At 71.2% G+C, this 185,015-nt stretch carries 138 protein-coding genes, 8 pseudogenes and 1 CRISPR repeat array (1 of these 147 only partly in view); of the genes and pseudogenes, 54 read left to right on the top strand and 92 right to left on the bottom strand.

The window, feature by feature from the left end:
• On the bottom strand, positions 1-581 hold a 581-nt coding region (locus tag ACIPSE_RS13655), incomplete at its 3' end, for a LysR family transcriptional regulator (RefSeq protein WP_401661687.1).
• 98 nt (positions 582-679) lie between these two features.
• Here ACIPSE_RS13655 and ACIPSE_RS13650 point away from each other — a divergent pair.
• Positions 680-1,045 carry a YybH family protein gene (locus ACIPSE_RS13650; RefSeq protein ID WP_401661684.1) on the top strand — a complete coding sequence of 122 codons (366 nt, stop codon included), beginning with the start codon at positions 680-682 and terminating at the stop codon, positions 1,043-1,045.
• A gap of 403 nt (positions 1,046-1,448) precedes the next feature.
• Here ACIPSE_RS13650 and ACIPSE_RS13645 read toward each other — a convergent pair whose 3' ends face one another.
• Both ACIPSE_RS13645 and ACIPSE_RS13640 read right to left on the bottom strand, forming a co-directional pair.
• On the bottom strand, positions 1,449-1,994 hold the full coding sequence (locus ACIPSE_RS13645; RefSeq protein ID WP_401661681.1) for a discoidin domain-containing protein: 546 nt from the start codon (positions 1,992-1,994) through the stop codon (positions 1,449-1,451).
• Positions 1,995-2,020: 26 nt separating this feature from the next.
• A pseudogene (locus tag ACIPSE_RS13640) lies at positions 2,021-2,191 on the bottom strand (amidohydrolase family protein); the annotation flags it as partial.
• A 218-nt stretch (positions 2,192-2,409) separates the two neighbouring features.
• Here ACIPSE_RS13640 and ACIPSE_RS13635 point away from each other — a divergent pair.
• Together ACIPSE_RS13635 and ACIPSE_RS13630 are read left to right on the top strand one after the other, a co-directional pair.
• Positions 2,410-3,411 (top strand): MDR family NADP-dependent oxidoreductase, encoded by a 1,002-nt coding sequence (locus ACIPSE_RS13635; RefSeq protein WP_401661679.1) that lies wholly within the window; start codon positions 2,410-2,412, stop codon positions 3,409-3,411.
• 17 nt (positions 3,412-3,428) lie between these two features.
• Entirely contained in the window at positions 3,429-3,845 is a 417-nt protein-coding gene (locus ACIPSE_RS13630; protein WP_401661676.1) for a MerR family transcriptional regulator, read from the top strand.
• A 306-nt stretch (positions 3,846-4,151) separates the two neighbouring features.
• On the opposite strand, the gene ACIPSE_RS13625 is transcribed toward ACIPSE_RS13630, so the two are convergent.
• On the bottom strand, positions 4,152-4,304 hold the full coding sequence (locus ACIPSE_RS13625) for a hypothetical protein (RefSeq protein WP_401661673.1): 153 nt from the start codon (positions 4,302-4,304) through the stop codon (positions 4,152-4,154).
• A gap of 498 nt (positions 4,305-4,802) precedes the next feature.
• On the opposite strand from ACIPSE_RS13625, the gene ACIPSE_RS13620 reads away from it, so the two are divergent.
• Entirely contained in the window at positions 4,803-5,780 is a 978-nt protein-coding gene (locus ACIPSE_RS13620) for an FAD-dependent oxidoreductase (protein ID WP_401661751.1), read from the top strand.
• 225 nt (positions 5,781-6,005) lie between these two features.
• On the top strand, positions 6,006-7,286 hold the full coding sequence (locus ACIPSE_RS13615; protein WP_401661670.1) for an MFS transporter: 1,281 nt from the start codon (positions 6,006-6,008) through the stop codon (positions 7,284-7,286).
• A 132-nt stretch (positions 7,287-7,418) separates the two neighbouring features.
• Here ACIPSE_RS13615 and ACIPSE_RS13610 read toward each other — a convergent pair whose 3' ends face one another.
• Complete coding sequence (locus ACIPSE_RS13610) at positions 7,419-7,742, bottom strand: hypothetical protein (RefSeq protein WP_401661668.1); 324 nt, start codon at positions 7,740-7,742, stop codon at positions 7,419-7,421.
• Between the two features lie 373 nt (positions 7,743-8,115).
• Positions 8,116-9,692: pseudogene (locus tag ACIPSE_RS13605) on the bottom strand (carbamoyltransferase C-terminal domain-containing protein).
• Positions 9,693-10,448: 756 nt separating this feature from the next.
• Between ACIPSE_RS13605 and ACIPSE_RS13600 the strand changes: the two are divergent.
• The gene (locus ACIPSE_RS13600; protein ID WP_401661665.1) at positions 10,449-11,729 is read left to right on the top strand and encodes an MFS transporter; all 1,281 of its coding nucleotides are present in this window, start codon (positions 10,449-10,451) and stop codon (positions 11,727-11,729) included.
• 110 nt (positions 11,730-11,839) lie between these two features.
• Here ACIPSE_RS13600 and ACIPSE_RS13595 read toward each other — a convergent pair whose 3' ends face one another.
• The gene (locus tag ACIPSE_RS13595) at positions 11,840-13,075 is read right to left on the bottom strand and encodes a hypothetical protein (protein WP_401661663.1); all 1,236 of its coding nucleotides are present in this window, start codon (positions 13,073-13,075) and stop codon (positions 11,840-11,842) included.
• 392 nt (positions 13,076-13,467) lie between these two features.
• Here ACIPSE_RS13595 and ACIPSE_RS13590 point away from each other — a divergent pair, with 392 nt between their 5' ends.
• A complete protein-coding gene (locus tag ACIPSE_RS13590; protein ID WP_401661661.1) occupies positions 13,468-14,142 on the top strand; it encodes a hypothetical protein in 675 nt (224 codons plus the stop codon).
• Between the two features lie 284 nt (positions 14,143-14,426).
• Here the strand turns inward: ACIPSE_RS13590 and ACIPSE_RS13585 are convergent, their stop codons facing one another.
• Complete coding sequence (locus ACIPSE_RS13585) at positions 14,427-14,879, bottom strand: Lrp/AsnC family transcriptional regulator (protein ID WP_401661659.1); 453 nt, start codon at positions 14,877-14,879, stop codon at positions 14,427-14,429.
• A 112-nt stretch (positions 14,880-14,991) separates the two neighbouring features.
• Here ACIPSE_RS13585 and ACIPSE_RS13580 point away from each other — a divergent pair, with 112 nt between their 5' ends.
• A complete protein-coding gene (locus ACIPSE_RS13580) occupies positions 14,992-15,609 on the top strand; it encodes a LysE family translocator (RefSeq protein WP_401661656.1) in 618 nt (205 codons plus the stop codon).
• Between the two features lie 108 nt (positions 15,610-15,717).
• Here ACIPSE_RS13580 and ACIPSE_RS13575 read toward each other — a convergent pair whose 3' ends face one another.
• The 10 genes from ACIPSE_RS13575 to eccD all read right to left on the bottom strand — a co-directional run bounded on the left by ACIPSE_RS13575 (position 15,718) and on the right by eccD (position 51,351).
• Positions 15,718-16,986, bottom strand: coding sequence for a ricin-type beta-trefoil lectin domain protein (locus ACIPSE_RS13575; protein ID WP_401661654.1), 1,269 nt, complete (start codon positions 16,984-16,986; stop codon positions 15,718-15,720).
• A 142-nt stretch (positions 16,987-17,128) separates the two neighbouring features.
• On the bottom strand, positions 17,129-42,358 hold the full coding sequence (locus ACIPSE_RS13570; RefSeq protein ID WP_401661652.1) for an EndoU domain-containing protein: 25,230 nt from the start codon (positions 42,356-42,358) through the stop codon (positions 17,129-17,131).
• 6 nt (positions 42,359-42,364) lie between these two features.
• On the bottom strand, positions 42,365-42,739 hold the full coding sequence (locus ACIPSE_RS13565) for a hypothetical protein (RefSeq protein ID WP_401661649.1): 375 nt from the start codon (positions 42,737-42,739) through the stop codon (positions 42,365-42,367).
• Positions 42,732-43,172, bottom strand: coding sequence for a YbaB/EbfC family nucleoid-associated protein (locus ACIPSE_RS13560; protein ID WP_401661749.1), 441 nt, complete (start codon positions 43,170-43,172; stop codon positions 42,732-42,734). The genes ACIPSE_RS13565 and ACIPSE_RS13560 overlap by 8 nt, the downstream gene beginning before the upstream one ends.
• 101 nt (positions 43,173-43,273) lie before the next feature.
• Positions 43,274-46,375 (bottom strand): AAWKG family protein, encoded by a 3,102-nt coding sequence (locus tag ACIPSE_RS13555; protein ID WP_401661646.1) that lies wholly within the window; start codon positions 46,373-46,375, stop codon positions 43,274-43,276.
• Between the two features lie 99 nt (positions 46,376-46,474).
• Positions 46,475-46,921: a type VII secretion system-associated protein gene (locus ACIPSE_RS13550; RefSeq protein ID WP_401661643.1), complete on the bottom strand. Its 447-nt coding sequence runs from the start codon at positions 46,919-46,921 to the stop codon at positions 46,475-46,477.
• Between the two features lie 92 nt (positions 46,922-47,013).
• A complete protein-coding gene (locus tag ACIPSE_RS13545) occupies positions 47,014-47,337 on the bottom strand; it encodes a WXG100 family type VII secretion target (RefSeq protein ID WP_401661640.1) in 324 nt (107 codons plus the stop codon).
• Positions 47,338-47,448: 111 nt separating this feature from the next.
• On the bottom strand, positions 47,449-47,790 hold the full coding sequence (locus tag ACIPSE_RS13540; RefSeq protein ID WP_401661638.1) for a hypothetical protein: 342 nt from the start codon (positions 47,788-47,790) through the stop codon (positions 47,449-47,451).
• Between the two features lie 380 nt (positions 47,791-48,170).
• The gene (gene eccB, locus ACIPSE_RS13535; RefSeq protein ID WP_401661635.1) at positions 48,171-49,724 is read right to left on the bottom strand and encodes a type VII secretion protein EccB; all 1,554 of its coding nucleotides are present in this window, start codon (positions 49,722-49,724) and stop codon (positions 48,171-48,173) included.
• 226 nt (positions 49,725-49,950) lie between these two features.
• Positions 49,951-51,351: a type VII secretion integral membrane protein EccD gene (gene eccD / locus ACIPSE_RS13530; protein WP_401661632.1), complete on the bottom strand. Its 1,401-nt coding sequence runs from the start codon at positions 51,349-51,351 to the stop codon at positions 49,951-49,953.
• A 237-nt stretch (positions 51,352-51,588) separates the two neighbouring features.
• On the opposite strand from eccD, the gene eccCa reads away from it, so the two are divergent.
• A complete protein-coding gene (gene eccCa / locus ACIPSE_RS13525) occupies positions 51,589-55,548 on the top strand; it encodes a type VII secretion protein EccCa (protein WP_401661746.1) in 3,960 nt (1,319 codons plus the stop codon).
• Between the two features lie 97 nt (positions 55,549-55,645).
• On the opposite strand, the gene ACIPSE_RS13520 is transcribed toward eccCa, so the two are convergent.
• Together ACIPSE_RS13520 and ACIPSE_RS13515 are read right to left on the bottom strand one after the other, a co-directional pair.
• Positions 55,646-56,899, bottom strand: a complete 1,254-nt coding sequence (locus tag ACIPSE_RS13520) for a S8 family serine peptidase (RefSeq protein WP_401661629.1) — start codon at positions 56,897-56,899, stop codon at positions 55,646-55,648.
• 182 nt (positions 56,900-57,081) lie between these two features.
• Positions 57,082-57,222, bottom strand: a pseudogene (locus ACIPSE_RS13515) (phosphoribosyltransferase); the annotation flags it as partial.
• A gap of 203 nt (positions 57,223-57,425) precedes the next feature.
• On the opposite strand from ACIPSE_RS13515, the gene ACIPSE_RS13510 reads away from it, so the two are divergent.
• Positions 57,426-57,920 carry a hypothetical protein gene (locus ACIPSE_RS13510; protein ID WP_401661626.1) on the top strand — a complete coding sequence of 165 codons (495 nt, stop codon included), beginning with the start codon at positions 57,426-57,428 and terminating at the stop codon, positions 57,918-57,920.
• Positions 57,921-58,477: 557 nt separating this feature from the next.
• On the opposite strand, the gene ACIPSE_RS13505 is transcribed toward ACIPSE_RS13510, so the two are convergent.
• Both ACIPSE_RS13505 and ACIPSE_RS13500 read right to left on the bottom strand, forming a co-directional pair.
• Positions 58,478-59,209: a hypothetical protein gene (locus tag ACIPSE_RS13505; protein WP_250966525.1), complete on the bottom strand. Its 732-nt coding sequence runs from the start codon at positions 59,207-59,209 to the stop codon at positions 58,478-58,480.
• Positions 59,210-59,530: 321 nt separating this feature from the next.
• Positions 59,531-59,758 (bottom strand): annotated as a pseudogene (locus tag ACIPSE_RS13500) (zinc ribbon domain-containing protein); the annotation flags it as partial.
• Between the two features lie 59 nt (positions 59,759-59,817).
• Between ACIPSE_RS13500 and ACIPSE_RS13495 the strand changes: the two are divergent.
• Positions 59,818-60,264 (top strand): hypothetical protein, encoded by a 447-nt coding sequence (locus ACIPSE_RS13495; protein WP_401661623.1) that lies wholly within the window; start codon positions 59,818-59,820, stop codon positions 60,262-60,264.
• Between the two features lie 58 nt (positions 60,265-60,322).
• Here ACIPSE_RS13495 and ACIPSE_RS13490 read toward each other — a convergent pair whose 3' ends face one another.
• The 4 genes from ACIPSE_RS13490 to ACIPSE_RS13475 all read right to left on the bottom strand — a co-directional run bounded on the left by ACIPSE_RS13490 (position 60,323) and on the right by ACIPSE_RS13475 (position 65,512).
• The gene (locus tag ACIPSE_RS13490) at positions 60,323-61,756 is read right to left on the bottom strand and encodes a hypothetical protein (RefSeq protein ID WP_401661620.1); all 1,434 of its coding nucleotides are present in this window, start codon (positions 61,754-61,756) and stop codon (positions 60,323-60,325) included.
• A 1,088-nt stretch (positions 61,757-62,844) separates the two neighbouring features.
• Positions 62,845-63,222 (bottom strand): peptidase inhibitor family I36 protein, encoded by a 378-nt coding sequence (locus tag ACIPSE_RS13485; protein WP_401661617.1) that lies wholly within the window; start codon positions 63,220-63,222, stop codon positions 62,845-62,847.
• Positions 63,223-63,370: 148 nt separating this feature from the next.
• Positions 63,371-64,396, bottom strand: a complete 1,026-nt coding sequence (locus ACIPSE_RS13480) for a DUF5937 family protein (protein ID WP_401661615.1) — start codon at positions 64,394-64,396, stop codon at positions 63,371-63,373.
• 492 nt (positions 64,397-64,888) lie between these two features.
• Complete coding sequence (locus ACIPSE_RS13475; protein WP_401661612.1) at positions 64,889-65,512, bottom strand: TetR family transcriptional regulator; 624 nt, start codon at positions 65,510-65,512, stop codon at positions 64,889-64,891.
• 98 nt (positions 65,513-65,610) lie between these two features.
• On the opposite strand from ACIPSE_RS13475, the gene ACIPSE_RS13470 reads away from it, so the two are divergent.
• Positions 65,611-66,549 (top strand): aldo/keto reductase, encoded by a 939-nt coding sequence (locus ACIPSE_RS13470; protein WP_401661610.1) that lies wholly within the window; start codon positions 65,611-65,613, stop codon positions 66,547-66,549.
• Positions 66,550-66,562: 13 nt separating this feature from the next.
• Here ACIPSE_RS13470 and ACIPSE_RS13465 read toward each other — a convergent pair whose 3' ends face one another.
• From ACIPSE_RS13465 to ACIPSE_RS13445, 5 genes are all read right to left on the bottom strand, one after another.
• Complete coding sequence (locus ACIPSE_RS13465; protein WP_401661607.1) at positions 66,563-66,778, bottom strand: hypothetical protein; 216 nt, start codon at positions 66,776-66,778, stop codon at positions 66,563-66,565.
• Between the two features lie 64 nt (positions 66,779-66,842).
• Positions 66,843-67,190 carry a MerR family transcriptional regulator gene (locus ACIPSE_RS13460; protein WP_401661604.1) on the bottom strand — a complete coding sequence of 116 codons (348 nt, stop codon included), beginning with the start codon at positions 67,188-67,190 and terminating at the stop codon, positions 66,843-66,845.
• A 22-nt stretch (positions 67,191-67,212) separates the two neighbouring features.
• On the bottom strand, positions 67,213-68,151 hold the full coding sequence (locus ACIPSE_RS13455; RefSeq protein WP_401661601.1) for an aldo/keto reductase: 939 nt from the start codon (positions 68,149-68,151) through the stop codon (positions 67,213-67,215).
• Positions 68,152-68,281: 130 nt separating this feature from the next.
• Positions 68,282-70,030 (bottom strand): endo-1,4-beta-xylanase, encoded by a 1,749-nt coding sequence (locus ACIPSE_RS13450; protein ID WP_401661598.1) that lies wholly within the window; start codon positions 70,028-70,030, stop codon positions 68,282-68,284.
• A gap of 153 nt (positions 70,031-70,183) precedes the next feature.
• On the bottom strand, positions 70,184-70,645 hold the full coding sequence (locus ACIPSE_RS13445) for a LysR substrate-binding domain-containing protein (RefSeq protein WP_401661596.1): 462 nt from the start codon (positions 70,643-70,645) through the stop codon (positions 70,184-70,186).
• On the opposite strand from ACIPSE_RS13445, the gene ACIPSE_RS13440 reads away from it, so the two are divergent.
• A complete protein-coding gene (locus ACIPSE_RS13440) occupies positions 70,526-71,236 on the top strand; it encodes a DnaB-like helicase N-terminal domain-containing protein (RefSeq protein ID WP_401661593.1) in 711 nt (236 codons plus the stop codon). The two genes, ACIPSE_RS13445 and ACIPSE_RS13440, sit on opposite strands and share 120 nt — an antisense overlap.
• A 42-nt stretch (positions 71,237-71,278) precedes the next feature.
• Positions 71,279-71,533, top strand: a pseudogene (locus ACIPSE_RS13435) (hypothetical protein); the annotation flags it as partial.
• 347 nt (positions 71,534-71,880) lie between these two features.
• Positions 71,881-72,393: a CRISPR direct-repeat array (repeat unit 28 nt; unit sequence GGTTCACCCCCGCGTCGGCGGGGAGCAC).
• A 969-nt stretch (positions 72,394-73,362) separates the two neighbouring features.
• Here the strand turns inward: ACIPSE_RS13435 and ACIPSE_RS13430 are convergent.
• Positions 73,363-73,527: pseudogene (locus ACIPSE_RS13430) on the bottom strand (pirin family protein); the annotation flags it as partial.
• A 209-nt stretch (positions 73,528-73,736) separates the two neighbouring features.
• On the opposite strand from ACIPSE_RS13430, the gene ACIPSE_RS13425 reads away from it, so the two are divergent.
• The gene (locus ACIPSE_RS13425; RefSeq protein WP_401661591.1) at positions 73,737-74,006 is read left to right on the top strand and encodes a hypothetical protein; all 270 of its coding nucleotides are present in this window, start codon (positions 73,737-73,739) and stop codon (positions 74,004-74,006) included.
• 32 nt (positions 74,007-74,038) lie between these two features.
• Here the strand turns inward: ACIPSE_RS13425 and ACIPSE_RS13420 are convergent, their stop codons facing one another.
• Complete coding sequence (locus ACIPSE_RS13420) at positions 74,039-74,632, bottom strand: TetR/AcrR family transcriptional regulator (protein ID WP_401661588.1); 594 nt, start codon at positions 74,630-74,632, stop codon at positions 74,039-74,041.
• Positions 74,633-74,819: 187 nt separating this feature from the next.
• Here ACIPSE_RS13420 and ACIPSE_RS13415 point away from each other — a divergent pair, with 187 nt between their 5' ends.
• Complete coding sequence (locus ACIPSE_RS13415; protein WP_401661585.1) at positions 74,820-75,296, top strand: MarR family winged helix-turn-helix transcriptional regulator; 477 nt, start codon at positions 74,820-74,822, stop codon at positions 75,294-75,296.
• Positions 75,297-75,462: 166 nt separating this feature from the next.
• Entirely contained in the window at positions 75,463-77,085 is a 1,623-nt protein-coding gene (locus ACIPSE_RS13410) for an MDR family MFS transporter (protein ID WP_401661583.1), read from the top strand.
• Between the two features lie 323 nt (positions 77,086-77,408).
• Here ACIPSE_RS13410 and ACIPSE_RS13405 read toward each other — a convergent pair whose 3' ends face one another.
• Together ACIPSE_RS13405 and ACIPSE_RS13400 are read right to left on the bottom strand one after the other, a co-directional pair.
• A complete protein-coding gene (locus tag ACIPSE_RS13405; RefSeq protein WP_401661580.1) occupies positions 77,409-78,230 on the bottom strand; it encodes an alpha/beta fold hydrolase in 822 nt (273 codons plus the stop codon).
• A 10-nt stretch (positions 78,231-78,240) separates the two neighbouring features.
• Entirely contained in the window at positions 78,241-79,836 is a 1,596-nt protein-coding gene (locus ACIPSE_RS13400) for a 4Fe-4S binding protein (protein WP_401661577.1), read from the bottom strand.
• Positions 79,837-80,004: 168 nt separating this feature from the next.
• On the opposite strand from ACIPSE_RS13400, the gene ACIPSE_RS13395 reads away from it, so the two are divergent.
• Positions 80,005-81,213, top strand: coding sequence for a cytochrome P450 (locus tag ACIPSE_RS13395; protein WP_401661574.1), 1,209 nt, complete (start codon positions 80,005-80,007; stop codon positions 81,211-81,213).
• A 3-nt stretch (positions 81,214-81,216) separates the two neighbouring features.
• Positions 81,217-81,426 carry a ferredoxin gene (locus ACIPSE_RS13390; protein WP_401661571.1) on the top strand — a complete coding sequence of 70 codons (210 nt, stop codon included), beginning with the start codon at positions 81,217-81,219 and terminating at the stop codon, positions 81,424-81,426.
• A 130-nt stretch (positions 81,427-81,556) separates the two neighbouring features.
• Here ACIPSE_RS13390 and ACIPSE_RS13385 read toward each other — a convergent pair whose 3' ends face one another.
• From ACIPSE_RS13385 to ACIPSE_RS13370, 4 genes are read right to left on the bottom strand one after another with little or no spacing between them, the layout of a single operon-like run.
• Positions 81,557-81,952: a Zn-ribbon domain-containing OB-fold protein gene (locus ACIPSE_RS13385; protein WP_401661569.1), complete on the bottom strand. Its 396-nt coding sequence runs from the start codon at positions 81,950-81,952 to the stop codon at positions 81,557-81,559.
• A complete protein-coding gene (locus ACIPSE_RS13380) occupies positions 81,949-83,106 on the bottom strand; it encodes a thiolase family protein (protein ID WP_401661566.1) in 1,158 nt (385 codons plus the stop codon). Before ACIPSE_RS13380 ends, ACIPSE_RS13385 begins: the two co-directional genes overlap by 4 nt.
• Positions 83,106-85,667: a CoA transferase gene (locus ACIPSE_RS13375; RefSeq protein ID WP_401661563.1), complete on the bottom strand. Its 2,562-nt coding sequence runs from the start codon at positions 85,665-85,667 to the stop codon at positions 83,106-83,108. Before ACIPSE_RS13375 ends, ACIPSE_RS13380 begins: the two co-directional genes overlap by 1 nt.
• Before the next feature lie 20 nt (positions 85,668-85,687).
• Positions 85,688-87,151, bottom strand: coding sequence for a flavin-containing monooxygenase (locus ACIPSE_RS13370; RefSeq protein WP_401661560.1), 1,464 nt, complete (start codon positions 87,149-87,151; stop codon positions 85,688-85,690).
• A 203-nt stretch (positions 87,152-87,354) separates the two neighbouring features.
• On the opposite strand from ACIPSE_RS13370, the gene ACIPSE_RS13365 reads away from it, so the two are divergent.
• The 3 genes from ACIPSE_RS13365 (at position 87,355) to ACIPSE_RS13355 (ending at position 92,056) form a co-directional block, all read left to right on the top strand.
• The gene (locus ACIPSE_RS13365; protein ID WP_401661557.1) at positions 87,355-89,007 is read left to right on the top strand and encodes a flavin-containing monooxygenase; all 1,653 of its coding nucleotides are present in this window, start codon (positions 87,355-87,357) and stop codon (positions 89,005-89,007) included.
• Between the two features lie 220 nt (positions 89,008-89,227).
• Positions 89,228-90,409, top strand: coding sequence for an epoxide hydrolase family protein (locus ACIPSE_RS13360; protein WP_401661554.1), 1,182 nt, complete (start codon positions 89,228-89,230; stop codon positions 90,407-90,409).
• Between the two features lie 24 nt (positions 90,410-90,433).
• Positions 90,434-92,056 (top strand): GMC family oxidoreductase, encoded by a 1,623-nt coding sequence (locus ACIPSE_RS13355; RefSeq protein WP_401661552.1) that lies wholly within the window; start codon positions 90,434-90,436, stop codon positions 92,054-92,056.
• A gap of 84 nt (positions 92,057-92,140) precedes the next feature.
• Here ACIPSE_RS13355 and ACIPSE_RS13350 read toward each other — a convergent pair whose 3' ends face one another.
• Together ACIPSE_RS13350 and ACIPSE_RS13345 are read right to left on the bottom strand one after the other, a co-directional pair.
• Positions 92,141-92,365: a ferredoxin gene (locus ACIPSE_RS13350; protein ID WP_401661550.1), complete on the bottom strand. Its 225-nt coding sequence runs from the start codon at positions 92,363-92,365 to the stop codon at positions 92,141-92,143.
• An 11-nt stretch (positions 92,366-92,376) separates the two neighbouring features.
• Positions 92,377-93,582, bottom strand: coding sequence for a cytochrome P450 (locus ACIPSE_RS13345; RefSeq protein ID WP_401661547.1), 1,206 nt, complete (start codon positions 93,580-93,582; stop codon positions 92,377-92,379).
• 100 nt (positions 93,583-93,682) lie between these two features.
• Here ACIPSE_RS13345 and ACIPSE_RS13340 point away from each other — a divergent pair, with 100 nt between their 5' ends.
• The gene (locus ACIPSE_RS13340) at positions 93,683-94,222 is read left to right on the top strand and encodes a nuclear transport factor 2 family protein (protein WP_401661544.1); all 540 of its coding nucleotides are present in this window, start codon (positions 93,683-93,685) and stop codon (positions 94,220-94,222) included.
• A gap of 13 nt (positions 94,223-94,235) precedes the next feature.
• Here the strand turns inward: ACIPSE_RS13340 and ACIPSE_RS13335 are convergent, their stop codons facing one another.
• Complete coding sequence (locus tag ACIPSE_RS13335) at positions 94,236-95,651, bottom strand: aldehyde dehydrogenase family protein (RefSeq protein ID WP_401661542.1); 1,416 nt, start codon at positions 95,649-95,651, stop codon at positions 94,236-94,238.
• A 111-nt stretch (positions 95,652-95,762) separates the two neighbouring features.
• Here ACIPSE_RS13335 and ACIPSE_RS13330 point away from each other — a divergent pair, with 111 nt between their 5' ends.
• Positions 95,763-97,967 carry a CoA transferase gene (locus ACIPSE_RS13330; protein ID WP_401661539.1) on the top strand — a complete coding sequence of 735 codons (2,205 nt, stop codon included), beginning with the start codon at positions 95,763-95,765 and terminating at the stop codon, positions 97,965-97,967.
• Here the strand turns inward: ACIPSE_RS13330 and ACIPSE_RS13325 are convergent.
• From ACIPSE_RS13325 to ACIPSE_RS13285, 9 genes are all read right to left on the bottom strand, one after another.
• Complete coding sequence (locus ACIPSE_RS13325; RefSeq protein WP_401661536.1) at positions 97,958-98,365, bottom strand: MaoC/PaaZ C-terminal domain-containing protein; 408 nt, start codon at positions 98,363-98,365, stop codon at positions 97,958-97,960. The two genes, ACIPSE_RS13330 and ACIPSE_RS13325, sit on opposite strands and share 10 nt — an antisense overlap.
• Before the next feature lie 13 nt (positions 98,366-98,378).
• Positions 98,379-98,876 (bottom strand): MaoC family dehydratase N-terminal domain-containing protein, encoded by a 498-nt coding sequence (locus ACIPSE_RS13320; RefSeq protein WP_401661533.1) that lies wholly within the window; start codon positions 98,874-98,876, stop codon positions 98,379-98,381.
• Entirely contained in the window at positions 98,873-100,006 is a 1,134-nt protein-coding gene (locus tag ACIPSE_RS13315) for an NAD-dependent epimerase/dehydratase family protein (protein ID WP_401661530.1), read from the bottom strand. The genes ACIPSE_RS13320 and ACIPSE_RS13315 overlap by 4 nt, the downstream gene beginning before the upstream one ends.
• A 74-nt stretch (positions 100,007-100,080) precedes the next feature.
• Positions 100,081-101,901 (bottom strand): FAD-dependent oxidoreductase, encoded by a 1,821-nt coding sequence (locus tag ACIPSE_RS13310; protein WP_401661527.1) that lies wholly within the window; start codon positions 101,899-101,901, stop codon positions 100,081-100,083.
• Positions 101,898-102,434 (bottom strand): VOC family protein, encoded by a 537-nt coding sequence (locus ACIPSE_RS13305; protein WP_401661524.1) that lies wholly within the window; start codon positions 102,432-102,434, stop codon positions 101,898-101,900. Before ACIPSE_RS13305 ends, ACIPSE_RS13310 begins: the two co-directional genes overlap by 4 nt.
• Positions 102,431-103,288 (bottom strand): enoyl-CoA hydratase-related protein, encoded by an 858-nt coding sequence (locus tag ACIPSE_RS13300; RefSeq protein WP_401661521.1) that lies wholly within the window; start codon positions 103,286-103,288, stop codon positions 102,431-102,433. Before ACIPSE_RS13300 ends, ACIPSE_RS13305 begins: the two co-directional genes overlap by 4 nt.
• Before the next feature lie 45 nt (positions 103,289-103,333).
• The gene (locus ACIPSE_RS13295) at positions 103,334-104,452 is read right to left on the bottom strand and encodes a CaiB/BaiF CoA transferase family protein (RefSeq protein ID WP_401661518.1); all 1,119 of its coding nucleotides are present in this window, start codon (positions 104,450-104,452) and stop codon (positions 103,334-103,336) included.
• Entirely contained in the window at positions 104,449-104,949 is a 501-nt protein-coding gene (locus ACIPSE_RS13290) for a nuclear transport factor 2 family protein (RefSeq protein ID WP_401661516.1), read from the bottom strand. The genes ACIPSE_RS13295 and ACIPSE_RS13290 overlap by 4 nt, the downstream gene beginning before the upstream one ends.
• A 74-nt stretch (positions 104,950-105,023) precedes the next feature.
• On the bottom strand, positions 105,024-105,977 hold the full coding sequence (locus ACIPSE_RS13285) for a PDR/VanB family oxidoreductase (RefSeq protein WP_401661514.1): 954 nt from the start codon (positions 105,975-105,977) through the stop codon (positions 105,024-105,026).
• Between the two features lie 157 nt (positions 105,978-106,134).
• Here ACIPSE_RS13285 and ACIPSE_RS13280 point away from each other — a divergent pair, with 157 nt between their 5' ends.
• The 3 genes from ACIPSE_RS13280 (at position 106,135) to ACIPSE_RS13270 (ending at position 108,561) form a co-directional block, all read left to right on the top strand.
• Positions 106,135-107,484, top strand: a complete 1,350-nt coding sequence (locus ACIPSE_RS13280) for a 4Fe-4S dicluster domain-containing protein (protein WP_401661511.1) — start codon at positions 106,135-106,137, stop codon at positions 107,482-107,484.
• Positions 107,485-107,589: 105 nt separating this feature from the next.
• On the top strand, positions 107,590-107,805 hold the full coding sequence (locus ACIPSE_RS13275) for a ferredoxin (RefSeq protein ID WP_401661508.1): 216 nt from the start codon (positions 107,590-107,592) through the stop codon (positions 107,803-107,805).
• The gene (locus ACIPSE_RS13270) at positions 107,806-108,561 is read left to right on the top strand and encodes an SDR family NAD(P)-dependent oxidoreductase (RefSeq protein ID WP_401661506.1); all 756 of its coding nucleotides are present in this window, start codon (positions 107,806-107,808) and stop codon (positions 108,559-108,561) included.
• 67 nt (positions 108,562-108,628) lie between these two features.
• Here the strand turns inward: ACIPSE_RS13270 and ACIPSE_RS13265 are convergent, their stop codons facing one another.
• Complete coding sequence (locus ACIPSE_RS13265; RefSeq protein WP_401661503.1) at positions 108,629-109,165, bottom strand: nuclear transport factor 2 family protein; 537 nt, start codon at positions 109,163-109,165, stop codon at positions 108,629-108,631.
• Positions 109,166-109,391: 226 nt separating this feature from the next.
• Between ACIPSE_RS13265 and ACIPSE_RS13260 the strand changes: the two genes are divergently transcribed.
• Positions 109,392-110,663, top strand: coding sequence for an ABC transporter substrate-binding protein (locus ACIPSE_RS13260; protein WP_401661501.1), 1,272 nt, complete (start codon positions 109,392-109,394; stop codon positions 110,661-110,663).
• A 238-nt stretch (positions 110,664-110,901) separates the two neighbouring features.
• Here the strand turns inward: ACIPSE_RS13260 and ACIPSE_RS13255 are convergent, their stop codons facing one another.
• The 6 genes from ACIPSE_RS13255 to ACIPSE_RS13230 all read right to left on the bottom strand — a co-directional run bounded on the left by ACIPSE_RS13255 (position 110,902) and on the right by ACIPSE_RS13230 (position 118,066).
• Positions 110,902-111,663, bottom strand: coding sequence for an ABC transporter ATP-binding protein (locus tag ACIPSE_RS13255; protein WP_401661498.1), 762 nt, complete (start codon positions 111,661-111,663; stop codon positions 110,902-110,904).
• The gene (locus ACIPSE_RS13250) at positions 111,660-114,374 is read right to left on the bottom strand and encodes an ATP-binding cassette domain-containing protein (protein WP_401661495.1); all 2,715 of its coding nucleotides are present in this window, start codon (positions 114,372-114,374) and stop codon (positions 111,660-111,662) included. Before ACIPSE_RS13250 ends, ACIPSE_RS13255 begins: the two co-directional genes overlap by 4 nt.
• A 124-nt stretch (positions 114,375-114,498) precedes the next feature.
• The gene (locus ACIPSE_RS13245) at positions 114,499-114,981 is read right to left on the bottom strand and encodes a pyridoxamine 5'-phosphate oxidase family protein (RefSeq protein ID WP_401661493.1); all 483 of its coding nucleotides are present in this window, start codon (positions 114,979-114,981) and stop codon (positions 114,499-114,501) included.
• Entirely contained in the window at positions 114,978-115,760 is a 783-nt protein-coding gene (locus ACIPSE_RS13240; RefSeq protein WP_401661491.1) for an enoyl-CoA hydratase-related protein, read from the bottom strand. The genes ACIPSE_RS13245 and ACIPSE_RS13240 overlap by 4 nt, the downstream gene beginning before the upstream one ends.
• Positions 115,753-116,598, bottom strand: a complete 846-nt coding sequence (locus ACIPSE_RS13235; protein WP_401661489.1) for an amidohydrolase family protein — start codon at positions 116,596-116,598, stop codon at positions 115,753-115,755. Before ACIPSE_RS13235 ends, ACIPSE_RS13240 begins: the two co-directional genes overlap by 8 nt.
• A gap of 4 nt (positions 116,599-116,602) precedes the next feature.
• Positions 116,603-118,066 (bottom strand): carboxylesterase/lipase family protein, encoded by a 1,464-nt coding sequence (locus ACIPSE_RS13230; protein ID WP_401661486.1) that lies wholly within the window; start codon positions 118,064-118,066, stop codon positions 116,603-116,605.
• A 77-nt stretch (positions 118,067-118,143) separates the two neighbouring features.
• Between ACIPSE_RS13230 and ACIPSE_RS13225 the strand changes: the two genes are divergently transcribed.
• Positions 118,144-119,850 carry a class I adenylate-forming enzyme family protein gene (locus tag ACIPSE_RS13225; protein WP_401661483.1) on the top strand — a complete coding sequence of 569 codons (1,707 nt, stop codon included), beginning with the start codon at positions 118,144-118,146 and terminating at the stop codon, positions 119,848-119,850.
• Between the two features lie 100 nt (positions 119,851-119,950).
• Here ACIPSE_RS13225 and ACIPSE_RS13220 read toward each other — a convergent pair whose 3' ends face one another.
• The 4 genes from ACIPSE_RS13220 to ACIPSE_RS13205 are packed head-to-tail and all read right to left on the bottom strand — an operon-like array spanning position 119,951 to position 124,215.
• On the bottom strand, positions 119,951-120,790 hold the full coding sequence (locus tag ACIPSE_RS13220; RefSeq protein ID WP_401661481.1) for an SDR family NAD(P)-dependent oxidoreductase: 840 nt from the start codon (positions 120,788-120,790) through the stop codon (positions 119,951-119,953).
• Complete coding sequence (locus ACIPSE_RS13215) at positions 120,787-121,701, bottom strand: enoyl-CoA hydratase (RefSeq protein WP_401661478.1); 915 nt, start codon at positions 121,699-121,701, stop codon at positions 120,787-120,789. The genes ACIPSE_RS13220 and ACIPSE_RS13215 overlap by 4 nt, the downstream gene beginning before the upstream one ends.
• Before the next feature lie 20 nt (positions 121,702-121,721).
• Positions 121,722-122,801, bottom strand: coding sequence for a cyclase family protein (locus tag ACIPSE_RS13210; RefSeq protein ID WP_401661477.1), 1,080 nt, complete (start codon positions 122,799-122,801; stop codon positions 121,722-121,724).
• Between the two features lie 19 nt (positions 122,802-122,820).
• Positions 122,821-124,215, bottom strand: a complete 1,395-nt coding sequence (locus ACIPSE_RS13205) for an aldehyde dehydrogenase family protein (RefSeq protein WP_401661474.1) — start codon at positions 124,213-124,215, stop codon at positions 122,821-122,823.
• 157 nt (positions 124,216-124,372) lie between these two features.
• On the opposite strand from ACIPSE_RS13205, the gene ACIPSE_RS13200 reads away from it, so the two are divergent.
• From ACIPSE_RS13200 to ACIPSE_RS13175, 6 genes are all read left to right on the top strand, one after another.
• Positions 124,373-125,590 carry a cytochrome P450 gene (locus ACIPSE_RS13200; RefSeq protein WP_401661472.1) on the top strand — a complete coding sequence of 406 codons (1,218 nt, stop codon included), beginning with the start codon at positions 124,373-124,375 and terminating at the stop codon, positions 125,588-125,590.
• Between the two features lie 73 nt (positions 125,591-125,663).
• Positions 125,664-126,860 carry an acyl-CoA dehydrogenase family protein gene (locus tag ACIPSE_RS13195; RefSeq protein ID WP_401661469.1) on the top strand — a complete coding sequence of 399 codons (1,197 nt, stop codon included), beginning with the start codon at positions 125,664-125,666 and terminating at the stop codon, positions 126,858-126,860.
• Positions 126,857-127,996: an acyl-CoA dehydrogenase family protein gene (locus tag ACIPSE_RS13190; RefSeq protein WP_401661466.1), complete on the top strand. Its 1,140-nt coding sequence runs from the start codon at positions 126,857-126,859 to the stop codon at positions 127,994-127,996. Before ACIPSE_RS13195 ends, ACIPSE_RS13190 begins: the two co-directional genes overlap by 4 nt.
• 13 nt (positions 127,997-128,009) lie before the next feature.
• A complete protein-coding gene (locus ACIPSE_RS13185) occupies positions 128,010-129,617 on the top strand; it encodes a GMC family oxidoreductase (RefSeq protein WP_401661463.1) in 1,608 nt (535 codons plus the stop codon).
• Positions 129,614-130,609, top strand: coding sequence for a hypothetical protein (locus ACIPSE_RS13180; RefSeq protein WP_401661460.1), 996 nt, complete (start codon positions 129,614-129,616; stop codon positions 130,607-130,609). Before ACIPSE_RS13185 ends, ACIPSE_RS13180 begins: the two co-directional genes overlap by 4 nt.
• Entirely contained in the window at positions 130,606-131,397 is a 792-nt protein-coding gene (locus ACIPSE_RS13175; protein ID WP_401661458.1) for an HpcH/HpaI aldolase/citrate lyase family protein, read from the top strand. Before ACIPSE_RS13180 ends, ACIPSE_RS13175 begins: the two co-directional genes overlap by 4 nt.
• Here the strand turns inward: ACIPSE_RS13175 and ACIPSE_RS13170 are convergent.
• Both ACIPSE_RS13170 and ACIPSE_RS13165 read right to left on the bottom strand, forming a co-directional pair.
• A complete protein-coding gene (locus ACIPSE_RS13170) occupies positions 131,384-131,830 on the bottom strand; it encodes a nuclear transport factor 2 family protein (RefSeq protein WP_401661455.1) in 447 nt (148 codons plus the stop codon). The two genes, ACIPSE_RS13175 and ACIPSE_RS13170, sit on opposite strands and share 14 nt — an antisense overlap.
• Positions 131,831-131,838: 8 nt before the next feature.
• Positions 131,839-133,287: an NAD-dependent succinate-semialdehyde dehydrogenase gene (locus ACIPSE_RS13165; protein ID WP_401661452.1), complete on the bottom strand. Its 1,449-nt coding sequence runs from the start codon at positions 133,285-133,287 to the stop codon at positions 131,839-131,841.
• 217 nt (positions 133,288-133,504) lie between these two features.
• Here ACIPSE_RS13165 and ACIPSE_RS13160 point away from each other — a divergent pair, with 217 nt between their 5' ends.
• A complete protein-coding gene (locus tag ACIPSE_RS13160) occupies positions 133,505-135,148 on the top strand; it encodes a hypothetical protein (RefSeq protein ID WP_401661450.1) in 1,644 nt (547 codons plus the stop codon).
• 25 nt (positions 135,149-135,173) lie between these two features.
• Here the strand turns inward: ACIPSE_RS13160 and ACIPSE_RS13155 are convergent, their stop codons facing one another.
• The 3 genes from ACIPSE_RS13155 to ACIPSE_RS13145 all read right to left on the bottom strand — a co-directional run bounded on the left by ACIPSE_RS13155 (position 135,174) and on the right by ACIPSE_RS13145 (position 137,048).
• Complete coding sequence (locus ACIPSE_RS13155) at positions 135,174-136,220, bottom strand: NADP-dependent oxidoreductase (protein WP_401661448.1); 1,047 nt, start codon at positions 136,218-136,220, stop codon at positions 135,174-135,176.
• A gap of 47 nt (positions 136,221-136,267) precedes the next feature.
• Positions 136,268-136,825, bottom strand: coding sequence for a hypothetical protein (locus ACIPSE_RS13150; protein WP_401661446.1), 558 nt, complete (start codon positions 136,823-136,825; stop codon positions 136,268-136,270).
• A 64-nt stretch (positions 136,826-136,889) separates the two neighbouring features.
• A complete protein-coding gene (locus tag ACIPSE_RS13145) occupies positions 136,890-137,048 on the bottom strand; it encodes a hypothetical protein (RefSeq protein WP_401661444.1) in 159 nt (52 codons plus the stop codon).
• 104 nt (positions 137,049-137,152) lie between these two features.
• Here ACIPSE_RS13145 and ACIPSE_RS13140 point away from each other — a divergent pair, with 104 nt between their 5' ends.
• The gene (locus ACIPSE_RS13140) at positions 137,153-137,479 is read left to right on the top strand and encodes a hypothetical protein (RefSeq protein ID WP_401661442.1); all 327 of its coding nucleotides are present in this window, start codon (positions 137,153-137,155) and stop codon (positions 137,477-137,479) included.
• Positions 137,480-137,626: 147 nt separating this feature from the next.
• Here ACIPSE_RS13140 and ACIPSE_RS13135 read toward each other — a convergent pair whose 3' ends face one another.
• Together ACIPSE_RS13135 and ACIPSE_RS13130 are read right to left on the bottom strand one after the other, a co-directional pair.
• Entirely contained in the window at positions 137,627-140,149 is a 2,523-nt protein-coding gene (locus ACIPSE_RS13135) for a CaiB/BaiF CoA transferase family protein (RefSeq protein WP_401661439.1), read from the bottom strand.
• Positions 140,150-140,319: 170 nt separating this feature from the next.
• Entirely contained in the window at positions 140,320-142,656 is a 2,337-nt protein-coding gene (locus ACIPSE_RS13130) for an ATP-binding protein (RefSeq protein WP_401661436.1), read from the bottom strand.
• Between the two features lie 131 nt (positions 142,657-142,787).
• Here ACIPSE_RS13130 and ACIPSE_RS13125 point away from each other — a divergent pair, with 131 nt between their 5' ends.
• The 4 genes from ACIPSE_RS13125 (at position 142,788) to ACIPSE_RS13110 (ending at position 147,577) form a co-directional block, all read left to right on the top strand.
• Positions 142,788-143,150: a hypothetical protein gene (locus tag ACIPSE_RS13125; protein WP_401661433.1), complete on the top strand. Its 363-nt coding sequence runs from the start codon at positions 142,788-142,790 to the stop codon at positions 143,148-143,150.
• Positions 143,151-143,469: 319 nt separating this feature from the next.
• Positions 143,470-144,717, top strand: coding sequence for a cytochrome P450 (locus ACIPSE_RS13120; protein WP_401661430.1), 1,248 nt, complete (start codon positions 143,470-143,472; stop codon positions 144,715-144,717).
• Positions 144,718-144,841: 124 nt separating this feature from the next.
• A complete protein-coding gene (locus ACIPSE_RS13115) occupies positions 144,842-146,452 on the top strand; it encodes a flavin-containing monooxygenase (protein WP_401661428.1) in 1,611 nt (536 codons plus the stop codon).
• A 30-nt stretch (positions 146,453-146,482) separates the two neighbouring features.
• The gene (locus tag ACIPSE_RS13110; protein ID WP_401661425.1) at positions 146,483-147,577 is read left to right on the top strand and encodes a Zn-dependent alcohol dehydrogenase; all 1,095 of its coding nucleotides are present in this window, start codon (positions 146,483-146,485) and stop codon (positions 147,575-147,577) included.
• Positions 147,578-147,765: 188 nt separating this feature from the next.
• Here the strand turns inward: ACIPSE_RS13110 and ACIPSE_RS13105 are convergent, their stop codons facing one another.
• The 4 genes from ACIPSE_RS13105 to ACIPSE_RS13090 are packed head-to-tail and all read right to left on the bottom strand — an operon-like array spanning position 147,766 to position 151,841.
• Positions 147,766-148,953 carry an NAD(P)/FAD-dependent oxidoreductase gene (locus tag ACIPSE_RS13105; protein ID WP_401661423.1) on the bottom strand — a complete coding sequence of 396 codons (1,188 nt, stop codon included), beginning with the start codon at positions 148,951-148,953 and terminating at the stop codon, positions 147,766-147,768.
• Positions 148,954-148,957: 4 nt separating this feature from the next.
• Positions 148,958-150,121 (bottom strand): acyl-CoA dehydrogenase family protein, encoded by a 1,164-nt coding sequence (locus ACIPSE_RS13100; protein ID WP_401661421.1) that lies wholly within the window; start codon positions 150,119-150,121, stop codon positions 148,958-148,960.
• Positions 150,122-150,151: 30 nt separating this feature from the next.
• Positions 150,152-151,339, bottom strand: coding sequence for a CaiB/BaiF CoA transferase family protein (locus ACIPSE_RS13095; protein WP_401661418.1), 1,188 nt, complete (start codon positions 151,337-151,339; stop codon positions 150,152-150,154).
• 28 nt (positions 151,340-151,367) lie between these two features.
• Positions 151,368-151,841: a hypothetical protein gene (locus tag ACIPSE_RS13090; RefSeq protein WP_401661415.1), complete on the bottom strand. Its 474-nt coding sequence runs from the start codon at positions 151,839-151,841 to the stop codon at positions 151,368-151,370.
• Positions 151,842-152,038: 197 nt separating this feature from the next.
• On the opposite strand from ACIPSE_RS13090, the gene ACIPSE_RS13085 reads away from it, so the two are divergent.
• From ACIPSE_RS13085 to ACIPSE_RS13070, 4 genes are all read left to right on the top strand, one after another.
• Positions 152,039-152,542: an HtaA domain-containing protein gene (locus tag ACIPSE_RS13085; RefSeq protein WP_401661412.1), complete on the top strand. Its 504-nt coding sequence runs from the start codon at positions 152,039-152,041 to the stop codon at positions 152,540-152,542.
• Between the two features lie 213 nt (positions 152,543-152,755).
• Positions 152,756-154,147 carry an FAD-dependent oxidoreductase gene (locus ACIPSE_RS13080; RefSeq protein WP_401661409.1) on the top strand — a complete coding sequence of 464 codons (1,392 nt, stop codon included), beginning with the start codon at positions 152,756-152,758 and terminating at the stop codon, positions 154,145-154,147.
• Between the two features lie 312 nt (positions 154,148-154,459).
• Complete coding sequence (locus ACIPSE_RS13075; protein WP_401661406.1) at positions 154,460-155,257, top strand: electron transfer flavoprotein subunit beta/FixA family protein; 798 nt, start codon at positions 154,460-154,462, stop codon at positions 155,255-155,257.
• 52 nt (positions 155,258-155,309) lie between these two features.
• Complete coding sequence (locus ACIPSE_RS13070) at positions 155,310-156,272, top strand: electron transfer flavoprotein subunit alpha/FixB family protein (protein ID WP_401661403.1); 963 nt, start codon at positions 155,310-155,312, stop codon at positions 156,270-156,272.
• Positions 156,273-156,446: 174 nt separating this feature from the next.
• Here ACIPSE_RS13070 and ACIPSE_RS13065 read toward each other — a convergent pair whose 3' ends face one another.
• The 4 genes from ACIPSE_RS13065 to ACIPSE_RS13050 form a co-directional block, all read right to left on the bottom strand.
• Positions 156,447-157,676 carry an ABC transporter permease gene (locus ACIPSE_RS13065; RefSeq protein ID WP_401661401.1) on the bottom strand — a complete coding sequence of 410 codons (1,230 nt, stop codon included), beginning with the start codon at positions 157,674-157,676 and terminating at the stop codon, positions 156,447-156,449.
• A complete protein-coding gene (locus ACIPSE_RS13060; RefSeq protein WP_401661743.1) occupies positions 157,673-158,449 on the bottom strand; it encodes an ABC transporter ATP-binding protein in 777 nt (258 codons plus the stop codon). The genes ACIPSE_RS13065 and ACIPSE_RS13060 overlap by 4 nt, the downstream gene beginning before the upstream one ends.
• A gap of 62 nt (positions 158,450-158,511) precedes the next feature.
• Complete coding sequence (locus ACIPSE_RS13055; RefSeq protein WP_401661398.1) at positions 158,512-159,738, bottom strand: hypothetical protein; 1,227 nt, start codon at positions 159,736-159,738, stop codon at positions 158,512-158,514.
• Positions 159,722-160,423 carry a hypothetical protein gene (locus tag ACIPSE_RS13050; protein WP_401661395.1) on the bottom strand — a complete coding sequence of 234 codons (702 nt, stop codon included), beginning with the start codon at positions 160,421-160,423 and terminating at the stop codon, positions 159,722-159,724. The genes ACIPSE_RS13055 and ACIPSE_RS13050 overlap by 17 nt, the downstream gene beginning before the upstream one ends.
• A gap of 112 nt (positions 160,424-160,535) precedes the next feature.
• Between ACIPSE_RS13050 and ACIPSE_RS13045 the strand changes: the two genes are divergently transcribed.
• Together ACIPSE_RS13045 and ACIPSE_RS13040 are read left to right on the top strand one after the other, a co-directional pair.
• The gene (locus ACIPSE_RS13045; protein WP_401661393.1) at positions 160,536-161,357 is read left to right on the top strand and encodes a response regulator transcription factor; all 822 of its coding nucleotides are present in this window, start codon (positions 160,536-160,538) and stop codon (positions 161,355-161,357) included.
• A gap of 49 nt (positions 161,358-161,406) precedes the next feature.
• Positions 161,407-163,221, top strand: a complete 1,815-nt coding sequence (locus ACIPSE_RS13040; RefSeq protein ID WP_401661390.1) for a sensor histidine kinase — start codon at positions 161,407-161,409, stop codon at positions 163,219-163,221.
• Positions 163,222-163,506: 285 nt separating this feature from the next.
• Here the strand turns inward: ACIPSE_RS13040 and ACIPSE_RS13035 are convergent, their stop codons facing one another.
• Both ACIPSE_RS13035 and ACIPSE_RS13030 read right to left on the bottom strand, forming a co-directional pair.
• Complete coding sequence (locus ACIPSE_RS13035) at positions 163,507-164,193, bottom strand: response regulator (protein ID WP_401661387.1); 687 nt, start codon at positions 164,191-164,193, stop codon at positions 163,507-163,509.
• Positions 164,181-165,362 (bottom strand): sensor histidine kinase, encoded by a 1,182-nt coding sequence (locus ACIPSE_RS13030; RefSeq protein ID WP_401661384.1) that lies wholly within the window; start codon positions 165,360-165,362, stop codon positions 164,181-164,183. Before ACIPSE_RS13030 ends, ACIPSE_RS13035 begins: the two co-directional genes overlap by 13 nt.
• A gap of 169 nt (positions 165,363-165,531) precedes the next feature.
• On the opposite strand from ACIPSE_RS13030, the gene ACIPSE_RS13025 reads away from it, so the two are divergent.
• Both ACIPSE_RS13025 and ACIPSE_RS13020 read left to right on the top strand, forming a co-directional pair.
• A complete protein-coding gene (locus ACIPSE_RS13025; protein ID WP_401661381.1) occupies positions 165,532-165,798 on the top strand; it encodes a hypothetical protein in 267 nt (88 codons plus the stop codon).
• A 23-nt stretch (positions 165,799-165,821) separates the two neighbouring features.
• Positions 165,822-166,574 (top strand): polysaccharide deacetylase family protein, encoded by a 753-nt coding sequence (locus ACIPSE_RS13020; protein ID WP_401661378.1) that lies wholly within the window; start codon positions 165,822-165,824, stop codon positions 166,572-166,574.
• A gap of 179 nt (positions 166,575-166,753) precedes the next feature.
• Here ACIPSE_RS13020 and ACIPSE_RS13015 read toward each other — a convergent pair whose 3' ends face one another.
• Both ACIPSE_RS13015 and ACIPSE_RS13010 read right to left on the bottom strand, forming a co-directional pair.
• On the bottom strand, positions 166,754-167,188 hold the full coding sequence (locus ACIPSE_RS13015) for a hypothetical protein (protein ID WP_401661375.1): 435 nt from the start codon (positions 167,186-167,188) through the stop codon (positions 166,754-166,756).
• Between the two features lie 63 nt (positions 167,189-167,251).
• On the bottom strand, positions 167,252-167,407 hold the full coding sequence (locus ACIPSE_RS13010) for a hypothetical protein (RefSeq protein WP_401661372.1): 156 nt from the start codon (positions 167,405-167,407) through the stop codon (positions 167,252-167,254).
• 398 nt (positions 167,408-167,805) lie between these two features.
• Here ACIPSE_RS13010 and ACIPSE_RS13005 point away from each other — a divergent pair, with 398 nt between their 5' ends.
• On the top strand, positions 167,806-168,561 hold the full coding sequence (locus ACIPSE_RS13005; protein WP_401661370.1) for a lysophospholipid acyltransferase family protein: 756 nt from the start codon (positions 167,806-167,808) through the stop codon (positions 168,559-168,561).
• Here the strand turns inward: ACIPSE_RS13005 and ACIPSE_RS13000 are convergent.
• The 3 genes and pseudogenes from ACIPSE_RS13000 to ACIPSE_RS12990 all read right to left on the bottom strand — a co-directional run.
• Positions 168,525-169,214, bottom strand: coding sequence for an O-methyltransferase (locus ACIPSE_RS13000; RefSeq protein ID WP_401661367.1), 690 nt, complete (start codon positions 169,212-169,214; stop codon positions 168,525-168,527). The genes ACIPSE_RS13005 and ACIPSE_RS13000 overlap by 37 nt on opposite strands.
• Before the next feature lie 167 nt (positions 169,215-169,381).
• Positions 169,382-170,540: pseudogene (locus ACIPSE_RS12995) on the bottom strand (enolase C-terminal domain-like protein); the annotation flags it as partial.
• A gap of 71 nt (positions 170,541-170,611) precedes the next feature.
• Positions 170,612-170,746, bottom strand: a pseudogene (locus ACIPSE_RS12990) (gluconate permease); the annotation flags it as partial.
• Between the two features lie 11 nt (positions 170,747-170,757).
• Between ACIPSE_RS12990 and ACIPSE_RS12985 the strand changes: the two are divergent.
• Positions 170,758-170,997: a hypothetical protein gene (locus tag ACIPSE_RS12985; RefSeq protein ID WP_401661365.1), complete on the top strand. Its 240-nt coding sequence runs from the start codon at positions 170,758-170,760 to the stop codon at positions 170,995-170,997.
• Positions 170,998-171,069: 72 nt separating this feature from the next.
• Here the strand turns inward: ACIPSE_RS12985 and ACIPSE_RS12980 are convergent, their stop codons facing one another.
• The 6 genes from ACIPSE_RS12980 to ACIPSE_RS12955 form a co-directional block, all read right to left on the bottom strand.
• On the bottom strand, positions 171,070-174,738 hold the full coding sequence (locus tag ACIPSE_RS12980; protein WP_401661362.1) for a LamG-like jellyroll fold domain-containing protein: 3,669 nt from the start codon (positions 174,736-174,738) through the stop codon (positions 171,070-171,072).
• A 109-nt stretch (positions 174,739-174,847) separates the two neighbouring features.
• On the bottom strand, positions 174,848-176,578 hold the full coding sequence (locus tag ACIPSE_RS12975) for an amylo-alpha-1,6-glucosidase (protein WP_401661360.1): 1,731 nt from the start codon (positions 176,576-176,578) through the stop codon (positions 174,848-174,850).
• An 83-nt stretch (positions 176,579-176,661) separates the two neighbouring features.
• On the bottom strand, positions 176,662-177,492 hold the full coding sequence (locus tag ACIPSE_RS12970) for a carbohydrate ABC transporter permease (protein ID WP_401661357.1): 831 nt from the start codon (positions 177,490-177,492) through the stop codon (positions 176,662-176,664).
• Positions 177,489-178,472, bottom strand: coding sequence for a carbohydrate ABC transporter permease (locus ACIPSE_RS12965; protein WP_401661354.1), 984 nt, complete (start codon positions 178,470-178,472; stop codon positions 177,489-177,491). The genes ACIPSE_RS12970 and ACIPSE_RS12965 overlap by 4 nt, the downstream gene beginning before the upstream one ends.
• Before the next feature lie 73 nt (positions 178,473-178,545).
• The gene (locus ACIPSE_RS12960; protein ID WP_401661351.1) at positions 178,546-179,802 is read right to left on the bottom strand and encodes an extracellular solute-binding protein; all 1,257 of its coding nucleotides are present in this window, start codon (positions 179,800-179,802) and stop codon (positions 178,546-178,548) included.
• Positions 179,803-179,917: 115 nt separating this feature from the next.
• The gene (locus tag ACIPSE_RS12955) at positions 179,918-180,934 is read right to left on the bottom strand and encodes a LacI family DNA-binding transcriptional regulator (RefSeq protein WP_401661349.1); all 1,017 of its coding nucleotides are present in this window, start codon (positions 180,932-180,934) and stop codon (positions 179,918-179,920) included.
• A gap of 786 nt (positions 180,935-181,720) precedes the next feature.
• On the opposite strand from ACIPSE_RS12955, the gene ACIPSE_RS12950 reads away from it, so the two are divergent.
• The gene (locus ACIPSE_RS12950; RefSeq protein ID WP_401661346.1) at positions 181,721-181,969 is read left to right on the top strand and encodes a TetR/AcrR family transcriptional regulator C-terminal ligand-binding domain-containing protein; all 249 of its coding nucleotides are present in this window, start codon (positions 181,721-181,723) and stop codon (positions 181,967-181,969) included.
• A 174-nt stretch (positions 181,970-182,143) separates the two neighbouring features.
• On the opposite strand, the gene ACIPSE_RS12945 is transcribed toward ACIPSE_RS12950, so the two are convergent.
• Together ACIPSE_RS12945 and ACIPSE_RS12940 are read right to left on the bottom strand one after the other, a co-directional pair.
• Positions 182,144-182,455 (bottom strand): phosphatase PAP2 family protein, encoded by a 312-nt coding sequence (locus ACIPSE_RS12945; protein ID WP_401661741.1) that lies wholly within the window; start codon positions 182,453-182,455, stop codon positions 182,144-182,146.
• A 291-nt stretch (positions 182,456-182,746) separates the two neighbouring features.
• Positions 182,747-183,961 (bottom strand): RNA-guided endonuclease InsQ/TnpB family protein, encoded by a 1,215-nt coding sequence (locus ACIPSE_RS12940; protein ID WP_401661738.1) that lies wholly within the window; start codon positions 183,959-183,961, stop codon positions 182,747-182,749.
• A gap of 51 nt (positions 183,962-184,012) precedes the next feature.
• Between ACIPSE_RS12940 and tnpA the strand changes: the two genes are divergently transcribed.
• Positions 184,013-184,441, top strand: coding sequence for an IS200/IS605 family transposase (tnpA, locus tag ACIPSE_RS12935; RefSeq protein WP_401661344.1), 429 nt, complete (start codon positions 184,013-184,015; stop codon positions 184,439-184,441).
• A 104-nt stretch (positions 184,442-184,545) separates the two neighbouring features.
• Positions 184,546-185,015 carry the 5' portion of a phosphorothioated DNA-binding restriction endonuclease gene (locus ACIPSE_RS12930; protein WP_401661342.1) on the top strand. 424 nt of this gene lie beyond the right edge of the window, so the window shows 470 of its 894 coding nt (coding positions 1-470); the start codon lies at positions 184,546-184,548; the stop codon falls past the right edge of the window.

Here is a 185,015-nt window from a genome sequence, read left to right as displayed (position 1 = left end):
CACACGATCGGGTAGGCGACCAGGTCGCGCAGGGTGACCCGCCGCTGTTTCGCGAGGGGGTGCCCGGCCGGGACTGCCACGGCGAGCCGCTCGCTAATGATGGTCAGCGCGTCCAGCCCTTCGGGGGTGGCGGCTGCGGCCCCGATGAGTGCCAGGTCGACTGCACCGGTGCGTACCCCCTCGACGAGCCGGTCCGAGCTGTCCTCCAGCAGCGAGATCTCCACACCGGGATGTGCCTGGTGGAACGCGGCGAGGGCGTCGAACAGCGGGGTTAGGGTGCAGCCGATGACCATTCCGACGGTGAGCCGACCCCGGATCAGGCCGGTCACCTCGCCCACCGCCTGGCCGACTGCCCCAGCGGCGGCGAGTGCGGCGCGGGCGTGTTCGAGTGCGGCCTTGCCCGCGACGGTGAGGGTGACGGTGCGGGCCGACCGGTCGAACAACTCGGCACCGAGTTCCCGTTCCAGTTGGCGGATCTGGGCGCTGACGCCGGACTGGCTGATGTGCACCCGGTCTGCTGCCCGGGTGAAGTTCTGCTCCTCGGCGACCGCGACGAAGTATTCCAGTTGCCTCAGCTCCATGACTGCAGATTCTAGTTCTCAGAAGATTCATCTGTTGGACTTCTGATCAGTCGGCGGCCACGCTGGGAAGCGTGGAAGCCCGACGTCAGGAGGAATTCATGCCGGAGTACGAGAAGGCCATGCGCCCTGAGGACATCACCCGCTTGTTCGTCGAACGATCCAACGCCGGTGACGCGGCCGGGGTCGCCGTACTTTACGAAGAGGGTGCGGTGATGGCCTACCCGCCCGGCGACCAGACGGTGGGCCGGAAGGCGATTCGCGCACTGTGGGAGAAGGTGCTGGCCAATCGTCCGCGTTTCGAGCAGGAACAACCGCTGCCGACGCTGATCAGCGGTGACATCGCCCTCACCTCGACCCCGCCGAAGGACGGGGCCGGTGCCCGGGCGCAGGTCGTCCGGCGCCAGCCTGACGGAAGCTGGCTGCGCCTGCTCGACCAGCCCGAGTTCGTCCCACCCACCCACTGATCCCTCGCCTCCGTGAGTTCGCGGAACGGAAGGCTGTCGGGCGTGACCCCGAAGGGTCGGTACCCCCCGTGTCAAGGAGTTGATCCGTGGGTTCGTGTGAGGTTGCGGGGTCGGTTTCCAGGGGCCGTTCCAGGAGAGCGCGAGCGGAGTCCGCGTAGCGCATAGCGGTCTCCTCGTCGAGGCCGAAGACCTCTGCGAGATGGAGTGGGTCAGGGCCCTTGACCATGGCCTCTTCGAGTTGGCGGTCGACGCGGAGTTTCTCCAGGGTCGCGTCCTGGCCACGCTGCAGAGGTGCCCCGGCCTTGCTGCGTCGGCAGGAGAGCGGCGCGGCAAGGCGGCTTCTATGAAGGCTAGGGGGCTACTGCAGGAAGTTGAACTCGGCGATGGACCAGTAGTGGTTGGCCTAGGTTCGGGTCTGGTGGACGTTGATGTAGCGGGCGGTAGTGGATGGCAGGGGGATGGTCACGGCGTTGCCGTGGGGTGTGCCTGAGGCGGCGAGGGTCCAGCCGTCGCCTGTCGAGGTGTACACCTGGTAGCCGCGTGGATAGTCGCCCTCGTCGTTGTCGATCGAGCCGGCGGCGATCAGCTGGACTGCGGTGATGGTTCTGGTGGAGCCGGGGTCGACCTGGAACCACTCGTTGCCGCTCTGTGCGGTGCCGTCGCTCCAGCGGGTGTTGAGGAGTCCATCGATCGCGTTGGAGACGTCGGCGCCGGCGGCGGACGCGTCGGTGCTCCATCCCGAGTGGGACAGTGAGCTTCCGGCCGGTGCGGTGACGGGCTGGGTCTGCAGCCGCGCCTCGGTGATCGACCAGGAGGTGGCGGCGCTGTAGGCGCCTGTAAGGGTGACGCGGACGTAGCGGGCGTCCAGGCTGGGCCAGGACGCGTCGTCTCGCCGGCCAAGCCGTTCCCGGCATAGACGGTGGCGTGTTCGATGGAGCGCACGCCGCATTCCACGGCGCGTCTCATCGCAGAGGGTGAGTAGGCGTGGGCGCAGACGTACGTGCCCGAGTCGGCGGCCGCCAGCACTGCGGCACTGATCTCCTCCTTCGTGTACTGGAGGCTGTCGAAGGGTGAGTCCGGGGAGGCCACTCCCCCCTGGACAGCGATCTTGATGTGGTCGGCGCCTTTGCGGAGTTCGTCCCGCACGGCCTGCAGGACGGCCGGGCACCGTCCGCCACGCGGGCGGACATGTCGAGTCCGTTGCAGCACCCGCAGCGGGTCTGATGCAGGTTTGGGGACAGGTCAAGATGTCACCCGATCGTGCATCAGACCCGACCGACAGCTGGCCATCCAGTCGATGTACGGAAATCCTCGCGGTGATGAGCCTTGCCCTTGACCCATGGGTCAAGGTTTAGCGTCCGGCTATGAATGCAACGCATCGCCTTGTACGCCTGGCCCGCCGACCCGATGGATTGCCGACCCCGGACGACTTCACCCTGGTGCAGGAACCCATCCCTGTGTCTGACGCCAGCCATGTACTTGTGCGCAACACTCATTTCCTCGTCTTCCCGGGCTTGCGCACCCTCATCGGGGGCGAGACGCGCGATGTTCCGCTGCCACCGCTGCACCCCGGCGACACTCTGTTCGGCCCCGCGATCGGCGAGGTGGTCGATGGCGGGCTGCAGAAGGGTCAACTGGTGCTGCACCTGCAGGGCTGGCGGGAGTACGCGACGCCGGCGGCTGCTGAGTGCCGGCTGTTGGACGGCATCCTGCCCGAACCGGTGGCCCATCTCGCCCAGGGCTCTGCGGCGTACGGCGCGCTGACCCGACTGGCCGAGGTCAGGGAGGGCGATACCGTGTTCGTGACCGGCGCCGCCGGTGCTGTGGGCACCATGGCGGGCCAGGTCGCCCGACTGCTGGGCGCTGCCCGGGTGGTCGGGAGCACCGGCTCACCGGACAAGGCTCAGCGCCTGGAGCGGGACCTCGGCTACGACGCCGTCGTCCTGCGGGGAGCAACTCCGGTCGGCGAACAACTCGCGGAGGTGGCACCGGACGGCGTCGACGTCGTCTTGGACACCGTGGGTGGCGAGCAGTTGACGGCCGCCGTGCACGTAGCGAACCGGGGCGCCCGGTTCGCCCTGGTGGGTGCGTTGGACGGTCAGCTGTCTCCGGACCGGGCAGGCGGGAGCGCGCCGACTGTGCTGGACACCTATCGTTTGCTGACTCGGGGCATCACGGTCTCCGGCTACAACGGCGTGGACCACCCGGATGTCGAGGCGGAATGGGAAGCCCGCTTCGGGGACTGGCTGCGGGCGGGCGACATCCGTTTCCCGTACACCCCGGTCCGCGGAATGGAGCGTGCTCCGGGAGCGTTGCCTGCACTGATCGCGGGGCGCTCCTTCGGAGCGTCCATCGTGGAGTTGTAGGACAGGGCGGAGCGGGCATGCGGATCGGCGAGGCAGCAGCGGCGGCCGGGACCACACCACGTGCTCTGCGTCTTTACGAGGCCCGCGGCCTACTGCGACCCCTACCACGCACCTCGTCCGGCCAACGTGAGTACGACTCCGCCGCGGTGGCCCGCGTCCGCGTCATTCGCAGCCTTCTGGCTCTGGGCCTCACCCTGGAGGATCTCCGCCGCCGCGCCCACCGCCTGGACCTCCTGGACCAGCCGTCGGTTTCCTGTGCCAGCCGTCCCGGTGAGTTCAGCGACGTGGTGGCCGATCGCCTGGCGGCCCTGGACGCCGAGATCGCACGCCTCACGCACCTACGGCAAGGTCTCGCCGCAGCCGCAGGAGAGGCCGAACACGCCCCGAGCTCACCGACACCTGAAGGGCGTAGGCGTTCGAATCTCGGAAGTTGAGACTCAGCCTCAGCGGTTGACCTGGGCCATCAGTTCGCGGTTGGCCGCCCGTGCCACGGCGAGGTCCTCGCCGCGAACATCGTTGCGGGATACCGGGCCAGCAGGTCCAGGTAGGCGCGCGCAGACTGGTGCCGGTTTCGGCGCAATAACGCGGCGACCTGCTCCACAGCCAGGTACCCAAGTTCCTCACAGACAGAGTCGGTGCCCCAGTTGTCGCAGGGCCTTCGAAAGATCAGTAAAAGGCGGCGACGCACCGGAGCCGGCAGGAAGGCGGCGAAGTCGGGCTCCTGCCCTTCCGAGCTGAACTCAGGTGAGGTCGAAGGTGACGCTCACCGAGCCGTCACCGTCCGGTGCCTCCAAGAGCATGAGGGTTCCATCCTCGGCCTCGACGACTCGCACCGTGATCCCGCCACGGTCCTTACCGGGAAACGCGATGGAGAAGTGGGGGTCCATCTCCATGAGGAAGTCCCAGCCCTCGCGTTGGGCCGCGTCAAGGACACTCGCCTACTGGGGAGGTCTCATCCCGAATTGCCACAGCACACAGCAACATTGAAACGTTCCGTTCATATTCAGCGCAAGGGAGTGAGGCCAGAAACTCCGTTGACACCCGACGCATGGCCTACTAGCGTGATCCAGGAATAGATTTGATCACGTTTCGACAAGCAGCGCAGCAATCGCGTGGCGGGAGTTGAGGTCGGCGTGCATCTGCATCCGGAATCGGCATTGCGATGTCCGTGGCGTTCCTCAAGGATCGCACCATGAGCAACTTCCTTTGAATTCTCCCTTGTTCCTGCTTCTTATGCTGTCGTTGCTGGGGTGACAATGCCGACCGTTCAGCTGCAGGGGACCTATGTCCCGGTCATGTGATGTCGCCATCGTCGGGCTCGGAATCATGGGTAGTGCCGCAGCAATGGTGCTGGCTCGTACGGGACGGCATGTCATAGGCCTGGAGCGCGGCTGTCCCAGACCCGTAGACGGGGCCCCGGAGCACTGGTCCACACGTGCTGCGGCACGTCCATCCCGGCTTCCGCGAATACGGCCCCACTTGCCACCTCCGCGCATACAGCGTGGCGCACCCTGGAATCCGAGAACGATACCGACTTGTTCCTCAAGACCGGCGGGCTCCTCGTCGGAAGTGTCGGCTCCCGCACACTCGCGGCGGCGGCGAAAGCAGCCACCGGCACTGCCCACCACAGGCTCTCCGCGGCCGAGATGCGCACGGCGTTCCCCGCGCTGCACTTCGCTGACGACACCGAGGGTCTCCTCGACCAGGAGGCGGGCATTCTGCTCGCGGAGCCGAGCGTTCGCGCCTTCCGGCGCCAGGCCGAGCGAGCGGGGGCTGAGCTGTGCTTCGGAGCCGACGTCGATCTGCACAGCGTGCTCACCCGCTGGCGGAGCGATCACGCCGTCATCGGCGGCGGGAGAAGGATCGGCGCGGACATCCTGGTACTCGCCCTCGGCCCGTGGCTGCGATCGTTACCGGCAGGGTCCCGCTGGCCGCGCGTGAGCGTCGAACGCGCCCTCTCTCACTGGCTGGACCCCGCCGAACACCGCACAGCACTCGCCCCAGACCGAACACCCTTCGTGACCTGTTCCGATACGCACGGAGACTTCCACATGCAGCCCGCCCTGGCGGGTGGGGTGAGGGTCGAGTCGCACTCGAACGGCGAAAGCGCCGATCCCGACAAGGGACCTCGGGCCGTGGACGAGGCCGAGTGCCAGGCCGCCCAGACCCGGCTGGCGGAACTCGCGGGCCTGAAGCCGGCCCATCGCGCAGCGCGCGTGCAGATGCGCACCACCACCCGGGACGGCCAGTTCGCCGTCACGCGTCATCCGTGGGCAGAGGACGTCGTGATCATCTCCGCCTGCTCGGGCACCGACTTCGCCTTCGCCCCCGTCATCGCGGACCGCGTGGCTGTCACCGTCGGCACGTGAGAACCGGCAGGCGGGCCCACTCCGAGGACGAACACCACGGACACCGCGGACACCGCATGGACAGGAGTCTCCCCCGATGCCGTTCACGGTGGACCCCGGCGGTTCGTGCCACCCGCAGGAGCCGCCGAGCCGGACGAACTGGTGGCATCTGAACCGGGCAGGTCTCTTTCCCCGTACTGCCGAGTGCCCCGCACTCGGCCAAGAACCGCAAAGGAGCATGAGCTGATGACCGCGTTGGGCCGATACGCCGAGATCCGCAGAATCCCAGGACTCGCGTCATTGCTCGCGCTGGGACTCGTCGCACGGCTCGGCAGCGGTATGACGCCGCTCGCCCTCCTCCTGCTCATCGAGCACTCGACCGGGCGTTACGCGTACGCGAGCCTCGCGGTGGGTCTGTACGCCCTGGCCGGGGTGTCGATCAGCCCGGTGATAGGACGGCTCGCCGACCTGTCGGGGCCCTCCCCGGTGCTGCTGAGCGCGGCGGTCGCTCACGCGCTGGCCCTGGGTGGGCTTGTGCTCACGGCCGACAGCGGTGCCCCGCTGCCCTGGATGTGCGCGGTGGCAGCCGGGGCCGGCGCGACCTACCCACCGCTCACGCCGGCGATCCGCGGTGCGTGCAACCGGCTCACCGCTTCCGGAACCGGCTGGGAGGAGCTGCGGGGGACCGTCCTCGCCGCGGACACCGCCTTGTACGAACTCGTCTTCGTCGCCGGACCTCTGCTGGTGGGTGTGTTCGGGGTGATCGCCACTCCGGCCGCGGCGATCATCGCGGCGGCCGCAGCCACGCTCGCCGGAACCGTGTTGGTTGCCTGCGGCAGCGCGCTGCGCGCCCAGCGTCCCCATCCCTCGCATACAAGAACAAGCGGTCTCGGTCCGCTGCGCTTCTCCGGCTTCACGGTGCTGCTGGGGTGCGTCGGGGCGCTGGGAGCGGGGTTCGGGGCGGTCAGCGTGGCGGTGCCCGCGTATGCGGACGCGCACTCCCACGCCGACTCCGCCGGGCTGGCGGGCCTGCTCCTGGCGGTGTGGGGGCTGGGCTCCGGCCTGGGCGGTCTGTGGTACGGGGCACGACCTCCGCGCAGCCCTCTGCCGCGGCAGTTCGCGTGGCTGCTCGGGTGCGTGGCGGTCAGCCTCGCGGTTCTCGCCGTGCTGCCCGGTCCGACGGCGCTGGGTGTCGCGCTCGCCCTCGGCGGGGGCGTCATCGCGCCCGCCCTCACCGTCTACATCTCCATCGTGGGCCGGATCGTGCCCTCGAGCATGCTCACCGAGGCCCACACGTGGATCGCGACCGTACCGGTGGCCGCCAATTCGGTGGGCGGCGCGGTGGCGGGAACCGTCGTGGACCGGCCGGGCGGTGTGCCGTGGGCGTTCGTGATGGCGGGTGCGATCGTGGCCATCGCCTCGGTCGCCGCCGCGTGGCCCTCGGGGCCCATCACCCGGGCGGACGCCGCGGCCGAGCAGGTGACACTGGCCGGGACGGACGGCGACGCCGCCCGCCCGGCCGTGTGATCACCGCTCGCCCGCGGCGCCGGGGCGAAATTCAGGACGCCAGGGCGAACGTCACCACATAGACCGGCGCATCCGCATCATCCACGTCGGCCAGTCGCCATTCGGTACCGCTCAGCAGCTTCTCCAGTTCCTCTATGGAGCACTGCAAGTAGTCGATGTAGGGGGTGGCGAGGCGAGATAGCGCACCCGCTGGTGATAGTGGCCTCCGAGCCTGCCACGCTCCTTGTTGCGCTCCTGGTATTCCAGGTGGATGGGGTCTTTCGTGGCATAGGGATCGGTTCCCTGGGCCACGATGCGTGCTCCGGGGCGCGCGCGAGCGGCCAGTGTGCTGAGGAATCCCGGAGCCTGCTCGCGTGATCCCAGCAGCCCCAGATTCTGTCCGAAGAGCGCGAGGACGTCGTAGCGCTGCCCCGACTTGAGGTGTTCTTCCGTGGTCGCGCGCACCAGGTCGTTCACACCCAGCGCACGGGAGACCTCTATGGCCCCCGGGGTTCCCGGCGATGAATCCGTCGTCCCGCTCTACGATCTCGATGACCGGGCGCCGCATCCTCGGCCCGGTCGTCGGCGGCGCTTCGGAACTTGCCTGTTGGGATAATTCGGCCTTCAGGATTTCTCCGAAGGCATCTCCGATTTTCGGCGCTTCTCCCATGATTCGATCATACTCATCCCGCACCACCGAATACCAATGAGCTATTCTGTAATTTCTTTCCCGCGCGTGAATGAATCCATTTTCGGGCACGCCTGAAAACGAATCCGTGAAATCCATGAAATCCGCGAAGAGTTCCCGAAAGACCGGTTCGCCGGCCGCCACAGTGGCGGCCGGCTCCTCTCAGCGTGATCGGACCGGCGTGCCGTCAGCTGGTGGCCGGTCGGCCGCGCTGTCCCAGACGCCGTTCACGGAAGGCCTTGGAGGGGTGGTCGGGGCGGAGCGTCCGCCCACGCTTGGAGACGAGGTAGGAGCCGATATACAGGTGGTCGATCTCGGTGTTGAGGAAGGTACGGACGGCATCCCGGGGGGGGTCTCCACGATGGGTTCGCCGGCGTCGTTGTAGGAGGTGTTGAGGACGAGCGGTACGCCGGTCAGCTCGTGGAAGGCCGAAATCACCTCGTGGTAGAGGGGGTTGACCTGGGCATCGACCGTCTGGACGCAGGCTGTGCCGTCCACGTGTGTGATGGCGGGGACGAGCTCACGCCGTTCGTCGCGCAGTCGGGGAACGAGGAGCATGAACGGGCTCTCGCCGATGAGTTCGAACCAGCGCCCGGCGTGCTCGCGCAGTATCGAGGGGGCGTACGGGCGGAACGGCTCGCGGTGCTTGACCACCACGTTGAGATAGTCGCGCATGTCGGGATGACGGGGGCGGCCAGCAGACTGCGCTGGCCCAGGGCACGCGGGCCGATCTCGGAGCCACCTTGCACCCAGGCCACGACGTGGTGGGACGCCAGCAGTTCGGCCACTTGGGCAACCGGCGCGCGCTGGTAGGTCAGCTTTGCCGCGGCGTCGTCGAGGGCGGTTCGGATCTCTGTGTCGGTGTAGGTGCGTCCGGTGGCGGCGCTGGCTGCGTGGTGGCGTTCGGTGCCGCCGAGGATCTCGTAATAGCCGTAGGCGGCTGCTCCGATCGCGATGCCGGCGTCACCCGCGGGCGGCGCAATGTAGAGGCCGTCGAAGCCTGCTTCTGCCGCAATGCGCTGGTTGGCCACGGAGTTGAGGCCGACGCCGCCGTTCAGGCACAGGTTGCGGGCTCCGGTGATCTCACGGGCCTTGCGGGCCAGATACAGCATGGCGTCTTCGAGTTCGTCCTGCGCCTTGCGCGCGACGTCCTTTGCGAACTGGCTCCTCCAGGCGTCGCGGGCCCTCGGGTCGAAGCCGTCCCCCTCTGCTGCGTACCACTCCTCGTACGACCGTTCCAGCATGGACAGTTTGACGCCGACGTCGGCGCCGTCGTACTGGAGCAGTTGCCCCCAGTCGGGGCACGGCCGCCCGTAGGGGGCCAGGCCCATCGTCTTGCCCGCTTCCAGATAGCCTCCGCAGCTGAACAGGCCGAAGTTCTCGTGACCCCATTTGGTGATCGATCCGAGCTTGGCGGTGAAGAACTCGTAGAACAGGCCCAGGCCGATGTCTGAGAAGTCCTCCGCGTACGACGTGGCCTCGGCCAAGGTGATCTTGGTGCCTTCGGCGGCGAAGACGGTGTGCTTCTCAAGGCGGCCGGAGCCGGGGATGCGGCTGCCGATGCCGTCCACAACCAGTACTGCGGCGTCATCGAAGGGTGAGGTGTAATATCCTGCGCCGGCGTGCGCCAAGTGGTGCGAGGGCAAGGGCAGTTCGCGGATCTTGGACTTGTCCTTGATGGGCAGTTCACCCAACAGGCAGCGGACGGCGCCGTCGTGCAGAGGACGGTTTCCGACCACCAGATCCAGCTCGTCCAGACCCACGCCAACAGCGGCTAAGCAGTTTGAGCTTGACTCTGAAGCTTCCACAGATCGTCAAGCTGTAGGAGTTGACCTGACCGCGCCGCTGAAACCGCTGGTGAGATGGCGGTAGACCCTGCGCACCCCGCCGACCACGACCCGTCCATGGACGAGCCGACCCGTGTCAGCCGACACCAGAGCCAGGCGGGGACCGCGTCGGGGCTCGTGGGGTCGATGCCGATGGCGGCGAGCAGGACGGGGTCGGCGTCGGTCAAGCTGGGCACTCCCCTGCCAAGGCGGACGAACTCGTCTCCACACTGGAGGCCGGGGCGGTGACCGGGGGGTCACACAAGGGTCTGCGAGAACAGCCCTCCGCACGATGCCGAGCAGACCTTCCACAGCGGCTGGTCCAAGGGCCTACGGGCGGCCTCCAGCCAGCTCCTGCACATCACCGACACCACTGCCGCCCAGCACGGACGTGCCCAGACCAACACCCTGCTGGCGGCGCCCGGACCTGCCAGGACCCCGGGCGCGGACCGCAGTCGTAAAGATGGCCCCACGGGTGAGTAGCGGCCCCGCTTGGCCGCAGGACACGGCTTGATCACCAGTAAGTTTCGGCCCCACCGGAAAGTAGCCGTGAGCCTTCGGCACCTGTTTCTGACTCAGGTCTGAGATGCGGCTGATGATGTCTTGATCACGGGGTGGTGGCTGGTCTGGGTCACTACGCTGAGCGCCTTCACGCCTGGGGAGGTTCGGTTGGTACGGCGGAGCACGCTCGGGCAGGATTTCCGTCGGTTGTGGGGCGCCTACGCGGTCAGCGCAGCGGGCAGCGCCGTCGGCATGGGGGCCTTGCCGTTGGTTGCCCTCCTGGTGCTGGATTCCTCTGCCTTCCAGGTCTCTTTGCTCGCCGCGTTGTCCGCGGTGGCCAGTGGACTGATCGCTCTGCCGCTCGGTGTACGTATCGAGCACCAGTACAAGCGGCCGGTCATGATCACCGCCGACCTGGCCCGCTGCGTTGTGCTGGGGAGTGTTCCGCTCGCCATGGCTTTCGGCAGGCTCACCTACACCCAGCTGTGTGCCGTCGGCGTTCTCCAGACGGCGGCGTCCGTCGCGTTCGAGGCCGCGAGTGGCGCACATCTGAAGGCACTTGTCCTGCCCGAGCAGCGTCTTCGTGCCAACAGCCTGTTCGAGACGACCAACTGGATCAGCGTCAGCGCCGGCCCGCCCGTGGGCGGACTTCTCATCGGGGCACTGGGCACGGCCGCCACGATGGTGGTCGACGCGCTGTCCTTCCTCGGATCGGCCCTGGGCATCCGCCGCATCCGGCAGCCTGAACCCGCGCCACCGGACCGCGCCGTCACCTCTCACCCGGGCCGCGACATCGCCGCCGGCTGGCACTGCCTCCTGCGGCACCCGGGACTGCGGCGGCTGTTCTTCAACGCGCTGCTCTTCGGCGGCTCCATCATGATGACGTCACCGCTGATGGCCGTCCTCATGCTGAACTACCTCGGCCTGGCACCGTGGCAGTACGGACTCGCCCTGGGACTGCCGTGCCTGGGCGGCGTGCTGGGCTCACGCCTGGCCCCGCTGCTCACCCGGCGATACGGACAGCGCCGCATTCTGCTGCTCTCCGGTGCCGCACGCACGCTCTGGACGATCATGCTGCCACTGACGCCCTCCGGAGCCCTCGGAGTGTCCGTCATCGTGGCCGCCGACTTCGGCCTGCTCCTCTCCGCCGGGGTCTTCAACCCGACGTTCACCACGTATCGCATGGCAGCCACACCAGACGCGTTCATGTCCCGCGTCAGCACATCCTGGTCCGTCGGCTCGAAGGCCTGCCAGGCCGCCTTCATGACCGCCGGCGGCCTCATCGCCGCCCCCCTAGGGGTACGCGGTGCCCTGCTCATCGCCGGACTGCTGTGCATGGCGAGCACACTGCTCCTGCCATGGAGACAGGAACACCTCTCCACGGACGATGTTCCGGCGCCCACGACGGAAACGGCTCCGCCCGCGGTCACGGACACTCCCCCCGCATAGCGGATACGCCGGATTCCTGGAGCGGCCATCCCGGGGTGGGAGAGTGGAACTCAGGGGCTGCGGTCCGGGCCCGGCGATGGGCTGCCGGCTCGCTGCGCAGGGCGCGGCGATCAGGATGACTTGGTGGTGTCCTTTTGGTTGGGTCTCGGTTCGGGCATTCGTAGGTAGAGGTTGGTGAGTGTCTTTCCGGCTCTGAGCCAGTCGAGTTCTTGCGCCTCCAGCGCGGCGATCGCTTGCGTTTCGCCGGCGAACTCTTGGGCGAGCTGGGCGTGCTGGAGTCCCGTCGTCCAGTTGCCGCCCCACACTCCGATGGCGGACTCGCCGCTGTACTTGCGCATGACGGAGCCACGTCTGGGGTCCGACCAGATCGGAACCCGCCGGAACGACCGTGGCAGTGAAGCTGCGAAGTCCTCGACCAGCCCCGCCGCTTCCTCAGCTGTCGGCGGGGACAGCCAGACCGAGTGGTTCATCTCGGCCTGACCGCGAGACGAGTAGTAGGTGCCCTCAACCAGCAGCACGTGGCGCCCGTAGCGCTGCGCCGCTCGGTAGTTGTGCTTGCCGGAGAAGGCCACGATCCGCTGGTCACATCTGGTCGCGTCGGCGACGAAATCGAGGTCGCTCTCGGGATTCAGGGTGAACGGCACGGGCGCGGCGGCGATGGACCGGCCGTCGAACACGACCACACTTGCGCGAAATGGGTCGATGTACCAGACCCGGTCGGCATCACGCTGGGCGAACAGCCGAGAGTGCGGATGACGCTGTGCGGTGACCCAGGCGACCTGTTTGACCGCCTGCTCCGGCCACTCGCCGGCCGGACCACCCTCGTCAAGCAACTGGGCGGCGCTCCGGTCGAAAGCGCCGTCGGCAAGCCGGTCCATGTCGCGAACGCAGTCCGGGCAGTCGTCGACGCCGCCATCCATGAACGTGTAGAACCCGCGGTGCTTGCGAAGCGGCCGACCAGTCTTGCACCGACGCCACAGTGCGTACCACGCAGCCGCCCGGTCTCGGTCGTACTGACGCACCGCAGCCCCGACCCCGTATTCGAGGATGCTCGCGGCCAGCTTGGAATCGGTCCCTTCCACCCAGCGTTCAACCCAGAAATCGGTGGCCTCCACGACCTCCCGATCGTTGCGCAGCTCAGTGCGCCGTCCCGACCTGTACGTCCCGGGCGTTTTGTGGATACCGACAACGTACTTGTAGACGCTGCACGTCATCGGCCCGGACCCGGCCCGCAGCCGGGCCATCACCGACCGATGAGACCCGGGCGTCCATGCCTCCCCCATACCCGCCGGCATGGGGGCGCTGTCATCGAACAGCGCCTCGGCACAGCGGCCCAGATCACTCATCGGCTCCTCCGACCACGCCCAGGACCAGGTGTATCCCCCGACGGACATCCCGCAGAAGGGGACAGCCCGCCCCGCACGAAGCCCAGCGGGAACCCCAGATCCGTCAGCAACCCGTCCGCCCGGGCCGGCTCCCCGCCCCACCCGCCATCCTGAAGATCACCAGACATGACCGGCACTGTAACCGTGCCCACCGACACCTCCCCCTGCGGACCCCCGAAGCCAATCCCCTTAGGAAGACACGCAAGACACGTACTTCCACCTACTCGTACGTTCTGCGCCGCTCTTGCGAATGGTGCGAAATCGGCTATTGAATACCACTTCCGGCGCTCGTACCACGTCCGCGCCGTCGATCATGAGCGTTGCCTTTCTCCCTGCCTGAAGGAACTCCGAAGATGACTCAGACCGGAGCAGTTGTTCTGACCAAGGCGTCGCCTACGGTCTCGTTGGACAAGAGCGGCGTGACGTCAGGTCTGATCCGCGTGAATCTGAACTGGACGTCACCTCGGGCGGTCGCAGAACGGGAAGCCCAGCAGGTACAGGGTGGGTGGTTCCGCAGGATGAGGGCTTCCTTGCGGGCGAGCGCGGCCAAGGACGTGGATCTCGACCTTGGCTGCATGATCAGATGCAGCGATGGCAGCAAGACTGTCGTGCAGGCCCTCGGCAACGCCTTCGGCGCAGTGAATCGCTTCCCCTACGTCGCGCTTGACGCGGACGACCGGTCCGGTGCCCGAGCCGCGGGCGAGAACCTGGTGATCAATCTCGACCACCAAGCCGAGTTTTCGAAGCTCCTGCTCTTCGTCTACATCTACAACGGCTCCGGGGACTTCCGCGGTCTCGACGCAGTGGTGACGCTCACTTCTGATCGTGGCGACAGTTTTGCCGTGCACCTCGACGAGTGCCCACCGCAGGGCCATGCCTGCGCGATCGCTTTGATCAAGCGCCAGAAAGGGGAGCTCGTCGTGGGGCGCGAGGTGAGGTGGTTCACGCCGCAGGACGGTCCAGGCATCCAGGACGTGATCTCGCGGGCCTACCGGCTCGGCATGAAATGGACACCCGGCCAGAAGTAGCCCTCGACCATGCGCCCTATGCAGCTTTCCGCAGTCACAGTCGCCGATCGCCTGCGCTTCTCGTCTGCTCATCGCAGGCCGTGAAGGTGACCGTCAGCCGGCAGTCCAGCGCCACGCCGATCCGTTCCGGCAGAGCCAGGGACGGCAGATCCGTCCCGGACCCGATCCGCGAGATCGCGTCCGGCAGAGATCTCCGCCGACCTTCTGAACAGCGGTGATGCGCTGACCGCTTGAGCTCGCCATCGTTCGACGACAGGCAGGACGCCCAGGACTTGGCGGTGCGGCTATTCGGGCAGCGGTCTGTCCTGGACGACGTTCTTCATGACGAGGGTGGAGGTCAGGCGCTGGACACCGGGGAGCCGGGCGAGTTGCTGGTCGTACAGCTCCTGGAACGAGGCCAGGTCAGCGGTCGCCACCCGCAGCAGGTAGTCGGGCTCACCGAACAGGCGCTGCGCCTGGAGCACGTGCGGGACGGCGGCCACGGCCTCTTCGAAAGCGGTGACGGTGTCGGGCGTCTCCCAGCGCAGCGTGGCGAAGACGAGGGCCTCGAAGTTCAGGCCGACAGCCGCCGGGTCGATGACGGCGCGGTAGCCGCGGATCGCGCCTTCGCGTTCGAGGTCGCGCAGCCGGCGGTGGCAGGGCGAGACGCTGAGCTGCACGCGGGCGGCCAGCTCGGTGACCGTCAGGCGGCCGTCGAGCTGCAGCTCGGTAAGAATCTTGCGGTCCAGGGCATCCATGGAGAAGATTCTTCCCCACATTCCACGATCTTGGGGTAAATACGCAAACACCTTCGGATGTATCCGGCCTAGCCTTCCCTCCTGAGCACAACAGCGTGAGAGGGAACGAACGATGGACGCGACGACGCTGGCGGTCTTCCTGGCCGTGGACCTGCTGCTGGTGTTCACCCCGGGCGCGGACTGGGCCTACGCGATCTCCGCCGGGCTGCGGGGGCGCTCGGTCGTCCCGGCCGTCACCGGACTGATCGCCGGACACGCCCTCTACGCGCTGGTGGCCGTGGCGGGTCTGGCGGTGATCGTGGCGGGCTCCCCGGCCGCGCTCACCGCCCTGACGGTGGCAGGTGCCGGGTACCTGCTGTGGCTGGGCTGGGGCGTCCTGCGCCAGCCGGCCGTTCCGGCGGCGGCTGCAGACAGCGCAGACGCCTCCCGAGTGCAGGCCGTGCTGAAGGGGTTCGGGATCAGCGGCCTCAACCCGAAGGCGCTGCTGCTGTACTTCTCTCTGTTCCCGCAGTTCATCGACCCGGCCACGGGCTGGCCGGTGGCCGCGCAGACCGGACTGCTCAGCACGGTGCACCTGGCCGCATGCGCCGTCGTCTACCTCGCCGTCGGCGTCCTGGCCCGCACCACCCTGAGCACCCGGCCCTCAGCCGCCCGGCTCGTCACCCGGATCAGCGGCGCCATGATGATCGCCATCGGCTCCCTCCTGCTGGTGGAACGCCTGGCCGGCTGATTGAGCGTTTGGTCCTGTCCCGGTCGAGTCGGTGTCGTTGCCAGAGCCCAGAGGTCGCCAACTGTCCCGCGGATCGTGGGTTGTTGACCATGACTTGACTACAAGTCATCAGCTCAGGGCCCACTTCTGCTGTGTCTGACCATTGCAGTCCCACAGTTGCAGCCGGGCCCCGTTGGCCATGCCCTTGTCGACCACGTCCACGCATCTGTCGGCCTTCACGCTGACCAGGTCGTGGCCGTCGGAGGGCAGGAAGAGCTGGGCGCTCGAACCGTTGCAGACGGCCACCTGGATCGCCGTGCCGTTGGCCGTCCCGCCGCCCGCCGCCGTCATGCAGAGATCGCCCATCACCCGGACCGTGCCGTCCGACATGAAACGCCACTGCTGCTGGGGCGAACCGTCGCAGGTCCAGATCTGGAGCCGGGTGCCCGCGCCGCCGCCCGCCGGGTCGTCGACGCAGCGGCCCGAGGCGTAGCCCTTGATGGACGACGTACGCCGCACGGTGACCGTATAAGCGGCGGTGCCGCCGGACGACGAGGACGTGCCGCCCGAGGAGGAGGTCGAGGAAGAGTCGCTGCCGGAGGAGGCAGAGCCTGTGGAGGAACTGCCCGAGGAGCCCTTCGTCGTGGACGGTGAACCGCCGCCCTGATCGGAGCCGTTCACCGCGGTGCTTCCGTCGGCGCCGCCCTCCGTCTTCGCGCCCTTGGTGTCCACCCGCTCGGTGCTCCCGCCCGACGGACCGGCCGACGGTTTCCCGGAGGGGCTCCGCGCCACGCCGGTGCCCTGGGCGCCCGCCGTCGGGGAGGCCGACCCGATGGCGCCGAACCCGCCGCCGTCCTCGCCTCCGCCGAGCACCGAACCGGGGGTGGCGGCGGCCGAGGGGCCCGAGCCCGTCCCGTCCTCGCCGGTCACCAGGAACGGCACGGCTATCAGCAGCGCGCCCACGACTGCGGCACCGGCGAGCACGCTGCGGTGCGGTCTGCCGGGCGGTACGGAACCGTCGTCCGCGTCTCCCCGCCCCTTGTCCTCCCCGGAACCGTCCGCCGTGGCCGCGGTGGCGGCCTCCGGCTCGTCCGCGCCTTCGCTCTCGCCCTCCCCGCCGACCGTGGGCACCGGCGTCGCACCCGCCGGGGGCTCGGCCACCGGTTCCCTTACGGCGGTGACGGGAGCGGCCGTTCTGGCTTCCGGCGACGGGACGGCGGGGGTCCCGGAGACCTCCGGGGTCCCGGGAATCTCGGGGGCCTCGGGGGCCTCGGGGGCCTCCGGGGTCAGGGCCGGTCCGGTGGCGGCACTGGCCGAGGTGTCGCCCGGCGGTGTCGCCTCCCCGGAGGACCTGGGCGCGGGGGTGTTCTCGGGGCTCGACGGCTGTCGGGGGGTCATCGCCCGCTCTCTCTTCGATGGTGGCCAGGGGAAAACTCTGACGGGGTCGGCGCCGCCCCGGGGACAACAGGTCCGTCGGCCGTGCAGGCCGTCGGCACCGCGGGGACCGACGACTGGGCGTCGGCATCAACTCGGTTGTAGGTCAAGGGAGTTCACCAGCGGCCGGTAGATCGTAGTGGATCGGCCGAGGCGGTGCGTCCCGCAGCTCTTCGGGAAGGAGGTCGGGCCGTTCCGCCACCAGTTCCAGCAACTCCTCTTCGCTCATGCCGAGTTCTCCGAGCGCGATGCCGTGGTCCGGGACGAGCGCCCAGGTCGCGTCGGCGGCCGGGGAACGGTACGTCCGTCCCCGGACGTCCTCCTGCCGCACGATGACGGCCGACAACTCGGCCGCGGACAGCGGTCCGGCAGGTTCCCGCTCCGTCCGCCCGACGGCGACGGCCGGGGTGTGGTCCTCCCCGGGACCGGCGGCCGGGGTGGCGTTGGCGGTGGGGCGGGCCAAGAGGTACTCGCGGCCCCTGCGGTACAGGACGGGGCCGCCGTCCTCACCGGCTCCGGCGGCCGGGGTGTGGGTCGTGGCCGTGCCGTCCTCGCCGACGACCGTGACCGGAGTGCCGATGATCTCCGCCGCCCTGAGGGCGGTCTCCCGCTCATGGTCCCGGTCGCCGGGGCGGATCGACGCCGTGGTGTCGAGGACCCGGGCCCGGTGCTCCTCGCTCAGGCCGGGCACCCCCGCGACCAGGGCGGGGCCGAAGCCGTTCCCGTCGGCAGCCGGGGGCACCAGCGTGTACCGGGTCCCGTCCGGGGCGGCCAGCTCCGTACCGGCCCCGGTCACCACGGGACGCCAGCCGGAGGGGTTGTCCGCCCAGGGGGATGCCGGGTACGCGGGCCGGAGCGGCTCAGCGGACGTCACAGGTGGCGCAGGCTCCGCCGGGTCGGCCGGGACGGGCAGGTTGGGCTGGGGCAGCACCGTGCCGAGGGGAAGGGCCGCCTGGAAGCGCCGGTCCGCGAGCCGCACGACCACCCGGCCGGACCCGGGCGTCCCGTCGCCCGTCGCCGCCGGGGCGTACTCGTCGTAGGCGCCGTTCTCGTGGATCACCGTGACGCGGACACCGAAGGTCCGGGCGGCGAGGGCGGGAAGGAGGTCCGCCGCGCCGTGGTCGCGGCCCGTGTCACCGGACACGCCCCCGGGCCGGGTGAGCTGGGCGGCGGCGAGCGTGGCGCGCTGGGCGGCGGTGAGGCGGGCGTGCAGCGGCATCCGGCCGGAGTCGTCGAACTCCCGGCGCTCGGCGGTGCCCTCGGCGAAGTCGACGCCACCGGAGCGGAGTTCAGCGGCGTCGAAGGAGTCCCCGGTGTCGGGCGAGGTGAAGTCGAGCAGGTCGGCGTTGGCGGGGTCGGTCAGCGCGGAGGCAAGCAGGCCGCGCAGCCCTGTGATGGTGGCCGCGCGGTCCGTCGTGTCCACCCGGTCGGCCAGGGCGTCGGGGGCCACCCGGTGCAGCCCTTCGGTCAGCGCGTGCAGGAAGCCGTCCCCGTCGGCGGGCACGTCGTAGAGGGCGTACGGCCGGCCCTCGGGTGACTCCAGTACGTCGGTGGTGCCGGCGAGCCGGGTGAATCGCGGGGCGGGGGTGGCGGCTGGGGTGCCGGTGGCGGCGGGCCGGTGGGTCACGGGCGGGGGTTCGGGCAGGCCTCGGCGGGTCTCCGGTTCCCCGTTGGAGGCCGGTTCGGCGGGCAGGCGGTGCCAGTGGGTGAGCCGGTCGGCCGCCGCCCGCACCCGGTGCAGTTCGGCGGCGGCGTCCTCGGCCGCCGCGAGCAGCGCCGACAGTTCCGTGTCCTGGCGGCGGACGGCGGCGGCCGGTCCGGCGGGCGGGGCGGTGTCGCCCAGGGCGCGGCGGCGGGACCAGTACGCCGTGTCGGCGGCGGCCCAGGCCCTGTCGGCCGCGACGACCGCGTCCCAGGCGTCCGCGACCCGCCGCGGGAAGGTGGTGTCGTCGAGCAGACCCCAGGCGCGGGCGGTCCGTTCGTCGATCACGGCGAGGAGGCGGGCGGAGGTCTCGACGGCACGGGTGCCGGTGGTCCGGCCGAAGACGGTGCGCCGCTCGACGTCGGCGACCCCGAGCCAGTCGGTGGGCAGCGCGAAGACGAAGGCGCGCCCGGTGGTCTTCACGGTGGTCTGGAATCCGTCGCCGCCGGAACCGGCGGTCCGCTCGCCCCGGACCGCGCCGGGTCCCGCGGCGGCGGCGCTCACCGCGGCGGTGCCGACGGGGGCGGCGTCCAGGACCGGCTGGCCGCCGAGGGCGCCGTCGATCCCGGAGACTCGGCCCGTCGAGGCGGACCGGGAGCCGGTGACGCGTTCGGCGGTCTCCATCGCGGAGTCGGCGAAGACGGCGAGGAGTTCGGCGCGGCCGAGGTCGGGCCGGGCGTAGAGGCGGTAATCGCCGTGGGTGGTGCCGTCCTCGCCGGTCAGCGCGGGCACCTGGTAGCCGTCGGGGCCGCCGCTGTCGGCGAGGAAGGCGGACAGGGCGGCGTCGCCGAGCGCGTTGTCCAGGGCCAGGGCCGATCCGGTGCCCGGCACCGCGAGCCCGGTCCGGCGGGCGCCGGCCACCGCGGCGGCCAGCGCGTCCCCGGTCAGCGCGGACTCGGGCCTTGCTGACCTGGGTGCCGCTGCCGTACCGCCGGCGGTGGCCAGGGCGAGGGCGGCGGCGTCGCGCAGGGTGCCCAGGCCCTCGATCCGGCGCGGGTGGAAGCCGGCCGCCGGTGTCCGCAGCGGCCCGGTCGTCCCGTCGGGCAGCGGCACCGAGCGCCAGGCGTCGATGGCCGCCCGCGTGGCCGCCCCAGGCGCCCACAGGGTCACCGGCGCCACGGGCGTGACGGCTGCTGATGGAAGGGCCGGGGCGGTGTCCGGGACGGCCAGGCTGAGCGGGAGCAGCTCGCGCAGGGTGCCCACGTCGCCGCGCAGGGAGGCGAGTTCGGTGCCGTCGGCCTGTTCGAGACCGAGCGCCAGCGTGTAGCGGGTGCGGGTCACGGCGTACGACTCGCGGGGGATGAAGGTGCGGCGCACGGTGACCGAGCGGGTGCGGGTGGCGGACTCGGTGCGCGAGCGGGTCCCCGTCCCCGAGTACGGCGTGCGCACCGCGGTCAGGTTGCCCGCGCCCGTGGCGAGTGCGTGGGTCACCGCCGGGCCCGCGGAGCGCCCCGTGGTCCGGGAGGTGACGTCGGCCTCGGTGGTGGAGGCGATCCGGCTGTCCTCGATCGCCGCGTCGTGGTCGATGCCGCGGAACTCCCGCTCGGCGGGTTCGAGGCGCAGCCGGAGAACCCCGGCCCGGCTGCGCAGCCGGGCCTCGGCGAAGGAACCGCCGAGGCGGGCCCGCGCGGTCGTGCCCGCGGGGTCGGTCAGCTGGTCCAGCAGGGCGCGCAGGGCGCGTGGGGTGACCAGGGCGCGCAGGTGCCGCCGGTCGTCCGCGTCCACCCCGGCGGCCCGCAGCCGCAGGTCGAAGGCCGCCAGTACGGCACCGGCGTCCAGGGAGTTGACGGCGTACGACCCGAAGGGCAGCCGCTGTGACCAGTCGGCGCGCCGCCAGGTCCGCGCGTCGTAGCGCGGCACCTCGCCGAGTCCGTCGTCGAGGAGGCCGAGCCGGTGCGCCGCCTTGAGCGGGAGGTGGGCGAGGTGACCGGCCGGGACGGTGATCCGGAAGCCCTCCGGGGCGCCGGTGGCGAACAGCGCGGCGATCCCGCCGAGCGGCCCCGCGGGGGTCACCCGGCCCGCGATGTCGTGCACGGCGTCGGTGCTGACGAGGAGTTTGGGGCTGCCGTCGTCGAGGTTGGTGTCCGTGGTGACGGTGCGGGTGACCGCCGTGGCGCCGGTGCGTGAGCGGGATGCGCCGAGCTGGACCCCGGCCAGGGTGACCACGTCGGTCACGCCCCAGGAGGCGGAGTCCCGGGCGCCGACGTTGAGGCCGACGGCCTGGGTCGTGCCGTCGGCCGACGAGCCGCCGAAGCGCCGGGCCAGGCCGTAGCCGGACTCGCTGCCCATCGGGGCGGCCGGGGCGATCACCTGAGGGCGGGTGAGCCGCAGCCGGTGCCCGACCTCGGCGACCCGGTGGCGGAGCACTCCCCCGGCGAAGAGGTCGAGCCGCCCGCCGAACCCGGTCGTACGGTCGACGCCGGAGGTCAGGGAGTGCGCCTGGAAGAACCGGGTCAGGGCCTCGTGGGGCAGGGCTCCGGTGCGGGTGAAATGCCAGGACGCGCCGCTCAGCGCGGCGAGGACGTCCTCGGCGGCCCGGGCCAGCCGGTCGGGCGCGGCCACGGCGATCGTCTGCACGAACTCTTCGCCGAAGACACCGGATGCCCGCCCGGCGGCATCGACGGTCCCGGCCCCGGCATCGGCGTCACCGGGGCGGCTGTCGCCTTCGGCGGCGGGGGCCTGCGCGGGTTCGCCCGCCAGGACCGCCGCCGCCTGCTCGCGGGTCAGCGCGTACGCCTCCCCCGGGGTGGGGGACGGCTGTCCGGGCGCCTGGGCCGGGGTGTGCGCGTCGGGCACCGCCAACAGCACCCGGCCCACGAGCGGTGCGCCCGCCGCGCCCCCGACCAGGTCGATGGTGTGCTCGGGACCGCTGCCCAGCACGCCCAGGGAAGCCAGCCGCAGCCCGGTGCGCGCCCGGCTGAAGCGGTGCAGGACCGCGGTCAGGGCGATCCGGTAGCTGTGCAGGTGGGAGGGGCCGGGACTGGCGGCGAGCTGCTCGGCCGAGGCCGTGCCCCCGAAGTACGTCTCCCGGCCGCCGCCCCATCCGGCGGACGGCCCCAGGGTGGCGTGGGTGGGGTTGGGCCCGTCGCCGCGCAGGGACATGCCGAGCCCCACCGTGCCGGAACGGGTCGTGGCGAGGCTGGACTCGGCGCGTTCGGCGCCCGGGTTGCTGCTGCGGAGCATCAGGTCGTTGTCGGTGCCCTCGTAGCGCCGCCCGGTGAGCGTGCCGTGGATCCGCAGCGTCACCCGGGTGTGGTGGAACAGGCCGGACGGCGCCTCCAGCGGGACGCTGATCCCGGTCGTGGTGAGGACCGCGAGGTCGGCGGCGAGGGCGTGGTGCGAGAGGGCGTCCATGACCCGCAGGGTGTTGCGGAGCGCCATGGCGTGGTCGTGGATCCCGCTCCGGCGGGCCGCGGCGGCGTCGCCCAGTTCCGTGAAGGGTGCCAACAGCCCGGGGTGCCGTTCGGCGGCGGCCCGCAGCACACCGTCGGTGAACCCGACGAGCAGCCCGCCGTCTGCGACGCCGCCACCGTCGTGGCCGTCGTCGTGGGTGAACGCCTCCGTGCGGCTCATGCCCAGCAGGGCGGGCCGGTCGTCGGCGAGGTACGCGGGCGGGTGCGGGGGGTGCGCGGCGCGCAGGGCGGTGCCGTCGTCCCACCCGGCCAGGCGGCGGGCCTCGCCGACGGTCATCCGGTCCAGGCTCCAGGTGTCGAACCGGCGCGCCTCGGTCCAGCCGGTCCTGCGGACCAGGACGGTCTTGCGCACCAGGTAGAGCGCCGTGGGCACGCCCTTGGCCCGGCCGACGCTCCTGAGGCCGCCCGACCCACCGAGCCCGATGCCGTACGTCAGTCCCCGGTCGGCGCCCGCCGAGAGCCCGAGGGCGGCGCTGCCCACGGTGCCCAGGGACGCGGCGGGTCCGACGGTGACGCTCGCGCCCCGGGTGGCGGACCGGGACACCGTCCACTCGTTGCCCGCGGTGTGCTGGACGGCGGACCGCAGCTCGACGGCCTCGCTGTCGGAGATCCGTACGGCCTCACCGGGGACGGTCCCTTCCACGGTGAACGCCCCGAGCACCGCGCCGGTGGCGTCGGTGAGCACTCCGGTGCTGACGCCGCCACGGGCCAGGGCGTCCGCCGACCGCTCGAACGCGCCGGTGCCGAAGAACTCGGTGAGCCGCCGGTGGGCGGGGTCCCCGGGTACGACGCCCAGCTCCTCGGCGAGGGCGTCTCGGACATGGCGGAGCGGGCCGTAGCCCTCGGTGTGCACGAGGCGGTAGTCGACGCCCGCGTCCATCAGCATCCGCTCCGGGGCCCGGCCGGCCGGGTCCGTCGCACGCGCCGGGCGGGACGCGGGGTCGGCCGTGAGGCTGTCGGGGAGCCGGACCAGCAGGCCGTTCCGGACCGCGATGCCGAGCGCTGCGCGGCCCTCCGGAGGCGCGCCGGGTCCGGTCACCGTGAACTCGTAGTGGACGTCGGCCAGATGGGGGTGGGAGGGCTCCGAGAAGCGCGACTCGACCTGGCCGGTCGTCTGGTCGGCGAGGTCGGCCCGGTGCGCCCGGGTCACCCCGCCGCTGAGGGTGCCGCCCGCGACGCCGCTGAGGGTGCCGGGCGCGGTCAGGTTGACTCCGACCGTGAGCCGGACGCCGGTGCTCGCCGTGCCGCCCCAGGTGGTGCCGAGGTCGCCCCGGTGAGCGGTGTCGGTCTTCACCGGGGTGCCCGGCAGGTCCGTGAACCGCTCCCAGCCGCCGTACGGGCGGGTGGTCACCCGGAGGACCAGGGGGGCGCCCGCGGGGCCGAAGGAGGAGGTCTCGTAACCGTCGCCGTGGAAGTCGCGCGGGGTGTCGGCGAGCGCCGCCCGCAGGTCGTCCAGGGCCGCCGCGAGTCCGGGAACGGTCGCGGGGTCGCCGTCGCCGTACCGGTCGCCGAGCCAGGCGGCGGCCCGGTCCACGGCCAGGTCGGCGCCGGGCAGCCGGACGGTGTCGTGCCCGTGGCCGGTGCCGCCGGGCCCGCCGGACGGCAAGCCGCCCGGGGAGCCGTCGAGGAAGCCGGTCAGGTGCTCCGGCAGCACCGTGCCGTCGGCGAAGCGGATCCGGGCGGAGGCGGGCGCGGGCGGGGGCAGGGAGGCGTCCAGACGGGGCGGGCGGTGCAGGCGGAGCGCCTCCTCGACGCTCGTCAGGCCGGGGCCCCAGCCGCCGTCGGGGGCGGGGGCGGCTGCCGCGCCTGTGGTGACGGCGGACCGCTCGCCCGCAGGGGCGGACGGGGTGGATCCGACAGGGGCGGACCGGGGGACGGGGTGGAGGTCGGCCACCTTGCCGTCCTCCAGGACGACGTCCAGCGTGAAGCCCGCGAGAGTGTGGCGCAGGGTGCGGGAACCGGAGACGTCACCACCGGCGCCGCTCTCCCGGGTCACCGCCTGGTAGGCGGCGAACCGGAGGTCGTCCGCGGTCCACGCGGCGGGGAAGGCGCCCTCGGGGTAGGCGGTGCGCGGTGCGCCCTCGGCCCACACCGCGTCGGCGCGCGAGCGGAAGAACTCCGTCAGTCGCCGGCCCTCCCCCGCCGGGGCGTTCCGGTCCGCGGGGTCGGGCACGGTGAGCCGCATGTCCTCGTCGGCCGGCAGCGCGAGGGCGTCGGCGAGGGCCGCCAGGGCTTTCGGCGAACCGTCGGTCAGCCAGCGGTCGGCGGGGACTGCTGTGGTGGTGGCAGCGGCGGTCTCGACGCCGGGGTCGGTGCCGGGGTCGGCGGCCCAGGTGAGGGCGAGGGGCAGGAAGTGTTCGGTGTCCGGGGTCACGCCCAGGGCGAGGACCAGGCTTTCGAGGCTCCGCGTCCGCTCGTCGTCGTCCGCGAACATCCCCGGCCACAGGGGCACGAACAGGGGGGAGTCCAGCTCCTCCGGGTCGGGTTCCAGGGACAGGCGTACGGGGGGAGCGCCCGGGATCCGTCCGATCGGGCCGTGGGCCTCGGCCGCCAGCTCAGTCAACCGACCCCAGAGGGCGTCCCGTTCCTCCGGAATCAGGGCGTCGTCGGCGGAGACGGGGACACGGACGGTGAAGTGGAGACCGCGCCGCCCGTCGGCGAACAGCTCGACCCGGTAGGAGAACGGGCTGTGCTGCCACCAGCCGTCCGCGCCCGTCCCCGGGACCGCGGTGTCCTCGGTGACGGCGACCGGCGGCTCGGTGGGCCAGTCCGGCCAGGGCTGGTCGGCGGTGGGCCGGTAGACGAGGTGGGTGCCCGCGATCCCCGGCGCCGGAGGCAGCCCGTCCGGCCCGCGGGAGGCCGGACCGTCCTGGACCAGTCCTTCGGCCCAGACGCCGTACGGCCCCTGCCCCACCCAGTGGTAGACCCGGCCGTCCCCGAGCGGCCGTACCGACCCGGTGGCGACGGCGTACGCGTGGGCGTACTCGACGGCGTCGAGCACGTGGTGGGGCTGCCACTGACTGGGGAACAAGGTGTGCCGCCCGCCGTCGCGGTGCCGCACCAGCCGGGAGGGGAGCGCGGCCAGGGGGTCGGTGACCTTCACGCCGGGCTCCAGGAGGTACACCTCGGCGCGGAAGGTGCCGTTGGAGTGCGGCGCGGTCGGCGGGCCCGCCCACAGCCCGTGGTCGCGCAGGACCACCGCGTCGGCCCACTGGTGAACCCCGGTCCGGGTCCGTCGGTCGCCGAACCGGGCGAGGTCCTCGGCCCGGCGGCCGAAGAGGGGATCGGGGAAACCGGCGGCCTCCGAATCCTCCGGGTCCGCCACAGCTTCCGGGTCCGCCGGGCCCTCGGGGCTGTCGGGGTCCTCGGAGGAAGGGCTCACGGGCGCGGGGGCCGGGGGTACATGGCCTGGATCGGGCCCAGGTGCGGGGGCGGTGGGCACCGGCTGGCTGTCGGCGGGCCGGAAGGAGCGGAACACTCCCCCGCTCAGCCGCCCCTCGATCCGCACCCCGGCGTACTCGCCGACCCAGTCGTAGACGCCGCGCCCGCTGTCGACCGGGACGACCCCGCCGGTGCGGAGCGCGTGCAGCCAGGCCTGCTCGGCGGCGTACACGGCGTCGTCCTCGGTCCAGTGCGCGGGGAACATCGTCAGCCCCGGGTCGCCACCGGGCGCCCGGGCGGGCACGAAGACGTCACCGGCGTCCCGGAGGGTACGGACCGACGTGCCGCCCAGGAGCGGCGCCGACCCCTCGTAACGGGCCCGGTAGGTGCCGTTGGCGTTCCTGCCGCCCGGCACCTCGACCGGCCGCGCCCGCTGGACGCCGGTGGACGGGGCGAGCAGGGCGCCGACCCCGGTGCCCCGCTGTCCGTGGAGCGCCCGGCCCCGCACGTCCAGGGAGAAACGGGCCCGCTCCGGAAGCCCGTCGGCACGGGAGCCGACTGGAGTGGCCGTGTCCGGCGTGCCGGGGACGGCGGGGGTGGCGGTGTCGGCCGGCTCCGGGCGTGTCGCACGTGGTGAACCGAGCGCGGTCCCGGCGGCGGAGCCGATCTGCCGGAGGTGGCGCGGCGGGACCCAGTTGCGTCCCGCGGCGACGCCGAGCCCGGCGACGGAGTCCGCGAAGTCGACCAACTGGCGTCCGCGCCGGTCCAGTTGCACGGGACCGCTCATGAGCGCTTGGTCGTCGTAGACGATCCTGCCGTTGTCCGGGCCCTCCCGGTACTCGTCCTCCAGGCCGAGCAGATGCCCGACCTCGTGCGCCATCACGTCGGCCGGGGTGTCGGCGGTCCACCGGTCGCGGTCGAAGCGGTCGGCGTCGACCACCAGGGCGACCGTGTGATGGGCGTCCCCCTGATCGCGCACGAAGTCCAGGTCGACCCGCAGCAGACTCCCGTCGGGCAGCCGGGAGGACGTGTCGAAGTGGGCCTCCACACCGGCCCGGGCCCGCTCGGCCAGCTCCCGCACCTGCTCGGGCGCGACACCCGACCCGTCCTCGGCGCGCTGGACGTCGAAGAAGATCCGGACCACGGCACGGGTCCCGGTGTCCCCGCCGGGCAGCGTGTACCGCCGGGCCTCGAACCGCCTGAGCCGCAGCGCCCACAGGAAGGATCCCGGCCGCAGGGCCTGCCCCGCGAGCGGCAGCACCTCGGCCCGCGCCGTCTCCACCCCGCCGGGGAACCCCGTCGGATCGAGCGCGGACAGGCCGTCACCCCACCAGGAGCCGGCCGGGGCCACAGGGGCGGGCGAGGTCGTACCGCCGTCGCCGATTCCGTCTCCGGACAGGTCCTCGCCGTCGGACAACGTCATCGGGGCCCGACGCGGCTGGACATCACCGGGATACGGCGGAGGCGGCAACGGCACATCACCCGCCCCGGGACCACCCGGGTACGGCGGAGGCGGCGGCACGGGATCACCCGCACCACCGGGATACGCCGGAGGCGGAGGCAGCACATCGCCGACCGCGGAACCACCCGGGTACGGCGGGGGCGGTGGAGGCGGGGGCTCTGCCGAGGGGTGGGTGAGCCTGCCGTCCGGGAGGCGGGTCGCGAGGACGACGCCGGTGATCTGGTGGTCCCGCACCGTGACGCCCAGCGGGGTGCCGAACAAGTGGCCGAAGTGGGTGACCGTCAGTGGGTCGTCCGGGTCCGGCTCGCTGTACCGGGGTGAGCGGGCGATCCGGAAGGCCCCGGCGTCGAGGAGCACCCGGGTCCACTGCCGGGGGAAGCCACGCGGCACCCCACGGGCACGCCGGAACGCCGGGTGGAGGCTCAGCTCAGCGGGGCTCTCCAGCTCACGGTCGGCGCCGGGGAGGGAGAGCCGCAGCGGGACGTCCCGTGCCAGCGGATCGGCCAGCCGCAAGGCCTCACCGACGGCGTCCGGGTCCATGCCCGGCTCCGGCTGCCAGGCGTCGTCGTCGGGGATCAGGCGGCGGTGGTTCGCCAGGAGCCGGTTCAGTGCCTCGGGTTCGGCGCGGAACCCCGCGAACTCCGCCAGCTGCCGGTCGAGCCGCTCCGGGTCGAAAGCGCCCGACGCGGGAGCGGCGATCACCTGGTGGGCGGTCGCGGGGTCCTGGACGAGTTCCACGCGAAGCCGCACCAGCGGTTCGCCGTCCGCCCTGCGCGGGGAACCGTACGCCCGTTCCGTCTCGGCCAGGAGCGTCCCGGCGAAGCGGTCGGCGTCGGCGCCGGTCAGCCCGGTCACATGGATCCTCCGGACGACCTCGACCCCCAGCTGCCCCCGGTCGAGGAGGACCACCCGCCGGGTGAAGCGCACGACCGTCCTGCCGCCCCGGGTGATCCTCTCCTCGCGCGAGGGCCCGGCCGCGACCGGCGTCTCGGCGGGCCAGCTCCGGTAGGGCTGCACCGGGGTGGGGCGGTGGGCGATCTGGCGTCCGTCCCGGACCTCGCCGACGATCCTGACCCCGGCGGCCTCGCCGACCCAGCGGTAGCCGGCGGCCCCGGTCCGCTCGACCGTGTCCGCCGCCAGCGCGGCCTCGTGGGCGCGCATCACGGCCTCCGCCACCCAGGAGGACGGCCAGTGGGCGGGGTACATGGTGTGCTCGCCCTCGTCCGCGTGGGGCTTCCAGGCAACCGGTGAGGGGGCCGGGTCGTCACCGCCCGCGTCCGGGGCGGGGTCCGGCGCCGGGTCCGGGCCGAGGAACCAGACGGCGGCCGGGTAGGTGCCGTTGTCGAACCGCTCTCCCCGCGTGACCCGCAGGCCGTACCGGGCCGTCGCGTCGGGGTCCGCGGCGGGCAGGTGGTAGGCGCCCGTCGCGGTGACCGGGTCCCCGGCGCCGGTGGCCGTCTCCAGGCCCTCCGCGAAGGCGGGGCCGAGGGCCAGCGGCTCGTTCCACAGGGCCCGCGGCGCGGCCGACGCGGGGTCGGGCTCGCGCAGGGTGGTGGGCTGCTCCAGGGGGTGGGCAAGAGCGTGCGCCCGGTCGACTACCGCCCGGCGCTCTGCGCTCGTCGCGGTCCAGTCCTCCCGCTGTACGGGAGTGAGGCGCCGGGTGAGCGCCGCGAGCCCCGCCCGGTCGGCGGCGATCCCGGTGAACTCCGCGGAACGGGCGCGCAGTTCCTCCCGGGTCAGGGGCACCGGGCCGGGGTCGACCACCCGGTGGGCCCGCTCGGCGTCGTCGGTGAACTCCACCAGCAGCCGCACCAGGGGAGCGCCGTCGGCCCGGCCCGCCATGGCGGTCCCCGTGGACGCCACGCTGGGAAGCTGGTTCCTCAGTTCCCGGCCCGCCTCGGTGTCCGCGGTGTACAGCCGCACCCACAGGGTGACACCGACCTGGCCGTGGTCGAACAGTTCCCACCGGTGGTCGAAAGCGGCGTCCTCCGCCTCCGTGGCCGTCCGCATCTCGGTGACCGCGACCGGCGGCGTCTGCGGCCAGCGGCGCTGGGGCTGGCCCGGCGTGGGGCGGTGGGCGACATGCTGCCCGTCGCGGACGAGGCCCTCCATCCGGATCCTGTTCCGCTCCCCGACCCAGCGGCGGGTCCGGCCGTCCGCCGAGTCCGTGCAGGAACCGGCCTCGACCGCGTTCGCGTAGGCGCGCCGGACCGTGTCCGCGAGTTCCTGGCCGGTCCAGCCCAGGGGGAACATGACATGGTCCGTTCCGTCCACATGCGTCCGCCAGCCGAGCGGGAAGACGCCGTGGGGGTCCCGGCGCCGGTCGTCCGGGTCGAAGAACGAGACCGAGGCCGGGTAGGTGCCGTTGGGATGTGCCTTGCCGCGGACGACCCGCAGCCCGTGGAAACCCTCCTGGCCCGGACGCGGCTCCAGATACGCGCCGGTACGGGTGCGCCGGTCGCCGTACCGGGTGACGTCCTCGACCAGCCGGCCGAAGCCGGGACCGTCCTTCCGGGCGGGTTGCGACGGTGTCGGCAGGTAGGCGGGGGCGGGGGTGTCCGGCTGGGTGGCGGAGGGCCGGAAGGAGGTGACCCGGTCGCCCCGGGTCTCCCCCTCGACCCGTACCCCGCCGTACTCGCCGGTCCAGCGGTGGCCGCCGGGGAACGCGGTGACAGAGGCGCCGTCCTCGCCTCGCAGGGCCTGGAGGTAGGCCTGTTCGGCGGCGTAGACCGCGTCGTCCTCGGTCCAGTGCTCGGGGAACATCATCAGGCCCGGTGCCGGATCAGGGGTCGCGCCCGTCCGCAGTTCTCCCGCCACCGAGGACAGCAGGATCCCGGACGCCGGCCTGTCCTCCGCTCCCGGATACGTCGCCCGGAAGGTCCCGTTCTCCTTGCGCGTGCCGGAGATCTCGATCGGCCGGACCCGGGCCGACAGCCCCGCCGGCGGCAACGAGCCGCCCGTGCCCGCGGTGCCGTGGAGCATGTCCTGACGGGTCTCCAGGGTGATCCGGGCCCGCGGGGGCAGTCCGTCCGCGCGCCGGGGCTCCTCCACCGTCACCACCGAGTCGTCCGCCCGCAGCGCCGGCCGGCCGTACGCCTCCTCGACGGCCGCGCCGATCTGCCGCAGGTGACGCGGCGGGATCCAGTTGCGGCCGCCGCCCGTGCCGTGCGCGTGGTCCGTGTCGATCTGCGGTCTGCCCTCGGCGTCGACCGGAACCGGATTGGCCATCAGCGCCCCGTCCAGATGGATGGCACGGAGATCGGGGGAGGCGCCCTCGCGGTACTCGTCGGGCAGGCCCAGGAGGTGGCCGGTCTCATGGGCGAGCACTGTGGGAGCTGTGTCGAGCGCCCAGTTCTGATGGTTCTCCCGCAGGGGCCCGCCGTGCACTTCCACGACATGGTGGGCGGCGCCGGGCTCGGCGACGAACTCCAGGTCGACCCGGAGCAGATCCCCGTTCGGCAGCCGCGAACCACCGTTGTACAGCTGGTCGACCGCGGTCCGTGCCCGGTCGGCCAGATCCCTCAGCCGGTCGCCCGGCAGCGTCTCGCCGAGGTTCACGGGGGCCAGGTGGATACGTACGGTGGCCCTGGTGCCGAAGCCGCCGGACGGCAACGCGTAACGCCGTGCCCGGTACCGCTGCACTTCGGCCACGTCCAGGAAGCTGGGCAGATCCGCCCCGGGCATGCGCGGGGCCCGTACCTCGGCGTCGGCCCGCGCCGGGGTGTCGGTCCCGGGCCAGCCCGGGAGCGCCTCCAGGGTCCGGCCCCACCAGAACGGACCCGGCCCGGCGGTCTCGGCGGGCTCCGTGGTCGCTGTCGCCTCGGGGGTGCCTGTGGTCTCCGTTGCCTCGTTGGTATTGGTCGCCTCGGTGGTATCCGTTGCTTCTGCTGTCCCGGTGGTCTCCGTGTCGTTCGGGCGCGGGATGTCGGCGGGAGCGTCCACGGGACGTGACCGGGCCGGGCCTTCCGGCACCGTCATGGAACTCCATCGCGGAGCGGGCTGCGCGCCCTCCCCCGGGCCGGACTCCGGGAGGGGCGAGTCCCCGACGAGGAGACCGTCGAGTTCGGCACCGGTCAGCTCCATCGGCTCCGGGACTTCGGCGGCGGCCGGCTCGGCCTGTGCCCTCCGGGGCACGGGCCGTGCCTCCGTCGCCGGCTCCATCCCGGACAGGATCCTCAGAGCCGTGCGGAACGAGGGGTCATTGCGCTTCTTGACGTAGTTCATGACCGTGCTCACCGAAACACCCAGCCACTCCTGCACAGCCGGGCCGCCCCTGGCCTTGCGGAGGGCGCGGAGCGCGTCCGCGAACTGGTCCCGGGTCTGCGCGACCTGGGCGTACGTCCACCGCCGCAGCTCCACGGGAACCAATCCCTCGTCCACCCGCCGGGCGGCCCAGTGGACCCGGAAAGCGGCCTGGAAGTCGACGTGCGACAAGGAAGACGAGAAGGAGTTCAGCTCGGACTTGGTGACGCCGAGGACGCGTTCGACCCCGTCCGTCGTCAGAACCTCCTCGAGACGTGCCGCGTCCCGCACCAGCGAAGCCAGGTCCGGAAGGCCTCGCGCACCGAACAGCGCGGCCACTCCTGGAGGCGGGACGACGTCGGTGCCCGCGTCACCGCCGGGAGTCCCCTCGGCCGTGTCGAGGGGCGCTCCGGTCTCCCCGTGCTCGGCCGGGGCGGTGTCCGCGTCCATGTCCACGTCCGCGTTCATGTCCTCGCCCATGTCCACGTCCGGGTACGCGTCCAGGTCGAGATACATGCCCATGTCGAGGTCCGTGCCCATGGCCGCGTCCGTGCCGAGGGCAACGGCGGTGGCCTGGCCGGGGCGCCCCGCCTGGCCGGTGATGTCCGCAGACACGTCCCCGGCCCTCCGCACGCCGTCCCCGGGCCGACCGGCCTCCGCCTCCGCCTCGGCCTCGGCGGTACGGAGCAGGTGGGCCTGGTGCCGGATCCGCGCCTCGACGGCGATCGGCGGACGGGACGCGGACCCTCGTTTCTGGTACGTCCGCACCATGCCGGCCGGTGCACCGGTCTCCCGGATCACCCAGTCGCGCCCCCGTCTGCGCAGCAGGAACTTCAGGTCATGGACCATGCGCTCGCGCGTCAGCCCCATGTGCGCGGCGACAGCGGTCGAGAGGGCGCCCTCCCGCAGTCCGGCCGCCACTTCCCGGGCGGCCCAGTACACCTCGTGGGCACCCTGTGGCCGCCTGGTGACGGCGAGCCGCTCGCTGAATCTCTGGAGCAGCACCGTGGACGCCCGCAGCCAGGACCCCACCCTCGGGTCGGCCCAATGGGACAGCAGGAAGACCGCGTCCGCCCGCAGCGAGGCCGTCGTCGGGATGTCGTACGGCGTACGGAACGTCGGATCGTACAGTCCTTCGGGGAGGTCCGCGTCGGCGTCGTCCATGGGGTGGTCGCCGGCCTGGCCTTCGCCCGCCGGTCCGTCCGGCAGGAAGCCGCCGCCGGTGACCGCTGCCGTCCGCGCCCCGGTGCCCTGCGGGTCCCCGGGGCCGTACCGCAGTACGTCCACGGCGTCGACCATGCGTCCGACGTGCTCGGCCGTGGGCTCGCCCGGGTCTGCGCCGGTGGCCTCGGCGGTGCCGAGCGGCAGCCCGGCCAGGCCGCCCGCCTCCGTGTCCCCCAGGTGGGTCCGCAGGAGGTCCAGGTTCTCCGTCACCAGGTCACGGGTCTCGTCGAGCCTGACCGCTGCCCAGTCGGCGAGCGCGTCGGAGCGCATCTCCAGTTCGACCCCACGGGCGGCCCAGAACACGCCGTACCCGACACCGAGGGGCTGCGACAGACCACCACCGTCCAGGAGACCTCTCACCACATCCACGGGGGAACCGGTCGCGCGCTCGATCTCCGAGGCGTCCAGGGTGCTCAGCAGCAGAGCGGCGTCGGCGGCCATCCGCTCAGCGGACGGCACCCCGGCCGGACCCCAGAGCGGAATCCCCGTCCCCACGGTCCCGTCCTCGCTCACGCTCCCGGCCTCGCTGCCGGTCCTGGTCCCGGTCTCGGCGGAGCCGGCCCCCCGGGTCGGGGTGGCCGCCCTCGACGAGGCGACGGGGCTCGGCGGGACGGACCGGGGACCATCGGCCAACAGGTCGAGGAGGAGGTCGAGATCGTCACTGGTGAAGGCGTTGTCGCCGAAGTGGCGCGGACTTTGCGCGTCCTGCGGTCCGGGAACGGGAACAGCCGTACCGGAGGACACCCGATCCAGCCGGATCCGCTCTGCCGCCATCTCCGCCGCGACACCGGCGGCGGTGCTCAGCGAGGGGAACCTGCCGGGGTGGAAACTCCTCTCCAGGGCCTGCCAGGTGACGCCGATCCGGTGGACGATCTCCTCCTGCCGCTCGGGCGGCAGGATCATCAGCAGATCCAGGTCGACACGGAGCCGGGCCATGGAGATCGCGAGCTGTGTGTCCACCCAGCTCCGGAGCCAGCGCCCTGAGAACCCTCGTCCCATGCCCTCGGCGGCCCAGAAGATCCGCATGGCCCGCTCGAACCCGACCCGGCCCGGCGTCAGACCGGACAGCCCGGCCACCTGTCGTTCGCTCACACCGACGGTCGCCGGGATGGCGGGGTTCTCCCTCAGGACGAACTCGGCGGCGGCCAGCATCCGTTCCGTCGACGGAATCCCGTGCTCAGGCGGCGCGAAGCCGCCCCCGACCGCACCAGGTTCCGACTCTCCCGCGTCCTCGGCCTCCGTGAACAGGGCCAGGGCCTCCAGGTCCTCCGGCAGGAGGGCGACGGGGCTCGGCGCCGGTTGGGGGAGGCCGTCCGGGCCGATCGTGGAGTAGTCGACGGCGGGCGCGCTGTCTCGGCCCGTCCGGTCCTCTCTGCCACGCCCGGCATCCCCCGGGCCATGACCCCGTTCGTGGAAGTACGGCCGCAACACGTCCGCGATCTGCCGCAGATGGCCGTCCGTCAGCGTGAAGTGCTGCGCGTCCGGGGCGGTGAAGCGGCCCATCAGGCTCGACTGCCCCAGCCGCAGGACCTGTTCGTCCCGGCCGACCGGCGTCAGCAGCACCTCACCAGGCGTCTCGTCGTCCCGCACCCCCAGCCCGTGCACGACCTCGTGCACGTACGCCGCCGGATGCACTTTCGTGAACCACACGTCCTGACGCATCTCCCGCCCGTCAGGAGACTCGGACCGCACCGTCACCGCGGTGTCCGCACCCGACGCGTCGCCCTCGACGAACTCCACCGCCACCGCCAGGCGCGGCCCCTCGCCCCTGTCCGACAGCGACGGCAACCGGTGCCGACGGTCGTTGACCAGCGTCTCCAACTGACCCGCCAGCCCCGCGCGGAGAGCCTCGACCTCCTTCTCCCGCACGCCGGCCTCCGGCAGCAACGCCACCCGACGGGTCAGACGCACCACGCCTCGCCCCGGACCGTCCCCGTCCGGGAACAGCTCCCAGCCGTACCCCACCTCCGTCCGCTCACCCGAGTCCGCACCCTCGGGCCGCACGACCTTGCGACCGCCCTCTGAGTCCTCGACGAACGCGAACGCGTTGTCGAAGGGGAGCCAGCGGTCCGTCCCCACCCGACCCGACGCCGACACCTCACCCGCGGGATCGGAAGCCCGCCTGTGCACGTCCACTGCGTCGGCCATGACGTCGGCCGGGTTCGCGAACCCGGACCCGGGCTCTCCCGTCAGTGCCGGGGCCGTGTCCCCGGAACCGGCGGGCACCTCCCCACCGGCAAGTCGCTGCTCCTCGTACCAGGTGAGGAACATCTCCTGGTCCTCGGCGGACAGGACGCCGACCTCCGCCGCGGTCGCGTCGATCCCGTCGCGGACCGCCTCCACCAGTGTCCGCGTCGAGCGGTACGTGGGACGCCGACCGCCCGCCAGCCACCGGTTGACAGTGACCCGGGTCACCTGGAACAGGGCTGCCACACCGGGGGTCTTCAGCCGCGCATGGAGCACGCGCAGGGAGGCGAGGAGCGTCTCGTGCGTATCCTCGACCATGTCCTCGACGAACTGGCGCAGTTGGTCACCCGACAGATCCCACTCCATGCCCCGGACCGCCCAGAAGGTCCCGAAGGCGAGCTGGAAATGCGGGTCCTCGTCCTTCCGTTGGGCAAGGAGCGCCAGATGCCCGAGGGTCGTCCCGTTCCCGAACATCGTGACGTCGAAGTCCGGCAGTGCCAGCAGATCGGCGGCGTCCCGGGCCAACTGGTCCAGGGAAGGGAGCCCGTTCGGGTCCAGCGTCGTCGTGGCGGGCTCGGCGGCGTCGACGAGGTCCAGCAGGTCCGTCAGAGCGTGCGGGTCCAGATCGTCCCGTTCCAAGGCGTCCACGTCCATCGGATCCCCGGCACCCGCGAGGGTGTTCAGGTCACTCCGGCCGCCCCAGCCGCTCCGGCCGCCCTGGTCGTCCCGGTCTCCCTGGTCGTCCCGGCCGCCCGGGAACTCCCCCACCGGCTCCTGCACGAGCGGGACATAGTCGTTGAGCCACTGCTCGACGTCCGACGGGTCGATCCCGTCGGCCAGGCCGGCCGTGACGCCGTCCGCCCCGATCCCGCCCATGTCGACATCGCCGTCCGGCAGACTCCACGGCGCCGCCTCGGCAGTCGAGGGCCGCTGGAGCCGGGACGGGGGCAGCTCCTCCAGCAGACGGGCCTGCCTCCTGGCCCGGAGCCCGGTCTCCAGGGCGGGCGTCCTCGTACCGTCCAGGTAGCGGGGGACCGTACGCTCATGCACCTTGAGCAGGGCGGCGATCCTGCCGTGCCCCATACGCAGGGTCTCGCTCATGTACCGCAGGTCGGCGGCCAGTTGGGTCATCGCCTGCTCGACCGCGGTGGTGACCTCCTCCGCCAGCCGCTCGCCCCGCAGTCCCTGCCGCGCCAGCCGCGCACCCCAGAAGACCGCCAGCCCGGACCTCAGACGCGGATGCCGGAGATGCCTGCCCATCATGGCCGTCACCGACCGGGAGCCGATGTGGGGCCACCCGTCGATCTCCTCGGCACCCACCGCCTTCAGGAGGCTCTCGGCGTCCGCCGCCAGCTTCTCGATCAGTGAATCGGCGTAGGCATCGGCCGGTCCGACGGGAGCGGGTGTCGCGGGCCCTTCCATGTCCACATCCATCGCCCCGCCGTCCCCCGCGTCCCCGGCATCGGCCCCCTGGGCCTGCTGGGCCTGCTGGGCCTGCTGGGACTCGGGCACCGAGGGTGCGGCGGGAGCCGGGGCAGCCGGAGGGGCAGGAGGAGCGGTCGTCGTCACGGCTCGGGTGCGCAAGTCGTCCGCCGCCCGCTTCGCACGGACAGCGACGACGTACAAGGGCTCGACGAGGCCCCTGCGGTAGTGGTCGAACGCGGTCGGCGTCACCTCCAGCCGTCCGGCCGCCTCCATCAGGGGAAGTCCGTCCAGCAGGCGGAGGTCCGCTGCGAGGGCAGCCATGGAGTCCCGGACCTCCTCCCCCACCGCGGCCCTGAGCTCGGCACCGCGCAGCCCGTCCGCCACCCTCCGCGCGGTCCCCTGGATCGTGAACCCCTGGCGGGCGGACGGCCGCCACACCCGCTGGTCGGACGCCCGCTCGACCACCTCGGCGCCCAGCAGGCCCCACCTGTCCGCCTCCGTCCACGCCATGTCCTTGATCAGGGCACGTGCCGTCCTTCGGAGTTCGTACACCGCCGCCTGGGTCTCGGCTCTGGTGCGGGCGGTGTCCGGACCGTCGAGCGAACCGTCGGCAGCCTCGGAGTGCCACCCCTCGTTGAACCGCACGGACCCGCTCAGCTCCAGGACCTTCCTGACGTACTCCCGAGCCGGAACGCCACCGCCGAACCATCGCCGCAGGGTGCCCCCGGTGGTCCCCAGCCGGTGCGCCAGGATCTCCGTGCCCGGCGCAAGACCCTCCAGAGTGGCCAACTCGCTCTGGAACACAGCCAGGGACCGGCCCGTCGAGGTGTTCACCAACCGGGCGAGATCCCGGCCGTCCAACCCCGCCCGCAGACCCGACGCACCCCAGTACAGCCGGAGTCCGGTCTCCAGTTCCGACTTCTCTGCGCCCCCCGTCCTGGTCAGCTTCCGTATCCGGTCACGGGTGATGCCGGTCAGGAACTGCGTCTCCACATGGGTCAGTCGGCCCAGTACGAAGCTGGCGTCGGCCTTGATCCGGGCGACCGTCGGCACCAGCGGCACGTCCTGGCCCGCACCGGCCCCGGTGACCACCGCTCCGGTCTCCGAAGTCGCCAGGACCGCCGTGTCGTCCTGGGCCGCCTGGGCTGTCGTGGCGTTCCGGGCCGCCGGGACAGCCCGGTGGTCGACCGCGGGCGCGATGTCGGGGTCCGCGACGGTGATACGGGGGCGAGTCCGGCGGGCGGGCTGCCCGGCTGTGGGATCGGCGGCCGTGCCGGTGGCCGTCACGGTGGCGGCGGGCGTGGCTCCTGCCTCCGGTGTTTCCCCTGCCGGGGTCGTTCCTTCGGCTGGGGCCATTCCCTCGGCCGGGGCCGTCGCCGCCTCCGTCACCTCCGTCACCGCTGTCCCCTCCGTCGCGACTGGCTGCGGCGGTGTGTCGGTCAGGACGGTGACATCGGCGATCAGGCCGTTCTCCACGGTCACCTCCAGGTACGTCTTCTGGAAGGTGCCGCGCAGGACCTCCGTCCCGCTGTGCTTGGACGGCCGCCCGGCGCGGGCCAGTTCGGGGAAGGCGGACTGGGCGACCCGGAAGGCGCCGTGCCGCAGGTCGCCGACGGTCCAGCCGTCGGGCAGCGTGCCCTCGGGCGGGGCGGTGCGTGGGGCGCCGGGCGCGAAGGAGGCGGCGTTGCGCGTGGCCGACCTGTCGGCCCGGGTGACGACGGGAACGTCCGGCACCCCGGCGGCCGTGAGCCCGGGGTCGAGCAGGGTGGTGGGCCGGGAGAGAAGGTCGGCCCTGGCGAGCGCCGCCTCGACCACGCCGTCCCTCTGGCCGGTGCCCGTGCCAGGGCCCGTGAGGTGCCAGCCGGCGGGACCGGCCGGGGCTGCACGGCCCAGGGTGCGGGCGACATTCCTGGCGGCGGTGCTCTCCGGGTCGATGCCGAGCAGGAGCGTCAGATAGTCGTCGGGGTCCTCGGCGTCCATCAGTGTGTCGGCGTCGATGATCCGGTGGGCGTCCTGGGGCCGGTCGGTGAAGGAGAACGCGTAGCGGACCAGCGGGGCCCGGTCGGGGCGGTCGAGATCGCCGTAACGCTCGTCCAGTTGTTCCTGGAGGACCTGGTGGACGCCGTCGAAGGCGTCGGGCGCGTCGGCCGGGGCCCGGAGGTGGATGCGAGCGGTGAGCGTCAGTCCCCGCTGGCCGTCGGCGAACAGCGCGTGGGTCACCTCGAAGCGGTGGCGGGCCGCCCATCCGTCGACCGGGTCGGTGACGGCCACCGGGCTCTCGGCGGGCCACCGGAGGCGGGGCTGTTCGGCGACGGGGCGGAAGACGACATGGTGGCCGTCGCGCACCAGGCCCTCGATCCGGACGCCGCGCTGTTCACCGACCCAGTGGTAGGCGGAGCCTTCGGCCAGCGGGCGGATGTCACCGGCCAAGAGCGCGGCGTCGTGTGCCTGTCCGACGGCCTCGATGAGGGTGCGCGCGTGCCATCTCCTGGGGAACATGACATGCCGTTCCCCGTCCCGGTGCAGGCGCCAGCGGCTGGGCAGGCCGACCAGGGGGGACGAGGTGCGCAGCCCGGATTCGAGGAACCAGACACTCGCCCGGTAGGTGCCGTTCTCGTGCCCTTGCCCGCTCTCGACGTGAAGACCGTACGTCTGCTCCGGGTGGTCGGTGCCACCGGTCTTCAGGTGGTGCACGCCCGAGCGGGTGGCCCGGTCCCCGTAGCGGACGACGCTCTCGGCGCGACGGCTGATCTGAGGACCGTCCGAAGGCCGGGTGCCGGGCGGGGGTTCCGGCATGTAGTCGGGCGCGGGCTCGTCGGGCTGGCTGTCGGAGGGGCGGAAGCCGGTGAAGGCGCCGTGCCGCAGCTCGCCCTCGATCCGGACGCCGCCGTACTCCCCCGTCCAGGTGTGGACGCCGCTCTCGCCCGGCACGGGGGTCACCGTGCCGCTCCACAGGGCGTCGAGATAGGACTGCTCGGCGGCGTAGACGGCGTCGTCCTCGGTCCAGTAGGCCGGGAACATCATCCGGCCCGGCTCCACGGCCCGCTCCCCGGCCAGCAGGTCACCGGCCAGAGGGTGGCTGACCTCGACCCGGCGCGGAGCCGGGGTGTCACCGGGGTGGACCGCCCGGTAGGTGCCGTTGGCGTTCTCCGTGCCCTCCAGCACCTCGGGCCGGACCCGGCGGGACACCCCCGTGGGGGCGAGCAGTCCGCCGACTGCGGGGGTGCCGACGCCGTACAGGACCCGTTGTCTGACGTCGAGGGGGAACAGAGCCCGGGAGGGCAGGCCGTCGGCGCGGACCTGGCCCACCGAGTGGACGACCTCGCCGTCACTGGCGAGCCGAGCCGTCGCCAGGGCGCCTTCGGCGGCCGAACCGATCTCCCGCAGATGGCGGGGCGGGATCCACCAGCGGCCCTCGGCCTCGGTCACGATCGCGCGCAGGGCCGGGTAGTCGGCGTCGATGTCGGGGCGCCCGTTGTCGTCCACCATCGACGGACCGTCCATCAGGGCGCCGTCGGTGTAGACGGGGTACATGGCGTACTCGTCCTGGCTGCGGTACTCGTCGGCCAGACCCAGCAGGTGCCCGGCCTCATGGGCGATGGTCTCGTCCTTCGACGCCAGCGACCAGTTCTCGAAGTCCTCGTCCACCTCCCGGTGCACGGTGACCGTGTGGTGGGCGCGCGCCGGGTCGGTGACGAACTCCAGGTCGAACTGGAACAGGTCCCCGTTGGGCAGCCGGGAGCCGAGGTTGTAGTAGGCGTCCACTGCCTCCTGGGCCCGCTCCGCCAACACCGCGAGCTCACCGTCGGTGACAGGCGCCTCGTCCGGGGACGCCCCGGGGACCAGCCGCAGACGGACCACGGCCCGGGTGGCCGCCAGCTCCCCGGGCAGCAGATACCGCCGCACCTCGAAACGCCGTATGTCCCCGGCATCCAGGGACCGCTGCCGGGCGTCCGGGGTCACCTCCCCCGCTCCGGTCTCCACGCCGCCCGCGAGCACCGTCCGATCGAGCGGCGGCCGGTCGAGCCCCTCCCAGACAACGGTCTCCCCGGCCTCACTCGCCTCACTGCTGTCGGCTTCGCTGCTGTCACCGGCCTCGCTGCCGCTTGCCTCGCTGGTACTGGCTTCGCTGGTGTTACTGGCTTGCCTGCTGTCGCTTGCCTCGCTGCCGCCTGCCTCACCGGCCGTGCCGACGGTGGCCGGAGCCGACTGCGCGATGGCCGGGGCCGGGTCGGCGGCGTCCTCATCCGACGGCCGCACCCGGGCGGTACGCCGGGCAGCGGTGGCGGGAGTGGCCTGGTGAGCGGTGTCCCCGGGGGTGCTGCCGGTCGTGGGGGTGCCGGTCGCCGGGGTGACGGTCGCTCTCGCCGGGTTCTCCGCCGGGGTGGGGGCCTGGGTGGGGGCGACCGCAGCGGCGGTCACGGCGGTGGGGCCGCTCCCGGTCGGCAGGGAAGCGGCGGCGGCCGGGACCGCGATCGCCGGGATGGCGGTGCCCGGGGCCGTCGAATCCTGCGGCACCTCACCGTCGGGCACGGCGTCAGCCTGGACCGGGGCGACGGATTCCCCGTCGACGGTCTCGGCACCGGCCCCGGTACCGGTACCGAACGCCGTACCGGGCTCGGCCTCGGTCTCCTGGTCGGCGGGTGCCGTGGCCGTCCCGGTCTTGGCCGGGGTGGACGCGGGGGCCGCCGCGGGGACCGTGGCGGGGGTGGCGACACCGGGCATGGAAGGGACCGACGAGGCCGTCACCGGTACGGCGACGGGGGTGGCGGCGTCGGAGACGGGACCGGGGTCGGAGGCGGGGGCGGGGGCGGGGGCGGGGGCGGTGCCCGCGCTCGCCGTACCGACCGGGGTCGCCTGGGCCACCGTGGTCGTCCCCGAGTCGGTGTGCGGGTCGGTGTCCGAACCGCCGTCAGGTACGTCACCCCCGGACAGCGTGACGACCGGCGTCGGAACGGCCGGGTCGCCGACCGCCACCGGCGTCACCGGACCTGGGGTCACTGTCGCCGGGGTCGTCGGGGTCGCCGTGGGGTTCGTCGCCGGGTCGTCGGGAGCCGTGGCCGAGGGCGTGGTGTCATCGACGGGATCGTCACCGTCGCCGGGGTCGGTGGAGACCGTCGGGACCGTGGACCCGGTCGGCAGTGTCGGGAACAGCACCCCGTTGAGGGCGAGTCCGGTGCCCTGCGCCCCGCTCATCAGGCCCTCGTTGACCTTGCCGCTGACGCCCGCGCCGATGAACGTGTCCCAGGTGGTGGTCCAGTTGCCCGTGAACAGCCCGCCGCCGACGATCTCGGCCAGCGCCTCCGAGCCGCCCTCGACGACGAACCCGCCGCTCCCGTCGACGATCCGGCCGGCCGTGGAGGGCCGCCCCTCCGGAACCACCGGGACGGCGCCCGGGACCACCGTGTCCCCGGCGCGCCGCGTGGCCGCGCCGGTCTCCGGCACCGTCGTACCGGTCGTACCCGTCGTGTTCGTCGAACGCGAGCTGTCCGGAACGGTGTTGGGGGTGGCGCCCGGGACCGTGTCGGTGTCGCGGCCCACCTTGGTGGCGACGTCCTGGGCCAGGTCCTTGGTGACCGGGACGTCCTTCGCCGCGTTCCGCACCGCGTCGCCGACCCGTGCACCCGCCCCCGCCATACCGCCCATGAAGGCGGCGGCGAGCCCGCCGAACACGGCGTCGCGCGCGAGGTCGCCCCAGTCGAAGTCGTGGAAGCTCTGCTCGCCGGACGTGAACGCGATCATCCCGAGCCGCACGATGAACGACTGGAGCGCCTCCTCGAACGCCTCGCTGAGGATGGGCAGCAGATGCGTACGGCGGATCAGGGTGTCCAGGACGGTCAGCACCACCACCCGGCTGCGGGCCTTGGCGAGCGCGATCCGGCCCGCGCTCGCGCCCCCGCTGAACACCGACAGCGCCAGGACCACCAGCAGTTCGACCATCAGCCGGATGACCTCGGCGATGATCTGCCACTTGGATTCCATGATGTTGTACGAGGTCTTCACCCGGTTGTCCGCGACCTGGTCGACCTGGGTCGCGAACTGCCGGAGGTAGTTGGTCCCCCCGTCGTCCACGAACATCCGCATCGCGGTGCGGTAGTTGTCGCCGACCCGCTGGGGCAGGCCCCGGCTGGCATGGACGATCGAGTCCTCGATGGCGTCCGACAAACCCCGCAGGTCCTGCGCCAGTTGGCGGTAGGGACCGTGACTGGTGCGTGCGAGGTCCTCGTTCGCCTGGATCAGCCGTTCACCGATCAGCACGAACAGGAGGTTGTTGACGGACTTCGAGGCCTGGATCGCCATACCGGGTCAGTGCCTGCCGCTCGTGGCGTCGGAGTCGCCGGTGCCGGTCGTGCCGCCGGTGTAGACGTCGGAGGCGTTGATGGCTTCCGTGTTGAGGGCCTGGGTGTCGGTGATGCTGGTGGCGTTGGCGTGGGTGCCGTCGGCGATCCTGACCACCGCGGTCATCAGGGTCAGCACGGTCGACGCGGTCGTCCCCGTCTCCTCCGTGGTCCGGGGGCCCACCGATCTCGCGAAGCTGTCGCTCGTGCCCCACCAGCCGTCCGACCCCCGGACGCCGTCGTCGAACACGCCCTGGATCGAGTAGGCGGCCTTGCCCACCTCGTGGATGTTCTCGGCGCTCGTCTTCACCTGGTTGGTGTCGGTCGTGTAGCTGTCAACCACGGTGGTCCTCCTCAAGGTCGCCGTCGGGGTCGTCGTCGTTGATCTCGTCGTGCAGCCCGCCCCGCCCGCCGCGGGCCGGGCCGGCGGACCGTTCCTCCGTCACGGCGGGCCCGAAGATGTCCGCCCAGTCCACGTCCACCCCGGTCAGCTCGGACACACCCGTGCTGGGCCGGGTGAAGGGCTCGAACGTCTCCATCACCTGCCGTGACATCCGGGTGCGGGCCAGCTCCGCCGCCTCCAGCACGCTCGCCGCCAGGTCACCGGCGGTCATGCCCAGGTACTTGCCCTCGAGGAAGCGCAGCGCGGTCAGCTCGCCCTGGTGGCCGACGGTCACCTCGACGGCCCGGTCCCGGGAGCGCACGGTCTCGGAGGCCTGGCGCAGCTCCGCCTCCGCCCGTGCCACCGCCGCCTGCACCCGCTCCAGTTCGGCCATGGCGTCGGCGAGGCGTCGCTCCACGGACGCCTGCGCGGTCGTCGCGTCCTCCGGGACCGCGCCGCCCTGCCCCGCCCCGCCGGTCGCCCGGTCACCGCCGTTCATCCGATCACCGCCGGTGCTCCGCCCTCGTCCGTGCCCCACACGTCCTCGTCCTCCGTCAGCCAGCTGTTCCGGGCCCGGTCCCCGGACTCCGTCGCGACGCCGCCCCGCCCGCCCTGGGTGGTGGCCGGCGCGAACGGCGAGGTGCCGCTCGTCGGTACACCGGCCCGGGTGATGACCACGTCCCGCTCCTCCTCGTCCCGGTTCTCCTCACGGGACCTGGTCCGGGACCGGCGGCGCACGGACGCTCCGTCGCTCTCGCTGAGCACCGTGCGCACCCGCTCGGAACCGGATCCCCCCTGCCCGCTCTGGCCGCCCGCGCCGCCCATGCCCCCCATCCCGCCCATGGGCATCATCGGGGTCCCGGACGCGGACCCGGCGGCCAGCGCGGTGGCGTCATTGAGGGGTACGGAGCCGTCGGTCGCCCCCGTACCGGCCCCGTCGGTGGCGGTGTCGGTGGGTCCGCCCAGGCTGCCGGGCTGGTACGGCGTGCTGTCGTAGTCCTCGTACGAGGTGCCGTCGACGCCGCTCTCCCCGCCCCCGGTCCCGCCCGCACCGGACGTGTCCCCCGCGCCGGTCGTACCGTCGGCTGTCGTGCCGCCGCCGGAGTCCAGCAGCCCGGCGAGGTCGTTGAGTGCGGACGTGTCGGTCGTGCCTCCCGCGGCGGATGTCCCGCCGGACGAGTCGTCGGCCGCCCCGCCCGCGCTCCCGCCGGTACCGCCGGTACCGCCGGTACCGCCGTCCGTCGTACCTCCGGTCCCGCCCGTGTCCCCCGTCCCTGTCGGGTCCGTCGTCGTCGGGTCCGTTCCCGTCGAGGTGTCGGGGTTGAGGGTGGTGACGGTGACGGTGCCGTCGGGCTCGGTGACGGTGACCGTGCCGTCCGGGTCGCTCTCGCGGACGGTGCCGTCGGGCTGGGTGGTGGTGACCGTACCGTCCGGGTGGAACGTCTGTGTGGTGCCGTCCGGGTACGTCGTCGTCAGGGAGCCGTCGGGATCGAAGGTGGTGACGCCGCCGTCGTCGTCGGTGTACGACGGCGGATCGGTGGACGAGTCGTCGTCGTCCGTCGCGCCGTCCGCCGGAGAGTAGTCGGCCGGGGTGGTCGTCACCTCGCCGGTGCCCGGGTCGGTCACCGTGGTGGAACCGTCGGTGTGGGTGGTGGTGAGGGTGCCGTCCGGGTTGAGGACGGTCACATCGCCGTCGTCGTCGGTCACGGCGGTCTCCGGGTCCAGCTTCCGGGTGGTCGTCCTGCCGTCGGCGGTGGTCGTGGTCAACATGCCGGTCGCCGGGTTGTAGACGCTGACCGTCCCGTCCGGGTCGGTGGTGGTCACCGTCCCGTCGGGGTTCAGCGCGGCGGTGGCGGTCCCCGAACCGGTGTCGGTGTCCGTGGCGCCGGTGTCGCCGCCGAGCAGGTCGTTCAACGCCGAGGAGTCCGTGCCGGTGTCCGTGGTGTCGGTGCCGGTGTCCGTGCCGTCGAGGAGGCCGTCCAACGCGGAGGTGTCGGGCGTCGACCCGACAGTGTCGGTGGTGTTCGTGCTCGTGCCGGTGTCCGTGCCGTGGAGGAGTTCGTTCAGCGCGGAGGTGTCCGTCGTCGTACCGCCGTCGCCCAGCAGGCTGTTGAGCCCCTCGCCCACGTCGTCGCCGAAGTCACCCATGGCGTCGTTGAGGTCGCCGCCCATGCCGTCGATGCTCTCGCCGACGTTGTTCAACGCCTCCGTGAGACCGTCGTTGGCCTTCTGGGCGGCCTCCTCCGCGGCCTTCTGCGCCTCCTCGGCCTCCTGTTCGGCCTTCTCCTGGGCCGCGGCGGCCTCCTCCTCCGCGCGCTCGGCCTCCTCCTCGGCGAGTTCGTTCTTCTCCGCCTGCCACTTCTCGGCCAGCGTGGTGGTGTGCCGGGTCGTCATCGGGCTGCCGAAGTCCTTGACGGCGTCGGCCCATTCGTTGTTGAGGGTGGACAGGACGGTACGGGCGGCGGGCCCGAGGATCCGCTCGGCGTCCTCCTGCCACTTCTTCACCGCCGTCTCGCCGAGCCTCTTCCACGCCTCGTCCGTACCGAGGTCCCCGTACACCGGGTGCACCTGCCGGAAGGAGACGGAGGTCGAGTAGAAGATGGTCTTGACGGGGTACTCATCCATGTCGACGACGTCATTGCGCTGCTGCGTGGTCACGGCGACCTGGCTGATGTTGTGGGTGAGCAGCCACTGCCACAACTCGTCCTTCAGCCGGACGAGTTGCCGGCGGGGGTCGTGCAGTCCGCTCGCCTCCCAGAACCGCCACACGTACCGGAGGTTCTCGGCGTTGCGCACGAGGTCGAGCTGGGCTCCGGCGAGCGCGTCGGCGAGGGTGCTGCGGGGGGTGTAGGAGTCGATCGTGGTGTTCTTGGCGGCGTACTCCGCCCCGCCCAACTGGTCGGCGTAGTCGTCGTAGTTGGCGCGCAGGACCTTGACCAGCTGGTAGAAGACGCCGGCGGCCTGGCCTCGCCAGGCCGCCTGTTCCTCGCCGAAGAACGCCTCCCACAGGGACAGGACCGCCGCCTTGTCGACGAAGAACTTCCAGGTCCGGTCGATCGACTGCGCGGTGCGGGTGAAGGTGTCCAGGCTGACCGCGTCGGTGTTGGCGACGTACTTGCCCGCGAAGGACAGGCCCCGGGTGGTGTGGCCGTCGAGCAGGGCGTCGAGGCCCGCCTTGGCCCCGAAGACGTACTGGATCGCGCTCGCCCCGTTCTCGGCCGCGCCGACGTTGGGCTGGTGGTCCGGGCTCCACAGGCCGGGCGGGCCGTCGCCGCCGGGGGTCGAGCCGACCAGGGTCATCGACAGGCGCCTCTTCTGGACCTTGTCGTGCGCGCCGTCGCCGTCGGGCGTGGTGTAGAAGACCAGCTCGTAGTGGGCGCCGTCGTCCGTGCCGTAGCCCTTGACGGCGTCCAGCTCCGGCACGTCCACGGCATCCATGTCGATCCTGTCGAGCACCGGCTCGTACAGCGGGACGCCGCTCTCGCCCTTCAGCGCGTCGAGGGCGGTGCCGCGCTCGGGCAGGGGGTAGCCGGTGAGCAGCCGTACGGCCCGGCGCCAGTCGTCGGGGGATTCTTCCTGGGCGGCGGTGTCGGCCACTGGGGTGCGCTCCGCGGGGGACGGAAGGGAGACGGGAGGAGGGAGGGAGGAGGAGGGAAGAAGGGCAGGGTGCCGGGGGCGGTCGTGGGCCCCGGCGGGCTACGCGTCCGAGGAGCCCGTGTCTGAGGCGAGGTCCTCGTCGACGTCGCCGAAGATGTCCAGCAGCTTCTCCCCGTCGATGGCGGCGAGGCTGTCGCCCTGCTTGGCGAGGAGGGTGTCGATGGTGGTGCCGAGGTCGCCCTCGATGTCCTTGAAGAGGACCTGCTGCGCGGCGAGGATGTCGTCGATGGCCTGCACCGACTCGATCACCGCCTCCACCAGGCTCTGCCCGTGGGTGGTGTTGTCGGCGGCCATGGTCCCGATGGCGAGGACCTGGTTCTGGTCCAGCGTGTCGGGGGTGGTGTAGCCCTCCAGCAGGGTCCGCAGGGCCCGCGCGCCGTCGCTGTCGTCCTCGCGGACGTCCTTGAGCTCCTTGACGAACTCGGCGACCTCGTGGTCGAGGAGGTACTGGAGCTCGGTGGCGTTGAGATGGGTGAGGTCGGCCATCGGGGCGGTCTCCTGAGGAGAGTCCGCCGCCCGCCCGGGGGGAGGGCGGACGACGGACGGTTTAGGGGGAGGGGGAGTTTGCGGGCGTCGGCTCAGTGGCCGGCGGACACCTGGGACCACAGCTCGGACAGGCTCTGCTCGCTGTAGCGGTAGCTGCCGTGGATCTCGTTGAGCAGCTTGGCGTGCGAGGTGAGCAGGTTCTCCATGGCGCCGACCGCGCCGTCCCACTCGTTCTGCTTCTGCAGGTACGCGTCCGAGTCGTCGCCGTACCAGGTCTGCTTGAGCTCGGCCAGCTCCTCCTCCATCGAACCCAGGGTGTTGGCGATGGCCCTGGTCTGCTCGACCATGTCGTCGGCGGCGTTCTCGACGTGGGAGTAGTCGACGTGGATGAAACCGTCGCTGAGGTTCTCGGACATCGGGGCTCTCTCGTCTCGTCGTCGGGGCCTGAACGGGAATGGCCGCAGGGCCGGAAGGAGGGGGCGCGGGACGCGGGACCCGGCCTCTGAGCGGGGTGCGGCGGAGCCGGATCAGGCGGGCATGAGCTGGGCGAAGGCCGCCTCGGCCCTCGCCTTCGCCTGGGCCACTGCCTCCACGGCCGCCTCCTGGGTGACGCCGTGCGCCTCCAGGCTGTCGTAGAGCCGGTCGATCATCTCCTGGAGGCTCCGGAGGATGATCGCGCACTGGGCGTCCCACTTGTCGAGCAGGTTCCCGAACTCCCTTCCGTCGGAGCCCTGGTACGACGCGGAGAGCTTGCCCCGGGTGTCCTGGACGTCCTGACGGCAGCGCCTGACCCCGTCCCGGGCCATCTCCAGGGCCAGGATGCCCTTGGCCATGGCCGATTCGCTCGACTGCTGCACACCTGACGCCATCTGTCTGCCACCTCAAGTCGGTCGGTCGCTGCGGGAACGCCGGGAACACGGAGAACGGGACGGGAAGAAGAACGGGAAACGGGAAACGGGACGAGGGGAACGACATCGCGGTGTTCCCGCGGTGTCCGGGTTGGAGCCTAGGATCACTCGGCATGCCGACTCAGCGCTTCTGAGCAGAACTTGAGACTTCTTTCTCTCAAGTCCCTTACGCCGCAGGGCTATTGATCCGCGATTGAGTTTGACCCCGACGAACACCCTGGTCAAGTGGCCATCTGCCTATGTCCGGTAATGGGCGGGTGATTTACTTTCGCCGCACATCGGAATTCCTGAACATGCGTCAATCGAGGATTCATGGCGGCCTGATCGGCTACTCACAGGTTCTACCTGCCGGTAATTCCGCCGGGCCGTTCGGCCGTCATTCCGAGCCCTCCGTCCCGGTCCGGGTCCGCCGGCGCGCAGACCGGACGGGTGGTGCGGACCGGCCGCTCCCCGGTGGCGGACGCGGTCAGCAGGTCGGGGCCGCTGGCCAGCATCGCCAGCAGCGTCGAGGGCAGGGTGACCGCGTCGTCCTCGCCGTAGCCGAGAGCGGTCAGCGCGTCGGAGTCCGGCACCCGGTACTTCACCCCGTCGTCGGCGACCAGGTAGGTGGTGTCGGCCAGCTGGGTGCCGCCGGCGTCCAGCGCGCGCACCAGCACCCCGCTCCCGGGGCCGACCACCACCCTGTCGACCGCCAGGCAGGGTGCCGCCGACACCTCGGTGGCACCCTGCGCGACCGGTGCCAGCGCGTCCTCGGGCACCAGCACGGAGGTGACCCGCACCCCGCCCGACGTGCCCCTGCCGGTCGCGCCGGTCGCCCCGTCCCGGCCCGGCTCCACCTGCGCGCACACGGCCGTACCGGGTTCGGTGGCGGCCAGGCGGGGCGGGCTCGCGGGGAGTCCGGCGGCCAGCCCGGAGGCGGTGCCCGCGGGCGCCAGTCGGGCCGCCAGCAGATCGGCGCCCAGGGTCAGCGCGGCGGGCTGGGCACCGCCGTAGGCCTCGGCACGGGTGGCGGGATCGCCGAGGACCAGGGCGGCACCTGTCTCGGTGAGTTCGACGAACCCCTCCTCACGGAGCAGGTAGTACTGCGCCCCCGAACCCGGCACCCGCACCCTGAACACCTGTCCCACCCGGGTGGCCGTGCCCGACAGCACAGGCCCGGCGCTCCCCCGGCCCGGCACGTCCGGGGCGGCGAGCCCGGGGCCGGCCACCAGGGCGTCGAGGAAGGCGGCGGAGACCGGGCGCGGCGTCGCGGAGCCGTACCCGAGGGAGGCGGCGGTCCCGGCGTCGGCGCCGAGGCGGAGCCGTGACCCCTGCCAGACCAGGTACCGCGCCCTGTCCGGTCCGCTGACCAGCAGCGCCCGCCCCGCGGCCACCGGGGTCACGGCGGCGGGCGCCCCGGCGACCAGGGTGGTGGCGGACCCCCCGGTGTCCGTGACGCCGGAACAGACCTGCCAGGCACCGCTGTTGAGCGCCGAGGCGGCGGGCACCGAGTCCGGGGCGCCCGCGATGCCCACCGGCGCGCCGACCGGGGTGCCGCGCAGCGCGCTGGTGCGCACGTCCTGGACGGTGAGCTCGCCGCCGCCGACGAGCAGCGCCGAGGCGTAGTTGCGCACCGGCCGCAGCCGCCCGTCGAGGTAGAGGTAGCGGGCCCCGGTCTCCCGGTTCACGACGAGGGTGCCCTGGGTCTTCCAGGAGGTGTCGCCGCCCGGGGAGACCAGTCCGTAGACGAACGCCCCGGCACCGACGAGCACGGTGACCAGGCAGCCCATCAGCACGCCCCGGGTGGTGCGGGCGAGCGGGCTTTCGGGGGCGTCCGGATCGGCGAGCAGCATGCCGGAGGTGAGCCGGCCCATGACGAAGGAATGGGCCTGGACCTGGTCGCGCTTGGACTGCATGGGGTGGGGACCTTCCCGTTCTTCCGTACTGTGGCCGCCGGTTGTGTGCGACGGCCGTCGCCTCCGCGCGGCGACCGCATCACGCTCGTGGGTGCCGTGGGCGCCGTGGACCCGTCGGCGGTGGGGCGGTGCCGCAACCGGGGTGCTGACGGCGGTGGCGCGGGGCGCTGCCTGGGGTGCCGGGGTCAGCCGGCGAGGACGCGGGGCACTGTCAGGGGTGCCGGGCTCATCCGGCGAGGGCGCGCAGAGCTCCGAACACCCCGAACACCCATAGCGTCAGCGGCAGCAGGGCGACGGCGAGCAGCGAGTGGAGGAGTTCGGCGGCCCGCCCCCAGTAGGGCAGCATCCGGCGTCCCGGGACCGTCCAGGAGGCGACGGCCAGCGCTGCGGTGACGGCGAGGACGCCGACGACGGCCGCCGGGCGGTCGCCGGGCGGCAGCGCGGCGGCGCGGGTGACCGTCAGCAGCACGGCCCCGAACGCCCCCGGGATCACCAGGGCGAGCCGCTGCCAGACGTTGACCATGCTGCGGCCGTGCAGGAGCAGCAGCAGGACCAGGGTCGCGGCGGTGAGCAGTTCGGGCAGGCCGGGCCCGCGCAGCAGGGCGAACAGGGCGCCCGCGCAGACCACGCCGGTCGCCCCGTACAGGGCGGTCATCCAGCCGCTGGCCAGTTCGGTCCGGGTGGTGACGTCAGGGCCCCGGTAGGGGTCGATGCCCTCCTGGAGCTGCTGCGGAGTGGTGGGCAGGGCGGGCATGCGCATCCCGGAGAGCCGGAAGGCGAGGGCGGGGACGAACGCGCCGAGCGCGACGGCCGCACCGGCCACCGCGGCACCGGCACCGGCCGCGGACACGTCGGACAGGGCGATCAGGGCTCCGGCGGCCACCGCGGCGACCGCGACGACCGCGACGGCGGTGAACAGGGGGGCGCAGACCGCGGCGACGGCGAGTCCGAGCACGGCCGCGCCCGCGCCCGCGGCACCCGCGGCGAGGAGCCGGGCGCCGAAGACGTGGTGGCCCTGGGGTCCGAAGAGGTCACCGCCGGGCAGCAGCCACCCGGCGAGGGCCAGGCCGGGGGCGGCCAGCACGCCGAGGGTGGCACCGGCCGCGGCGTCGCCCACGGCCCGGCTCGCGGAGGCGGACCCGGCGAGCAGCAGCAGCCCGGTGACTCCGGCCAGGGCGGCGCGTGTGGTGACCGGGCCGCCGGGCCAGGCGAGGACGCCGAGGGCGGTGAGGACCCCGGCGACCACCAGGCCGCGCAGCAGGACCCGGCCCGCACCCGGGGTCCAGGTGTGCAGGCGTTCCCGGGTGGCCCCGGCGATCCCGTCGACCAGGTCGTCGAGACGTATCTCGGGCAGGGCGTCGTCGTGCGGGCGCAGGTAGAGGACCTCACCGTCGCGCAGGCCGAGGTCGGCGAGGGTGTGCTCGTCGTCCAGCGCCGTGCCGCCGAGCCGTTGCAGGGCCCAGCCGCCGTGGTCGAGCCCACTGTCGCCGAGTTCCTCGCCCGCGTACCGCAGGACGGCGGGCAGCAGGTCTGCGACCGGTACGTCGGCGGGCAGCGCCAGGTCGACGGTACGGGAGGGGGCACGGACGGTCAGATGGCACAGGGCGGCCACCGAGGATTCACTCATGGGGGTGGGACCACACTTCCAGGGAGGGTCAACTACGTTCATTGCTCCGCGTGTTGATCGCGTGCAGACTACTGATGACCATGGCCGCCGTCGACGGCCGGGTCTCTTCCCCCGGCCCCGGACCGGCCCTGTGCGTGCCCTGTGCGCCCTCGGTCCGGCGGACCGTCGCCCCTGTGAAGGAGCACGTACGTGAGCGTTGTCCTCTACCGCCGCCCGGCCCGCAGGCGGGGCCCGGACATGCCGGAGGGCGAACTGAGCCTCCAGGAACCGCCGGTGCTGCCGGAGGTGGTCCCGGACAACTCCGCCGTGTGGACGTATCTGCCCATGGCGATGATGTCGGTGTCGATGATGCTGATGTTCCTGCGGCCGGGCAGCAGCGGCGCCCTCACCTATGTGGCCCTGGGCATGATGGTGCTGGCCTCGGCGGCGATGATCGTCGGGCAGGTGATGCGCAAGGGCGGCGAGCGCAAACGCCGTCTCGGCGGTGAACGCCGTGACTACCTGCGCTATTTGGCGCAGACCCGGCGCAAGGTGCACCGCACCGTCGCCGAGCAGCAGGCGGCGCTCGCCTGGCGCCACCCGGCGCCCTCGGCGCTCCGCTCCATGGTCGACTCGGTGCGTCTGTGGGAACGCCGCCCGCGGGACCAGGACTTCGCGGAGGTGCGGGTCGCCGTCGGGGACCAGCAGCTCGCCACCCGGCTGACACCCCTGTCCACGAAGCCGGTCGAGGACCTCGACCCGATCGCCGCGCACGCGCTGCGCCGGTTCGTCCGGGCGTACAGCACGGTCCCGGACCAGCCGATCGCCCTGTACCTGCGATCCTGGAGCCGGGTGCTGCTGCGCGGCGACGAACGGGCCGCGCGGGACCTGGTGCGGGCCGCGCTGTGCCAACTGGCCCTGTTCCACGCCCCGGAGGAGCTGTACGTCGCGCTGTGCGTGAGCGACGGGCGCCGCGCCGAGTGGGAGTGGGTGAAGTGGCTGCCGCACAGCCTGCACCCGCACGAGCAGGACGGGGCGGGCGCCGCCCGGATGGTGTCCGCCGAGTTCACCGGCGTGGAGGACCTGCTGGGCGCCGAGTTCGCCGAACGCCCCGCGTTCGACCCCGAGGCCGCACCGGGCCGGGGCGAACCGTTCACCGTGCTGGTGGTGGACGGGGCGCGGATACCCGCCGGGCACCGGCTGGACGGCCAGGGCTACCGGAACACGGTCGTGATCGACCTGTCGGAGTCCCTGCGCTGGCGGCCTGGCCGCACCACCCTCCGCCTGGAGGTGGCCGCGGACTCGGTACGGCTGGTCCGCACCGACCGCAGCCGCAAGGAGCAGTCCACCCACCTGGGCAGGCCGGACGCGGTCGGCCCGCGCGGCGCCGAGGCACTGGCCCGGTTGCTCGCCCCGTACCGGATGGGACTGACCGCCGACGCGGCCGAACCACTGGCCGCCGACGTCGAGTTGACCAGCCTGCTGGGAATCCGCGACCTGCGGCGCCACGAACCCCCGGCCCTGTGGGCGCGCGCCGAGGGGACGGCCCGGCTGCGGGTGCCCGTCGCGGTCGGCGCGGACGGGCTGCCGGTCGAGATCGACATCAAGGAGTCCGCGCAGGGCGGCATGGGCCCGCACGGCATGCTGATCGGCGCGACCGGCTCCGGCAAGAGCGAACTGCTGCGCACCCTCGTCCTCGCGCTGGCCCTGACCAACTCCTCGGAGACCCTCAACTTCGTCCTCGTCGACTTCAAGGGCGGCGCCACCTTCCTCGGCCTCGACGAACTCCCGCACACCTCCGCCGTCATCACCAACCTCGCCGACGAGACCGCCCTGGTGGAGCGGATGCAGGACGCCCTGCACGGCGAACTGGTGCGCCGCCAGGAGCTGCTGAGAGCGGCCGGGAACTACACCTCCGCTCTGGAGTACGAGCGGGCCCGCGCCTCCGGCACCCCGCTGGACCCGCTGCCCAGCCTGTTCGTCGTCGTCGACGAGTTCAGCGAACTGCTCGCCGCGCACCGGGACTTCATGGAGCTCTTCGTGATGATCGGCCGGCTCGGCCGGTCCCTGGGCGTGCACCTGCTGCTCGCCTCCCAGCGGCTCGACGAGGGCCGTATGCACCAGTTGGAGGGCCACCTCTCCTATCGGATCGGGCTGCGTACGTTCTCCGCCATGGAGAGCCGGGGCGTGCTCGGTGTCACGGACGCCTACCAGCTCCCGCCGCAGCCCGGCGCGGGCTTCCTGCGCAGCGGCGTCGACGAACTGACCCGCTTCCGCGCCGCCTATGTCTCGGGCGCCTATCAGGAACGCCGGAGCGCCGTCGCGCGGGCCTGGGTCGCCAGCCAGGTCGTGCCGTGGACCACCGGGTACGTCCTGCCCCGCACCCCGGCCACCACGCCCGACCCGGAACCCGAGCCGGAGACGGCGGGCACCGGCGAGGAGGCCAGCCTGCTCTCGGTGGCCGTGGAACGGCTGCGCGGGGCGGGCCCGGCGGCACTGCGGGTGTGGCTGCCGCCCCTGGACGCCCCACCGACCCTCGACGCCCTGCTGCCCGGCCTCGCCGTCGACCCCGCACGCGGGCTGACCGCGGAGGGCCGGACGGACGCCGCACGGCTCAGGGTCCCCGTCGGTCTGGTCGACAAACCGTTCGACCAGCGCCGCGACCCGCTGGTCGTCGACCTCTCCGGCGCGGGCGGTCACCTGGCGGTGGCCGGCGGTTCGCAGAGCGGCAAGTCCACCGCGCTGCGCACCCTGATCGCCGCGCTCGCCCTCACCCACACCCCCCGCGAGGTCCAGTTCTACTGCCTCGACCTGGGCGGCGGCTCGCTGAGCGGCCTGACCGGACTGCCCCATGTCGGCGGGGTCGCCAACCGGCTGGACGGCGAGCGGATCAACCGCACCCTGTCCGAGATCACCGCCCTCCTGGACCACCGGGAACGGTTCTTCCTCGACCACTCGGTCGACTCGATGGCCACCTACCGGCGGCGCCGCGCCGACGGCGACTTCGCCGACGAGCCGTACGGCGACGTCTTCCTCGTCGTGGACGGCTGGAGCACGGTCCGCCAGGACTTCGACACCCTGGTGCCCGCCTTCCACCGGATCGCCGCCCGGGGCCTCAACTTCGGCGTCCACCTGATCGTCTCCACCTCCCGCTGGGTGGAGCTGTCCGCACAGGTCAGAGACCAGATGGGCACCCGGATCGAACTGCGCCTCGGCGACACCATGGACTCGGCGATCGACATCCGCAAGGCGGCCACCGTGCCCCGCGTCCCCGGCCGCGGACTGGCCAAGGAGGGCAAGCTCCATCTGCTGACCGCGCTGCCCCGCATCGACGGCCACGAACGCGCCGACGACCTCGCCGACGGCGTCGCCGACCTGGTGTCCCGGGTGGCCGCCGCGTGGACCGGCCCCGCCGCCCCGCCCGTCCGCACCCTCCCCCACCGCCTTCCCGCCGCCGACCTCCCGGAGCCCGCGACCGGCGAGGGCCGCAGCCTGCGCCTGCCCCTCGGCCTCGACGAGGAGACCCTCTCCCCGCTCTGGCACGACTTCGCCCGCACCCCGCACCTGATATGCGTCGGCGACACCGAGAGCGGCAAGACCAACCTGCTGCGCCACGTCGCCGCCGCGATCACCGCCCGCTACAGCCCCACCGAGGCCCGCGTCCTCCTGGTGGACCAGCGCCGCGAACTCGCGGAGTCGGTGCCCCAGGAGTACCGGCTCGGCAACGCGGTCACCACCGACGCCCTGCGCGAACTCCTGGCCGGCTCGGCCCGCGCCACCGCCACCCGGCTGCCCGACGAGGACATCACCCCGGCCCGCATGCGACAGGCCGACTGGTGGCGCGGCCCCCGCCTGTTCGTCCTCGTCGACGACTACGACATGGTCGGCGGCGGCATCACCAACCACCCCTTCGCCACGATCCTGGACCACCTGGCCCTCGGCCACGAGGTCGGCCTGCACGTGATCGTCGCCCGCTCCGCGACCGGCGCGGGCCGCGGCCTCAACGACCAGTTGCTGCGCCGCCTGGACGAGGTCAACACCCCGGCCCTGCTGCTCTCCGTACCGGCCACCGAGGGCCATATGTTCGGCCTGCGGCCACGCGTCCTGCCGCCGGGCCGCGGACTGTACGTGACCCGCCGCAAGGGGCTGCTCGTCCAGACGGCCCTGGCCCCTGACCCGGACCCGGGACCGCGGGCGGAGCCGGCGCCGGAGGGGTGAGCTCAGGATCGCCGCCCGGCGCTCCTGAGCTCAGCGTCCGGCCGTACGCCCCTGCCCGGCGGGGTGAGCGGAGGACCGGGTGCCTGACGCTCCGCGCTCAGTGTCCGGTCGTACGCCCCTCCCCGGCGCCGGGGCCACCGGGGTCCGCGGCGGCGGCCACCGGTCCGCCGGGCCGCCACCCGCGAGCCCGTCCCCGGGGCACCACCACGGCAGCCCAGACGACCAGCAGCAGCACCCCCGCACCCGCCCCCGCCAGCAGCAGCGCCCGGTGGGTGGCACGTACGGCACCCCCGTCGTGCGCCGGCCGCACCGGGGCGGGGGCCTCGGCCGCCGGGACCGGTGCGGGCGAGGCGGCCCGCACGGTGGTCAGCGCGGCGTACGGGTCCAGGCGCGGGACGTCCGCCGGGTAGGCGGTGGCGATGAGCCGGTCCGCCGTCTGCGCGGCGGTCAGTTCGGGCCGGGCGGCCCGGATCAGCGCCGCCGCCCCGGCGGCGTACCCGGCGGCCAGGGACGCCCCGGACCCGATGAGATGCCCGCGTCCCCGGGGTCCGATCCCGAGCACACCCTGCCCGGGAGCGGCCAGGTCGGCGCGCAACGGCGCAAAGGCGCCCGCGGGCCGTACGCCGTCCACGTCGACGTCCAGCACCGAGAGCACCCCGTCAAAGGCGGCGGGCCAGTAGTCCCGGGCGGGCGGCGCCGTACCGGTGGAGCCGCCGAACCCGTCGGGGACGGCGGCGGCGACGATCAGCGTGTCGTGCCGGGCGGCGTACCCGACGGCCCCACGCAGCGCCGCCGAGTCCTCCGTCAGGGCGGGCGACACGACGACGACCCCGGCACCGCCGTCCACCGCCGCCCGGATGCCCCGGGCGACCGTGGCGGCCGTGGCCGCGCCCCGCCCGTCGGTACCGCGTACGGCGAGTATCCGCGCCCCCGGCGCCACCCCGGCGAAACTCACCCCGGCGACGGGAGCGGCGGCCACCAGCCCGGCGACGAAGGTGCCGTGCCCCACGCAGTCCGCACCGGCGCCACCGGACACGGTGACCCGCCCGGCGAGCGCGGGCGCCGCCGCCGAGACCCCCGTGTCGACGACGGCGACGGTCACCCCGGCCCCGGTCCCGGCCGACCGGACCCGGGTGAGCTGCAGACTCCGCTGCTCCCAGGGGGCGGCGGTCACGACCTCGGAGGAACCCGCCGTACAGGCGGCCCCGTCCGCGAGACGTCCCGGAACCACCGGCAGCCTCACCGCCCCGGGGGACGCGTCCGCGACGGCGACCCCGGCGCCCGGCACCACGCCGAAGGACACCAGGGTGAACAGGACCGGCAGGGCCCGCCGTATCCGGAACGAAGCCATGCGCGCATCCTCACCGACCGAAGAGACCGTCATCTCCCCGGCTGGGCAGGCCAGTTGGGGATTACCTCCATCATGCCGCCCCCACCGGACCCGCCAGCGGCAGCCCCCCTCACGTGATCCGCTTGAGTGATCCGCGACCGGCCCAGCGCCCGCCTCGACGCGGAGGCGCATCCGAGGAGAGACTCCGCGCGCGACGGGGGCGGCTCGACCGACGAGGGGAAATCGAGCCGGTCGTCCGTGCGCTTCCAGGCGTACTCGCGCTTCACCGACGAGTGCGACTTCTCGTAGATCACGGCGCTGCGCACCTCGGCGACGGTAGGAATGGCGCACTTCGAGTCGGGCATTCCAGCTCGTCGACTGAGTCCATCACGAGCAGATGGCCGTAAAGGTCGCACGGCCGCATGCACTCAACCCGCCGACCCCCGGGCAGGCATGTCGTCGCTCATTCCAGCCACTCTGCCACCCGACCGTCTTGACGAGAGACATACGGGTATCCCCCTGTTAGCCTCATGATCACGTCAAGGCCTTGTCAGGTACGGCTCACAGAAGGAACTCCGTCATCAAAGGACGCTCCCACAAGCGGATAGGCGCCATCGCAGGCACCCTCTCCGCGGCCATCCTCCTTACCATCACCCAGGCATCCGCCGTCTCAGCCGAAACCGAACGTGCCACTGCCGTCGACGGCCCCACCAGCCCGGAATGCGCCGAAAGCGGAGAGTCCGCCAGCGTCGGTTGGGATGCCATCGTCTGTTACACAGCCTCAGGTGACTGGCTCGAGATCGAGGACCGGAAATCGGATGGCTACTCCGCAGTCATGGACTGGGAAATCCGCAACTCCTCCAACAGCGTCGTCCGCTATGGCTCCACCTTCAACGCGGACGGCGCGTACACCACCCGCTGGAAGAACAAGGACTTTCCCGACAGCAACACCACCATTCGCTTCCGCGCATGCCTCGGTCCCTGGTCAACCAAGTTGATCACGGCAGGCACGTGCTCCGCCTGGATGTCCAGGGACACCTGACGGCGTCGACACCCGCAACACGCGAGGCTCCTGTGCGCGTTGAGCGAGGTATCCGCAGGTGGGTGGACCGGAACAGAATGGAGCCGCGGTTTGCCCCGACCTACGCGGCCTGACCACTCAACCCGGTGAACTTGCCCGGTGGCAGCACGAACTGAGGGCCGGAACGTGACGGAGCCCGGGAGCATGTCCAGCTCCCGGGCTCCAGCTTGCCACCCATTTGCGCACACCGGCGGCGTTTAAGAACCGCGGGTCATATTGAGATCGACGTGTTCTGCCTTTGAACTACAGCGCCACGAGAGAGGCGCCGAGGGGACTTGAACCCCTATCCGTCGATGTTCGCCCACGCTCGGTCGATCCGGTGTTCGGCGGCGAATACTGAGACTGGAGCGAGAATCTGAGTTTCACGGGGCCGCCTCTGCCAGGCTTGGGCCACCCCCGCACGTGGTGCGGGGAGAGGGATTCGAACCCCCAACTGACACCCCTTATCAGCTTCAACATCAGTTTCAGCTTGCGCTCATCGCGCACCCTCCGCTCGCGACGGAGGGCGTGTGTGGAGGCTACCGGAACAGGTAGCCGAATACCGCGTCGCCGACCCGCTGGTCGGTGACCTCGGTGCTGTTCGCCTCCTCGCGGGCGAACTTGACGGACTGCTGGAGCTTCTCAACGCGGTCGAGGAGCTCATTGACCCGCCGGGCGGGCAGCGCGCCGGAGAACTTCACCGTGGTCCAGTAACCGACCGGGACGTCCTCGTAGTACACCTCGACCTGCGCCGGGTGCTTCTCCGTGGCCTCTGCCTTCACATGGTTGCGCGGAACCTTCTTCGTGCGGATGGTCCGCACCGGGTCCGTCTTCCACGAGTCCGTCGAAGGGTCCAGGTTCCACGACTCGGAGGCGTCGAGCACCGGCAGCTTGCGCACGAAGGTGTGCAGATCGGTGAGCTGCTTCTCCAGGAACAACAGGTAGGGGACGGGCACCTGGGGCAACAGCACCGTACCGTCGACCACCACGTCCGCGACCGCGGACCGGTTCGCCCAGTCCTTCGTCGCGGTCACGTCGAAGAGCCGCGTCAGTGTCCCGGCAGTCGCCCGCAGAGCGTCCTCGGCCTTGATCTGCACCCGAGTGGACTCGGGCGGCAACTGCTCGCCCTCCTCGTCCTTGGGCTGGTAGGTCCGGGAGATGCCGGCCAGCAGGGCAGGCTTCTGCACATCCTGGTGAGCCTGGGTGAGCTCCTGGAGGGCCTTGGACTTGACGCCCTTTTCGACTGCGATGATCTGATTCAGCTTCGGCACACAACGAACCTAACAACCCCGCGCCGCAAGCACATCCGATTAAACGCCAGCCCCGCCTTGTCCGCCTGCGAGGGCCCGTTCATCCGTCCGTGACTGACCACGTTCACGGCCCTGGCAAGCTGTCCGCCGCACCGGCATCGCGCTCCCGCGCGAGCGAGCACGCCTCACCGCAGACTTTGTCGGCGGGCTGGAGGGACTCTCTCGTCTGAGCAGATCATCAACGTGCTGGCGGAGCCCTCCAGCTTGCCGCAGGCTCAGGCACGCGGGTGGATGGCACAGACGGTTGACATCCTCGCCGCCCTGATGGACGGCGATTCCTGCCTACCGCGCCGTTGCAGGCTGCGGTGTCGAGTGGGTTCCTGCTTCGCCGCGCGGTGCCGGGACGAGTCCCGGTCTTACCTGCGCTCCACAGGCTGGCACCGCCAGCCCGGCGGCCTTGGCGACGTTGACCGCCGCGTTGATGTCCCGGTCCAGGACGGCCCCGCACGCCTGGCAGGTCCACACGCGGACGCGCAGGGGCTTGGGGCCGTCCTTCACACCGCACTGCGACTCAAGGGCATAGCCTGCCGGGGACCTGTTCGTGATACGCCGGTCTCAGAGGGCGCTGCATGCCTGAACTTGTGTCATGTCGGGAACTGGATGTGGTGGTGGACCACCGGCTGTTCGGCCTGGTCGACGAGGAGGGTCAGAACGGGGAACGGCCAGCTTCGCCGCGTTCGGTGGGCAGTTTCGTCAGCGCCAACGCCACGATGCTCTACATCGGGTCGGAGTTGGATATTTCGAACGCTCGACTGCGGTTGGAGACCTGGGACGGTCCCGCACCGGCGGAGTCGAGCGACTGGCCGTCGAGCGAGGAGCTGTCGCTGGATCTCCCCTCGGGCCGGTTCCTCGTGGATGAGATCGCGGCCGGGGGCCAGCCCGACGTGTTTCGCCTTCCGCGGGCCGGCAGATGGCGCGCCCGCGTGGGCTGGCGGGAGAACACCCCCGGTCCGGACGGCGGGTTCGCACAGCCGGGTGCCTGGGCTCTGATTCAGTTCTGGCCCGACAGAAGTTGAGGACGGCCGGTGCGGGGCCCCGCCGACGAGCAGAGCCCCGCAGCGTCCTGACCGGCGGTCAGCGGACGGGAATGTAGAACGCGTCCTGGTCGAGCAGCCGGTCTACGTCGTACCAGCGGCCGAGTCGTCGTCCGGCTTCCTGGTTGACCTCGCTGTTCACCCATCGTGCGGAGTAGTGGCGTTCGTACTGGGCACCACCGTAGGGCTCGTCAGGGAACAGGTACCGTCCCGCGCCCTCGTACGTCGAGGCCATGGGGTACTCGTCGCAGTCGTAAGGACTCTGGTCGGCCGGCAGGCCTGCCTTGATGTCCTGCATCGCCTTGGTCGCGCAGAAGTTGCTGACGATGCGCCGGTTCTCGCCGTACCGGAAACTCTGTGTGTCCCCCTTGGCCTGGGCGAGACGGTGGATCGGATCGTTTGGTGAACCACCTGCCAGGTGCTTGTCCGTCTGGGTCGGCAGGGTGGCCTCCGGGTTGGCGCGGGCCTCCTCAAGGTGCGTGGCGACGCCGCCGACCGACGCGTCCGACTTCGTGTAGGACATGCCCGGCACTGCCCGATCGAACACAGATCCGAGCTTGTGGGACTGCAGGTACCAGGCCGAGTCGAACCGCATGCCACCCTCGGGGCTCTCGGTGTCGATGAACTGGAAGTACCAGGGCAGGTCGAAGTCGTACTCGATGTGGAAGACGCCGGTGCCGATCTGCTCGCCCATGGAGGCGTCCGGGCTGGATGCCTGCGACAACAGGTCCAGGTGTGCGGAACCGTCACGGCGCCACTCACCGATCGACTTCTCGACCTCGTCGTTGAGTCCGGCGAAGCAGGCGTTCTCGTCGGTCTGGGGATAGTCGTCGTCCAGGTAGTTGCCCTCGCACTCGATCTCCGCGGTGAGATCCGCACCGGACTCGGCGAAGGGTCCTGTGGCACTGATGACACCCACTTGCAGGCGGAAATCCGCCCACCGCGAGGTACTGGCGTTCTCCGCGCCGCCGACCTTGCCGAAGCCCATCAGCCGGTTGCGGGACACGAAGACACCGGTGGTCGTGCATCGGGGCGGAAATATGCCGCATCGCACGGCCGGCATGACCAGCAGATGGATCTGGCAGTAGGAGTACCGGTTCTTGATCCATCCCTGGTCGCGAGAGGCGAGATCGTACTGGTCCTCGCACTGGTCCGAGGTCGGGTAGTCGTAGATGTCGTCCGGTATCCGGCCCGCCGGGAACCGGGAGGAGTCCACCACGTAGGACTCCGGCTCCGCCTGGGCGTCGACTCCCTGTCCGGCAGCGGACTTCGTGATGTCGGACGGGCCGTCCTTGGTGGCCGGAGCAACACCCAGGGCGTCGAGAGATCCGCCACTGCGGTTGAGTTCCTGGATCACCTTGTCCGGGTGGGCCACCAGATCAGGGTCCGAGATCACGTACGGGATGACCTTGTACGTCACACCGTCCCCGCCGGCCGCGTTCGTCGCGCCCGAGGCGGCCTGTGCGGGAAGCACTCCCACCCATAGCAAAGCCGCGGACAACGCCCCCAGCGCAGTTGTCCGTAACGCGCGTGCTCTCAACTGACTCTCCTTGTTTTTGAGGTCACGGCCGGCGCGGGCGACACCGTGCGCCTCAGGCACACCGAGCTCATGCCATCGCCCCAAAGGCCGCATTCACAGCGCTGTCCAGCACTGGTATCTGATGGATCATCAGCAGCCTTGGCTCAGTCAGCGCACGGCAACCACCGCTCGAGCACAGGTGAATCAGAACGCCTCCGACTCGCCTGGGCGCTGCGGGATACGGACGGAACGGTCGATGCCGTGCGTCCCCAGCACCGCCTCGCGGCTGCCTGCGGAACCGTTCCGGCCGACAACGCGCGCCCGACACTCACTCGCGCCTGTCTGCGGTACGGCGGACGCGCCGTCGCTCTCACAGCCCGCCGCACAGACCGCTCCGGACGCGAAGCCGCGCCTGTGCCCCGAAACGCTCGTCGCCGACTGGCTCAGCTGGCCCTTCCAGACCGGACCGGCTGCGCGTGTGGGCCATCGCCGGCGTACAGGACCGGCGCTTCACCGCGCCCATCGCGGGACGCCACCGCAGCAGACCTCACCGGTCCGCCACGGTTGAGTTCACCCGGGTGCGCGCCTACCGGCACACGGCCGAGACCCTCGACAGAGGCCCCGGCCGACAGGCCCCACGGCAGGGCCAACGGGCGTTCCCGCGGCGGGCCGACGACAGAGATCCACATCGCATCCGATGGCAGCTGTCGGCCACCGGTCCTCTTCCGCCCGGCCGAACGAGCCGGCAGCGCGCCCGCCTTCCGTGACGTGACGGTCCACCTGCCAGTTCCACGCCGACGAGGGCGGCCCGCACCGGACCTGGCCCTGGCCCGCGAGGTGCACCGTCACGCGCGAACCGCGACCACCCCAGCAAGCGCGGGAGCCGCGCCATGCCACTGTTCCCGGCCGGTCAACACCATCACCCGTCTCGTCGTGGACCGTCACGGCGGCATGCCCTCGCTATGCGACCGCGAGGCATGCAAACGAGCGAAGGGCCCTCGGGCGGGACGTCCGGGGGCATCGGTCGTCGGTGGACGTCCGGGTCAGCACTCGCCTCGCCAGCGGACGCTGTAGAGGACTTCCGTGTAGGGAGCCGTCCACTTGTACAGTCCGGGCCCGGGGTTGTAGTGGATACAGCTGGTGACGGTTCCGTCCCCTTCGTACCAATACGTCATGTCGACGTGGTCGGCCCCCGGGTACGCGTAGCCATTGTTGAAGATGGACCGAAAGCCCACCTGGCCGCTCCAGTTGCCTGCCGTCTTCAGCACCAGCGAACCGGTCTGGTCCGGTCCGCTGTAGGCACAGAAATACCCCTTGGGGCATCCGGGCGGATTGGCTTCGGCGGATGCGGTGGTGGCTGAAGCGACGACGCCGAGCATCGCGGCAGCGGTTGCGACGGCTGCCGCAGCCTTCTTGCGCATATTCGTTCCCCCTGTTTCCGATCGTGGCCGTCTTCTGGCGCCAGGCCGTAAGGTGACCGGTCCGACGGTGACCGGTCCGTACGTAGGTCAGTCCGTACGTCGATCACGTCCTCACCATGGCGTAGCTTCCGACTGCAGCGCGAGGCCTTTAAGGCGTGCCTGAAATCCGCTGGTCAGACGGGACGACGGGCACACGGCCCAGCAGAAGAGCAGCCCCGAGAGGGGTCAGGGTGTGCAGAATCGACGCCCCGGTGCGCTGGCTGTGGACCAGGCCCGCACGGGACAGCAGGTGGACGTGCTGGCTGGCCGCAGAAGCGGAGATCCGCAGCCGCAGGGCGAGTTCACCGGTGGTGGCCCCACCATGCAGCGCTCGGAGGACTTCGGCGCGAGTACGCCCCAGCAGCCCGTCCAGCCCCCCAGCCCGCCGGGGACCAGGTTCGTTCACGGTGGGATTGACGGGGTAGACGAGGACCGGGCGCAGCCGCGGATCCGCCAGGGCGACCGGCACACGGGAACAGAAGCGGGACGGTATGAGATGAAGTCCGCGGCCCGACAGATGCAGATCCCGTTCAACGGGGTAGTCCACACGCAGCACCGGCGGGTCCCATCGCACCGCAGGACCCAGCGATTCGAGGAGGCAGGAGGTACCACCGTCTCGCAGCGCTCGCGCGCGCAGAGCCCGGTCTGCTTCCACGTGCTCTTCCAACCGCGTCCAGTCAGGAGCGATGATTTCCGCATGCACGCATCTGAGGGCTTGCAGCAGGTCGGTCAGCTGACGGCTGCCGCGGTCCGCGTCGGACAACTGCCGTAACAGCACCGGCACTCGACGCTGCCGACGGGACGCCAATGCCTGCAATTCCTTCCGGATCCGACCGGCTGGGGTGCCTCTGATCGCGGACATCGCCGCCTGCATTCCGTCGGTCGCCTCGGCCGGGGTCAGAAAATCCGGAACATATCCTTTTTGAGGAACGAGTTCTCTCAAATAGAGAATCTGGTTCTCCAAATTCTTGCGCGCAACCGTTTCCCGCGCCCTCAGACGCCAATCCTGTAAAGCCCGCCCCGGCCTCGCGCACAATAACTGCTGCAGGCCAAGAATGGTTTCCCAGCAAGGATCAGGACCTGCTGCCACATGAGTCAGCGCCAGATCGCCAGCGGTGAAGTGAATACGTAACACAGTCCTCCGCTCGAACTATTGACTACCACGCCTCGCGAAATGCACGGAGGCGCCCCAAAAAAGCCCCCATGCTCATCGGGCACGCCGGAGCCCCCACACCTTCCGGTCGACCCATACGCACCACGAGCCGACAGTTCCACTATGCATCGCGGCCACGTCCCGTGAGACCCGGCACCGCCAAGAACCGGACAGCAGCCGGACGTTCGGACACCCGCGGTCATCCGCCCGTCTGCGCCGGCCGCGCGCACCACCAAGGGTGGCGGCGCGGCGCGCAGCACGTACGCGTTCACGCTCAGACCGGACTCCGCGGCAGCCGCCCGGATCAAGAGCGCAAGATCCTCCGGGGTGCGCAGCCTCGTCGTGGTGACAGACATGGTTGCACCGTAACCACCGCTTCACGGTGGCGTGAGGCGGTAGCGGCCCAAGGCGCCCGTAGAGCTGCGCGCAGAGGGTGAACAGCGGCAAGCCCCTGGGGCTTCCGCGCGTCCTGGTTCAGGCGCTGTGCGGCGGGTCGTGTCGCTGGGAGTGGGCTGCGGGGAACAGTCGCTGCACGGCTGCCACGATTGCCGCCCGGCGTGCGGCAAGGAAGGTCGTACGTTCGTCCCTGCCGGTGGGCAGGAGGTCGGTCTGGCCGGCCCAAGCCATGGCGAGCTGGTTGACGAACATGAGAATGTCGGCGGGGTCCCAAGCCGGGTCGAGATGCCCGGCTCGCTGTGCGTCGCGCAGTTGCGCGGTCTTACGGGCCACGGTGGCCCGGATGGGGTCGTCGGGGCCGTCGGCGGGGGTGTCGGTGGCGAGTTCGAGGCGGCCCCAGTTCATCAGGCGCAGGCGCTCGGGGTGGGCAACGAAGTAGTCGTGGACCCGGCCCGCGTAGCCGGGCAGGTCGGTGGGGTCCATCCGGGTGGCTTCCGCGACCAGTGTCATCTCGTGGGCGACGACGGTGGCGTACAGGTCTTCCTTGCTGCGGAAGTAGGCGTAGAGGCGTTCTTTGCTGGTCCTGGCCTCTTTGGCGATGCGCTCAATGCGGGCGCCGGCGATCCCGTGCCGAGCGAACTCGGCGGTGGCCGCGGTGATGACACGGTCGCGGGCGGAGTCGGCTGCGGGCAGGGTGCTCATGGACCCCAATCTAGCGGACCGAACCGTTTGGTTTGCCTTGGGCGCCTACCGGGCGTACGGTCAAACCAAACAGTTCGGTTTGGCCAGAGGGGCATGTCATGCAGATGAGGAAACTGGGCGGCCAGGGCCTGGCCGTGTCCGCGATCGGCTACGGCGCGATGGGCACCGCCACCGGGTACGGGCCCTTCGACGACACGGAGTCGATCACCGCGATCCGCCGCGCGCACGAACTCGGCGTCACCCACTTCGACACGGCGGAGATGTACGGCTGGGGCGCGGGCGAGAAGCTCCTGGGCACCGCCCTGGCACCCATCCGCGAGCAGGTGACGATCGCGACGAAGTTCGGGCTCACCCGCGGCTTCGGCCAGGACTCCCGCCCCGAACACGTCCGCGAGGTGGTCGACAACAGCCTGCGCAATCTCAATGTCGACTCCATCGACCTGCTCTACCAGCACTTCCCCGACCCGAGCGTGCCCATCGAGGACGTCGTCGGCGTCATGAAGGAGTACGTCGACGCGGGCAAGGTCAAGTACCTGGGTCTGTCCAACGCCGACGAGGACACCCTCCGCCGCGCCCACGCCGTCCATCCGATCTCCGCCCTGCAGAGCGAGTACTCGCTCTTCGCCCGCGGCACGGAGCGGCTCCAGCCCGTTCTGGAGGAACTCGGCATCGGCTTCGTCGCCTACTCGCCGCTCGCCCGCGGCTTCCTCAGCGGCGCCGTCCAGTCCCGCGAGCACTACACCGCCGACGACTTCCGCCGGCGCATCCCCTGGTGGAACCCGGAGAACTTCGACGCCAACCTCGCCATCGCGAACGAGCTGACCCGGTTCGCCGCCGACAAGGGCGCCACCCTCCCCCAGCTCGCGCTGGCCTGGCTGCTCGCGCAGAAGGACTACATCGTCCCCATCCCCGGCTCCCGCAACCCCGACCGAGTCACCCGGAACACCGCGGCGACCGCCATCACCCTCACCGCCGAGGACCTCGCCCGCATCGCCGAGATCTCCCCCACCGGAGGCATCGACGGACGTCCGAGCTGACACCCACCCCACGTCACGGCCTGCCCGAACCACCCGGCCCGGGCAGGCCGTTCGTCATGACCGGCAGCGAAGGAGGACTGGGTCCCACGACCGGGCCGAAGCGGCCCTCGCCACGTCCCCCGAGCCCCGCGGCGCGCTGGGCCGGGTCGTACAGCTCGGCGGTGGCGGCGTGGACCATGGTCCGGGCGCTGAAGAGCCGGACTCCGTGGAACTCGCTGCCGCCGGACACGCCTTGAGCCGGGGAACAACGCGGCCGGCCGATCAGCGCGACTGTGTCCGTGGGCTCCCCGCGCTCAGCTGTAGTAGGCGATCTTCTCGTCGAGGACCGTCATGGCCTGACGCAGCGCCACCACCCGCTCCTCCAAGGCGGCGCGCCGCTCGCGGAGGAAGGCGACCCGGTCCTGCGGAGAATGCTCGGCGCGCAGGATGGCGACGAAGTCCCGCAGGGCCGCTATACCGAGGCCGGCCTCGCGGAAGCACGTGAGCATGCCGATCCAGAAGACGTCGTCCTCGGTGTACTCCCTGCGCCCTCCGGCCGAGCGTCCGATCGGGCCGATGAGCCCTTCGCGCTCGTAGTAGCGCAGCGTGTCGATGGAGACGCCGGTGCGGTCGGCCGTCGCCGCCGGAGTGAGTGTCGTCATGGGGTTTCCTCTGTGAACGCCGCTACCGCGCTTCGGCGAAGCGCGCCAAGTGCTCGTCGTCGAGCCGCACACCGCGAGCGGAGAGTGCCTCCTCGATCTGCTCCGCCCGGCTCGCGCCGACGATGGGATCGACCCCCTGGCGCATCAGCCATGCGAGGACGACCTGGTTGCGAGTGGTGGAGAGTTCGCCCGCGACGTCGTCGAGAGCCGCGAGCACCCGGGTGTTCCCGGGGTGGTCATAGGCCTGCGGAAAGGGTTTGTCCGCGCGTACGTAAGAACCCCACATCAACGAGCTGTACGACCATACGGCGAGCCCCTCCGCCCGCGCGAGGTCCAGATCCTCGGCGGTGAGCATGCGGTGGCCGGCCTCGGGGACGGGGGTGAACGGGCGCGGCTGGACGAGCGAGTGGCGCAGTTGCAGGGCCGTCCACGGCTCCACACCCTGCTCCCGCGCGAACGACCGGGCCCGCTCGACGCGCCAGGCGGCATGGTTGGCGGCTCCGACCCGCAGGGCCACTCCCTTCGCGACCAACTCGCCGAACGCGCCGACCGTCTCCTCCAGAGCCACCGCGCGGTCCTCCGCGTGCGCCCAGAGCAGATCGACATGATCGACGCCGAGACGCTCCAGGCTCGCCTCCACGCCGTCGCGGACCGCACGGCCGGACAGCCCCTCGGCGCTCTCCGGCCAGGCATGCGGGACGAGCGGGTTCTGCCGGACCTTCGTCGCGATCCGTACCGCGTCGCGCGCGCCGGGGCGGGCCCTGAGCCACGCGCCGATGACGCGCTCGCTGGCGCCGCCCACGCCACTGGGGTCGCTCCAGAACGAGTAGCAGTTCGCGGTGTCGAGCCAGACACCGCCTCCGGCGACGAAGGCGTCGAGGACCGCGAAGGCATCGTCGGAAGCGATACGGGTGCCGAAGTCCATCGTCCCGAGGACGATCTGAGGGTCGGTGATGTTCATGCCGCCCATACTCGAATCTGGAGCGCGCTCCAGGTCAAGAGCGGCGGTGGGCAACCCCGTCGAACACACGTGTCCTGGCCCCGTGGCCTCAGCTCGCCGCCATTTCCCCCGCTGTCACCAACACGCCCACTCACACCTCGTCAAAGGTCTCGAGCAGGCGCTCGTACGCCGGCTTCGACCGCAGGGCCGCGTCCCACGGCAGGGAATCGGCCGTGCGGGGAGGATAGGTCTGGGTGTCGGCGGTGGAACCGTAACGGTCGGTGAATCCCCAGGTGGAGAACGATGTGCAGTTCGGCTCCTCCAGGCAGACTCGCAGCTTGCCCGCCATCTCGTCAGCCTGGGTCTGCCGCCCGTCCTCCTCGTCCTCACCTATGGGGACGTCCATCTCCGACACCCGTGCCTGGACACCGAGTTCCCCCAGATCCCGCACATGGTCGCGGAAGGTCTCCGGGTCGGTGCGGTCGCCGGGTTCGTACTCGTGGTTCTGGAAACCCACGCCGTCGATCGGTACGCCGCGTTCCTTGAGCCGCTCGACCAGATCGTAAAGGGCGTCCCACCGCTCGCCCTCCTCCTCGACGCCGTACTCGTTGAGGAACAGCCGTGCCTTCGGATCGGCCCGGTGGGCGGCCCTGAACGCCTCGTCGATGTACTCCTCGCCCATGGCCTGGAACCACGGGCTCTGCTCGGAGCGCAGACCGAGATCCCCGTTGGTGTAGCTCGTTCCGTCGTCGGACATGGGCTCGTTGACCACATCCCATTCCGCGACCTGTCCCTTGAAGTGCCCGGCGACCATGGCGATGTGCCGGAGCATGGTCCGGCGCACCTCGTCGGGGTCGTCGTTCTCCCGCATCCACCGGGGCAGGGCTTCGTGCCAGACGAGGGTGTGCGCGTGCACCTTCATGTCGTTCGCGCGGGCGAAGCGTACGAGCAGGTCCGCGTCGCGGAAGTCGTAGACGCCCTGGCGCGGGTGGAGGAACTGGGGCTTGAAGGCGTTCTCCGGAGTGAGCATGGAGAACTGGCTCCCCGCGAGGGCCCGGTAGCGTGAGTCGGTGAGCAGTGGGTTCTCGGCCAGGGCGGTGCCGACGTCGAACGGCCGCCCCACGTCCGCGGCCCGCGCGCGCAACGAGTCGTCGGACTGCTCCTGGCGGAGCTTCGGCGCCTTGACCACGCTGAGCGAATCACCGCTCTCCGCCCGCGCGCTCAGCTGTGTCAGACGCCATCCCTCGCGGTGCTCGTCTTCGCCCGCGTCCGCCTCCAGACCGAACCAGACAGTGCCCTCGGCGAACACCCCCGGGTCCCGCACGGTTCCCAGCCGGCGCCCGTCCGCTGCGACACGGAAGGTGTCACCGATGCTCGACACGGCGAGCGTCACCGTCCCGGAGCAGCCGCAGTCGAACTCCTCGGAGGTGGCCGGCTCATCGTCCTCGCCGTCCCATATCTGTACCCGTACTTGTCCGTCGGCGGTCACGCCGGCGCGGAGTGAGGGCCGTTCCTGCCGCCACTCGTCGTAGATGACCGGTACCCGGCCGTACAGCCGCAGCCATGAGCCGCCGGCATCGTCACCGACACCGGACATGCGTGCGGTGACGGTGAAGTCGCCATCGGACCTGAGATGCGGGCCGGCCAGGTTCAGCGGGGGGTTGGGCCGGCCGCCGGAGGAGTCCTGCTCCACGATGCGGCGATCCAACGCGCTGACCCGCAGGACATCGTTCCGCGCGGTGATGCCCGCCATCTGCGACCAGTCGTGGTCGCGCAGCAGGTCCTTGTCGTTTCCGCCGCCCGCACCTTCGCCCTGCCCCGTACACCCGGCCGCCACCGCCACCGCCATGACGAGCACCACGGAGGTCAGTCGCCGCCCCGTCCCCCCACCAAGGCCCACGGCCCCTCCCGCCCTCTCGTTCGAGACAAGATCAACGTCTCGGAACCGGGCCACAGTTCATCACACATGAGGTACGGCGGCTCATGGAGCAGGCTGTTGCCGAAGAGCGGGGGCCTCAGCACCTTGCAGCCGGTCCTACCCGGCCTGGCACGTTCAGGAAGGGGGAAGCAGATGCGTTGCCGCCGCCGAGCGGAACGCGGCGAGCAGCGGGTGGCGTTCGCCGGACCTCGCGGCCAACACGACCTGCACCGGCAGTGCGTCAGAGACAGGAACGCTCACGATGTCCTGCCTCAGGTTGGTCGTGAACCCGGCCGGAGCCAGCGACACCACTTCATCGCTCGCGACCAGTTCCAGCTTGTCCTCCAGCGTCTCCACGAGCGCGCCCAGCCGGGTGTGGCCCGGCGGGTTGGCCCCGCCGCCGTCGATGCCCGCGAACCGGGGAAGCGTCTCGTCGGCGATGTCGTCGAGGGTGACCGACTTCCTCCCCGCCAGTCGGTGGCCGAGCGGGACCATCAGGACGCGTGGCTCCTCGTAGAGCGGGATGATCTCCAGCCCGTCCGTGGCGAACACCAGCTCGCCGTCGAGTTCAGCCCGCACCCCGGCTCCCTGCCCCATACCGCGCTCCCCGCCCCGGCCGAACGACAGGCCGGTGCGGAGGAACTCGCCGAGGAGCGGCTGCTGTTGGCCTCGGCCACCGCCAGCCCTCAGGACGTACAACAGATCCGTTGGCTGACGGCGGACGACTTCGTTCTGCCGTTGCACGCCGGAATCTGGCAGTCCATCACCGCCCTGGTGCACCGCGGTGACGTGGTCGACCCGGTCACCGTTCTCGGCGAAGCGCAGCACCGTGGACTGATCACCGAGGCCGCCACGCCGAAGGATCTGATGGCCCTGGTCTCCACCCCCGCAGGCTCTCCCGAGCACTGGGGCGAACAGATCCTGAGGCGCGCTCTCCTCGCCCGCGCCCAGACGGTAGCGACACGGATCACTGCCTACACCGACGACCTCACCAATACCCCTCACCAGCTCATCACCGGCAGCCGCCGAGCCCTGGCCGACCTGAACGCCCTGCGCACCCGCTACCGCCGCGCCACTGCCCCCGCCACGACGCCTGCCACTCATCCGCCCGCACGCGCCGCGCCGCTGCCCCGGGCAGCCGGACCTCCGCGGCACTCCACCCCGGCCGCTCCACGAGCCCACCGCTGACCTCAACCGCCGCGCCGCCACCGCCGCTGGACCCGGACCGAACCTCTGCGGCAGTTCACCGTCGCCAACTCCAACCACCGCAGCCACCCCGCCCAGACCCGGGCTTTGCACGCCTACCTGCGCTGGTGCAACAAGAACGTCCGACACCCCGACGTGCTGGCCGCCCAGCACGAGGAGCATGCCCGGATCCGCAGCGAGAAGGGCATCCGCTGGGGCGGACGCCCACTCAGCACAGCATCCCGACCCACCTGTTGCTGCTATCAGGTTGGATCCCTAATCCTCGAACTCGAAGCCTGAAGTTTCCGCCCGGATGATGACGTCGCGGACTGCCTCAGGTTTCGTGATGACTGATTCAACGGCAGTCTTGAGAAGCGCGAGGTCGCTCGGACTACCGACCGCGCAGAACATGTTGGCCTCGCTGTCGAAGTCGAGGTATCTGCTGTGGCCGTCGGGTCCCGGAGCGCCAATGCGGACGGCTCGGTGAGACAGGGGCTTGTCGTAGCCACGATCCGAGGCGGCCAGAAGGAAGCAGGCAGCAAGTCGACTTCGCGGGACGCCTGATAGAGATCGGCGACAACCGGCTCCAGGGCCGTGTAGGTCGGCGGGGAGCACACCTCCGGCATGTTGATGATCCGGTTGATCTCCGGTTCACCCCCGCGTCGGCGGGGAGCACCCGAACCCGACGAACGCCCAGAACATGGCGAGCGGTTCACCCCCGCGTCGGCGGGGAGCACGCAATGCCCCCCGCTTCCACCCCGGCCTCCGGCGGTTCACCCCCGCGTCGGCGGGGAGCACGTCTCCCGCTCCCGCAGGGCGGCCTCGGCAACCTGGTTCACCCCCGCGTCGGCGGGGAGCACGAGCTGCTCTTCAGCCGCGTACGGGGCCAGAACGGTTCACCCCCGCGTCGGCGGGGAGCACTCGGTGGCCGTGTTCGCCGGCTCGGCGGGGGGCGGTTCACCCCCGCGTCGGCGGGGAGCACGACGTGCATGGCGGCGTGGCCGAGTTCGGCGGCGGTTCACCCCCGCGGACGCGGGGGTGGTTCGCTCGACGCGGGCACCAGCAACCTGGTGGACCTGTGGTCCCCGCCGACGCGGGGGTGGTTCGGCACAGGGCGAGTGGATCGCGAAGGGCCTCGTGTGATCCCCGCCGACGCGAGGGTAGTTCGACCCGGCTGGAGTCGATCACCAAGGCGCTCCCGTGGTTCCCACCGACGCCGGGGGATCCGCCTCCAGCAACCCGTCTGACCACCTGAGTCACCTCTCCCCCGCCGACGCAGGGATGATTCACGCGGACCCCAGCAGTTCAAGTGCGCGGCTCGTAGTCATCGCCGACAGGGGAGTGACTCGTCTGCGCCAGCTGCCCTTCGAACCCTTCCGGCGGCCCCCACCCAGCAAGCCCGCTGGGGAGGATAGACCGCGTAACGCCGACCGTGCCTGAAGAATCCGGAAAGAGGCATCCCCCAGGTCAGGACATACTCACAGCCCAAGAGCCCTGGTCAAGGGTGACAGGTAGACGATTTCAAGAAGATCTCTTCGCTCCTGCTTCACCTGCCTCGCTCCCTGCCCACCCCGACCTTGGCCGCGCACGACCAAGATCCGGACCATACACGGGCCAAAGCCAGCCAACACCCCTAAAATCCCGCATTCGCACAGCTCAAGGCCATGTATGCGACGTACCACCAGCAGACGAAGAACTTGCTGGCACATACGACCCTCTGCACCACCAATATGTGATGCGGATACTGAGCGCCGTCAAACCCAGCAGGCGCTACTCCCGCAAGTTGTCGGTATCGGACAACCACCGGCTGGCAAAGCAGCACCCCTGATCGCGCAAGGCGTCAGCAATCGGCAGAGGCGTCATACATGGGACCAACGGGAGCGCATCTCACCACGTATGGCCACTCCAGGTCCAACACACAAATCGCTACCCCAACTGACGCACTATCAGAAAAGTCAGCAAGCGATCTACCACAGCCGCCCACACTCAGCGGCACCCTGGAATCGATGCACCACGCAGGCCAAGCCCGCCAGGACTCACCCCCCGTACGCTTCCTGAGGCCCCGGAGCTCCGGAGACGGAACCAATCAAGGCCCGCCTCCGATGACCCAGGCAGCACATCGCCACAGTTCAGCGCACCCGACCTCGCGGCTTCAGCGGCACCGGCGGCAGTTCAGGCGCAGGCAGCGGAGCACCGCCGCACCCCTTCACCTCACCGAACCGTGTCCCTTCCATCCAGTCCTGACGCGCCTGTACGATCTCTTCTTGAGACCGCCCGATCCAGTTCCAGTACAACTCTCATCGGGGCGGGGTGCCGTGCCGTGCCGTCGATGACGCGAGCAGCGATCTTCGCCGGATCGCCGAGGACCGGCGGGGCAGTGTCCTTGCACTGGCGCACGAACGCCGCCGGCGTCCTGTCGTAGGCGGACAGCGGCTCGCTCAGCTACAGGCTGCCGCGGGCGAACGAGGTGCGCGCGCCGCCCGGTTCGACGAGCGTGACTCCGATGTCGAACGAGGCGGCTTCCCGGGCCGGGCAGCGTGGGCGACCACACCGTCTCGGGACACGTCCCCGCCCGGCACGCCGCAGACGAACGGCACGTGACGTCGCCGAGGGCCGGTCGCCGCGCGGCCCGCTCGTCCAGTTCACCGACGACAGCTGCACCACCGCCCTCGTCCAGCACGCCATGTACACGGTCGTCCTCGTGGAGCCCGAGCACAGCCCTCGCCGACTGACGACGTCCGCCCTCCGGGAACCGCGCGACGCACCTGCGTGAGGGGAGCAATGCCGGGCGAGCGATCCGCCCCGTCAGCTCACCGCGTCGAGTCCGCGGCCCGCCTGGTCGAAGCACGTCCGCACAAGGTGCATGAGCCGGTCGAAGCCGTCGGACGGCGACCACAGATTGAAGGCGGACGTCATCACGGCCTGGGCGGTGTTCACGGCCAGTTCCGCGTAGAGCTCGTCGCCCGGTGCCGTGCGCTCGGCGACCCAGTCCCGCAGCTCGACCCTGAACCGGGCGGCGTGCTCCCGCGAGGAGTCGGCCAGGGCCGGAGAGAGGTCCATCAGCCGTTTCTGGGTCGCCAGCCGGTCGGAGAACGTGACCAGGTAGCCGATGCACACCGCCTGGAGGGATTCCCACACCGGTTCGCCCTCGGGGCGTTCGGCCATGAGTGAGGTCCAGTACTGGGCGTCCTGCGGCGCGGGGTCGAGAACGATCGCCTCTTTCGACGCGAAGTAGTTGAAAAGGGTGGTTCTCGCCACGCCCGCGGCCTCGGCGATGTCGTCGAGGCTGACCGACTCGTAGCCTCGCTCGTCGATCAGAATCAGCGCCGCGTCCCGGATGGCCTGCCACGTGGCGAGCTTCTTGCGCTCCCGCAGCCCCATACCGTTCCCGTCTTGCACGTGAGCAGCCTATACAGCCGGGCCCGGCGCCTCGCCCCCACCGCACCAGGATCGATTTGCGCACTGGGGCCAAACTTGCACTGAGTCCACTTTCACCATACGGTTGCTCAAGGCAATCAAATATCGGGACGGGCCCACGGGCGCACGGACCCTCGGGCGCAACCGGGGCGGACCTCAGGGGGGAGCGATGAACCAGAACCAGCACGAGGCAGCCATCACCAACGTGGTGCGGCAGCTCGCCGCGATCTCCGTGATCAGGAGGCGGCTGGTGAGGGAACTCCCCCAGGGATCGGGCAACGCGGCCATCGTGCTGGCGGCGCTCTCCCATCGCGGCGAGACACGGCTCTCCGAACTCGCCGAGCACCTGGACTGCGACCTCTCCGGGGTGAGCCGACAGGTCGCCCACCTGGAGCAGCGAGGCGCGGTCTCGCGCCGCACCAATCCGGACGACCGCCGCTCCAGCCTGATCGACATCACTCCCAAGGGCCACGCCGACGTGGCCGCGCTCACCAAGGTCCATACGGATCTGATCGCCCAGGCCACAGCGGACTGGACTCCTCAGGAACTGGCGACGCTCACCGAGCTGCTCGACCGCCTCCGAGGCGGCCTCGGCCGCCGCATCGACGGGGTCGGGGCGCCGGCGAGCGACCTCAGCTCCGCGTAACCGGGCCCGAGGGCAGACACACCGTCCGCCGACACCCGCGCCACACCACCACCTTCCACCCGTTCCGCAGCGCTGCGGGACGCAGTCGAACATCCAGCAGGGGAATACACACGTGTCACAACAACGGAGTGCGGACCACGCCTCGGCTCACGCCGACGGTGCTCCGATGACGCATCGGCAGATCATGGAGGCGCTCTCCGGCCTTCTGCTCGGCCTGTTCGTAGCGATCCTGTCCAGCACGGTGGTGTCCAACGCCCTGCCGCGGATCATCAGCGACCTCGACGGCAGCCAGTCCGCCTACACCTGGGTGGTCACCAGCACCCTGCTGGCGACCACCGTCTCCACCCCGATCTGGGGCAAGCTCGCCGACCTGACCAGCAAGAAGCTCCTCGTTCAGCTCTCCCTGCTGATCTTCATCGTCGGTTCGGCCGCAGCCGGCCTGTCGCAGAACACGGGCACGCTCATCGCCTTCCGTGTCGTGCAGGGCCTGGGCGCCGGTGGCCTCACGGCCCTGGCCCAGGTCATCCTGGCCTCGATCATCCCCCCGCGTGAGCGCGGCCGTTACAACGGCTACCTCGGCGCCGTGATGGCCGTGGGGACCATCGGCGGCCCGCTCCTCGGCGGCGTCATCGTCGACACCTCCTGGCTCGGCTGGCGCTGGTGCTTCTACGTCGGTGTCCCCTTCGCCCTGGCCGCCCTCGTCGTCCTTCAGCGCACCCTGCGCCTGCCGCTGGTCACCCGGGACGTGAAGGTCGACTACCTCGGCGCGGTCCTCGTCGCGGCCTCGGTCTCCCTGCTGCTGATCTGGGTCTCCCTCGCCGGTGACACCTTCGCCTGGTGGTCCGGACCGACCGTCGCGATGGTGCTCGGCGCCCTCGTCCTCGCCGTGCTCTTCGTCATCGTGGAGCGGCGGGCCGCGGAGCCGATCATCCCCATGCACTTCTTCCGCAACAGCACGCTGACCCTCTCGGTCGTCGCCAGCCTCGCCGTGGGGACCGCCATGTTCGGCGGCACCGTCTTCCTCAGCCAGTACTTCCAGATAGCGCGCGGCGACTCGCCCACGATGGCCGGTGTGATGACCCTGCCGATGATCGTGGGCCTGGTCGCCTCCTCAACCGTGGTCGGCCGGATCATCAGCAACTCCGGCAAGTGGAAGCGCTACCTGGTCATCGGCGGCATCCTCCTCATCGCCGGGCTCGCCCTCATGGGCACCGTCCGCGCCCACACCGACTACAGCCTGCTCGCCGTCTACATGTTCCTCATCGGCTGCGGCGTCGGCATGACGATGCAGAACCTCGTCCTCGCCGTCCAGAACACCGTCCCGATGCACGAACTGGGCGCCGCCAGCTCCGTCGTCGCCTTCTTCCGCACCCTCGGTGGCGCGATCGGCGTCTCCGCGCTCGGCGCCGTCCTCGCCTCCAAGGTCACCACCTACACCGCGTCCGGCCTCGCCGAACTCGGCGTGCAGCCCACGGGAGACGGCTCCCTGCCGGACGTGCACACCCTTCCCGCGCCCCTCGCGGCGGTGATCGAGGACGCCTACGGCCATGCCACCGGCAACATCTTCCTCATCGCCGCCCCCATCGCGCTGATCGCGCTGATCGCCATCCTCTTCATCCGCGAGGTACCGCTGCGGACCGCCGTGGAGGACACCGTCGAGGTCGCCAGGGGCACCGGGAGCGAGCCGGTGTCCGTCACCACGGCTTCGCCGACCGACGAGGCCCCCGTCGCCGCGGACGGTGAGCCTCGCGACGCCGACAAGCGCGGCGGCGCCCACCCTGCCCGTTGAGATCCCTCACCGGCTCCTGACGGGTGACCGGAACTCCGCCACCCCGTCGGGGAACCGGGCGGTCCGGGACACCGCGGAGAAGTCACTCCGACCGTCTGCGCGGAGCAGCCACACACCTGGCTGCCGCGCACGGAGGCCGGGGCAGCCGTCACACCACGACTGCCCCGGCCTCCCGCTCGTGGGGGTGAGCCGGGGAGGCGGTCGTCTTTCGATCCGTCCGGCGCATCTCGGCGCTGGGCGGTCCGGCATGATGCCGGTCCGGGCAGGCGCTCGTCGTGCGGCCCGCGGAGCCGAGTGCGCGCAACTGCCCCGCGCCCCGGCCCTCAGTGCTCCTGTTCGGGTGACCCGAGGAAGGAGTTCACCGTCGCCGCGCACGCGGTCGGCTGGTCCAGGGGGACGTGGTGGAAGGCGTCGGGTACGACGGCTGCCGCGACCGGGCGGCCGAGCCATTGTTCGAGTCGACGGCGCGAGTCGGGGCCGCCCATGTCGCTCCGTGCTCCGTGGATGTAGGCGACCGGGCATCGCACGCGCTTGAGGTCCTCGCGTACCCCGTCGTTGGTGAATCGCCGGCGGGCCGACGGGTCGAACTTCCACCGCCAGCCGTCGGGTGTGCGGCGCAGTCCGTCCCGGGCCAGTCTCCGCAGGAGCCGCGGGTCGGCGTTGGTGTGCTCGGGCAGCAGCCGGAAGCGGTCCAGTGCCTCGGTGTCCGAGCGGAACAGGCGTGGGGGTCTCGTCGGGGTCGGCAGTCCGCTGAGAGGCAGACGGGTGTCGACGAGCACCAGGGAGGAGACGAGCCGGGGCGAGCGAGCGGCAGCGGCGATGGCGACCAGCCCGCCCATGCTGTGGCCGACGACGACGGCAGGCCCGTCCGTCGTCGCCCCGAGGATCGCGGCGACCTCCGCGCTCCATGTCTCGGCCGAGTAGGCCGAGCGGTGGGAGCTGTCACCGTGGCCGCTCAGGTCGGCGGCCACCACGTGGTGGGTGGAGGCCAGCAGCGGAGCGACCTCGTCCCACCACCCGGAGTGCGCGGCGGCGCCGTGCAGCAGCAGGACGGCCGGGGCGTCGCCGCGTCCGTACCGGCGGTACGCGAGGGTCACCGGGCCGACCTGGAGACGGGTCCTCGCGCCGTCGGCGGCGAGGGTCATCGGGTGCCGCTCATGACGTCGCCCGGGAGGCGTCGAGGAGTTCCTGGATCGTCACGAGCTTCTGCCGGGGCCTGGAGATCTCCCGCCCGCGGCGCTTCTCCTCCAGGTCGATCCGGCCCCAGGCGCTCTTGTCGAGCAGGTTCTCGACACGGTCGCGCAGCAGCTTCTCGAAGTCCTCGGCGGGACCGAGTGGGTCGGTGAGGCGGTGCGCGCCCAGGTCCTGGAGGATGCTGTCCACGGTTTCCTCGGCGTCCAGCCGGTTGCTGCCGATGATGCCCCGCGGACCGCGCTTGATCCATCCGGAGCAGTAGACCCCGTCGACGGGTTCTCCGCGTTCCGGATCGACCACCCGGCCGGATTCGTGCGGGAGTGTCGCGGTGGCCTCGTCGAAGGGCAGGCCGTCGACCCGGGCGCCCCGGTATCCGATGGCACGCAGTACGAGCTTGGTCTCGATCCGTTCGGTGCCGCCGTCCGGGCGGCGGAAGGTGATCGCCTCGACCCGCTCCGCGCCCTCGATCGCCAGCGGCTCCAGACCGAACCGGAACCGGATCACCTTTCCTTCGGCGCCGCCGCGACCGGCCGCGCGCAGCAGGACGGTCCGCTTGCGGTCGCCGTCGTGCGCGCCGACCTCGTCGGGCTCGGCGAGGACGGTGATCCCTTCGATCTGGTCGAGGGCCAGCAACTCCCCCTGCGAGCAGGCCGCGTGCTCCGGACCCCGGCGGCCGACGACGACCACTTCGCAGACGTCGCTCCCGGCCAGGGCGTCGACGGCGTGCTGGGCCATGTCGGTGGCGGACAGGTCGTCGGCCGCGCGCAGCAGGGTCCTGGCGATGTCCAGGGCGACGTTGCCGTTGCCGAGGACCACGGCCCGCCCGCCGTCCAGCCCGAACTCCTCACCGGCGTGGTCGGGGTGGCCGTTGTACCAGGCCACGAAGGTACGGGCGGAGTGCACGCCGGCGAGGTGCTCCCCTGCGACACCCAGCCTGCGGTCGTCGGGGGCGCCGCCCGCCCAGATCACGGCGTGGTGGTGCGCAAGCAGTTCCCCGATGGACAGGTCCCTGCCGACCTCGACGTTGAAGTAGCTCGTCACGGTGGGCCGGGCGAGGACGCTGCCGAAGCGGTCGGCCATCTTCTTGGTGTTGGCGTGGTCGGGGGCGACTCCCGCCCTGACCAGGCCGAACGGCGTGGGCAGGCGTTCGAGCATGGTCACCGAGACGCCCTTGACGTCGCTCAGGGTCCCGGCCGCGTAGCAGGCCGCCGGTCCGGTGCCGACGATCGCGACGCGCAGTTCGGGCCGGTCGGCGGGCAGCGCCCGGCGGGTGAACGAGGGGGTGCCGACGCCGGTCAGCGGGTTGGTGGCGAAGTACTCGGCGTTGATCTCGCTGTACTCCGCGAGATGGTCCGGCAGGTCCCAGTCCGAGTGCACCGCCTCGACCGGGCAGGCGTCGAAGCACGCCCCGCAGTCGATGCAGGTGTCCGGGTCGATGTAGAGCTGCTCGGTGCTGTTGAAGTCGGCGTCCCCGGGCCTCGGACGGATGCACTGCACCGGGCAGACGGCGATGCACGAACCGTCGTTGCAGCAGCCCTTCGAGATCACGTACGTCATCGGCGGTGGTCTCCGTGGTCGGTGAAAGCCTTGGAACAAGAGAACAACACATTAAGCCAGGAATACAAGAGGATCACACCGGCCAGCCGATTATTGATTGACGACACCCCTTAGTCGTGCCAGAGTCGTGTTACACCATGCTTACGGTCCCAGCAGTGAGGAGCTGGCATGAGCGCGCCGGCCGACATCGTCGTCACCGACTTCGATCATCATTCGGCGAAGTTCGCCGCCCGTCCGTTCGAGGTCCTGGAGGAGCTGCGCGAGGCGGCACCGGTGGCCTGGTCGACGGCGCACGGCGGCTTCTGGGTGATCACCGATCACGGGAACGTGGTCGAAGGACTGGCCGACTACTCCACGTTCTCCTCCTCGGCGGGTCCGGCCATCCCCGCCAACCCGTTCGGCACCCGTCACATCCCGGTGGCGTTCGACCCGCCCCTGCACGCGCTGTACCGGAAGGTGCTCAACGAGTGGTACAGCAGGGCCGAGATCTCCCGGCGCGAGCCCGAGATCAGGGCCATGGTCACGGAGATCGTCACCGGACTCGGACAACGGGGCAGTTGGGACTTCGTCTCCGACCTCGCCAACGTCTCCCCCGGCGCCGTCACCCTCGGGATCCTCGGCTGGGACGTCGGTCAGCGCCTTGAGCTGCTGGACACCATGACCCAGTCGCTGCGCAACCAGGCCACAGCGGACCCCGCGATCCAGGAGCAGAACGCGCGGCGCAACGCGTGGTTCCGGGAACAGATCCTGCGTGAGGCCGACGACCGGCGGGCGGAGCGGCGCGACGACCTCATGTCGGTGCTCGCCAACGACCCGATCGTCGACGGACGGCCCCTCACCGACGAGGAGTTGGCCGACATGGTCGTCCTGCTCATCCTCGCCGGCTTCCACACCACCAGCGGCGCGCTCACGGCGCTGCTGGTGCACATGGAGGAGCACCCGGACGACAAACGCCGCCTCGACGAGGACCGGAGTCTGATCCCGCACGCCATCGAGGAGATCGTGCGGATCTACTCCCCCGCGACCGCCCATGCCCGGAAGGTCACGCAGGACACGGAGTTCGGCGGCGTCGCGATGAAGGAGGGCGACTGGACGCTCTTCGTCAACATGGCCGCCAACCACGACCCCGACGCCTTCCCTGACCCCGAGCGGGTCGACCTCGACCGCAACCGGGCCAAGAGCGTCGCCTTCGGCTGGGGCGTCCACCGCTGCCTGGGGCTGCACCTGGCCCGGTTGATCCTGCGGCTGGAGGTGGAAGCCGTGCTCGACCTCCTCCCGGGCTACCGCATCGACCTCGACGCCGCCGTCCGCTCGGACCACATGGGGCAGGGCTACTTCTACCTGTCCGTCCCGGCCGGCCTTTCCCAGGAGGACTGAGGCATGCGGATCGGCATCGACCCCGGCATGTGCGAGGGCAACGCCGTGTGCGAGGCACTGGCGCCCACCGTCTTCGAGCTCGACGACCGGGACCAGGCACGTGTGACGGACGACGTCCTCGCCCCCGACGGCTCGGTGCCGGACGAGCACCGCGCGCTCGTGGAACGAGCCGCGGAGGGATGCCCCCGGCTGGCCATCCAGGTGACGGGCTAGGACCGGTTGTCACGACACGAGACCAGCCGTGACAGCCCCGAGGAACAAGCGGTCCGGGTGTCCCCTGCCGAAGCAGGGGACACTCGGACCGTACGCGCGTCCGTCCCCGTGCGGCCCCTCCCGCCCTCCGTCAGAGCGGTCCGAAGACCGGTACGACGGGATGCTCGCCCACGGCCTGGAACCGCGCCCGGACCCGGGCGCCCATCGGGTCGGCCTCCGGTGGGAAGCCGACCAGGGTGCTGAGCAGCCGCACCCCGCTGTCGAGTTCCACCAGCGCGACCCCGTAGGGAACCCGCTCCTTGAGACGGGCGGCGTAGGCGCGGTGGTAGACGGCGTGGCTCCACACCGTGCCGACCGGCTCGACCTCGTCCCACACGAAGGCCCGCCCCAGGCACTCCGGGCACACCCCGGCCGCCGGCCAGCGCAGGAAGGCGCAGTCCGCGCAGCGCTGGAACACCAGTCGTCCCTCGCCCGCCTCGGCCCAGAAGCGTGAGTCGTCCTGGGTCTGCGGGGTCTCGTAGCTCATCGGATCTCCGTCGACAGGATCGTGCTGGCCGCCTTCATGAAACCGAACGTCGAGCAGTACTGGGCCGTGGTGAGGCCCTCGACCTGCCGGTCCCCGGCCTCTCCGCGCAGTTGCCGCACGGCCTCGACGAGATGCAGGAAGCCCCACATGTACGCCTCCGAGAGCTGGCCGCCGTTGGTGTTGAGCGGGAGTCTCCCGCCGTGTCCGACCGCGCCCGAACGGAAGGCGTCGCCGACTCCTCCGGGCTCGACGAAGCCGTAGTGCTCCAGCATCTGGAGCACCCAGATGCTCGTCGGGTCCTGGATGTAGAGCGCGTCGATCGCGTCCCGGCCGATGCCAGCGGCGGGGTAGATCCGCTCGGCCACCGACCGGATCCAGGGCCGCATCCACTGGTCGGTGTTCTGCCGGTCGCGCAGTCCGGTCTGCTGGGCGATCCCCATGACGTGCACCGGCTTGTCGGTGAGTTCCGCCGCCCGGTCCGCCCTCGCCACGATGAGGCAGGCGGCGCCGTCGGAGATCATGCACAGGTCGGCGCGGCGCAGGGGTGCCACGAGGTAGGGGGCGGCCAGGTAGTCGTCCACCGTCATCGGCTCGCGGAAGATGGCCAGCGGGTTGTCGGTGGCGTATCTGCGCTGGGAGACGGAGATCTCGGCCAGGTCGGCCTCGGTGGTGCCGAACTCCCACTGGTGGCGGCGGAAGGCCATCGCGGCGGGTCCGGCCACGTTGAGGAAGCCGTAGACGGACGCCTCGTCCTGACGCCCCAGCGGGTGGCCGAACGTGTTGCCGGCGCTGCGCTGGTTGGTGCCGTAGACGATGGCCACGACGCCGGCCAGGCCGGCGTCGATCACCGCGCAGGCCAGGTGGAGCGAGAAGTTGCAGGTGCCGTAGTCCAGCGTCGCGCTGTAGGCCGGGTTGAGTCCGGCCAAGCGGCCGATCTCGGTGTCGATCCCGTGGCCCCCGTAGGACTTGCAGGTGATCAGTCCGTCGATCGCCGACTTGTCGATACCGGACTCGGCCAGGGTGACACGCAGTCCCTCGACGGCGAGTTCGTCGGCCGAGATGCCGGGGAGGGTGCCCTGCGGGGTGGAGCCGGCCGCGATCACCGCGGTCCGGCCGCGAACGGCACCGCCCGGAGCGGTTCGGGCGCCGGTCATCAGATCGCGTCCTCGGCGGACAGGGCGTCCACCTCGTCCGGAGCGAGTCCGAGCAGTTCCTCGTAGACCTCGTAGTTGTGCTCGCCGTAGGTCGGCGCTCCCCTGCCGACCCGGCCGCCGGCGTACTGCGGGGTGTCGGACATCTGGACGGACGGCGCCGCGACGGGCCAGCGGCCGAAGTCGGTCGCGTCGAGTTCCGTGAGCCAGTTCAGGGCGGTCAGTTGGGGGTCGTTCTCCACCCGGTCCTGGGTGGTCTGCGCGACGCCGGCCGCGACGCCGAGCGCCTGGAGCCGGTTCATCAGGTCGAAGCCGTCGTGCTCGGAGGTCCAGGAGGTGACCAGCCGGTCGAGCGCCGCCCGGTTGCGGTGCCGGTCGGCGCCGGTACGGAAGTCCGCGTGCTGAAGCCACTCCGGGTGGCCGGCCTCCTTGGCGAGGGCCGCCCAGTCGTCGTCGGTGCGGCAGGTGATCGCGATCCAGCGGTCGTCGCCGCGGGTGCGGTAGAGGCCCTCGGGTGCCGCCGTCGAGTACGGCGAGCGGTTCCCGGCGCGCTCCCACACACGTCCGTTGACCTGGTGGTCCAGTGTCGGCACGGCGGTCATGAAGATGCCGACCTCGCTCTGCGACGCGTCGATCGCCTGGCCCTCGCCGGTGACGTCGTGGTGGTAGACGGCGCTGAGGATGGCCAGGGCGAAGCTGTAGGCGCCGTACCAGTCCAGGTAGGAGTAGCCCCAGCCGGCGGGCGGGAACGGGTCGGGCAGACCGCTCATCTCCGAGGTGCCGGCGAACGCCTGCGCCACCGGGCCGATGGTCCGGAAGCGGCCGTAGATCCCCTCGGTGCCCATGCCGGACTGCTTCGCGTAGATGATGTCCGGCTTGATCCGGCGCAGTTCGTCGTAGCCCAGGCCCCAGCCCTCCATGACGCCCGGTGAGAACCCCTCGGAGACCACCGTGCTCTCGGCGACGAGACGCCGGGCGAGCTCCAGCCCCTTGGGGTGCTTGACGTTCAACGAGATGCCGCGCTTGCCGGGGTTCTTGTTGTTGTACTGCGCCCCGACCGGGCCCCCGAGGTCCGCGGGCCACTTCGACGGCACGGGACCGGTGGCGCGTTCGCGGGCCTCCCGGCCGCCGACCGGATTGCCGCCCCGGCGCGGGTCGAGGTTCTTGTGCCACTCGACCTTGATCACGTCGGCGCCGAGGGAGGCCAGGAAGCGGGTGGCTCCGGCCGAGGCGAGCATCCACGTGAAGTCGAGGATCCGTACACCCTGCAACGCCCAGGGCTTGCCGTGGACGGACAGGGCGTCAGGGGCGCGCAGCGGCGGCGGGACCGGCTCACGCGACCTCACCTGAAGCAGTCCGCGGTGCTGGTCCAGCCGGGGGGCGGGAGTGCGTGCGCCCCACCGGGTGCCGGACGCGATCCACTTGCTGGCCGGGTAGCGCAGCGTGCGGCCGAGGTCGGGGTGGTCGACGTCGCCGAAGGTGCCGCGCTGGAGCCAGTGCTCGTCGTAGGCGGACTCGTGGGGCTTGCGGACCGGCACCCACATCAGTCCGGCTTCCTGGGCCTGACGCCAGGGGACGTCCTCGAAGAGGTAGCGGCGGACGGTGTGTTCGACGGCGTCCATGTTCCGGGCCGCGCCGCCTTCCATCCCGGGCAGGACCCGGGAGTCCTGGCTCTTCTCGTCGCTGCCGTCGCTGATCTCGTCGCCGACGCCGTGCTCGGCCAGGAACGGTCCGAGGAGCTTGGCGTTGCGGGTGGAGGCGAGGATCCAGCGGCCGTCCTTGGTGGCGAAGACCGAACGGTGCACCGACACGTCGGGCGCGGAGTGGCGGCAGGTCTGGCGCAGGAACGGGGTGCGCAGGCAGATCCACGACATGAGGTCGCCCTCGGTGTTCTTGGCGAGGGCCTCGTGGACGGCGCACGACAGATGCTGTCCGGTGCCGGTGCGGCGCCGGCTGATGAGCGCGGCGATCACGGTGAAGGCGAGCTGTTCACCGGCGACGGCGTAGGAGTGGTCGAGCTGCGCGGCCACCGGCGGCAGGTCGTACCTCCGCGACGGGTCCGGGTCGTAGCCGTTGTTCATGACCTGTCCGCCCAGCGCCAGGTGGACCAGGTCGGTCGCCTTCCAGTTCCGGCGGGGCCCCTGCTCTCCGAACGGGGTCATCCGGGCCACGACGAGTGCCGGGTGGCGTTCGCGCAGCGCGGCGCTGCCCAGGCCGCGCTCGTCCAGGTGGTCGACGGGGGTGGCGTCCAGCAGGACGTCGCTCGCGGCGGCCAGATCCTCCAGGCCGCGCCGGCCCTCGTCGGTGTCGAGGTCCAGGACGACCGAGCGCTTGCCGCGGTTGTAGGCCCAGAAGTGCAGCGACCGCTCCGGGTCGGGCACGTCGTCGACGAAGGGGCCCATCCGGCGGCTCTCGGCGCCCTCGGGCGGCTCGACCTTGATGACTTCGGCGCCGAGGCCGGCCAGCACGAGTCCGCAGTACTCGCCGATCCGGTCGCCGACCTCGATCACCCGTACGCCGTCGAGGGCACCGGGCTTGACCTGCTCGGGGGTGTTGCTGGGCATGGGTGCTCTGCTCCCTGGGGTCAGGATCGTGCGGGGTCGAGGAGGGCGCGCCCCTCGAACCGCTCGAAGTCGGCGAGGTCGGCGTCGGCGTACTGGTCGACGTGCTCGGCACGGGTGAAGGGCCAGATGATGGGTGTTCCGCCCTGGTCCGTGTACCAGTTGTCGCAGAGCGAGTAGGTGGTGTCGGGGAGGGCCGCGCGGACGGTGCCGCAGAACGCCTGGGTCGCCTCCTCGGTGGGGGCGAGCGCGTAGCCGTCCTGCCGCGCGCTGTCGATCAGGCGCATCAGGAAGCCGACCTCGTCCCGCAGACAGGTCGGGATGGCGATCGAGTTCACCGGTGCGAAGGGGCCGTTGAGCAGGAAGAAGTTCGGGAAGCCCGGCAGGGCGACACCGCGGTAGCTGTAGACGCCCTCGGCCCACAGCTTGTCGACGCTGCGGCCCGCGGGGCCGGTGACGGTCATCGGCCGCATGTAGGCGTGGGTGTCGAAGCCGGTGGCGTACACGATGACGTCGAGTTCGTGCAGCGCGTCCTCGCTGTCGACGATCCCGGTCGGTTCGATCCGCCGCACCCCGCCGAAGACGGGGGTGACGTTCGGACGCTGCACCACCCGGTAGTAGTCGGGTGACTTGGGGATCCGCTTGCAGCCCAGCGGCTCCTTCGGGGTGAGCTGTTCGCGCAGCACCGGGTCGGGGATCTCCTCGGCGAGCGTGGCCCGGAACCGTGCGTTCATCTCCTCGCGCTCGGGGCCGGGGACGAGGCGCCAGGTCTCCGAGCCATCGGTCTCCAGGCGCAGCGCCGCCATCTTGCGGTCCCAGTGGCCCGCCAGGGCCGGCACGCGCAGCAGGAGCCGCTCCAGCAGGGAGATCCTCGGGTTCTCCTTCACCTGGATCCACTGGGGTGTCCGGATGAAGTGCTCGACGTGGTGGCCCTGTCCGCCCAGTTCGCTGACGATCTGGATGCCGCTGGAGCCGGTGCCGACGACACCGATCCGCTTGCCCTCGAGGTCGACCGAGTGGTCCCACTCGGAGGAGTGCCAGCTGTGGCCGGTGAAGGTCTCGGTGCCGGGGAAGGCCGGACGCCTGGGCACGTGCAGGAAGCCCGTGGCGGCGACGACGACGTCGAACCGTTCGGTGGTCCCGTCCGGCAGCGCGAGGGTCCAGGCCCCTTCCTCCCAGGTGGCGTGCTTGACCTCGGTGCGGAAGCGGATGTGCTCGCGGATGCCGGTCTCGGCCGCGAAGTCGGTCAGGTAGCGGCGTATCTCGCTGCCCGGCGCGTAGCGCTTGGACCAGTAGTGCTTGCGGGCGAAGGGGAACTCGTAGGAGCGGGTGATCACGTCCACATGCAGGCCCGGGTAGGTGTTGTCGTGCCAGGTGCCCCCCGCGGCCTCGCGCTTCTCGAAGATCGTGTAGTCGATCCCCGCGGCGGCGAGCCGGTGGGCCAGGAAGAGGCCCGACATGCCCGCGCCGATGATTCCCACTCTCACGGTCGACCTCCACTGCTCCAATTGATTATCAACATTAATCTAACATTAGTGCGAGCATGCTTGTAAGCCCACATCGGGTAGCCCACGTCACACAGGCCGCAGCACCGTCCGACATGCCAACTTATGCTCATAGCCAACTTACTATGGTGTTCAGACTGCTGTCATAGGTAGCATCGCGAAGCCTGACCTTGACTGGAGGAACCATGACCGAGACCGCGTCCACGCCCGAGAAGGCCGCCCGCGATCCGAAGGACGACAACGGCGTCCGCTCCTACGACGTGGTGATCGTGGGCGCCGGACTGACGGGCATGTACCAGCTGAAACTGGTCCGGGAACTCGGCCTGAGCGTCCGGGTCCTGGAAGCGGGGGACGGCGTCGGCGGCACATGGTTCTGGAACCGCTACCCCGGCGCACGGCTCGACTCCGAGTCGCACTCCTACCAGTACTCCTGGGACGAGGAGCTGCTCGACGAGTGGAAGTGGAAGGAGATGTTCGCCGGTCAGCCCGAGCTGGAGGCCTACTACAACCGCGTCGCCGACAAGCACGACCTGCGCAAGGACATCGACTTCGGCACACGTGTCGCGCGCATGGTCTTCGACGAGGACACCGACCACTGGACCGTGGAGGCCACCGACGGCCGGACGTACCGCGCCCACGTCGTCGTGATGGCCAGCGGCATCCTCTCCGACCCCAACTTCCCGAAGATCCCCGGCCTGGAGAACTTCGGCGGCGAGTGGTACCACACCTCCCTGTGGCCCAGGGAACGGATCGACTTCGCCGGCAAGCGGATCGCCGTCATCGGCACCGGCGCCACCGGGGTCCAGGTGATCCCCGAGGTGGCGAAGACCGCCGGCCACCTGACCGTGTTCCAGCGCACCGCCAACTGGGCCGTACCGCTGCGCAACCGTGCCCTGTCGGAGCAGGACATGGCGGAGATCCGCGCCGGGTACCCGGAGATGTTCCCGTTCCTGCGCAACTCCTTCAGCGGCTTCCTGCACACCTGGGACAAGACCAAGTCCACCGACGTCACCCCCGAGGAGCGGGACGCCCGCTACGAGGAGGCGTTCAACTCCCCCGGCTTCACCAAGTGGATCGGGCTCTACAACGACCTGGCCTACGACGCCGAGGCGAACAAGGTCTACTGCGACTTCCTCGCCTCGAAGGTCCGCGAGCGGGTCGACGACCCGGCGACGGCCGAGAAGCTGATCCCGGACGACCACTACTTCGGCACCAAGCGCGTCCCCTGCGAGACCCACTACTACGAGACCTACAACCGCGACAACGTCGACCTGGTCCTGCTCAAGGAGAACCCGATCCACGAGTTCACCGAGAAGGGCATCCGCACCGCCGAGGGCGAGCTCGAAGTCGACATGATCGTCCTGGCCACCGGATTCGACGCCTTCACCGGCGCCCTCAACAAGATCGACATCCGCGGGCTGGGCGGCCGGACCCTGCGCGACAAGTGGAAGGACGGCCCGCTCACCTACCTGGGCATGCAGGTCTCCGGGTTCCCCAACATGTTCGTCGTCGGCGGCCCGCACGGGAAGGGCGGACACGGCAACGGTCCGCGCTGCGCCGAGCCCGTCGTCGAGTGGGTCGCCGAGGTCGTCAAGGACATCCACGCCCACCCGTGGCGCCGCGTGGAGGCCGATCCCGAAGCCGAGAAGGAGTGGACCGAGAGCGTCGTCTCCGCCGCCTCCGGGACGCTCCAGGCCTCCACCAAGTCGATCTTCTTCGGCGACAACATCGAGGGCAAGCCGCGCGTCTACGTCGCCTACCTCGGGGCCCTGCCCGAGTTCGTCGACAAGCTCTACGACGCCCGGGAGAACGGCTACCGCGGCTTCATCCTGAGCTGACCCGAGGCGCTTCCCCGGCACCCCGCCGACCCGCCGTCGCGTTCGGACCCGTACGACCGCGGCGGCGGGCGGGGCGGTCGCGGCCCGTCCGGCGGACCCCCGTGAGCCACACCGTTCCCCAGCCGTTCCCGCGCCGGCCACGATCCGGTCCCGAGCCGTCCTTGCGCGCCGGCCGCCCTGACGACGGACCGGCGGCCACGCCCCCTCCGGAGGTACCCGCATGAAGCCGCAGCCGTTCGTCCTGGAAGTGCCCCAGGCGGACCTGGACGACCTCGACCGGCGGCTGGCGCTGACCCGGTTCGCACCCGACGTCGACAACGCCGACGGCCGCTACGGCGTCTCCACCGAGCGGCTGCGGGCGCTCGTCGCGCACTGGCGCCACGGCTTCGACTGGCGGGCGCAGGAACGGGCGATCAACGCCCTGCCGATGTTCACCGTCGAGATCGACGGACTGCCGATCCACTACGTCCATGCGCGGGGGAAGGGCCCGGCGCCGACGCCGCTGTTGCTGAGCCACGGATTCCCGTGGACGTTCTGGGACTTCCACCGGGTGATCGGACCCCTGACCGACCCCGCGGCCCACGGCGGAGACCCGGCCGACGCGTTCGACGTCGTCGTCCCCTCCCTGCCGGGATTCGGCTTCTCCTCACCGCTGCCCCGCTCCGGGGTCACCTTCATGACCACGGCGGACCTGTGGGTCACCCTGATGACCGAGGTACTGGGCCATCGGCGGTTCGCCGCACACGGGGGCGACTGGGGCGCCCAGGTCACGGCGCAGCTCGGCCACAAGCACGCCGACCGGCTGCTCGGCATCCATCTGACGAGCCTGATCGCGTTCCCCGCCGGGTGGAACTCCGACCGGCCCTGGAACCTGCTCCAGAAGGCGGCCGACGCGGCGAGCCCCGAGAACCGGGCCGCCGTCGTCGCCTGGGAGAAGCGGCGTGTCGGGCATCTGGTGCCGCAGATCGTGCACCCGCAGACCCTGGCCCACGGCCTCAACGACTCCCCGGCCGGACTCCTGGCCTGGCTCACCGAACGGCGGCTGGCCTGGATGGACCACCAGCAGCCGGTGGACGAGGTCTTCCCGCCGGACTTCCTCGTCACCACGGCGGCGCTCTACTGGTTCACCCAGACCTATCCGAGCGCGGCGCGCTACTACGCCGAGGCGGCCACCCACCCGTGGCGGCCCGCCCACGGACGGACACCGGTCATCCAGGCCCCGGCCGGGCTCTCCGTGTTCCTCGACGACAACCCGCCCGGCGCCCGCTTCGACTGGCTGCCCGCGATGTACGCCGACGTCGTCCACCGCGCCGAGCACCCGGTCGGCGGCCACTTCGGCGCGATGGAACGCCCCGACGACGTGGTGGCCGACATCCGCGCCACCTTCCGCACCCTGCGCTGAGGCGCACCGAAAGGAACGACAAGCATGGCCCGATCCCCGAAGAACACGACTTTCGACTACGTCATCGTCGGGGCCGGTGCCGCCGGCTGTGTGCTGGCCAACCGGCTCTCGGCCGACCCGCACTCCAGCGTCCTGCTGATCGAGGCCGGCGGCGGCGACGCCCATCCCGTGCACCTGGTGCCCAAGGGCTTCTACTTCACGCTGGTCAACCCCAGGTACGCCAAGACCTTCGCCACCGTGGCGTTCCCCGACGGCCACGTCGAGCGGCTCCCCCGCGGCAAGGTGATCGGCGGTTCGACGACCATCAACGGCATGGTCTGGAACCGTGGCTGGGCGGACCACTACGACGGCTGGGAGAAGGCGGGCAACACCGGCTGGAACTGGGCCCGCTTCCTCGACGCGTTCAAGCGGATCGAGCGCCACCAGCTGGGCGCCAGCGAGGTGCGCGGCGGGGACGGCGCGGTCGACATCGAGATCGCGGGACCGCGCGAGGAAGCCTGCGACGCCCTCATCGCCTCGTTCGCGGCGAACGGCATCCCCTTCGAGGAGGACATGAACGCCGTCGGCGGGGAGCGCGCGTCCTACGTCGCCTCCAACACCCGCAAGGGCACCCGGATGAGCGCCGCCCGCGCCTATCTGCGGCCGGCCCGGCGGCGCCGCAACCTGACCGTCGTCACCCGCACCGAGGCCGAGCGGCTGGTGCTGGACGGCACACGGGCCACCGGGGTCCTGTGCCGGTCGCCGCGCGGGCGGGTCACCTACAGCGCCCGGCGTGAGGTGCTGGTCTGCGGCGGCGCGTTCGACTCCCCGCTGCTGCTGGAGCGCTCCGGGATCGGCGACCCGGAGGTGCTGGCCGCAGCCGGCGTTCCCGTCCGGGTGGCCAGCCCCAGGGTCGGCGAGAACTTCAAGGAACACCGGGGCGTCCTGCTCCAGTACCGGCTCTCCGGGGTGAAGGGCTACAACGCGGAGGCCGCCTCGGTGCCGCGCTATCTGTGGACCGGGTTCAAGTACCTGTTCCGCCGCAGCGGGATGGTCGCTCACGGCGGATACGCCGTGAGCGGCATCTACAAGTCCGATCCGGCCTCGGAGTTCCCTGACACCCAGTGCTTCTTCACACCGATCTCGACGTCGGCGGTGAATCCGATGACCGGGCGGATGGTGGTCGACAGGTTCCCGGGCGCCAAGTTCGTGGCCCTGCCGATGTATCCGACCAGCCGGGGCTCCCTGCACATCACCGGTCCGGGGCTCGACGACGCCCCGCGTCTGGACCCGAACTTCCTCAGCACCGAGGAGGACCGCCGGATGCTGGTGAAGGTGGTGCGCCGGGCGCGGGAGATCGTCGCCAGTGAGCCGTTCACGAAGTTCGTCGTCGAGGAGCTTCAGCCCTCACCGCGGATCGCCGAGGACGACGAGATCGTCGAGTACGGGATCAACCAGGGCAACGCCGGCGCTCATGGGCTGGGCACCTGTGCCATGGGGCCCGATCCGGACGACGTCGTCGACGCCTCGCTGAGGGTCCGCGGCACCCAGGGACTGCGGGTGGTCGACGCCTCGGTGTTCCGCGACCAGCCCTCGGGCAACAACAACGCCCCCACCATGGCCCTGGCCTGGATCGCGGCCGACATCATCCTGGCCGGGCGGAGCTGAGCGCGGGACGGGGTGACACGTGGGGCGAGGCGCCCGGCCGGGATGTCCCGGCCGGGCGCCTCGCCCCGTTCCTCGTGCGGTGGTTCAGCCCCGCAGCACGCTGATCGCGCCCTCCGGGCAGGCGGCGGCGACGTCCTCGGCGTGGGCCTGCTCGTCGTCGCCGATCTCCGCGTCCTTGATCTCGGCGTAGCCGACGTCGTCGCAGTCGAACCACTGCGACGCCAGGGTGTAGCAGCGTCCGTGGCCGACACACAGGTCGGTGTCGATCGCGAAACGCAGGCCGGTCTTCTGATCGGTGCTCTCGGACATGGTGCTTCCTCTCAACGGGCGACGGGCTCGATCTGGAGCGGCAGGTGGGACAGCTGCTGCATGAAGCCGCCGTAGCGGTACTCCTCGACGAAGTCGTCAGGGATCTGGTAACGGGCGATCCGCTCGTGCCAGACCTCCAGCCCGATCCGCATCTCCAGGCGGGCGATGTGCGAGCCCAGGCAGCGGTGGACGCCGAGTCCGAAGGCGGAGTGCGGGACACCGGTGCGTGACAGCTGCACGTCGGGGGCGAGCCGGCGGTCGGCACCGCAGCGGGCGATGAAGATCCGGTCGCCCGCCTTGACGGGGAAGCCGTTGAGTTCGGTGTCCTGCCTGGCCACGCGGCCGGCCGAGCCGCCGGTGTTGTAGAAGCGCATCAGCTCCTCGATGGCACCGGGGATACGGCTGGTGTCCTCGATGAGGAACCGGCGGTCCTCCTCGTTGCGCGCCAGATGCCACATGATGAACCCGAGCTGGCTGGAGGTCGTCTCCTGACCGGCGATGAAGGCGAGCTTGGCCATGCCGACGAGGAGGTCCTCGGGGATCGGCTCGCCGTCGACCTTCATGTTGACGAAGGCCGTGGCCAGGTCGCCGGGGTCGGGGTGGACGCGCCGGTCGTTCATCGCGCCGCGGACGATCGTGTCGATCTGCCGCTCGATGTCGTCGCGCTCCTCCTGGGTCGGGAACTCGAAGGTGGCCCGCTCGGCCAGATGGAACATCCGGTCGACGTCCTCGGTGCCGATCCCCAGCCATTCGAGGAAGAACAGGGCCGGGAGCTTGGACGCGAAGTCCTTGGTGAAGTCGCAGGTGCCCTTCTCCAGGATGGCGTCGATGAGTTCGTGGCAGATCTCGCCGATCCGCGGCTCCAGGTGGGCCACGGCCTTCGGGCCGAACAGGGGCGCGAGGGCCTTGCGGTACTTGGTGTGCACCGGCGGGTCCATCGTGATCGGCGGGACGTCGAGGATGACCTCCTGCTTGGTGTACACGATGGAACTGGGCAGGTTGGACCAGGTGTGCGGGTCCTGGAGAACGTGTTTGACCGTGTCGTAGTCGGCGGCCACCAGATAGCCCCGGTTGACCGGGCTGTAGAACAGCCCTCCGACCTCGCTCATCTCGTCCCAGACCGCGAACGGGTCGACTCCCAGCCGCTCGTCCGCCTCCAGGTCCAGCCTGTGGATCGGGAGGCCGTGGGCATCGGCGCGCTCCTGCATCGTTGTCATGTCCGAACCTTCTCCATCCACTTGCCAACGGGCTCGAACATCACTATACGACGCAAGGAGCATTATTGCACCGTCTCCCCAACACAACTAAGGTGAAGCGATGACGACCACGCCGGACCTCCGCCGCCTCCAGGAACTCATCGACCGTCAGGACATCCACGACACCCTGCTGCGCTACACCCGCGGCGTGGACCGCCTCGACGAGGAGCTGGTCCGCTCGGCCTACTGGCCCGGCGCGATCGACGACCACGGGGTGTTCCGCGGGACCGTGGAGGAGTTCGTCCCCTGGGCGTTCGCCGGTCACCGCAGCGCGCACCACGGCGAGCAGCACTACGTCACGAACCACACCTGCGACCTGGACGGCGATGTCGCGCACACGGAGACCTACTTCGTCATGGTCGGACGCAACCGCACCGGCACACCCGTGACGCTGCACGGCGGCCGGTACATCGACCGGCTGGAGAAGCGCGACGGGAAGTGGCGCATCGCCCACCGGGTCTCGATGGTCGAGTGGGTCGGCGGGGTGACCGAGCCCGATCTTCCGCCGGTGGCACGCGAGGACAACGGAGTCGTCGCGCGCGACCGCACCGACACGTCGTACGACCGTCCGCTGCTCACCGAGGCGCGGCGCACGCCCTGACCGTCGCGCGGGGTCAGCGGGTGGAGACGACCGTGGTCTTCAACTGCGTGTAGTGCAGCAGTGATTCGAAGCCCTTCTCGCGGCCCAGCCCGCTGGACTTGTAGCCGCCGAAGGGGGTCTCGATGCCGGTCCGTCCGCCGTTGACGATCACCTGCCCGGCGTCGATCCGGGAGGCCACCCGCAGGGCCCGCGCCGAGTCGGCGGTCCAGACACCCGCCACCAGGCCGTACTCGGAGTCGTTGGCGAGCGAGACGGCGTCGTCCTCGGTGGCGAAGGGGGTGACCGCGAGCACGGGCCCGAACACCTCCTCGCGGAAGATCCGCATCCGGGGCGTGACGTCGGCGTAGACGGTCGGCTCGACGTAGCGTCCCGCCGCGAGCGGGCCGGTCACGGCGTGGCCTCCGGTGACCAGCCGCGCGCCCTCGCTCCTGGCCACCTCGAAGTACTCGACGACCTTGGCGAACTGGCCTTCGGTGGTCATCGGGGCCAGTCGCTCGCCCGGCGTGCGGGCCCGCATCCGTTCGGCGACACGGTCCAGCAGGGCGTCGTGGATCTCCTCCTGGACCAGCAGACGGCTCAGCGCCGCGCACTGCTGTCCGGCTCCGACGCAGATGGTCAGGGCGCCGGCCACGGCCCGGTCCAGGTCGGCGTCGGCGAAGACGATGTTGGCCGACTTGCCGCCGAGTTCGAGGATGGCGGGAACCAGCCGCCGCGCCGCTCCCTCGGCGACCCGGCGCCCGGTGGTGACGGAGCCGGTGAAGGCGACGAGACGGACATCGGTGTGGTCGACCAGGGCGGCGCCGGCATCGGGACCCGTGCCGACGACGACGTTGACGACGCCCGCGGGGATGCCCGCCTCCTCGCACAGCCGGGCCAGCATCAGGGTGGTCGACGACGTGAACTCCGAGGGCTTGACCACGACGGTGTTGCCGGCGGCCAGCGCGGCGGCCATGCCCCGCGCGGCCTGGGTCAAGGGCCCGTTCCAGGGGGTGATCATGCCGACGACGCCGTACGGTTCGCGGCTGGTGAAGGCGTGGTCGCCGGCGCCGAGGTTGATCGTCTCGCCGAACAGGGCGCGGACGACACCGGCGTAGTACTCGAAGTAGTCGGCGGCGACGTGCAGGCCGCCGCGCATCTCGGCGACGAGCTTGCCGGTCTCCTCGACCTCGGTGGCGACGAACTCGTCCTGCCGCGCGCGGAGCCGGCGGGCGACCTCGGCGAGCAGGCGGCCCCGGTCGACCGGGGCCCGGTCGGCCCAGTCGCGGGCCGCGGCCCGGGCGGCGGAGACGGCGGCGGCCACGTGCTCGGGCCCGCCCAGCGCGACGCGGGCGATCACGGCACGCTCGAAGGGCCCTTCGACGGCCAGGGCCTCCTGCGTTCCCCGCGGCACGCTCCCGCCGTCGATCCAGTGGTCCAGTTCGCGCGGCATCCTGCCTCCTCGGCCGGGCCGGTCGACCCTCAACATGATTTAACCATTCTTCTAGCATTGATACGGGGTGTGATACAACAACATTGTAAATCTATAAGGAGGTTCTGCCGTATGGCTGCCGGTCCGGAGTTGCCCGCCCTCGACGGCGTCCGAGTCCTCGACGCCACCCACGGCATCACCGGGCCGCTGGCCGGGATGGTGCTCGGCGACTTCGGAGCCGAGGTGATCCGACTCGCCGCGCCGCACGACCCCGACGACCGCACCCGGCCCGGGGCCGTCCAGTGGCACCGGAACAAGACGGTCGTGCCCCCGGAGCGCGGGCCCTCCCTGGCCGCCGACGCCGACCTCGTCCTGACCTGCGACAGCGCCACGGCCTCCGCGCTGGGCCTGCCCCTGGACGCCGAACCCCCCGCCGGTGTCGTCCACCTCCATCTGCCGCTGTGGCGCGAGGACCTGGACCTGGACCCGCTCACCCGGGACCGTATGGTCGCGGCGGAGTTCGGGGCCGCCCGGCGCCAGACCTCGTTCAGCGGCGGGCCGGTCGACGCGGTCTATCCGTTCCTCTCCTGCATGCAAGGGGTGTGGGGCGCCACGGCCGGGATCGCCGCGCTGGTCGAGCGCGCGCGGCGGGGCCGCGGACAGCGGGTCGTCGTCGATCCGCTGCACGGCTCGATGGTCACCACCATCACCACGATGCTGGTCAGCCCGGACGAGCCGCTGCCCGACACCACGGTCGGGCCCGGCGGCCCCAACCCCACCTTCGGGACCTACCGCTGCTCCGACGGCGACTGGCTCTTCGTAGGCGCCCTCGGCTCCAAGTTCCAGGACCTGCTGTTCGCCTGCCTCGGCGTCGCCGACATCGTCGACGATCCGCGGATCCGGAACGTCCGCGAGCGTCTCTACACCCCGGACAACCGCGGCTGGGTCCGGGCCCGTCTCACCGAGGCCTTCCTCACCCGGGACCGGCCCGCCTGGCTGGCCGTGCTGGCCGAGGCCGGGTGTCCGGCGAGCCCGGTCGGCGACCGGGACCACTGGCTGGACCATCCCCAGATCTCGGCGCTCCACCAGCGCCTCGAACTCGACGATCCGCTCGTCGGCCCGGCCGTGGTCACCGGCGTCGGCGCCGACCTCTCACGTGGTGCCCGCCGCCGTCACACGGCCCGGCGCTTCGCCGACTACGCCACCTGGGCACCCCGCCGACGCCCGCGGACCGCGCCCCTGCCGTCCGAGGGCCGCGGTCCGCTGGCCGGGATCACCGTCGTCGACCTGGGCACCGTGCTGGCCGGTCCGTACGCGGGCATGCTCCTGGCCTCCCTGGGCGCCGATGTGCTCAAGGTGGAGACGGTCAAGGGCGACGAACTGCGGCTACGCGGCTACGGCATCGCCCGCGGGCAGCGCGGCCTGGGCATCGACCTGCGCCACCCGGACGGCTACGCCGCCTTCCTCCGTGTCGTCGCGGGCAGCGAGGTCGTCCTGGACAACTACCGCCCCGGTGTCCTCGACCGCCTCCGGATCGACGACACCACCCTGCGCCGGGTCAGCCCGGACCTCGTGACGACGTCGATCACCGGCTACGGCGCGACCGGACCGCTCGGCGGCCATCCCGGGTACGACCCGGTGGTCCAGGCCCTCGCGGGGATCATGAAGGCCCAGGGCGGCCCGGACGAGCCGGTCTTCTCGACCCTGGCGATCAACGACGTCACCGTCGCGTGTCTCGCCGCGCTGGGGACCTGTGCCGCGCTCTACCAGCGCTCCGTGGGGCGGGGCGGACAGCACGTCAGCACCTCGCTGGCCACCGCCGCGACCTTCATGCAGAGCGGCGAACTCGTCCGCTACGCCGGACGGCCGCCGGCCGGGACCGGTGGCCGGGACTTCCCCGGCCCGAGCACGGCCTCCCGCTTCTACGCCTGCGCCGACGGCTGGGTCCGGGTGCACGGCATCGACGAGGCGCTCGTCCCCGGGCTGCCCACGCTCACCTCGGACGAGGTGGTCGAGCTGGTCACGGCGGCGGGCGGAGCGGCCACCCGCGCCCGCGACTTCCGTGAGGTCGTCGACGATCCGGACCTCCTCGCCGACGGCCACGTGGCCGAACTGGTGTGGCCGGACGGCAACTCGACGTTCCTGCCCCACCGGCTGGCCGAGTTCAGCGCTCACGCGCCCTACGACGTGCTGCGCGCGACCGGGCACGGCGAGCACTCCCGCGAGCTGCTGGCCGAGGCGGGGCTCGCCCCGCACGAGATCGACCGCCTGATCGAGGCCGGAGCGGTCGTCGTCGGCGAGCCGATGCACTCGGTCGTGGGCGTCGGCTACCGCTGAACGGGCACGGAGACGGTGGCGGTGCCCGGCGCCGAGACGACGCCGGCACCGTCCTCCACCCACACCTCCAGATCGGCGGACACCCGCTCGGGTCCGGACCGCACCGCGAGCACCCGCGCCCGCACGTCGAACCGGGCGCCGCGCGGCGTCGGCGCCCGGAACCGCAGCGCGACCGTCTCGATCCTGCCCTCCGGTGGCAGCCACTCGCGCAGCAGCCGGTGCACGTAGGACCACTGCAACCGGCCCATGACGATCGCGCCCGGGTAGCCCGCCGCACGGCCGACGTCGTCGTCCATGTGGAGGGGCACGAACTCGTCGTTGACGGCGGCGAAGCGGTTCCATTCAGGGAACCCACCGCTCCGCGGCCCCGCGGCCAGCTCCTGGCCCACACTGAACACGGCCTTCTCCCTCTCAGTAGCGGATGGCGGTCTGGCGCTCGACACGCACGCGCTCGCCGTCCTGGTTCGTCCACACCGACTCGGTGACCGAGACGAGCATCGGGCCCATCCGGCCGGCCTTCTCGGCGTACGAGACCAGTCGGGTCTCGGAGCGGATCACGTCCCCGGAGCGGATCGGAGCCCCGTAGGCGACCTCGATGCCTCCGTTCACCTGGTGCCGCAGCCCCGGTCCCGCGATGCCGAGCGCCTTCTCCGTCCAGTCGGTGTCCCTCGGCCCCGGCGGGACGAGCGGCTCCCGCCGCGATGCCACCGCCCAGGCGAAGGGATTGAACTCCTCGGGTGCCAGGAGTCCGCCCGGCGCCGTCTCCTCTCTGAACCTTTCCGGCGGCGGGTCGGGGTAGTACACGGCGATCGCCCAGCGGCGGATGTCGGAGACCGCCACGGGAAAGGAGACCCTCCAGTCGGTCACGGATCCCACGGCCGCGGCCATCTCGGCGCTGACCAGGCTCATGAGCGGGGCTCCGGACCGTCGCCGCGCCGGACTTCCTTGGGGTGGTCGTACGGATGGGCGGCGACGACGGTGGGCGGCTGCTGTGCCAGCAGTCCCGCCGTGGCCCGCCGGTAGGCCTCGATCACGCGGTCCTCCTCGGCGTAGTCGAACGGGTCGACGAGGTTCCGCGCGGCGCGCTCGTCCGGCGGACGGTCGAGGTACCAGCGCACGGTGTCGGTGAGCGCACGGGCCGCCGGGACCGGCTCGACGTACCCGAGCCGGTCGGCCGCCTTGTGGACGTCCACCAGGAGATGGGCGTCGTGGGAGACCGGGAACAGCCCGCGCCCCGGGCCGGCCAGTTCGAACGGCATCGACACCTGGCGCAGCGCACCACCGGCCGCCGCCGCGCAGAGCTCGATCCACTGCCGGACGGTGAACTGGTCGCGGTCACCGACGTTGAAGATCTCTCCCGCCGCCGCTTCGGGCCGGTCGACCGCGGCCAGCAGATGAGCCGCCGCGTTGACCGCAGCGCAGCGCGTGGTGATGGTCAGCCCGGCGTCGGGGACGATGATCCGGTCGCGGCCGTCGCGCACCCGGCGCACCACCGACCATTCCCGTGGGTAGACCTGGCGGGGTCCGTAGATGGTGGGGTAGCGGAACAGGGAGGCGCGGAAGGCGCCTTCGGTGTGCAGCGCCAGGACGTGCCGCTCGGCGGCCCTCACCTTGCGGGCGAAGCCCTCGCCGACGGTCTGTGCCGAGGGGTCGGCCCGTCCGGCGTCGGCCGCCTCCTCCCGGGCGAGGAGCGGCATCCCGTGCGGCCGGAGCCGCGCGGGCTCGTGATACCCGGCGTACACGGGCAGGCCGCTGACCCCCACCAGGTCCCGGCAGCGCCCTGCCAGGGCGTCGGCCACCAGGCGCAGCCGGCCGTAGGTCGCGACGGCGACGTCGAACGACCGTCCGGTCAGGGCCTGTTCGAGGGGTTCACGGAAGTGGGGGTCGGCGTGAAGGTGCTCGTAGCCGTCCGGATCGGGGACCTCGTGGGTGCCGCGGTGCAGCACGGTGACGGTGTAGCCGCGATCGGCCAGCCCGGCGGCGATGTGCGGTCCCGTGGGGCCGCTGCCTCCCACCAGCAGTGCGGTCCTTGTTTCCATGCATGCAGCATAAGTTAACTACGACACAACTTGAACCATATTGCGGGTCCGGTGTCCGGGCCGGTCCAGCGGGTTCAGCCGGCCAGTTCCTGCTTGCGGTCGACGTTGATCCGCGGGTCGATGATCCCTTCGTTCATCGCCTTGATCAGCAGGGCGAGGTGCTGCGAGTGGAACCGGGCGAGCCGGAGGCCCGTGGCCATGAACCAGAGCTTGCGGTGCCCCGAGTGACGCAGTGTCGTGCGCAGTTCGCCGCGGTCGTCGACGTTCCACACCGTCGCCAGCTGCTCGGTCACCTCGTCGCCGACGACGGGCCGGACGACCTCGCGCATGTTGCTGTAGCCGGTGCAGAACACGACGACGTCGGCGGCTTCCTCGGTGCCGTCGCGGTACACCACACCGTGCGGGGTGAACCTCTCGATCTCGCCCGGCTGGATCCGGATCTCGCCGTCGATGATCAGCCGGCAGTTGCCCTTGTCGATGTAGACGGCGCCGCCACCACGTGTGGTCAGATGCGCCTGCCCGGCGTCACCGGGCCCCAGGGTGGTGCGGAAGCCCGCCTTCTCCATCCCGGCGATGAGTTCGGCGTCGAGCTCGGCGATCCGCCGGGTGACCGTCGGCGCGAGCTTCAGGCCGAGCGCCAGCGGGTTGGCAGCCGAGAGGAGATCGGCGGTGGAGATCTCCGGGCCGTTCTCGTTGTACAGGGCGCCGAAGAGCAGCTTGAGCCCGTTGCGCTGGGAGAAGACCAGGACGGGGCTGCGCTGCACCATCGTGATGGAGGCGGCCTCGTTCTCGTAGGCGTCCTGGGTGATGTCATGGGCGCTCGCCCCGGCCCCGACGACGACCACCTTCCTGCCCCGCACCGACGCGCCGCCGAGGTGCTCACTGGAGTGGGCGATCGTCCCCTCGAACAGCTCCTCGCCCTCGACCGCGGGACGGCGGGGGATGCCGTCCTTGCCGGTGGCGAACACCAGATGCTGCGGGCGCAGGGTGCGGCGCTCGCCGTCGTGGTCCAGCTCGACGGTCCAGCGGCCCTCGGCCTCGTCGTACGTCGCCGAGTGCACGGTGGTGCCGGTCCACAGGTCCAGGTCGAGGAGGTTGACGTAGGCCTCCATCCAGTCCGCCAGCTTCTCCTTGGGCGTGAACAGCGGCCACGTCTTCGGGTAGGGCAGGTACGGGAACTCCGTGGACCACTTGAAGTCGTGCAGCAGGAGGCCGTTGTAGCGCAGCCGCCAGTTGTCGCCTGCGCGCGCGTAGCGGTCGACCAGGAGCGTGGGGACCCCGAGGCGGCCCAGCCGTGCGGCCAGGAACAGTCCGGAGTGGCCGGCGCCGACGATCAGGACGCTGGGGTCGGCGTCCCGGTACTGCCGTCGTTCGGCGGCGAGTTCGGTCAGCGAGGGGCGGGCGCCGGGCGTGGAGGGCGCGTTGTTGGCCTCGCTGGCGGCGTCGTCGACGGAGACGGACGGCTCGGGGAAGTCCCGGAGCCCTTCGAGGCTGGTCGACACGACCCACGACCGCCACGCGCCGTCCTCCTCGCGGACCAGGCGGATCACGCCGCGGCCGACCGAGGTGCGCGTGGCGAACCGGTAGACGGCCTCGATGTAGCGGCCGTTGAAGGCGACCGGCCAGGAGTCGTCCAGGCGCAGGTCACCGAAGCCGGTCTCCACCAGCGCGGTGGTGAGCTGCTCGACGATGTCGTCGGCGCCGTGCATGCCGACCAGGTCCCAGGTGAGCGCGTAGAGATCGCGCCACCAGGGGTCGGCCGACAGCAGTCCCCGCACGGCGTGCAGGTCACCGGCGGCCAGGGCGCGGTCGAGCGTGCTCAGCCACTGTTCGGCGACGGCGTGGTGGTCCACCGGCTGCTCGGTGGCGGCGGCGACGCTCTCTTGCTGGGTCATCGGGTCCTGTCCTCCTGGTTCGACCGGGCACGGAACTCCCGGACCACTTCGGGCGACGGCAGTGCGACGAGCTCGACCTGGGTGCCGTCGGGGTCCTCGCAGAGGAAGAGGGTCACGGGGCCGTAGTTCTTGACGACGGTGGTGGTGGGGTCGGAGTAGACCTCGTAGCCCATCCGCACGAGCCGGGCGTGCAGGGCGCCGATGTGCTCGGCGTCGACGGGGAAGGACAGCTGGCCCATCCCGAAGTCGCCGGGGCGCTTGGGCCGGCCGTCGTCGGTGCGGGGCAGGTCCCACTTGACCAGTTCCAGCTGGCCGACCCGGGAGTCGCCCTGCACGAACACCGTGGTGCCGGTGGTGCCCTCGGGCAGCCGCATCAGGGCGGGGGTGAGGTCGCTGGTCTGCTTCTCCAGCGTCTTGCGCATCCCGAGGCCCTCGACGTAGAAGCGCAGGGACGCCTCCAGGTCGCTGACACCCAGGGCGACGTGGTTCAGGCTCCGGACCCCGACGCGGGTCTCCTCGTGCGTCTCGCTCACAGCACGAACCCCTCTTCCTTGAAGGGGCCGTCGCGCCAGTCGAGGGCGGCCTTCAGCCCGTCGCTCGCGGCCTTGGTCTGGAACTCGCCCGCTCCCGGCCGGAACGACCGCGCGAGGGCGTACCAGGGAACGACGCTCTGGAGCGCGGCCCGGAACCCCATGGCCTCGTAGCTCTGGTTGAGGCTGAGCTTGTTGGCGGCGAGCATCGCCGGGTGCAGCCGCGCCATCGGGCGCAGCTCGCGCATGACCTGCTCGTCCAGTTCCTCGGCCGGGAAGCTCTTGGCGATCCAGCCCATTTCCTCGGCCCGTTTCCCGGTGACCGAATTGCCGGTCAGCTGGAGGTACTTGGCCTGGGCCATGGACATCTTCCAGGGGAAGTACTCGATGTCCGGGGTGGACTGGGCGCGGGTGGGCGGATAGCCCATCACGCAGTCCTCGGCGGCGAACACGATGTCGCACATCGACATCAGCTCCGAGCCGCCCGCCAGCGCGTACCCGTGCACCTTGGCCACCACCGGCTTGAGCAGGTCCCAGACGGTCAGCCAGTCCCGCAGACAGCTTCGGGGGAACTGGCCCGTCCACGACTCGAAGTGCGGGGAGGAGTTCCAGCCGTCGGGCCGTTCGGGGCGTTCCTGGCCGCCCGCGTAGCTGTTCATGTCGTATCCGGCGCAGAAGGCCGTGCCGGCGCCCTGCACGAGGACGACCGTGACGTCGTCGTCGGCCTCGGCCGCTTTCAGGGCGTGGACGATCTCGCGGCGCAGCGCCGGGCTGAGGGCGTTGCGCTTCTCGGGGCGGTTGAGGGTGATCGTGGCGATGCGGTCGGCGACGTCGTAGAGGATGTTCTCGTAGTCCACTGTGGTTCGGCTCTCTTCTTCAGGGTCCTGGGAGGGGCCGGGGGGTCAGCCTTCGGCGACCTGGTCGGCGCCCAGCGGACGGGCCGGGGTGCGGATCGAGCCCGGGGTGCGGCTCAGCCGTACCGGCACTCCGAGCGTGCGCAGACCGTCGAGTTCGGTGACCATGCCGCGGGCGGTGACGTCCTCGGCGTCGAGCGCCTGAGGCAGTGTCCGCACGAGCGTCGCGGGCACGCCCTCGGTGATCAGCGTGCGGGCGAGGTCGGTGGCCGGGTCGAGTGCGGCGATCAGCCGTGCCAGGACGGTGTCGAGTTCGTGCCGGTGGGCCAGGCGATCGGCGTTGCGGCGGAACCGCGGGTCGTCGGCGAGCTCCGGCGCGCCCAGGAAGGCGGTCAGGGCGGCGAACTGACGGTCGTTGCCCGCGGCCACGTAGATGTCGCCGGCCGGTGAGGGGAAGGTGTCGCAGGGCGCGATGTTCGGGTGCGCGCTGCCCAGTCGGCGGGGCGGGGCACCGGTCATGAAGTAGGTGGCGGCTGCCGGGTGCAGGAGGCTGAGCGCCCCGTCGACCAGGCTGATGTCGACCCGCTGGCCCTTGCCGGACTCCGCGCGCTCGCGCAGTGCCAGCAGGACGCCGGACAGGGCCAGCAGCCCGGTGGTCAGGTCCACCACGGGCATCGGGACCCGCAGCGGCGGGCCTTCCGGCTCACCGTTGAGGTCCATGATCCCCGTGTAGGCCTGGATGACGGCGTCGTAGCCGGGCAGCCCGGCCATCGGTCCGTCGGGGCCGAACGCCGAGATCCGGCAGTGCACCAGGCGCGGAAACCGCTCGGCGAGGGTGTCCGGCGCCAGGCCCCAGCGGGTCATCGCCCCGGGTTTGAAGTTCTCCACCAGGACGTCGGCCTCGGCCAGCAGGCCGAGCACCAGGTCGCGTCCGCCGGGGGTGGAGAGGTCGGCCGCGAGGTGGCGCTTGTTGCGGTTGAGGCCGGCGTAGTAGGCGCTGACGCCGTCGGGCCGGGTGGGGCCCCAGGAGCGGGTGAGGTCTCCGGTGAGGGGTTCGACCTTGACGACGTCCGCGCCGTGGTCGCCGAGCAACTGGGCGCAGTAGGGCCCCGCCAGGACGCGCGAGAGGTCCACCACGCGGACGCCGGCGAGCGCGCCCCCGGTCATTCCGCGGCCCGCAGCACCTCTTGGGCGTCGGGGGCGCCGGGCATCCGGCGCTTGCGCGTACGGATCTTCCAGCGCCCCGCCTCCCGGCGGAAGTGCCACTCGTTGAGGGAGGCGCTGAGCAGCCTCAGCGTCGGGCCGTCCTGATGGAAGATGAACGAGTAGCCGTTGGCCACCGCGTCGTCCCCGGTCACCCGCACGGCCAGGTTGTTGCCCTGGACATGGAGGCTGCGCCCGTAGAAGCCGTTGTCGTGCTGCGCGGTGCGTTCGCTCAGGAACCGGCGCATCTGGTCCAGCCCTTCCCAGCGGACGATCTCGTACGGGTCCTCGCCGCGGCCGGAGGAGACGTCCATGACGCAGTCCTGCGTGAACAGGGCGAAGTACTCGTCGTCCAGGGGCGCGTCGGCGTAGTAGCCGTAGCGGGCGAGCAGTTCGCGGATCTCACGGTCGTCCTCGAGGTCACGCAGCCGTGCTTCGAGAGCCGCCAGTCTGTCCTCCACCGGGAACCACCCTTCCGAGTCACCTTGAACAAAACAGTAACACCACTGCAAGCTGATAGGGAATCGCGCCCGGCCTAGAGATCGAGGACCAGCAGCGGTGTCCGGGACCGTGAGCAACAGATCATGATCGTGTCGTTCTCGGCCTTCTCCTCGTCGGTCAGCAGGGAGTCCCGGTGGTCGGGAACGCCGTCGAGGACGGTGGTCTCGCACGTGCCGCAGGTCCCCTCGCGGCAGGAGGTCATGACGTCGACACCGGCCGCCTCGACCACCTCGGCGATGCTCTGCGCGGGGCCGACGTCGAGCGTGAGGCCCGAGGCCTCCAGCCGGACCCGGAACGCGCCGCGCTCGCCGTCCAGCGCCCCCTCGCGCGGCCGGAACCGTTCCACGTGGAGGGCGCCGGGCGGCCACTTGGCGCACCGCTCCTCCACCGCGTCGATCAGCGCGCCGGGGCCGCAGCAGTAGACCTCGACGTCGTCGGCCGGTTCGCCGAGCAGGCTGTCCAGGTCGATCGGTCCGAGCCGGTCCTGCGGCCACAGCGTGACCGGGTCCCCCAGCCCGGCCAGGTCGTCGACGAAGGCCATCGAGGCCGCCCGGCGCCCTCCGTAGACCAGGCGCCAGTCGGCGCCCGCGGCGGCCACCTCGCGCACCATCGGCAGCAGCGGGGTGATGCCGATGCCACCCGCGATGAAAAGGTACCGGGGGCCGGAGCCGAGGGGGAACGCGTTACGGGGGCCGCGGACGGCCAGGGACGCGCCCGGGACGACCTCGTCGTGCAGGCGCCGGGACCCGCCCCGGCTCTCGGGCTCCCGGAGCACCGCGATGGTCAAGGTCGTACGGTCGTCCGGGTCGCCGCACAGGGAGTACTGGCGTTCCAGATCGCCCCCGACGACCACGTCCACGTGGGCGCCCTGTTCCCAGCGCGGGAACGGCTCGCCGCTCTCCCGCACCAGTTCGAAGACGGCCACCCCTTCGGCGACCGTACGCACCCTGTGGACCTTCACGGCGATCGGGCCCTCAATGTTCACCATAGGAACAGGACTATTACATAACTTGCCACACGGGTCGACCCCGCAGGCGGACGGCCCGACCGGGTACGGGCGAGCAGCACACTCATACTTGACATGGATACAAGCATTACTCTAACAAGCAAGGGAGATTGCACGCCCACCCGAGGGGACGGTCGCCATGGGACAACGGTTCAACCGCAACGCCCTCCAGCGCAGGCTGCTGCGCTGGGGCCATGAGTTCGGCGAGCTGCTCTACCCGATCGCCCGCAAGACGCTCCCCTACCGCCCGAAGATGTGGTGGGTCCCCAGGCTGCCGATCCGGGCGCACCGCCGCCGGACCCCGCACACACGCCCCTGGACCGCACCGGTCCCCTCCCCCGCTCCGGCCCTGCGCACCGGCCCCGGCATCGAACTGCTCCCCGAGCGGCAGCAGGAGGCGTTCGACGAGGCGCCGTTGCACGACTTCATCCGGCTGCACCCGGAGATGCGCGGGGTGCACAGCCCCACCGGGCACATGTGGATCTCGCTGCTGTCGACGTCGCCCCGTGTCCAGGGAGCGGCCCGCAGACGGGCCAGGTCGAACCGCTCCCCCGGCGCCACGGCCCCGGTCGCGGCGCTCACGCCCGCCGAACTGACGCGCGCGATGAAACGGGAGGCGGCCCGGCTGGGCCTCTCGGGCGTCGGTGTGACGGCGTACGACATCAAGTGGAACTACGCCGAGTACCACGGGATGGCGGTCGGGGAGACCGTCGTCGTCGGGATCATCGAGCAGAACTTCGACTCGACGCAGATGTCGCCGTCGCTGCGGGCCGAGAAGGCCGCTCTGTCGGCCTACGCCGGGCTGGAGGACCGCATGCGTCTGCTGGCCGGGTGGATCCGCGCGCAGGGCTACGCGGCACGCCCCGAGGGCTTCGTGGGCGAGTCGATGGTGATCCCGTACGCCGTCGCCGCCGGGCTGGGCCAACTCGGCCTCAACGGCCAGCTGCTGACCCCGCACGCGGGCTCGCGCTGCCGGATCCACGTGATGTCGACCGACGCCCCGCTCGTCCATGACGAGCCGGTCGACCACGGCCTGGAGGGCGTCTGCAACGAGTGCCAGATCTGTGTGCGCCGCTGCCCGGCCGGCGCCATCCCGGCCCGCCGCAAGGAGAGCCGCGGAGTCGTCAAGGCCAAGCTCAACACCAAACGCTGCCTCCCGGTGATGGGCAAGACGGCCGGCTGTTCGGTCTGCATGAAGGTCTGCCCGGTCCAGCGCTTCGGACTGCCCGCCGTCCTGGAGGAGTTCGAGCGCAGCGGCACGATCCTCGGGAAGGACACCGACGACCTCGAAGGCTTCGACTGGCCCCTGGACGGCCGGCACTACGGGCCGGGCGACCGCCCCCGGCTGCCGCTGGAGGTCTTCGAGACGCCGGGCTTCGACTTCGACCCGGACCGCAGGGAGCCGGTCGGCTGGGTCGAGCCCGACGGCAGGCCCGGCAACAGGCCCGACGACACCGACGGGGACCACGCCGAGGCGCTGGGGTACTGAGGGCCGGGGAATCGGCCCGCGCCCCGGCACCTTCCACGGCCCGGACGGGCCGCCACCACCATCCGAGGCCGTCGTGCGGCGGCCGTCCCGCCAAGGAGATGCAGCATGAAGTTCGCCGTCGACCTGGACCGCTGCGAGAACCACGGTCAGTGCGTGTTCGCCGCGCCCGGCCTGTTCTCGCTCGATGACGAGGGACAGCTCGCCCACCGCCACGGGGCCTCGGGCCGGTACACCTCGGCCGTCCTCGACGGCGCCGGGGAGGACGCCGTGTCCTCGGCCGTCGACATGTGCCCGATGCAGGCGATCCGGCTGGTCGGCTGAGTGCGCCGGTTCCAGGACCGTGTCGTGCTGGTCACCGGGGCCACGAGCGGCCTCGGTGCGGCCGTGGCCGCACGGCTGGCGTCGGAGGGGGCGCACCTCGTCCTGACCGGGCGACGGCGTGAGCACTGCGAGGCGGTCGCGGCACGGGCCCGCGCGCACGGGGGCGAGGTTCTGGCGCTTCCCGGGGACCTCGCGGACCCGGCCCTGCCCGCGCGGCTGGTGACAGCGGCCGTGGACCGCTGGGGCCGCCTCGACGGAGCGGTCAACAACGCGGGGGTGAGCCCGCCGCCTCAGCCGTCGTCGGGCTACGACGAGGAACTGTGGCACTCCATCATCGAGTTGAATCTGCACGCGGTGTTCCGGTGCCAGCGGGCGGAACTGGCGGTGATGGTGCCCGCCGGGCGCGGCGCGGTCGTGAACGTCGCGTCCTACACGAGTACGACGGTCCAGTCTGCGGGGGTGACGTCGTACGCGGCGGCCAAGCACGGTGTCCTCGGGCTGACGCGGGCCGCCGCCCGGGACCACGCCGCGGACGGCGTGCGGGTCAACGCGGTGGGACCGGGGCACATGCGCACGGCGATGATCGACCGTCTCCAGGACGAGCCCGGCAGGCGGGCGCGGCTGCTGGCCCGGATCCCGATGGGGCGGGTGGCCGAGCCCGCCGAGGTGGCGGGCGTCGTCGCGTTCCTGCTGTCGGACGACGCGTCGTTCGTGACCGGGCAGATCCTGGTGGCCGACGGCGGGCTCTCGATCTGAGCGCGGAGCCCGCCGCCGGCCGCCCCGGACGCCGACTCAGCCGGGGCCCGGGCCGGGGCCGGGGGCTTCAGCCCGCGGAGGTCTTGGTCTCCGGGTTCTCCGGCCACTTGAGCCGCTTGTAGAGCGGGTCGGTCCGGTCGCGGGTGCCGCGGAAGTGGCCGCCCGGGACGGCGTTCTCGGCGGCGAGCGTGCCGTCCCACTCCATGACGACGCGGCGGTAGGTGATCCGCCAGCCGTCGTCGGCGCGCTGGAAGTAGTCGAGGTAGCGGCCGATCGACTGGTAGAGACGGTCCTCGGCGGTCTGCATCCAGTAGGCGAAGTAGGACTCGCCGTAGGCCTCGTCGCCCTCGATCTCGAAGACCGACTGGCCCATCAGGTGGTAGATGAACGCCGAGGCCGTGGTGAATCCCGGGTTGTTGCAGATGAACTCCGCGAACTCCTCACCGCTGCCGCGCCAGCGGCCGTGGTCGTCGAAGGACTTCGGCGAGTAGCACGCGACGATCCCCTCGCGGTCCTTGCGGTCCACCGCCTGTTCCAGTCGGGCGACCAGTTCGGTGAGGGCCGACTTGTCGGCCAGGGTCTCCAGGTCCGGAAGCACGCCCATGAGTCCTCCTCGCATCCGCTCTATCCACTTGCTCTTGTGTTACTCCCATCCTAATGGGAGGCACCCAGGACGGGCCAGGTACGTGCGCTACCTCGGCCGCCGCACATTTCCCTTCGATTCCTAACTATGTACAAACAATGGACAAGTGATGCTGTGTCCGTCTAAGTTCTGCGCGCAGGGAGCCCGTCTCCGCGGCGGGAGCACTGATCACCCCTAGGAGTCTCACGTGCCACGCAGGATCCTCACCCGGGCGCGGGCCCTGAAGTTCGGAGCCGCCCTGGCCGTCGGCTGTCTGGCGCTCAGCGCCTGCGGCAGCGGCGACGCCACGTCCACCTCGAACACCACCGACGAGTCGGCACCCCCGCTGACCGGCGAACCGATCAAGATCGGCTACGGCGCGTCCATGTCGGGCCCGCAGGCCACCAACGGCCTCGGCGCCCAGGCCGTGGCGCAGGCGTGGCAGAAGTACACCAACGCGCACGGCGGTGTGAACGGCCACCCGGTCGAGATCGAGGTGGTCGACACGAAGAACACCGTGCCGGGCGCCACCTCGGTGGCCAAGCAGTTCCTCGACGACGACTCCGTCGACGCCGTCTTCCTCACGGACCTCGTGGCCGAGGGCGCGATGACGAAGCTGTTCACGGACACCCCGGTCGCCGTCATCTCCGGCGGGGGTTCGAGCGACCTCCTCTGGTCCGCCGTCCCCGGTGTCTTCCAGAACGTCTCCGGCTCGGACTACACGATCAAGGCGTACGCCGACCAGGCCAAGGCCGCCGGCGGCAAGAACTTCGGCTGGGCCGCGTGCGCCGAGGTCGCGGTGTGCCAGGAGAACGGCGGCAAGGCGCTGAGCTACGCCCAGTCCATCGGGATGAAGGGGGTGGGCACGCAGCTGATCTCCGCCTCGGCCTCCGCCTACACGGCCGAGTGCCTCTCCTTCATCGGTGACGGCGCCGACGCGATCGCCTTCAACATCGGCTTCGCCACCGGCACGCGCTTCGCCTCGGACTGTCTCCAGCAGGGGTACACCGGCATCTTCTCGGTGATCAACTCCGGCTTCGACCAGACGGCGTTCGGCAAGGTGCCGGGCTTCCGTTCCGTGGGCGGCACCAACGGCTTCCCGTGGTGGTCCGAGGCCGCGCCGGTCAAGGTCTACCGGGACGCCATGGCCGAGTACTCGCCCGACGGCATCTGGACCTCGGGCAACTCCACCGCCATCTGGTCCTCCTTCGAACTGCTGAAGAAAGCCCTGGAGACGGCCAAGCCGTCCGAGATCACGCGGGAGACCGTCATGGACGCCATGTACACGGTCAAGAACGAGACCCTGGACGGTCTGCTGCCCGAACCGGTCACCTTCACCAAGGGGGAGCCGTCGAAGCCGGTCGGGTGCAGCTGGCTCTTCAAGTTCGACGCCGGCGACGCCAACCCCGAGAGCGTCGAGCCCGACAAGTCCGGCAACGGTGCCGAGGGCGACCTCGCCAGTACCTGCATCGGCTACTGAGGCCCTCCGGCGGCACCGACGGCAGGAGGCCCGCACCCCGTGAGGGTGCGGGCCTCCTGCCGTCGTACGCGGGCCGCTCGCGGCCGGCGCGGCGGCTCCACGGTCCCGCCCCGTCACGAGGACCGGCAGGGGCCCGCAGGATCAGCCTCGGAGGCTCCCGCGGACGCGCCGCTGCCCCGCACGGGGACCGCGGGCGCGGATCCCTGTACGGGGCAGCGGGGGAACGGACGCGACCGGGTCAGGCCGCGGCCTCTCCGATGTACTTCTCGAACATGTTGCCGCGCAGCAGACCGGCGGCGTCCCCGTCGTAGGCGATCTCGCCGCGCCGCAGGACGTAGGCGTGGTCGGCGATGGCCAGGGTGCGCAGGGCGTACTGGTCGACCAGCAGCAGGGCGACGTTCTTCTCCCGCAGGGTCTGCAGGAAGTCGAAGACGAGGTCCACGATGATCGGGGCGAGGCCCAGCGACGGTTCGTCGACGAGAACGAGCGCGGGATCGGCCACGTACGCCGCCGACAGGGCGAGCATCTGCTGCTCGCCGCCGGAGAGCGTGCCCGCCTTCTGGGCCAGCCGCTCGCCGAGCCGTGGAAAGACCGAGGCGGCGATCTCGATCGCGTCCTTGGGGCTCGACGAGCCGGCCTGCATGAGGAGGTTCTCGCGCACCGTCAGGTTCCGGTAGACGCCGCGCCCTTCGGGGATGTGGCACAGGCCGCCCCTGGCGCGGCGGGCCGGGGACGACCTCGTCACGTCCTGCCCGTCCACGAGCACCTGTCCGCCGGTGGGGCGCATCAGTCCCGAGGCCACCCGCAGCGACGTGGTCTTGCCCGCGCCGTTGGGGCCGATCAGCGCGGTCACCGAGCCGGGGGCCACCTTCAGCGAGACGCCCCTGAGCACGGTGGTGGTGCCGTAGCTGGCGTCGACGTCGCGCAGTTCCAGGCAGGGCGGCGCCTCGGCCGGCGGGGCGGTGCCGGTCGCTCCGGCGCGGGTGAGCTGGTCGGTCATCGGACCGTCTCCTCGATCTCGTCGGTCAGGTCGTCCCGGGTCCCGGTCTCCGAGCCGAGGTAGGCGGCCTGCACGACGGGACTGGTCCTGACCTCCTCCGGGGTGCCGTGGAACAGCAGCTTGCCGAAGTCCAGGACGTAGATGTCGGCGCAGATCCGCAGGACCAGCGCCATGTCGTGCTCGACCAGGAGGATGCCGCAGCCGCGGGTGCGGACCACGCGGGCCAGGGTCTCCCCGAACCGCTCGGTCTCCATCGGGTCGAGGCCGGAGGACGGTTCGTCCAGCAGCAGGGTGTCGAACGGGCCGCTCAGACAGCGGGCCAGCTCGACGAGGCGCCGCTGGCCGGTGGACAGCTGCCCCGCGTTGACGTCCCGCAGGTCGCTGATGCCGCACAGTTCCATGGCGTACTCGGCCGCCTCCCGTGTCCGGCGCCGCTCCGACCGGGTGGCCAGGATCTGACCCCGCAGCCGGGAGCCGGCCAGGCCGGACTCCACACCCAGCGCGACGTTCTGACCGACCGTGAGCGAATCGGCCAGCTGCATCAGCTGGAACGTCCGTCCCAGACCGCGACGGCCTCGCGCGGCGGCGTCGAGTCCCGTCACGTCCTGGCCCTGGAGGAGCACCGACCCGGTGGCCGGGGTGAGCAGACCGCTGGCGGCGTTGAACAGGGTCGTCTTCCCGGCGCCGTTGGGGCCGATCAGCCCGGTGATCCGGCCGGGCGCGACCTTCAGGCCGACCTGGTCCACAGCGGTGCGACCGCCGTAGCGGATGGTCAGGTCGCGGATCTCCAGGCCACCGGCGGAGGGCGGCATCTCCCAGGGGTCGGACTCCACCGTCACCTGTGGAGCGGCGGCCTGCCGCCTGCCGAAGCGCCGGTCGATCCAGTCGCGGGCTCGTCGGGGCAGCGGGTCGGCGCCGCCCTGTGTGGCGATCACGATGGCGAAGAAGCCGAACAGCACGTTGAGCCACGGCTGGGCGTTCGGGCTGTGCCAGAAGGCCGGGATCAGGGCGGCCATCACGGCGACCACCGCGTACCAGGGCTCGCGGAACGGCATCAGCGCGAGGGTCGCGACCAGCACCAGCGAGTAGTAGGCCGCGTAGTACTGGTCCCCGAGCACGACGTAGTTCACGGTGCTGCCGTAGAGGATCCCGCCGACGCCGGCGAAGTATCCGGCGACGCAGAACACGATCAGCTTGAGCAGGTTGGTGTTGAGGCCCAGGGTGCGCACCGCGAGCGGCGCCTCGGACAGGCCGCGCAGGGTGCGGCCCAGCCGGCTCGCGTGGATCGCCACCATCAGCAGGGCGGCGACGACGAAGAAGGCCAGCACCACGTAGTACCAGCTCTCGTCGGACTCCATGCCGGTCGGGCGCGGCATCGGGCGGCCGGTGCCGGTGGTGCCGAAGAACCACTCCTTCTGGTAGGCCCAGCCTTCCATCGAGAGTCCGAAGCCCAGCGTGGCCATGGCCAGGAACAGGCCCTGCAACCGGATCGCCGGGAGGGCCAGGGCCGCCGCCACCGGCACCACGATCAGTGCCGAGAGCAGGACGCCTACCAGCCAGGGCAGCCCCCAGGCCTCGGCGACCTGCGCGAAGGTGACGGCGCCGATCGCGGCGAACACCGCCTGGCACAGGGAGACCATGCCGGCCGTGCGGACCAGGAGACCGAGGGAGAACAGCACGATGGCCTGGGTCAGACCGACCGTCAGATAGGTGAGCTGGCCGCTGAAGAGCGCCGGGGCGATCAGCAGGAACACCAGGACCAGGCCGCCGGCGATCAACCGTGTGCTCGTCGGCCCGTGATAGGGGATCTTGGGCGGCTGCTCGGCGCGCGAGGGCAGGTCGAGTCTGCGTCTGGGGATGACCAGGAGGGCGACCAGCAGCAGGATGAACGGCAGCGCGGTGTTCAGTCCGCTCAGGGCGGGCGCTTCGATGGAGAACTTGGTGATGAGGTTGGAGACCACGCCGACCGCCAAAGCGCCGACGTAGGTCAACGGGATGTTCGAGAAGGCTCCGACCGCCGCCGCGCCGAACGCCTGCACCACCAGGAAGGTCATGGTCACCGAGTCGATGCCCATGGTCGGGGCGATCAGGACGCCGGACATCGCCGCGAAGGAGGCGCCGATGCTCCAGGAGAGCCGCTGGACCGCCTGCGGGCTGGTGCCGTGCAGGGCGACCAGGTCGGGATCGTCGACCACGGCCCGCATCGCCAGGCCGGTGCGGCTGACGCGGAAGAAGTAGTAGAGCGACGCCACGGCGACGAGAGAGATCGCCATGATGGTGAGCTGGGCGTACGTGATGTTGACGCCGCCGATCCGGACGATCTCGGCCGCCTTGGGCAGGAACGGTGGTGGCCGCAGGGCGTTGAAGCCGTACGTGACGGTGGCCAGCCCCTGGACGAGGAGCACGATGCCGACCGTGGCGACGACCTTGAGCGCGGGCCGCTGGTTGCTCAGCTTGAGACTCACCGCGGAGAGCACCAGACCGAAGAGCGGTCCGAACACGAAGACGGAGAGGAATCCGGCCAGCCACCAGCTGAGTCCGTTGTCGATGTGGAGCCAGTAGAAGACGAAGGCGGCAGCGGCGGCGATCGCTCCGTGGCCGATGTTGAAGATGCCGGACGTCTTGTAGGTCAGGACCAGGCCGGTGCCGGCCAGGCCCAGGACGGAACCGGTCACGAGACCGGCGATGATGAAGGGCAAATAGGTGTCCACGGCGTACCTCGGGTCGGGCGACACGTCGTCGCGGGCCGGGCGGCTGACGGCTCTAGTAATGCCCTAGTCGATAACTAGCCGTCTTGTAAGTGTCTTGCAATATTGCTCAGGCCGTGGGGTGCCGTCAACCACTTCGACGCGGTTTCAGCGCCGGGTTCTTGCGGAAGTCCCAGCTCACCAGCCGGGCGGGGGTCAACCGGAGCCACGCGTGCCGGCCGTCGGCCACGAACTCGGGTGTGCCGGAGTACTTCCGCGCGTAACCGCGCTCGATCTCGGCCAAGTCCGCTCGCGGCCGGGAGGTCCGCGGCACTTCCGAAGCCACCTCGACCTCACCCGACAGCTCGACGCCGCGCAGTTCGTCGAAGTCGTCCCCCGCGTCGACGACCACGGAGACCCTCGGATCCCGCGCCAGATCGGCCCATCGGCGGCTGCGGACGACGGAGTTCAGCCACAGGGCGGAGCCGTCCCAGACGAACCAGAGGGGCGTCACGTGCGGGTGCCCGCCCGCTCCGACGGTGGCCACCCGGCAGACCCGCTCGGAGGCCAGGAAGAGGTCCACCTCGCCGGGTGTCATCGCGATCGCCCGGCCGCGCCGCTGCTCCCTCATCCCAGCACCGTCCCGCGCACCTCGTCGTCGGGGACCCAGCGCGGCGCCCGGCGCTCGACGAAGGCGGCGTTGCCCTCGGTGCGGTCCTCCGAGGTCAGCAGCGCGGTCATCGCGGTGCGCGACGCGGCCCAGCCCGTCTCCTCACCGGCCGCCGCCACCGTGTGCAGCCCGGCGAACAACTCGGCCACCGCCCCGGGCGCACCGGCGCAGGTCGCCAGCGCCAGGTCCAGCGCCTCGGGGAGCACGTCCCGCGGCTCGCTCAGACGGTTCACCAGTCCGAGGTGGTGCGCCCGCTCCGCCGTGAGACGTCCGGCGGTGAGCATCAGCTCGACTGCCACGTTGCGCGGCAGCCGGTCCGGCCCCCGGAACAGGCCCCCGGCCGCGGGCACCCGCCCGCGGGTGGTCTCGGGCAGCGTGAACCAGGCATCGCGCGCGGCCACCACCAGGTCGGCCGCGAGCACGAGTTCGAACCCGCCGCCCAGTGCGGGCCCGGCGGCCGCCGCCACCAGGGGCTTGAGGCGTCGGCGGCGGATCACGCCGTACATGCCGCCCCGTTCCGTGTGCGGCCCGGCGCCGGTCCGCAGATCGGTCCCGGCGCAGAAGTACGGCCCCTCGGCCGCGAGCACCCCGACCCGCAGTGCGGGGTCGTCGTCGAGCCGGTCGAACGCGGCGTCGAGGGCGAGGGTCATCCCGGCGTTCACGGCGTTGCGCCGCTCCGCGCGATCGAGCGTGACCAGCAGGACCGGGCCCCGCGTCTCGACCCGCACCAGCTCACTCATCGCGGGCCTCGCTCCAGCCCAGCCAGTCGGCGAGCCCGCGACCGAGGACGAGCGCCCGCTCGGCACCGGACAGCTCCGGCAGACGGTTCACGAAGACGTCGACGAGGTCGGCGTAGGGCACCGGCAACCGGGACAGGTCGGAGCCGAAGAACACCCGCTCGGCGCCGAACGCCTCCACCAGCCGGTACACGGCCTCGGTGACCGACGGGTACGGCCGCGTCTCGGCGGTCAGGTCGACGAAGCAGGGCAGAGCCGAGGCCTTGACCGCGAGGTTCGGGTACGCCGCCAGCGCGGCCAGCGGCGCGACCGCCTCGGCGAGGGGGAGCCCGGAGCTCTCGACCGCGGCATGGTCGACCGCGATCCTCAGACCGGGGTACTCCTCGGCCAGGTCGCGGTAGAGGCCGTACCGGCCGGGAGCGTAGAGGCTGAGGGGCACCCCCAACCGTTCGGCCGCGGCGAAGAACCCGCTGCGCCGGGCGGCGGACAGGGCACCGCCCACGTCCCCGCGGTTGAGCGACATCCGGATCGCCCGCATCCCGGTGACCGAGCGCCAGTCCGCCAGCCGCTCGGTCCCGGCGGGACTCGCGGTGGCCCAGCGGCAGATCGCGCCGTACCGGGAAGGCTCGGCCGCCGCGGCGGCCAGGACGTAGTCGTTGCGGGAGCCTTCCCAGGTCGGGCCGAGCAGCAGGGCGCCGCGGACCCCGGCGCGGGCGAGTTCGCCCGCCACCTCGGGCACCTCCAGCGGGACCGGACGCTGCGGCTCTATGGCGTCGGCCGGCCAGGGGCGCTCCGGCGTGGACGCCTTCCAGACATGGATCTGCGCGTCGAGGATCAGCATCGCGTCACAGCTCCCGGCCGGCCCAGGCCTCGCGGGCCCGCGCCCATGGATCGGTCACCGTCCCGCTCGGCGTGCCGAAGCGGTGGACCGTGCCGCTCGCCCCGTGGACCGGCCACCCGGGATCGCCGTCGCGGACGAACGCCACCCAGGCCGCGTGCATCTCGTCGGCCAGGGCCTGGGGTGCCTCGGTGCCCCGCAGTCCGCTGCCCCACGGGTCGGCGAGGGTGTCGAAGACGAACGGGATCTCCAGGGTGTGGCAGGCGCCGACCCGGCCGTCGTACGTCGAGGGCCGCCAGGCGAACTGGTAGGCGTAGGCGCTCTCGCGGCGGGCGGCGGCGAGGCGTTCGGTGGGTGCGACGCAGAACCAGTCGGACTGGATCTCGACGAACAGCTCGGCCGCGCTCGCGTCCGGACGTCCGGCGCGGTAGGCGGCGATCATCGCGTCGGGGTCGGGGCAGATCCGTGCGGTGGTGGCCCGCAGCACGTCCTCGGTCAGCTTGTCCCCCATCCCGGTGGGGGCGACGAAGAGGCCGTACTCCTCGGCGTTGGCTCCGATCAGCAGACCGATGCCGGCGCCCGCGCCCTCGGTCATGGCCCGGTAGGGGTGCTCGGGGAGGATGTCGCCGTCGACGACCGGCTGGAAGACCAGCCGTGTGAACGCGGCGAATCGCGGGTCCCGGCCGGAGGTCAGCCGGTTCATCACGGCGTTGCTCGCCGCGTGCAGACGGTCCTCCGGCACCGCGGCGACCGCCTCGGCCGTCGCCTCGGTGCCCAGTTCCGCGGCCAGTTCGGCCGCGACCAGCCGGGCCCGCTCGACGGTGTGGACGTGGTGCGCGGTGCCGCTCTGGGAGATCGCCCGGTGGAAGAGTCCCTTGGCCCGCGGCACGGCCGGCAACGTGCAGACAGCCATCGCGCCGGCCGACTCCCCGCAGACCGTCACCCGGGCCGGGTCGCCTCCGAAGTTCGCGATCTCGGTGCGGACCCACTCCAGGGCCGCGACGACGTCCAGCAGACCTCGGTTGGGCACGGCGTCCGGGAAGAACGCGAACCCCTCGGCGGCCAGGCGGTAGTTGACCGTCACCGCGACGACGCCGTCCCGGGCGAACGCCGTGCCGTCGAAGGCGGTGGTCGAGCCGGCCCCGGTGGCGAATCCGCCGCCGTGCACGAAGACCAGGACCGGTGCGCGGCCGGTGACGTCGGGGGTCCAGATGTTCAGGTTCAGACCGTTGGGCCCAGGCCGCCGCGGGTCGGGCAGGAGGGCGTCGATCACGGCCGACCGCTGCGGCGGGGTGGAGACGGTGGCGCCGTACTCCGTCGCGTCGGCGACGCCCTCGTGCGGCTCCGGCGGCCGGGGCGCCGCGAAACGGGCCTCGCCGACGGGGGCGGCGGCGTACGGAACGCCCTTGAAGGACCAGCCACTGCTCGTCGGTGCGCCACGGAAACCGCCCTGCCGGGTGATCACATCCACTATTGCACTCCTCAACAAGCTTCAACTTGTGTTGTTATTATGCATCACCATTACAGACGCGCGGAAGGCAGTGCCTCATGTCCCTGGACGAGATGTCCCGGCTCCGGATCCTGACCGCGCCCGGCGGGGCGTTCCCGCTGGCAGAGGTCGACCTCGGCCATGGCCCGCTGGAGGTGTTCGACCGCGATCCCCGCACCCTGCGCGACGCGTTCCTGGCCACCGCGGCCCACTTCGACCGGACCGCTCTCGTGTTCCGGGACCAGCGCTGGACCTACCGGGACCAGTGGGAGACGGTGACCGCCCTGGCCCACGCGCTCCAGGGCCTGGGGGTGGTCAAGGGCGACCGCGTCGGGATCGCGATGCGCAACTACCCCGAGTTCGTCTTCACGTTCTGGGCCGCCCAGCTCATCGGCGCCGTGATCGTGCCCTACAACGGCTGGCTGCGGACCCGGGAGCTGGCCGACGTCGTCACCGAGTCCCGTCCGGTGGTGCTGGTCGCCGACCGCGAACGCATCGCGCTGCTCGCCGACGAGGACCTGTCCGCGAGCGGTGTGCGCACCGTGGTCGCCGTGCGCTGCGACGAGACGCCCACCGCCCGGGTCGACGTGGTGGGTTTCGACGCGCTGGTGTCGGAGGCCGCCGGCGGGGCACCGCCCGAGGTGGAGGTCGCCCCCGAGGACCCGGCGACGATCATGTTCACGTCCGGGACCACGGCCAAGCCCAAGGGTGCGATGCACACGCACCGCAACCACTCCGCGTCGCTGCTCAACAAGCTGATCCGGGCGATGCGGATCGAGCCCGCGACGGCCGACGGCCCGCACGAGATCCTGCCGCCCGCGCCCTCCACCAAGGTCGTGACCTTCCCGTTCTTCCACATCGCGGGCCTCAACACCCTCTACACGGCCGCCTACTCCGGACACTGCCTGGTGCTCATGTACAAGTGGAACGCCGCGGAGGCGGTCCGCCTGGTGGAGACGGAACGGGCCAACGAACTGGCCGGTCCCCCGTTCGTGATCCAGACCTTCCTCGACGCGGCGGCCGGGCACCGCCTCGACAGTCTGCGGGTGATCGGGATGGGCGGGTCGGCCGCGCCCGCGAAGGTCATCGCCGCCGTGACCGAGCGGTTCGGTGACCGGGTCACGCCGCGGACGGGCTATGGGCTGACCGAGACGACCTCGGGCGTGGTCTCCATCTCGGCGGCCGATTTCGCCGGGCACCCGGACAGCGTGGGGCGCCCGCTGCCCACCGCCGAGGTGGCCATCCTGAGCGAGGAGGGGCAGCGGCTCGGCGTCGGCGAGGAGGGCGAGATAGCGGTCCGCGGCCCCCAGGTGGTCGCCGGTTATCTCGGGATGCCCGACGCGGCGGAGTTCCGCGACGGCTGGTTCCGCACCGGCGATCTGGGCAGGACCGACGACGCCGGACTGATCTACATCGTGGGACGGCTCAAGGACACCGTGATCCGCGGTGGGGAGAACATCCAGTGCGCGGAGGTGGAGGCCGTGCTCAACGGCCACCCCGACGTCGTCGAGAGCGCCGCGCTGGGAGCGCCCCATCCGACGCTGGGCGAGGAACTGGTCGCCGTCGTCCGGCTCCTGCCCGGCAGCACGCTCGACTCCGAGCAGCTGCGCGGCTTCGCCGCCGGTCGTCTGGCCGCGTTCAAGGTGCCGGTACGGATCGCGCTGATCGACGAGGCCCTGCCGCGCACGTCCAGCGGGAAGGTGGTCAAGCGGGACATCCCCAAGACGCTGGCCCTGGGCGACCTGCTGCGGCCCGCCGCGCGCTGACCGGATCCGCCCCCGAACGCAGGTGCGCGTTCGGGGGCGGATCTCACTCGCCGGAACTCAGGCCCGGTCTCAGGCCCGGTCTCAGCCCTTGTCCTCGGGCTCAGCCCTTGCGTTCGGGCTCGGGCTCGGGCGAGCTGACGTTGAACAGCACGTGGTTGCCGCCGTCGACGACGATCGACTCGCCGGTGACGTGCCCGGCCAGCGGCGAGAGCAGGAACAGGAGCACACTGGCGATGTCCGAGGGATAGGCCAGCTTCCCCAGCGGGGTCTTGTCGATGTTGGCCTGCACGAGTTCGGGCGTCCAGCGCGGGTTGGCCTGCTGACGCGGTGTCCGGATGGTGCCCGGGGCCACCGCGTTGACCCGGACCCCGAGCGGGCCCAGCTCCACCGCCGACGTGCGGACCAGGGACATGAGCGCCGCCTTCATCGCCCCGTACGCGGCCAGCTTGGGCGAGCTGCCCATCCCGGCCACCGACGCGACGAACGCCATCGACCCCGCGGTGCCCGTGCGCTTCCAGAACTCCGCGGCATGGGTGATCGCCAGGTACGCGTGCTTGAGCACGATGTCGAGGTGGAACAGCCAGTCGTCGTCGGACAGGTCCTGGACCTGCTTGTAGATCGACAGACCGACGATGTCGACGACGCCGTCGAGGCGCCCGCACCGCTCCTCGACGAAGCCGAACAGGGCGGCCATCGCGTCCCGGTCGGTGATGTCGCCCGTCCAGGCGACGCCGCCGACCTCGGCCGCCACCTTCTCGGCCCGCTCCCGGTCACGGTCGACGCACACGGCCGTGGCCCCGAACGCGGACAGCGCGTGCGCCGTCTGCCGTCCGATGCCGAAGCCGGCGCCCAGCACCACGTGCACCTGGCCGTCGAGACGCATCAGGCCCGCGTAGTCGGGCGTCCAGTCGGCGTCCCGGTCGCTCCACCGTTCCTTCATCGGGCCACCTCCGCGGCGATCGGGTCCTGGTCGGGCTTGGCCGATGCGGCCCCCTTGCGCCAGTCCACGGCCCCGTCCTCGATCGTCGCGTGCGCCACCCGGCCGCCGTGGATCTCGGCCCAGTGCGCGTGATTGATCTGGTGCAGGCTGAAGCAGGCCTGGAGCGCGTTGTGGAAGCCCATGTTGTCCTGGGTCTGGTTGACCGCCTCCTTGATCATCAGGGCGGTCATCGTCGGCCTCCGGGCGATCTCCCGGGCGTACTCCAGGGTCCGCTCGGCCAGTTCGCCGGCCGGGAAGATCTGGCTGACCATGCCGATCCGGTGGGCCTCCTCGATGCTGACGTCCCCTCCGGTGAGCATCAGCTCCTTGGTCCGCCGCAGGCCGAACTCCCAGGGGTGGGCGAAGTACTCGACGCCGCACATGCCGAGCCGGGTGCCGACCGGATCGGAGAACGTCGTGCCCTCGGCGCCCACGATCAGGTCGCAGGACCACGCGAAGGTCAGCCCCGCCGCGTGCACCGGCCCCTGCACCGAGCAGACGGTGATCTTGCGCAGGTTCCGCCACCGCAGCGAGTTCTGGTAGTAGTAATGCCACTCCTGGACCATGCGCTTCTCGGCGCTGAGCCGGGTGGCCCCGTTGCCGCGGAACGTCGGGTGCTGTTCCGGCCCCTCGGCCCGCTCGGTGGCCCGCTCCGGTGTCCCCATGTCGTGGCCGGAGGAGAACGTCATTCCGTTTCCGGCGAGGATCACCACACGCACCGTGTCGTCCGCCTCCGCCCGCAGCATCGCCTCGTCGAGTTCGACGAGCAGGCTGCGGCTCTGGGCGTTGCGATAGCGTGGCCGGTTCAGTGTGATCCGGGCGATGGTCCCCCCGTCCAGCAGTTCGTAGGTGATGAACCGGTACTCCGGCATGGTCTCTCCTCGGGGATCGGTCACTTGACGGCGATCGGGTTGAGCGGCGATCCGACCGCTCCGGTCACGGTGAGCGGCTGCGCGCTCAGGAAGAACTCGTGGACGCCGTCGGCGGCACAGTCCGCGGCCAGTTCCTCCAGGTCCCAGATCTCTCCGATCAGCACACCGGCGTTGACCAGGAAGATCACGTGCAGGGCGAACTTGGCCTCGGGCAGCGACTCGCTCGGCACGCTCTCCAGCCCCCAGGTGTCACCGGCGACCGCGGCGACCCGGCGTGGCAGGAGGTAGTCTGCGCTGCTGACGCCGAGGCCGGGCGCGGGACCGGCGGCGTAGTCGCCCCAGTGCTCCTGCCCCTCGGCCCGGCGCCGCCGCATGTGGCCGGTGCGGATCAGGACGATGTCGCCCTCGCCGATCTCGACGCCCTGCGCCCTCGCGCACGCCTCCAGGTCCGTGTCCTGGATGGCGTCCTCGGGTTCCAGCCAGTCGACGCCGTAGAACCGGGGGAAGTCCAGCAGGACGCCGCGGCCCACCACTCTGTCGGCCACCTGGGCGATGCTGTTGTGCAGCGCGCCCTGGCTGGTCACGCTCTCGGGGCCGTGCCCGTTGTAGGTGACACCGTCGTAGAAGACATGGCTGAAGGCGTCCCACTGGGTGGCGCACTGCAAGGGCATGTAGACGCCGTCGTCGGTGGACTGCATGCCGTGGCGCGCGTTCTCCCAGTCGGCCAGCAGATCGCCCCCGTGCTTGTACATCTGGTGCTGGGGGTTCACCCGGGCCGTCCGGGACGGCATGGGGCCCTCTCGGTCGAGCGGGATGGCCAGGGAGAAGGTCCTGCCGGTGCGGACCAGCCGGGCCGCCGCGGCCACCCGGTCGGGGGTGATGTGGTTGAGGGCGCCCGCCTCGTCGTCCGCACCCCACTTGCCCCAGGTGCGGTACCGGAGCGCGAGCGCGTCGAGTTCGGCCTTGGTGTAGCGGCGACGGGGCGAGACGGTGCGACGGGTGCTGATCGGAACGCTCCTCGGTGCGGCGGGCCTGTCGCGGAGGGTGGTGAGCCCGCCGGAACAGGAGGTGGGACCGGCCCGCCCGGCCGGTTGCGGCACGGATCGGGCGGGCCGGGGCTCAGACGGGGAAGCCGTACGTCTTGAGGTTGGCGAACATGTCGATGCCGGTGCGCCCGCCCAGTTCGCGACCGACGCCGGAGCGCTTGGTGCCGCCGAACGGCGCCTCGGTCGGTGAGCCCAGGAAGGTGTTCACGCCGACGCCGCCGGTGTCGATGCGGCCGGCCACCGCCAGGGCCTCCTCGGGCTCGCCGAAGACGGCGCCGCCCAGGCCGTAGGGGCTGTCGTTGGCGAGGCGCACCGCGGCCTCGGTGTCCGGCACCCGGTAGACGACACCGAGCGGGCCGAAGGCCTCCTCGTGGTAGAGCCTCATCTCCGGGGTGACGCCGGTGATCACCGCGGGCTTGAAGAACGACCCCGGCCCGTCGATCCTGCCGCCCTCCAGCAGGACGGTGGCCCCCTTGGCGACGGCGTCGTCGAGCTGTTCCTGGAGCAGGTCGGCCGCGGCCCGGGTGGACATCGGGCCGACGGTCACCGTCTCGTCGAACGGGTCGCCGACCACCTGGGAGGCGAACACGGCGACGTACTTCTCCGTGAAGTCGTCGGCGACGCCCTCGGTGACGATGGCCCGCTTGGGCAGCGCGCACGCCTGACCGCCGAGCACGAGACGGCAGGTGGCCGCGGTGCCCGCGGCGACGTCGACATCGGCGGAGTCCAGCACGATGAAGGCGTCGGAGCCGCCGAGTTCCAGGACCACGGGCTTGATGTGCCGGCCGGCCTGCTCGCCGACGGACGCGCCGGCGGCGTCGGAACCGGTGAGGGTCACGGCGCGCACCCGGTCGTCGGCGATCAGGGCGGACACCTGGTCGCGCGCGGCCAGCACGGTCTGGTAGCAGCCCTCGGGGAATCCGGCCTCACGGAAGATGTCGTCGAACATCAGGGTGGAGCCGGCGCAGATCTCGGCCGGCTTCACCATCACGGTGTTGCCGAGGATCAGGTTGGGGGCGGTGGCGCGCATCGCCTGGTAGAGCGGGGCGTTCCACGGCTCGATCCCGAGGACCACGCCCACCGGCTCGCGGCGCAGCACCAGCTTCGAGAAGCCGGGCGCCTCGATCACCTCGTCCGCGAGCTGGGCCTCGCCGTGCTCGGCGTAGTAGCGGAACATGCCCACCGCGCCGGCGCCCTCGCCCAGGGAGTAGGGAAGGGTCTTCCCCATCTCCAGCGTGGCCTGCCGGGCCAGTTCGGGGAGCCTGGCCTCGATCAGGTCGGCCACCTTGGCGAACAGGGCGACACGCTCGGCTATCGGCACCTCGCGCCAGGCGAGGTGGGCCTGGTGGGCCAGGGCCAGCTTCGCCTCCAGCTCGTCGTCGCCGAGGCACGGGTACTCGCGCAGCGTCTCGCCGGTGGCGGGGTTGTGCGTCCGATAGGGACGTCTCGTGCGGATGGTTGCGGTCACCGGAGTCCTCCTGGCAGGCACGTCTCTGTGATGGTCGAAGGATGCTGCTCTTGTCTCGAACAATAATGCAGCCACTGCCTTGCGACCATCCCAAGATAGTTACAAGATAAGTAGAAACACAATTGGCCTGCCTTCGACCCACCGCCCGAGGTGCCGCATGGAGATCGACCTGCTCGACCCCGCCCACTACGTCGTGGGACAGCCCTACGAGCTCTACAGGTGGCTGCGCGAGAACGACCCGGTGCACTGGCACGCGGAGCCCGACGGCGGCCCCGGCTTCTACGCCCTCACCCGGTACGCGGACGTCAAGGCGCTGGAGACGGACTCGGAGACCTACGCCAACGCCCCCACCACACTGATCACGGACACGGCCGTCCAGGGGGACGAGACCCACCAGCACCTGATCTTCTCCGACCCTCCGCACCACACCCCGCACCGGCGGCTGCTCAGCCCGGAACTCGGCGTGATGCGGGTCCGCTCCCAGCAGGACGTCCTGGAGAAACTCGTCGACGACGTGATCGACCGGGTCGTCGAGAAGGGGAGCTGCAACTTCGTCGACGACATCGCCGGCCGGACGGCCAGCTTCGTCATGGCGGACCTGATCGGCCTCCCGCGCGAGCAGTCACTGGTGATGTTCGACGCCGCGGCCGTCCTGGCCCGGGGCACCGACCCGTCCCACGGGATCGGCGCCGAGGCCGTCAGGACGCTCTACGCCTGGGCCAGCGACGCCTACCGGGAGCGGACGGCGGAGCCCCGCGAGGACATGCTCACCAAGATCGCGCATGCGGAGGTGCTGGACATCCCCTTCGACGAGTACCAGTTCCAGCTGGACTTCCAGCTGCTGGTCTCGGCGGGCAGCGACACCTCGCGCAACGTGATAGCCACCGGCATGAACCGGCTGTTCCAGCACCCCGAGGCGCACCGCGCGCTCGTCGAGGACCCGTCACTGGTGCCGCAGGCGGTGGAGGAGATGCTCCGCTTCGACCCGCCCATCGTCTTCCAGCGCCGCACCGCCACCCGCGACGCGGAGTTCGCCGGTGTCGCGGTGCGCAGGGGGACGAAGCTCGTCAGCTACTACGGCGCGGCCAACCGCGACCCCGAGGTGTTCGCCGACCCCGACACCTTCGACATCCACCGCTCCCCCAACCCGCACCTCGCCTTCGGCGCCGGACGGCACTTCTGCCTCGGCTCCCACCTGGCGCGGGCGGAGCTGGTGGCGGTGTTCACGGCGCTGGTCACCCGTCTGCCCGACCTGCGCCCGGCCGGCGAGGTCGTGTGGCACCAGCATCCGCAGACCCCCTCGGTGGTGGGGCCCTACGAGATCCCGGTCCGCTTCACGCCGGGCGGGCGGATCGGGGACGCCGTGCTCGCCTGAGCCACCCAAATAATGCTCATGTTATGTTGAAGTCGTTTCCGTGACTTCCCCCTTGTCGCACTCTAGGAGCCTGATGACCGCATCACCGGCGACCACGCCCGACGCGGAGCTGGTCGAGGCCACCGCCCGCCGGGTGGTGGCGGAACATCCGCCCGCCACGACTCCGCTCCCGGAGCTGATGGGCGCCTGGTACGACGCCGGGCTGACCTGGGTCCACTTCCCGGTCGGACTCGGCGGCCTGGACGCCCCCCGCTCCCTCCAGCCGCTCGCCAACCGGGTGATGCGGGAGGCAGGCGGCCCCGAGCCCCGGACGGTGAACACCATCGGCTACGGCATCGTGGCCGGCACGATCCGCCGGTACGCGGACCGGGAGTTCGCCGCCCGCCGACTGCGCCCGCTGGCCACCGGCGAGGAGAAATGGTGCCAGCTGTTCAGCGAACCGGGCGCGGGATCCGACCTGGCCGGACTGGCCACCCGCGCGGTCCGCGACGGCGACGGCTGGAGGGTGAACGGCCAGAAGGTCTGGAACAGCCTCGCCCATCTGTCCCGGTGGGCGATCCTGCTGGCCCGCACCGACCCCGATGTGCCCAAGCACAAGGGACTCACCTACTTCGTCGTCGACATGCGGTCGCCGGGGATCACCGTGCGGCCCCTGCGCCAGATCACCGGGCGGGCCGCGTTCAACGAGGTGTTCCTCGACGACGTGTTCATCCCCGACAGCCAGCGCTTCGGCGAGGTCGGTGCGGGCTGGATCGTCGCCAACAGCACCCTCGGCGACGAACGGACCTCGCTCGGCGACCGGGTGGCGGCCCGCGGCAGCGGTGTGATCGCCGACGCCCTGGCCCTGTGGGCGGCCCACCCCGAACGCCACGACCCCGTGCTCAGGGACCGTCTGGTCCGGCTCTGGGTCCGGGCGGAGACCCAGCGGCTGACCGGCGACCGGGCCAGGGTGGCGGCGAACAAGGGCGTGGTCGGCGCCGAGAGCGCGATCATCAAGCTGCTCAACTCCGAATTGTCCCAGGCGGTCTACGAGTTCTGTCTGGAACTGCTCGGCCCGCAGGGCACCCTGATCGACACCTACTCGCTCGACGCTCCGGACGACGAGTCCGGCCCGACCGCGATCCAGCGCAAGTTCCTGCGGTCCCGCGCCACCACGTTGGAGGGCGGCACCTCGGAGATCATGCGCAACGTCATCGGGGAACGCGTCCTCAAACTGCCGCAGGAACTGCGCGCCGACAAGGGCGTCGCATGGAAGGACGTCCCCCGATGACCCAGGAGTTCGAGTTCGACGACGAGATCGTCGAACTGCGTGCGATGGTGCGCGAGTTCTGCGCCGAGATCTTCCCCGAGTCCGTGGTCCGCGAGCACATGGAGTCGGAGCTCGGCCACGACCGAGCGCTCTGGCGCCGGCTGGGCACCGACCTCGGCGTCCTCGGTCTCGCCGTGCCCGAGGCCTACGGGGGCGACGGCGCCGGACTGGTCGCCCAGGCCGTCGTCGTGGACGAGCTCGGCGCGGCCCTGGTCTGCGGTCCGGTGCTCGGCACGCTCGCCCTGGCCATGCCGGCCCTGGTGGCGCTCGGCGACGAGAACGCCAAACGCGAGCTGCTGCCGCCGCTGTGCTCCGGCGAGCGGACGGCCACCCTGGTCGCGCCGCTCGCCACCGGGGTCCTGGACGAGGACGCCGTCACCGTCGAGGCGGGCGGGACCGGGGTGAGGGGCGGCTGGCTGCTCACCGGCGAAGCGGCCCAGGTCCCCGACGGGGCCGACGCCGACACGCTGCTCGTGCTGGCGCGCACCGCGGACGGCCCCGCCCTGTTCGCCGTGGCGGGTGACGCCGAGGGCCTGGACCGCACCGCGCTGACCACGCTCGACCTGACCCGCCGGCAGGCCGCGGTCTCCTTCGCCGCGACACCGGCACGGCTCCTGGCCTCCGGCGCCGAGGCGGTGGGCGCCGTCGAGCGGGCCGCGTCGGTGGCCTCGGTCCTGCTGGCCGTCGAATCGGTCGGCGGGTCCCAGCACATGCTCGACGTCACCGTCGCGCACGTCAGCACCCGCAAGCAGTTCGGCCAGCCGGTCGGCGCGTTCCAGGCGGTCAAACACCGCTGCGCCAACCTGCTGATCGCCGTCGAGACCGCCCGCTCGGCCGCGTACCACGGTGTCTGGGCCCTCCAGGACGGCACGGACGACCCCCAGTTGGCGGCCGGTCTGGCCAAAGCCGTCGCGAGCGAGTCGTACCAGGCGGTGACCGCCGGGGCGATCCAGCTGCACGGCGGCATCGGCTTCAGCTGGGAGGGCTCGCCCCATCTGTACTTCAAGCGGGCCGCGACCAACGGTCTGACCCTGGGCACCCCCACCCAGCACCTCGACCGTGTCGCGGCCCTGGCCCTCGACACGGCCACCGTCTGAGTCCGGAGAAACCATGGAGTTCGACTACGTCATCATCGGATCCGGTGCGGCCGGATCGGTCCTGGCCGAGCGGATCTCGGCCGGTTCCCGGGCCACGGTCCTGGTGGTCGAGGCCGGCGGACACGACCGCAACCCGATGCACCTGGTGCCCAAGGGCTTCTTCTTCACCATGCACTCCGACCGCTACGCGAAGAAGTTCACGGCCGGACCGTTCGGGCCCGACGACGCCACGGACGCCTGGTGGCGCGGTCGGGTCGTCGGCGGTTCGACCACCATCAACGGCCTGGTCTGGAACCGCGGCTGGGCCGACGACTTCGACCGTCTCGTCCAGGAGGGCAACCCCGGCTGGGGCTGGGACACCTTCCTCGGCGCCTACAAGCAGCTGGAGTCCTTCCAGCTCGGCGCGGGCGAACTGCACGGCGGCACGGGGCCGGTGAGCGTCGAGCTGACCGCACCGGCCGAACCGGTGTCCGAGGCGTTCATGGAGTCCTGCGCCGCCGCCGGGGTCAAGCGCGTCCTCGACGTCAACGGCTCCGACGACGAACGCACCGGCTACACCCAGTTCTCCACCAGGCGGGGCCTGCGCGTCACCGCGGCGAGCGCCTTCCTGCGGCCCGCACTCAAACGCGGCAACGTCACCCTGGCCACCGGGACGGAGGTGGGGCGGATCCTCTTCGACGGCACCCGCGCCATCGGCGTGCTCGCCCGGCGCAAGGGACAGCGGATCGAGATCAGGGCCCGCAAGGAGGTCCTGGTCTGCGGTGGGTCGCTGGACACCCCGACGCTCCTCGAACGCTCCGGTGTCGGGCGGTCGGACGTGCTCGCCCGCGCCCGTGTGAAGCTCGTCGTGGACAGCCCGAACGTCGGCGAGAAGCTCAACGAGCACCGCGGTCTGCGGTTCATGTACAAGATCCGGCCGGGGGCGGCCGAAGGGTTCAACCCGCTGGTGAACAGCCAGGTCAAAAGGATGTACCAGGGAGCGAGGTACCTGGTCCGCCGGGACGGGATCATCGCCGCCGGCTCGGCGACCTCCCTGGTCTACTTCAAGGCGGACCCCACGTCCGACCGCCCCGACACCTGCGGCTTCTTCAACCCCCTCTCGATGAAGGGGAAGACGATGCACAACGACCGGCTCGCCGTCGACGACGAGCCGGGGCTGATGCTGGCCGCGTACCCGCTGCGCCCGACCAGCCGGGGTCACATCCACATCACCGGCCCGGACCTCGGGGACCCGGTGGCGATCCAGCCCAACTTCCTCGACACCGAGGAGGACCGGCGGATCCTGTCCAAGGTCGGCGGGCGGGTGCGGGAGTTGTTCGGCGGCGGTCCGGTGGCCGATCTGATCACCGAGGAGCGCATCCCCGGCCCCGAGGTCCGCAGCGAGGCCGACTTCGAGCAGGTCGGCCTGTTCCAGGGCGCCTCGGGCTACCATCCGCTGGGCAGTTGCGCCATGGGCCCGGACTCCGCGGACGTCGTCGACGAACGGCTGCGCGTACGGGGCACGACCGGGCTGCGGGTGATCGACGCGTCCGTGTTCCCGCACCAGCCCTCGGGCAACACCTCGGCGCCGACACAGGCACTCGCCTGGCACGCGGCGTCGCTGATCCTGGAGGACGCATGAGCGTGGTCCGCGGTCCCTACGCCGACGAGCTGCGGATCGGTCAGGTCTTCGACAACGCCCCGGCGCTCACCCTGACGGACGGTCTGGTGGCCGCGCATCGCGCGATCGTGGGCAGCCGGCTGCGGATCGGGCTCGATCAGCGGCTGGCCTCGGCCGTGGCGGGCGTCCCCGCGCCGGCGCCCCCGGCCCTGGTGTGGGACGTCTCGATCGGGCAGTCCACGGCCGTGACGCAGCACGTCAAGGCCAACCTGTTCTACCGAGGGCTGTGCTTCCGCCGGTTCCCCTCGGTGGGCGACACCCTGTCGACGGTGACCACCGTGGAGGGGCTGCGGGAGAACCGCCGCCGGGAGGGGCGCGCGCCCACCGGCGTCGCCGCGCTGCACATCGTCACCACCGACCAGGCGGGCCGTACGGTGCTCGACTACTGGAGGTGCGCGATGCTGCCGCTCTCCTCGGCCGACGCCCGGGTGGAGCGGCAGGACGATCTGGACCTCATCGGTCGGCCGCCGTCCCGGGCCGAACTGGCGGCGCCGGTGGCCGACTGGAAGCTGACGGCGTTCCGCGAGCGGGTGCCGGGACCGCACTTCGCGGAGCTGGCACCGGGAGCGACCTGGCGGGTCGAGGGACGCGACGTCGTCTCCGGGGCGCCCGAGCTGGCCCGGCTGACCGGCAACCTGGCCGCGGTGCATCACGACGCGGCGGCCGCGGGGGGACGGCGGCTGGTCTACGGCGGGCACACGATCGGGCTGGCACTGCACCAGGTCACCCGGGCCCTGCCCGCGCTGGTGACGGTGACGGGCTGGGACGGCTGCGACCACGTCGGACCGGTGCACGAGGACGACGCTCTCGCGGCGACCGTGTCGGTCACCGGCCTGGAGCCGCTGCCGGACGGCGGCGGACTGGCGGGCCTGCGCTGTCTGGTCGACGCGCGGGGCGCCGACGGCGAGGTCAGGCCGGTGCTGGACTGGCGGTTCACGGGGGTGCTGGCGTGAACGCCGCGTCGGCCCGCAGTTTCCTGTTCGTGCCGGGCGACCGGCCCGAACGGTTCGCCAAAGCCGCCGGGAGCGGGGCGGACGCCGTCGTCCTGGACCTGGAGGACGCCGTGGCGCCCGCGGCCAGGCCGAAGGCGCTGGAGCACGTCCTCGCGTGGCTCGACGCGGGGAACCCCGCCGTCGTCCGGGTGAACGGGGTCGGGACCGCGACGCACGACGCCGAGCTGGCCGCCCTGGCCGGGCGGAGCGTCGTCGTCATGCTGCCCAAGACCGACTCGGCCGCGCAGGTGGCCGCGGTCCGGGCGCGGGTGGGCCAGGTGCTCGCCTTGGTGGAGACGGCCCAGGGCGTCACCGCGGCCGACGAGATCTGCGCCGCGGGGGTGGTCCGGCTGGCGCTCGGCACCGTCGATCTCGCCGCCGAGCTGGGGGTGGACCCGGCCTCGCCGTCGGCGTTCGCCTACAGCCGCGGCCGGCTGGTGATGGCCTCGGCCGCCGCGGGCCTGCCCGCTCCGGTCGACGGCGTCACCGTCCGTCTGGACGATCCCTCCGTGCTCGACGACGACCTCGTCCGGGCCCGGGAGCTGGGCCTGGGCGCCAAGCTGTGCGTCCATCCACGGCAGGTCGCGGCCGTCAACGCCGCGTTCTCGCCGTCCGCCGCCGAGGTGGCCTGGGCCGAGCGGATCGTCCAGGCGGCGGAGGCCTCGTCCTCGGGCGTGGTCGTCGTGGACGGCGCGATGGTCGACGCGCCCGTGGTGACACGGGCGCGTCGCCTCCTCAGCCGCGTGTGACCTCGTCCTTCTCGGTGCGGGTGTGCTTCCACTTGAGGAGGACACGGCGCTCCGTGATGCGCCATCCCTCAGGGGTGCGGGCCAGCGTGTCCTCGTAGGAGCCGCCGCCGGAGACACGCGTGACCGCGCCGCCCTCGGAGCGGCGGCCGGTCTCCATCTGGAAGTGGGAGAACGCGGTCGCGGTGTCGCCGCGGAGGGTGATGACCGTGTTGAACAGCGGGTGCTGGGCGAACAGCCACGCCGGGTCGGGCCGGCTCAGCCGCTCCCGCATCTGGTCACGGGTCTCGCGTCTGCCGCCCATCGGGGTGAAGTCGATGATCCCGTCGGCGGTGAACGCGAGATCCCACTCCTCCCACCTGCGCTCGTCGAGGCCGACGGCGTAGTGCCGCATCGCCTTCTCGATGTCGAGCCGGTCCTGCACTTCGTCGCTCATCGTGCTCCTCAGCCCCGCCAGTCGATGGTGAAGTACTGGGTCTCCAGGAACTCCTCCAGGCCCGCTCGGGCGCCTTCGCGTCCCAGGCCGCTCTGTTTCATGCCGCCGAACGGGGCGGACGGATCGGACACCAGGCCCCGGTTGATCCCGACCATGCCCGCGTCGATCCGCTCGGCCAGCCGCATCGCGCGGCCGAGTTCGCCGGAGACCACATAGGCGGCCAGGCCCATCTCGGTGTCGTTGACCATCCGCAGCAGCTCCGCCTCCCCGCTCCAGGTCACGAGGGGGGCGACGGGGCCGAAGATCTCGCTGCGGACGATCTCGGCGTCCGGCTCGACGCCCGTCAGCACGGTCGGGGGGTAGTAGAAGCCCGCGCCGTCGGGGACCGGGGCCCGGTGCGTGACGGTCGCGCCCGCCAGGACGGCCCGGTCCACCAGCGCGCCGATCTCCCGCACGGCGTGGGCAGAGATCAGCGGGCCTATGTCGTGCCCCTCGGCGGCCGCTCCGACGCTGAGCTTCCCGACCTCGGCGCCGAAGCGGTCGGTGAACGCCTCGGCCACCTCCTCGTGGACGTAGAAGCGGTTGGCGGCCGTGCACGCCTGCCCTCCGCCGCGGAACTTCGCCACCATCGCGGCCTCGACGGCGATGTCCAGGTCCGCGTCGGCGGTGATCACGAACGGCGCGTTGCCGCCCAGTTCCATCGAGGCGTTGAGCACGCGGTCGGCGGCCTGGCCCAGCAGCACCCGGCCGACCTCCGTAGAGCCGGTGAACGAGACCTTCCGCACGCGCGGGTCGGCCAGCCAGGACGACACCAGCGGTCCGGACCGCCGGGTGGGCACGACGTTGACCACACCGTCGGGGAGACCCGCCTCGACCAGCAGGCGGGTGATCGCCAGCGTGGTCAGCGGGGTCTGGGAGGCCGGTTTGAGCACCGTGGTGCATCCGGCGGCGAGCGCCGGAGCGAGCTTGCGGGTGGCCATGGCGGCGGGGAAGTTCCAGGGGGTGACCAGGGCGGCGACACCGACCGGCTTGTGAGTCACGACGGTTCTGGTGCCGCCCGCCGGGGCGGGACCGAAGTCGCCGGCGGTCCGCACCGCCTCCTCGGCGAACCAGCGGAAGAACTCCGCCGCGTAGGTGACCTCGCCGCGCGCGTCGGCCAGTGCCTTGCCGTTCTCGGCGCTGATCAGGACGGCCAGCGCCTCACGGTCGCGCAGCATCAGCTCGAAGGTGCGGCGCAGTAGCTCGGAGCGCTCTCTCGGGGCGGTCGCGGCCCAGGCCGGGAAGGCTTCGGCGGCGGCGTCCACCGCGGCGGCGCCGTCGGCCTCGGTGCCGTCCGAGACCCGCGAGACGACCGCTTCCGTCGCGGGGTCCAGGACATCGAACTCACCGCCGGAACCAGGACGCCAGCGACCGCCGACGAAGACGTCGGCCCGCCCGCTATCATGTTCATAGATCATACGAGCATTATTATCAACATAACTCGGATCGTCCAGGTTCCCTGCGTGCGGACGCGGCCGGGAACGAGCCCGGGCTCCGGTGCGGCCTGGACTGTCGTCGTCGGCGGTGGCGCGTGTCCAGCGCATGCTCCTGGTCTCTTCCAAGAGAGCAAGCTGGTTGCAGCAAGACAGCGAACAGAGAACCGGGGCACCGCCGTTCGCCCTAGGATGGGTGGCTATGCAGAACACTCGTGACGAGTCGATCTCCATCGCGCTCGAACGACTCGCCCTCACCCTCGGGGAGAGCGGGGCCGTCCCCGTGCCGGAACTGGTGCGCGCTCTGGAGCGTGCCGCCGAGCGGCTGCGGACCAAGGCCGTCTCCGAGGAACTGCCGGCCGACCTGGTGACCCAGGCGCAGGCGTCGCGAGCGGTCGGCGTCAGCCGCCAGGCGGTGAACCAGTGGGTCCGCAACGGGGTCGTCCGCTCCTACCCGGGGTCGGGCTCCGGTGGCCGTTACGGGCCGCAGGTGTCGCTGGCCGAGATCGCGATCGCCGCGAACCGCCGGTCGCGTGACGTGCCGTTCGCGAGCGGTCGCCGCCGTGAGGTCCTCGACTTCCTCGACCTCATCGAGCCCGATGCCGGCGGCCTTGCCCGCGAGGTGCGCCGCGCGGTCGTGGACGACAGTCACGACAGCCACACCCCGGAACAGATCCGCGTCCTGGGCGAGTTCGTCCTGGCGTCCACGGGGCTCGGGGACGAGCAGCGCGAGTTCACCCCGGAAGGGCTGACGCTGCTGTCCCAGCTGGAGCCGTCGATCACCGTGGACACGGGAACGCCGTTCGGCGGCCTCATGGACTCGCTGGGTGTCCTCGTCCGGTCGGCGCGGGGCAACGCCGGGTTCGACTCCCCCGCCACGGCACTGCTGGCCCTGTTCGGCAGCGCCACCGTCGGGGCGCTGTACGCCGACGGACGGGGCGACGTCGGCCGCAACCTGCGGGGCGCGGCGCGCGAGGTGTGGGGCAAGGACTGGGTCGAGCGGCTCCTGGACGCGGTCTTCCACGTCGGGGAGTTGCGGCCGTCGCCACTGACACGCTTCACGGCGTCGTTGACGTATCTCGACTACAACCGTTTCCTGCGCCGCGCGCAGGCCGCCGGGGTGAGCATCGCCTACTCGCGCGGGCCGGGACCGCTGCTGCCCCAGCACTTCTACGGGGCCCCGATCCTGCGCGACATGATGCGCGACGCGGAGCGTCCGGCGGAGCCCTGGGCGTTCACCTCCGAGTCGGCCACCGACGCCTGGCCGGTCCAGCTGGAGAGCGGCACGAATCCGTTCCGTGTCGTCAACTACGAGTACGGCCTGCTGGATCCGGAGATCCACGGCATCCGCCGGTACTGCTTCTCCGCTCCGGACGCCCGGCGTGATCTGCGGGCCTACGCCGCCGGGCTGTCGGGGCGCGACCGGCACCGCTACGTCGAGTACTCCGTCGAGGTCCTGACCCGCACCCTGCTGCAACGGAACATCGAGCTGAGCGCGATCGACGCCGAGCCCGACTTCGACTGGTGGAAGGACCACATCATCCGTTCCTCCCCGCCGGAGGTGCTGTTGGGTCTGCGTGACGACCGGGCCCGCAAGGTGGCGCACGCCCTCCTGGTCTCCACCAGTCTGCTGCCCGAGGTGGTCGAGACCGCGCAGACCGACAGCTCGCTGCGCGACCGGCTGCGGATCTACATCAAGAACCTGGAGTTCGACGTCATCGACGCCCGCTACCGGGACGACGCCCGACGCGGCGTCAGCCGTGTCCTGAAGACCGGTGGGGTGGCCCTGGACGAGAGCGAGGCCCGGACGGTCGCGGAGCGGGAGATCCACTCCATGCTCGCCTGACCGGCGCCGACTGCGCCCGCGGCGCTCAGCGGGTGGGGTCCTCCCCCACCCGCACCAGGCGCTTGCCGAGGTGTTCGCCCGCCAGGGTCCCGACAAACGCGTCCGGAGCGCGGTCGAGCCCGTCCACGATCTCCTCGTGGTGCACCAGTTCACCGGTGCGGAGGCCGGCCGACACCTCGGCCTCGAACCGTGGCCGCAGGTGGGTGAACTCGTGGAAGACGAATCCGCGGAGCATGATGCTCCGCGTCACCAAATGCGACAGGAGCGCGGACATGTCTCCGCCGGCGGCGGGGCCGACGGCGCTGTAGGCCGACGCCACTCCGCAGACCGGGACCCGCGCGTGGCGGTTCAGCCGCGGCCACACCGCGTCCCAGACCTTTCCGCCGACGTTCTCGAAGTAGACGTCGATGCCGTCCGCGGTGGCGGCGGCGAGCTGGTCGGTGAAGTCCGGCGCGTGATGGTCGACGCCCGCGTCGAAGCCGAGTTCGCGCAGCCGGGCGACCTTCGCCGGTCCGCCGGCTATGCCGACCGCGCGGGCACCGCGTCGCTTCGCGAGCTGTCCGACCAGGGAGCCCACGGTGCCGGTGGCCGCGGCGACCACGACGGTCTCGCCCGGCCGGGGTCCGCCGATCTCGACGAGCCCGGCCCAGCCGGTCAGGCCGGGCATGCCCAGGACGCCGAGGGCGGTGGAGACCGGCGCCTGCGCGGGATCGAGACGGCGGAGTGCGGTGGCGGGCTGTACGGCGTACTCCTGCCAGCCGGAGCTGCCGGCCACCATGTCACCGGGGCGGAATCCGTCGGCCGCGGAGACCACCACTTCGCCGACCGTTCCGCCTTCCATCACCCCGCCCAGCGGGATGGCCGGCGCCGAGGAGGAATGGGTGGCCGAGGAGCCCATGCGGCCCCGCAGATAGGGGTCCAGGGAGAGATAGACGGTCCGGACCAGCACCTCGCCCGCGGCCGGGGCGGGCACGGGGCCGACGCTCGACGCGAAGTCGGTCGGGCGGGGCACTCCGTGCGGGCGGGCCGCGAGCGTGATGCGGCGCTGGGTGGTCGGGATGGTCCGGTGCACGGTGGTCCGCCTCTCGGTCTACGGGGCGGCGGACCCCGGCCCCGGAGTCAGCCGGTGGTACGCCCGGCCGCCGTGTCGTCGCCACGCAGGGCGACGCCGATCGGCTGGCCCAGCAGTTCGTCGAGCTGGGCGCGCGCCAGCTCCAGCCTGCGGGCGTACTCGTCGCGCTCGGCCTTGAGCCGGTCCTCGTCCGCCGTGGCCGCGTCGGCGGGGGCTCCCTGCTCCGCCGCGCCGGCCACGAGCAGTTCGCGGATCAGCGCCTGGGCAAGCAGCTTGTAGTCGATCTCGACAGGAGGCAGGCCGGGAACGGTGACCGTGGTCCCGCCCGGAGCGGCGGCCGACTCGACGGGGGCGAGCGCTCCGGCGGAGGGCACGGGAGGCACGCCCACGCCCTCGATCCGGTACGTCCGCTTGCCGCGGATCTCGCGCGTGATCTCGCCCTCACGGTCCATCGTCGCGATGAGTTGGATGAACGCGACCGGACTGCCGGTGTAGCCGATGGCTTCCTTCAGCACACCCGTGGCGTATCCGGACGGGTCCACGACAGGGCCCGCCGTGGCCAGGAACTGGCGGATACGCAAGCGTGCGGTGCGGTCCCGAACCATCTCGTCCTCCAGTAGCACATCGCCTGATTGCAGCACGATAGCACGTAGAGAAGAGAAGTACTTGTCAACGCTTCCGTACGGATGCCTCCAGACCGGTGTCGAGCGTCGGCCGCCTCAGATCCTCCAGCGGTACGGGGAGGCCGCCGGTGACCGGTGCGGGCCGATCGAGCAGGCGATCTCTACGGCGCAGCAGGACTTCGACGGATTCGCAGCGTGTGCTCATAGCCTGAAGCCTCAACCCCTGAATGTCAATGGCATCGCTTGACGTCAACTTCGGGGCGGCATAGCGTGTGCGACGGCTGTTACTGCGACATCCCTGGAGGCGACGTGGCCGACGAGAGTGTGATGGCGTGTGCCCGGCGGGCGGCCGAGCTGCTGCCCGAGCCGCCCGCGGCGCATGACAGCTTCGGCTATCTGGCCTGGGAGGAGCTCGTCCTCTCCACCGCACGTCGCCTGCAACGGCTCATGGACGAGGCCGAACTCCGGGCTCACCCCCAGGACACGGCCCTGGCCCTCTCCCCGGCCACCGGCCGCCTCGACGCCCCTTCCCTCCTGAATCTGGCCGCGCGCCTCACGCGCGATGACGGAGTCCACTGCGCGGATCTCCTCGCCACCGCGGTGACCGACTGCGGCGCCGGCTTCGCCAACGCCTGACGGCCGGGCCACCGAGCCCTCGGGAGCACGGGAATCGTTCCTCCCAATGGTCAATGGCATCGCTTTACATTTCTTCTGATCTGCGTAAGCGCATGCGGCAGGGCCCGGCCACACCGTTCGGTGTGGCCGGGCCCTGCCGCATGCGCATCAGACGGTGGCGTCGGACTCCCGTGCCGCCTCGGTCCACCGCTGGGACGGCGCCTTGACGTCCACCGCGGGCGCGTCCAGACCGAACTCGGCGGCCACCAGGGCGGTGTCCCCGCCCGGGATGGGCGTGCCGGCCGCAGACAGCTCCGGCGCGGCCCCGAACTTCACGGCCGCGTCGGCCACTTCGACACCGTCGGCCACGTCCGGGTCCGAGATCCTGATCCTCATTCCCCGGGCCACTGCCTGAGGGTGCGAGAACGCCTCACCCACCGACAGCACCCTCGCCCCCGGCAGTTTGAGCGAGAAGAACAGCGCCTCCCACTCGGCCGCCGACCGCGTCAGGAAGCTCGGCTCGACCGCCGCGTACAGCGCCTCCTCGTTCTCCTGGCGCAGCGGTTCGGTGGCGAACCGGGGGTCGTCGATCCACTCGGGGTGGTCCGCCGCCTGGCAGAACCGGGCCCAGAACTGCTGGGTGATGCAGATCGTGAACCAGCGGTCGTCGGCGGTGCGGAACACCCCGAACGGCAGGGAGCCGCTCCCGCCCCGCCGCGGCTCGGGGAGGAACTCCTTGCCCACCGTGACGGCTTGGGGCGCCCGGTAGGAGAGCAGCGCCACCTGCGCGTCGAGCAGGCTGACGTCCAGGCGCCGGCCGTGGCCCAGCAGCGACCGCAACCGCAGGGCGCCGAGCGTGCCGAGCGCGGCGAACATGGCTCCGGTCAGACCGCCGATCGGATTGCCCCAGCGGATGGGGATGTCCGGGCTGGTCTGGTCGACGGTGATGCTCATGCCGCCGCCGAGCGCCTGAATCGCGTTGTCGAAGGCCGGGTAGGCGTGCCACGGGCCGGTGTGGCCGAAGCCGGTGATGGACGTCTGGACGAGCTGATCGTTCCTGCTCCGGAGCGATGCGAAGTCCAGGCCGAGCCGTTGGAGGACGCCCGGCCGGTAGTTGTCGAGCATGACGTCCGCCCGGGAGGCCAGGCCGAGCAGGAACCGGCGCCCCTCGTCGGTCTTCAGGTCGGCGACGACGCTGCGCTTGCCCCGGTTGAGGCCGGCCCGGAACGAGGCCTCACGGACCACGTCCGGATAGGGCTCGCGCACCTGGCCGAACGGCCGCTCGACACGGATCACGTCGGCTCCGAGGTCCGCCAGGAGCTGGGCGGCGAAGCCCTTGCTGGGTTCGTCGCCGTTCATCTCCAGGACGGTCGTACCCTCCAGGGCCCGCCCGGCCCGGCGGGAGACGTCCACCTCCGTTCGCGGTGCCCAGCGCTCGACCAGCGGCACTCCGCCACGGTCGTCGCCGCAGTGGATCACTCCGGCGGAGGCGAGGCGTTCCAGCTCCGCCGCGTCGAGTCCCAGCAGGGAGCCGAGCACCATCGCGGTGTCCGCCCCGGTCTGCCGCGGTGCTCGCCAGGTGGTGGAGTCGCTGAACTTGAGGGCGTCGCCCGCCACGGTCGCGGTGCGGCCGAACTCGTCGGTGACCTCGACCGACATGCCGCGGGCCCGCACCTGTGGATGCCTGAAGACGTCGGCGACACGGGTGACCTTGCCGCACACGACGCCCGCGTCCATGAGGTGTTCCTGCCACCAGTCGGCGGTGCGGGTGCGGAACACCTCCTGGAGGAGTGCGACGAGTTCGTCGCGGTGGGCGTGGCGGGCCGGACCGGTGTTGAACCGTTCGTCGGTCAGCAGGTCAGGGCGTTCCATCACCCGGGCCGCGGCCGGCCACATCCGCTGGCTGATGCAGATCGCGACCCAGCCCTCGGAGCACTGGAAGTTGCCGAAGGGCACGGTGCCCTGGCCGCCCTCGAAGGGTGCGGGCGGGGGCTCCTGACCGAAGCTCAGGGCCTGGGGCACGCGGTAGGTGTTGAGGGCGAGCATCACGTCGAGCATCGAGACGTCGATGTGCTGGCCCGCGCCCGTCCGGTCGCGGTGGATCACCGCTCCGGTGACGCCGATCGCGCTGAAGACGCCGGCGAAGAGGTCCCCGATGGGGATGCCCCAGCGCACCGGTGGCTTGTCCGGGCCGAGCCGGGTGTAGTTCATCGTGCCGCACATGGCCTGCACGATCGGGTCGTAGGCGGGCATCGTGGCCCAGGGTCCGTCGCCGCCGAAGCCGGTCAACGAGCAGGTGATGATCGACGGGTTGAACGCCAGGAGCGACTCCCGGTCGATCCCGAGCCGCTTGGTGACGCCGGGCCGGAAGTTGTCGACGACGATGTCGGCCTGCGCCACCAGCCGGTGGAACAGGTCGCGTCCGTCATCGGTCTTCAGGTTCAGACTCACCGAGTGCTTGTTGCGGGACAGACCCCAGTTGAAGGCCTCGTCCTCACTGAGACGGGTCGGGTCGATCTCCCTTCGCGCGTCGCGGTCCGGCAATGACTCGACACGGATCACCTCGGCACCGAGATCGGCCAGCAGGAGCGAGCCGAATGGACCGGAGACGACGCGGCACAGGTCGAGGACCCGGAGTCCGGAAAGGGGCGTGGACGGCCGGGTGTTCGAGACTTCCGATGGCGCACTCATAGTGAGAGGACGATAAGACCGATCTCACTAAAACACAACTGCAAGACGTCTTACAGCACGATTAAGGGCCGGTTACGGCGGGCTTCAAATCAGCAGCTCAGGCTGGAAATCGCGCTTCGGGGCGTCGCACCGTAGTTACTATCTTGAAGAGTTACTATGATGTTTGACACTCAGTGTCCGCGGACGCCTCCGGCCACCAGGGCCACCACCTGGCTGCGGGAGGTGAAGTCCAGCTTGGTGAGAATCCGCTGGACGTGCGTGTCGACCGTCCGCAGCGCGATGACCAGCGCGGCGGCGATCTCCCGGTTGGTCTTCCCCGTGGCCAGCAGTTCCGCGACCTGGCGCTCCCGTGGGGTCAGCGGCAGATCGTGCAGCACCGAGGCACCGGCGGACGATCCGGCCCAGGCGATCGGCTCGTCCTCGCCGAGTGCCTCCACCACCAGCTCGCCCAGGGTCATCTCCCTGCCCCGCGCGGAGGCGGCGGCGTACTCCTTGCCCAGTTCCCGCCGGGCCCGCAGCGCGTACCGCTCGTGCCACTCCCGCATGCCCGGGAAGCCGTGGTAGGCGGGGCCGAAGTCCTCGGCCCTGGCCTCTCCGGCCTCCAGCAGAACGGCACCCCGCGCGGCCTGTCCGCTGTCGACGGCCGCCCAGGCCAGCAGCTCCACCGCCCAGACGACGCCCTGGAGGTTGACCAGCTCGCGCTTGCGCCGCAGAGCGTCCCGGGCCAGCTCCTCCGCCTCGCCGGCCCGGCCGGACAGCAGGGCCTCCAACGCGCGGAAGACCAGCGCCCACGAGAGCAGGAGTTCCTCGTCGTGCTCGACGCACAGCCGGGTGGCCTCCGCCAGCACCGTGTTCGCCCGCGCCAGATCGCCCCTGGAGCAGTAGGCGAGACCCAGGTTGATCAGGGCGTCGGCGAGGAACGGAACACTCTCCGGACGGCCCCGCTCCTGGGAGATCCCCGCTTCCAGGTGTTCGATCGCCTCGTCCACACAGCCGTCGAACAGCTCGGCCACACCCATCGCGCAACGGACGTGCGCGGCGCTCTCCTCGTCGCCGATCCGCTCGGCCAGGATCCAGCTCTCGGCGAGCAGCTCCCGCGCGTCGGGGATCTCACCGTCGACGGCGCTCAGGAATCCGCGCGTCCACAGCGCCCGGGCCCGCTCGCGGGACGACCCGCCCTCGGCCTCCCCGGGAGGCGACGCGTCCTCGACCTCCAGCAGCCGGGTCAGCCAGCGGCGCCCTTCACCGGGGATGCCGGAGCCGATCCAGAAGGTGAACAGCGCGGAGGCCAGCCGCAGCCCGGTTCGGACGGTGGCCGGATCGCCCAGTGACGCCTCCAGGGCGGCCCGGACGTTCGCGTGCTCGCTCAGCACCTGCGCGTGCAGCTCGCGCTGGTGCGGACCGAACCAGCCCTGGCGTACCCGCTCGGCCAGGTCGGCGCAGAGGTTCAGATGGGCCCGGCGGACCGTCGCCGCCTCACCGGACTCCTCCAGCTTGCCCGCGCCGTGGAGCCTGATGGTCTCCAGCATGGTGTACCGCGAGCCGTCGAGGGTCACCACGGACTTCTCGACCAGCTCGAACAGGGCCGGGGCCACGGCTTCCGGCGGCAGCCCCGGTCCGGCGCACACCGAGGTCACCGCGTCCAGCGTCGCGCCGCCCCGGAAGAGGGAGAACCGGGTCCACAGCAGGCGGGCCCCGGAGGTGCAGAGCTGGTAGCTGTAGTCGAGGTTCGCCCGCATCGTGGTGTGGCGCGACGGGGCGGAACGGGGCGCCGGCCGGTCGGGCACGGGGTGGACCAGCATCGACTCGACGGACTGCCACCGGGTCCCGGCCGCGGCCAGTTCGATGGCCAGCGGAAGACCGTCGAGCCGGCGGCACAGCTCCACCACGGCTCGCTCGTCGACCCGCCCGGCGGCGACCTCCACGTTGAGCGCGCCGGCCCGCTCCAGGAAGAGCGCGACCCCGTCGTAGTCGGCGGCGGCACCCGGTGGGATCACGGCTTCCTCGGCGGGCAGGGCCAGGGGCGGCACCCGGTACAGCGCCTCGGCGTCGATCCGCAGCGCCGCCCGGCTGGTGGCGAGGACATGCAGATTCGGACAGCGGACCAGCAGCCGGGACGTGAACAGCGCGACCGCGTCGGCCAGATGCTCGCAGTTGTCGAGGACTAGCAGGACACGGGCGCCGCCGATACAGGCGGCCAGGTCGTCCACGTCGCCGTCGGCGCTGCGGTCCGGGTCGATCCGGGCCAGCACGGTGGGGGCGAGCAGGTCCGGCTGGGAGAGATCGGCCAGCGAGACCATCGTGGCGCCGTCCGGAAACGCACCACGCACGGTACGCGCCACATGCAGTGCCAAGCGGGTCTTCCCGACGCCGCCCAAGCCGGTCAGCGTGACCAGGCGCGACCGGGTGAGCAGCTGCTTGACCTCGGCTGTTTCGGCTCGACGCCCGATCAGACTGGTCACGTCGGCGGGCAGCTGTTCCCGCCCGCCCAGCTCATTGCGCGCCATCGTCCGCGACCCTACCTCTACGTGACTGGGGTCACATGCGTAGTCGACGTCGGTAATTATACGCATGCGCTATTTCGTCCCCCCTCGGAGTGTGGACGCTCACACCGACACAACGACGTGGAGGACTGATGATGACCTGTCGCACCCGGCTCGACGCCGGACACGGTCGACGGCGCCGTTCCAGCTGCTCCCGGTCCGGCCCCGGTTCCCTGCTTCCCGCCTCCCCGCAGCACGCCCTCGCGGGTCCGGCCGACCTGGTCGTCCGGGTCGCCGCCATCGTGCCGGTCCCCGGGGACGCCCTCGGCGCGGACGACGACGCCTGGGAGGCGTTCAACGCCTTCATGGACGAGGCCGCCCGGCTGTTGACCGAGCTCCTGGGCGACGGCGCCCGCCAGATCCTGCGCACCCTGCTCGACTCGCCCCTGAGCGAGGACGCCGTGACCGGTCTGCTCATCGAGCGCGCGCTCGGCGGGCTCCGGAGCGGCGACCGCTGATCCCACCCGCGGACGGCGACCGGTTCCGCGACGACCCCGACCCGCGGTCCGGCGACAGCCGACGCCCTCCCCTTCCCCGAGGCCGCCTCGACGGCCCGCCGGAACCCTCCGGCACCCGGGGTCCCCTGACACCCGGGGACCGCTGACGTCCTGGGTCCTCCGGCACCCCGGACCGGACCCCGTGCGCGGTGCCGGTTTCCCGCCCGCCCCGCATGCCGGTAACGCATCGCCCACAGGCTTCTTCCTCTGTATTGCATGCCGTGCATCACTATGCTTCTAATAATGCTCGACTCATATTAGAAACACGATTGGGAGTCCGATGACCGACATACCCCTCGACGAGCTGCGGGCGAGTCACCGACGCGACTACGACCCCTACGCCGACAGGTCCATCGCCGAACACCTCGCCGAGATGGCCGACCGCCGGGCGGACAAACCCGTCAGCTACTCGGCCCGCGGCAACGGCTGCTGGGTGCTCACCGACTACGACGACGTCTCCGACCTTCTGCGCCGCAACAACCGAGGAGTGATCAGCTTCCCCAACGAGCCCGACGGGCTGAACCTCTCCGGAGCGCGCGAGGCGCAGATCCCGATCGAGCTCGACGGCCCCGAGCACCGCCAGATCCGCCAGGTGCTCGACCCGCAGTTCGCTCCCCGGAAGGTCGCCGAGCTGGAGGACCACCTGCGCGAGCAGTGCAACCGGCTGATCGACGCCTTCATCGAGGACGGCACGGTGGACTTCGTCAAGATGTTCGCGGTGCCGTTCCCGGGCGCGACGGTTCTGGCGATCATGGGCTGGCCCGCCGAGGACCTGGAGACGATGAACGGCTGGGCGGACGTCCTGCTGCACGGCGTTCCCGGGGGCACCGAGGAGGAGAACAACGCCGCCCGCGGCCGGACGCACCAGGAGTTCGCGGCCTACATGGCCGAGAAGATCCCGCAGTGGCGGGCCGCGCCGCGCACCGACGACGTCATGTCGGTGATGCTCGACGCCGAGATCGGCGGCGCGAAGCTCACCGACGACCAGCTGTTCGACTTCTCGGTGCTGATGATGATGGCCGGCCTGGACACCGTGCAGAGCGTCCTGGCCCGCTGCGCGCACTACTTCGCGCAGCACCCCGAGCAGTGGGACCGCATGTTCGCGGACCCGGCACAGGTGCCGACCGCGGTGGAGGAGCTGCTGCGGTGGGCCACTCCACCGGTGCCGACCCGGACGGTCACCGACGACCACCTGGAGATCCGGGGGATCAGGATTCCCCGGGGCGAGCGGGTGCACGCGCCCCTGGGCTCGGCCAACCGCGACCCGAAGTACTACCCGGACCCGGACGAGGTGATCTTCGACCGCCCGGCCAAACCACACCTGGCCTTCGGTGTCGGCAGCCACCGGTGCGTGGGGCTGCACCTGGCCCGGCTGGAGCTGCGGATCGCGTTCGAGGAGCTGCACCGCCGCATCCCCCGGTTCGAACTCGACCCCGACGCGCCCGCCCCGCACGAGCACCTCGGTCTGGCCTGGGGCGTCAACGACGTCCACCTGCGCTTCGCCCCCGGGCGGCGCGAGGGCTCGTGAGCGGTCGCGTGTCGGCCGGAGGCCGGGAGCGGCTTCACCACGGAGATTCCTCTTATGGTGTTAACATGACAGCGACATAGTAAGAACTCTAAAGCAACATTGGTGCCAGTGCAGGAGAATCCCCGTGTCGAAGTCGCAGTCCGCCGCCACCACGCTGGATGCCCTGGTCGTGGGAGCCGGCATCTCCGGCATCTATCAGCTCTACAAGCTCGACCAGCTGGGCGTGGACGTGCGGATGCTCGAAGCGGGCAGCGGAGTGGGCGGCGTCTGGTTCTGGAACCGCTACCCCGGTGCCCGCTTCGACTCCGAGAGCTACACCTACGGCTACTTCTTCTCCCCCGAACTCATCGAGGAATGGGACTGGAGCGAGGAGTACGCCGGGCAGCCGGAAACCGAGCGCTATCTCAACCACGTCGTCGACCGGTTCGGTCTGCGCCCGCTGATCACCTTCGACCAGCGGGTGGTCTCGGCCGAATGGGACGGCGAGGAGGACCGCTGGACGGTGACGACGTCCACCGGCGACGTCTTGAGGCCCCGTCACCTCGTCACCGCGCTCGGCATCCTGTCCGCGCCGTCCTTCCCGGGCGTCCCCGGCCTGGAGGACTTCCGCGGTGAGTGGGCCCACACCGGACTCTGGCCGGACGAGGGCATCGACTTCACCGGCAAGAGGGTGGCCGTGATCGGCACCGGCTCAAGCGGGGTCCAGATCGTCCCGCTCGTCGCCAGGGACGCCGAGCGGCTGGTGGTGTTCCAGCGGAGCCCCAACTGGTGCACGCCCATCAACAACTTCGCCATCACCCCGGAACGGATGGCCGACATCCGCGACCGGATCGGCGAGATATGGGAGGCGACCCAGCTGTCGCCGTCCGGGTCGATGCACCGGCCGATGGCGGAGTCCTCGCTGGAGATGTCCGCCGACCGGCGCAGGGCCCACTTCGACCACCTCTACGACTCCCCCGGGCTCATCATGGCCCTGGGCAACTTCCGCGACGTGTCCCTGGACAAGCGGGCCAACGACAACGTCACCGCGTACATAGCGGAGCGGATCCGCGCCAGGGTCCACGATCCCGAACTGGCCGAGCGGCTGATCCCGAAGGACCACGGCTTCGGCCAGAAGCGCCCGCCCCTGGAGAACGGCTACTACGAGGTCTTCAACGAGCCGCACGTCTCCCTGGTCTCCACCGGCGACGAGCCGCTCGTCCGGTTCACCGAGACCGGGATCGAGACCGTCCACGGCCATCACGACGTGGACGTCATCGTCTTCGCCACCGGCTTCGAGGCCGTGGTCGGCTCCTACAACCGCATCGACATCCGCGGCCGGGACGGCCTGGCCCTGCGCGACCACTGGGAGGCGGGCCCGCGCACCTATCTGGGCCTGACGGTGGCCGGATTCCCCAACCTGTACCTGGTCGGCGGACCGCAGAGCGTCACCGGCGTGATCCCCCGGGCCACGGATTTCCAGGCCGACTGGGTGGCCGCCACGGTCGCCGGGATGCGGGAGCGGGGCGAGAACGTCGTGGAGCCCACCGAGACCGCCGAGGACGAGTGGATCGACCACGTCAACGCCGGGATCGTCGGCACGCTCCAGGAGACCGCCGACTCCTGGGCGTTCGGCTCCAACGTGCCGGGCCGCAAACGTGCCTACCTGCTCTACGCCGGCGGCCTCCCCCAGTACCGCGAGCGGGTCAGGGCGGCCACCGACGACGGCTACCGCGGCTTCAGGTTCTCGTCCTGATCCAGCCATCCAACCAATACGGAGAGACATATGAGCAGCAGAGCAGCGATCCTCTGGGGTGTCGGGGAGAAGTGGAGCGTCGAGGACGTCGAGCTCGCCGAACCCGGTTTCGGCCAGGTACGGGTGAAGATCCACGCGACCGGCCTGTGCCACTCCGACGACCACGCGGTGACCGGTGACATGCCGACCCCGCTCCCCCTGGTCGGCGGGCACGAGGGTGCCGGCGTCGTCGAGGCGGTCGGGCCCGGCGTCACGCGGGTGGCCCCCGGCGACCATGTCGTCCTGATCTTCCAGCCCCCCTGCGGTCACTGCCGCAACTGCGGGCGCGGTCGCTCCAACCTGTGCCTCAACGCCTCGCTCCAGGAGTACGGCGCGTCCAAGCCGTTCAAGGCCCGGGGGCAGGAGGTCGCCGCCACCGGCGATCTGGGCACCTTCGCCGACGCCACGGTCGTCTCCGAGCGCTGTGTCGTGAAGATGGGCAAGGACATCCCGTTCAGCGTGGCGTCCCTGCTCGGCTGTGCCGTCACCACCGGCTGGGGCGCGGCCGTCTACCTGGCCGAGATCGAGCCCGGCGACAACGTCGTGGTGATCGGCAGCGGCGGAGTGGGCGTCAACTCCGTGCAGGGCGCGAAGAACGCGGGCGCCAACCTCATCGTCGCCGTCGACACCGTGGAGCTGAAGCGTCAGAAGGCCCTTGAGTTCGGCGCCACCCACGCGGTCGCCTCGGTCGAGGAGGCACAGGAGCTGCTCGCCGCGCAGACGGACGGCCGTATGGCCGACGCGGCGATCCTGTCGGTGGGCGTCGGCGACGCCAGCAAGCTGGGGCAGATCGTCGACCTGACCGGCCCGGCGGGCACGACGGTGGTCACCTCCGTCTCACCGTTCGCGTCCACCACCGTCGATCTCAACCTCGCGCTGTTCACGCTGAGCCAGAAGACCCTGCGCGGCAATGTCTACGGCGGTGTCCAGGTGCACCGGGACATCCCGCTCCTGCTGGACCTCTACCGTCAGGGCCATCTGAAGCTGGACGAGCTGATCACCCGCACCTACACCCTGGACCAGATCAACGAGGGGTACGCCGACATGCACGCCGGCAAGAACCTGCGCGGTGTCATCGAGTTCTGACTCGAACCGGAGATGTGGAGAGGGGGCCCGGGGGGGCCCCCGGGGCCCGCGCCCCCACGGCGCGTGCGGGGGGGGGGCCGGCGGCCCCGCCGGCACCCACCGCGGGGGTTTAAGGGAGTTTGCCCCGAACCCGGTGATGTGGAGCGGGGCCCGGCGGTGACCGCCGGGCCCCTCTCCACATCTCCGGTTCAGCGGGCGGGAACGGCGGCCAGGTCGTCGGTGAGGCGCTTCAGGTAGAAGCCCATCCGCTTGGGCAGGCCCAGGAGCAGGACGCCGACGAGCCGGCCGTCCCTGCGGTAACCGATCGCGGCCTGTCCTCGGAGTTCGCCTTCCAGCACCTCGACGTCCGTGCCGAGCGCGGGCTGGCCCAGCGCGCGGATGCTCACGGACGCCTGATCGGACCAGAACGTGGGCACGGTGCCGAACGGCTTCTCCACCGGACGCCCGGTGAGGTCGCCCACCAGCACGGCCGCGGCGTACATGCTGGTGTCGACGGCGACCTGCCAGTGCTCGATGCGGCGCGGCGTCCCGTCGTAGAGCGCGTTGGGGAACCGTGCGACGTCACCGACGCCGACCGTGCCCTCACGGCCGCCGAGGCGGAGGAACTCGTCGCAGACGACCCCGTCGTCCAGGTCGAGTCCGTTGCCCGCGAGCCATTCGGTGGCCGGCTGCGAACCGACGGCCTCCACGACGACGTCGGCCAGCAGCCGCGTGCCGTCCGCGAGGACGACTCCGTCCTCGTCGACCGAGGCGACGCCCGTGCCGAGGTGGAAGGCGACACCGGCGGCGGCGTGCCGACGCCGCAGCTCCGCGCCGACCAGCGGTCCCAGCGGAGCGGCCATGGGCAGTTCGTCGATCGCCGCCACCGACACGGCACAGCCCCGGGAGAGCGCGGTGCCCGCCACCTCGCAGCCGATGAACCCGGCGCCGATCACGACGACCCGGGTGCCCGGACGCAGCCGCCCGGTGAGCGCCTGCGCGTCGTCCAGCGTGCGCAGGACGGCCCTGGGGCCCCCGAGGGCAGCCGGCAGGCGTCGCGCGCGGACACCGGTGGCGGCCACCAGCCCTCGGTAGCGCAGGACACTGCCGTCGTCGAGGGTGACGGTGCGTCCGTCGAGGTCGCAGGCGACGGCCCGGCGCCCCAGCACCCACCGCAGGGGGTGGTCGGTGTCCCGCCGCCGTAGTTCGACGGCCGTGTGGTCACCGCCTTCGAGCAGCAGCTTCTTCGACAGCGGCGGACGCGTGTACGGCATGTGCGTCTCGTCGCCCACAACGGTGACGGGCCCCTCCCAGCCGTGGCGGCGCAATCCTTCGGCGGTGCGCAGACCGGCCAGGCCCGCCCCGACCACGACGATTCCAGCGTCGTCGGTGACCATCGCGTCAGCCCTTCCTCGCCCGTGAGATCAACTGGCCCACGATCACGTTGCGCTGGATCTCGTTGGTGCCCTCGCCGACGATCATCAGGGGGGCGTCACGGAAGTAGCGCTCGACGTCGTACTCGGTGGAGTATCCGTATCCGCCGTGCACGCGCACGGCGTCAAGGGCGATCTTCATCGCCGTCTCGGAGGCGAAGAGCTTGGCCATGCCGGCCTCCATGTCGACCCGGCGCCCGGCGTCGAACTCACGCGCCGCGTAGAGCGTCAGCTGCCGCGCGGCCTCCAGGCCGGTGGCCATGTCGGCCAGCATGTTCCCCACGGACTGGTGCTTCCAGATCGGCTTGCCGAAGGACTCACGGGTCTGCGCGTAGGCCAGGGCGTCCTCGTAGGCGGCGCGGCCGACGCCGAGCGCCCGCGCGGCCACCTGCAACCGGCCCGTCTCCAGGCCCTTCATCATCTGTGCGAACCCGAGGCCCGGCACACCGCCCAGGATGTTGCCCAGCGGCGCCCGGTAGTCGTCGAAGGACACCTCGCAGCTCTCGACGCCCTTGTAGCCGAGCTTGGGAAGGTCCCGTGAGACGGTCATCCCCTCACCGGGCTCCACGAGCAGCACGGAGATGCCCTTCGAGGCAGGCTGCGCGGTCGGGTCGGTCTTGCACAGCAGCGCGGTCAGACCGGCCCGGCGGGCGTTGGTGATCCAGGTCTTGGAGCCGTTGACGCGGTACTCGCCGTCGACCTCCCGGGCGCTGGTGCGCAACGCCTGGAGGTCGGAACCGCCCTGCGGTTCGGTGAGGGCCATCGTCGCCCGGACCTCCCCCGTGGCGAGGCGGGGAAGCCAGGTGTCCTTCTGCTCCTGGGTGCCGAACCGGTCGAGGAGCTTGCAGACCACCGTGTGGCCGCCCATCGCTCCGGCCAGGCTCATCCAGCCGCGGGCGAGTTCTTCGGTGACCAGGACGTAGCACTGCATGCTGACCGCGACGCCGCCGTACTCCTCGGGCACCGCGAGGCCGTAGATGCCGAGCTGTTTCATCTGCTCGATCAGCGCCTCCGGGTAGACGTTGTCGTGCTCCAGCCGCTGCACCACCGGTTTGACCTGCTTGTCGACGAAGTCGGCGACGGTGCTGACGACGGCGCGCTCGTGCTCGTCCAGTGCTTCCAGATGACCCATGGGTCCTTCTCTCCTCCTGACGGTGTCGGTTCAGACAACGCCGGCGCCGTGCAGGCGGGCGATCTCATCGGGGTCCAGGCCGAGTTCGGCGAGCAGGGCGTCGGTGTGCTGGCCCAGGTCGGGCACGTCCCCCATCACCGGCTCGCTCCCGGCGAGCCCGATCGGGGGCAGCAGGGCCTGGAACTCCCCGCCGGGCGCACGCACCGTGCGCCAGCGGTCCCGCTCGCGCAGCACGGGGTGCTCCAGGAAGTCGGCCACCTGGTTGATCGGCGCGTTGGCGATCCGCAGCCGGTCGAGCTGCTCGGCCGCCTCCTCACCGGTCCGCCGTGCGAAGGCGTCGGTGAGGTACGCGTCGAGTTCGGCCCGGTGGGCGACCCGGTCGGCGCCCGTGCGGAATCTGGGGTCGTCGGCCAGTGCGGGATCGTCGAGGAACTCCGCGCAGAGCGCCCGCCATTCGACGTCGTTCTGGACCGAGAACAGGACGTCACGCCCGTCGCCCGCCCGGTAGGCGCCGTACGGCGCGATGGTGGCGTGGTGGGTGCCGAGGCGGGGCGGCTGGGTCCCGGTGAACTCCGTGTAGTAGGCGGGCTGGCTCATCCACTCGGCCAGCGCGTCGAACAGCGAGACCTCGACAGGGCGGACCGTGCCGGTCGTGGCCCGGGCCAGCAGCGCGGTGAGCACGCCCGAGAAGGCGTACATCCCGGCCGCGATGTCGGCCACGGAGATACCGACCCGCGCTCCCGATTCCGGGACTCCCGTGATCGAGACCAGGCCGGTCTGACACTGCATGAGCAGGTCGTACGCCTTGCGATCTGCCCAGGGCCCGGTGCTGCCGTAGCCGTTGACGGCACAGCCGATGAGCCGCGGATTGAACTCGGCCAACGCGTCGAAGCCGAAACCGAGCCGGTCCACCGCGCCCGGTCCCAGGTTGTGCACGAAGACATCGGCGCGGGTGAGCAGGTCCCGCAGCACCTCGCGGCCCTCGGGCGCCTTGACGTCGAGGGTCAGCGACTCCTTGCCGCGGTTGAGCCAGACGAAGTAGCTGGACAGCCCGTGGACGGAGCGGTCGTACCCGCGGGCGAAGTCGCCGCCTCCGGGCCGTTCGATCTTGATCACCCGGGCGCCGAGATCGGCCAGCTGCCGTGTCGCGAACGGGGCCGCCACGGCTTGTTCCAGACTGATGACGGTGACGCCATCCAGTGGTCGGTTGTCGAACATGGCTGCCACAGTACATCACTGTTGTGGTCTAACCATGGTGCAATGGATCACCTGGCGGTCGACGTCGCCGGTCCGGCGCGTCCGGGGGTGTCCCGCCGGGAGTCGAGGTGGTCGCGGACCGGTCTCGCAGCTCCTCCAGCCTGGCGCGCGCCAGTGCCAGACGGCGCGCGTAGTCGTCCCGTTCGACGGCGATCCGTCGCTGCTCGGCGGTCAGCTCCTGGATCAGGGCGAGCGTCCCGCTGTCCGACAGCTCGCGGAGTACGTGCCTGGCCAGGAGGGGGTAGTCGATCTCACCGTGACCTGCCGATCCGGCGGGAGGTGCCGTAGGTTCCATGGATTCCGTGGATTCCGTGGATTCCGTGGACTGTGGGAGTTCCGGCGGGATCCGCCGCTGGCCGACGGGTGGTTCGGCCGCCGTGATCCGGTAGGTGCGCTTGCCCCGAACCTCCCGGACCAGCTCCCCGTCACGTTCCATGGCGACGAGGAGCTGGATGAACGCCACGGGTGAGCCCTCATAGCCGACTGCCCGCCGAAGCACCTTCGTGGCCAGCCCGCGCCCGTCCTCCAGTGGACCGTGTCGCGCGAGGTGCTGTCTGATGCGGGCTCGTGCCGTATGGTCGCGCGCCATCGCAATGATGCCTTCCCGGGCCGCCTGTAATCGTGCAAACATGGTAGCCGAACACGATTAGAGGAGCGGTCATGGAAGCCGACGAGGACGTCCGTCAGGGGCTCGTGCACGGCCTGCGGTGGGGGCTGAAGAAGTCGTTCCTGGACTACGTCCGTCGGATGCCGGACGGCAGGGGCTCGGTCAGCGACGGCGCGGTGCCGGTCGGGACGGGGGACCTCTTCTACGAGCACGACGCCGAACGGAGCGACGCCGGGGTGTGGGCGTTCCGGGGTGACGTCCGGTTCAGCGGACACTTCGGAATGCTCTTCGTCCGCGTCGCCCATCCCTGGCTGCGGATCGACGGAACCAACGTGGAACTGAGCATCGAGGACCCGCAGGCCCGGGAGGACGCACCGCGCATCCCGCTGGTGACGGGCACGCTGCGGCGCCTCGGGAGCCAGGACGGCACCGAGGTCTGGGGCAGCGAGGACGTCGCCCTCACGGCCGAAGGGGTGGCGCTGTTCAACGACGTCTACGCCGAGGGCGAGCCGTTCGAACCTCTCGTGATCCAGCTGCCTGCCCGCCCGACGGACTGATCGCCGCGCAGAGGGCGCCCGCGGGGTGGTGGGGGCATCGGCGTGGGCTTGGGCGCGGGCCTCGGCATCGGCATCGGCATCGGCATCGGCATCGGCATCGGCTGGGACGCGGGCACGGGCACGGGCGTCGGCAGCACCCCGGACACTCCGCCGCCTGCAATGCCCGCTAGTCATGTTCAAAACATTTTTCATGTTGAGAAGAAGGAGCAAGAGATGGCTTCTGGCGAGACACCCCTCGGCCGCGTCCTGGTGATCGGCGGCAGCATCGCCGGCACCCTGGCCGCCGCCGCGGTGGCACCCCACTTCACGGAGGTGCTGCTTCTCGACCGGGACGAGCTGCCCGACGAGCCCGTGTTCCGCAAGGGCGTGCCCCAGGGCGCCCACTTCCACGCGCTCCTGGCCGCCGGACGGCAGGCGATGGACGACCTCCTGCCGGGATTCTCCGAGCACGCCTTCGCGATGGGCGCGGCCCGGCTGGACTCCGCCGAGAACGTGATGCGGCTGGACCGCGTCGGCTGGTCCCCTCGCTTCCGGTCCGGCCTGGAGTTCCTCATGGCCAGCAGGCCCCTGATCGAGAAGGCTCTGCGGGACAAGGCACAGGCGCTGCCCGGAGTCCGTTACGCGTCCGGCGTCGAGGTCACGGGTCTGGTGGCGCGGGACGGACGGGTCACCGGGGTCCGCACCTCGGACGGCCGGGAGATCGACGCGGATCTGGTCATCGACGCCAGTGGCCGCTTCTCGCAGGCACTGCGCTGGTTGGAGGAGCTCGGTCACCCGGCTCCGACCGAGGAGGTCGTCAACGCCCGCTGGGGCTACTCGTCGACCTTCCTGAAGGTGCCCGAGAACTGGTCACCGGGTTTCAAGGCACTGGCCGTGACACCGTTCGGGGAGGGTGCGCTGACCGCTGCCTCGGCATCCCGCGCGATGGCCATGTGGATGGTGGAGGGCGACCGCCGCTGGATCCTCACGGTCCAGGGATCGGCCGGCGACCATCCCCCGCGCAAGGAGGCCGCCCTCCGCGAGTTCGTCTCCTCGATCGGGGTCTCCGAACTCGACAAGGCCCTCGCCGACGTGGAGTTCCCCGAACCCATCTCGATGTGGCGCGACACCCGCAGCAGGCTCTGGGACTTCGCCGGACAGCCCGACCGCCCCGAGGGTTTCCTGGCCATGGGCGACGCCTGGATGGCCTTCAACCCGGTCTACGGCCAGGGCATGACCGCCGCCGCGCTCGAAGCCCGGGATCTCCGCGACGAGTTGACGACCCATCTGGCGACGGCAGGCCGCGATCTGACCGGGCTGCCGGGGCGCTTCTACGCGAAGGCCGACTCCCTCATCAAGTACTGCTGGAACAGCTCGAACATGCTGGACCACCGGATTCCGGGCGTCGAGTACACCGTGAACGGCGTACCGCGCCAGGTCGACCCGAGTTCGTCGGACTTCTCCGACCGCCTCGCCGCCTACATGGCGCAGGACCCGGAGCGCTACGTCCGTTACCGGGAGACCACACAGCTGTTGCGCAGCCCCGAGTGGCTGAGCGGCGACGAGATCGTGTCCGCCGTCAAGGGAGACTGGGACCGGCTCGGCCGGACCGTCGTTCCTCGCTGATCCACTCCATCGGCTTCGTCGAGACGGCCGTCCGTGACCGGCATGCGCAGGTCGCACCGGAGGTGTCGTACCCGCCGGGCTGAGGGGACCAGCCGACGCGTCCCGCGCTTGCGTCGGCACCCTCAGCCACCTGCCCGTCCGTCAGGCACCTGTCCCTCTCCGGGTACTCCATGTCCGGCCCGTGTGACTCATTGCACGAAACGTATGACACTTAGTGTTCTTACAATGGTACTCAGTACCACAACATGCTGCTGGAGCAGCGCCGCGCACCGCGCCACCATCACAAGATCGAACGCTCCGAGGGGGCAGTCCGTGAGCTTGAGGATCGTTGTCACCGTGAAGTACGTGCCCGACGCCACCGGCGACCGGCACTTCGCCGATGACCTGACCGTCGACCGTGACGACGTGGACGGTCTGCTCTCCGAGCTGGACGAGTACGCGGTCGAGCAGGCGCTGCAGATCTCGGAAGAACGTCAGAATGCGGGCGACGACGTCGAGGTCACCGTCCTGACGGTGGGTCCGGAGGACGCCAAGGACGCGCTGCGCAAGGCGCTGTCGATGGGCGCGGACAAGGCCGTCCATGTCGAGGACGACGACCTGCACGGCACCGACGCGATCGGCACCTCGCTGGTGCTGGCCAAGGCGATCGAGAAGGCCGGCTACGACCTGGTGATCTCCGGCATGGCCTCCACCGACGGCACCGCCGGCATCGTCCCGGCGCTGGTCGCCGAGCGTCTGGGCGTCCCGCAGGTCACCCTGCTGTCCGAGGTCTCCGTCGAGGACGGCACGGTCAAGGGCCGCCGGGACGGCGACGCCGCCTCGGAGCAGCTGGAGGCGTCGCTCCCGGCCGTGGTGTCGGTCACCGACCAGTCCGGCGAGGCGCGTTACCCCTCCTTCAAGGGCATCATGGCCGCGAAGAAGAAGCCGGTGGAGTCCTGGGACCTCTCCGACCTCGACATCGAGGCCGAGGAGGTCGGTCTGGACGGTGCCTGGACGAAGGTCGAGACCGCGACCGAGCGCCCGGCGCGCACCGCGGGCACGATCGTCAAGGACGAGGGCGAGGGCGGCAAGCAGCTCGCCGAGTTCCTCGCGGGCCAGAAGTTCATCTGAGCCCGCCCCCCGCCGACCGCCCCTCATCCGATCCAAGCAGGAGAGCATTCCCATGGCTGAAGTCCTCGTCTACGTCGACCACGTGGACGGTGCCGTCCGCAAGCCCACCCTGGAGCTGCTGACCCTGGCCCGCCGCATCGGCGAGCCCGTCGCCGTCGCACTGGGAGGCGGCGCCGGTGACACCGCCGCCGTCCTCGCCGAGCACGGCGCGGTCAAGGTCTACACCCACGACGCGCCCGAGTACGCCGACTACCTCGTCGTACCGAAGGTCGACGCGCTGCAGGCCGCCGTCGCCGCCGTCTCCCCGGCCGCCGTGCTGGTCCCCTCCTCCGCCGAGGGCAAGGAGATCGCCGCCCGCCTCGCGCTGCGCACCGGCTCCGGCATCATCACCGACGCCACCGACCTGGAGGCCGGCGACGAGGGCCCGGTCGCCACCCAGTCGGTGTTCGCCGCCTCCTTCACCACCAAGTCCCGCGTCATCAAGGGCACCCCGGTCATCACCGTCAAGCCCAACAGCGCGTCCGTGGAGCCCGCCCCGGCCGCCGGCACGGTCGAGGCCCTCGCCGTGACCTTCTCCGACCAGGCCACCGGCACCAAGGTCACCGCCCGCACCCCCCGCGAGTCGACCGGCCGCCCCGAGCTGACCGAGGCCGCGATCGTCGTCTCCGGCGGACGCGGCGTCAACGGCGCCGACAACTTCGCCGTCATCGAGGCGCTCGCCGACTCCCTCGGCGCGGCCGTCGGCGCCTCCCGCGCCGCGGTGGACGCCGGCTGGTACCCGCACACCAACCAGGTCGGCCAGACCGGCAAGTCCGTCTCCCCGCAGCTGTACATCGCCTCCGGCATCTCCGGCGCGATCCAGCACCGCGCGGGCATGCAGACCTCGAAGACCATCGTGGCGATCAACAAGGACGCCGAGGCCCCGATCTTCGAACTCGTCGACTACGGCGTGGTCGGCGACCTCTTCGACGTCGTCCCCCAGCTCACCGACGAGGTCACCACCCGCAAGGGCTGATGCCCCGGTACGCCTTTGCGGACGGCCCGCTACGCGGACGACGTCCTCGGGGCGGTGGACTTGGCCGTCCTGGTCGCCGTCGTCATGCGCTCGACCCTGCAACGGGCTGCCCGGTACGGGAGTTGAGGGAGCCGTTGAAGGGTGTGCGTCCTCCCTCGCAGGCCTCTCTCGGGTTCAGGGTGTGGCGAGCGCCTGGGTGGGGGTGAGGCGGGAGGCGCGGACGGACGGGTAGACGCCGGCCAGCATGCCGATGGCGACCGCTCCCCCGACGCCGGCGGTGAGGACGGTGAGCGGGACGACGGGATGCCAGCCCTGGTAGAGGTCGTAGGCGAGGGTGCCCAGGGTGCCGATGCCCGTGCCCGCCAGGCCGCCCAGCAGGGACAGGACCACCGACTCGGTGAGGAACTGCCCCCTGATCTGGCCCCGGTTGGCGCCGAGCGCGCGTCGCAGGCCGATCTCCCGGCGGCGTTCCAGGACCGAGATGTACATGGTGTTGGCGACGCCGATGCCGCCCACGAGCAGGGCGACCCCCGCGAGGCCGAGGAAGAGGGAGGAGAAGGCGCTGTTCGCCGCCCGCTTCGCCGTCAGCGCGTCCGAGGGCCGGCTGACCTGCACCAGTCCGGGGAGTTGAGGGTACAGGGTGGCAGGCAGCACCGCGGACACGGCTTCGATGGCGTCCTCGCGCGCCTTGACGTAGACCACGGTCGGGTGGCCGTCGAAGCCGAGGTGCTGTTTCGCGGCGTCCCAGCCGACCAGGACCGAGCGGTCCAGGTCAGGGGCGAGGGGCAGCGGGTCGAGGACGCCGATGACGGTGAACCAGGCGGTGCCGACGAGGAGTTGCTGGGCCTGCCGTCCGGGCAGAGGACGGGCGATGCCCAGGCGGGAGGCCGCCTCGTGGCCGAGGACGGCGGTGGGCAGACGGTCGGTGGCGGCGTCGAGGAACTTCCCCGCTCCGACACGGCCGTTGACCACCGGCAGCAGGTCGTCGGCGGCGGCGAGGACCGTGAGGCCCAGGCCGTCGCCGGGGTCGGTGCGGTCCGAACGGTGCACCAGCTGATGGGTGTTGGCGACCTGGCCCGCCGCCGTGACCGGTGCGATCCGGGCGGCCATCGCGGCGGCGTCCTCGGGCAGCGTCACCGGGGGGTTCTGGTCGGGCTGGGGGTGGGCGCGCAGCAGGTTGGTGCCGAGGGCTGAGAGCCGGTCGTCCAAGGCCCGTTGGCTGGACGCGGGGATCCCCGTCACGAGGACCAGGGTGGCGATGCCCAGGGAGATGCCCAGGGCGGAGAGGGTGGCGCGCAGTCTACGGGTGCGGATGCCGAGCAGGCCGAGGCGCAACACGTCAGCCGGGTTCAGCCGTCCGGGGCGGACCGGTGAGTGGAGGCCGGTGCGGGGCGCGGGGTTCATCGGACCGCCTCCGGGGCGACGACGGCACCGGAGGTTTCGGTACGGACCGCGGCCGGGGCGGTGCCGGGGGTGTCCGTACCGCCGGGTTCCGGTGGGGGCAGCAGGCCGGTGCCCGGGCCGGTGTCGGCGGTGATGCGGCCGTCGCGCACCTCGACACGGCGGGGCAGGCGGGCGGCGATGCTCTGATCGTGTGTGATCACGGCGATGGTGGTGCCCTCTCGGTTCAGCCGGACCAACAGGTCCAGTACGGCGCGGCCGTTGGCGGAGTCCAGCGCGCCGGTCGGCTCGTCCGCGAGGACCAGGGCGGGTTCGTTCACCAGGGCGCGGGCGATGGCGACGCGTTGGCGTTCGCCGCCGGACAGTTGGTGCGGCAGGTGGGCGAGGCGGTGGCCGAGGCCGACCCGTTCCAGCGCGGCGAGCGCCAACGGGGTACGGCGCCGGCGCGGCACGCCCGCGTAGAGCAGGCTGGTGGCGACGTTCTCGGCGGCGGTCAGGCCGTCCGTCAGGTGGGACTGCTGGAAGACGAAGCCGAGCCGTCGGCCGCGCAGCGCGGACAGGGCGCGGTCGTCGAGTGCCGCGGCGTCGCGTCCCGAGATCTCGACGGTGCCGCGGGTGGGCAGGTCGAGCGTGCCCATGATGTTCAGCAGCGTCGACTTGCCGGAGCCGGAGGGGCCGACGATGGCGAGCAGTTCGCCCGCGTGGACGGTGAGCGACACGTCGTCGAGGGCGGTCACGCCGCCGGGATACTCCTTGGTCGCGTGCAGCAGCCGCAGGACGGCCGGCTCGGTCGCGGCTGTGCGAGGGCTCTCGTCCCGCGGTGGGCGGTGGTGACTGCTCACGAGGCCGTCACCACTCTCTGCCCCTCCTTGATGCCACTGCCCGAGATCTCGACCTGGCCCTTGGCGAACAGGCCCGTCTCGACCGCGACGAGACGGCCGTCGGGGCGCTGGAGCGCGTAGCCGCCCTCCTGGAGGGCGAGGAGAGCGCCCACGGGGACGGTCAGGACGTCGTGGCGGGTCCGGGTCGTGAACGTCACCTGTACGGCGCCCGCGTCGAGTTTCCTGACCGAGGCGGTGTCCTGCGGGACCACGGTGACCTGGGCCGAGGGCGGGGCGCCCGGGCCGGCGGGGTCGTCGGCGTCGCTCTGGCCGCCCTGCACCGTCGTGGCGACCGCGGTCACCGTGCCGGTGGCCCGGGTGGTGTCGGGGAGGGTGAGGGAGACCTTGTCCTTCTTGTGGATGAGGGCCGCGTCGGCGGCGCCGACCGTCACCGTGACCGACTTGCGCAGCGAGGTCACCGTCAGGACGTCCTCGGCGACCGGGTCGCCGGGCTGGGCCTTGACCGCGCTGACGCGGACCGCCCCGGGCAGGACGACGGCGTCCCCCACCGAGAGCTTCCCGGTCTGTTCGCGGCCCGTGTCGCGCTGCCAACGTTCGAGGGCGTCGAGCAGGGACTGGGTGAGCCGGGTGCCGCCGAACTGCCGCGCGCCGCCGCTGGTGGAGCGGGGGACGTCGGCGCGCGGGCCGATGTCGTAGCCGAGAGCCTGGAGGTTGTCCGCGAGGACGGTCACGTCGGTGCCGCTGGCTCCTGCCTTGACGGCTGCCGCGTCGAGGGTGCGGAACACCGGGGTGTCGCCGATCAGGAGCGGCACCGGCTTGTCGTCCACCCAGTACAGGGGCTTGCCCCGGGTGACCGTCGAGCCGCTCGCCGGGACCCGGGTGATCAGGCCCTCGCCCGCGCCCCTGACGGTGGTGGCCGGGCCGTGGCCGAGGGTGCCCGACAACGTCGTACTGTCGGACAGGTCGGCGCGTTGGACGAGCGTGGTCCGCAGCGAGGGCGCGGTCGCGGGGCCGGGGTGGCGGGCGTCGCCGTGCCGCTTCAGCACGGTCCCGCCGTAGGCGGCGCCGACCACGGCGGCGCAGACGGCGACGGTGATCGCTATACGGCGCCCGGTCCGGGGGCGGACGTGTTCCGCGGGGCCGGTGGGGCGCCCGCGATCCTCCGCGGCGTCGTCCTCCCGGTCAGCGGAGCGTGCCGCGTGTCCGCTACTTGTCGTGGCCACCGAAGGCCTCCAGGCGGCAGTCGTTGTCGAGCTTGTCGTTGTAGGGGCCTGAGCCGTCGGTGGGGTAGTCGTCGTCGAAGGTCCAGCCGTCGGGGCTGCCGTCGGCGGCGAAGACCTCGTGGACCTTGACTCCCTTGTCCCGCAGGCAACCGACGTAGGCGCGGTAGTCGTCGGCGTAGTGCGGATTGGTCTCGGGGCGCTCCTCCACGGGCTGGAGCGGCATCTTGTACAGGCACGCGCGGTACTGCGCCTTGTACTGGTCCGCGACCTTCTGGTCCTGGACGGGCGGCGCCTGGTCACCCGCTGTCTCGACCCGCTGTTCGTTCATGGGGACGCCGTGCGCCTGGAGGCACGCCCAGTAGACGTCCCAGAGCCGGTCGGCCTCCTCAGCGGAGCTGTCCAGGCGCAGCACGGGACGCTTGGCCTCGACGGCGGCGTCGGCGGAACCAGGGCTCGCCGTCCTGGCCCCGACGCCCGGGGACGAGGTCTCGAGGGAGGCGACGTCGCCGTTCGACGCCTGCCTTTCCCCGTCCTTGTCACCCGCGCAGGCGGTGAGGGCGAGGCCCGCCGTCAGGAGAGCGGCACCCAGCACGGCGGCACGGGCGCGGCGTCCGGTCCGCGCGGCGGGCGCCGGGCTCACAGCCACGGGGACACCCGGGAGGAGCTGATCCTTCTCGTCGTTCATGGCCCGGAGCCTGACGGGAAAATGTCAGCAACCTGTCATGAGCTCATGGTGCTGTCGTGGTCCCGCTCCCGGAGCCGTCCCGGTACTCCGTGCGTGTTTCTAGACTCCCCCTATGTGTGCGTATGTGGTCGTGGCCGAGGACGACACCAAGCAGGCCGAGCTGATCCGCCGTTACCTGGAACACGAGAGTCACCGGGTGACCGTCGTCGGGAACGGCCGGGCCGCCCTGGACGAGATCCGGCGCGAACTGCCCGATCTGCTGATCCTGGACGTGATGATGCCGGGCCTGGACGGGCTCGGGGTCTGCCGGACCGTCCGCTCGGAGGCCACGCTGGAGGCGTTGCCGCTGCTGATGCTGACCGCGCGGGCGACGGAGGACGACCTGCTGCTCGGACTCGACCTGGGGGCCGACGACTATCTCACCAAGCCTTTCAGCCCACGTGAGTTGATGGCCCGCGTCCGCTCGCTGCTGCGGCGCGGCACCCGCTCCCGGCAGGGGCCCACCGCGGCGAGCGGCGCATCGGGCGGGGGGCTGCTGACCGCCGGTGCGGTGAGCGTCGATCCGGCGCGGCACGAGGTGCGGGTCCACGGAGCCGACATCACGTGCACACCGGGCGAGTTCGTGTTGCTGACGCTGCTCGCCGGCAGCCCGGGGCAGGTGTTCAGCAGATCGCAGATCCTGGAGCGGCTGCACGGCTTCGACCGATACGTCACCGCCCGGACGGTCGACGTCCATGTGATGAACCTGCGCAAGAAGATCGAGGACGACCCGCGCCGCCCGGCCCGCCTGGTGACGGTCTACGGAGTGGGTTACAAACTCACCGACGGCATACGTTCGTCGCCGTCGGCGGCAAGCGAGGGGATACGTCCCTCCTCCCCCACCGACGGCACACGTGTCTCCTTCCCCGGCGAAGGCCGTCGCGATGAAGCCTGAGGCAGCCGTGGCCCCGGGACCGGGACACAGGGACCCAGAGCCGGGACACGTGGTCCCGGCCCGGCGCAGTCTGCTGCTGCGGCTGCTGGCCCTGGCTGTCGTGGTCTCGGTGTGCTCGATCACGGCCACGGCCTGGGTGGTGGTGCGCCTGACGGCGGTGGCGATCCGTCAGGAGCAGGGGCGGGCCCTCGCCGAGGACGCGAAGACGTACGACGCGCTGGTCGGCTACGCGGCGGACCACCGCGACTGGGGTGGTGTGACGGTGATGGTGGCCGCGCTCAGCCGCTCCACGGGACACCGCATCGTCCTGCGGGACGGCGAGCGCACCCTCGCGGACTCCGCTCCGCTGCCCAGCACTCCCTTCGTGCCACCGCGTGAACCGACAGCCGTCATCGACCCGCTTGCCGTCGACCCGCAACTGCTGCCCGCCGACGCGCGTGACGGGAGTGTCGACCGCCGCGTGGTGGGCCCCTACCGGCTGTCGGCTGCGGAGCGGTCACGGCTGCGGACGAGCGCCCAGGACGTGGTGGCGTGTCTGCGGGAGGACCCGGCCGTCACCGCGCGGTCCGTGGTCGGTGCCGGCGGACGCCCCGCCCTGGAGACCTCGGCCCCGGCGTCCGCCGCCAACCGGTGCGGGGCCACGGCCCTTCAGGCCCCGATGCTCTCCGAACAACGGGCTCTTGACGCCCTCGACGCACTGGCGACGGACTGTCTGGCTCGACGCGGGTTCGCCGGGGTGACCGTACGCCTGGACGGGTCCTGGCAGCCGAACGGCTCCACGTCCCGCGCCTCCGGCCCGCCCGCTCCCGACAAGGATGCGCGGGACTGCGTCGCCGGAAGCCGCGTGGAGCAGCTGCGCCCGTACGTCGCTCCCGTCGCCCAGCTCTACGTCAGCGGCCCCGCGGACCGTACGGCGAGCACCTTTCTCGACCTCTCGGCGTCGAACAGGGCGCGGATCGCCTGGGCAGCGGCCCTGGTGCTGCTGGTGACGGTGACGGTGACAGCGCTCGCGGGCGTCCGGCTGGTCCGGCCGCTGCGCAGGCTCACGCTGGCCGCGCAGCGGATGGAGGCCGGAGACGTCTCGGCGCGGGTCGAGGTGACGGGCCGTGACGAGATCGCCCGGCTGTCGGCCGCCTTCAACTCCATGTCGCAGCGGCGCGAGCAGCTGGAGACGGCCCGCAAGGCGATGGTGAGCGATGTGGCGCACGAGCTGCGTACCCCGCTGAGCAACATCCGTGGCTGGCTGGAGGCGGTCGAGGACGGCATCGTCCAGGCGGACGAGAAGGTGGTGGCCTCGGTGCTGGAGGAAGCGCTGCTGCTCCAGCACCTCGTCGACGACCTGCGCGATCTGTCCGCGGCCGAGGCGGGCGAGCTGCGGCTCGCGAAGGAGCCGGTCGCGGTGGCCGACGTGCTGTCCCAGGCGGCCGAGGCGCACCGGCCCGGCGCCCGGGCCTCGGGGGTGCGGATAGAGGTGGCGGCGGACCCGGAGCACACGGTCGTCGCGGACCCGGTCCGGTTGCGCCAGGCGGTAGGCAACCTCGTGTCGAACGCGGTCAGACACACGGCCGAAGGCGGCACGGTCCGGTTGCGCGCGGTCGACGAGCAGGACGGTACGGCGGGCGCCGGGGCGGGGTGGGTGCGCATCGAAGTCGCCGACACCGGCTCCGGGATCGCCCCGGAGGACCTGCCGCATGTCTTCGACCGCTTCTGGCGGGCGGAGAGGTCCCGTTCCCGCCGGAGCGGCGGCAGCGGTCTCGGCCTGGCGATCGTGCGGCAACTGGTCGAAGCGCACGGCGGGACGGTTGAGGCGCAGAGCACCGTGGGGGTGGGTTCCACGTTCGTGTTGCGGTTTCCGCGGGGGTGACGCGTGCTCGCGGACGGCGAGGGCGTAGGAGACGTCCCTGACTCACGCGTCGGCTTCTCTGAGCGGCGGACGTCGATCTCGTGCACGGACTCTCCGAGCATCCGGGTCACGTCGTCGGCGAAGGCCAGGAAAGTCGGATGCAGGAGGTACTTGCCGATCTTGACCGACGTCTCGAGCGTCCTGTCGCCGCGGGCCGAGTCGGTGACGAGGGTGGCGGTCCAGCCCTCAGGAGAGGAGACCATGAGTCGGGGCTGAGCCGGTCCCGGGCCGGTGGCAGTCCCGGCTTCACGCCAGGCCCGCCCGATAGACCAGCAACGCGATCTGTACGCGGTTGTTGAGGTCGAGCTTGGTGAGGATGTGACTGACGTGTGCCTTCACGGTGGGCAGGCTCATGTGACAGTCGCCGGCGACCTCCGCGTTGGTTCTGCCCCGGGCCACGGCGAGGGCGACCTCGCGCTCCCGCTCTCCGAGCAGCCGGAGCCGTGCCTGGGCCACGGCTCGTGCGTCGTCGGGACCGGGATCCGTACCGTCCGTACCGTCCGTGAGGTCCGTGACGGCACTGATGAGCTGCTTGACCGCGTCTGGGGAGAGCACCGGTTCACCGGCCATCGTGTTCCGCACCGCGGCGACGATCTGCGCCGGCGGGGTGTGCTTGAGCAGGTATCCGGCTGCCCCGGCTCGCAGTGCGCCGAGGATGTACCCGTCGGTGGTGAAGGTCGTCAGGATGAGCACCTGGGGACCGTCGGGTCGTCGTCGCAGCGCCTTGGTGGCGGCCAGACCGTCCACGCGGGGCATCCGGATGTCCATGAGCACCAGGTCGGGGCGGAGCCGCTCGACCAAGGGCGGTACGTCGTCACCGTCCTCCGCTTCGCCCACGATCTCGATGTCGTCGGCCGCGTTGAACATCAGGCCGAGCCCGGCACGCACGAGAGGGTCGTCGTCGACGACGAGTACACGAATCACGGGGTCCATGGCAGCCAGACGTCGAGGTGGAAACCGGTGGCGGTGAGGCGGTGGCTCATATGTCCACCGGCGAGGTGCACACGTTCGTGCATGCCGATCAGTCCCTCACCCGATCCTTGCAGACGGGTGGCGTGCCCGGACTGGACAGGATTGGCGGCGACGATGCTGAGACCGGCTTCGGCGCCGCCCGAGAGGGCCAGGGAGACACGTGTGCCCGGCGCGTGTTTGCGATGGTTCGTGAAGGCTTCCTGGAGAACGCGGTACGCGGTGCGCCCGGTGGTGGTGTCCATCGTGGCGAGGTCGTCGAGGCTCTGCCGCACGTCGATCTCCGCTCCGGCGGCACGCGCCTCCTCGATCAGCCGGTTCGTGTCACGCAGAGTGGGCTGGGGCGAGGACGGCGTGTGCTCACTGACGACCGGCGCGCGCAGGACCCGCAGAACGCCCTGAAGATCCTCCAGCGCCTGCCCCGCGCTCTCCCGGATCACACCGGCGGCCTCGGCGACCCGTTCGGGAGGCGCCGTGGGATGGAACTCCAGAGCCCCGGCATGCATGCTCAGCAGCGTCAGCCGGTGCGCCAGTACGTCATGCATCTCACGGGCGATCTCCTCGCGGGCGTGCTGCCGTGCCTGGGCGGCCCGCAGGTCGGCCTCCCTCTCCGCGTGCAGGGCGCGCTCATGGGCACCCGCGGCGTAGAGCCCCCAGGCGACCGCGCCGGCGACCAGGGCCGCGGCCGAGACGATGGTCGTGAGATCCCCGGATCCGGCAGGCGGCAGCAGCGGCCGCACGAGAACCGGAAGCAGCGCGGCGCCGCCTGTCGCGGCGGCGGTTCCGGCACCGCGATGGCGGGCGACGGTGAACAGCATCACCAGCAGCGGCACGGCGACGGGCCAGCCGACGGACAGGACGACCATGGCGACGGCGAGCAGAACAGGCCGCCGGCGCCGCCAGTAGAGAGCCCCGCAGGCCAGCAGGGCGACGAACGCGTTTCGCGTGGCGGGCAGCCCCCAGGCGGGCAGTACCCGCTCCAGATGTCCGTTGCCGTGTGACAGCTGCGGGTAGACCGACAGGCCCTCGGACTGTGCCTTGAGCACCAGCAGGGTCAAGGCCGCGGCCCCCGCCGCCACGGCCGCGTCCGCGAGCCGCGGTTCCCGGTGCCACACCTGTCGTACGTCGATCACGCACGCCACCGTAAACGGCTCGCCTGCTCCGGCCAACTTCACGGGAGGCCCGGCGGCAATTCCTATACCAAAGTATAGGTCGCCCACGGATGACATCGTCCTTTCGATATCGAGAGAACGTTCTCCCGGCCGAATCGGCGCACCCGCAACGCTTCATAACGTTGCCGACATGAACCTGAGAGAAGCAGCAAGGAATTCCTCCGACAGCGGTATCGGTTTCGTCTTCGGAATGGTCGGACTCTGCGGGCTGGCGCTCGTCGCGTTCGCGGCCACGCAGATCGGCGAGCGCGTGTGGGCGCATCTCGAATTGCGACTGTGGACGGTGCCGGGCCTGGCACCCGCCCTCGTGCTGGTGGGAGGTGCACTGCTGATCGCCGGGGCGTACCACGGCCTCCTCCGTCGCTCTCCCGCCTCGTCCGTCGGGGCGGACCGGTGAGGACAGGCCGACGCACCCGCGCGATGCTGACCCTGGTGGCGGCCCTTTCCGTGGCCGCCACCGGCGGTTGCAGCACCCTCCATGGAGTGACGTCTCCTCGGAACGCCCGGGAGTCGGCGACCGCCTCGACAGCGGCCTCCGGACCGGTGGCGGGCACCACCGACGTGGATTGCTCCCGTGCCAAATGCGTCGCGCTCACCTTCGACGGCGGCCCGAGCGAACCCACTCCGAAATTGCTCGACGTCCTGCGCGAGAAGCAGGTCCATGCCACCTTTTTCGTGCAGGGAAAAGGCCACACGGACACCTATCCGGAAACGCTGTCCAGGATGGCGCGAGAAGGTCACGAGATAGGAAATCACACCTGGTCGCACAAAATACTGACGGAGCTTTCGGAGAAACAGATCCACGCGGAGCTCGATCCCGTCCAGAACGATGTGCTTCGCATCACTGGACGCACCCCGGTGCTGATGAGGCCACCACAGGGGCGTACGGACGACGAGGTCTCCGCGGTCATGAAGAAGATGGGGCTGGCACAGATCCTGTGGAGCGTCACGGCCAAGGACTACGCCACCAACGACACCGCGCTGATCATCGAGCGCGTGCTGGCACAGACCCGCCGTGACGGCATCATCCTGCTTCACGACCGCTACCGGGGCACGATCCCGGCAGTCCCGACGATCATCGACGCCTTGCGTGAACGCGGCTACACCATCGTGACGGTCTCGCAACTCCTCGCCCCGGCCAAGCCCGTTGCGGGGACGGTGTATCGACCGTGAGCTGGTCTCGCGCTTTGCGCGACCGCGGGTGCCGAGGCTTGATCAAATAGACGAGGAACGCGCCTGAGCTGAGGCGATGGGATCTGTCCAGGGTTCATGTCGACGACCGGCGACCACGTTCGGCGGCCCTCACCAATGACAGTGAGCCCGTGCCGGCTCGGAGGTCCACGACTCGGCGATCACCTCGCATCATCGCCGCTGCATGTCGCTGCGGCCTTCGTCTCGGGCGTCCGCAGGACGTAACCCATGCCGTAGTCGTCCGCATCGGCGTCCATACCGACGTCGTAGTCAGCGTCCTGGTTCTGCTCAAGCGCTGTGTCGGTGCGCAGCCACGGCACGCCGTCGCGGTCGATGAACGCCAGGTGTGACACCCATACGGCGTCGGGCTCAGGCAGGTGTGTGAGGTGCTTTTGCCACCCGGGCAGGAGGTGGGTCCCGGCGTAGAACTTGTCGTACTGCCTCTCGTCGATGTACAGCCAGTGGCGGGAGTCGAGGACCATATCGGAGCAGGGCGGCAGGTACGGGATGCGCTCGTTGTAGGACACAAAGAGGTCACTGTAGACAGCGGTCCTCAGACCGACCGGCGCTCCGAAGGTCACGTCGACAGTGGTCACCGGGTCCGAGGAACTGTTGACCAAGTGAAGGCGGAGGTGGCCGTCGGCCGGTTCCTCCACCCACTAGAAGACCCGCATGGCCTGGCTGCGCGCCGAGTGCTTGGCGTCCTCGCGTGACTGATCAAGCTGATCATTGGTCACTGCTGCTTGATAGTACGTTGCCGCACCGGTGAAGATCAGACCGACGAGACCCACCAGTGCGCCCAGCACCGCGCCCACATGGGTCCATTTGATCCGGGACCACCAAGACGGAGGCTCCGGTGGCTCGGGCTCAGGACGCGGGGCTCGTTCGCGGGCTCGGACGCGATCAGGGCTCGGACGCCGCCTGGCCAACCTCAGTCTTGTTCGTCGTGCCGTTCCCCGCTCCCGCACAACCCCTCCCGCCCGTCCTTGACCACAAGGACGGGAATGCCCATGGACACCGCGGATCATCCGTATCCACGGGTGCCGACGTGTCCTGGTCCAGGCGGAGACATGGGGTGCCTCAAGTGGCCGGGGTCGGAGGCGGGTCTCCCCCGCTGGGTACGGGAGCGGACGAAGGTGAGTAGGAACGCTCAGGCCGGGACGGATACCGCCGACGACGATGAACTCCTTCGTCGTCGTGATCGGGAGTCCGTATGCTCAGCCGTCTCGCCACCGCCCTGCTGCCCGCCTGCGGCCGGCTGACCGTCACCGCGGACGCCGCAGCCGAGCTGGCGCCGGGCAGCATCATCGCCGCCAATCACACCTCGCTCGCCGATCCCGCCGTCGTCCTCGCGGCACTGCACCGCCTCGGCGTCCAGCCGGTCGTCATGGCCGCCGCAGGCCTGTGGCGCGTCCCGCTGCTGAGCCGCGCGCTCACCCGGGAGGGACATATCCCGGTCCACCGGCACGACAAGCGGGCCGCCCGCTGTCTCGACCTCGCCGCTGCCGCCGTCGAGCGCGGCCGGCTGGTCCTGATCTACGGCGAGGGCGGCATCCCCACCCGCACGGATGCCGGAGAAGCCCCACCCGCAGCGTTCCGTACCGGACTCGCGCGACTGGCCGGACTGACCGGCGCACCCGTCGTCCCCGTCGGCCAGGCGGGCGCCCGCCGCATCACCTCGGGAAGCACCGCCAAGCAGCTCGCCGGGCTGGCCACCGCCCCACTGCGCCGACCAGCCCTCCACGTACACGTAGGAGCGCCCATCCGGCTGCACGGCGACAGCGGCGCGCAGACCTCGCAGGCGCACTGGGCCGTGACCGCGGCCTGGCGGACGGCGGCGAGCCACCTCGGGGAACCCAGCGCACTCGCCTCTGCCGGGCTCCCGTGCGGCCCTGCGGCCGGCGGGCCCGGACCAGCAAGCACCGTGGAGTGTCAGGTGCGGAGGGCCAGTTCGCCCTGCGGCTTGTAGGCGGAACCGCTCAGCAGGGGCAGATGCAGGTACCCGCTGCCGGGGGCCCGCACGTGGTCGAGGAACTCACGGTCCCGGTTCTCGTTGTAGACCAGGGCTCCGGGGCGCAGCTTCGGCTCGATCACCTGGAGCACTTCGAGGGAGACCTGTGGCGCCCACCCGTCCACGAGTGCGAAGTCGATCCCGTCCGGAATGCCGGTGAGGGTCTCCCGGGCGTCGCCCTCGAGGAACGTCACGTAGTCGGCGAGGCCGGCGCGGGAGAGGTTCTCCCGCGCGCGCTCGACCTTCTCCGGTACCAGTTCGGCGGTGTGCACCCGGCCTCCGCCGCCGTCCCGGACCGCCGCGGCGAGGAAGAGGGTGGAGAAGCCGAGGGAGGTGGCGAACTCGACCACGTGGCGGGCCTGTCCGTAGCGGACCAGCAGGTAGAGCTGGTCGCCCTGCTCGGGGCTGAGCGAGAAGCCGGTTCCGGCGTGATGGCTCGGGTCGGGGTGGTGGGCGTACTCGTCCCAGTTGATGCGACGCTCCTGCTCGTACAACTCGTCGAGTACCGCGAGGACGCGCTCGTCCCGGACGAGTTCGCTGTGGAACGGGGGCCGCTCGGCGCGGAGCGAGGCCGGCTGCGGGTCGGTGCCGGATCGAGGGGTCTCTGCCACTGAACTGCTCCTCATGATCGAAGTTAGCCCACCCTAACCTGACCTGGCCGGCGGTCCACCTGGCACTCCGGCCGGACCGGGCGCATGACGGCCTCCTCTCCTCGCCCCCCTCCAGAGACAGGGCCCGAGCCCGATAGGTCGGCGGGCTCGGACTCGGGCTCAGGCGGTCACCTCACCAGACACGGGCGTCTGGCGTCGAACTCCCAGTCGGGGTCGAGGTAGTGCATAGTGACGGCGTCGTCGCGGGCGCCCAGTGCCTTCTTGCGGTAGAGGTCGTGGGCGGCGAGGAGCCGGTCCATGTCGAGGTCGACGCCGAGTCCGGGGGCGGACGGGACCGCGATCTCACCGTTGACGATGCGGGGTGGGGCGGTGGTGAGGCGTTCGAGGCCTTCCTGCCAGATCCAGTGTGTGTCCAGGGCGTTGTACTCGCCCGGAGCCGCGGCGCCGCAGTGGGTCACCATGGCCAGGGAGATGTCGACCGACTGGAGGGCCAGGGTGTGGGTCATCTGGCGCCAGTCGGTGGCGATCATGTTGGTGGCGGTGCGCAGACCGGTGGCACGGCGGAACTCGGCGAGGATCTCCCGTCCCGAGTAGCCGCCTTCGGCCCCGCAGGGGTCCTCGGCGTAGGCCAGGGTGTCGGTCAGCGGCCGGCAGAGGTCGATCGCCTCCCGGAGCGACCAGGCTCCGTTGGGATCGAGGGTGATCCGGGCCTCCGGGAAGCGGCTCTTGAGCGCGCGGACGGCCCGCGCCTCCTCGGCGCCCTTCCAGGACTCCGCCCTTGAGCTTGAAGTCCCGGAAGCCGTACCGGTCACAGGCCGCCTCGGCCTGCCGGACGATCGCCTGCGGAGTGAGGGCCTCCTCGTGACGGATCCGGTGCCGGTCCACCGGGGAGTCCGGTTCGCGGACGTAGTCGAGATCGGTGCGGTCGGGGTCGCCGACGCAGAAGAGGTAGCCCAGCACCCGTACCGCGTCGCGCTGTTGACCGTCCCCCAGCGGCGCCGCGACCGGGACCTCCAGTTGCTGCCCCAGCAGATCCAGCAGAGCCGACTCGACCGCGGCGACCGTGTGGACGGTGGTGCGCGGATCGAAGGTCTGGGCACCGCGTCCGCCCGCGTCGCGGTCGGCGAAGCGGGCGCCCATCTCGCGCAGGACGCGCTTGTAGTCGCCCACCTCGGCGCCGACGACGAGCGGTTCGGCGTCCCGCAAGGTCTGGGTGATCTTCTCGCCGCCGGGCACCTCACCCAGTCCGGTGCGCCCCTCGGAGTCGGTGAGGACGATGACGTTGCGGGTGAAGTAGGGGCCGTGGGCGCCTGAGAGGTTCAGTTCCGATGGTCATCGGGGGCCTTTCTGCGGATCGTGTGCGGGCACGGTGTGACCGGGTTCGAGGTGCGCGGGGTTCAGAGGGTGAGGACGTCGAGGATCTCCTCGACCGCCGGGACGCCGCCCAGGCCGAGGACGGCGAGCACGGTCGTATAGCTGGTGCGGACCTTAATGGCTTCGATGACGGAGAGGTTGAAGTACTCCTTGAACAGCACTCCTGGCCGTGCTCGCGGCAGCGGGATGCCCGCAGGACGAGGACGGCATCGCCGCGCGCCACAGGACGCTGGAGGACTCAGGTCTCCCCCATGTGACCGCAGCCGCCGCGCGTCTCGCGCGGTTCGACCGTGACGCGCAGTACGCGTACACCGTCCAGGCCGCCACGTCGCTGGTACTGGACCAGGTCAGGGCCTCGACGGCGGACACCGGCGAGCGCGAAGGCGCCCCGGACGGCCGCGGCGCGTAGGGCGGTCCCCGTGGGCACGTCGTACCCGCGCGGAGGGCGCCGCTTCTCGGGCGCCCTCCGCGGCCGGTCGGCTCAGTCGGTCGCGTAGGCGGTCACGGCGACGGAGTCGATCCCGGGGGCGTACCTGGACCGCAGCAGGAGGTCCGGCCACCGGTCCGAGATGTAGGTCGTGCCGTCGAAGTCGGGGAGTTCCTCGGAGGCGAAGCGGATGGTGTTGTCGCCCTTCTTCAGCGTGACGGGGAGGGTGAGTTCCCAGAAGTTGTTGGCGCTCAGGCTGCACGGGAACCAGGTCCGCCGCGGGCTCTGCCCGTTGACCGAGATGTCGGCGTGCCGGGCGAGCGGGTCCGGGTTGTAGTGGGAGGCGGGCGACTGCTCACCGTTGGCGTAGCGGACGGTGAGGGCGTAGGTGCCGCTCCTGTTCACCCTGACGCCGTCGAAGGTGAGCGTGTTGCCGTTGCCCGGGGTTCCGCCGATGCCCGTGACGGCCTTGCCCCCGGTGGCCAGCGAGAAGTCCTCGACCGCGGCGGCCCCCGCCGTGACGGCGTCCTCGGCCTGGTAGACGGTGGTCCGCAGGCGCTGGGCGGCGGGCAGGACACGGAGGCGGTCGAGGGTGACCGTACCGGACCGTCCCGTGACGGTGATCTTGTTGACGCCGCCGTTCAGGAAGACCTCCTGGCCGCCTCCGCGGCCGTGGTCCCCACCGATCTTCTGCCCGTTGACGGTCAGGGTGCCGCGGCCGTGGCCCAGGGTGTCGACGGCGAGGGTGGCCGGCGCGTCCTTGGCCGCGTGGACCCAGAACGTGGCGCTCTGGCCCTTGCGCAGGTCGACGGTGCCGGACCCGGAGACGTGCTTGCGGCTGTAGTCGGCCCTTGGGTTGCCGGCCAGGTCGGCGTTCTCGGCCTCGTGGACCGTGCCGTGGGCTGCCGGATCGGGCAGCGAGAGGGTGATCTTGTCGATCAGGGCGTTGCCCTTGGTGTGACGGGAGCCGTCCAGGCTGTCGGCCGCCAGTGACAGGGTGTGCCTTCCCTTGGTGAGGTGCACGGTGGTGGCGGTCCTGCCCCACACCACGTACTTGTAGCCCAGTGGGAGCCGCAGTTCCTGCTCGTCCCCGCCGTCGACGTTCAGGAACACGTTGGTCGGACCGGAGTTCTTCACCTCGTCCAGGGTGTTGAGGGAGTTGGCGAAGACGGACAGGTCGTAGGTGCCGGTCTCGGGTACGTCGACGGCGAAGCCGAGCGTGAGATCCGATCCCGTGCGCAGTCCGCCGATGGCGTATCCGCCCGAGGTGAAGGTGCCGTAGGTGTTCGACGGTGAGCCTTCCGGGCCCTGTTCGGTGTATCCGCTGCCGGTGTGCGCGGCCTTCTCGGCCTCGTAGGAGCCTGCCCACCGTGTGGTCGGCGGGGTGCTGGTGGAGGCGTTGGCGCCGGGCGTCAGGATGATCTCGTAGGCGGACTCCTCCTTCAGCGCGGGCAGCCGGGATCCGAAGCCGAGGGTGACCGTGCCGTCCTGGACGCGCAGTTGGGCCTCGCCGATGACGGACGGCTGGCTGGAGTCGCCGAGTTGGCCGCTCCAGGGGATCTCCCGGACGAGGGCGTGCACCGTGCCGCCGAAGACGCCGGGGTCGACGTTGTCGAAGACGGCGCTGGTCCTGCCGTCCTGGCCGCCCATGATGAGCTTGGCCTGTTTCCTGGGCCTGTCGAGCGTGGCGACGCCCTGGAGGGTGTAACCGGCGTTGGGCCGCGGAGGGGTGACCCGTACGGTGTCGCCGGTCATGTGGCCGTAGGAGTTGAGGAGCCACCACTGTCCGTTGCCCCGGTTGGACTCGACGGTCGAGTCGGACAGGTTGCCGTCGATGTTCCAGTAGGCGAGGTCGGCGTCGACCTTCGAGTCCTCGATCGCGGAGATCCACTGGATCATCTGGCCGGGCACGGAGGTGTGGTAGTTGTTCGCGTACTCGGTGAGGTTGACCGGGAGTTGCCTGCCGTCGTAGGCGGTGCCGGTGAAGGCGCGCCTCTCGGTCGCGCGGTACTTGGCGACGTTGCTGCGGATGGTTCCGGGGCTGTCGAGCTCGTGCCAGGTGACGACGTCGGGCACGGTCTTCGCGGCGGCCGTGTGCCGGAGGAACTTCTCGTAGGCGGTGTCGTACAGGGCCCCGGAGTTGGGGCCCGCGATGCGCGCCTCGGGCAGCAGGGACTTGATGGTGGCGTGGATGTCGTCCCACGCCGCGTAGAACTGGGCAGGGTCGTCGAGCCAGTTGACCTTGTAGAAGCTTTCGGCGTTGTCCGCGCTGCCGAACATGTTCCCTTCGGGCTCGTTGAACGGGACGAAGACGACATGCCCGTGATACTCGCTGTCGAGACTCGCCGCCTGCTCGACCTGCGTGATGATCCTGCTCTTGAAGTCGGCGAGCTTCTCGTCGCCGGTCTCACCGGGCACCTGGTACGGGAAGCCGCGGTAGATGTCGGTCATGTAGACGTAGGTGTCGCCGCCGGAGGAGTCGGCGACAGCCCGGGTGACGTCCATCGCGTCGGCGCCGGGATGCTGGGGACCGTCCTGCGCCTTGGTGGCAACGGTACGCAGGTTGACCCCGTCGACGAGGTTGCTGGAGGGGACCTGCGGGCCGTAGACGCCGTACAGGGTGCCGGACGCTCCGCCCATGAAGGCGCCGGTGGCGGCGCCGAGGTCCACGTGGATCTCGGCCCTGGCCACCGTGACCGTGGCCGTCACCGGTGCGTTGTCCGCGTCCTCGACGTGTCCGGTCACGGTGACCGTGCCGGCCTTCTCCCAGACGCCGAGGTCGGGCTCGTCCCAGGTGACCGGCAGCGGGCGGGTGATGCCGTCGGAGAAGGATCCGTCGATGGTGGCGGGGAGTTGCGGTATCTGGCCGGCGACGGTGTCGAGGGCGAAGGACGTCCTGTCGAGCCGGGTGAGGGCAGGCACTCCGTCGCCGACGAGGGCCCGGACGGCGTCCCGGCCGAGGGCGGTGTCGTACACCCGGAAGTCGTCGATGCGGCCCGCGTAGAAGGGGTGGCCGCCCCAGAACGCCTTGCCGAGGAAGCCGGAGGTGTCGTTGCCGTCCGCGTGCATCGTGGCGGCGAGGTCGATGGGGGCCGCCTTGCTGCCGATGCCGACGCCGTTGAGATAGGTGGTGATGGTCCGGCCGTCGAGGACGGTGGTGATGTTGACCCATTGACCGGTGGGCAGGGCGGCGCTGCCGGAGACACCTGTCTCGGCGTTGCCCGTGGTGGGTTTGACCGACGCGCGGAGCTTGTGGTCGTCGGCGAAGGACGGGGTGAAGAAGGTGGCCCTGGAGGCGTCCTTGCCGAGGTTGTACAGCCACTGGAAGTCGGCGCCGCCGTCCCATGTCGCCCAGGTGGAGACGGTCATCGCCGAGGCGTCCTTGAACAGCCCGTTGGGGATGGTGACATAGGGAGCGGTGCCGGAGGCGGCGGGTCCGCCGGGCAGGCTGAGGGCCCGGTCGCCGTCGGTGCGGCCCCGGGTGAAGGCGGCCTGATCGGGGTGGACGAGGGTGCCGTCGAGGTGGCGGTCCGAGAGGTCCTCGACGGTGCTGCCGGAGACGGTGGGTTCCTCGAAGTCGTAGTGGAGGACGAGGCTGTCGTCGGGGTCGGCCGCGGCGGCGGGAGCGGGAGCGGCGGCCGGCAGGGCCAGGAGTGCCGCGATGGCGGTGGCGGCGGCGATCGTGCGGGGTGGGTTCGTCCGTGGTGCCGTTCTCTTGCGCAAGGCGGCTCACCTTTTCTGTGGAGTCGGATGCTGCCGTGCTGTGCCAGTGGTGCGTGACGGTGTCCGCCGTCCGTGGACGTGTGGGGCGGACACCGTCGTCGGGGCCCCGTCAGCGGGCGGGGTGCGCGGTGCCGCGGCGCAGGTGCGCGCGGGCCAGGAGGAGGTAGCCGCTCGCGGTCCAGGTGTAGGCGCGGTCGCGCTGTCCCTGGCCGGTGAGGGCGTCGAAGTTCTCGGCGAAGCCGTGGGTCTCGCACAGCAGCCGGAAGCGGGCGCTGACCTCGTCGGCGAGTTCCCGGTGGCCGGCGCGGCGCAGCCCGTCCTCGATCAGGACCGTGCTGGGGGCCCAGATGGGACCGCGCCAGTAGCCGTCGGCCTCGTAGTACGGGGAGTCGGGATGCTCGGTGGCGAGGCCGTGCGGCGTCAGATGGGTGCTGATGCGATCGGCGAGGCGGTCGGCGATCTCCTGCGGGAGCCGCTCGCCCAGGACGATCGGCATGAGGTCCAGCAGGCTGTCGCTGGGCGCGGCGGCCTCCTCGTCGCCGGCCGGACGGCTGCGGAACCGTTCGCCGTCCCACAGGCCGGTGAGCAGGGCGTCGAGGATCTCGGCGGCGTCCTTGGCGTGCCGTTCCGATTCCTCGGGACGGTCCAGGAGGGCGGCCAGTGCGCTGAGTTCGTCGAGTTGCAGCACGAGGAACGCGGAGAGGTCGGCGCTGACCCGGACGCGGCGGGTGAGGAACGTGGTGGCGTTGTCCCAGCCGCTGTCGTTGCCGTGGTGGTAGTGCGGGAGCGTGGCGCCGGGGGCTCGGCGGGTCGTGAGCCAGAAGTCGGTCCAGCGGGTGAGCCGGTCGTAGAGGTTGGTGAGCTCCTCGGCGGTGAGGTCGATGTGGGGGCGCAGCTTGCTCAGCGCCCAGCCGTGGATGGGCGGCTTGACGTAGTTGTAGAGGATCTCGGAGTGGGTGACGGAGTCGGGGAGCGCCCCGCTGTCGTCCTGGTGGTCGAAGGGGATGAGGAACTGGTCGAGGGCGAGGCGGGGGTCGCCCTCGGCGAGAGCCAGTGCGTTGAAGCAGTGGTCCCAGCTCCAGAGCTTGTTCATCCAGTGTTTCGACATCAGCACGGCCGGGCGGGTCAGATAGCCGGCCGGATCCACGGTCGCGGACCACAGGACGTATCCGGCGAGCTCGGCCGCGGGGGTCCCCGGGGTCGCCCAGGGCAGGTGGCGGTCGGCGTAGGCGGTGAAGTCGGCGCGCGCCTTGGCGGCCGTGTCCGTCCAGTTCGTGGGCGGACGGTAGGGCGGGCGGGCGGCGTGCAGTTCCTCCAGGGCCACCTCCCACGTCGTCCCGGGGTCGGTGGGCGTCAGGGTGAGGTGCCGGTCGGCGCGGCCGAGGGCCTCCGCTCCCACGACGTCGGCGCGTCCGGAGAGGACGGTGACGCGGTAGCGGCGGCCGGTCTCGTACGACGTGAAGACGTGGGAGCCGTCGAGGGGGTCGGATATCAGGTAGGTGCCGGTGAAGGGGGTCAGTTCGGGTTCGGCGGCGCCGATGCGCAGGCTCAGGCCGTGGCCGCGCAGGCGCAGGACGTCGGCCTGCTGGAAGACCGCTTCCACGCTGCCCTCGGTGTGTTCCATGGCCAGCGTGCCGAACGTCGCGTGGAGCCTCACCTCGGCGGGGGTGTCGCCGGTGAAGGGCCGCAGGGCGAGCACCGGGTGCATCCCGCCGACGTGGGAGATGAGGTGGACGGTGTCGCCGGTGCGGTGCTGGGCCACCACGGGTGACAGGGACAGCCAGGATCCCTGGGTGCTGAAGGGGATGTCGGACAGGGCGAAGCTGGGCCCGTGGGGCATGGGGGTCTCTTTCGGCGATGGTCCGGGAGGGGACGGCGTGCCCGGGTCGTCGGGCAGGGCGGTGTACGCGGGGCGCGGGCGGGCTACTTCACGGCTCCTGCCGTCACTCCCGCGGCGACATAGCGCTGGGCGAGGACGAGGAGCACCGTGGCCGGGACGGAGGCGACGACGGCGGTGGCCATGATCGCGTTCCATTCCTGGTTGTTGTTGCCGATGTAGCGGTAGATGCCGAGCGTGATCGGCTGGAGGCTGCTCCCGCCGGCGAGGGTGCTGGCGAAGACGAAGTCGGACCAGGACCACAGGAAGCTGAACAGGGAGACGGTGACGACGGAGTTGCGGCTCAGCGGCAGGACGATGGCGCCGAAGACCCGCCCGATGTGGGCGCCGTCGACCTTCGCGGCGTCGATGAGTTCGTCGGGGATGCCCCGCATGAACGCGGTGAAGATCATGACGCCGAAGGGGACGGACAGGGTCGAGTCCGCGATGATCAGGCCCCACCAGGCGTTCAGCAGACCGACTTTGAGGTAGACGGCGTAGAAGCCCATGGCCATGACGATGCCGGGGATCATCTGGGCGACGACCAGGACGAAGGAGAGGGTGCCGCCGCCGCGGGGAGCGAGTTTGGACAGGGCGAAGGCGGCGGGGGCGGAGACGGCGACGGTCAGCAGGACCGTGCCGATGCCGATCAGGAAGCTCGTTCCCAGGTAGGGCAGTTGGTCGTGGAGTACCGCGCTGTAGCCCTCGAAGGTCAGGTGCAGGGGGACGAGGCTCGGATCGTCCTTGCGCATGGCGTTCTGCGGGGTGAGCGAGACGTTGACCATCCAGTAGACCGGGAAGAGCATCACGGCGGTCAGGACGACGCCGACGCCGGTGTGCAGGCGGCTCCGGGAGCGGCGTGGGGTGGTGCGGTTCATGCCGTCTGCCTCCGTTGGATGTGGATGTGCAGCAGGCCGAAGGCGAGCGCGATGAGGATGAGCAGGTTTCCGACGGCGGCGCCCGGGCCGAAGTGCGGGAGCATGGAGCCGAATCCGAGCTGATACGACCAGGTCGACAGGGTCGTGGACGAGGTGCCGGGCCCGCCCTTGGTCATGATCCAGATGAGGTCGAAGACCTTGAGGGTGTAGACGAACCCGAGGAGCACGGTGATGGCGGAGACCTGGCGCAGCATGGGGAAGGTGATGCGGCGGAAGGTCTGCCAGGGGCCCGCTCCGTCGAGGGCGGCGGCCTCGTACACCTCGGCGGGGATGTTCTGCAGGCCGCTGTGGAGGACCACGAGGTTGAACGGGATGCCGATCCAGATGTTGGCGATCATCACGGCGACGAGGGACCAGTGCGGGGAGGTCAGCCAGTCCAGCCGGGGCAGGCCGGCCGCCGCCAGGAAGTGGTTGACGATCCCGGAGTCGCTGTTGAGCATCCACGCCCAGGTGGACGAGGAGACGATCAGCGGAAGCAGCCACGGCACCAGGAACAGGGCGCGCAGTGTCGCGGACAGTCTGAATCCGCGGTTGAAGAAGAGGGCCAGTCCGAGGCCGCACAGGTACTGCACCACGATCGAACCGACGGTGAAGATCAGGGTGTTGCGCAGGGCGGGGGCGAAGGTGGGGTCGTCGAGGACGGCCCGGTAGTTGGCCCAGCCGGCGAAGGGGGCATCGCCTTGCACGAAGGAGGCGACGGTGTAGTCCTTGAGACTGAGCTCGATGTTCCGGTACAGCGGATAGAGGTAGAAGAGCGCCAGGTACACGAGCAGCGGCGCGAGGAAGGCCGACGCGGTGAGGCGGGTCCGTCGCCGTGCGCCGCGGGGGTCGGCCGCGGGGGCCGTGCGGGCAGCGGTCGCGCCGGAGGGTCGCGGTCGCCGGTCGGGCCGGGACGGGATGGCTGTCTGGGCGAGGGGCATCGGTTCTCCTAGCCGCCCCTTGCGGTGCCGCGGTCGGGCAGCGGTACGGCAAGGGGATCGGCGGTCGCAGTGGTCAGTTGCCCGTCTTGGCGGCTGCCGCTTCCTGGGCCATGTCCAGGGCGTCCTTGGGTGACTGCGCGCCGGACAGGGCGGCCTGGACGGCCGTCCACAACTGCTCGGAGATCACCGGGTAGTCGGTGCCGAGGCCGTCGCTCGTCCGGCCCCTGGCGGCGGCGACCGCCTCCACCCAGGGCTTCAACGCCTCGTCCTGGGCGACCTGTCGGGTCTGGACCGCCGTCACCGGGGCCACGTAGGAGAGGGTGGTGTCGGTCTTGAGCAGATTGTCGTTCGCGGTGAGGCAGTCGGCGATCTTCGCGGACACCGTGTAGCGGGCGGCGTCCTTCTGGACGGGCACGGTGAGCAGTTCGCCGCCGGTGGGCGCGGGCGCGTTGCCGCCGTTCTTGCCCGGGATGGTGACGACACCGACGTCGAAGCCGGTCTTCTCGGCGTTGGCCAGCTGCCAGGTGCCGTTCTCGGCGAACGCGAAGTCGCCGGAGGCGAACTCCTGCCAGGAGGTGGTCTGGGTGTTGTTGATGACCGAGTTGGGGGCGTAGCCCGCGTCGAGCCATGTCTTCCACAGCGTCAGCGCGTCGACGGCCTGCGGGGAGTCGAGCTTGTTCAGGTCGCCTCCTGCTCCCCAGAACCACGGCAGGAACTGGAAGGTTCCTTCCTCGGTCTTGATGCCGGAGAAGGTGATGCCCTTCTTGCCGGACTTCTCGACCTTGGACAGGGCGGCGGTGAGGGTGTCCCAGTCGGTGATGTCGGCGGGGTCTACACCGGCCTTCTTGACGACGTCCGCGTTGTAGTAGAGGGCGAGCGTGTTGGCGCCGACCGGGACGCCGTAGTCCTTGTCCTTGACCGTTCCGGCCGCGACGAGGTTGTCCTGCATGCCCGTGGTGTCGAGGCCGGTGGTGGCGGTGTCGGCCAGCACGCCGCCTTCGGCGAGGGTGGACACGACCGGGTTGTCGAGCACGATCAGGTCCGGCGACTGGCCCTGCTGGGCCGCGAGGAGGGCCTTGTTGGCCACGTCGGAGGTGTCCATGGCCGTCCGCTCGACCTTCACTCCGGCCTGCTTGCCGCACTGGGTGACGACGTCCGCCCAGGGCGATGCCGCGTCGAACTGCGGGTAGGGGTCCCAGAAGGTGTACGTCCCGGACGCGGAGCCGGCCGTGCCGCCGCTGTCCGAACCGCCGCAGCCCGCGAGGGTGAGGGCCAGTCCTGTCGCGGCCAGTCCGGACAGGGTGCGGAGCCCTCGGTGGGTGTTCCTCATTGCTTGACCTCTTTGTCATGGGATTTCGGTGATGAGAGTCGAACCGGTTCGACAGCGGGGAGACGTGTCGAACCGGTTCGACTCCGGACTGTGGGACCCGGACCGGCGGAGCGGTTCAACCGGCGCGTTCGGCGGTGCTGCCCCGCTCGACCAGGGCGGGGGTGAGGAGCACGCTCGTGGCGGAGGCCCTCGGGTCGGTGATGCGGCGCAGCAGCAGCGACACCGCGTGCTGCCCCATCTCGGAGGCGGGGACGTCGGCCGCTGTGAGCGGCGGCACCACCCCCTCCGCCCAGCGCGCCGCGGCGATCCCCGTCACCGAGACCTCGTCGGGAATCCGCCGGCCGGCCGACCCGAGGGCGCGGTAGACGCCTTGCAGCGAGGCTTCGTTGAGCGTGACGACGCCGGTGACGGCGGGGTCGTCGGACAGGATCCGTTCGGTGCAGGCGATGCCTGAGGCGATGTCGTCGTCACACGCGTAGGCGCGACCGGTCAGGCCGCGTTCCCGTACGGCCGCCTCGAACCCCTCCGCGCCTCGATGGGCGTTGGTGTAGCCGCTGTCGATGAGCGACTGGGGCCGGTTGACCAGGGCCAGATGCTCGTGTCCGAGGTCGGCGAGGTGATGCACACAGGCGGCGGCGAGGGCACCGTGGTCGAGGTCGACCCAGTCGTGGCCGGAGGCCTTGGCGGTCCGGCCGATCGTGACGAAGGGGAAGTCCCGTTCCCGCAGGACCGCCACCCGGGGGTCGTCCAGACGGCTCTCCATCAGCAGCACGCCGTCGACCCGCCTCTCCTCGGCGAGGCGCACCAGCGCGTCCGTTCCGTTGCCGCCGGCCGCCGACACCAGGACGTCGTACTCCTCGCGCGCGGCCGCCTCCACGACACTTCCGAGGAAGCCCAACTGCATGTCGGTGTAGTGATGTCCGTTCCGGCTGGGCGGGAACACCAGGGCCAGGGTGTCGGTGCGCCCGTTGGCCAGCGCCCGCGCGCTCGCGTTGGGGCGGTAGCCCAGGTCCTCGATGACCGCCTCGATGCGGCGCCGGGTCTCCTCCGAGATCGACCGCTTGCCGCTGAGAGCGTAGGAGACCGTACTGCGGGACACACCCGCCGCGCGCGCAATCTCTCCGATGTTCACCGAGGCTCTCCAAGTCGAACCGGTTCGACGAAATCTCGAACTCTCAGGACGGGCAAGGCTTCTTGGGGAAGGACTATGGTTCACGACCGGTGTCGAACCGGTTCGTCGGAGAACTTAAGGCCCTTACCAGCCGAGCGTCAACGGTCCGTAACCTCGAAGTTTCAGCCGGGGACGGATAGTTGCGGTCCCAGCCCTCCGCTGGTCCTGGGCCCCTCCCCCATCGTGAGCACCGGACTGCCGCTCCTCCGGGCCGGTCGCTCCGCCCGAACCGGGAGGAGGGCGGCAGCTGTCGGGCGTCTCGTGAGGCCCGTCTTTCGGGCGGCAGCCCGGTGGCGCTCTCGTCGGCCGGCCGATCTCCACCTGCGACTCGCGCAGCGGCCTCTTGGCTTCACGGAAGCCACTGGTCAGAGCGGCGTAGGCCATGCCCGGCCGGGGGACGGCGGGATGCCCGTCGGCGAAGGGGTTGCGGTGGTGGGGTGCCGACCACGTCTCGACGCGGGCTTCGGTGCAGCCGGGGCCAGAGGCTCCTAACTGGCCAGTGGATAAGGGGCGTTGCGGCAGCCGGCGGGCAACGACACTGCGAGAGGTGAGGGAGTGCCACGGCCGAGCATCTCGGCCAGGGTGGTACCGGACGACGGAGACCTCCTCATCCTCCTCCGACAGGTCGACGGTGTGCCGGTGCTGACGGCCGCCCGAGAGTGCGCCACCGGGCTGCCGGAGCCGGCCCCTGGCCTCTGTTCACAGGCCCGCCTTGGTCAGGCACTCCTCGACGCTCCTCAAGGTGCGGTGGCCCTGCGTCATCGTCACACACACGAACCGGCCCTGCACCACACGCGCGACCAGCACAATGGCGTCGCCGATCTGATGCGCACGGCGGTGACCAGCGGGGAGTTCCGCGCGGACACGGACATCGACGCGGCGGTGGACGCGCTCTTCGGATCCCTTCTCTACCTTCTACTCACCGGCCGCGGGCACGCCGCGCCGCAGCGGGCCGCGGGACTGGTCCGAGTCCTGCTGGACGGCGTGCGCCCCTGAACAGCCGCAGGTCAGCCACCGCCCCGGTACGGGCGGGCCAGCCCCAGCCCTCAAGGCAGGCCGTACCAAGCAGGATGGCAGTCACCCATTGCCGAGCCGAACGGCCCGCGACGGCGGAGGACGGTGGCGGGCTTCATGCGGCGACAACCGTACGGCACGTCCGCGACCGAGGTGTCAGGCAACTGCCTCACTGTACGGGGACAGCAGCAGAGCCAAAGGCACGGCGACACATGCGCCTACGGCGACACCGGCGACGGCGTCGTGGGGGTAGTGGGCACCCACCCACACCCGGAATGCAGCCATCGCCATGGCGCCGATCCCACCGAGACGGGCCGAGACGAACCAGGGGGCGACGGCCCCCGCGCTGGTCAGCGTGGCGTGAGTGATGGGGAAGGACCAGTCGCCGAGGGCCGGACACTCGTCGAGTGTGCTGACGTGCAGTGAGCGACAAGGCCAGTCTGCGCGGCCAGTGCCGCCCCGGCCCATGGCACAGGGCAGGGAGCAGGGAACACCGACCACACCACCATGAGCACAAAGCGCAGTCGATCACGCATTCTGGGTTCACAGCGGAATGCGCCCGAGGTATCGGACACATCCTGGCCACCGCACTCGGCCCGAACGCCACCGTCATCGCGCCTTGCTCACCGCGGCCTGCGGTGTCCTCGTCGCCCGGTGGATCACCGAGCGACGGGCGGGCGCCGCCTGACGCGCCTCCGCCGACCGTGACTACGATCAACGGCCGTGACTCCTCCCCCTCGTGAGCGAGAGGGCTTCTCGCTATGCCGTGTCGGCGTGGCGACGGACCAGCCCGGCCCGTAGGACGTTCAGGGCGCCCACTGTGTCGGCGTGTGCGGTGTGGCCGCACTGTTGGCAGTGGAACTTCTCCTGCGTGGGCCGGTTCTCCTTGGCGGTGTACCCGCATTCGGGACACCGCCGGGAGGTGTTGCGGGGGTCCACGGCCATCACTTCCCGCCCGGCGCTTTCAGCCTTTGCGTTCAGGATCGCGAGGAACACCCCCCACCCGGCGTCGGCGATCGAACGGTTCAGCCCGGCCTTCGCGGCGGCCCCGTTGGGCAGGAACGCGCCCGGCTGGTCGGGGTCGGACTTCGGTGCGGGGGCCTGGATCATGTTGCGGACCTTGAGGTCTTCGTGCGCGATGAAATCGTGCTCACGGACCAGGCCGAGGGCGGTCTTGTGCGCGTGGTCGAGCCGCTGGCGGCGTACTTTTCCGTGGAGCTGGGCGACCTTGTCCACGGCGCGCTGGTGGTTGTGGGTGCGGTCTTTGGCCTTGCGGCGCGGGAAACGGCTCACTGTTTGCTGCGCGGCTTCGAGTTTCGCCGCGACCTTGCGTGCGTGGCGCGGGTTGGCGACGTGTACACCGTTGGAGTCGGTAAGGAACGAGGCAATACCGAGATCGATGCCGACTGCTGAGCCGGTCGCGGGCAATGGCTCGGGCCGAGGCTGCTCGGCGGTCAACACGACGAACCACTTACGGCCCTCGCGCTTGACCGACACGGTTTTGATCCTGCCCACCACGGCGCGGTGCTGGTTGACCTTGACGTGCCCAACGCCCTGGAAGCGGACGCGGGTGACCGGATCGTGCGGGGTGGAGTCCCAGCGGCAGCCGTCCCCGTCCTTGGGGAACTCCACCGTGTCGAACCAGCTCACACCCCTAAAACGCGGGTAGCCGGGAGTGTCCCCGGACCTGACCCGGCGGAAGAACGCGGCGAACGCCTTGTCGAGACGACGAAGCGTGGCCTGCTGACTGGAGAACGACCAGCGGCCCTGACGCTCCGGGTCGAACGCCCGGATCTCCCTGAGCTGCCCGGACTGGCCGCCGTACTTGATGCTCGTCTTCGAGCCGTGCCGGTAGGCGTCACGGCGTTCTTGCAAGGCGGCGTTGTAGAGGGAGCAGTGATCGGCCAGCATCGCGGTCAACGCAGCAGCCTGCCCCACGGTGGGCCGCATGAGGAACTTGTACGCACGGATCATCCGGACCACCCCCTTCCAGCCGAGCCTGCTTGAGCATACTAAATTTGGTCTATGTCACCACGCTGGGAACCAGACCCGGATCTGAGAAGGGGACGACATGTCATCTCCAGCCTCCACGCACACCTGGTCTTCGTCACGAAATACAGGAGCGGGGTCTTCACCGACGAGACACTGACCCGCTGCGAAGAGATCATGCGGGAGGTCTGCGAGAGCTTCGAGGCAGAGCTTCGGGAGTTCAACGGCGAAGAGGACCACGTCCACCTGCTCGTGCACTATCCACCAAAGGTCGCCCTGTCCAAACTGGTCAACAGCCTCAAGGGCGTCAGCTCCCGCTACCTGCGCCAGGAGTACACAGACACGACGAACCGGGCGATCACGCACGGCCACCTGTGGGCACCTTCATACTTCGCAGGATCCTGCGGCGGCACACCGATCCAGCTCGTCCAGGACTACATCGAAAACCAGAAACGTCCCACCTGACCGCCACCACAACGACGCAGAACACTCCGACACTCCGCACCCCCGGACAAGGCATCACATTCCCTCCCGGCGCAAACACCGGGACTCCCTGCGAAGATCAAAGGATGGACTGGCTGGAGCACACCGCGACGTTGAGACAGTGGTCCAGGAACGGAACCCGCGCACCGCACAAGCCCCTTCTGCTGCTGTACGCCCTGGGCCGCTTCCAGGAGGACTCCGACAGCGAGCTGCGCTACAGCGCGGTGGAGGACGATCTGCGGCGCCTGCTGACGGAGTACGGCCCGCCCAACAGGACATCGCCCGCGTACCCCTTCCACCATCTGGTGAGCGACGGGGTGTGGGAGGTGCGCACTGAGCGCGGCCCGGGCAGTCCGGGTACCGGCCTGCGGGACCTGAGGGAATCGGGGGCCACCGGACGCCTCGCGCCGGACCTCGCGAACGCCCTGCGCCGCGAACCGGAGCTGCTGCGCCGCATCGCGCGTTCGCTCCTCGACCAGCACTTCCCGCCCTCGCTCCACGGCGAGTTGAGCGACGCCGTCGGCCTGGTGGACCTGGAGGACGCGCGGAGCGAACG

The organism is Streptomyces sp. NPDC090106 (assembly GCF_044747265.1).
Classification (GTDB): domain Bacteria; phylum Actinomycetota; class Actinomycetes; order Streptomycetales; family Streptomycetaceae; genus Streptomyces.
Note: the sequence above shows the minus strand (reverse complement) of the source record. Positions and strands in the feature narration are given on the sequence as shown.

What these genes read in the sequence shown, in the direction of transcription:
- ACIPSE_RS13215 (WP_401661478.1), bottom strand. Translation starts at nt 121,701, where the DNA reads ATGCCGGAGTACCGGTTCATCACCTACGAACTGCTGGACGGGGGGACC.
- ACIPSE_RS13190 (WP_401661466.1), top strand. Translation starts at nt 126,857, where the DNA reads ATGACCCAGGAGTTCGAGTTCGACGACGAGATCGTCGAACTGCGTGCG.
- ACIPSE_RS13410 (WP_401661583.1), top strand. Translation starts at nt 75,463, where the DNA reads ATGACGCATCGGCAGATCATGGAGGCGCTCTCCGGCCTTCTGCTCGGC.
- ACIPSE_RS13150 (WP_401661446.1), bottom strand. Translation starts at nt 136,825, where the DNA reads ATGGTTCGGGACCGCACCGCACGCTTGCGTATCCGCCAGTTCCTGGCC.
- ACIPSE_RS13445 (WP_401661596.1), bottom strand. Translation starts at nt 70,645, where the DNA reads ATGGGGCAGGGAGCCGGGGTGCGGGCTGAACTCGACGGCGAGCTGGTG.
- ACIPSE_RS13320 (WP_401661533.1), bottom strand. Translation starts at nt 98,876, where the DNA reads ATGAGCCTGGTCAGCGCCGAGATGGCCGCGGCCGTGGGATCCGTGACC.
- ACIPSE_RS12965 (WP_401661354.1), bottom strand. Translation starts at nt 178,472, where the DNA reads ATGCCCCTCGCCCAGACAGCCATCCCGTCCCGGCCCGACCGGCGACCG.
- eccCa (WP_401661746.1), top strand. Translation starts at nt 51,589, where the DNA reads ATGCCGGAGGGCGAACTGAGCCTCCAGGAACCGCCGGTGCTGCCGGAG.
- ACIPSE_RS13020 (WP_401661378.1), top strand. Translation starts at nt 165,822, where the DNA reads ATGCTGACCCTGGTGGCGGCCCTTTCCGTGGCCGCCACCGGCGGTTGC.
- ACIPSE_RS13520 (WP_401661629.1), bottom strand. Translation starts at nt 56,899, where the DNA reads ATGGCTTCGTTCCGGATACGGCGGGCCCTGCCGGTCCTGTTCACCCTG.
- ACIPSE_RS13385 (WP_401661569.1), bottom strand. Translation starts at nt 81,952, where the DNA reads ATGAGCTACGAGACCCCGCAGACCCAGGACGACTCACGCTTCTGGGCC.
- ACIPSE_RS13180 (WP_401661460.1), top strand. Translation starts at nt 129,614, where the DNA reads ATGAGCGTGGTCCGCGGTCCCTACGCCGACGAGCTGCGGATCGGTCAG.
- ACIPSE_RS13200 (WP_401661472.1), top strand. Translation starts at nt 124,373, where the DNA reads ATGGAGATCGACCTGCTCGACCCCGCCCACTACGTCGTGGGACAGCCC.
- ACIPSE_RS13350 (WP_401661550.1), bottom strand. Translation starts at nt 92,365, where the DNA reads ATGTCCGAGAGCACCGATCAGAAGACCGGCCTGCGTTTCGCGATCGAC.
- ACIPSE_RS13470 (WP_401661610.1), top strand. Translation starts at nt 65,611, where the DNA reads ATGCAGATGAGGAAACTGGGCGGCCAGGGCCTGGCCGTGTCCGCGATC.
- ACIPSE_RS12960 (WP_401661351.1), bottom strand. Translation starts at nt 179,802, where the DNA reads ATGAGGAACACCCACCGAGGGCTCCGCACCCTGTCCGGACTGGCCGCG.
- ACIPSE_RS13580 (WP_401661656.1), top strand. Translation starts at nt 14,992, where the DNA reads ATGGACGCGACGACGCTGGCGGTCTTCCTGGCCGTGGACCTGCTGCTG.
- ACIPSE_RS13225 (WP_401661483.1), top strand. Translation starts at nt 118,144, where the DNA reads ATGTCCCTGGACGAGATGTCCCGGCTCCGGATCCTGACCGCGCCCGGC.
- ACIPSE_RS13035 (WP_401661387.1), bottom strand. Translation starts at nt 164,193, where the DNA reads ATGGACCCCGTGATTCGTGTACTCGTCGTCGACGACGACCCTCTCGTG.
- ACIPSE_RS13585 (WP_401661659.1), bottom strand. Translation starts at nt 14,879, where the DNA reads ATGGATGCCCTGGACCGCAAGATTCTTACCGAGCTGCAGCTCGACGGC.
- ACIPSE_RS13575 (WP_401661654.1), bottom strand. Translation starts at nt 16,986, where the DNA reads ATGACCCCCCGACAGCCGTCGAGCCCCGAGAACACCCCCGCGCCCAGG.
- ACIPSE_RS13065 (WP_401661401.1), bottom strand. Translation starts at nt 157,676, where the DNA reads ATGAACCCCGCGCCCCGCACCGGCCTCCACTCACCGGTCCGCCCCGGA.
- ACIPSE_RS13630 (WP_401661676.1), top strand. Translation starts at nt 3,429, where the DNA reads ATGCGGATCGGCGAGGCAGCAGCGGCGGCCGGGACCACACCACGTGCT.
- ACIPSE_RS13110 (WP_401661425.1), top strand. Translation starts at nt 146,483, where the DNA reads ATGAGCAGCAGAGCAGCGATCCTCTGGGGTGTCGGGGAGAAGTGGAGC.
- eccD (WP_401661632.1), bottom strand. Translation starts at nt 51,351, where the DNA reads ATGAGTGAATCCTCGGTGGCCGCCCTGTGCCATCTGACCGTCCGTGCC.
- ACIPSE_RS13595 (WP_401661663.1), bottom strand. Translation starts at nt 13,075, where the DNA reads ATGAGTGATCTGGGCCGCTGTGCCGAGGCGCTGTTCGATGACAGCGCC.
- ACIPSE_RS13100 (WP_401661421.1), bottom strand. Translation starts at nt 150,121, where the DNA reads ATGGGTCATCTGGAAGCACTGGACGAGCACGAGCGCGCCGTCGTCAGC.
- ACIPSE_RS13560 (WP_401661749.1), bottom strand. Translation starts at nt 43,172, where the DNA reads ATGGCCGAACTGGAGCGGGTGCAGGCGGCGGTGGCACGGGCGGAGGCG.
- ACIPSE_RS13105 (WP_401661423.1), bottom strand. Translation starts at nt 148,953, where the DNA reads ATGGTCACCGACGACGCTGGAATCGTCGTGGTCGGGGCGGGCCTGGCC.
- ACIPSE_RS13400 (WP_401661577.1), bottom strand. Translation starts at nt 79,836, where the DNA reads ATGACGTACGTGATCTCGAAGGGCTGCTGCAACGACGGTTCGTGCATC.
- ACIPSE_RS13045 (WP_401661393.1), top strand. Translation starts at nt 160,536, where the DNA reads ATGTGTGCGTATGTGGTCGTGGCCGAGGACGACACCAAGCAGGCCGAG.
- tnpA (WP_401661344.1), top strand. Translation starts at nt 184,013, where the DNA reads ATGTCACCACGCTGGGAACCAGACCCGGATCTGAGAAGGGGACGACAT.
- ACIPSE_RS13570 (WP_401661652.1), bottom strand. Translation starts at nt 42,358, where the DNA reads ATGGCGATCCAGGCCTCGAAGTCCGTCAACAACCTCCTGTTCGTGCTG.
- ACIPSE_RS13390 (WP_401661571.1), top strand. Translation starts at nt 81,217, where the DNA reads ATGCGGATCGGCATCGACCCCGGCATGTGCGAGGGCAACGCCGTGTGC.
- ACIPSE_RS12970 (WP_401661357.1), bottom strand. Translation starts at nt 177,492, where the DNA reads ATGAACCGCACCACCCCACGCCGCTCCCGGAGCCGCCTGCACACCGGC.
- ACIPSE_RS13085 (WP_401661412.1), top strand. Translation starts at nt 152,039, where the DNA reads ATGGAAGCCGACGAGGACGTCCGTCAGGGGCTCGTGCACGGCCTGCGG.
- ACIPSE_RS13245 (WP_401661493.1), bottom strand. Translation starts at nt 114,981, where the DNA reads ATGAGGGAGCAGCGGCGCGGCCGGGCGATCGCGATGACACCCGGCGAG.
- ACIPSE_RS13135 (WP_401661439.1), bottom strand. Translation starts at nt 140,149, where the DNA reads ATGAGTGCGCCATCGGAAGTCTCGAACACCCGGCCGTCCACGCCCCTT.
- ACIPSE_RS13615 (WP_401661670.1), top strand. Translation starts at nt 6,006, where the DNA reads ATGACCGCGTTGGGCCGATACGCCGAGATCCGCAGAATCCCAGGACTC.
- ACIPSE_RS13185 (WP_401661463.1), top strand. Translation starts at nt 128,010, where the DNA reads ATGGAGTTCGACTACGTCATCATCGGATCCGGTGCGGCCGGATCGGTC.
- ACIPSE_RS13125 (WP_401661433.1), top strand. Translation starts at nt 142,788, where the DNA reads ATGACCTGTCGCACCCGGCTCGACGCCGGACACGGTCGACGGCGCCGT.
- ACIPSE_RS12975 (WP_401661360.1), bottom strand. Translation starts at nt 176,578, where the DNA reads ATGCCCCACGGGCCCAGCTTCGCCCTGTCCGACATCCCCTTCAGCACC.
- ACIPSE_RS13455 (WP_401661601.1), bottom strand. Translation starts at nt 68,151, where the DNA reads ATGAACATCACCGACCCTCAGATCGTCCTCGGGACGATGGACTTCGGC.
- ACIPSE_RS13195 (WP_401661469.1), top strand. Translation starts at nt 125,664, where the DNA reads ATGACCGCATCACCGGCGACCACGCCCGACGCGGAGCTGGTCGAGGCC.
- ACIPSE_RS13415 (WP_401661585.1), top strand. Translation starts at nt 74,820, where the DNA reads ATGAACCAGAACCAGCACGAGGCAGCCATCACCAACGTGGTGCGGCAG.
- ACIPSE_RS13650 (WP_401661684.1), top strand. Translation starts at nt 680, where the DNA reads ATGCCGGAGTACGAGAAGGCCATGCGCCCTGAGGACATCACCCGCTTG.
- ACIPSE_RS13645 (WP_401661681.1), bottom strand. Translation starts at nt 1,994, where the DNA reads ATGCGGCGTGCGCTCCATCGAACACGCCACCGTCTATGCCGGGAACGG.
- ACIPSE_RS12940 (WP_401661738.1), bottom strand. Translation starts at nt 183,961, where the DNA reads ATGATCCGTGCGTACAAGTTCCTCATGCGGCCCACCGTGGGGCAGGCT.
- ACIPSE_RS13080 (WP_401661409.1), top strand. Translation starts at nt 152,756, where the DNA reads ATGGCTTCTGGCGAGACACCCCTCGGCCGCGTCCTGGTGATCGGCGGC.
- ACIPSE_RS13365 (WP_401661557.1), top strand. Translation starts at nt 87,355, where the DNA reads ATGACCGAGACCGCGTCCACGCCCGAGAAGGCCGCCCGCGATCCGAAG.
- ACIPSE_RS13050 (WP_401661395.1), bottom strand. Translation starts at nt 160,423, where the DNA reads ATGAACGACGAGAAGGATCAGCTCCTCCCGGGTGTCCCCGTGGCTGTG.
- ACIPSE_RS13165 (WP_401661452.1), bottom strand. Translation starts at nt 133,287, where the DNA reads ATGATCTATGAACATGATAGCGGGCGGGCCGACGTCTTCGTCGGCGGT.
- ACIPSE_RS13545 (WP_401661640.1), bottom strand. Translation starts at nt 47,337, where the DNA reads ATGTCCGAGAACCTCAGCGACGGTTTCATCCACGTCGACTACTCCCAC.
- ACIPSE_RS13485 (WP_401661617.1), bottom strand. Translation starts at nt 63,222, where the DNA reads ATGCGCAAGAAGGCTGCGGCAGCCGTCGCAACCGCTGCCGCGATGCTC.
- ACIPSE_RS13635 (WP_401661679.1), top strand. Translation starts at nt 2,410, where the DNA reads ATGAATGCAACGCATCGCCTTGTACGCCTGGCCCGCCGACCCGATGGA.
- ACIPSE_RS13275 (WP_401661508.1), top strand. Translation starts at nt 107,590, where the DNA reads ATGAAGTTCGCCGTCGACCTGGACCGCTGCGAGAACCACGGTCAGTGC.
- ACIPSE_RS13625 (WP_401661673.1), bottom strand. Translation starts at nt 4,304, where the DNA reads ATGGAGATGGACCCCCACTTCTCCATCGCGTTTCCCGGTAAGGACCGT.
- ACIPSE_RS13130 (WP_401661436.1), bottom strand. Translation starts at nt 142,656, where the DNA reads ATGGCGCGCAATGAGCTGGGCGGGCGGGAACAGCTGCCCGCCGACGTG.
- eccB (WP_401661635.1), bottom strand. Translation starts at nt 49,724, where the DNA reads ATGCAGTCCAAGCGCGACCAGGTCCAGGCCCATTCCTTCGTCATGGGC.
- ACIPSE_RS13330 (WP_401661539.1), top strand. Translation starts at nt 95,763, where the DNA reads ATGGCTGCCGGTCCGGAGTTGCCCGCCCTCGACGGCGTCCGAGTCCTC.
- ACIPSE_RS13285 (WP_401661514.1), bottom strand. Translation starts at nt 105,977, where the DNA reads ATGGTGAACATTGAGGGCCCGATCGCCGTGAAGGTCCACAGGGTGCGT.
- ACIPSE_RS13280 (WP_401661511.1), top strand. Translation starts at nt 106,135, where the DNA reads ATGGGACAACGGTTCAACCGCAACGCCCTCCAGCGCAGGCTGCTGCGC.
- ACIPSE_RS13335 (WP_401661542.1), bottom strand. Translation starts at nt 95,651, where the DNA reads ATGCCGCGCGAACTGGACCACTGGATCGACGGCGGGAGCGTGCCGCGG.
- ACIPSE_RS13540 (WP_401661638.1), bottom strand. Translation starts at nt 47,790, where the DNA reads ATGGCGTCAGGTGTGCAGCAGTCGAGCGAATCGGCCATGGCCAAGGGC.
- ACIPSE_RS13095 (WP_401661418.1), bottom strand. Translation starts at nt 151,339, where the DNA reads ATGTTCGACAACCGACCACTGGATGGCGTCACCGTCATCAGTCTGGAA.
- ACIPSE_RS13255 (WP_401661498.1), bottom strand. Translation starts at nt 111,663, where the DNA reads ATGACCGACCAGCTCACCCGCGCCGGAGCGACCGGCACCGCCCCGCCG.
- ACIPSE_RS12945 (WP_401661741.1), bottom strand. Translation starts at nt 182,455, where the DNA reads ATGGGCCGGGGCGGCACTGGCCGCGCAGACTGGCCTTGTCGCTCACTG.
- ACIPSE_RS13550 (WP_401661643.1), bottom strand. Translation starts at nt 46,921, where the DNA reads ATGGCCGACCTCACCCATCTCAACGCCACCGAGCTCCAGTACCTCCTC.
- ACIPSE_RS13160 (WP_401661450.1), top strand. Translation starts at nt 133,505, where the DNA reads ATGCAGAACACTCGTGACGAGTCGATCTCCATCGCGCTCGAACGACTC.
- ACIPSE_RS13295 (WP_401661518.1), bottom strand. Translation starts at nt 104,452, where the DNA reads ATGACCGGGGGCGCGCTCGCCGGCGTCCGCGTGGTGGACCTCTCGCGC.
- ACIPSE_RS13220 (WP_401661481.1), bottom strand. Translation starts at nt 120,790, where the DNA reads ATGAAGGAACGGTGGAGCGACCGGGACGCCGACTGGACGCCCGACTAC.
- ACIPSE_RS13495 (WP_401661623.1), top strand. Translation starts at nt 59,818, where the DNA reads ATGCCTGAACTTGTGTCATGTCGGGAACTGGATGTGGTGGTGGACCAC.
- ACIPSE_RS13235 (WP_401661489.1), bottom strand. Translation starts at nt 116,598, where the DNA reads ATGCTGATCCTCGACGCGCAGATCCATGTCTGGAAGGCGTCCACGCCG.
- ACIPSE_RS13005 (WP_401661370.1), top strand. Translation starts at nt 167,806, where the DNA reads ATGCTCAGCCGTCTCGCCACCGCCCTGCTGCCCGCCTGCGGCCGGCTG.
- ACIPSE_RS13025 (WP_401661381.1), top strand. Translation starts at nt 165,532, where the DNA reads ATGAACCTGAGAGAAGCAGCAAGGAATTCCTCCGACAGCGGTATCGGT.
- ACIPSE_RS13310 (WP_401661527.1), bottom strand. Translation starts at nt 101,901, where the DNA reads ATGACCCAGCAAGAGAGCGTCGCCGCCGCCACCGAGCAGCCGGTGGAC.
- ACIPSE_RS13375 (WP_401661563.1), bottom strand. Translation starts at nt 85,667, where the DNA reads ATGCCCAGCAACACCCCCGAGCAGGTCAAGCCCGGTGCCCTCGACGGC.
- ACIPSE_RS13315 (WP_401661530.1), bottom strand. Translation starts at nt 100,006, where the DNA reads ATGGAAACAAGGACCGCACTGCTGGTGGGAGGCAGCGGCCCCACGGGA.
- ACIPSE_RS13425 (WP_401661591.1), top strand. Translation starts at nt 73,737, where the DNA reads ATGTCGAACGAGGCGGCTTCCCGGGCCGGGCAGCGTGGGCGACCACAC.
- ACIPSE_RS13240 (WP_401661491.1), bottom strand. Translation starts at nt 115,760, where the DNA reads ATGAGTGAGCTGGTGCGGGTCGAGACGCGGGGCCCGGTCCTGCTGGTC.
- ACIPSE_RS13345 (WP_401661547.1), bottom strand. Translation starts at nt 93,582, where the DNA reads ATGACAACGATGCAGGAGCGCGCCGATGCCCACGGCCTCCCGATCCAC.
- ACIPSE_RS13145 (WP_401661444.1), bottom strand. Translation starts at nt 137,048, where the DNA reads ATGAGCACACGCTGCGAATCCGTCGAAGTCCTGCTGCGCCGTAGAGAT.
- ACIPSE_RS13395 (WP_401661574.1), top strand. Translation starts at nt 80,005, where the DNA reads ATGAGCGCGCCGGCCGACATCGTCGTCACCGACTTCGATCATCATTCG.
- ACIPSE_RS13460 (WP_401661604.1), bottom strand. Translation starts at nt 67,190, where the DNA reads ATGACGACACTCACTCCGGCGGCGACGGCCGACCGCACCGGCGTCTCC.
- ACIPSE_RS13475 (WP_401661612.1), bottom strand. Translation starts at nt 65,512, where the DNA reads ATGAGCACCCTGCCCGCAGCCGACTCCGCCCGCGACCGTGTCATCACC.
- ACIPSE_RS13265 (WP_401661503.1), bottom strand. Translation starts at nt 109,165, where the DNA reads ATGGGCGTGCTTCCGGACCTGGAGACCCTGGCCGACAAGTCGGCCCTC.
- ACIPSE_RS13355 (WP_401661552.1), top strand. Translation starts at nt 90,434, where the DNA reads ATGGCCCGATCCCCGAAGAACACGACTTTCGACTACGTCATCGTCGGG.
- ACIPSE_RS13170 (WP_401661455.1), bottom strand. Translation starts at nt 131,830, where the DNA reads ATGAGCGACGAAGTGCAGGACCGGCTCGACATCGAGAAGGCGATGCGG.
- ACIPSE_RS13360 (WP_401661554.1), top strand. Translation starts at nt 89,228, where the DNA reads ATGAAGCCGCAGCCGTTCGTCCTGGAAGTGCCCCAGGCGGACCTGGAC.
- ACIPSE_RS13340 (WP_401661544.1), top strand. Translation starts at nt 93,683, where the DNA reads ATGACGACCACGCCGGACCTCCGCCGCCTCCAGGAACTCATCGACCGT.
- ACIPSE_RS13380 (WP_401661566.1), bottom strand. Translation starts at nt 83,106, where the DNA reads ATGACCGGCGCCCGAACCGCTCCGGGCGGTGCCGTTCGCGGCCGGACC.
- ACIPSE_RS13070 (WP_401661403.1), top strand. Translation starts at nt 155,310, where the DNA reads ATGGCTGAAGTCCTCGTCTACGTCGACCACGTGGACGGTGCCGTCCGC.
- ACIPSE_RS13405 (WP_401661580.1), bottom strand. Translation starts at nt 78,230, where the DNA reads ATGACCCTCGCCGCCGACGGCGCGAGGACCCGTCTCCAGGTCGGCCCG.
- ACIPSE_RS13120 (WP_401661430.1), top strand. Translation starts at nt 143,470, where the DNA reads ATGACCGACATACCCCTCGACGAGCTGCGGGCGAGTCACCGACGCGAC.
- ACIPSE_RS13590 (WP_401661661.1), top strand. Translation starts at nt 13,468, where the DNA reads ATGACTCAGACCGGAGCAGTTGTTCTGACCAAGGCGTCGCCTACGGTC.